Source organism: Candidatus Fukatsuia symbiotica (assembly GCF_003122425.1).
GTDB classification, from domain to species: domain Bacteria; phylum Pseudomonadota; class Gammaproteobacteria; order Enterobacterales; family Enterobacteriaceae; genus Fukatsuia; species Fukatsuia symbiotica.
In genome coordinates this window covers 2,475,224-2,705,909 of sequence record NZ_CP021659.1, presented here as the reverse complement: position 1 = coordinate 2,705,909, position 230,686 = coordinate 2,475,224, and the positions used below count along the sequence as shown (strand labels likewise).

At 43.4% G+C, this 230,686-nt stretch carries 224 protein-coding genes, 4 tRNA genes and 24 pseudogenes (1 of these 252 only partly in view); 87 read left to right on the top strand and 165 right to left on the bottom strand.

All coding sequences use genetic code 11. The features are described from left to right. Positions 1 to 83 precede the first annotated feature (83 nt). From ftsB to mutM, 5 genes are all read left to right on the top strand, one after another. The gene (ftsB, locus tag CCS41_RS13190) at positions 84 to 392 is read left to right on the top strand and encodes a cell division protein FtsB (RefSeq protein ID WP_072550439.1); all 309 of its coding nucleotides are present in this window, start codon (positions 84 to 86) and stop codon (positions 390 to 392) included. Further along, entirely contained in the window at positions 389 to 1,111 is a 723-nt protein-coding gene (gene ispD / locus CCS41_RS13185) for a 2-C-methyl-D-erythritol 4-phosphate cytidylyltransferase (RefSeq protein WP_072550438.1), read from the top strand. The genes ftsB and ispD overlap by 4 nt, the downstream gene beginning before the upstream one ends. 5 nt (positions 1,112 to 1,116) lie before the next feature. After that, complete coding sequence (gene ispF, locus CCS41_RS13180; RefSeq protein WP_072550469.1) at positions 1,117 to 1,593, top strand: 2-C-methyl-D-erythritol 2,4-cyclodiphosphate synthase; 477 nt, start codon at positions 1,117 to 1,119, stop codon at positions 1,591 to 1,593. A gap of 19 nt (positions 1,594 to 1,612) precedes the next feature. Then, positions 1,613 to 2,236 (top strand): protein-L-isoaspartate(D-aspartate) O-methyltransferase, encoded by a 624-nt coding sequence (locus tag CCS41_RS13175; RefSeq protein WP_072550437.1) that lies wholly within the window; start codon positions 1,613 to 1,615, stop codon positions 2,234 to 2,236. A gap of 115 nt (positions 2,237 to 2,351) precedes the next feature. Then, positions 2,352 to 3,161 (top strand): bifunctional DNA-formamidopyrimidine glycosylase/DNA-(apurinic or apyrimidinic site) lyase, encoded by an 810-nt coding sequence (gene mutM, locus CCS41_RS13170; RefSeq protein ID WP_072550436.1) that lies wholly within the window; start codon positions 2,352 to 2,354, stop codon positions 3,159 to 3,161. Positions 3,162 to 3,318: 157 nt separating this feature from the next. Here the strand turns inward: mutM and coaD are convergent, their stop codons facing one another. The 4 genes from coaD to CCS41_RS15760 form a co-directional block, all read right to left on the bottom strand. Next, the gene (coaD, locus tag CCS41_RS13165; RefSeq protein WP_072550435.1) at positions 3,319 to 3,801 is read right to left on the bottom strand and encodes a pantetheine-phosphate adenylyltransferase; all 483 of its coding nucleotides are present in this window, start codon (positions 3,799 to 3,801) and stop codon (positions 3,319 to 3,321) included. Positions 3,802 to 3,917: 116 nt separating this feature from the next. Beyond that, positions 3,918 to 4,697 carry a glycosyltransferase family 2 protein gene (locus CCS41_RS13160; RefSeq protein ID WP_072550434.1) on the bottom strand — a complete coding sequence of 260 codons (780 nt, stop codon included), beginning with the start codon at positions 4,695 to 4,697 and terminating at the stop codon, positions 3,918 to 3,920. 23 nt (positions 4,698 to 4,720) lie between these two features. Further along, on the bottom strand, positions 4,721 to 5,545 hold the full coding sequence (locus tag CCS41_RS13155) for an IS5 family transposase (RefSeq protein ID WP_119797680.1): 825 nt from the start codon (positions 5,543 to 5,545) through the stop codon (positions 4,721 to 4,723). 195 nt (positions 5,546 to 5,740) lie between these two features. Then, positions 5,741 to 6,001, bottom strand: a complete 261-nt coding sequence (locus CCS41_RS15760; RefSeq protein ID WP_072550613.1) for a hypothetical protein — start codon at positions 5,999 to 6,001, stop codon at positions 5,741 to 5,743. Between the two features lie 82 nt (positions 6,002 to 6,083). Between CCS41_RS15760 and CCS41_RS13150 the strand changes: the two genes are divergently transcribed. Next, entirely contained in the window at positions 6,084 to 8,450 is a 2,367-nt protein-coding gene (locus CCS41_RS13150; RefSeq protein WP_072550612.1) for a Tex family protein, read from the top strand. A gap of 127 nt (positions 8,451 to 8,577) precedes the next feature. On the opposite strand, the pseudogene CCS41_RS13145 reads toward CCS41_RS13150, so the two are convergent. The 5 genes and pseudogenes from CCS41_RS13145 to zapE form a co-directional block, all read right to left on the bottom strand. After that, positions 8,578 to 9,092: pseudogene (locus tag CCS41_RS13145) on the bottom strand (ClpXP protease specificity-enhancing factor). Positions 9,093 to 9,098: 6 nt separating this feature from the next. Next, a complete protein-coding gene (gene sspA / locus CCS41_RS13140; protein WP_072550610.1) occupies positions 9,099 to 9,743 on the bottom strand; it encodes a stringent starvation protein SspA in 645 nt (214 codons plus the stop codon). Between the two features lie 163 nt (positions 9,744 to 9,906). Then, positions 9,907 to 10,299 carry a 30S ribosomal protein S9 gene (rpsI, locus tag CCS41_RS13135; RefSeq protein WP_072550609.1) on the bottom strand — a complete coding sequence of 131 codons (393 nt, stop codon included), beginning with the start codon at positions 10,297 to 10,299 and terminating at the stop codon, positions 9,907 to 9,909. A gap of 14 nt (positions 10,300 to 10,313) precedes the next feature. Then, positions 10,314 to 10,742, bottom strand: a complete 429-nt coding sequence (rplM, locus tag CCS41_RS13130) for a 50S ribosomal protein L13 (protein WP_083429623.1) — start codon at positions 10,740 to 10,742, stop codon at positions 10,314 to 10,316. A 1,089-nt stretch (positions 10,743 to 11,831) separates the two neighbouring features. After that, the gene (gene zapE / locus CCS41_RS13120) at positions 11,832 to 12,974 is read right to left on the bottom strand and encodes a cell division protein ZapE (RefSeq protein WP_072550617.1); all 1,143 of its coding nucleotides are present in this window, start codon (positions 12,972 to 12,974) and stop codon (positions 11,832 to 11,834) included. 263 nt (positions 12,975 to 13,237) lie between these two features. Between zapE and zapG the strand changes: the two genes are divergently transcribed. Then, positions 13,238 to 13,597 (top strand): Z-ring associated protein ZapG, encoded by a 360-nt coding sequence (zapG, locus tag CCS41_RS13115; protein ID WP_072550608.1) that lies wholly within the window; start codon positions 13,238 to 13,240, stop codon positions 13,595 to 13,597. A gap of 245 nt (positions 13,598 to 13,842) precedes the next feature. Next, positions 13,843 to 14,346, top strand: a pseudogene (gene slyD, locus CCS41_RS13110) (peptidylprolyl isomerase); the annotation flags it as partial. Positions 14,347 to 14,567: 221 nt separating this feature from the next. On the opposite strand, the gene gshA reads toward slyD, so the two are convergent. From gshA to rpoH, 17 genes are all read right to left on the bottom strand, one after another. Then, entirely contained in the window at positions 14,568 to 16,133 is a 1,566-nt protein-coding gene (gene gshA, locus CCS41_RS13105) for a glutamate--cysteine ligase (RefSeq protein ID WP_072550607.1), read from the bottom strand. 127 nt (positions 16,134 to 16,260) lie between these two features. Then, on the bottom strand, positions 16,261 to 16,752 hold the full coding sequence (locus CCS41_RS13100; RefSeq protein WP_083429621.1) for a hypothetical protein: 492 nt from the start codon (positions 16,750 to 16,752) through the stop codon (positions 16,261 to 16,263). Further along, the gene (locus CCS41_RS13095) at positions 16,737 to 17,390 is read right to left on the bottom strand and encodes a winged helix-turn-helix domain-containing protein (RefSeq protein ID WP_072550606.1); all 654 of its coding nucleotides are present in this window, start codon (positions 17,388 to 17,390) and stop codon (positions 16,737 to 16,739) included. Before CCS41_RS13095 ends, CCS41_RS13100 begins: the two co-directional genes overlap by 16 nt. A gap of 435 nt (positions 17,391 to 17,825) precedes the next feature. Continuing rightward, positions 17,826 to 18,665 (bottom strand): prepilin peptidase, encoded by an 840-nt coding sequence (locus CCS41_RS13090; protein ID WP_240313779.1) that lies wholly within the window; start codon positions 18,663 to 18,665, stop codon positions 17,826 to 17,828. A 26-nt stretch (positions 18,666 to 18,691) separates the two neighbouring features. Then, positions 18,692 to 19,198, bottom strand: coding sequence for a type II secretion system protein GspM (gene gspM / locus CCS41_RS13085; protein WP_072550604.1), 507 nt, complete (start codon positions 19,196 to 19,198; stop codon positions 18,692 to 18,694). Then, the gene (gene gspL / locus CCS41_RS13080) at positions 19,173 to 20,375 is read right to left on the bottom strand and encodes a type II secretion system protein GspL (RefSeq protein WP_162860084.1); all 1,203 of its coding nucleotides are present in this window, start codon (positions 20,373 to 20,375) and stop codon (positions 19,173 to 19,175) included. The genes gspM and gspL overlap by 26 nt, the downstream gene beginning before the upstream one ends. 4 nt (positions 20,376 to 20,379) lie before the next feature. After that, positions 20,380 to 21,198, bottom strand: coding sequence for a type II secretion system protein GspK (locus CCS41_RS13075; protein WP_072550602.1), 819 nt, complete (start codon positions 21,196 to 21,198; stop codon positions 20,380 to 20,382). 133 nt (positions 21,199 to 21,331) lie between these two features. Beyond that, entirely contained in the window at positions 21,332 to 21,928 is a 597-nt protein-coding gene (gene gspJ, locus CCS41_RS13070; RefSeq protein ID WP_072550601.1) for a type II secretion system minor pseudopilin GspJ, read from the bottom strand. Further along, on the bottom strand, positions 21,925 to 22,290 hold the full coding sequence (gene gspI / locus CCS41_RS13065; protein WP_072550600.1) for a type II secretion system minor pseudopilin GspI: 366 nt from the start codon (positions 22,288 to 22,290) through the stop codon (positions 21,925 to 21,927). Before gspI ends, gspJ begins: the two co-directional genes overlap by 4 nt. Positions 22,291 to 22,307: 17 nt before the next feature. Beyond that, on the bottom strand, positions 22,308 to 22,841 hold the full coding sequence (locus CCS41_RS13060) for a pilus assembly FimT family protein (RefSeq protein WP_119797678.1): 534 nt from the start codon (positions 22,839 to 22,841) through the stop codon (positions 22,308 to 22,310). 2 nt (positions 22,842 to 22,843) lie between these two features. After that, a complete protein-coding gene (gspG, locus tag CCS41_RS13055; protein WP_119797677.1) occupies positions 22,844 to 23,293 on the bottom strand; it encodes a type II secretion system major pseudopilin GspG in 450 nt (149 codons plus the stop codon). A gap of 169 nt (positions 23,294 to 23,462) precedes the next feature. Next, positions 23,463 to 24,668, bottom strand: coding sequence for a type II secretion system inner membrane protein GspF (gspF, locus tag CCS41_RS13050; RefSeq protein WP_119797676.1), 1,206 nt, complete (start codon positions 24,666 to 24,668; stop codon positions 23,463 to 23,465). Continuing rightward, complete coding sequence (gene gspE, locus CCS41_RS13045; protein ID WP_072550598.1) at positions 24,655 to 26,163, bottom strand: type II secretion system ATPase GspE; 1,509 nt, start codon at positions 26,161 to 26,163, stop codon at positions 24,655 to 24,657. Before gspE ends, gspF begins: the two co-directional genes overlap by 14 nt. Positions 26,164 to 26,278: 115 nt before the next feature. Continuing rightward, complete coding sequence (locus CCS41_RS13040) at positions 26,279 to 28,003, bottom strand: secretin N-terminal domain-containing protein (protein ID WP_420836471.1); 1,725 nt, start codon at positions 28,001 to 28,003, stop codon at positions 26,279 to 26,281. A gap of 72 nt (positions 28,004 to 28,075) precedes the next feature. Next, positions 28,076 to 28,615 (bottom strand): type II secretion system protein N, encoded by a 540-nt coding sequence (locus CCS41_RS13035; protein ID WP_119797675.1) that lies wholly within the window; start codon positions 28,613 to 28,615, stop codon positions 28,076 to 28,078. Between the two features lie 63 nt (positions 28,616 to 28,678). Beyond that, positions 28,679 to 29,110, bottom strand: coding sequence for a winged helix-turn-helix domain-containing protein (locus CCS41_RS13030; RefSeq protein ID WP_072550595.1), 432 nt, complete (start codon positions 29,108 to 29,110; stop codon positions 28,679 to 28,681). Positions 29,111 to 29,984: 874 nt separating this feature from the next. Continuing rightward, positions 29,985 to 30,842, bottom strand: a complete 858-nt coding sequence (gene rpoH / locus CCS41_RS13025; RefSeq protein WP_072550594.1) for an RNA polymerase sigma factor RpoH — start codon at positions 30,840 to 30,842, stop codon at positions 29,985 to 29,987. 258 nt (positions 30,843 to 31,100) lie between these two features. Here rpoH and CCS41_RS13020 point away from each other — a divergent pair, with 258 nt between their 5' ends. Continuing rightward, positions 31,101 to 31,943 (top strand): 23S rRNA (adenine(2030)-N(6))-methyltransferase RlmJ, encoded by an 843-nt coding sequence (locus tag CCS41_RS13020; RefSeq protein ID WP_072550593.1) that lies wholly within the window; start codon positions 31,101 to 31,103, stop codon positions 31,941 to 31,943. A gap of 233 nt (positions 31,944 to 32,176) precedes the next feature. Here the strand turns inward: CCS41_RS13020 and CCS41_RS13015 are convergent, their stop codons facing one another. Further along, positions 32,177 to 33,469, bottom strand: coding sequence for a hypothetical protein (locus CCS41_RS13015; RefSeq protein ID WP_072550592.1), 1,293 nt, complete (start codon positions 33,467 to 33,469; stop codon positions 32,177 to 32,179). Between the two features lie 250 nt (positions 33,470 to 33,719). After that, positions 33,720 to 34,331, bottom strand: a complete 612-nt coding sequence (locus CCS41_RS13010; RefSeq protein ID WP_072550591.1) for a hypothetical protein — start codon at positions 34,329 to 34,331, stop codon at positions 33,720 to 33,722. 352 nt (positions 34,332 to 34,683) lie between these two features. Between CCS41_RS13010 and leuS the strand changes: the two genes are divergently transcribed. From leuS to nadD, 4 genes are read left to right on the top strand one after another with little or no spacing between them, the layout of a single operon-like run. Beyond that, a complete protein-coding gene (leuS, locus tag CCS41_RS13005; protein ID WP_072550590.1) occupies positions 34,684 to 37,266 on the top strand; it encodes a leucine--tRNA ligase in 2,583 nt (860 codons plus the stop codon). A 10-nt stretch (positions 37,267 to 37,276) separates the two neighbouring features. Continuing rightward, the gene (lptE, locus tag CCS41_RS13000; protein WP_072550589.1) at positions 37,277 to 37,846 is read left to right on the top strand and encodes an LPS assembly lipoprotein LptE; all 570 of its coding nucleotides are present in this window, start codon (positions 37,277 to 37,279) and stop codon (positions 37,844 to 37,846) included. Beyond that, the gene (gene holA, locus CCS41_RS12995) at positions 37,843 to 38,877 is read left to right on the top strand and encodes a DNA polymerase III subunit delta (protein ID WP_072550588.1); all 1,035 of its coding nucleotides are present in this window, start codon (positions 37,843 to 37,845) and stop codon (positions 38,875 to 38,877) included. The genes lptE and holA overlap by 4 nt, the downstream gene beginning before the upstream one ends. Then, positions 38,867 to 39,541, top strand: coding sequence for a nicotinate-nucleotide adenylyltransferase (gene nadD / locus CCS41_RS12990; protein WP_072550587.1), 675 nt, complete (start codon positions 38,867 to 38,869; stop codon positions 39,539 to 39,541). Before holA ends, nadD begins: the two co-directional genes overlap by 11 nt. A 72-nt stretch (positions 39,542 to 39,613) precedes the next feature. Here the strand turns inward: nadD and CCS41_RS12985 are convergent, their stop codons facing one another. The 3 genes from CCS41_RS12985 to dusA form a co-directional block, all read right to left on the bottom strand. After that, positions 39,614 to 39,898, bottom strand: coding sequence for a hypothetical protein (locus CCS41_RS12985; protein ID WP_072550586.1), 285 nt, complete (start codon positions 39,896 to 39,898; stop codon positions 39,614 to 39,616). A 346-nt stretch (positions 39,899 to 40,244) separates the two neighbouring features. Next, on the bottom strand, positions 40,245 to 41,600 hold the full coding sequence (pssA, locus tag CCS41_RS12980; RefSeq protein WP_072550585.1) for a CDP-diacylglycerol--serine O-phosphatidyltransferase: 1,356 nt from the start codon (positions 41,598 to 41,600) through the stop codon (positions 40,245 to 40,247). 161 nt (positions 41,601 to 41,761) lie between these two features. Next, on the bottom strand, positions 41,762 to 42,808 hold the full coding sequence (dusA, locus tag CCS41_RS12975) for a tRNA dihydrouridine(20/20a) synthase DusA (RefSeq protein ID WP_072550614.1): 1,047 nt from the start codon (positions 42,806 to 42,808) through the stop codon (positions 41,762 to 41,764). Between the two features lie 91 nt (positions 42,809 to 42,899). Here dusA and CCS41_RS12970 point away from each other — a divergent pair, with 91 nt between their 5' ends. After that, positions 42,900 to 43,997: a tyrosine-type recombinase/integrase gene (locus tag CCS41_RS12970; RefSeq protein ID WP_072550584.1), complete on the top strand. Its 1,098-nt coding sequence runs from the start codon at positions 42,900 to 42,902 to the stop codon at positions 43,995 to 43,997. Positions 43,998 to 44,263: 266 nt separating this feature from the next. Here the strand turns inward: CCS41_RS12970 and CCS41_RS12965 are convergent. The 4 genes and pseudogenes from CCS41_RS12965 to CCS41_RS12950 form a co-directional block, all read right to left on the bottom strand. Beyond that, a pseudogene (locus CCS41_RS12965) lies at positions 44,264 to 44,755 on the bottom strand (IS5 family transposase); the annotation flags it as partial. Between the two features lie 43 nt (positions 44,756 to 44,798). After that, positions 44,799 to 45,011: pseudogene (locus tag CCS41_RS17825) on the bottom strand (transposase); the annotation flags it as partial. 215 nt (positions 45,012 to 45,226) lie between these two features. Further along, positions 45,227 to 45,613, bottom strand: a complete 387-nt coding sequence (gene traM / locus CCS41_RS12955; RefSeq protein ID WP_072550583.1) for a conjugal transfer relaxosome DNA-binding protein TraM — start codon at positions 45,611 to 45,613, stop codon at positions 45,227 to 45,229. Positions 45,614 to 46,343: 730 nt separating this feature from the next. Beyond that, positions 46,344 to 46,607, bottom strand: a complete 264-nt coding sequence (locus CCS41_RS12950) for a hypothetical protein (RefSeq protein ID WP_119797673.1) — start codon at positions 46,605 to 46,607, stop codon at positions 46,344 to 46,346. On the opposite strand from CCS41_RS12950, the pseudogene CCS41_RS17820 reads away from it, so the two are divergent. From CCS41_RS17820 to CCS41_RS12840, 25 genes and pseudogenes are all read left to right on the top strand, one after another. Further along, a pseudogene (locus CCS41_RS17820) lies at positions 46,552 to 46,785 on the top strand (IS701 family transposase); the annotation flags it as partial. The gene CCS41_RS12950 and the pseudogene CCS41_RS17820 sit on opposite strands and share 56 nt — an antisense overlap. Positions 46,786 to 46,814: 29 nt before the next feature. Then, the gene (locus tag CCS41_RS12945) at positions 46,815 to 47,183 is read left to right on the top strand and encodes an IS630 transposase-related protein (protein ID WP_072549715.1); all 369 of its coding nucleotides are present in this window, start codon (positions 46,815 to 46,817) and stop codon (positions 47,181 to 47,183) included. 328 nt (positions 47,184 to 47,511) lie between these two features. After that, entirely contained in the window at positions 47,512 to 47,676 is a 165-nt protein-coding gene (locus tag CCS41_RS17815; RefSeq protein WP_119797672.1) for a transposase, read from the top strand. Continuing rightward, positions 47,677 to 49,185 (top strand): IS4 family transposase, encoded by a 1,509-nt coding sequence (locus CCS41_RS12935; RefSeq protein ID WP_119797671.1) that lies wholly within the window; start codon positions 47,677 to 47,679, stop codon positions 49,183 to 49,185. It begins immediately after the preceding gene. Positions 49,186 to 49,621: 436 nt separating this feature from the next. After that, positions 49,622 to 51,247, top strand: coding sequence for a phage tail protein (locus tag CCS41_RS12930; protein ID WP_119797670.1), 1,626 nt, complete (start codon positions 49,622 to 49,624; stop codon positions 51,245 to 51,247). Positions 51,248 to 51,807: 560 nt separating this feature from the next. Beyond that, positions 51,808 to 51,951 (top strand): hypothetical protein, encoded by a 144-nt coding sequence (locus CCS41_RS15750; protein ID WP_162860081.1) that lies wholly within the window; start codon positions 51,808 to 51,810, stop codon positions 51,949 to 51,951. A gap of 162 nt (positions 51,952 to 52,113) precedes the next feature. Further along, complete coding sequence (locus CCS41_RS12925; RefSeq protein ID WP_205411437.1) at positions 52,114 to 52,440, top strand: type IV conjugative transfer system pilin TraA; 327 nt, start codon at positions 52,114 to 52,116, stop codon at positions 52,438 to 52,440. Between the two features lie 26 nt (positions 52,441 to 52,466). Further along, positions 52,467 to 52,775, top strand: a complete 309-nt coding sequence (gene traL, locus CCS41_RS12920) for a type IV conjugative transfer system protein TraL (protein WP_119797669.1) — start codon at positions 52,467 to 52,469, stop codon at positions 52,773 to 52,775. Positions 52,776 to 52,793: 18 nt separating this feature from the next. Then, positions 52,794 to 53,360, top strand: coding sequence for a type IV conjugative transfer system protein TraE (traE, locus tag CCS41_RS12915; protein WP_119797668.1), 567 nt, complete (start codon positions 52,794 to 52,796; stop codon positions 53,358 to 53,360). Continuing rightward, positions 53,347 to 54,069, top strand: a complete 723-nt coding sequence (gene traK / locus CCS41_RS12910; protein WP_119797667.1) for a type-F conjugative transfer system secretin TraK — start codon at positions 53,347 to 53,349, stop codon at positions 54,067 to 54,069. Before traE ends, traK begins: the two co-directional genes overlap by 14 nt. Before the next feature lie 2 nt (positions 54,070 to 54,071). Beyond that, entirely contained in the window at positions 54,072 to 55,136 is a 1,065-nt protein-coding gene (locus tag CCS41_RS12905; protein WP_205411436.1) for a TrbI/VirB10 family protein, read from the top strand. Between the two features lie 38 nt (positions 55,137 to 55,174). Beyond that, positions 55,175 to 55,327: a hypothetical protein gene (locus CCS41_RS16180; RefSeq protein ID WP_205411435.1), complete on the top strand. Its 153-nt coding sequence runs from the start codon at positions 55,175 to 55,177 to the stop codon at positions 55,325 to 55,327. 156 nt (positions 55,328 to 55,483) lie between these two features. After that, positions 55,484 to 55,981, top strand: coding sequence for a type IV conjugative transfer system lipoprotein TraV (gene traV, locus CCS41_RS12900; protein ID WP_119797666.1), 498 nt, complete (start codon positions 55,484 to 55,486; stop codon positions 55,979 to 55,981). Between the two features lie 12 nt (positions 55,982 to 55,993). Continuing rightward, a complete protein-coding gene (gene traC, locus CCS41_RS12895; RefSeq protein WP_119797665.1) occupies positions 55,994 to 58,585 on the top strand; it encodes a type IV secretion system protein TraC in 2,592 nt (863 codons plus the stop codon). After that, positions 58,567 to 58,992 (top strand): type-F conjugative transfer system protein TrbI, encoded by a 426-nt coding sequence (gene trbI, locus CCS41_RS12890; protein WP_119797664.1) that lies wholly within the window; start codon positions 58,567 to 58,569, stop codon positions 58,990 to 58,992. The genes traC and trbI overlap by 19 nt, the downstream gene beginning before the upstream one ends. Further along, a complete protein-coding gene (gene traW, locus CCS41_RS12885) occupies positions 58,989 to 59,618 on the top strand; it encodes a type-F conjugative transfer system protein TraW (RefSeq protein ID WP_119797663.1) in 630 nt (209 codons plus the stop codon). Before trbI ends, traW begins: the two co-directional genes overlap by 4 nt. Positions 59,619 to 59,659: 41 nt before the next feature. Next, positions 59,660 to 60,615, top strand: a pseudogene (traU, locus tag CCS41_RS12880) (conjugal transfer pilus assembly protein TraU). Positions 60,616 to 60,632: 17 nt separating this feature from the next. Next, on the top strand, positions 60,633 to 61,232 hold the full coding sequence (gene trbC / locus CCS41_RS12875; RefSeq protein WP_240313778.1) for a type-F conjugative transfer system pilin assembly protein TrbC: 600 nt from the start codon (positions 60,633 to 60,635) through the stop codon (positions 61,230 to 61,232). A gap of 38 nt (positions 61,233 to 61,270) precedes the next feature. After that, positions 61,271 to 62,008, top strand: a complete 738-nt coding sequence (locus CCS41_RS12870) for a hypothetical protein (RefSeq protein WP_162860080.1) — start codon at positions 61,271 to 61,273, stop codon at positions 62,006 to 62,008. A 67-nt stretch (positions 62,009 to 62,075) separates the two neighbouring features. Then, positions 62,076 to 63,059: a conjugal transfer protein TraN gene (locus CCS41_RS12865; RefSeq protein WP_119797660.1), complete on the top strand. Its 984-nt coding sequence runs from the start codon at positions 62,076 to 62,078 to the stop codon at positions 63,057 to 63,059. Between the two features lie 109 nt (positions 63,060 to 63,168). Further along, positions 63,169 to 63,825: pseudogene (gene traF / locus CCS41_RS12860) on the top strand (type-F conjugative transfer system pilin assembly protein TraF); the annotation flags it as partial. Between the two features lie 13 nt (positions 63,826 to 63,838). Further along, positions 63,839 to 64,347 (top strand): annotated as a pseudogene (gene trbB / locus CCS41_RS12855) (type-F conjugative transfer system pilin assembly thiol-disulfide isomerase TrbB). Continuing rightward, on the top strand, positions 64,347 to 65,714 hold the full coding sequence (gene traH, locus CCS41_RS12850) for a conjugal transfer pilus assembly protein TraH (protein WP_119797659.1): 1,368 nt from the start codon (positions 64,347 to 64,349) through the stop codon (positions 65,712 to 65,714). The pseudogene trbB (CCS41_RS12855) and the gene traH overlap by 1 nt, the downstream one beginning before the upstream one ends. Before the next feature lies 1 nt (position 65,715). Beyond that, on the top strand, positions 65,716 to 68,775 hold the full coding sequence (traG, locus tag CCS41_RS12845; protein ID WP_119797658.1) for a conjugal transfer mating-pair stabilization protein TraG: 3,060 nt from the start codon (positions 65,716 to 65,718) through the stop codon (positions 68,773 to 68,775). Positions 68,776 to 68,991: 216 nt separating this feature from the next. Further along, positions 68,992 to 70,341 (top strand): Fic family protein, encoded by a 1,350-nt coding sequence (locus tag CCS41_RS12840; RefSeq protein ID WP_119797657.1) that lies wholly within the window; start codon positions 68,992 to 68,994, stop codon positions 70,339 to 70,341. An 84-nt stretch (positions 70,342 to 70,425) separates the two neighbouring features. Here CCS41_RS12840 and CCS41_RS12835 read toward each other — a convergent pair whose 3' ends face one another. Beyond that, positions 70,426 to 71,706 carry a flagellar biosynthesis protein FlhF gene (locus tag CCS41_RS12835; RefSeq protein ID WP_240313777.1) on the bottom strand — a complete coding sequence of 427 codons (1,281 nt, stop codon included), beginning with the start codon at positions 71,704 to 71,706 and terminating at the stop codon, positions 70,426 to 70,428. A gap of 175 nt (positions 71,707 to 71,881) precedes the next feature. On the opposite strand from CCS41_RS12835, the gene CCS41_RS12830 reads away from it, so the two are divergent. From CCS41_RS12830 to traI, 9 genes and pseudogenes are all read left to right on the top strand, one after another. Then, positions 71,882 to 72,247, top strand: coding sequence for a transposase (locus CCS41_RS12830; protein ID WP_119797656.1), 366 nt, complete (start codon positions 71,882 to 71,884; stop codon positions 72,245 to 72,247). Between the two features lie 143 nt (positions 72,248 to 72,390). Next, entirely contained in the window at positions 72,391 to 72,594 is a 204-nt protein-coding gene (locus CCS41_RS12825) for a transposase (protein ID WP_162860079.1), read from the top strand. 462 nt (positions 72,595 to 73,056) lie between these two features. Further along, positions 73,057 to 73,278: a TA system antitoxin ParD family protein gene (locus CCS41_RS12820; protein WP_006707195.1), complete on the top strand. Its 222-nt coding sequence runs from the start codon at positions 73,057 to 73,059 to the stop codon at positions 73,276 to 73,278. Beyond that, the gene (locus tag CCS41_RS12815) at positions 73,278 to 73,565 is read left to right on the top strand and encodes a type II toxin-antitoxin system RelE/ParE family toxin (RefSeq protein ID WP_119797654.1); all 288 of its coding nucleotides are present in this window, start codon (positions 73,278 to 73,280) and stop codon (positions 73,563 to 73,565) included. Before CCS41_RS12820 ends, CCS41_RS12815 begins: the two co-directional genes overlap by 1 nt. A gap of 34 nt (positions 73,566 to 73,599) precedes the next feature. After that, positions 73,600 to 73,725 (top strand): annotated as a pseudogene (locus tag CCS41_RS17810) (DUF4158 domain-containing protein); the annotation flags it as partial. A 298-nt stretch (positions 73,726 to 74,023) separates the two neighbouring features. Next, complete coding sequence (locus tag CCS41_RS12805; protein ID WP_119797653.1) at positions 74,024 to 74,284, top strand: hypothetical protein; 261 nt, start codon at positions 74,024 to 74,026, stop codon at positions 74,282 to 74,284. Between the two features lie 73 nt (positions 74,285 to 74,357). Next, positions 74,358 to 76,459, top strand: a pseudogene (gene traD / locus CCS41_RS12800) (type IV conjugative transfer system coupling protein TraD). Next, entirely contained in the window at positions 76,459 to 76,734 is a 276-nt protein-coding gene (locus tag CCS41_RS16175; protein ID WP_205411434.1) for a relaxase domain-containing protein, read from the top strand. Before traD ends, CCS41_RS16175 begins: the two are co-directional and overlap by 1 nt. Next, on the top strand, positions 76,725 to 81,635 hold the full coding sequence (gene traI, locus CCS41_RS12795) for a conjugative transfer relaxase/helicase TraI (protein ID WP_205411433.1): 4,911 nt from the start codon (positions 76,725 to 76,727) through the stop codon (positions 81,633 to 81,635). The genes CCS41_RS16175 and traI overlap by 10 nt, the downstream gene beginning before the upstream one ends. Before the next feature lie 238 nt (positions 81,636 to 81,873). On the opposite strand, the gene CCS41_RS12790 is transcribed toward traI, so the two are convergent. From CCS41_RS12790 to CCS41_RS12760, 8 genes and pseudogenes are all read right to left on the bottom strand, one after another. Beyond that, a complete protein-coding gene (locus CCS41_RS12790) occupies positions 81,874 to 82,284 on the bottom strand; it encodes a PIN domain-containing protein (protein ID WP_119797652.1) in 411 nt (136 codons plus the stop codon). Then, the gene (locus CCS41_RS12785; RefSeq protein WP_119797651.1) at positions 82,271 to 82,507 is read right to left on the bottom strand and encodes an AbrB/MazE/SpoVT family DNA-binding domain-containing protein; all 237 of its coding nucleotides are present in this window, start codon (positions 82,505 to 82,507) and stop codon (positions 82,271 to 82,273) included. The genes CCS41_RS12790 and CCS41_RS12785 overlap by 14 nt, the downstream gene beginning before the upstream one ends. Before the next feature lie 424 nt (positions 82,508 to 82,931). Then, positions 82,932 to 83,057, bottom strand: coding sequence for an IS1/IS1595 family N-terminal zinc-binding domain-containing protein (locus CCS41_RS17935; protein ID WP_425286345.1), 126 nt, complete (start codon positions 83,055 to 83,057; stop codon positions 82,932 to 82,934). A gap of 1 nt (position 83,058) precedes the next feature. Beyond that, a pseudogene (locus CCS41_RS12780) lies at positions 83,059 to 83,346 on the bottom strand (integrase core domain-containing protein); the annotation flags it as partial. A 136-nt stretch (positions 83,347 to 83,482) separates the two neighbouring features. Then, a pseudogene (locus CCS41_RS12775) lies at positions 83,483 to 83,737 on the bottom strand (helix-turn-helix domain-containing protein); the annotation flags it as partial. 312 nt (positions 83,738 to 84,049) lie between these two features. Continuing rightward, entirely contained in the window at positions 84,050 to 85,153 is a 1,104-nt protein-coding gene (locus CCS41_RS12770) for an endonuclease/exonuclease/phosphatase family protein (RefSeq protein WP_162860078.1), read from the bottom strand. Then, positions 85,138 to 85,746 carry a hypothetical protein gene (locus CCS41_RS12765; protein WP_119797648.1) on the bottom strand — a complete coding sequence of 203 codons (609 nt, stop codon included), beginning with the start codon at positions 85,744 to 85,746 and terminating at the stop codon, positions 85,138 to 85,140. The genes CCS41_RS12770 and CCS41_RS12765 overlap by 16 nt, the downstream gene beginning before the upstream one ends. A gap of 338 nt (positions 85,747 to 86,084) precedes the next feature. Further along, a complete protein-coding gene (locus CCS41_RS12760; protein WP_119797647.1) occupies positions 86,085 to 86,540 on the bottom strand; it encodes an Hsp20 family protein in 456 nt (151 codons plus the stop codon). Between the two features lie 639 nt (positions 86,541 to 87,179). Here CCS41_RS12760 and CCS41_RS12755 point away from each other — a divergent pair. The 9 genes from CCS41_RS12755 to CCS41_RS12720 all read left to right on the top strand — a co-directional run bounded on the left by CCS41_RS12755 (position 87,180) and on the right by CCS41_RS12720 (position 93,893). After that, positions 87,180 to 88,844 carry a Mu transposase C-terminal domain-containing protein gene (locus CCS41_RS12755; protein ID WP_119797646.1) on the top strand — a complete coding sequence of 555 codons (1,665 nt, stop codon included), beginning with the start codon at positions 87,180 to 87,182 and terminating at the stop codon, positions 88,842 to 88,844. 2 nt (positions 88,845 to 88,846) lie between these two features. Continuing rightward, positions 88,847 to 88,978, top strand: a complete 132-nt coding sequence (locus tag CCS41_RS17930; protein ID WP_425286344.1) for a hypothetical protein — start codon at positions 88,847 to 88,849, stop codon at positions 88,976 to 88,978. Then, positions 88,917 to 89,756, top strand: a complete 840-nt coding sequence (locus CCS41_RS12750) for a TniB family NTP-binding protein (RefSeq protein WP_435384331.1) — start codon at positions 88,917 to 88,919, stop codon at positions 89,754 to 89,756. Before CCS41_RS17930 ends, CCS41_RS12750 begins: the two co-directional genes overlap by 62 nt. Further along, positions 89,753 to 90,925, top strand: a complete 1,173-nt coding sequence (locus tag CCS41_RS12745; protein WP_119797645.1) for a TniQ family protein — start codon at positions 89,753 to 89,755, stop codon at positions 90,923 to 90,925. The genes CCS41_RS12750 and CCS41_RS12745 overlap by 4 nt, the downstream gene beginning before the upstream one ends. Before the next feature lie 115 nt (positions 90,926 to 91,040). Next, positions 91,041 to 91,655 (top strand): recombinase family protein, encoded by a 615-nt coding sequence (locus tag CCS41_RS12740; RefSeq protein WP_119797644.1) that lies wholly within the window; start codon positions 91,041 to 91,043, stop codon positions 91,653 to 91,655. A gap of 114 nt (positions 91,656 to 91,769) precedes the next feature. Continuing rightward, entirely contained in the window at positions 91,770 to 92,138 is a 369-nt protein-coding gene (locus CCS41_RS12735; RefSeq protein ID WP_119797643.1) for an IS630 transposase-related protein, read from the top strand. Next, the gene (locus CCS41_RS12730; RefSeq protein ID WP_323586409.1) at positions 92,074 to 92,592 is read left to right on the top strand and encodes an IS630 family transposase; all 519 of its coding nucleotides are present in this window, start codon (positions 92,074 to 92,076) and stop codon (positions 92,590 to 92,592) included. The genes CCS41_RS12735 and CCS41_RS12730 overlap by 65 nt, the downstream gene beginning before the upstream one ends. A 431-nt stretch (positions 92,593 to 93,023) precedes the next feature. After that, on the top strand, positions 93,024 to 93,284 hold the full coding sequence (locus CCS41_RS17805) for a plasmid mobilization protein (RefSeq protein WP_420866980.1): 261 nt from the start codon (positions 93,024 to 93,026) through the stop codon (positions 93,282 to 93,284). Positions 93,285 to 93,605: 321 nt separating this feature from the next. After that, positions 93,606 to 93,893 carry a hypothetical protein gene (locus tag CCS41_RS12720; RefSeq protein ID WP_119797640.1) on the top strand — a complete coding sequence of 96 codons (288 nt, stop codon included), beginning with the start codon at positions 93,606 to 93,608 and terminating at the stop codon, positions 93,891 to 93,893. 260 nt (positions 93,894 to 94,153) lie between these two features. Here the strand turns inward: CCS41_RS12720 and CCS41_RS17925 are convergent, their stop codons facing one another. The 4 genes from CCS41_RS17925 to CCS41_RS12695 all read right to left on the bottom strand — a co-directional run bounded on the left by CCS41_RS17925 (position 94,154) and on the right by CCS41_RS12695 (position 96,223). Beyond that, positions 94,154 to 94,312 carry a helix-turn-helix domain-containing transcriptional regulator gene (locus tag CCS41_RS17925; RefSeq protein ID WP_477021198.1) on the bottom strand — a complete coding sequence of 53 codons (159 nt, stop codon included), beginning with the start codon at positions 94,310 to 94,312 and terminating at the stop codon, positions 94,154 to 94,156. A gap of 12 nt (positions 94,313 to 94,324) precedes the next feature. Further along, positions 94,325 to 94,648 carry a type II toxin-antitoxin system RelE/ParE family toxin gene (locus CCS41_RS12710; protein WP_119797639.1) on the bottom strand — a complete coding sequence of 108 codons (324 nt, stop codon included), beginning with the start codon at positions 94,646 to 94,648 and terminating at the stop codon, positions 94,325 to 94,327. Between the two features lie 37 nt (positions 94,649 to 94,685). Next, positions 94,686 to 94,943, bottom strand: a complete 258-nt coding sequence (locus CCS41_RS12705; RefSeq protein ID WP_119797638.1) for a hypothetical protein — start codon at positions 94,941 to 94,943, stop codon at positions 94,686 to 94,688. A gap of 455 nt (positions 94,944 to 95,398) precedes the next feature. Further along, positions 95,399 to 96,223, bottom strand: a complete 825-nt coding sequence (locus CCS41_RS12695) for an N-acetylmuramoyl-L-alanine amidase (protein WP_119797774.1) — start codon at positions 96,221 to 96,223, stop codon at positions 95,399 to 95,401. 121 nt (positions 96,224 to 96,344) lie between these two features. Here CCS41_RS12695 and CCS41_RS12690 point away from each other — a divergent pair, with 121 nt between their 5' ends. Both CCS41_RS12690 and CCS41_RS12685 read left to right on the top strand, forming a co-directional pair. Further along, positions 96,345 to 96,611, top strand: coding sequence for a type II toxin-antitoxin system prevent-host-death family antitoxin (locus CCS41_RS12690; RefSeq protein WP_119797637.1), 267 nt, complete (start codon positions 96,345 to 96,347; stop codon positions 96,609 to 96,611). Positions 96,612 to 96,623: 12 nt separating this feature from the next. Next, on the top strand, positions 96,624 to 97,049 hold the full coding sequence (locus CCS41_RS12685; protein WP_119797636.1) for a type II toxin-antitoxin system VapC family toxin: 426 nt from the start codon (positions 96,624 to 96,626) through the stop codon (positions 97,047 to 97,049). On the opposite strand, the pseudogene CCS41_RS12680 reads toward CCS41_RS12685, so the two are convergent. From CCS41_RS12680 to CCS41_RS12560, 30 genes and pseudogenes are all read right to left on the bottom strand, one after another. After that, positions 97,049 to 97,138: pseudogene (locus CCS41_RS12680) on the bottom strand (IS5/IS1182 family transposase); the annotation flags it as partial. The gene CCS41_RS12685 and the pseudogene CCS41_RS12680 overlap by 1 nt on opposite strands. An 81-nt stretch (positions 97,139 to 97,219) precedes the next feature. Next, positions 97,220 to 98,983, bottom strand: coding sequence for an eCIS core domain-containing protein (locus CCS41_RS15745; RefSeq protein ID WP_119963685.1), 1,764 nt, complete (start codon positions 98,981 to 98,983; stop codon positions 97,220 to 97,222). A 152-nt stretch (positions 98,984 to 99,135) separates the two neighbouring features. Continuing rightward, positions 99,136 to 99,642, bottom strand: a complete 507-nt coding sequence (locus tag CCS41_RS12670; RefSeq protein WP_240313774.1) for a Pvc16 family protein — start codon at positions 99,640 to 99,642, stop codon at positions 99,136 to 99,138. Beyond that, entirely contained in the window at positions 99,639 to 101,792 is a 2,154-nt protein-coding gene (locus tag CCS41_RS12665) for an AAA family ATPase (protein WP_119797635.1), read from the bottom strand. The genes CCS41_RS12670 and CCS41_RS12665 overlap by 4 nt, the downstream gene beginning before the upstream one ends. A gap of 2 nt (positions 101,793 to 101,794) precedes the next feature. After that, positions 101,795 to 104,158 carry a contractile injection system tape measure protein gene (locus tag CCS41_RS12660; RefSeq protein ID WP_119797634.1) on the bottom strand — a complete coding sequence of 788 codons (2,364 nt, stop codon included), beginning with the start codon at positions 104,156 to 104,158 and terminating at the stop codon, positions 101,795 to 101,797. 13 nt (positions 104,159 to 104,171) lie between these two features. Continuing rightward, on the bottom strand, positions 104,172 to 104,981 hold the full coding sequence (locus tag CCS41_RS12655; RefSeq protein ID WP_119797633.1) for a hypothetical protein: 810 nt from the start codon (positions 104,979 to 104,981) through the stop codon (positions 104,172 to 104,174). 11 nt (positions 104,982 to 104,992) lie between these two features. Further along, a complete protein-coding gene (locus tag CCS41_RS12650) occupies positions 104,993 to 106,792 on the bottom strand; it encodes a hypothetical protein (RefSeq protein ID WP_119797632.1) in 1,800 nt (599 codons plus the stop codon). 50 nt (positions 106,793 to 106,842) lie between these two features. Further along, positions 106,843 to 107,061 (bottom strand): hypothetical protein, encoded by a 219-nt coding sequence (locus CCS41_RS12645; RefSeq protein ID WP_119797631.1) that lies wholly within the window; start codon positions 107,059 to 107,061, stop codon positions 106,843 to 106,845. 58 nt (positions 107,062 to 107,119) lie between these two features. Beyond that, entirely contained in the window at positions 107,120 to 108,358 is a 1,239-nt protein-coding gene (locus tag CCS41_RS12640; RefSeq protein WP_119797630.1) for a tail fiber domain-containing protein, read from the bottom strand. Between the two features lie 33 nt (positions 108,359 to 108,391). After that, a complete protein-coding gene (locus CCS41_RS12635) occupies positions 108,392 to 112,501 on the bottom strand; it encodes a baseplate J/gp47 family protein (protein ID WP_240313772.1) in 4,110 nt (1,369 codons plus the stop codon). After that, positions 112,498 to 112,848: a hypothetical protein gene (locus CCS41_RS16815; RefSeq protein WP_240313771.1), complete on the bottom strand. Its 351-nt coding sequence runs from the start codon at positions 112,846 to 112,848 to the stop codon at positions 112,498 to 112,500. Before CCS41_RS16815 ends, CCS41_RS12635 begins: the two co-directional genes overlap by 4 nt. Positions 112,849 to 112,985: 137 nt before the next feature. Further along, positions 112,986 to 113,390, bottom strand: a complete 405-nt coding sequence (locus CCS41_RS12630) for a hypothetical protein (RefSeq protein ID WP_240313770.1) — start codon at positions 113,388 to 113,390, stop codon at positions 112,986 to 112,988. 263 nt (positions 113,391 to 113,653) lie between these two features. Beyond that, positions 113,654 to 114,064 (bottom strand): GPW/gp25 family protein, encoded by a 411-nt coding sequence (locus CCS41_RS12625; RefSeq protein ID WP_119797629.1) that lies wholly within the window; start codon positions 114,062 to 114,064, stop codon positions 113,654 to 113,656. 12 nt (positions 114,065 to 114,076) lie between these two features. Beyond that, on the bottom strand, positions 114,077 to 115,546 hold the full coding sequence (vgrG, locus tag CCS41_RS12620; RefSeq protein ID WP_240313769.1) for a type VI secretion system tip protein VgrG: 1,470 nt from the start codon (positions 115,544 to 115,546) through the stop codon (positions 114,077 to 114,079). Continuing rightward, on the bottom strand, positions 115,498 to 115,746 hold the full coding sequence (locus CCS41_RS16810; RefSeq protein WP_240313768.1) for a hypothetical protein: 249 nt from the start codon (positions 115,744 to 115,746) through the stop codon (positions 115,498 to 115,500). The genes vgrG and CCS41_RS16810 overlap by 49 nt, the downstream gene beginning before the upstream one ends. Further along, positions 115,747 to 116,442, bottom strand: a complete 696-nt coding sequence (locus tag CCS41_RS12615) for a CIS tube protein (RefSeq protein ID WP_119797628.1) — start codon at positions 116,440 to 116,442, stop codon at positions 115,747 to 115,749. Between the two features lie 3 nt (positions 116,443 to 116,445). After that, positions 116,446 to 116,724: a DUF5908 family protein gene (locus CCS41_RS12610; RefSeq protein ID WP_240313767.1), complete on the bottom strand. Its 279-nt coding sequence runs from the start codon at positions 116,722 to 116,724 to the stop codon at positions 116,446 to 116,448. Continuing rightward, positions 116,724 to 117,200: a phage tail protein gene (locus CCS41_RS12605; protein ID WP_119797627.1), complete on the bottom strand. Its 477-nt coding sequence runs from the start codon at positions 117,198 to 117,200 to the stop codon at positions 116,724 to 116,726. Before CCS41_RS12605 ends, CCS41_RS12610 begins: the two co-directional genes overlap by 1 nt. 22 nt (positions 117,201 to 117,222) lie before the next feature. Continuing rightward, complete coding sequence (locus tag CCS41_RS12600; RefSeq protein WP_119797626.1) at positions 117,223 to 117,672, bottom strand: phage tail protein; 450 nt, start codon at positions 117,670 to 117,672, stop codon at positions 117,223 to 117,225. Positions 117,673 to 117,760: 88 nt separating this feature from the next. Further along, complete coding sequence (locus CCS41_RS16805; protein WP_240313766.1) at positions 117,761 to 118,042, bottom strand: phage tail sheath C-terminal domain-containing protein; 282 nt, start codon at positions 118,040 to 118,042, stop codon at positions 117,761 to 117,763. After that, positions 117,994 to 119,007 carry a phage tail sheath subtilisin-like domain-containing protein gene (locus CCS41_RS16800; protein WP_240313765.1) on the bottom strand — a complete coding sequence of 338 codons (1,014 nt, stop codon included), beginning with the start codon at positions 119,005 to 119,007 and terminating at the stop codon, positions 117,994 to 117,996. Before CCS41_RS16800 ends, CCS41_RS16805 begins: the two co-directional genes overlap by 49 nt. 50 nt (positions 119,008 to 119,057) lie before the next feature. Beyond that, positions 119,058 to 119,423, bottom strand: a complete 366-nt coding sequence (locus tag CCS41_RS16795) for a hypothetical protein (protein WP_240313764.1) — start codon at positions 119,421 to 119,423, stop codon at positions 119,058 to 119,060. A gap of 155 nt (positions 119,424 to 119,578) precedes the next feature. Continuing rightward, positions 119,579 to 121,516, bottom strand: a complete 1,938-nt coding sequence (locus CCS41_RS12590; protein ID WP_119797625.1) for a gp53-like domain-containing protein — start codon at positions 121,514 to 121,516, stop codon at positions 119,579 to 119,581. Between the two features lie 82 nt (positions 121,517 to 121,598). Continuing rightward, positions 121,599 to 122,042 (bottom strand): hypothetical protein, encoded by a 444-nt coding sequence (locus CCS41_RS12585; protein WP_119797624.1) that lies wholly within the window; start codon positions 122,040 to 122,042, stop codon positions 121,599 to 121,601. A 229-nt stretch (positions 122,043 to 122,271) separates the two neighbouring features. Continuing rightward, a complete protein-coding gene (locus tag CCS41_RS12580) occupies positions 122,272 to 122,673 on the bottom strand; it encodes a hypothetical protein (RefSeq protein ID WP_162860077.1) in 402 nt (133 codons plus the stop codon). Between the two features lie 153 nt (positions 122,674 to 122,826). Continuing rightward, entirely contained in the window at positions 122,827 to 123,291 is a 465-nt protein-coding gene (locus tag CCS41_RS12575) for a hypothetical protein (RefSeq protein ID WP_240313763.1), read from the bottom strand. A gap of 206 nt (positions 123,292 to 123,497) precedes the next feature. Further along, a pseudogene (locus tag CCS41_RS12570) lies at positions 123,498 to 124,345 on the bottom strand (ATP-binding protein). Between the two features lie 5 nt (positions 124,346 to 124,350). Continuing rightward, entirely contained in the window at positions 124,351 to 125,148 is a 798-nt protein-coding gene (locus CCS41_RS12565; protein ID WP_119797621.1) for a replication protein, read from the bottom strand. A gap of 130 nt (positions 125,149 to 125,278) precedes the next feature. After that, complete coding sequence (locus CCS41_RS16170; protein ID WP_205411430.1) at positions 125,279 to 125,428, bottom strand: hypothetical protein; 150 nt, start codon at positions 125,426 to 125,428, stop codon at positions 125,279 to 125,281. A gap of 193 nt (positions 125,429 to 125,621) precedes the next feature. Then, complete coding sequence (locus tag CCS41_RS12560) at positions 125,622 to 125,846, bottom strand: transcriptional regulator (protein ID WP_119797620.1); 225 nt, start codon at positions 125,844 to 125,846, stop codon at positions 125,622 to 125,624. Between the two features lie 94 nt (positions 125,847 to 125,940). Between CCS41_RS12560 and CCS41_RS12555 the strand changes: the two genes are divergently transcribed. Next, entirely contained in the window at positions 125,941 to 126,312 is a 372-nt protein-coding gene (locus tag CCS41_RS12555) for a hypothetical protein (protein ID WP_119797619.1), read from the top strand. A 112-nt stretch (positions 126,313 to 126,424) separates the two neighbouring features. Here the strand turns inward: CCS41_RS12555 and CCS41_RS12550 are convergent. Together CCS41_RS12550 and CCS41_RS12545 are read right to left on the bottom strand one after the other, a co-directional pair. Next, a pseudogene (locus CCS41_RS12550) lies at positions 126,425 to 126,628 on the bottom strand (ATP-binding protein); the annotation flags it as partial. 20 nt (positions 126,629 to 126,648) lie between these two features. Further along, positions 126,649 to 127,677 (bottom strand): annotated as a pseudogene (locus CCS41_RS12545) (IS630 family transposase); the annotation flags it as partial. Positions 127,678 to 127,795: 118 nt separating this feature from the next. Here CCS41_RS12545 and tnpA point away from each other — a divergent pair. Continuing rightward, complete coding sequence (tnpA, locus tag CCS41_RS12540) at positions 127,796 to 128,227, top strand: IS200/IS605 family transposase (RefSeq protein ID WP_119797021.1); 432 nt, start codon at positions 127,796 to 127,798, stop codon at positions 128,225 to 128,227. Between the two features lie 45 nt (positions 128,228 to 128,272). On the opposite strand, the gene CCS41_RS12535 is transcribed toward tnpA, so the two are convergent. Next, a protein-coding gene (locus tag CCS41_RS12535; protein ID WP_119797617.1) for an IS5 family transposase occupies positions 128,273 to 129,093 on the bottom strand; the annotation gives its coding sequence in 2 pieces (ribosomal slippage) (positions 128,273 to 128,706 and positions 128,706 to 129,093; 822 coding nt in all). Between the two features lie 653 nt (positions 129,094 to 129,746). On the opposite strand from CCS41_RS12535, the pseudogene CCS41_RS16790 reads away from it, so the two are divergent. From CCS41_RS16790 to CCS41_RS12505, 4 genes and pseudogenes are all read left to right on the top strand, one after another. Then, positions 129,747 to 129,879, top strand: a pseudogene (locus CCS41_RS16790) (hypothetical protein); the annotation flags it as partial. A gap of 1,062 nt (positions 129,880 to 130,941) precedes the next feature. After that, positions 130,942 to 131,211, top strand: a complete 270-nt coding sequence (locus CCS41_RS12525; RefSeq protein ID WP_072550539.1) for a transcriptional regulator — start codon at positions 130,942 to 130,944, stop codon at positions 131,209 to 131,211. A 234-nt stretch (positions 131,212 to 131,445) separates the two neighbouring features. After that, complete coding sequence (locus CCS41_RS12520) at positions 131,446 to 132,168, top strand: helix-turn-helix transcriptional regulator (RefSeq protein ID WP_072550538.1); 723 nt, start codon at positions 131,446 to 131,448, stop codon at positions 132,166 to 132,168. Positions 132,169 to 133,842: 1,674 nt separating this feature from the next. Next, positions 133,843 to 134,094, top strand: coding sequence for a pyocin activator PrtN family protein (locus CCS41_RS12505; RefSeq protein ID WP_072550536.1), 252 nt, complete (start codon positions 133,843 to 133,845; stop codon positions 134,092 to 134,094). 408 nt (positions 134,095 to 134,502) lie between these two features. Here the strand turns inward: CCS41_RS12505 and CCS41_RS12495 are convergent, their stop codons facing one another. From CCS41_RS12495 to CCS41_RS15740, 3 genes and pseudogenes are all read right to left on the bottom strand, one after another. Next, positions 134,503 to 134,787, bottom strand: coding sequence for a HigA family addiction module antitoxin (locus tag CCS41_RS12495; protein ID WP_072550534.1), 285 nt, complete (start codon positions 134,785 to 134,787; stop codon positions 134,503 to 134,505). Next, positions 134,787 to 135,077, bottom strand: a complete 291-nt coding sequence (locus CCS41_RS12490; protein ID WP_420866972.1) for a type II toxin-antitoxin system RelE/ParE family toxin — start codon at positions 135,075 to 135,077, stop codon at positions 134,787 to 134,789. Before CCS41_RS12490 ends, CCS41_RS12495 begins: the two co-directional genes overlap by 1 nt. 499 nt (positions 135,078 to 135,576) lie before the next feature. Then, positions 135,577 to 135,714 (bottom strand): annotated as a pseudogene (locus CCS41_RS15740) (IS982 family transposase); the annotation flags it as partial. Positions 135,715 to 136,226: 512 nt separating this feature from the next. On the opposite strand from CCS41_RS15740, the gene CCS41_RS12485 reads away from it, so the two are divergent. Continuing rightward, positions 136,227 to 137,282 carry a hypothetical protein gene (locus CCS41_RS12485; RefSeq protein ID WP_072550533.1) on the top strand — a complete coding sequence of 352 codons (1,056 nt, stop codon included), beginning with the start codon at positions 136,227 to 136,229 and terminating at the stop codon, positions 137,280 to 137,282. 330 nt (positions 137,283 to 137,612) lie between these two features. After that, positions 137,613 to 137,993, top strand: coding sequence for a VOC family protein (locus tag CCS41_RS12480; RefSeq protein ID WP_072550532.1), 381 nt, complete (start codon positions 137,613 to 137,615; stop codon positions 137,991 to 137,993). A gap of 42 nt (positions 137,994 to 138,035) precedes the next feature. On the opposite strand, the gene envZ is transcribed toward CCS41_RS12480, so the two are convergent. Next, positions 138,036 to 139,367 carry a two-component system sensor histidine kinase EnvZ gene (gene envZ / locus CCS41_RS12475; RefSeq protein ID WP_119797616.1) on the bottom strand — a complete coding sequence of 444 codons (1,332 nt, stop codon included), beginning with the start codon at positions 139,365 to 139,367 and terminating at the stop codon, positions 138,036 to 138,038. Continuing rightward, positions 139,364 to 140,083: an osmolarity response regulator transcription factor OmpR gene (ompR, locus tag CCS41_RS12470; protein ID WP_072550530.1), complete on the bottom strand. Its 720-nt coding sequence runs from the start codon at positions 140,081 to 140,083 to the stop codon at positions 139,364 to 139,366. The genes envZ and ompR overlap by 4 nt, the downstream gene beginning before the upstream one ends. Before the next feature lie 313 nt (positions 140,084 to 140,396). Here ompR and yihA point away from each other — a divergent pair, with 313 nt between their 5' ends. After that, a complete protein-coding gene (yihA, locus tag CCS41_RS12460) occupies positions 140,397 to 141,017 on the top strand; it encodes a ribosome biogenesis GTP-binding protein YihA/YsxC (protein ID WP_072550528.1) in 621 nt (206 codons plus the stop codon). A 32-nt stretch (positions 141,018 to 141,049) separates the two neighbouring features. Here the strand turns inward: yihA and polA are convergent, their stop codons facing one another. Further along, positions 141,050 to 143,200 (bottom strand): DNA polymerase I, encoded by a 2,151-nt coding sequence (gene polA, locus CCS41_RS12455; RefSeq protein ID WP_420866971.1) that lies wholly within the window; start codon positions 143,198 to 143,200, stop codon positions 141,050 to 141,052. Then, on the bottom strand, positions 143,179 to 143,850 hold the full coding sequence (locus CCS41_RS17800) for a 5'-3' exonuclease (protein ID WP_420866970.1): 672 nt from the start codon (positions 143,848 to 143,850) through the stop codon (positions 143,179 to 143,181). The genes polA and CCS41_RS17800 overlap by 22 nt, the downstream gene beginning before the upstream one ends. Before the next feature lie 557 nt (positions 143,851 to 144,407). Here CCS41_RS17800 and CCS41_RS12450 point away from each other — a divergent pair. After that, positions 144,408 to 144,953: a hypothetical protein gene (locus tag CCS41_RS12450; protein WP_072550526.1), complete on the top strand. Its 546-nt coding sequence runs from the start codon at positions 144,408 to 144,410 to the stop codon at positions 144,951 to 144,953. A gap of 158 nt (positions 144,954 to 145,111) precedes the next feature. Here the strand turns inward: CCS41_RS12450 and dsbA are convergent, their stop codons facing one another. Together dsbA and CCS41_RS12440 are read right to left on the bottom strand one after the other, a co-directional pair. Continuing rightward, positions 145,112 to 145,732 (bottom strand): thiol:disulfide interchange protein DsbA, encoded by a 621-nt coding sequence (gene dsbA, locus CCS41_RS12445; protein ID WP_072550544.1) that lies wholly within the window; start codon positions 145,730 to 145,732, stop codon positions 145,112 to 145,114. A gap of 81 nt (positions 145,733 to 145,813) precedes the next feature. Then, complete coding sequence (locus tag CCS41_RS12440) at positions 145,814 to 147,502, bottom strand: AsmA family protein (protein ID WP_072550525.1); 1,689 nt, start codon at positions 147,500 to 147,502, stop codon at positions 145,814 to 145,816. A gap of 306 nt (positions 147,503 to 147,808) precedes the next feature. Between CCS41_RS12440 and CCS41_RS12435 the strand changes: the two genes are divergently transcribed. Continuing rightward, a complete protein-coding gene (locus tag CCS41_RS12435) occupies positions 147,809 to 149,833 on the top strand; it encodes a TonB-dependent copper receptor (RefSeq protein WP_072550524.1) in 2,025 nt (674 codons plus the stop codon). A 106-nt stretch (positions 149,834 to 149,939) separates the two neighbouring features. Then, on the top strand, positions 149,940 to 150,521 hold the full coding sequence (locus CCS41_RS12430; RefSeq protein WP_072550523.1) for an aminodeoxychorismate synthase component II: 582 nt from the start codon (positions 149,940 to 149,942) through the stop codon (positions 150,519 to 150,521). Positions 150,522 to 150,688: 167 nt separating this feature from the next. On the opposite strand, the gene trbL is transcribed toward CCS41_RS12430, so the two are convergent. Genes trbL through trbB (CCS41_RS12380) form a run of 11 tightly spaced genes read right to left on the bottom strand, consistent with a single transcriptional unit; the run spans position 150,689 to position 160,563 of the window. Next, complete coding sequence (trbL, locus tag CCS41_RS12425) at positions 150,689 to 152,026, bottom strand: P-type conjugative transfer protein TrbL (RefSeq protein WP_072550522.1); 1,338 nt, start codon at positions 152,024 to 152,026, stop codon at positions 150,689 to 150,691. 14 nt (positions 152,027 to 152,040) lie between these two features. Further along, positions 152,041 to 152,832 (bottom strand): P-type conjugative transfer protein TrbJ, encoded by a 792-nt coding sequence (trbJ, locus tag CCS41_RS12420; protein WP_072550521.1) that lies wholly within the window; start codon positions 152,830 to 152,832, stop codon positions 152,041 to 152,043. 17 nt (positions 152,833 to 152,849) lie between these two features. Further along, entirely contained in the window at positions 152,850 to 153,365 is a 516-nt protein-coding gene (locus tag CCS41_RS16780; protein ID WP_240313762.1) for a TrbI/VirB10 family protein, read from the bottom strand. Further along, positions 153,271 to 154,188 (bottom strand): hypothetical protein, encoded by a 918-nt coding sequence (locus CCS41_RS12415; protein WP_240313761.1) that lies wholly within the window; start codon positions 154,186 to 154,188, stop codon positions 153,271 to 153,273. Before CCS41_RS12415 ends, CCS41_RS16780 begins: the two co-directional genes overlap by 95 nt. Positions 154,189 to 154,193: 5 nt before the next feature. Continuing rightward, on the bottom strand, positions 154,194 to 154,673 hold the full coding sequence (locus CCS41_RS12410) for a conjugal transfer protein TrbH (protein ID WP_205411429.1): 480 nt from the start codon (positions 154,671 to 154,673) through the stop codon (positions 154,194 to 154,196). Beyond that, a complete protein-coding gene (gene trbG, locus CCS41_RS12405) occupies positions 154,673 to 155,560 on the bottom strand; it encodes a P-type conjugative transfer protein TrbG (protein WP_072550543.1) in 888 nt (295 codons plus the stop codon). The genes CCS41_RS12410 and trbG overlap by 1 nt, the downstream gene beginning before the upstream one ends. A 34-nt stretch (positions 155,561 to 155,594) precedes the next feature. Next, on the bottom strand, positions 155,595 to 156,296 hold the full coding sequence (locus CCS41_RS12400) for a VirB8/TrbF family protein (protein ID WP_072550519.1): 702 nt from the start codon (positions 156,294 to 156,296) through the stop codon (positions 155,595 to 155,597). Positions 156,297 to 156,300: 4 nt separating this feature from the next. Next, positions 156,301 to 158,877 carry a VirB4 family type IV secretion/conjugal transfer ATPase gene (locus tag CCS41_RS12395; RefSeq protein WP_240313760.1) on the bottom strand — a complete coding sequence of 859 codons (2,577 nt, stop codon included), beginning with the start codon at positions 158,875 to 158,877 and terminating at the stop codon, positions 156,301 to 156,303. After that, complete coding sequence (locus CCS41_RS12390) at positions 158,874 to 159,185, bottom strand: conjugal transfer protein TrbD (RefSeq protein WP_072550518.1); 312 nt, start codon at positions 159,183 to 159,185, stop codon at positions 158,874 to 158,876. Before CCS41_RS12390 ends, CCS41_RS12395 begins: the two co-directional genes overlap by 4 nt. A gap of 2 nt (positions 159,186 to 159,187) precedes the next feature. Next, positions 159,188 to 159,589, bottom strand: coding sequence for a TrbC/VirB2 family protein (locus CCS41_RS12385; RefSeq protein ID WP_072550517.1), 402 nt, complete (start codon positions 159,587 to 159,589; stop codon positions 159,188 to 159,190). 11 nt (positions 159,590 to 159,600) lie between these two features. Beyond that, entirely contained in the window at positions 159,601 to 160,563 is a 963-nt protein-coding gene (gene trbB / locus CCS41_RS12380; protein WP_072550516.1) for a P-type conjugative transfer ATPase TrbB, read from the bottom strand. 262 nt (positions 160,564 to 160,825) lie between these two features. Between trbB (CCS41_RS12380) and pncC the strand changes: the two genes are divergently transcribed. Then, positions 160,826 to 161,314, top strand: a complete 489-nt coding sequence (pncC, locus tag CCS41_RS12375) for a nicotinamide-nucleotide amidase (RefSeq protein WP_072550515.1) — start codon at positions 160,826 to 160,828, stop codon at positions 161,312 to 161,314. 35 nt (positions 161,315 to 161,349) lie between these two features. Here the strand turns inward: pncC and CCS41_RS16165 are convergent, their stop codons facing one another. Next, on the bottom strand, positions 161,350 to 161,487 hold the full coding sequence (locus CCS41_RS16165; RefSeq protein ID WP_205411428.1) for a hypothetical protein: 138 nt from the start codon (positions 161,485 to 161,487) through the stop codon (positions 161,350 to 161,352). Positions 161,488 to 161,577: 90 nt separating this feature from the next. Between CCS41_RS16165 and recA the strand changes: the two genes are divergently transcribed. The 8 genes from recA to murA all read left to right on the top strand — a co-directional run bounded on the left by recA (position 161,578) and on the right by murA (position 168,020). Next, positions 161,578 to 162,720 carry a recombinase RecA gene (recA, locus tag CCS41_RS12365; RefSeq protein ID WP_072550514.1) on the top strand — a complete coding sequence of 381 codons (1,143 nt, stop codon included), beginning with the start codon at positions 161,578 to 161,580 and terminating at the stop codon, positions 162,718 to 162,720. Between the two features lie 78 nt (positions 162,721 to 162,798). Further along, positions 162,799 to 163,629 (top strand): phospholipid ABC transporter ATP-binding protein MlaF, encoded by an 831-nt coding sequence (gene mlaF, locus CCS41_RS12360; protein WP_072550513.1) that lies wholly within the window; start codon positions 162,799 to 162,801, stop codon positions 163,627 to 163,629. A 187-nt stretch (positions 163,630 to 163,816) separates the two neighbouring features. Then, positions 163,817 to 164,599, top strand: a complete 783-nt coding sequence (gene mlaE, locus CCS41_RS12355; RefSeq protein WP_072550512.1) for a lipid asymmetry maintenance ABC transporter permease subunit MlaE — start codon at positions 163,817 to 163,819, stop codon at positions 164,597 to 164,599. Positions 164,600 to 164,602: 3 nt separating this feature from the next. After that, the gene (gene mlaD, locus CCS41_RS12350; protein WP_072550511.1) at positions 164,603 to 165,103 is read left to right on the top strand and encodes an outer membrane lipid asymmetry maintenance protein MlaD; all 501 of its coding nucleotides are present in this window, start codon (positions 164,603 to 164,605) and stop codon (positions 165,101 to 165,103) included. Between the two features lie 95 nt (positions 165,104 to 165,198). Then, entirely contained in the window at positions 165,199 to 165,825 is a 627-nt protein-coding gene (gene mlaC, locus CCS41_RS12345) for a phospholipid-binding protein MlaC (RefSeq protein WP_072550510.1), read from the top strand. A 2-nt stretch (positions 165,826 to 165,827) separates the two neighbouring features. After that, entirely contained in the window at positions 165,828 to 166,121 is a 294-nt protein-coding gene (mlaB, locus tag CCS41_RS12340) for a lipid asymmetry maintenance protein MlaB (RefSeq protein WP_072550509.1), read from the top strand. 171 nt (positions 166,122 to 166,292) lie between these two features. After that, the gene (locus CCS41_RS12335) at positions 166,293 to 166,547 is read left to right on the top strand and encodes a BolA family protein (RefSeq protein WP_072550541.1); all 255 of its coding nucleotides are present in this window, start codon (positions 166,293 to 166,295) and stop codon (positions 166,545 to 166,547) included. 201 nt (positions 166,548 to 166,748) lie between these two features. Further along, positions 166,749 to 168,020 carry a UDP-N-acetylglucosamine 1-carboxyvinyltransferase gene (gene murA / locus CCS41_RS12330; protein ID WP_072550508.1) on the top strand — a complete coding sequence of 424 codons (1,272 nt, stop codon included), beginning with the start codon at positions 166,749 to 166,751 and terminating at the stop codon, positions 168,018 to 168,020. Positions 168,021 to 168,413: 393 nt separating this feature from the next. Here murA and csrA read toward each other — a convergent pair whose 3' ends face one another. The 3 genes from csrA to CCS41_RS15735 all read right to left on the bottom strand — a co-directional run bounded on the left by csrA (position 168,414) and on the right by CCS41_RS15735 (position 172,029). Next, positions 168,414 to 168,599 (bottom strand): carbon storage regulator CsrA, encoded by a 186-nt coding sequence (csrA, locus tag CCS41_RS12325; protein ID WP_072550507.1) that lies wholly within the window; start codon positions 168,597 to 168,599, stop codon positions 168,414 to 168,416. Positions 168,600 to 168,850: 251 nt separating this feature from the next. Then, positions 168,851 to 171,481 (bottom strand): alanine--tRNA ligase, encoded by a 2,631-nt coding sequence (gene alaS, locus CCS41_RS12320; RefSeq protein WP_072550506.1) that lies wholly within the window; start codon positions 171,479 to 171,481, stop codon positions 168,851 to 168,853. A 371-nt stretch (positions 171,482 to 171,852) separates the two neighbouring features. Beyond that, complete coding sequence (locus CCS41_RS15735; RefSeq protein ID WP_162860076.1) at positions 171,853 to 172,029, bottom strand: hypothetical protein; 177 nt, start codon at positions 172,027 to 172,029, stop codon at positions 171,853 to 171,855. Positions 172,030 to 172,074: 45 nt separating this feature from the next. Here CCS41_RS15735 and CCS41_RS12310 point away from each other — a divergent pair, with 45 nt between their 5' ends. Both CCS41_RS12310 and ampC read left to right on the top strand, forming a co-directional pair. Then, positions 172,075 to 173,097: an IS630 family transposase gene (locus CCS41_RS12310; protein WP_119797613.1), complete on the top strand. Its 1,023-nt coding sequence runs from the start codon at positions 172,075 to 172,077 to the stop codon at positions 173,095 to 173,097. After that, positions 173,084 to 174,079: pseudogene (gene ampC, locus CCS41_RS16155) on the top strand (class C beta-lactamase). The gene CCS41_RS12310 and the pseudogene ampC overlap by 14 nt, the downstream one beginning before the upstream one ends. Positions 174,080 to 174,102: 23 nt before the next feature. Here ampC and lpxB read toward each other — a convergent pair. The 15 genes from lpxB to CCS41_RS12230 all read right to left on the bottom strand — a co-directional run bounded on the left by lpxB (position 174,103) and on the right by CCS41_RS12230 (position 189,331). Further along, the gene (lpxB, locus tag CCS41_RS12300; RefSeq protein WP_072550727.1) at positions 174,103 to 175,302 is read right to left on the bottom strand and encodes a lipid-A-disaccharide synthase; all 1,200 of its coding nucleotides are present in this window, start codon (positions 175,300 to 175,302) and stop codon (positions 174,103 to 174,105) included. Positions 175,303 to 175,305: 3 nt separating this feature from the next. Beyond that, entirely contained in the window at positions 175,306 to 176,094 is a 789-nt protein-coding gene (gene lpxA / locus CCS41_RS12295; RefSeq protein ID WP_072550726.1) for an acyl-ACP--UDP-N-acetylglucosamine O-acyltransferase, read from the bottom strand. After that, positions 176,091 to 176,567 carry a 3-hydroxyacyl-ACP dehydratase FabZ gene (gene fabZ, locus CCS41_RS12290; protein WP_162860075.1) on the bottom strand — a complete coding sequence of 159 codons (477 nt, stop codon included), beginning with the start codon at positions 176,565 to 176,567 and terminating at the stop codon, positions 176,091 to 176,093. The genes lpxA and fabZ overlap by 4 nt, the downstream gene beginning before the upstream one ends. A 133-nt stretch (positions 176,568 to 176,700) precedes the next feature. After that, the gene (lpxD, locus tag CCS41_RS12285) at positions 176,701 to 177,768 is read right to left on the bottom strand and encodes a UDP-3-O-(3-hydroxymyristoyl)glucosamine N-acyltransferase (RefSeq protein ID WP_072550724.1); all 1,068 of its coding nucleotides are present in this window, start codon (positions 177,766 to 177,768) and stop codon (positions 176,701 to 176,703) included. Positions 177,769 to 177,771: 3 nt separating this feature from the next. After that, positions 177,772 to 178,269: a molecular chaperone Skp gene (skp, locus tag CCS41_RS12280; protein ID WP_072550723.1), complete on the bottom strand. Its 498-nt coding sequence runs from the start codon at positions 178,267 to 178,269 to the stop codon at positions 177,772 to 177,774. A gap of 103 nt (positions 178,270 to 178,372) precedes the next feature. Continuing rightward, positions 178,373 to 180,760 (bottom strand): outer membrane protein assembly factor BamA, encoded by a 2,388-nt coding sequence (gene bamA, locus CCS41_RS12275; RefSeq protein WP_072550722.1) that lies wholly within the window; start codon positions 180,758 to 180,760, stop codon positions 178,373 to 178,375. 34 nt (positions 180,761 to 180,794) lie between these two features. Beyond that, positions 180,795 to 182,150 (bottom strand): sigma E protease regulator RseP, encoded by a 1,356-nt coding sequence (gene rseP / locus CCS41_RS12270; protein WP_072550721.1) that lies wholly within the window; start codon positions 182,148 to 182,150, stop codon positions 180,795 to 180,797. Between the two features lie 42 nt (positions 182,151 to 182,192). Beyond that, positions 182,193 to 183,041, bottom strand: a complete 849-nt coding sequence (gene cdsA, locus CCS41_RS12265; RefSeq protein WP_072550720.1) for a phosphatidate cytidylyltransferase — start codon at positions 183,039 to 183,041, stop codon at positions 182,193 to 182,195. Between the two features lie 97 nt (positions 183,042 to 183,138). Further along, positions 183,139 to 183,897, bottom strand: coding sequence for a (2E,6E)-farnesyl-diphosphate-specific ditrans,polycis-undecaprenyl-diphosphate synthase (gene ispU / locus CCS41_RS12260; protein ID WP_072550719.1), 759 nt, complete (start codon positions 183,895 to 183,897; stop codon positions 183,139 to 183,141). Then, positions 183,875 to 185,122 carry a 1-deoxy-D-xylulose-5-phosphate reductoisomerase gene (gene ispC / locus CCS41_RS12255; RefSeq protein ID WP_072550718.1) on the bottom strand — a complete coding sequence of 416 codons (1,248 nt, stop codon included), beginning with the start codon at positions 185,120 to 185,122 and terminating at the stop codon, positions 183,875 to 183,877. Before ispC ends, ispU begins: the two co-directional genes overlap by 23 nt. Before the next feature lie 35 nt (positions 185,123 to 185,157). Beyond that, positions 185,158 to 185,715, bottom strand: a complete 558-nt coding sequence (gene frr, locus CCS41_RS12250; RefSeq protein ID WP_072550717.1) for a ribosome recycling factor — start codon at positions 185,713 to 185,715, stop codon at positions 185,158 to 185,160. Between the two features lie 150 nt (positions 185,716 to 185,865). After that, complete coding sequence (pyrH, locus tag CCS41_RS12245; protein ID WP_072550716.1) at positions 185,866 to 186,594, bottom strand: UMP kinase; 729 nt, start codon at positions 186,592 to 186,594, stop codon at positions 185,866 to 185,868. A 122-nt stretch (positions 186,595 to 186,716) separates the two neighbouring features. Continuing rightward, positions 186,717 to 187,565 carry a translation elongation factor Ts gene (gene tsf / locus CCS41_RS12240; RefSeq protein WP_072550715.1) on the bottom strand — a complete coding sequence of 283 codons (849 nt, stop codon included), beginning with the start codon at positions 187,563 to 187,565 and terminating at the stop codon, positions 186,717 to 186,719. A 129-nt stretch (positions 187,566 to 187,694) separates the two neighbouring features. After that, complete coding sequence (gene rpsB / locus CCS41_RS12235; RefSeq protein ID WP_119797612.1) at positions 187,695 to 188,417, bottom strand: 30S ribosomal protein S2; 723 nt, start codon at positions 188,415 to 188,417, stop codon at positions 187,695 to 187,697. A 452-nt stretch (positions 188,418 to 188,869) separates the two neighbouring features. Next, the gene (locus CCS41_RS12230; protein ID WP_072550714.1) at positions 188,870 to 189,331 is read right to left on the bottom strand and encodes an Lrp/AsnC family transcriptional regulator; all 462 of its coding nucleotides are present in this window, start codon (positions 189,329 to 189,331) and stop codon (positions 188,870 to 188,872) included. 123 nt (positions 189,332 to 189,454) lie between these two features. On the opposite strand from CCS41_RS12230, the gene CCS41_RS12225 reads away from it, so the two are divergent. Then, entirely contained in the window at positions 189,455 to 190,495 is a 1,041-nt protein-coding gene (locus tag CCS41_RS12225; protein WP_072550713.1) for a PLP-dependent cysteine synthase family protein, read from the top strand. Positions 190,496 to 190,559: 64 nt separating this feature from the next. Here CCS41_RS12225 and CCS41_RS12220 read toward each other — a convergent pair whose 3' ends face one another. The 6 genes from CCS41_RS12220 to CCS41_RS12195 form a co-directional block, all read right to left on the bottom strand. Then, positions 190,560 to 191,303, bottom strand: a complete 744-nt coding sequence (locus CCS41_RS12220) for a type 2 GTP cyclohydrolase I (protein WP_072550712.1) — start codon at positions 191,301 to 191,303, stop codon at positions 190,560 to 190,562. Between the two features lie 94 nt (positions 191,304 to 191,397). Next, on the bottom strand, positions 191,398 to 191,847 hold the full coding sequence (gene nrdR, locus CCS41_RS12215) for a transcriptional regulator NrdR (protein WP_072550711.1): 450 nt from the start codon (positions 191,845 to 191,847) through the stop codon (positions 191,398 to 191,400). Between the two features lie 31 nt (positions 191,848 to 191,878). Next, entirely contained in the window at positions 191,879 to 193,036 is a 1,158-nt protein-coding gene (locus CCS41_RS12210) for an adhesion domain-containing protein (protein WP_205411427.1), read from the bottom strand. Positions 193,037 to 193,432: 396 nt separating this feature from the next. Next, positions 193,433 to 194,317, bottom strand: coding sequence for a SinI family autotransporter-associated protein (locus CCS41_RS12205; protein WP_072550709.1), 885 nt, complete (start codon positions 194,315 to 194,317; stop codon positions 193,433 to 193,435). Positions 194,318 to 194,424: 107 nt separating this feature from the next. Then, a complete protein-coding gene (locus CCS41_RS12200; RefSeq protein WP_205411426.1) occupies positions 194,425 to 195,342 on the bottom strand; it encodes a hypothetical protein in 918 nt (305 codons plus the stop codon). 240 nt (positions 195,343 to 195,582) lie between these two features. Then, positions 195,583 to 197,667 carry an inverse autotransporter beta domain-containing protein gene (locus tag CCS41_RS12195; protein ID WP_240313759.1) on the bottom strand — a complete coding sequence of 695 codons (2,085 nt, stop codon included), beginning with the start codon at positions 197,665 to 197,667 and terminating at the stop codon, positions 195,583 to 195,585. Positions 197,668 to 198,639: 972 nt separating this feature from the next. Here CCS41_RS12195 and rnt point away from each other — a divergent pair. Continuing rightward, a complete protein-coding gene (gene rnt, locus CCS41_RS12190; protein WP_072550730.1) occupies positions 198,640 to 199,281 on the top strand; it encodes a ribonuclease T in 642 nt (213 codons plus the stop codon). A 159-nt stretch (positions 199,282 to 199,440) separates the two neighbouring features. Here rnt and grxD read toward each other — a convergent pair whose 3' ends face one another. Then, on the bottom strand, positions 199,441 to 199,788 hold the full coding sequence (gene grxD, locus CCS41_RS12185; protein ID WP_072550706.1) for a Grx4 family monothiol glutaredoxin: 348 nt from the start codon (positions 199,786 to 199,788) through the stop codon (positions 199,441 to 199,443). Between the two features lie 1,010 nt (positions 199,789 to 200,798). Here grxD and tpiA point away from each other — a divergent pair. After that, positions 200,799 to 201,566, top strand: coding sequence for a triose-phosphate isomerase (tpiA, locus tag CCS41_RS12180; protein WP_072550705.1), 768 nt, complete (start codon positions 200,799 to 200,801; stop codon positions 201,564 to 201,566). A 126-nt stretch (positions 201,567 to 201,692) separates the two neighbouring features. On the opposite strand, the gene CCS41_RS12175 is transcribed toward tpiA, so the two are convergent. From CCS41_RS12175 to CCS41_RS12165, 3 genes are all read right to left on the bottom strand, one after another. Beyond that, a complete protein-coding gene (locus tag CCS41_RS12175) occupies positions 201,693 to 202,820 on the bottom strand; it encodes a hypothetical protein (RefSeq protein ID WP_119797611.1) in 1,128 nt (375 codons plus the stop codon). 395 nt (positions 202,821 to 203,215) lie between these two features. Then, a complete protein-coding gene (gene pfkA / locus CCS41_RS12170) occupies positions 203,216 to 204,196 on the bottom strand; it encodes a 6-phosphofructokinase (protein WP_072550729.1) in 981 nt (326 codons plus the stop codon). A 294-nt stretch (positions 204,197 to 204,490) separates the two neighbouring features. Beyond that, positions 204,491 to 204,922 carry a Spy/CpxP family protein refolding chaperone gene (locus CCS41_RS12165; RefSeq protein WP_072550703.1) on the bottom strand — a complete coding sequence of 144 codons (432 nt, stop codon included), beginning with the start codon at positions 204,920 to 204,922 and terminating at the stop codon, positions 204,491 to 204,493. A gap of 145 nt (positions 204,923 to 205,067) precedes the next feature. On the opposite strand from CCS41_RS12165, the gene cpxR reads away from it, so the two are divergent. Both cpxR and cpxA read left to right on the top strand, forming a co-directional pair. Further along, complete coding sequence (cpxR, locus tag CCS41_RS12160; protein WP_072550702.1) at positions 205,068 to 205,766, top strand: envelope stress response regulator transcription factor CpxR; 699 nt, start codon at positions 205,068 to 205,070, stop codon at positions 205,764 to 205,766. Continuing rightward, the gene (gene cpxA / locus CCS41_RS12155) at positions 205,763 to 207,139 is read left to right on the top strand and encodes an envelope stress sensor histidine kinase CpxA (protein ID WP_072550701.1); all 1,377 of its coding nucleotides are present in this window, start codon (positions 205,763 to 205,765) and stop codon (positions 207,137 to 207,139) included. The genes cpxR and cpxA overlap by 4 nt, the downstream gene beginning before the upstream one ends. A 142-nt stretch (positions 207,140 to 207,281) precedes the next feature. Here cpxA and CCS41_RS15730 read toward each other — a convergent pair whose 3' ends face one another. From CCS41_RS15730 to wecB, 35 genes and pseudogenes are all read right to left on the bottom strand, one after another. Further along, positions 207,282 to 207,425: a hypothetical protein gene (locus tag CCS41_RS15730; protein WP_162860073.1), complete on the bottom strand. Its 144-nt coding sequence runs from the start codon at positions 207,423 to 207,425 to the stop codon at positions 207,282 to 207,284. Positions 207,426 to 207,450: 25 nt separating this feature from the next. Then, a complete protein-coding gene (locus CCS41_RS12150) occupies positions 207,451 to 208,005 on the bottom strand; it encodes an IS630 family transposase (RefSeq protein ID WP_162860072.1) in 555 nt (184 codons plus the stop codon). A gap of 17 nt (positions 208,006 to 208,022) precedes the next feature. Beyond that, complete coding sequence (locus CCS41_RS12145) at positions 208,023 to 208,271, bottom strand: hypothetical protein (protein ID WP_119797609.1); 249 nt, start codon at positions 208,269 to 208,271, stop codon at positions 208,023 to 208,025. Further along, positions 208,244 to 209,161, bottom strand: coding sequence for a hypothetical protein (locus CCS41_RS12140; protein ID WP_119797608.1), 918 nt, complete (start codon positions 209,159 to 209,161; stop codon positions 208,244 to 208,246). Before CCS41_RS12140 ends, CCS41_RS12145 begins: the two co-directional genes overlap by 28 nt. 307 nt (positions 209,162 to 209,468) lie before the next feature. Further along, positions 209,469 to 211,100, bottom strand: a complete 1,632-nt coding sequence (locus tag CCS41_RS12135) for a replication endonuclease (RefSeq protein WP_240313758.1) — start codon at positions 211,098 to 211,100, stop codon at positions 209,469 to 209,471. 57 nt (positions 211,101 to 211,157) lie between these two features. Beyond that, positions 211,158 to 211,544 carry a hypothetical protein gene (locus tag CCS41_RS16775; RefSeq protein ID WP_240313757.1) on the bottom strand — a complete coding sequence of 129 codons (387 nt, stop codon included), beginning with the start codon at positions 211,542 to 211,544 and terminating at the stop codon, positions 211,158 to 211,160. 212 nt (positions 211,545 to 211,756) lie between these two features. Then, a complete protein-coding gene (locus CCS41_RS12130) occupies positions 211,757 to 212,098 on the bottom strand; it encodes a hypothetical protein (RefSeq protein ID WP_119797607.1) in 342 nt (113 codons plus the stop codon). A gap of 75 nt (positions 212,099 to 212,173) precedes the next feature. Continuing rightward, the gene (locus CCS41_RS16770; protein WP_240313756.1) at positions 212,174 to 212,383 is read right to left on the bottom strand and encodes a DUF5347 family protein; all 210 of its coding nucleotides are present in this window, start codon (positions 212,381 to 212,383) and stop codon (positions 212,174 to 212,176) included. A gap of 8 nt (positions 212,384 to 212,391) precedes the next feature. Continuing rightward, a complete protein-coding gene (locus CCS41_RS17295; RefSeq protein ID WP_275887660.1) occupies positions 212,392 to 212,520 on the bottom strand; it encodes a hypothetical protein in 129 nt (42 codons plus the stop codon). Positions 212,521 to 212,533: 13 nt separating this feature from the next. Further along, complete coding sequence (locus tag CCS41_RS12120; protein ID WP_119797606.1) at positions 212,534 to 212,740, bottom strand: phage filamentation protein Fil family protein; 207 nt, start codon at positions 212,738 to 212,740, stop codon at positions 212,534 to 212,536. 653 nt (positions 212,741 to 213,393) lie between these two features. Beyond that, positions 213,394 to 213,720: a hypothetical protein gene (locus tag CCS41_RS17435; RefSeq protein WP_323586061.1), complete on the bottom strand. Its 327-nt coding sequence runs from the start codon at positions 213,718 to 213,720 to the stop codon at positions 213,394 to 213,396. 7 nt (positions 213,721 to 213,727) lie between these two features. Next, positions 213,728 to 214,042: a hypothetical protein gene (locus CCS41_RS12105; RefSeq protein ID WP_119797603.1), complete on the bottom strand. Its 315-nt coding sequence runs from the start codon at positions 214,040 to 214,042 to the stop codon at positions 213,728 to 213,730. Further along, positions 214,042 to 215,130: an IS4 family transposase gene (locus tag CCS41_RS12100; RefSeq protein WP_119797602.1), complete on the bottom strand. Its 1,089-nt coding sequence runs from the start codon at positions 215,128 to 215,130 to the stop codon at positions 214,042 to 214,044. Before CCS41_RS12100 ends, CCS41_RS12105 begins: the two co-directional genes overlap by 1 nt. Beyond that, positions 215,131 to 215,391, bottom strand: a pseudogene (locus tag CCS41_RS12095) (transposase); the annotation flags it as partial. Between the two features lie 130 nt (positions 215,392 to 215,521). Next, the gene (locus CCS41_RS12090) at positions 215,522 to 215,887 is read right to left on the bottom strand and encodes an IS630 transposase-related protein (protein ID WP_119797399.1); all 366 of its coding nucleotides are present in this window, start codon (positions 215,885 to 215,887) and stop codon (positions 215,522 to 215,524) included. Positions 215,888 to 216,036: 149 nt separating this feature from the next. After that, positions 216,037 to 216,255, bottom strand: a complete 219-nt coding sequence (locus tag CCS41_RS12085; RefSeq protein ID WP_119797600.1) for a helix-turn-helix transcriptional regulator — start codon at positions 216,253 to 216,255, stop codon at positions 216,037 to 216,039. A gap of 110 nt (positions 216,256 to 216,365) precedes the next feature. Continuing rightward, complete coding sequence (locus CCS41_RS12080) at positions 216,366 to 216,812, bottom strand: hypothetical protein (RefSeq protein ID WP_119797599.1); 447 nt, start codon at positions 216,810 to 216,812, stop codon at positions 216,366 to 216,368. Next, positions 216,796 to 216,966 carry a hypothetical protein gene (locus tag CCS41_RS15720; protein ID WP_162860071.1) on the bottom strand — a complete coding sequence of 57 codons (171 nt, stop codon included), beginning with the start codon at positions 216,964 to 216,966 and terminating at the stop codon, positions 216,796 to 216,798. The genes CCS41_RS12080 and CCS41_RS15720 overlap by 17 nt, the downstream gene beginning before the upstream one ends. A 169-nt stretch (positions 216,967 to 217,135) precedes the next feature. Continuing rightward, positions 217,136 to 217,687, bottom strand: a pseudogene (locus CCS41_RS12075) (tyrosine-type recombinase/integrase); the annotation flags it as partial. Positions 217,688 to 217,699: 12 nt separating this feature from the next. After that, positions 217,700 to 218,722, bottom strand: a complete 1,023-nt coding sequence (locus tag CCS41_RS12070) for an IS630 family transposase (RefSeq protein ID WP_119797384.1) — start codon at positions 218,720 to 218,722, stop codon at positions 217,700 to 217,702. A 49-nt stretch (positions 218,723 to 218,771) separates the two neighbouring features. Continuing rightward, positions 218,772 to 219,476 (bottom strand): integrase arm-type DNA-binding domain-containing protein, encoded by a 705-nt coding sequence (locus CCS41_RS12065; RefSeq protein WP_072550430.1) that lies wholly within the window; start codon positions 219,474 to 219,476, stop codon positions 218,772 to 218,774. 194 nt (positions 219,477 to 219,670) lie between these two features. After that, a tRNA-Pro gene (locus CCS41_RS12060) sits at positions 219,671 to 219,747 on the bottom strand. A 72-nt stretch (positions 219,748 to 219,819) separates the two neighbouring features. Continuing rightward, positions 219,820 to 219,906, bottom strand: a tRNA-Leu gene (locus tag CCS41_RS12055). 15 nt (positions 219,907 to 219,921) lie between these two features. Beyond that, a tRNA-His gene (locus CCS41_RS12050) sits at positions 219,922 to 219,997 on the bottom strand. Between the two features lie 65 nt (positions 219,998 to 220,062). After that, a tRNA-Arg gene (locus CCS41_RS12045) sits at positions 220,063 to 220,139 on the bottom strand. A 169-nt stretch (positions 220,140 to 220,308) separates the two neighbouring features. After that, a pseudogene (gene wecG / locus CCS41_RS12040) lies at positions 220,309 to 221,048 on the bottom strand (lipopolysaccharide N-acetylmannosaminouronosyltransferase). 187 nt (positions 221,049 to 221,235) lie between these two features. Further along, positions 221,236 to 222,567 carry an ECA oligosaccharide polymerase gene (wzyE, locus tag CCS41_RS12035; RefSeq protein ID WP_072550400.1) on the bottom strand — a complete coding sequence of 444 codons (1,332 nt, stop codon included), beginning with the start codon at positions 222,565 to 222,567 and terminating at the stop codon, positions 221,236 to 221,238. Then, positions 222,568 to 223,713 (bottom strand): TDP-N-acetylfucosamine:lipid II N-acetylfucosaminyltransferase, encoded by a 1,146-nt coding sequence (locus CCS41_RS12030; RefSeq protein WP_072550401.1) that lies wholly within the window; start codon positions 223,711 to 223,713, stop codon positions 222,568 to 222,570. A gap of 11 nt (positions 223,714 to 223,724) precedes the next feature. Continuing rightward, positions 223,725 to 224,975, bottom strand: coding sequence for a lipid III flippase WzxE (wzxE, locus tag CCS41_RS12025; protein WP_072550402.1), 1,251 nt, complete (start codon positions 224,973 to 224,975; stop codon positions 223,725 to 223,727). 1 nt (position 224,976) lies between these two features. Further along, the gene (rffA, locus tag CCS41_RS12020) at positions 224,977 to 226,107 is read right to left on the bottom strand and encodes a dTDP-4-amino-4,6-dideoxygalactose transaminase (protein ID WP_072550403.1); all 1,131 of its coding nucleotides are present in this window, start codon (positions 226,105 to 226,107) and stop codon (positions 224,977 to 224,979) included. Next, positions 226,104 to 226,808: a dTDP-4-amino-4,6-dideoxy-D-galactose acyltransferase gene (gene rffC, locus CCS41_RS12015; protein WP_072550404.1), complete on the bottom strand. Its 705-nt coding sequence runs from the start codon at positions 226,806 to 226,808 to the stop codon at positions 226,104 to 226,106. Before rffC ends, rffA begins: the two co-directional genes overlap by 4 nt. Then, the gene (gene rfbA, locus CCS41_RS12010) at positions 226,786 to 227,682 is read right to left on the bottom strand and encodes a glucose-1-phosphate thymidylyltransferase RfbA (RefSeq protein ID WP_072550405.1); all 897 of its coding nucleotides are present in this window, start codon (positions 227,680 to 227,682) and stop codon (positions 226,786 to 226,788) included. Before rfbA ends, rffC begins: the two co-directional genes overlap by 23 nt. 8 nt (positions 227,683 to 227,690) lie before the next feature. Beyond that, complete coding sequence (gene rfbB / locus CCS41_RS12005; RefSeq protein WP_072550431.1) at positions 227,691 to 228,746, bottom strand: dTDP-glucose 4,6-dehydratase; 1,056 nt, start codon at positions 228,744 to 228,746, stop codon at positions 227,691 to 227,693. Further along, positions 228,743 to 230,049, bottom strand: a pseudogene (gene wecC / locus CCS41_RS12000) (UDP-N-acetyl-D-mannosamine dehydrogenase). The gene rfbB and the pseudogene wecC overlap by 4 nt, the downstream one beginning before the upstream one ends. After that, a pseudogene (gene wecB, locus CCS41_RS11995) lies at positions 230,046 to 230,686 on the bottom strand (non-hydrolyzing UDP-N-acetylglucosamine 2-epimerase); it runs 477 nt beyond the window's last position. The pseudogenes wecC and wecB overlap by 4 nt, the downstream one beginning before the upstream one ends.

The following is a 230,686-nucleotide window of genomic DNA, read 5'->3' as shown; positions in this document are numbered from 1 at the left end:
CTGCATTTTCGAGGGGATTTCGCTCTCAGAGTGGAGTCCGAGAAAAACTTGTGGGATGATTGCTCGGTTTTTAGGGGGCGAAGATGGGAAAGCTTACGCTGCTATTATTAATTTTGCTTGGCTGGCTACAATATTCACTATGGCTGGGCAAGAACGGTGTTCACGATTTTATCCGTGTCAGAAATTATGTTATGGCGCAAGAGAGCGATAACCATAAACTTAAAGTGCGTAACGATCAGCTGTTTGCGGAAATCGGTGATTTAAATATTGGTCGAGAGGCGATCGAAGAACGTGCGCGCAATGAATTGGGAATGATTAAACCCAATGAAAGTTTTTATCGTCTGGTTCCTGAACAATCAAGGAATAAGGTAAAACAAGATAATAAAAGATGAATTCTCTTTCTGAAGTGATTGCTGTACTGCCCGCTGCCGGAATTGGCAGTCGTATGCAAACTGCCTGTCCTAAGCAATATCTAATGCTTAGAGGTAAAACGATACTTGAACATGCGATTGAGATCCTGCTGTATCATCCGATTGTGCAACGTATTATTGTGGTGCTTAACCGGCAGGATGATCGATTTCACTCTTTACCGATTGCAGGTAATGCCAAAATCAGCGTAGTTCACGGTGGTGATCAGCGTGCTGATTCGGTGATGGCGGCGTTACGACATGTAGAAAAAAACGCAAAGAAATCCATGTGGGTTCTTGTCCACGATGCCGCGCGTCCTTGTTTGCATGGTGACGATTTGGATCTTTTGTTGAACATTATTGGGCACAGCAAGATCGGGGGCATATTAGCAACACCGGTACGCGACACCATGAAACGGGCTATAGCGCCTGTTGCGGCTAGGGCGACCATCGCTCACACCGTAGAGCGGCAACAGCTTTGGCATGCTCTCACGCCGCAGTTTTTCCCGTTTGAATTGTTGAAAACCTGCTTATCACGTGCTATCGATGAAAAAGCAGAGATAACGGATGAGGCTGCTGCGCTGGAATATTGTGGCTATTATCCACAATTAATCAATGGTCGATCTGATAATATTAAGGTGACATACCCAGAAGATCTGGCCTTGGCCGAATTTTATTTAACCTATAGAGATCATCAGGAGTAAAAATGATACGGGTAGGACAGGGTTTTGATGTACATAAATTTGGCGGTAAGAAGCCGTTGATGATTGGCGCTGTCGCTATTCCTTATAAACAGGGCTTATTGGCGCATTCTGACGGTGACGTATTATTGCACGCTGTTATTGATGCATTACTCGGCGCTGCTGCTCTCGGGGATATCGGTCAATTATTTCCTGATACCGATCCCTTGTTAAAAGATATCGATAGCTCTGTTTTACTACGTAAAGCTTACGATCGTGTTAGTGAAAAAGGTTATCGTCTGGCTAATATTGATGCCACCATTATTGCACAAGCACCTAAAATGGCACCTTATATTCCGCAGATGCGGGATAATCTCGCGAAGGTTCTGCAATGCCATAAGGATGATATTAGTATTAAGGCCACGACCACAGAAAAACTGGGTTTTATCGGACGTGAGGAAGGTATCGCCTGTGAAGCTATTGCCCTGTTGATTGCCTCTTGTTGATCGAAGGATAGTAAATGGAATGATAAAAAATATGCGGACTTTGCTCATGCAACTGCGCCAACAAGGTATCCGCGATGAAAGCTTATTACAAGTTATCGAAGCAGTACCACGTGAACATTTTGTCGATGAAGCGCTTGCCCACAAGGTTTATGAAAATATAGCGTTACCAATAGGCTCAGGACAAACGATCTCGCAACCTTATATGGTGGCGCTTATGACAGAATTGCTACAGTTAACCAAAACTTCACGGGTATTGGAAATTGGCACGGGCTCTGGTTATCAGACAGCAATTCTGGCGCATTTGGTGGAACATGTCTGCTCGGTTGAACGTATCAAAGGGTTACAATGGCAAGCGAAACGTCGGCTTAAACTATTGGATCTGCACAATGTTTCTACCCGCCACGGTGATGGCTGGCAAGGGTGGGCATCGCGTGCACCCTTTGATGCCATCATTGTCACCGCGGCGCCGCCAGAAATTCCACCCCTGTTATTACAGCAATTGGATGAAGAGGGGATATTAGTACTACCGGTCGGAGAGAAAAATCAAACGTTAAAAAAAGTGGTTAAGCGCCACAATAAATTTTCTATTGAGCTGATAGAAATGGTGCGTTTTGTTCCGTTGGTTAGAGGAGAGCTGGCATAATTATTGCCATTTGTCTTTTTATAGCTGCCAGAAATGCAGGATCAACAGTGATCGTTATTTAGACTACGAGAGATTTATCTATCGTTATACCTGTGGGCAAGAGAGCAGAATTGACATGCCGGAATTACCTGAAGTTGAAACCAGTCGCCGCGGGATAGAGCCGTATCTTGTCGGCCAAACAATCCTGTGTGCAATAATCAGGGACCCCCGTCTACGTTGGCCGATTTCCGATGAGATCCTCAGGCTGACTGATCAAATAGTCTTAAGTGTACAGCGTCGTGCCAAATATCTGCTGCTCGAACTGCCAGCGGGCTGGATTATTATTCATCTTGGTATGTCCGGTCGCCTGCGCGTGCTACCACAGGGGACGGCGGCCGAAAAGCATGATCACATTGATTTGGTGATAAGTAATGGCAAAATATTGCGCTATAACGATCCACGCCGTTTTGGTGCCTGGTTATGGGCTGAAAATCTCGCTAGCTGCCGTGTTTTCGCACAGTTAGGGGTAGAGCCTTTGACCACAGAATTTAACGAGCACTATCTATTTGAAAAGTCTCGAGGTAAACGTACGCTGATTAAGCCCTGGTTGATGAACAATAAAATTGTGGTGGGTGTGGGCAATATTTACGCCAGTGAATCGTTATTTTTTGCTGGGATTTTACCTGAACGTCCGGCAGGTTCATTAACGAAAAGCGAAAGCAGTCTATTGGTAAGCACTATCAAGGCGGTGTTACTCGGTTCCATCGAGCAAGGGGGAACCACGTTACGTGATTTTTTACAATCGGACGGCAAACCGGGCTATTTTGCCCAACAGTTACAGGTTTATGGTCGTGCGGGCGAACATTGTCATCAGTGTGCACATGTCATTGAAATAGCGAAACAGGGGCAACGCAGCACCTTTTTTTGTCGTCACTGCCAGCATTAGATTTCTTGCAAAACCGTGGTGAATGCTACGAAGTCAAGGCACCTGGCGCGCAGTCACTGCGCGGTATATGCGAGTACATGAGGATTGCGAGCACCAGGTAACACAGAATTTGCAGCACGTATTTACAAACACATAGGTAGGTTTCGCAAGAAGTCTATTAACGCGCCACCTTGGCTAACAAGGCTTGTGTAACGGAGGCAGGAAGAAAAGAAACGATATCGCCACCGTGGAAGGCGACTTCTTTTACCAATGCTGAAGAGATGAATGAATATTTTTCCGAGGGCAACAGGAACAGGGTTTCTAACTCTGGCATCAAATGGCGATTCATCTTTGCTAGCTGGCATTCATAGTCGAAATCTGTAGCAGAACGTAGCCCACGGATTAAGATATTGGCTTTTTTTTCTTGCGCAAAATTAACCATTAATCCATTAAAATCAATAACTTCGACATTTTTAAGAGTACGAGTGACATCTTTTGCCAGTGCAATACGCTCTTCCAGAGTAAACAGCGGCTGCTTAGTGGAACTGACAGCAATTGCCACAATAACCTTCTCGAATAGAGTGGCGGCACGTGTCACTAAATCTAGGTGTCCATTGGTGATGGGATCGAATGTACCAGGATAAATCGCTTGAGTAGTCATGATTGCTCGTTTGTTATTAGAACCTGTTCGAAATCTCTTGTGCTGGCATGTACCGCGCAGTTACTGCGTGTCGAATGCTTTGACTTCACACCACCCGTGACAGTTTTGAAAGAAGTCTATTGTTGTTTTCTTTTTTGTTGATCATGTAATGACCATAGGGTGGTGTATTTATTAAAAGTATATTGTGCATTAACGAAAGCGAGTAACAAACCTTGTTTACCATCGAGAAACCCTGCCTGTAATAACCATGTTCGACAAAAAGCGCCGATAGCATGAGCAAAAATGGTGAGATAATGACAGCTTTTGCCTTGTTGATAACGCTGAACTGCCCAGGCCTCGGCATAACTAAGTTGCTTTCGTTGAAAGGTACAAAAATCGCGACAGGTCAGATGCAGCAGATTACCGTTGAGAGGTGTTACTTCGGCGGGATCACAATTTAGTGATTCATGCACAGCGTGATCATTATACTGATAGTGTTGACGAGGATATAAACGGGTAACCTGGTCTGGATACCAACCACCATGGCGCATAAATCGCCCTAAAAAAAGGTTACGTCGGCTACAGCTATAAACTGCGTTGTTATTGGCCGTCGTGAGCACCGTTTCGATGGCGATTTTTAATTCGGGGGTCATTCTTTCATCAGCATCGATCATAAAAATATAGTCACTGGTGGCGTATTGCTGTGCTAATTGCCTCTGTTTGCCAAAACCTTGCCAATCGGTATTTGTATAGACCTTTGCACCATGATGTTGAGCTAAGAGTAGGGTATTATCCTGACTGCCTGAATCGAGCACCACTATCTCATCGGCCCAAGCAACGGAAAGTAGACAGTCAATCAATAAGGGCGCTTCATTTTTGGTGATCATCACCACAGACAAGCGTTTTTTGGTATTCATTAGACCTCTTCGGAAACTCTGATTTATCTAATTTCCATGTTATAAGTTGCTGCAATCAGATTAAATCGTAATCCAAAACGTTTTCGCCTGTTTCGATAACGATCTGATACGATTTTAAATCGTTTAATCATACCAATGACATTTTCGTTTAATACACGCTGGCTTGATAACTCACGATTGTTGCGTTTATCTTCTTTTGTTAAGGGATTTTTCTTTGTCTTTTTCTTAGGCAACGCCGAGTTTGAATGGATCTTGCCAAGCCCTTGGTAACCTGTATCTGTCACTGTTTTGATTTCAGGATGTATTCGCACGCCAGACTCTTTGAACAACCTAAAATCATGACGCCTCCCATGAGTAAAGCTTGTACAGATGACTGCTTTGCTTTTTTTATCGACGATCACTTGGGTTTTTAAGGTGGGTCGTTTCTTTTTTCCTGAGTAAAACTGCTTTTGTTTTTTTTGGGGACGTTCAATCGGCGTTTCTGTGGCATCAATAAGAACGAGCTCATACTCCCTATCACTTTTTAATAAAGCTTTGCGTCCAAGGAGTGCAAAATCAGGATGCTTTATTAGCGTATTTTCTATCCATTTAATCGTTTCATAGCAGGTGCTCTCACTCACCCCATCGCTTCGGCTAACATGAAAATAAGTGCGATATTCCCGTAGATACTCAAGGGCCATTAATAAGCGATCTTCTAAACCCAGCTTGGGTTTCCGACCTCCTTTCCCTTGCTTACATTTATCTGCTTCATTCAATATCTTTATCATCTTTTCAAATGTACTGCGTTTAACTCCGGTTAAGCGCCGAAATTTTTCCTCTTCCAATACCTTTATTTGTTCATATTTCATGGGGGCTCCTTGTTCAGGAGATTTTTAACAACATTCCTACATGAATGCTATAGCAGGCGCCGTATCAGTTGATTATGAAAATCAGAAATAACATATTGATATTAATTAATATTTATTAACAAAAGTGATCACGTTACATGGCGCCTGCTATAGTTTCCGAAGAGGTCTATTGAATAAACCTTTTCGAACCGAAGATTATCCCAATGAATTTCGAGTTACGGCAAGGCGGCAATCAATCGAATCCCAGGAGTGTACAGGTAGTACATGACTGGGATGAGTGCGAGCAGCCAACGCCGCCGTAACTTGAAAGGCGAAGGGTATATGCTGTGAAGCCGAGGGACGTGGCACTTTGTGAGCGGGAGTGTACAGATTAACGATAACAACATCAATGATACCACTGGCATTTTGTCTCGGTAAGCCGTATAACGGTGGTTTGTCTTTTTTTCTATTCTTCATTAGACTTCTTGCATAACTTACTGCGTGGTGTAACTTACTGTTTTGTAAGAATTTTGTTGATTAAAATTGATAGATGATTATTATGAATGAACCCTTGATACGCATTATTGCGAACGAAATACAGGCTCGATCGGAGCAAGTTATCTCCGCTATCGCGTTGCTTGATGAAGGTAATACTGTACCTTTTATTGCGCGCTACCGTAAAGAAGCGACTGATGGTTTAGATGATAGCCAATTGCGTCAGTTGGAGACCCGTCTTAGCTATTTACGTGAATTAGAAGATCGCCGCCAGATCATCCTGAAATCTATTAGTGAACAAGGTAAGCTCACTGATCAACTGGTCACGGCTATTAATGGTTCGATCAGCAAAACTGAGTTGGAAGACTTGTATCTTCCCTACAAACCTAAACGTCGCACCCGTGGGCAAATCGCTATTGAGGCGGGCTTGGAGCCTCTGGCTGATAGTTTGTGGCATGATCCGCAACAAAACCCCGAGCAACTCGCTAGTGATTATGTGGATGCTGATAAAGGTGTGGTTGATAGTAAAGCTGCGCTGGAGGGAGCACGTTATATTTTAATGGAGCGTTTTGCCCAAGATGCCCGTTTGTTGGCAAAAGTGCGGGAATATCTGTGGAAAAATGCACATTTGGTCGCCAAAGTAATAGCCGGTAAGGAACAGGAAGGCGCCAAATTCCGTGATTATTTCGATCACCATGAACCTATTGCGGGAGTGCCATCCCACCGTGCGTTGGCAATGTTCCGCGGTCGTAATGAAGGCGTACTGCAACTGGCGTTAGATGCTGATCCGCAATTTACCACAGATATGGTTGGTCGTACTGTGCAAGAAAGCCAAGGTGAGCGGATCATTACCCATCATTTGGATCTGCGCCTGAATAATGCTCCGGCTGATGCCTGGCGCAAAACGGTTGTTAACTGGACTTGGCGCATCAAAGTATTGCTCCACCTAGAAACAGAGCTGATGAGTAGGTTACGGGAGCAAGCTGAAGAGGAAGCTATCAAAGTATTTGCCCGCAATATGCAAGATTTGCTGATGGCAGCGCCTGCCGGCATGCGAACTACTATGGGCCTGGATCCGGGTCTACGTACTGGTGTTAAAGTAGCGGTGGTTGATGCCACGGGTAAATTGGTGGCGACCGATACTGTTTATCCGCATACGGGTCAAACAGCAAAAGCCGCTGCCAGCGTAGCGGCTTTGTGTATCAAACATCAGGTTGACTTAGTCGCCATTGGCAATGGTACCGCTTCGCGCGAGACTGAGCGTTTTTACAATAGGTTGCAAAAAGACCACGCGGCGGTGACTGCTCAAAAAGTAATAGTCAGCGAAGCAGGTGCTTCGGTGTATTCAGCATCAGAACTGGCAGCGCTAGAATTCCCCGATCTTGATGTTGCTATCCGTGGTGCTGTCTCTATTGCCCGTCGTTTGCAGGATCCCTTGGCTGAATTGGTAAAAATCGATCCAAAATCCATCGGTGTCGGTCAGTATCAACATGATGTCAGCCAAAGCCAACTGGCGAAAAAACTGGATACTGTAGTAGAAGACTGTGTCAATGCTGTGGGCGTTGATCTGAATACGGCATCGGTACCGCTCCTGACCCGCGTGGCGGGCCTGAGCAAGATCATGGCACAGAATATTGTCAACTGGCGTAACGAGCATGGTCGCTTTCGTAATCGACAGCAATTGCTGACGGTGGCTCGTCTTGGACCTAAAGCGTTTGAGCAGTGTGCAGGTTTTTTACGTATTAATCATGGCGACAATCCGCTCGATGCTTCGACAGTACACCCGGAGACGTATCCAGTAGTACAACGTATTTTGACAGTTACTCAACAGATGTTGCCTGATCTAATGGGTAATGCCCGCATCTTGCGTAATCTACATGTTTGCGATTTTGTCACTGAGCGTTTTGGCGTACCTACTGTTACCGATATTCTGAGGGAACTAGAGAAACCAGGTCGTGATCCGCGCCCTGAGTTTAAAACGGCTACCTTTACGGAGGGTGTTGAAACCCTTGACGATCTCTATCCTGCGATGATCCTGGAAGGCACTGTTACTAACGTGACTAATTTTGGTGCTTTTGTGGATATTGGCGTGCATCAAGATGGTTTGGTGCACATTTCCTCATTGGCAGATAAATTTGTTGATGATCCTCATAAAGTGGTCAAAACTGGTGATATTGTCAAAGTCAAGGTGATGGAAATCGATATACAACTTAAACGCATCGCTTTGACGATGCGTTTGAATGAGCAGCCAGGGGACACGTCCGCCCGTCGTGGTGCCAGCAACGGTGACGACAATAAAAATCGCCAGGCTAATCGTAATAATCTACCTGGCAAACATACCACTAAAAATAAAATAGATAACTCAACAACAGGTAACAGCGCCATGAGTGATGCTCTGGCACTAGCCTTAGGCAAACTCCGTGCACCTTGACTCCAGGTTACGAGCCAAGGCTTGGTAGGCAGTAGATTTACCACCAATTAAAAAGGAAAGACGCCCAGTTTCCCGGAAAGTTATTGTTCGAATTAAACATATTGTCAGATCAGGTTCTGTCTGATGACTATTTAATTACTCGTAATGCTGGGCGTCCTCCCCCCGTGGTGGCTCGTCGTCATCGGACGAATTATCATCAATTTTTCTGGGTGTATTATCGCCATTAATCAGTGTTAATTTGTGAGATGCTGTTAAACTTTCACTGTTAATACCAGACAGGGTTGCCGCTGCTACTTCTACGTCGGTGTTATATGCGTCTTCTGGCTCGAATTCCGTGCCCACACCATTTTCTTGGGCATAGATAGCCAATACTGCTCTTATTGGTATTTTGATATGGCAGGGGATCTGGTTAAAGCTTGCCTGAAAACTCAGTTCGGTATCACCTAATTTTAAATTTCCTACTGCTGCAGTGCCAATATTCAAAACAATTCGTCCATTATCACTAGCTTGCCCCTGGGGGATCTGTACATGAGGTTGCATGGTATCAACCAGCAGATAGGGAGTGAGTTCATTGTCAACCAACCAATCATAAAACGCTCGCAACAAGTAAGGGCGGCGTGGACGCATGCTTGTTATTTTCATAGCAGGTTAACCTTTTGGACGCATTTCACGTTCAGGTTCAGTGAGTGAGGCCAGAAAGCTTTCACGCTCAAAAACGCGGCTCATGTAGCTTTTTAGTTCTTTAGCACTTTCTTTACAGTTTAGTAAATTATCGACTTCCAGTACCTTTAAACGCCATAGCAATGGAGCCAGGAAGCAATCCACCAAGCTGAATTCATGACTCATAAAGTAAGAAAATGTTTTGAACGTTGGCGCAATTTCTAATAATGCTTCGCTCAACTGTTGACGTGCCGCCGTTGCTTCCTGGGTATTAGCCTGTTCGATTTTAGTTTGCAATGAATACCAGTCATTTTTTATACCGTGCATCAGCAAACGACTTCTGGCACGGGCTATCGGATAAACCGGCATCAGGGGTGGATGCGGATAGCGCTCATCCAAGTATTCCAGAATGTTAAGGGACGGATATAGTGTTAGGTCTCGTTCTACCAAAGTTGGAACGGTGCAAGAAGGATTGAGATCGCGCAAATCTTGTGGCGGATTATCGAGGTTGACATCCTCAATTTGAATACCAACACCTTTTTCCGCCAGTACGATACGTACTTGATGGCTAGAAATGTCGGTCGAACCGGAAAACAACGTCATCACCGAACGTTTGTTGGCAGCGACAGCCATAAAAACCTCCAAGTTAGTCTAAAAAGGGTGAAAATGAACACACAAACGAACGGTAGTTTACCAGATTTTGCTTGTTTTGTGGGGGTGGTAAAATATTTCATTACGACTAAAAAACCCGGCATTAAATACCGGGTTTCTAGCATCAACTTTATACCGTAAAAAATTAACGCTTGGAAAACTGTGGGCGACGGCGTGCTTTGCGCAGACCCACTTTTTTACGCTCAACTTGACGTGAATCACGTGTTACGAAGCCGGCGCTACGCATTGCACCACGTAGACATTCGTCATATTTCATCAGTGCACGGGTAATGCCATGACGAATAGCCCCCGCTTGACCTGAGATACCACCACCTTTTACCGTGATGTATAAGTCAAATTTTTCTTCCATGTCTACAAGTTTCAACGGTTGACGCACCACCATACGAGCTGTTTCGCGACCGAAGTAGTTCTCCAGAGTACGTTGGTTAATTGAGATCTTACCGCTACCCGGTCTAGCAAAGACGCGGGCGCAAGAAGTTTTGCGACGACCAGTGCCGTAATATTGATTTTCAGCCATTACTATAATCCCAATTAAATGTTCAGAACTTGCGGTTGTTGTGCCGCGTGTTGGTGCTCGTTACCTGCGTAAACTTTAAGTTTACGGTACATTTCACGACCCAAAGGCCCTTTCGGTAACATGCCTTTAACCGCGATCTCAATCACTCGCTCAGGGTGGCGGGCAATCATTTCTTCAAAGGTCGCTTGTTTAAGACCACCGACGTAACCGGTGTAACGGTAATAAATTTTTTCTTTGCGTTTGTTACCCGTTACCGTAATTTTCTCCGCGTTTAGCACGACAATATAATCGCCAGTATCAACGTGTGGAGTATATTCCGCTTTATGCTTCCCGCGTAAGCGGTGACCCAGCTCAGTTGCGAGACGACCCAACGTTTTACCAGCAGCATCAACAACATACCAGTGACGTTCTAAAATTTCTGGTTTAGCTACCAAACGGCCCAAAATCTCTCCATTCGCATCAACGACAGACCAATCGTGCTTTACAGCTCTTGGGTGTGTGAGGTGAATGATGGTTTTATCGTTTTTACTAACAACAGACCAATCATCCTGGTCTGTTGTAGTGCCTGGTTTTGCGATACGAGCCACCGTTTTTCCACTAGAATCAACAAAATACCAGTGATAAGACTGTGTAGTGTTGCTGCTTTCATCGACGACACACTCATCGTCAACGTTAGTTGTGTCAACAAAATCATGCTTGTTGCTGACAGTTCTCCGTTTCACGAGACGACCAAGAGTCTTATTATCTGCACCAACAACATACCAGTTAAGAGTATCTGGCTTAGCTGTAAAAGTTTTCATTAAACACTTACCCAATTAATAAGTTACATGTTAGTGAACACTCAGATGTGTAAAAATTTGAGGTTCACAGAACTATCTGGTTTAGCAAACTACTGTTACTAATAATCCAAGAGCGTATTCGAAATCTGTTATGCCTGCTGATACACCGTTAGAAATCAACTCAACATACTCATTTACTCTCTTCATTAGACCTCTTGCATAACCTGCTGCGTGGTGTGAACTCGGCGTTATGCAATGCTAGCAATCCTTATGTACCTTACTGCGCTCCAGGTGCCTTGACTTCACATAACGAACAACGGTTTTGCAAGAAGTCTATTGTATACAGTAACCACGCTATCTCTCCACAGGTTAACACGGTATGACCGGTCACTAAATATTGTACGCTGTGTTTTAATCTTGTTTACATAACAAACTACGATTTCGCAAGAGGTTTACTGTAAAGTTTCTGGGAAAAAAACTTTGTTGGCAACACGGGGTCGCGGGATTATAGAGAACTTAACCATAAAGATCGAACTGTTTTTTTCTAGATAAGAGCATAAATTGGACACTGACATTAGACTTCTTGTAAAACCGTTGTTCGTTATGTGAAGTCAAGGCACCTGGAGCGCAGTAACGGCACGGTACACAGTACATGAGGATTGCGAGCACCAGGTAACGCAGAATTTGCAGCGAGTATTTGCAAACACATAGTAGGTTTTTCAAGCAGTCTATTGGGTTGGCGGCATCCTGGATTCAGGGAATGTGTGGCAGTTTGAGGTACTCTTCGCTTTGCATCTCTTGCAAACGTGACAAGCACCGCTGATATTCGAATTTGAGATGTTCTCCTTGATACAATTCGTACATTGGCACTTGTGCAGCGATAATAAGCTTCACTTTACGTTCATAGAATTCATCAATCAGTGCTAGAAAACGTCGTGCACGATTTTCATTATTTGCTGCTGTTCCTGCAGCTACCATACAGGGAACATTGTGTAATAACACTGTGTGATACTGTTGTGACAGTACAACATAATCTGAAGAGCTACGGGCTTCTTCACACAAAACATAAAAATCAACCGCTAATATTCCCTCGACCCTACGGATCACATGCATTGGTCGGTGATTAATTTGCAACAGGGACGATGCTTTCCCCTCAGCCCCCGCTAGTTTGATAAAAATCTGCATCATTTTTTGTTCTGTTTGCTGATTCAGGGGTGTCAAATATAAAGATGCCGACGTTAATGAACGTAGACGATAATCAACACCAGCGTCTACATTCATGACCTCACAATATTGTTTTATTAACACAATAGCGGGTAAAAACCGGTCTCGCTGCAAACCGTTATGATAAAGATTATCCGGTGGGATGTTCGATGTGGCGACTAAAGTGATCCCTCTGGCAAAGAGCGCTTCTAATAGCGTTGCCAATAACATGGCATCAGTGATGTCCGAAACAAAAAATTCGTCAAAACAAAGCACATCAGTCTGGGCTTTAAATCCGTCCGCTACCTTTTCTAACGGATTTTCATTCCCCTGAAACTCGGTAAGCTGCTGATGAACCCGCAACATAAAACGGTGAAAATGGAGTCGTAGTTTACGTTCTCCAGGCAGGCTACGGAAAAACAGATCCATGAGCCAGGTTTTTCCTCGACCGACTCCTCCCCACATGTACAATCCTTGCACAGGTTGATTGAGCAAAGAAGATTTTTGTTTACCGAACAAACGAGCTAAACGCCCATACAAGGTGTCAGGCGCTTGTGGTACACCTTGGCGTTGGATAACCTCTTGACAAAGAGTTTCCAGACGAGTAACAGCCACGTGTTGTATATCATCTGACTGAAAACCATCGATGCTCAAGGCATGTTGGTAAAGTGACGTAAGAGTATTTGGTTGTATTTTTATCAACAATCAAGATTCCATTGAGACAAGGTTAGCGGTTATAGTGGCTATTATTAATTAGATTTCTTGCAAAACCTACTACGTATTTGCAAATACGTGCTGCTAATTCTGTGCTACCTGGTGCTCGCAATCCTTATGTACTCGCATGTACACTGCGGTTGCTACGCTTCAGGTGTCTTGACTTCACAGCATTTGCTACGGTCCTGCAAGAAGTCTATTGAAAAACTTTACTGAGCAACGAAATCAACAAAGGAGTTACCATGACTTGGGAGTATACGCTGATTGGGTTAGTCGCTGGAATGTTAATTGGTGCCGTAGTGATGCGCTTTGGCAACAGCAAGCTGCGTCAACAACAAAAGATGAAAAATGAACTAGACAAAAATAAATCAGATTTAGAAGCATACCGTCGAGAACTGGTCGGCCATTTCGCTCGTAGTGCTGAATTGCTCGATAATATGGCGCGTGACTATCGTCAGTTATATCAGCATATGGCGAAAAGTTCGAACGATCTGTTGCCCGATCTGCCCTTGCAGAATAGTCCTCTGCATTACCGGATCACTGAATCTGAAGTTGACAAGGATAAACCTTCGATAAAAGTACCACCACGTGACTACCCTTAGTGGTTACCCGTTTTAACCAAGATCCTTGATCGCGCCTACTCGCACTATGCGCTAATTTTATTAGGCTTCTTGCAAAATCTACTATGTGTTTGCAAATACGTGCTGCAAATTCTGCGTTACCTGGTGCTCGTAATCCTCATGTATTCACCTGTACCGTGTAGTTCCTATGCTCTAGGTGCCTTGAATTTGCAGCATTCACTACGGTTTTGCAAGAAGTCTATTGTTAAAGGAGTCATTTTATGTTGATGAAAGTAGAAAAAGATTTGGTTGTTAGCTTGGCTTACCAGGTCCGTACTGAAGAGGATGTTCTAGTTCATGAGTCCACTCTAAGCGAACCATTGGAATATTTACACGGGCATGGCTCGTTGCTTATCGGGTTGGAAAAAGCGCTCGAAGGTCATCAAGTGGGTGATCGTTTTGATGTCTACCTCAAAGCATATGATGCTTATGGTGCTTATAGTGAAGAGCTGGTTCAGCGTGTGGAGAAAAAAGTTTTTATGGATGATGAAGGACTGGATCTAGAGGTGGGGATGCGTTTTTTGGCGGAGACCGATCAAGGTCAGATTCCGGTAGAAATCACCACAGTGGAAGATGAACATGTGGTGGTCGATGGTAACCATATGCTGGCAGGTCAAAATTTAAGTTTCAAGGTTGAAGTGCTCGCCATTCGTCAGGCGTCTGAGCAGGAGCTGCAACATGGACACGTTCATGGTGCACACCATCATCACGAGCAGGATGATAGTTGTTGCAGTGCCTAAAAGGATTTTTTGCGCAATAGACCTTTTGCAAAACCACAGCGAGTGCTGCGACGACGTGATTTGGATCCTATGTTGCTGACCTAACATTTTTTTTCGATTAGAGGAACTTCTTTACCTCACGCACGTCATAGTATGTGCAAGACACGCATTCGTTATTATCATCCTTGTTATTGAGATGTTCATTTGGCCACAAGTATGTGGCCTTTCTTTTTTTAACGATCCGTATAGCGCAGAAGATATCTTTCAAAGTCGAGTTCATCTTCTTGTTCTAGTTCATGCTGTCTTTGCAACGAAGCATGATGCTCATCAGATAGTTGCTTTTCGGTAAGGAGTTGAAGTGGTTCATTCTGTAACATTTTACGATAGTGTTTTGCCAAATCTAGACCTGGATTACTTGTTCTATTTTCTTGCTTTTTCTGCTGTAGTTTACATAAAATGCGGGCAGAATAGGTCAGATCCGGATTATCAAAATACGCAACCAACTCATCACAAACCTGCTGATACGCCTGATTATCCTTGCCATCCAAGACTCTCGCGATGCGCCGTAAATCGGCAAACAAAATTTTACCCACTCCATTCAGCGGTTGCTCTACTGCACAACCCATATCAACAGTCTGCTCTGGTTTACGTCCTTCTAGGATCACTCTGTTCCAATTTTTACGCGTACCGAGCAACTCATCAGCGCTCATTTCTGGTACATCGACCAACGCACACCAGATTAGAAACAAATCGAGAAAACGAATTTGCACAGCTTCAACCCCAATGGGTGAGAAAGGATTGATATCTAATGAGCGCACTTCAATGTATTCAATACCACTGTGTAACAAAGCATCGGACGGTGATTCGCCTGTTCTGGTGACCCTTTTAGGCCGAATGGGTGCGTATAATTCATTTTCTATCTGTAACACATTAGTATTGAGTTGCAGATAATCTGTATTTTTTTGCAACTCCAAAGCCGCGAATGTTGCTGAAGGTGTACTAATAGCACGCTTTAACCCCTCGACATAACTCACTAGATCGTTGTAAAGAACCACCAGATTGCTTTGTGATTTATTGTTATACCCTAAATCGCTTAAACGCAAAGAGGTGGCATATGGCAGATAGCAGAGGCCATTTTGATATTTAAAAGCCAATGAGGTTTCTCTTCCTTCAAGGAATGAAGGACAAATTGCGGGTGAAGCACCAAATAAATAGGGAATAACCCAACCGAAACGATGATAGTTACGGATTAGACGGAAATAACCGGCTGAAATTTCTTCTTTACCACTTTTTTCATCGGCAATGCCGACCCTTTTCTGCCAGAATATCAGCGGTAAAGAGAAATTATAATGAACGCCAGAGATGGTTTGCATCAAAGCGCCATAACGATTCTTCAAACCCTCGCGATACAAAGCTTTAAAACGACCTATATTTGAAGAACCATAGGTGGCAGGTTTAATGTTTTGTTGCGCTTTGATAAAACAGGGCATACTCAACGGCCACATATTTTCATCACCCAGTTTACGTGCTGTGTAGCGATGAAGATCACGTAAAAAAATGAGCAGATGGTCAATATCGGTATCAACGGGGGTAATAAACTCTAGCATGGCTTCAGCAAAATCAGTGGTGATCCACCGATGCGTCAATGCGGCACCCAAAGATGCTGCATGTGTGGTTTCTGCTAAGTGCCCATCGGCAGTAATTCTTAATGTTTCCCGTTCAACACCACGACGGATCCCTTGTAATACTTCAGGGTTTGCTTCCAACCAGGAAAGCGCTTGCGATACATCCGGGGTCAAATTGGCCTCCTGCTACAAAAAATCAGGATGCGTTAGCATACTGAGGTTCTAAGAATACTATCACTAAACAATGCGTTGTAATGTCATCATTGTCAATATAGTTTAGCCTGGTAAGTTGTTTCGAAATCTATTCAGCGAAGGGGACCCTGTCACTACGTTTTAGTAATCTGACACTGGCTAATATATGACTCTGTGACAACTCTAATAAAATAGTTTTATTATCTAAGACATAGAATGTAGGGCGGCTGATAAAAATAGGATTCTTTAGTAACAGATTAAGAACCTCATCATCTATATCATTCGGTGTCATTGAAATAATTTCTCTTTCAAATGTATTATTCTTGATATCAACAACACGATAAAATAAATTTCTACTTACTTTAAGCATGGCTTGTTCATCATACACATCAGAAGAAAATTTTATTACTTGGCCCATAATGCTGACACGGGAATTAATATGATATTGGCCATTTTGCGTGGAGAGAAAATAGTTATTCTTCCAATATCCACTTAGTTGATACATTGGATTGTAATAAGCATGCAAGATACCAAAAAATATGCCCAACAGACAGCCAGAACCAATAGCAGTGAGGTAGAAGAAAATTATTTTCTTAGGCATGTCAATCCACCTTTATAGGGTTTACAGACTAAATAACTATTATCACTATTTTTCTTTAATAATAGATACGGTGGTTTCTTATAAGTATGTAAAAATTCAGCATCAATATCTTTATCTAAATTAATCGTGATAGGTAAGTTTTGCGGTTTAAAATGAAAAACATTAATCTGATTTCTGTCAAAAAATAATAGAAATGACAATAAAAAAACAAGTAAAAAAATACCAGTACCGATTAACCATGTAGAAAAAGAAAGTGTATTAAAAGTGAGTACCCGTTCCGATTTTTCGATGAGATCTGTCGGTCTTTCTGGTATCTTTAAATCCTCGGTATATATCGTTTTCGGCTCTAGAGTTAAGCAATAGCCTTTTTTAGGGATGGTGATAATAACTTCATGGTTCTTATCATTAATGGCATTACGTAAATTGCTAATTGTTTGTGTTAGCGTATTTTCAGTAACATAGCTTCCCGCCCATATAGACTGCTCTATTTGCTGTCGTGAAACAGGATGTGGATAATTTTCATAGAGCAAAGTAAGAATCTCAGACTCCTTATTTCTTAGTTTCACTTCTTTACCCTCTTTTTCAATAGTACGAATTCTTGGGGTAAAAGAAACATCTCCAATAAATATTTTATCCATTTTATTTATCCGCTTAGCTGAGGAGAACATAATATATTTTTCCCGTATTCTCTAATGTCATCTGAGCTATTTTTCGCTATTTTAAACATTTTTTAGACAATCGCCTTGAGCTACGTATCTGCAATGACAATCAACGGAAAAAATTAATCGAGTTAACTGATAAGAAAATACAATAAGTTGGTAAGAAACCAAAGAAATATTTAACTGATCAACAGTTAAGTCACTAAAATTGATAAAAAATCAAAAAATTAAAAAACGTATTGTAAACAAAGTTATAAAATATAAACTAGTTAAGAATTACCAAGATAAAACTTAAATTTATAATGGATTAATTCATGCAGTTTTAAGAAAAAATAATTTATCTTTTAAGATAGCACTAACTTAAGATCAATGGATTATTTTTAAACAGTCTGTAATTTTTGACTCTCTATTTCATCAATATAAAAAATAATTTAAATTTTGTTGAAAAAATAAAAATGTCACTCCAGATATTGCCAAGAAAGGGCCGAATGCAATGGATTGTTTCATTTCTTTTTTGAATAATCGCAATGTAATATAATAGATAATACCTAAAGAAGAAGAAATAAATGTCAACAATGGAATAACTTCCCAACCGAACCAGGCTCCTAATGCTGCCATTAATTTAAAATCACCGTATCCCATGGTCTCTTTACCTGTTAACATCTTCATAAACCAATAGGTCAACCAAAAAAATAGATAGCCTAAAACCGATCCGATGACTGCGGAATGTAAAGAACTAAACATATGATTCAGGTTCAATAATAAACCGCCGCAAAGTAAAGGTAGAGTTATACAATCGGGTAATATCTTTTCGTTTAAATCAATAAATGCGAGAACAACTAATGACCAAGTCAATAGTAATGCGGCAAGTTGTCTCCATCCATCATTGTAATTCATCATAATAAGAACGGTAAGTATCGCGGTTAACATTTCTACAATAGGATAATGTAAACTGATTTTATTATTACAGCATTTACTTTTTCCTCTGAGATATAACCATCCTAAAATGGGAATATTATAGATTAGCGGTATTTTTTTCTGACAATGAGGGCATGAAGAACAAGGAATAAATAAATTATATTTTTTTATATCGAGATCATGGGTGTTATCATTTAACAGACCTATTTCTTTATCCCATTTATTACGTAAAATAATAGGAGTACGATATATTATTATATTTAAAAAGCTACCAACACATGAACCCAAAATAATAAAAAAAATAAAATATCCGTAAAAATAGTATTCAGTCATCATGATTTCCTTATAGAACCACATAAAAATTATTTGCCTGTATGAAATCTGGTTAATAGAAGCGAGCTAACCAGGACATTGTCGTTTTGTTTCATATTTTTAATTATGTTTATTTTATGCACGCTAATACCATAAATTATTTCCAGATCAATTAATAACATTAACAATTCGTTTAAGAGCACATTATTTATTCTTATATGAATATTGTTAGCCTGTTCATCGATAAGTGTAAAATATATTTTTCTATCATTAGTTATACGTCTTACGATAACATTAATATCTTCTATATTGTTATTTTCTTCAGGTAAAACTGACTTGAGCATCATTATTTCTTTTCCCAAGCTAACTATAGATAACATAGTATTATTTGCCTGTGTAAATTGATAAATACTTTGTTCTTTATATTTTAATGCCGGCAATAATAAAAGATAATAAAGAACCATTATCGTTAATAAAAAGATAAATAATACTACCAGTGATTTTACTTTAAAAGATAATGTATTAACTTGATCAATCAAATTTTTTATTTTCTTCATACTGTTCCTTAAAAAGGGATAAATTAAAATTATTACCTTTTCTGTTATCCACTTCAATGCTAAAGTTTTTGCCAAAATGGGAAGCTAATTGACTAATTATATCTTTATCTATAAGATTAAATCTAACCCCTAATTTTTTTTCATCTTGATTGAATTCAATTTCAGTAATATTTACTAGGGGTTCGGCTAACAAAGGTAAATTAATTTTTGCCATCAACTGCATAAAAATAGAACACGGATATCTTTCTTTTAAAACAGAAAGATATTTTTTATCAGCTAGATTGATATTGGTAATATTATTCGCTACTGGGTTGATCATGTTATAATAATCAAGTGATTTATTGTTAATATATTCTGCATGTTGATTATTCTTATAACCATCAAAAATCAGTCTTGAGAAAAAAATCACAAAAAAAATAAAAATTATCAACGATAATCTACAGAATTCGTCGATATATTTTTTCTTTTTACTATGAGCTATAAATTCACCTTGTAAAAAATTAATTTTTACAGAATCTACATTTTCTGCTAGTAAAAGTATCGGCTCGATAGAAGGATGAGATATCCAGTGAATATCACTTTTTTCTTGTGTACTAAAAGTATGAATAGTTTTAGGATGAATAACATGAGGAATCAGTTGGTTAAAGTCAGATGAATTGATTAAAAAACCCGATACCTGATCTTTTCTGATTAGCCATTGCTGATCAAGTTTTATTGCCGTCCAAGCATCATCAAATGAAGGTAACGCGAGGATATCAGGAATTAGGCTATCAGCTGAAAGCTTAGCAGATTTTAACCATTGTAGCCATTGATGGATTAAACTTTTCTCTATAGCTGCGATAAAAAAATCTTTTCCTTGTTGCTGTAATTTTATAATGTGTAATTGTTCAGCATCAGTGGCTATAAATTCTTCTAATAGATAAGGAATAGACTTTATATTCACTTTTCTTACAAATGAAATACGACGAAAAATAATACAATCAGCAGGTGCTAATATCATAGTTCGATAATGTGCATATTTAGATAATTGTATTAATTCGTGTATATTTTTAAAACATCCGTGTTTATCATTTCCTTTTTTTTCAGGTATGATGATGCTCCAATAAATAGGTTTATCTTCACTTTTACCTAAGCGAATAACCAACTTTCCTGTTATTATTGATTTTGTTTTTTCCATCGAATTACTCATTTATTCCATATTGCCGTTGTATTACTTCAACACCTTGTGATGTAACTTTAAATGTACTCTTCATACGGAAGTAATTGCCATTTTTTTCAATCCACATAATGGCATGAAAATAAATTTCTTCTATCGTTAACAATGTAGTTATATTTTTTTTAAACTTGGCGAGTTCATTATTATTCAATAATAAATGGTCGATAAATGCATCTACATTATGCCAACCTGATGTAGGTTTCATATTTATAATTTCTAATGCGCGTGCTTTATCTATTATCTTAGGAAAAAATGAAACCAATAATTGACTATGTAGTGGATTTAATGTATTGATATTAAATTTATCATCAGGTAGTGCACAAAGGATCCCTTTTAGTCGATTAAAGATATATTTGTCGATATAAGGTAACATGCGTAACTCCGTGATATCTTGGAACAACCTATTTGTTATCACCGGAGCTAGCTTGACTTTATTATTGTTACTCTGTTTTTGTTTTTTATTTAACCTGCTATTATTTGAACGCTTCCTGTTTAATATTAATGACATAATTTCATTTGCTTTCTGATGATGAACACCATTATAGATAAGTAAATTTTTAAAAACTTCTTCTGGATGATAAGACTCTTGAATTCTCTCATCAAAATTGGAATTGTAGAGAGCATTGATATTAAAACAAGCACTATCATTGAATAAGTTAACACTAATAATTGCATCATCAAGATAAATATATTGTTTTTTATTTACCCATTGTTGAATATTACTATTTTTTTTACCGAAATTAACAATTTTCTTAATACGGTTTCTGCACCTAATAATATCCATTTATCTTGTTGCTGAACCTGTAGAGTGGCGGTCATAAAAAAAATATGTAACCAATTCTGATTAATATTAATAGCTGGTATACTCATTAAAAGCAAAATAAATAATATAATTAGTAAGGCAATACCCCTCTGTCTCATTGAACCGCTTCCTGAGCTGTTAGTATCATCATTTTCCTGATGATATGCATATTTTCAAGTTGCAAAATCACTGCAACGCCTTTAGGCATCATGCTTGGGTGATCCCATTTTTCTATCCATTGCTTCCTATGATAAAATTTCAGCTGGAAATCCAGCACATTGCGCAATATAGTCGTAACATTTGGCTGGTCATTTGATAAATTATCGGGATAACGATAACTTACACGTTCTAATGTATTATTTTTAATTCGATACCTCACTCTTTCAAGATTAGAACGCGGGAATAGCCCAGCCGGGTTAAACCGATTATTCCGTATTAAATCAATACTGTTCTCGCCACTGTAAAGTTTTTCAGACTTAACGGAAAAATTATCTGATCCAGACAGCAGGATGATCGCATGGGTTATATCTCGCTCCAAAAATCCTATGGCTCGTTGAATATTAACTAATCTCGTTGATTTTTGTATAAATATTTCTGAACTTTTGAATGTGGTTCGCAAAACCTGATACGCAGTAAGATTCATTATGGAAAATATCGCCATTGCCAATAACATTTCTAATAATGTGAAACCATATAAATAGGTGTTTTTCATCTTTTTACCGCGTAGCCTATTAAAATAAAGTCTGGTTGTAAATTTGTTATCTCTTTACGTATTTCTATAGTAACCAAAATAAGATCTTTATTGGTTGATTCCCCACCCCGCCAGCGCCAATACCATTGTTGACCCGCTAGCTCATTATTTCCACTACTCCATATATATTTGGGCGGGTAATTATTAAGTTTTATTTCTACCAATATATTTTCTGCGATCCAGGATGCATATATACGTTCTTCTAGTCTGTTAAGCCCTCGTAGCTCTTCACTGATAGCAGTGACAATCGTTAGCCCTGCGATAGAAAAAATAACTAAAGCAACCATCACTTCTAATAATGTCATACCCTGATTTTTTTTCATCCCGTTAATTATCTATTCTACATGGAAAGAATTTTATTATTATCATAATTTATTGTTATTGTAGTATTTGTATCTTCATCGATCAGTTCTATAGTAAATATATTATTTTCGCCTCCAGGAAAAAAAATAATTATCGGATTAACATTGGTATCCATATGAGTACTTACTTTTATTTTTTTATTATCAATGTACAGTTGCATACGTATATTATTCGGTAATATTTTGTGTAATGGATATTGTTTTTGATACGTCTGGATCCAGAAATTTTCTGGCCAAATTACACTTTTTTGTACTATTTTTTTATTTTTGCAGTCAGAGTTGCAAAGCGTTAACAATTTCCATTCATGCTGGGATAACTGTAAAGAAAAAATATGTCTTTCTAACTCACTTCGTTGTATGACAAACTGTAAAGCAGATACTAGACGCTGGCTTTCCAAGACGACATTATTTGTTTGGTTCGGCATCGTCATTAAAGCGAAATAAGTTAGTCCCACGAGTAATGTTATCACGAGTATTATTTCCAGCAATGTAAAACCTTGCTGTTTCTGCATGATTAATTTTCCTCTCGTTCACCTGTTGTGACGATCCAATTACCAATATCATCACTGGTATCTATTATTCTATCGGGGCCTGATGAGAAAACATCAATAAGATTATGCTTTCCTGGATTTCTAATTTGATAATTTTCCCCCCAAGGATCACGAGGTAAACGGCGAATATAACCGTCCTGGCGATAATTTTTAGGAAACGGTGGCACTTTCGGTTTTAATACCAGTGCAGTTAACCCCTGATCATTGGATGGGAAATATTGATTATCTAGTTTATACATGTCTAAGGCGTTTTCAAAAATGGTAATATCACTTCTCGCCTTTTGATAATCTGCCGTTATTTTATTACTCATCAAATTAGGTATAGTTAAACCCGCTAATAAACCCAATATTACCATGACAACCATTATTTCTAATAAAGTAAATCCTGTTTCTTTTTGATGGGGTATATACATAATATTTTTCCTACAAATCGATCGCTTGTGAAATCTATTCTGTGAACTGGATTTTTCGTTGTTTTAAAAATGCTCATTTATTAGTATGTATATTTAATAAGGAAATCTTAGGATATTTTGACTTTATGTCACTCTTTGAAATTTCGCAAGAGATCTAATGGATAAAAAATTAAGCCATTAACGTATTAAGATCCATGATAGGCTGTAAGATAGATAAAATAATAAATAATATCAATGCTGCCATAATAATTATTAATAAAGGTTCGAACAATGTCATAATTATTTCTATTTGATGAGAAAACTCTTTCTCTTGTATCTTAGCCACTCGTTCTAACATATTATTTATTTGACCACTACTTTCACCTGATGAAATCATATGTATGACTATAGGTGAAAATAGTTGACTTTTTTTTAATACTGCTGAAAGACTATTACCTTCGCGAATTAATTCTGTAGATTTTGATAACTGTCTACTTGCATAAATATTAGATGATACTGAGGCGCTAATAGACATCGCTGTTAGCAATGGGACACCATTACTATTAAGTATGGAGAGTGTTCTAGTATAACGTGCTGTATTTAATTTTATGCTCAGCTTTCCTAATAAGGGCAAGCGTAAATAATAACGATGCCATTGTATTTTCCATGATGGACGTTGTAATAATTTTTGTAACAATAAAATATTGCTAATAACGATCAAAATAAAAATGAAGCCATAATCGTGTATTTTATTATTTATCGTGATTAGAACACGGGTTGCTAGCGGCAGAGTTTTTTTCATATAGACAAATTGTTCGATAACTTGCGGCATGACGAAAGTAAGTAAAATAGCAATAATAGCAATGGAAACCGTAATAAGTAGACAAGGGTAGATCAATGCATGTGTTATTTTATTTTTTATCTTTTGTGATTGTTCAATATGATCAGATAAACGGTTAAGTACACTTCCTAAGTGACCTGATTTTTCTCCAGCTAAAACCATTGCCTGGTAAGTTGGATTAAACGTTTGCGGATATGATGCGATTGCATGGGAAAAAGAATATCCTGCAATGATCTTATTTCTTATTTTGTCTAGCAGTACAATCAGTATTTTTTTTTCACTTTGTTTTGATATTGTTCGTAATGCTTCTTCAATAGGTATAGAAGCGGTGATGAGTACCGCTAATTGTCGAGTGATAAACGCTAAATCAGTATAGTTTATCTGACGTATAAATAGGGTGGGATATAAGAAACGGCTATTATTTTTTTTAATACTTAATAATAACATGCCTTGTTTACGTAACAGGTGGCGAGCTTGTCTGGCTGTCTCAGCTTCTATACTTCCCTTGTATTTATTACCAGATTTGTCAGTTGCATAATATTTAAAGATATTCATTGATGTCTTCCTTGATGATCCTGAGTACTTCTTCAATACTGGTGATACCAGCAATAATTTTTTCTAACGCGTCATACTGAATGCTGAGAGTTTTATTCTTAACTAATTTTTTTAATTCAACTTCTCCTCTTCCATGATAAATGGCTTCCCGTACTTCATCATCTATTATAGATAATTCATGAATTCCAATTCTGCCTTGATAACCACTAAAATTACACTTTTGGCAGCCTACTGCTTGATAGCCAGAAAATGAAATACCATGATAATTAACACCCAGTGATTTAATATTCTCTGGTATTAATATATGCTGCTTTCGACAAAATAAACAGAGTGTCCGTACTAGCCGTTGTGACATAATAGCCAGTAATGAACTTGATAGCATAAAAGGTTCGATCCCCATATCATGCAAGCGAGTGATAGCACCAACAGTGCTATTGGTATGTAAAGTAGATAACACTAAATGCCCGGTTAAAGATGCTTGTACCGCTATTTTTGCTGTTTCTACATCACGGATTTCGCCAATTAATACCACATCAGGATCCTGTCGTAGTATCGCTCGTAATCCTCTCGCGAAGGTCATATCAACTTTTGGATTAACTTGAGTTTGAGATATGCCATTTAAATCGAATTCTATAGGATCTTCTATGGTCATTATGTTGTGGGTTGTTGAATCAATTTCCTTTAGAGCTGCATATAAAGTAGTACTTTTACCGGAACCAGTAGGGCCAGTAATTAAAATGATACCATGAGGCCGCTGTACTAATTTAATCATCAGATCATAATTTTTTGCTGTTAGCCCTAAATATTTTAAGTCTAATTTAATATTATTTTTATCAAGTAACCGCATTACAACCCTTTCACCGTGATTGGAAGGTAATGTAGAAATACGTACGTCTAGTGTTCTACCAGCAATATGTAATGCGATACGACCATCCTGAGGTAAACGTTTTTCAGCGATATCTAATTGAGCCATGACTTTGATACGAGAAACCAATAAAGAGGCTAATTGAGACACTGGTTCAATAATTTTTTTTAATACACCATCAATTCGAAAACGGATAATTAGATTATTTTCAAAGGGTTCTATATGAATATCTGAGGCTTTTGCTTGAATGGCTTCTGTAAGCATCGCATTGATTAATTTAATAATAGGGGCTTCATCTGAAGTATCTAATAAATCATCATTTTTGGGTAATTTTTCAGCCAATGTATAAAAATTTAGCTCATTACCCATATCTTCCATAATTTGTCGTGCTTGCATAGAGTCTTGTTGATAGACGCGTAGTAAGCAAGTTTCGAATTCTTTATCGCTTATCAGACTGAATTCTGTGGGTTCAATCGCTAACCGACGGCCTTCTAAATAAGCATCGATCATTACTGAAGAACGGCAGAGTAGTTTGCATCCCGATTTTGTAGGTATAATTATTATGCCATTATCCTTAGCCCAGCTGAATGCTAGTGGTGGCGGAATGGGGTTTATCTCTGCGGTGTTCATTCTATCTCCTTAGAGTCTGTAAAAAGTCTATTGTATTGTGCAAATTTCTATTTAAATTTTAATAAAAATTATTGCACTTGGTTCAATATTAATTTTACTCCCTATGGTTATGTCGTTACTCTACTCTACCGTTTTCATTCAGTGTATAAAAATCCTGGATATCATGCAGAATATTAAAAATAATATTATCTTTTATTTTTCTATTGATGTTTTTATTTATTTCATTAAGGTAAGTAACGCTATCTATTTTAGTAGTAAATTTGTTAATTTTATGATCGGTTGTATCAGTATGATCTATTGGTTCACGAATAATAGTTGGTTTAATAAATAGAATAAGATTCCGTTTTTCAATTTTATTTTTATTACTTCTAAATAAAAAACCAATAATGGGTATATCACCTAAAACAGGAATTTTATTAACTATATTTGATTTTTTTTTATCCAGCAAACCACCGACAACGACGGTTTCACCACTCTTAACTAATACTGCGTTATTGACTATCCGTTTATTAAAAATTGAGCCTAATTCATTATTGTGATTCACTGAGTTTTCTGCAATACTGGATACTTCTTGCTGAATTTCTAGTAAAACAGAATCATCTTGATTAATTTGTGGTTTAACTTTTAGCATAATGCCGACGGATTGACGTGAAATAGAATTATAAACTTTATCTGTAGATGTGGTTTGGGTTGAGGTTAATACCGGCACTTCCTGACCGACATTAAATTCAGCTACCATATTATCCAAAGTGACAATACTTGGAGTGGCTAAAATATCATTTTTTGAATTAGTTGACAATGCCATAAATAAACTATTCCAGTTACCACGATAAAAACCAGTAGTTAATCCGTTAACACCATGGAGTGTTGTTGATATAATATTATTACTGTCAAAATTGTTTAAATCATTTTTTTTATGTGAAGCTGTTTTTATAAAATTTACACCACCACCCGAGGTGTTTGACCATCTAATACCTAAATTAAGACCCGTATTATCATGAGATTCGACAATAATGGCCTCAACTAAAACTTGGGCACGTCTTATATCCAATTTTTCGATAACCTGTTCTAAATCATGCATGACATCAGGAGGCGAAGTAATGATCAAAGCATTTGTCTGTGTATCTGCTTTTAGCATGATTTTCTCTTCAGGTAAAATAATCTTGGTATTTTTCATGCTTTTTTTGATATTTGAATTCATACCATTTAACACATTGAGTAATTGATCCGCTTTGGCATATTTTAAATAAATCACTTTCGTTTTACCGCTAGTCACTCGTTTTTTATCTAAATATTTGATCATTAGCGATACTTTTTTGCGTGAATTTATATCACCACTGATTAGGATAGAGTTTGTCCTTTCATCGGCAATGATTTTGAACGTCATTGGTATCGTTGGTTTGTTATTACTTGTTGGTGCTAGTAGTTCATTAATAATCCGTATTACCTCGGTAGCCGATGCATAAACTAATTTATGCACCTCTAGTACTGAATTAGAAGCTTGATAAAGATTAACGGGTATGATCTTCAATATATTGTTAGGCATTTCTGATACGGTATAACCATGTACATCAAGTACATGAAGAAAAAATTGATAGTATTTTTTCTTATCTAAATTTTCATAGCTACGTACAGAGATTAAACCTTTAACTTTAGGATCCATGATTATCGTTTTATTTATATTTTTACTGACTGTATTTATGAATTCTTTGATGTCAGTATCTTTAAATTTTACTGAAAATTCTTCAGATAATAGATTATTAGAATGGAACAAAAAAATTAATAAAACTAATATATTCTGACCAAAATAGTTTTTTATTAATTTGTCTTTGGTTGTTATAATTTTTTTTATCATTATAAAGTCCATAGACCATTTACTGTACTGGATACAATAAACTTCTCTTATTAAATATTAATCTAATACCATAAAAAAATATCCAATATCATTTTTTATTATTATCCTATCGTTAAATATTCTCACTATTATCGCTTTATCTTTTTTTATCTCGTCTCGGATAAAATAGCTGGACTGTTCGTTGTCTCTCTCAATGATGGATATAGAATTTAAAGGATTAGTGCTTTTTACAATACCAACTAACTTTGATTCTCCATTGTATTTTTTTGCATTATAAAGTATTTTTTCATCTGTAATTTCTTCTATTTCTGATAAAACTATCTGATGGGTATGGTGAGTAGCTAGCTGGAAGCAACCAAGTTCTTTTATTGCTATTTCCCTAGAAAGAGTGTTATTTAACCTTTTTATATGAGATGTTGCAATATCAAAATGTAATTCAGGTATTTCATTTTTATAATGATAGTTAATAACATCTTTGAATAAGGTTATAGTATAGTATGTATATAAGCAGATCAGAAGAGTTTCTAGGGCAAACCATATCCTATTTATGGAAAAAAAAGAGGCAATGCGTACTCTTGTTATTAATGAGAAAAGCATTGCCTATCCTATGGTTATTTGAGTTAATATAGATAGCTAAAAAGGAAAATGCTCAGTTATAAGCTAGCGATCTGCTTGATGATATCCGTTAAAACGGTCGCTACATATGTTATTCAGAGGAGAACGTAATAGGCTAGTGTCTAGCCGTAATCCATACCTATTTATGGTTTTTATAATACCAACTGGGATTTTAAATTCGTTCAATAGTGTCCTGAATTTATGAATGAGTTGATGATAGTTGTTATCTGAGATCCCCTTGTGATTTTCATACCATACTACCTTGATAATATCTTGCTTCCTATTTACATCATTAAAAAGACACATTACCAGTCTTTTTTGTTTTTCATTTATGTTAATGGTCAATCTTTTATTATGAAAATGTATTTTATTCATACAACAGTCTACTGAAACTTCTGAGCCATAATCGATGATACCTTTACCGTTGATATCAATGAATTTGCTCTCGGTGACCACAGATACGGTATCGACATACATAAGCTACTCCCTAATATTCAAAAAAAAATCAATAAGTTAGATTTTTAAAAATAAAAAAACAACATGATCATTAATATATAATGAGTTCAGTAATAATTATTATTTATATTCAAGAGACGAATCAAATGAAATTATATAATTAGATCATATTTTATTACGAAAGATATAATCTACGATATATATGAACATAAAAAAACATCATAAATAGTGATAAAGACAAGAACAAACAACGCAAAACCCAGCCAGTGCACCCTTAGCATCAATGTCAACGAATATACCATCAATCTAGTTAATTTAAACTTATAATAACAACGATAAATATATATAATTATCATTATCAATCGATGTAACTTATATAAATGAAAACAAGCCACCTAGAAATGTAAAATTCAGCCAAATCACGACTTTTTGCAGTAAAAAGCTTACCCTTTCATTTATCACGTAATGGTCTCTAACATATTTAGTTCTAAAGATCATCACAAAGATATATTGATGAGGCCACAATAAAGTAAATATAAGTGAAAATAACACTTTCTATTATTGTAAATACTCTGCTTTGTCAATGATAAAAGATAAATAATGTATATCCTACATATTTAGAGTAAGAACTGAGTCGAGTCAAAATTAGCACCATTGTAGAAAAAAACCACGTCCATCATCTCATGTAAGACGGCTGGAAGAAGCTACATGATTGATGGTATGTAACCTCAAAATTTTTAATAGTCTGTTCGAAATCTACTACGCTCGTTAATGGATAGGAGAAGATGCATGGACGCGAAGGAGGATGATGCATTCGAATACACTAAAACTATCAGTATTGGATAATTTAGTTGGTTTTCATGCAAAAATTTTAATAAAGACTAAAAACCACCAATCAGGCTTCTATTGCTCCCCGTAATTTTTTCATGGCATTTTTTTCTAACTGCCGGACACGTTCAGCAGAAATATCATATTGATCGGCGAGTTCTTGTAACGTAGATTTGTTACCATTATTCAACCAACGGGCACGGATAATATGCTGGCTACGTTCGTCCAACTTTTCTAACGCATACGACAATTTGTCTGCTGCGTGGCTTTCCCAATTGCCTTCTTCAATGCCGTCAGCGAAATCGGATTTTTTATCCTGTAAATACAAAACTGGAGCAATAAGTTGGCCATCATTCGTTTCATCATCTGGTGAAAAATCGAACGTCATATCTTGAGCGGACATACGTGATTCCATTTCTCGGACGTCTTTATTGGTCACACCCAATTCTTTGGCAACCATATCTACTTCATCCTGATTAAACCAACCTAAGCGCTGCTTAGATTTTCGCAGATTGAAGAATAATTTACGTTGAGCTTTGGTTGTCGCAACCTTAACAATTCGCCAATTACGCAGAACATATTCATGAATTTCTGCTTTGATCCAATGTACTGCAAAAGATACTAAGCGTACTCCCACTTCAGGATTAAAACGGCGGACTGCCTTCATCAAGCCAATATTGCCCTCTTGAATCAGATCCGCTTGCGGCAAACCATACCCCGAATAGTTGCGAGCAACATGGGCGACAAAACGTAAGTGAGATAGGACAAGTTGTTTGGCCGCATCCGAATCACCTTGATAATACAGGCGTCCAGCTAACTCTCGTTCTTCCTCTGCTGTTAACATCGGATAGACGTTAGCAGCCCTAATATAAGCCTCTAGACTCCCTTGAGGCATCAAAGCTAAAGTTTGCATTTCTTTGCTCATTTGGATCCTCTCAACAAGCAGCACGCGCAGATTTGTGTATATCACTACTGCTACCACGGCCATTCTAGCATGCTTGAATCCAAATTCAAGAGTTGATCCACCCATTAGAATTTAGCCTGGATATCTATTTAATATTATCTAAATGTCGGTCGAGTTCGCTATGTGTTTTTTTATCTTTCAGACGGTTTATACTGGTCTCCATTGAGAGATTTTTCCATTTTTTAAAATACTAAAATATTAAGGAAGCGTAAAAACACTATGTTGAGTTATCGTCACTGTTTTCATGCAGGCAATCATGCGGATGTTTTGAAACACTCTGTTCAGAGTTTGATTATTGAGTCTTTAAAGGAAAAAGAAAAAAGGTTTTTTTACTTAGATACTCATGCGGGAGCGGGTCGTTATCAATTAGGCAGTGAACACGCAGAGCGTACCCCTGAGTATTTGCAAGGTATTGCCAAAATCTGGCAAGCCGACGATTTACCCGCTGAAATTATCCCTTACCTAAATGCAGTAAGAGCCCTCAATCAGGGCAAAAAATTGCGTTATTATCCTGGTTCACCGTTGATTGCCCAACATTTATTGCGGTCGGGTGATAAGATGCATTTAACGGAGCTGCATCCTGGTGATTACAAGCTACTGCGTAATGAGCTTTCTAAAAACGAACATGCTAAGGTACAGCGTGTGGATGGTTATCAACAGTTAAAGGCAAAATTACCTCCTCTTTCACGTCGTGGTTTTATTTTGATGGATCCGTCTTATGAGATAAAAGATGATTATCAGCGTGTGGTAAAGAACATTGAGGAAGGCTATAGGCGCTTTGCTACCGGTATCTATGCATTGTGGTATCCAGTAGTATTACGCCAGCAGATCAAAAAAATGATGGGGCAGCTGAAAGACACAGGGATAACGCATATTCTACAAATTGAACTGGGAGTACTTCCAGATAGTGACAGGTATGGCATGACAGCCTCCGGTATGATTGTTATTAATCCACCGTGGAAGCTAGAGCAGCAAATGGCGATTTTGTTGCCTTGGTTGCGTCAGGTTCTGGTGCCTGCGGGTTACGGTCATATTTTATTAAAATGGCTGGTACCTGAGTGATCGTCACTGGATTTCTTTTTGTCTGCAGTTCAATGGGGGCTTCGTAAGATCGTAAAGATATCTAAGAACCTGTTCGAAATCTCTTGTGTTCACCGTGTTTTGTTCAAGTAATTCGTCAAAAACGAGCTCAAAATGCGCATTTACTCCCTTTCTTGTATACAAAGAGTAAATTGCGCACTTTCGTCAGTTCTTTCCTGTCTGAGTGTTGGTCATGACGATTTTTGAACAGGTGATTAGCCAGTGACCAATACTGCATGTCGCATAAATGGTTTAGTTGTACTAGGCCTGGTTATGGAGATATTAGACTTTTCGATATTTACCCAGCTATGGATGCCTGTTGTTAACGCTTCCGTAGTCGTTGCTGATTCATCTTTTAGATCTCTGGAGGTAAATTTCTCTCCGTGACCAAAGTCTACTTCACTGTTATTAATAAGGATGTGCCGGGCATTGTAGATGTGTTCGGTTTGTAGCATCAAGTGATCACCATGATATTGGTATCTGATTTTGCTACTCCCCATACACTGACCATCAGCACCATATTTGGAGGTATTCTTTTTGATCAAACGCCCCTGACTGTCTCGTTCATAACAGGATTTACTATGACCAATTAATTGACGACTGGCGTACTTGGGCAGGCTAGAATTTTTCAGTACGCCATTTTCATCAAAGTCGTCACCATTACTTCCAACGATCCGATCGTCAGCGTATTCAGATTTTTTGTCATAAATTAACCATCCCTTGGCATTGTAGTGTAATTCTACGGCGTCTATAACCTGATTATCTATGTTATATTTAAAAATGTTGAGAATGATACAACCATCCGCAGCGTACCTGGACTTGTATTTACTAATAACTTTATTATCTTCGTTATACTCAACTTCTAATCTTTCAATTAACTTTCCCTGGTTATTGTATGTACTCGTGCTTTTACTGAGTAATTGACCTTGTTGGTTAACCTTCCTAAGGTTTTTACTCATTATTTTTCCTGCATGGTATTTAACTGTTGAGGTTTCAGTTAACTGACCATTAACGTAATGATTGGTATCCTCACTGATCAACTGGTTATCAATACTATAGCTAAACGTAGTATTACTTCTGTGAATAACTTTTTTGCCTGCGTTGTACATTCCAACAGGATATTCAAATTTTTTTCGGAAACTCATTTGACCGTGGGTATTTTTATTGTAATAAAATTCGTTTTTACTGATAAGTTGACTATCCGCATTGTATTTCAGCTCCTGGCCGTAAGTAAGTAGCCCCTTGGGATCGTATTCAAACGTTGCTTCATCATGACCAACCAACTGCTCCTCGGCATCATGCTGATATTTAAGCTGACGGATTAATTTATCATTGTGGTATTCACATTTTATTTTATTGCGAATGGTCAACTGATTATCTGCATTATATTCATGTTCGACCCAACTGTTACCGATTAATCTGTCATGTTCGTCATGTTCCTCGCTAACGTTACTTGTAACAATTGACGCAGCTTTAACATAATCGGTTGGGGCTAAGAATATATTCATCTATTACACTCCATTGTTTAATAGACTTCTTGCAAAACCTACTACGTGCTGCACATTCTGCGTTACCTGGTGCTCTCAATTCTCGTGTACTCGTATGTACACTGCGGTTGCTACGCGCCAGGCGCTTTGACTTCGCAGCACTCGCTACGGTTTTGCAAGAAGTCTAATATTTTGTTCTACAAGATCAAATAAAATACGCTGCATGGTTTTTATTCCGTGCATCGGTTTCTGCGAAATCTTACGCAGGTGGCTACCAAAGCACAACAGGGAATACTGAAACGAGTACAGCAAAAAGATCCGCAGGATTATATCGCTCATTAGCAACGATTTTTATATTTGGTGTTTTTAATCCACCTTCAGTTCTGAAAGCATTGATCGCATTGATTGATAGATGGTAGCTTTGCTGGTCATAGCTAGGAAAGTTACTGCCGTTACCAAATTCGACCACACTGCTATAACCCGTGGGTCGGTGGTCAACGTCATAACCGACCTCAGTTTTGCGCATTAACCTACCCTGTTGATAGCGGTATTCGCTTTTATTACGACTATGGAACTGATTAGCGGCGTTGTAATGGGTGCTATCTTCGCTGAGAAGTTGACCACGATGATTGTAGCGAAAATCATTGTAAGAGGTTAAAACACTTTTATTATCGTAATTATATTTAAATTGACGAATTAATTTATTATTTTGGTATTCGCATTTTACTCTGCTACGACTAAGTAACCGACTATCCAAATTATATTTATCTTCTATCCACGTGCTATTAACTAACCGACCACGATTATCATGTACTTCATTGAAATGACTTTTAACTACTGAATAAACCTGAGTATTATTGTTTTGGTCTAAATTAACGTCCATGCGTAATGCTCCATCGTTTAATTAAATTAGAACACAAGCCCAAAGTTAAATCAAAAAAACCTCAGCCATCGATAATGGCTGTGACGATTAAAAATAACACAAAAAAAGAATAATTAACATGGAAGAACGCGATAAAATTCTGTCAGTCTTACCTGACTATTCCTATTGAATAAAGTAGAAAGCCTAGTATTAATGTATAATGGTATATAGTGGAGAATTATTAAAATTATTTATGAATTGATTGTTGGCCGTTGTTTCCGTTGTTTCCGCTGTTGTTGCTCCTACTGTTTATCGGCTATGCTATGCGGATTTATGATACCTAACTGTTTTTATTATAGGATTAGCCGCCGCCATGCAAGAGCAATATTGTCCAAAAGACATCGAATCGTACGTACAGCATTATTGGCAACAGCAGCAGACTTTTAAAGTGACTGAAGACAGTGGCAAAGAAAAATATTATTGCCTTTCAATGTTTTCCTATCCTTCAGGCCGTCTGCATATGGGACATGTGCGTAATTACACTATCGGCGATGTTATCTCCCGTTACCAACGTATGCTCGGTAAAAATGTGTTGCAACCTATGGGTTGGGATGCGTTTGGCTTGCCAGCGGAAGGTGCAGCGGTAAAAAATAAGACTGCTCCCGCTCCCTGGACTTACGAAAATATTGAACATATGAAGAGTCAGTTGAAATTATTGGGTTTCGGTTATGATTGGGATCGCGAAATCACCACTTGTAAACCAGATTATTATCGTTGGGAACAATGGTTTTTCACTCAATTGTATCAAGAAGGAATGGTCTACAAAAAAAACGCTGCCGTTAATTGGTGTCCACATGATTTAACCGTATTGGCTAATGAGCAAGTAGTCGATGGCTGTTGCTGGCGTTGTGATAGCAAAGTGGAACGCAAAGAGATCCCACAATGGTTTATTAAGATTACCGATTATGCTGATCAGCTGCTCGATGATCTGGATAAACTAGAAAGTTGGCCAGAGCAAGTAAAAACTATGCAACGCAACTGGATCGGTCGTTCTACCGGGGTAGAAATTAGTTTTGATGTTGTTGGCAGTGAAGAAAAATTAACTGTCTATACCACAAGACCAGATACTTTTATGGGTGTGACCTACGTGGCAGTGGCGGTGGGTCATCCTCTGTCTTTACAGGTTGCAGCAACAGACCCTTCCTTGGCCGAATTTGTCGATCAGTGTCGTAATACCAAAGTTGCTGAAGCTGAAATGGCAACGATGGAAAAGAAAGGTATGGCGACTGGCTTGTTTGCTATTCATCCTTTGAACGGTGAAAAAGTGGCTATTTGGGTGGCAAATTTTGTGTTGATGGATTACGGTACTGGCGCGGTGATGGCTGTGCCAGGCCATGACCAGCGAGACTGGGAGTTCGCCACCAAATATGGTTTGCCTGTCAAAGCTGTGATCTTGGCAGCGGATGGTTGTCAAGCGGATATAAGCCAGCAGGCGATGACTGAGAAAGGCGTTCTATTTAATTCTAATGAATTTGATGGTCTAAACCATGAGGATGGCTGTAACGCTATCACGGACAGATTGGTATCTATCGGTGTCGGTCAGAAGAAAGTTAACTACCGCTTACGTGATTGGGGTGTTTCCCGTCAGCGCTATTGGGGTGCGCCTATCCCTATGATTACGCTGCAAGACGGTAGTGTGATCCCCGCACCTGCCGATCAATTGCCGGTTATTCTGCCAGAAGATGTGGTAATGGATGGGATTAGTAGTCCAATTAAAGCCGATCCACGGTGGGCTGAAACCAGGGTCAATGGTTTTCTGGGTCTTCGTGAAACGGATACCTTTGATACTTTTATGGAGTCGTCCTGGTATTACGCGCGCTATACTTGCCCACAATATGATCAAGGGATGTTAGATCCTGCTGCTGCTAACTACTGGTTGCCGGTTGATCAATATATCGGTGGTATTGAACATGCCATCATGCATTTGATGTATTTTCGTTTTTTCCACAAATTGATGCGTGATGCCGGTTTTGTCGATTCTGATGAACCCGCAAAACGTTTATTGTGTCAGGGAATGGTATTGGCTGATGCGTTTTATTATCTCGGTGATAACGGTCAACGGGTTTGGGTTTCTCCGACTGATGCCATTGTTGAACGTGATGATAAAGGTCGTATCGTTAAAGCTGTCGATAGTGAGGGCCATCAGCTTGTGTATGCCGGCATGAGTAAGATGTCGAAATCGAAGAATAATGGTATCGACCCACAGATGATGGTTGAAAAATACGGTGCGGATACCGTTCGTCTATTTATGATGTTCGCCGCGCCTGCTGAGATGACCCTGGAATGGCAAGAATCCGGTGTTGAAGGCGCTAGCCGCTTCTTGAAACGTGTTTGGCGACTGGCTTTTTATCATCTTGAAAAGGGTGTGCCTCAACCACTGGTTATCTCTGACTTGAATAGCTCACAAAAATCCTTGCGTCGTGATCTCCATAAAACCATTGACAAAGTCACTGATGATATTGGTCGTCGTCAAGCGTTCAATACCGCTGTTGCGGCAATCATGGAGCTAGTGAATCAGCTAGGCCGTGCATCACAGGATACTGAGCAAGATCGGGCGTTGATGCAAGAAGCATTGCTGGCGGTGGTACGTATGCTTTATCCATTCACACCACATATTTGTTTTAGCTTATGGAAAAAATTAAAGGGCATAGGAGATATCGATAGCGCGCCTTGGCCGATTGCCGAGCAAGAAGCGATGGTTGAAGCTTCCAGATTAGTGATCATACAAGTAAACGGCAAAGTGCGTGGTAAAATCACGGTAGCCGCTGATGCAACTGAACGGCAAGTTTGTCAAGGTGCTACTCAAGAATATTTGGTGGCTAAATATTTAGAGGGGGTTACAGTACGTAATGTGATCTATGTTCCAGGCAAATTGCTGAATTTTGTTGTAGGTTAAAGGAGGCGTTGTGCGCCATCGTATTTTAACATTATTGTTGGGGCTAGTGGTGCTAGTTAGCGCTGGTTGTGGTTTTCATTTACGTGGTGTGATCCAAGTGCCGCCAGAACTACAAACTATGTTACTGGAAAGCAGTGATCCTTATGGTTCATTAACACGTTTTGTACGTCAGCAATTACGCTTGAGCAATATCAATATTGTTGACGACGCTATGCGTAAGGATATACCGACATTACGGATCATGAGTTCTTCTGATAGCCAAAGCACAGTGTCAATTTTTCAAGACGGGACTACTGCCGAAAATCAGTTAGTACTGCGGGTGCAAGCTCAGGTGCTGATACCAGGGCAGGGTATTTATCCGTTACATGTGACTGTGTTCCGTTCCTTCTTTGACAACCCGTTAACGGCGTTAGCCAAAGATGCGGAGAGCGATATCATCCATCAAGAAATGCGTGAACAAGCCGCTCAACAACTAGTACGGCAACTGCTGATGGTAGATATGAAAAAAATCAAAGAGGACGAGAAAAGTAACGCGATACCCGCCAATAATGCTGTTGCAGCTACTATCTCTGCCAAATGATACGCCTCTATCCAGAACAACTTTCCGTGCAACTGCAACAAGGGTTGCGCGGTTGTTATCTATTCTGCGGTAACGATCCTCTGTTGTTGCAGGAAAGTCAAGATACTATCCGCCACACTGCTCAGCGTCAGGGTTTTACCGAATATTTCAGTATTATCCTGGATGGTCATACCGAATGGGAGAACATTTTCACCCTTTGTCAGGCACGCAGTCTTTTTGCCTGCCGCCAGATTTTGTTGCTTATTTTTCCTGATAGCGGGCTGACAACACTGATGAGCCAACAGCTCATTAGACTGACAGCGTTACTGCACCCTGATATTTTACTGCTACTGCGTGCCAATAAGCTGACTAAAGCTCAGCAAAATAGTGCCTGGTATAAAGCATTAAGTCAGAATGCGGTCTTTGTAAGCTGTCAAACGCCAGATCAAACCCAGTTGCCCCGTTGGATCAACAACCGTGCTCAAAATATGAAGTTGGATATAGATGCGGCGGCGATCCCGTTACTTTGTCACTGCTATGAAGGTAATTTGCTCGCACTTTCACAAATGTTACAAAAGCTGTCGTTACTTTATCCCAATGGTAGACTCACGTTGCTCCATGTCGAACAAATGGTCAATGATGTTGCTCACTTCACACCTTATCATTGGTTAGATGCTCTCTTGACAGGAGTGAGTGGGCGAACCTGGCATATATTGCAGAAATTGCAGCAGGAAGAGGAGCCTCCTGTTATTCTGCTGCGAGTTTTGCAACCTGACCTACTGTTATTATTGACACTAAAACGTAATATGGAGCAGGTTCCATTATGCAACCTGTTCGAACAGCATAAAGTTTGGCAGAATCGTCGTAATATAATGACGGAGGCACTGCAACGCCTTTCGTTATCTCAGATCCAGCAAGCCGTACACTTATTGGCACAAATAGAAATCGAGCTGAAACATGACTACGGTCAATCGATATGGTCGAGGCTGGAAACTTTATCTATGCTGCTGTGCGGTGCAGCGTTACCTGAGAGTTTTCTCGATGTCCACTAAAGCGACGGATCAGCAGCAAGCTATTTCTAGTTTGTATGCTCTATTTGGTGGAACTTTTGACCCCATTCATTATGGTCATTTACGACCCATAGAAGTCTTGGCACAACAGCTAGGGTTACAACAGGTTATCCTGTTACCTAATCATGTTCCGCCTCACCGTCCGCAACCGGAAGCCAACCCGTGGCAACGTTTGAAAATGGTTGAATTGGCGGTAGCTGATAACCCATTGTTTCGTGTAGACGCACGTGAATTACAATCTAGCCGTCCCTCTTACACCATCGATACTCTTGAAATAATACGTCAACAGCAAGGTGCGGAACTGCCGTTAGCATTTATTATTGGACAGGATTCATTGCTATCGTTACATAAATGGCACAGATGGCAATCACTGTTGGATGTTTGCCATCTGTTAGTTTGCACTCGACCAGGTTATAGCAATAGATTAATAAACACTGAACTACAGCGGTGGTTGGGTACCTATCAAATAAATGATGCAAAAAAACTCAACCAACAACCAAAAGGTTATATTTATCTGGCTAACACACCCTTGTTGGATATTTCTGCAACTGATATTCGTCGCCGCTACCATCAAAGGCAACGCTGTGATTACTTGTTGCCACGTGCAGTTCAGCAATATATTGAGTTACAAGACCTATATCGTTAATAAAAGTAAGGCGTTAACCTTGCAGGTTGATTACTTTTATTGCAGTAACGTTCAATCGAGGTATTCTACTTACTATAAAATTGGGGGCGTATAATTTAAAAATTTACTACACCAATTTTTAGCCTCGGCTGTGTTGTTACAGCATAGCGGAAAGACGTTTTTATCTCTTGTCACTTTAGAGCATTTTTCGCATAGATCCCGATCCGCTCCACCCGGTTTACATTCAGGACAATTTTCCATAGAAAACGATGCCGCTAAGTTATTGGCTATTTCTGAGTTGGCGGGGGTGATTGCCTGGATGGAAACTGATAGACATAAAAAAAAACCTGCTACTATAAATTGTAAAAACTTCTTCATCAAAAATTCCTTTCTACTAAAAATATATGGGGATCAATCTTGCCAACACATCTTGATAATTTGCTTAAAAAACGAAATAAGTTTTTCATTTTTAAGCTTAGGTAGACATGTTACTGGTATAAGGATAATTATGAAACTCACTGGTGTAAATTATTAAAGCGATATTAAAATGTAAAAGGGGGATAGAAAAATTATTAATTTATTGTATTATAAAATAAAAATAGTAGATATCTCTGTGTGATCGGCTGCTAATTTACATAATGACAGTTAATAATTATTAAGTGAAAATAAGACCGATATTTTACTCCATGATGACAAAATTTCAGCGATCCGTTGACCTCCGAATTTAGAGGATACGGTTAATAAGGCGGTCAATGTGGATCCTGCGTATGCGACGAATGAGCTTGCGTACCTTAATCGGATATTGTTGTAAACTGTCCAATTCAAGGTAATGTGTCAATACTCGAGTGTGTCTACGGATGGATAATAACTCTTTAGTGCGCTGTTCCTGCATCTGACGTTGAGGATCATGAATAAGAATGGCATTTTCTAAATCCAGATGCCAGGCACGCGGATTTAGATTATTACCGGTGATCAATTGCCATGTATCATCTACCCAGATCCCTTTTAGATGATAGCTATTATCACCATCTTTCCATAGACGAATAATAAGTTGACCGATATCCACATAGCGTTGCAGACGCCTAAAAAAACGCCGTAGATTAATTTCATACAGATAGGGTAAGGTACCGATCATCTTAAAAGGCTGATTTTCTGGGATATAAAAATCATTTGCTGTTTTATCACCAACGATAATTTCAACCTGCTTGCCCTTCCGCAATAAATAGGTGATATTGCGCATCAATAATGTAGGTAGGTTAAAATACGGAGTACAAATAATGAGGTGTTGTTCAGTGGAACACATCAGAGCATGAATCGCATTATTTAGTGGATTTTTTTTGCCTAGCCCCACCAAGGGAGTCACTGCTAATTCTTCATTATTTGCATCATTAGCAAATTGATAACCAACATCACGTAACTTAAGGCGAAACTGTCGGGTTTCACTTTTAATGTCAGAATTTTTCGGGCGATCACGGCGATCCAAACGCTGTACTGCTCCGGTGTTTAAAACCTGTTGTTCAATATAAGCCAGCATAACAGCGGCTAACGCCGGATTTTTAATTAATTGATAACGATCATAACGATATTTATCATGTTGATAGAGATAAACATCATTAATACTGGCTCCGCTGTAAATAACGCTATCGTCAATGATAGAGCCTTTCAGATGTAAGACCCCCAAAGCTTCACGTGTATTAACCGCGACTCCGTAAATAGGAACCGCAGTTCCTGCATTTTTTTCAGCCATCTGGCAATACCAATCTGCATTAGTATTTACCGCCACATCTCCGATACGACCCCGTTGCGCTCGATGCCAATCTACCAATAGACAGATTTTTAATTCGGGTCGTTGTTTTTTTGCTTGATACAAGGCAGCGAGTATACTTTGACCTGCTTCATCCTGTTCAAAATAAAGCGCTATCAGATAAATACGTTGGGTTGCCTGGGCAATGAGTGCTAGCAGTGTGGAGCGGAAGATTTTAGGACAGTACAACGTTTGGATGTCATCAATGGCCTGGGGAAGTTTAGGCAAACAGCAGAGCTGTTGTTGGTGTTTACCACGTTTGAATTTTGACAACATCACAGTGGGTTTCTTCTCTATTATTATTTGAGGGCAAAACTGTTACAGCTAAGAACATGCACTTTAAGGAGCGGGTGATAATATCATTACTTTGGAGATTATACGCAAGTTTTACTCATTCGAACTGTCGTTCATGACGATTTCGAATAGGTTTTCAGGATTTAATTAGACTCAAACCTATCCTTCACTAAGGAGAGCGCCTGTTCAACAACCATAATATTCGCACCAGATTTATAAGCATTCTCGCTTAAATGACGTCGCCACTGACGCGCGCCGGGAATACCTTGGAATATCCCGAGAATATGGCGGGTAATATTGCTAAGACGGGTCCCTTGAGACAATTCCTGTTCAATATAGGGATATAACGCTTCTATTGCGCTTACGTTATCGACTATCGGGGGCTGAGAATGAAAAAGTTCAGGATCTACCTGAGTTAAAATAGCAGGGTTTTGATAAACTTCACGCCCCATCATCACACCATCAACATGTTGGAGATGATCGGCAGCTTCCGCCAATGTTTTTACACCCCCATTAATGGCGATGGTTAACGTTGGAAAATCACGTTTAAGTTGATAAACACGGGCATAATCGAGCGGTGGTACTTCGCGGTTTTTTTTCGGGCTTAGCCCTGAAAGCCAAGCCTTACGGGCATGAATGATTAAACTGCGGCACTCACCTTTATCGGCAATTTTTTGCACGAATTCACATAAAAATGCATAACTATCTTGTTGATCAATCCCGATACGTGTTTTCACAGTGACAGGAATGGATACTGCATCGTGCATGGCACTAATACAATCGGCGACTAGATCGGCCTCCGCCATCAAACAAGCGCCAAAACGACCATTTTGTACTCGATCAGAAGGGCAACCAATGTTGAGATTAATTTCATCATAACCTCGTTGCTCCGCCAGTTTGGCACAATACGCTAACGCCAGTGGGTCATGGCCACCTAATTGCAATGCAATGGGATGCTCTTGTTCGCTATACGCCAAGTAATCGCCTTTGCCATGAATGATGGCACCAGTGGTAACCATTTCGGTATATAACAACGTTTGTCTGGTCAGCAAGCGATGAAAATAGCGGCAATGACGATCAGTCCAATCCAGCATCGGTGCTACAGAGAAACGGTGAGGGGAGGATTTTACTGGATTTTCAGATAATTCATTGGGTTGGCTTAGATTTTGAGTTTCTCTATTTTGGTGCATTTTGGGCCGTTTTGTCGTATTTTTGTATTCTTGGTACACCATAGGGTACACTATTTAAATGGTGTACCAAGAATACAGGATTAGCAGAAGTATGGCTTACTATAACATAGTAAAACGTCCCCGTGCTGACGGTACTGCAAGATACCGCTGTACTGCAGGCGTAAAAGCAGGTGGCAAACATCTGCACCGCGAAACAAGAACCTTTGGAAAATTAGCCCAAGCCAAAACATGGGGGGTAAAACGAGCAGCCGAACTGGAAGAAAATGGTGTACCCAACAGCAGCGACATCGGGAAAATGACCGTTGGCGAACTGCTAAAACGTTATATTAATGATCCAAATCTTGGTGGCAAAGCAGGCCGTACAAAACGCTATGTACTGGATATGCTGCTGGATTGCGACATAGCCGATGCCTTACTTGCAGACCTTTCCACAAACCACGTTATCGAGCACTGCCGCCACAGAAACGGCGCTGGCGCTGGCCCGTCCACTGTTAACCACGATGTGAGTTATCTCTCCTCTGTGTTAGCTTCTGTTAAACCTGTTTATGGAATTGACTACACAGCTAACCCGGCAACAGAGGCAAGGCCGCTCCTACTGCAAATGGGGTTGATAGGAAAATCTAAACGCCGCAGCCGCCGTCCGGTAAGTGATGAATTAGATAAATTGCTTGTGGGACTGGAAGCCAGAAGCGGTCATATTGCCGCAAAAATTCCGTTTGTCGATATTTTGAATTTCTCAATACTCAGTTGTATGAGGGTCGGTGAGGTGTGCAAAATCAGGTGGGAAGATATTGACGAGAAGCAAAAAGCGGTGCTGGTCAGGGACAGGAAGGATCCTCGTAAAAAATCGGGTAATCACATGCTGGTACCGTTGCTTGGCGACGCATGGACTATCGTGCAACACCAGCCGAAAACCAGTGAGTTAATTTTCCCGTATAATTCTCGTTCTGTCACTGCCGGTTTTCAACGTGTCCGAAATGCCTTGGGTATTAAAGATCTGCGTTACCACGATTTGCGCCGCGAAGGGGCTAGCCGTCTATTTGAGGCCGGATTCAGTATCGAAGAAGTAGCTCAGGTAACAGGTCACCGCTCATTAAACGTTTTATGGCAGGTGTACACCGAATTATATCCAAAATCACTACATGAGAAATTTTATGCTTTGCAGGGAACAAACCGTACTGGCAAATAACCTTGTACCTTGAATTTTGTGTAGCTTGTTATATAACCTTGATATCTGGGCTAGAGCCGGTAATTCAGTGTAATAGCGCATAAACATCGCATTAGTGTGGAAATCCATCATGTATTCATGCAATTGGTTAGAGTGAACTGTGAACTAAGCCGGAATAAAATGGGCCAGGGCGATGCAAAGATGATAGCACGCTACTTATACTTACCTAGCACCTTCAACGCTTTCTCGATAACATCGATTTTTGTTACTAAGACTAGGGTCTGTCCTTAAAGTTTTAGCCACATCAGAATAGATGCAAGTACAAGCCCGGCTTTAAACATAATGGCAGTTTTATCGTATCGGGTGGCAATACGCCTAAATTCCTTTATGCGACCAAAAAAACGCTCAACGGCATTACGTTCTTTATAAATATGTTGGTCATAAATGACTTCATTAATCCGATTTTTTTTCCCGGGGATCACGGGTGTTATTTGTTTTTCTTGTAGAAATTGACGGAAGAGATCACTGTCATAGCCTCTATCTGCCAAAAGATAATCGCAAGCATCACTTCCCATCAACACCTGTGCCTGTCCAATATCAGAGGCTTGTCCAGCCGTAATAACAAATTCCAAAGGCATTCCGAAAGCATCCACTTTTCCATGAATTTTTGAGGAAAATCCACCACAACTTCTCCCTAATCCTTCTTTTTCCTGACCTCCTTTTGCGCCAGCTGCATGCCGATGAGCCCGAATAATGGTTCCAGCAATCATGTCCCATTCGTGATCCCCATCTTTTTTTAAAAAACGCTAAAATGGCGTCTAAATGTCCTTTTTTTGCCCAGTTATTGTAACGGTTATACACCGTTTTCCAAGGTCCAAATTCAGGAGGTAAATCACGCCACGGGGCGCCTGTCCTCACGATCCAACACATCGCTTCAAGAAAGTTTCTGTCGTCTTTTCCATGCCTGCCTTTAGCACCAGGTAATAAAAATTTCAACGTTTCCCATATCCTGTCTGTTATCACTTTTCGGGCCATAGCTATCACCTTTTTATGGCGCTTTATTACATATTTTATTCTTTAGGGACAGAGCCTACTTATTCAAATTTATATTTATCAATATTTTATTAATTTGGTCTATATTTTTTATAAAATTAAATTATTACTAGCCAAATTTTAATAGTTAAAATGAAAATTACTTTCATTAATAAATTTATATATTTTATAAAGAAAAAATAGCAATAAGACTCATGTTAAGTATTTTCTCCATCTGTTGGGAATAATTTATTAACAACTTCAGCTGTATCATTACGTATCGTTTTAGCCATTAGTTGGAAATTAAATTTTTCATTTTTTTGTATTTCAGACATAAATGAATTCATACCTAATAACTTCTGACAAATAAAATTTGTTTTTACCATATTCTCTAACATGACTTTGTTCAACTCTGTTTGATTAAAGTTACTTTCCGTTTTTCTCTGCTGCAATTCATAGACTTTTAAACCTAACTCTATGAGCATGGAAGTTGTATTAGACGTATTAACTTCATGTTTTTTTGCTCCATCGTTACGTTTATTAAAAACAATCGTGTTTATTTTTTCTAAAATAGTCTTATTGATAAAAACCTGAAGTTTTGGCATGGTTAATCTCGATTAAAATCTAAAAAATAGAGTCTATTATAGATTCTTGCGAACTAATATACCAGAAAAAACAGAATCTAAATATAGTGTGTATTCGAGATTATGATATACACAACTTATTGTTATAAAATAAAAACTCATGTGGATTCTAAATAATGTTTATTTATGAATAAAAAATGAAAATGCATAAACATTCCAAATGTTAATATATTGAAAATTAAAGATAATCAGGCAAGATAACCTCTTGCGAGGGGTGTGGATATTTTTTCGTTAAAGAGGAGGTTCTTATTAATCCTGTTTAAGATTGAATTTTATGTATGACACGAGTTTAAATTTTAAAGAAAAAGTTAAGGAGCTTAGCTGTTTTTATAAAAATACAAATTATGATTTTAGCTGTTTATTAAAAATAATGTTAATACTGAATTCAATATTGACAGATGAAACCTACTAATCATACAAACTCATGTGGGAGATCTGTATTCTATCCTACCCAATTTACAGCGTTGTACAAAGTATTTTCTTAACTTACTCCTTTGGATCTTTTAGCCTAATTTATCAATATGACATAGCGTTTTTATAGTAATTTATTAAGCGTAAATAGCATATGACAAAATCAATTATTTTGGCCGGTAGACGACAATTAAAATGGCCGCCTATTTTTTCACTATGCAATAAAAAACTTGTTGCTTAATAGTAAAATAAGCGGTCTGTTTTGGTAATGAACTGAATTTCAAGCCATTCTGAGATGGAAATTCCAGATGCCAGTGCTGGGAAGGATGAAAGTCTCGTCAATAAAAGGTCGGCGATTACGTAAAGATTGAGTCATACACCCGAGTCGCTTGATTCCTGTGATGGCGTATTCAACGGTCATACGAATACTCGAAATAATCTTGTTTTCTTGTTTCTGTTCAAAAGACAAGGGCGTTTTTAGTGTAGAGCCTGAAGCGGTGGTAATGGATGCCTGGTATTCCAGTTTGAGTAATCTCAAGGCCATTTGTTCCATAACTGGATTTGGATCACCACTCTGAGAAAGAACCGGATTGTCAATTGTAACGTAACATTAGCCTCACTCGATATTCCAGAAGAAGGGCTTTCAGTGTACCTGCGGAGCTATGGCTGGGGTAACCGTCTTCAAGTTTGTGGCCAAACACGGTCGCATTGATTATAGCGTAGGCTGTATAAATTAATGTATAATTTCAAGATGACTTATCCATTAAAATTTCGCCAACATGTATTGGCTATTAAAGAGCAAGAAAAGCTTACATATGCCCAAACGGCCACACGTTTTTGTATTGGGACCGCAAGTCTGATGCGCTGGGCTAAACGAATAGAACCTTGTCTGACACGTGATAAACCCGCCAGTAAAATAGCTCGAGCGGCGTTGATTCTTGATGTGGAAACCTACCCTGACGCGTCTCAATACGAGCGAGCCCAACGTATGGGAGTGAGCGCTAGAGGTATCTGCCATGCGTTGAAACGGGCAGGGTTTAGCTATAAAAAAAACATTTTATCATCCAAAAGCCAACGCCCAATCCCGAGAAGATTTTCAGATCAAGATCCAGGCCTATGAAGCCAGCGAGACCCCTATTATTTACGTTGATGAAAGCGGTTTTGCTCATGGCATGCCCCGCCTCTACGGCTATTGAACTAAAGGTAGGCGGTGTTACGGTCAACATGATTGGCACGCTAAAGCACGTACCAATGTCATTGGCGCTCAGCTTAACGGAAAATTAACCACCGTTTGTGCCTTTGAATACAATATCAATAGCGATATTTTTCATGCGTGGGTAACCCAAGACTTACTGCCAAAAATCCCTCAAGGTGCTGTTATCGTGATGGATATAGCAGGCGCCATGTAACGTGATCTCTTTTGTTAATAAATATTATTTAATATCAATATGTTATTGCTGATTTTTATAATCAACTTATACGGCCCCTGCTATAATGTGAGCTTTCACAAACGCCAGGATATCCAGTCTGCTAGACAAAAATCTGGTTTTATTCTGGAATATCTCCCGACGTATTCTCCTGACCTGAACCCTCACTTTTACCCACAACGTTGAATGAAAAATGATTCAGGTGAAATTGGATTATTGGTAGAGTCAATAGTTAAATCAGGAAACAGGCACATGAAAACAGTAACGGGTAATGGGAATGAGTGGATCCGTGAAGAATTTCATCAAATTGATTTCGGAGATAAACGCCTTAAAGAGCGTTTTTTTGAAACAGCGGGCTTATTATCATCAAAAGCGTCAGGTTCAATTTACCCAAGCTGTCATGGCTCCTGGTCACAGGCCAAAGGAGCTTATCGATTTTTTAGCAATGAGAGAGTGAGCGAGAGCGCGCTATTCCGTACACATTGTGTGCAAACACAAAAACGTCTGGAGGGGCATTCACTGGTTTTTTCTCTTCAGGACACATCAGAGTTGAACGTTGACTCACATAAAAAGACAGAGGGGTTGGGAAGTATATCTAAAGCCTATCACAAACATAAAATGGGGTTGATGCTTCATGCAAGTTTGATGGTAACTCAGGAGGGCTTGCCGCTTGGGTTATCCTCGCTTAAATGCGGGTCACGTGTTTCCCGAGAGGAAACCCCTCAGGAAAAACAGCGGCGGCTTTATCAATCGACAATGAAAGAAAAAGAAAGTATTAAGTGGATAGAGACCCTCTACGAGACAGCGGCGCGGATACCCAAAGATACCTGCTTAATCACGCTGGGAGACAGAGAAGCGGATATTTTCGAACTTTTTCGGGTTGCAAGCTCACTAAAACCATTTTTTATTATCCGCAACCGGAAAGACAGAAAATTTATCGATGAAAAGGGGAAAAAAACAACGGTGCAAACCGCCTTGTCAAAGACGCCGATTTTAAAAACCATAGCACTCACCCTGCCCAAAAATCAGCAAAGGGTAGCAAGAACGGCTTATGTGGATATTCGCTCCATTTCAGGCTGGCTCCCCATTAGAAATAGTCTCGTTTATGGGCCTACCAATAAAGACGCTTCACGGCATATCCATGAAAAGGTTCACGTCTCTGCCATCAGTGTTAAAGAACAGCCTCCTCCAGAAGGAGTAGCGCCTGTCGAATGGGTATTATTGACCAATTTGACGGCCACTGACGCCTTTGAAGCAGAAGAGAAAGTGAATGGGTATAGACTGAGATGGAAGAGAGAGGAGTTCTTCAACACACTGAAATCAGGATGTTGTGTTGAACAATGTCGTTTAAATACGGCAACCAAACTAACGAAAATGATCACCCTCAAAAGCATTATCGCCTTCAAACTGATGTATATGACCAAAATGGCAGCGTTGTGTCCTGAGGCTACCTGCACCGATGTGTTGTCAAAGGTAGAATGGCAAACGCTGTATTGCAGAATACAGACAACAAGCCGCCTTCCCGAGCATCCCCCCACAGTGCTTCAGGCAATAACATGGCTGGGTCAATTGGGAGGATTTCTTAACCGACGTGCCGAGGGTTTACCGGGAATAATGTCGCTTTGGCGAGGGTATGAGATCCTGCAAGAAACTGTGAGATTGTTCATTATTCTTAATAACAAAAATTGTGGGTAAAAGTGAGATTTGAATCCCATTGAGAAGAAATGGGCTCATGCCAAAGCACGGCGTAGAAAAGAGAGGTGTGATGTCGATCACCTGTTTTCCTTCTTTAATTAAGTCATTTTATAACGCCGCTGCTATATGACGTTATGTTGAAAAAGCCGCTGCGAAAATCGCAGGGCGCAGCGCCTTCTTTAGCATAACGTGCCTTATACGCCCCCTCCAGCAGCAGAGCAAGGGGGTACCTGACCCAGGAAGACCTCCCCGCTTGAGTAAAAAGAGAAAAGACGCGTTGAGTAGATAACCGCGCAGGGGACGCGCGGGGACCCTCTTCCTTGGCGCCGTCAAGTCAGAAAACAAATAAAACGCCGGGATGAATAAAAAAAGAGCATGACGTTATGCCCTGCTGGCGCGCTATCACCCCAATATCCATACACCAGAGAAGGTCTCTATGAACTCCCACGACGTTATGCTTTCTTGGACGGCCGAAGGCGACAAACGCTTGCAGGACGCCTGTGCGTCCGGCAGCAAACTGCAACTCACCCACATGGCGTTAGGCAATGCTTCTACGCCCTTATCCATCACAGACCTTAAGCAGGCACAGGAGGTAAGAAATGTCATTTACCAAGTGCCGCTGGAGTGCGTGACGGTGGACAGGGAAAAGAACAGCGTCATCGGCGAGCTGATCCTACCTGAAAATAAAAAAGAGGAAGCCATCCGCGAAATCGGCGTTTTTGAGCTGGATACCTTAGTGGCCGTGGGGTACTCCTCCTCACCTTATAGACCCGTGCGCCAGGAAGGTGGCGCATTGGTCCAAATGGTACGCCTACCGCTCAATACTATCCCGGCGTCTGCCATCGAAACTGTGAGCAACGTGATTAACTTCAGGGAGTCGGATACGAGTTACCTTCATGCTGCAGAAAACTTGAAGGATGTGCTCGACAAAGTTCAGGCTCGCTTGAATCTCGAGTTAGGGACAGCGGCGACTAGAAACGTTGGCACGAATTCCTCTGAATTGATCACCACGGGTGATGCGGATAACCGCTATCTTAAGGGTTCAGAAAATTTGCTCTCGACCAAGGCAGAATTAAGCAAACTCACTAAGTTTTTTAATCTCTTTGTCGGCGATCCAGATGTGTTGACCTACCTTTTGCGATCAGACTTAACGAGTGATCAATTGGAAACCTGGTTGGCGAATGATAGTAATGAAAAAAAGTTCACCCGTCTTTTTACCAGCTCTGTGGCAATACAGATCATAGTCAGCAACAGTTCTACGTTTGGCATATTGGCCAACAGTACGCGCGCGATAGAGGCGGTAGTAAAGAGCGAGGGTATAACGGCTCTGGTTACGGCTATGGCTGTGGCGGTGAATTCATCAACTGTGATGGATGGTGTAGCAAGTTCCTTAACAGCAATGACAGCCGTAGCGGCTTCTCAAATTGCCATGAATGCGGTAGCAACCTCCTCACCAGCCAAAGAAGTCTTACGAAATTCCTCTACCGCTATGGCAGCAATAGGGGCGAACTCAATGGCTATTGCTAAACTCGCTACGGGCTTAGCGAGTGGACTTAGCCCGCAAAGCTATGCGGATATGACAGCCGTAGCCGCTTCACAAACGGCCATGGAGGCTGTAGCCGCTTCTCAAATTGCCATGAATGCCTTAGTTGCTAGTGCAGTGGCGTTGAATGCGATTGTTAAGTCGGAGTTAGCATGCAAAGCACTTGAAACTAAACTCCAGAGCCACCGAGCAGCGGTGTGCAGTGTTTTGAATGCTGCGTCCTCTAGCTTATTTACTACGCAGTCAAGAGTCCTGGCAGGGGATGGTCAAGTCACGAAGGAGCATGGCGTAAACACTGCAACTATCTATATTCCAACAGCTTGTTATGATGATACTTCTACCGGTGATACCGATTTTAGTGTGCATTCACTTCTTTCAGATAATAAGCTTGTTTACATCCCTAGACATCCATCAGGAGAAGTCATGGTTTCACAGGGCATTGCTTTACGAGGAGTGCGAGTAAAAGGGGTGGGTAATACGATTGGCCATGTATTTTTTGATGTTTTCACCGCAGCTTAGTAGAGAAAAATTAGGTTAATGCCAATTTGGTACTTTTGATTGATCCGGTGGGTTTTGACTCGCTTTTTTCTCATTCAATAGAGCGCCAAAGGTGCTCCGTGCTGTACTACGGAGGTAGTCTCAACCCGTTTACTGGCTTTTCCGCCTCTTCGTCTGTTTTTTGGGGATACATCTACAATTATTCTCCTTTTCTGTTTTGAGGAAAATAGAAAGAGATAATGAGTGTGACCAGAGGGAGTGCACCGATCTTAATCAAATCTACTAACGACTCAATCAGTTTATTATCGGGCATCCATGCTGCTAATAGGACAAGGGTAAGACAGAACACGGCAATGCTAGTTAGCACTTGCTTGGCGAACAATAAGCGATCGGTTTCGGCTCAGCTAAGTTGATAATTGCTGCTGTCGGCGATCTCAGTAATATCTATCTGCTGATCGTGAGTCTTTTGTTCAAGATCAAAGCGATAGTAAAATAAGCGTCCTGTTTTGGTAATAAACACGAGTTTCGCACTGTAATCAATGATGGTAAAAAGAGAGTATGAAAAAAGATAAGAATGGTAAATGAGATGTCAGACTATGCCTGTACGAAAGACCTGGACACCCCGTGTTATAACACCGACTCACAAATATAAAAAGGCGACACAAGAACAGCTGGCTATTCCTAACGTGTTAGCGCGTCAGTTTACTGTTGCTGCCCCTAATTAGGTTTGGTACGGCGACGTTACCTACATATGATTTTTACATTACTCATTATATCCATACTATGGAAAATGAATTTATATTATTTTTTTAAGAAAAAAGTGAGGAGTGAAATTTAAGTTTAATATCAATGACTTTTATAAAATTCTAATATCAATGGAGTAGATTATGATGCTGTCTATTAAGGCTGCTGGCATTGCTGTATCTAAAAAATTTAATTACAAAAATAGCGCTCATTGGGTAGGGTTAATGCTTACTTCTATCATAGCACTGTTGGGGATTATCGGTGTCTCTCAAGCGGTTGATTTAATGGCAGGAGGAAAAGTGACGGTTACGGATACGTTTGGTGCTAGCTCTGCCATCGCTAAGTGGATAATCTTGGCAGAAGTGATTGTCGGCATTATTACCTTTATCAAAACCAAAAATGTGTTCATGTTGTTTGGTATTGCTGTTGTGATTGTCTTTACCACGATTGGATTTAGTTTGACTGTTTGATTATCTGATTAAATAAGAGGGCGATCATGACGACCGAAGAGGATCTGCAAAAGTACCGTTTCCCGAAAACGCTCAGTGAACCACGTCGGCTATTTGGTTTGCCCTATGATGAAGCCCTACCGTCGTTACCGGTTTTTTTATGGGGCATTATGGTTCATCACGCTTTATTTGGGATGGGGATGGCATTGGTAATTTGTTTGGGTATTCGCACCGCAAAACGCGGCAAAGGGAGTATGTGGCTGTACAACTTGCTTTACTGGTATTTCCCTGGCTTTCTGTTTCGCCCTGTTTTTAAAGTGATCCCCGATTCAAGTTTTCGGCAATGGATAAAGTAACGGATTTAGGAAAATATTGTGGAGTTAACAGCACGTCATTCCTCTAATAAAATCATCGCTGTTACCTTGTTGGTTATTTTTTTAATGCTGATTTTGAGTTTACTATCAACCATTTTACTGGCGGTAGATAATCATGCTCTCAGGCGCCATCAGGAAAAAATAGTCATCCCCATGGCGTTTAATGCGCCTTTTGCTCTTTCAGAAGCGCTGGCCAGTCCGGCTTATTTACAGATGATGGCGCTGTCATTCATTGCATTGCGCCTCAATGTGTCACCCGAAACCGTCGATGCCCAGCATCAGTTTTTGCTTTCATTTGCCAAACCCGGCGCCCAAGCTGATTTCAAAATAACGCTGGCTGAGGAATCCCGAAGAATTAGACAAAATGAAGTCAGTTCAGCGTTCTATCAGACCCGTATTCGTGTTTTTCCTACGGAAAGCATTGTTGAGATCCACGGGGTATTAAAAACCTGGATCGGTAACGGTAAGCCCACTTGTGAGCAAAAAAATTATCACCTCAAACTGGATTATGCCGATGGCATGACGCGCATTGTTGCCTTCTTGGAGAAAACCGATGCGAAAAAATAACCTTTTGTTCGTTGTTATCATTGCCATCGGCCTGTGTTTTTTTACGACTGCAAAGGCGGTTACTGCATTGCAGGCAGTGGCTTTACCTGCTGATGGCCAGTTTCAGTTAGCGATTAGCAATAACAATCCTAACTTGATAGGTGTTTTGGGTGATCGTATTGTAGCGATAAACAGTGCTGCCGGTATGTTGACCGATAAGCGTAATACTGTCGATGGGGCGGTATTGTTTTCTTCTCTCAGTGAAAAGCCCTTTACATTGTATATCGAGACAGAGCACGAACAGGTTTTTTCTGTCCAGGCGACACCGAGTCAAGGGGCAGGGCGGCGTTATCGCTTGTTAGGTGAGCAACCCGTGGGTCGGCCTGCGGCGAAAGCCTGGGAAACCGCGCAACCCTATGGATCGTTATTGGTGGAACTGAATAAAGCGGCATGGCGGGGAAACATGCCGGAGCGTTATGCTCAGGCTGATTTGACGCAAGCTCGCGCATTGGCACCACTGGGTTTAACCATGACAGCAGAGCAAGCCTGGGTGGGCGATGCATTGCGTGTCATCCGTTATCAGGTGCGCAATCCTAACACCTATTCGATTCACTTAACCGAGCAGGATTTTTGGCGACCCGGTATTCGTGCCGTGATGTTTACTCAACCGGTCAATCGCTTGTTGCCAGGTGCTGCATTCTCCCTTTATATCACGACAGACAGGGAGTGATTATGACAAATATTAATGCAGGGGTGAAACGTAAACAGATAACCCTGTTTATCACCGTGGTACTGGGTTTGTCAGCTGTGGCGGGAGTAGGCTGGTATGCCTCTCGGGTATCGATGAAAAATGAGGCTCAACTGTCTTTGATTAAAGCGCCTGCGCCTGATATGACGGGGGTCATCAATGCGACCTTTGATGACAAAGTGCAACAAAATGCCATCATCGAATCTCAAGCTGCCACGCAGGCAATACGCCAAGAGATGGCGGCGATGCGCCAGCAGATGGATAGCTTATCAAGCCACCGTGAACGCGATCAAAAACGCATCAGCGATCTGGCGCATGAAAATGATCTTTTACAGCGTCAGTTAACGGCATTGGACAATGCGCCGCCTGATGAGCCTCTGCCCTCTACTGCGTTCAATCAACAAGGCGTCTCATCTCCTAGCGCGTTCTATCCTGGCATGGGCTCTGCTCCGCAAGGGCAAATAACGTATGCGCCCATGCCCACGATGCCCAATCCAGGCACGGTAGAAACCACCCGTTTTTCTTATGCTGAGTCGGTGATGAAACCCAAACTCCCCTATATCCCGTCAGGGAGTTTTGCGCGATCGCTGGTGATTGAGGGCGCCGATACTAATGCTGCGGTGACTGGTCCACAAAATACGGCACCGATGCAATTTCGTTTGATCGGAAAAGTACAACTGCCAAATGACCGTGAAGTAGATTTGACCGGCTGTTTTGTTAACGCCGAAGCCTACGGTGATGTTTCTAGTGAGCGAGCAGAAGTGCGTACGCGCAGCCTGAGTTGCCATCTTGGTGATGACGTCATCGACCAGAAAATTGCAGGTCATGTGAGCTTTATGGGCAAAAACGGCATTAAGGGTAATGTGGTGATGCGTAATGGCAAGATCCTAGGTTGGGCGTTTGGCGCCGGCTTTGTGGATGGGATTGGCAAGGGGATTGAAAAGGCGGCTTCACCCCAGGTTAAATCAGGGGACATCGCCACATTGAGTGCGCGTGATATCGTGCAATCGGGGATGGGCGGGGGGCGAGTCAGGCCGCCAAAACACTGAGTGATTACTACATCAAACGTGCCGAGCAGTATCACGCCGTGATCCCTATTGGTGCAGGCAATGAAGTGACCGTGGTCTTTCAGGAAGGGTTTCAGCTGGAAACCCAAGAAGAAGTTCGACTGAAAAAGACCAATAAAATACCGCCACCGCCTCATGATGCACTCGGCACACCTATAGCAGGGGCGACATAACATGATGGCGTTTATTTATAAAAACAGTTTTATATCAATATATTAATGTGAATTACTACAATCAATTTATATAGCCCCTGCTATAACATGATTAACTCACTAAATACATTAAAAGTGGGCGATTTAATCCCGCCGGCAGGGCAATAAGGAGCACGCATGAAGCATTTTTTTTTACTCGCTGTGGGGGGCAGTATTTTGCTACTGACAGGCTGTGCGGGGGTCAGTGGTGATTTTGAGTGTGATGCCACCACGCGCGATCGTTGTATGACGATGGAGCAAGCCAATCAAAAAGCACGTCAGCAGGAAAAAACCAGCAAGGGAAAACAAGCGGTGGCCAGCCTGCCTGGCCTGGTTAACCTGTCACCATCGGCTTCTGATGCGGCACCTGCTGTATTACCATCGCGTCAACAAACGGAGATGTTAACCGCTACGGTATTACCTCCAATGACAGCCTCCCCCCTTTTAGCCGCACCACAGTGTCCAGCACATCGCTGTCATCTCAAGAAAAAAATGCGTGCCCAACGTACCACAGAGAAGATGGCGCACCTCTGGATTGCCCCGTGGATCGACGCAGAGGGAGCATTGCACCAACCGGGCAAGATTTCGTTTGTCGTCGGCTCTGCTCACTGGCAGTTACCACAGGCCATGGATTAAAGGGATCAGAGGATGGAACCTTTACTCGATACGGTGAAGCGTTTGGTACAGGCATTTAACACGCCGGACGGTGCAACGCAGGCCAATAAAACCTTAGCTGAAATGGACTACCCACAGCTAAGCAGCCTGCTGCCTTACCGTGACTACGACGCGGAGAGTGGCTTGTATATGAATAACGCCTCTATCGGTTTTATGCTGCAAGCGGTGCCGCTGATGGGGGCCAATGAACACATCATTCAGGTATTGGATGACTTGGTCAAAAGCAAGTTACCGCGTCATACACCTATTGCCTTCCATTTCGTCTCCAGCAAGGTCATTGGTGAGCAAATTGACGCCGGTATTGCTGATTTCCGTTGGCAAGGCACGCAAGCGGAACATTTTAACCGTATTACTCAAGCATTTTATCACCGTGCCGCCCAGCAGCACTTTAACAGCCCCACCCACTTACCGCTGACGCTGCGGGATTACCGCCTTTACCTCTCTTATTGCCAAAAAACGAAAAAACGAGACAGTGCCACCCTCATGGCGTTGACCCACTTGCTGAAAGTGATCCGGGCCTCGTTGGATTCAGCAAAGATTGGCACGCAATCCGTATCACAGACTGATTTTGTCAACATTATTAGCCAGATGGTCAATCATCGTCCCGATGCGCTTTACACGGATCCGATCAATGTCAGCACTTATGATGATCTTAATCGCCAGTGTGTAGACAGCAGTCTCGATATCGTCGTCAAGCCGGATCATCTGTCATTAACCCTGAATAAACCCACAGGGAGAAAATCTTGTGCACGGGTCATGAATTTCATGCTGGAGAGCAACCCTGATTTATTTTTCCTGTGGCAAGGCGGCGACAATATCAGCAATTTGCTCAGCCCTGACTTGAGTATTGCCAGTCCCTTTGTCATGACCTTTATCCTGGAAGCAGAAGATCAGGTTAACACGCAAAATGAAGCCACGCGTAAATTTATCGATCTGGATAAAAAGGCAAATTCCCCCTATGCCAAATTATTTCCCAGTGTGGGCAGACAAGCCAAAGAGTGGGGAGAGTTGCGTGAACGGTTAAACCGTAATCAATCTTGCGTGGTGCGGTATTTTTTCAATATCACGACCTTCTGCCCCGATGAGGATGAAGCTGCCTTGATTTGTGAACAACAGGTTATTAATACCTTTAAAAAAAATGGATTACGTCTGTATTCACCGCGCTATATGCAGATGCGTAATTACCTGGCGATGTTCCCTTTTGTGGCAGGAGAAGGGCTATGGCAAGACATTAAAGCCAGCGGCGCCACCTGTCGTGCTGAAAGTACTCAGGTGGTCAATCTTTTGCCCATCGTGGCGGATAACCGTTTGTGCTCTCGTGGCCTGCTGGCACCGTCTTATCGCAATCAACTGGCCTTCCTCGATATCTACGGTGAAAGACTCGGAAACACCAATTATAACATGGCAGTGACAGGGACCTCTGGGGCAGGCAAAACCGGTCTGGTACAGCCTATTTTACGTAGCGTACTGGATTCCGGTGGCATCGTATGGGTATTTGATATGGGGGACGGTTACAAATCATTTTGTGAAAATGTCGGTGGTGTGTACCTGGATGGACAATCGCTTAAATTTAATCCCTTTGCCAATATTAGTAATATCAATGCATCGGGTGAACGTATTCGTGATCAGTTGGCGGTGTTAGCCAGCCCGAATGGTACGCTAGATGAAGTGCATGAAGATTTATTGTTAAAAGCCGTGATACGTGCCTGGAAAAAAAAGCAAAAGGCAGCCCGTATTGATGATGTGGTGGATTACCTGAAAACCGCCCGCAATGCGCCCCATTACGTCAATGCCGAGCGTATTACCGGACGTATGGACGAAATTATCGAATTGTTGGAAAAGTACAGCGCACAGGGTATTTACGGCGATTATTTTAACAGTGATCAGCCTTCTCTGAGCGATGATGCCAGGATGGTAGTGCTGGAATTGGGCGGCTTGCAGGATAAGCCGGCGTTGCTGGCGGCGGTGATGTTCTCGCTGATCATTTATATTGAAGACAAAATGTATCACAGCCCGCGCGATCAGAAAAAATGTTGCACCATTGATGAAGGTTGGAAACTGCTGAACTTCAAAAATGCCAAAGTCGGCGCTTTTATCGAAACGGGTTACCGTACCGTGCGTCGCCACCTGGGTTCATTTATCACTATCAGCCAGAACATCAAGGATTTTGATGCCGATGATGCGTCGACGGCAGCTAAAGCAGCGTGGGGTAATTCTGCTTTTAAGTTGGTGCTTAAACAAGATACGGCCGAATTCAAAGCCTATAACCAAAGTCGACCGGATCAATTTAGTGAACTGGAACGTTTAGTCATCAGTCGATTTGGTGATGCAAAAGCGCAATGGTTTAGCGCTTTTATGCTGCGCATTAATGATAGCCGTTCATTTCACCGGCTGTTTGTCGATCCCCTCAGTCGTGCCATGTTCAGCTCGAATGGGCGTGATTTTGAATTTATCCGTGATCAACGCCGCAAAGGGGTGGATATCCACGCCGCTGTTTATGCCTTGGCACAACGTAACTTCCCTGAGGAAATGGAGGCGCTGGAATTATGGCCAACAATAGCGTAACTCAGGTTAAAGTGATAATCCCTAAAAAAGTAGATAAAAAATGGAGCAAACGTCGTCGTCGTTGTGTCAAGCCGGTATCTATCGTGATCGCTGGCATGATGGCACTGAATGCCGCGGTTGCGTTGTTGCTGATCCAGTGGCAATCGCCGGTCATTGTGACCTTTGATATGAAAGAGACAGTCGACAGCTTTATGGATCAAAGTGCTAAAACACGCTTGTCACCGGCGCAAACGGACCCATTGGTGGACCGTTTTACTCATGTACTGAACGCGAGCCTGGCGGAATATCAAAAAACGCAGCAAGCGATCATTTTAGTGACGCCTGCTGTGGTCAGTGGCGCACATGATATTACCACCACGATTCAGCAAGATATTGCCCGCCGTATGCGGTCAGGCAGTAACAAATGAAGCGGTTATGGCTGACCATCATTCTGGTTTATTCAACCCTTGTTAAAGCTGCTGATCTGGGTACCTGGGGAGATTTATATCCGATAACGGAGCCTGACATGCTGATGACCATTTATAACCGTCTGCACGACATGGAGCAGAGTGGTGAATTGGCCAAACAGCAGGCGGCCTTTAAACAGCGCGTGATTAAAAATAGCCTGCGACCTGCACCGGTAACGGGGCTGACAGTAGCGCAAGAAGACAGCACGCATTATGTCGATCCCTCTTTTGTTGTCAGCCAGGATATGGCTGACCATCAAGGTCGCATTTTTGCCCACACAGGTGAGCGGCATAACCCGCTGGAATTCGTGCCCTTTGTGCAAACCCTTTATTTTATCGATGCGGACGATCCGCGCCAAATGGCTTGGCTGAAACAGCAAAAACCCGCCACCCCAGTGCATAAAGTGATCCTGGTGAAAGGAGATATTAGAGCAAGCACTTTGGCACTCGATACCCGTATTTACTTTGACCAACAAGGGCTAATGAGCCGCAAATTTGCGCTTACTGCGGTACCTGCACGTGTGACGGCGTCAAAAGAGGGCAAACGTTTGCGCGTAGAGACCTTTGCCATCAAGAAGCCGCCATGATGCGTAGTATTTTGTTGACGTTAACGTTTTTGACGGTACTGATGGTGTTCACCGGCAGAGTCAATGCGACCGCCGCAGAATGTGAGGGAAGATTTGTTAACCCGATCACTGATATTTGCTGGCAATGCCTTTTTCCGATTTCGATTGGCAGTATTGCGGTGACCTCGGGTATTGCGCCTGACACAGCGAATCCCTCCAGCCCTATCCAGCTTTGTCCGGTTGGCGGGCTGTATCGGGTTGGATTGGCCATCGGTTATTGGGAGCCCATGGCGTTGACAGACGTCACGCGCTCGCCTTATTGCATGGTTAATCTGGGCGGTTTTAGCTTAGATATTTATTGGTAAAGTGGGGACAGGAACCGCGGGTCAGAGCGATAAACCGGCAGCAGGGGCTTTCTACCATGTGCATTGGTATAAATATCCGCTGACCTATTGGCTGAACATCATCACCTCGGCAGGGTGTTTGCAAGGGGGGTGATATGGATATTGGCTATCTGAGTGAACTGGATCCGATGTGGAATGATAGCGCACTCTCCCTGGTTATTCATCCGGAAGCGATGTTGTTTAATAATCTGATCGCGCAAGGCGCCTGTGCCGCTGATGCCATGGCGAGCGCAGTTGGCAAACCGATTGATGCCCTTTTCTGGTGTGCGGGCAGTCACGGTAGTCTCTACCCGTTCACGGGTTACACCTCTAACGAATTTAGCCCACTGCAATCCTCTGTGCTGCTATCTGAGCGGATGGCATTCAAATTACATCGCCAAGGACTGATGATGAACAGTATTGGTGCTGATCACGCTGTCTGTTTTGAATACCCCTCCCCCATCATGCCGAAAGCGCGTTGGCGCTATCAAATGGTAAACAAGTACCCGGATGTTGCGCAGTGCCATCCGTTTGGCCGCACAGTAATGAAGTGGCAAAGCGGACATAACCTGCCACATGATCGCAAAAATTTTGGCTATCTCCTGTGGCGTAAACGTAACTGTGTATTTTTGTGAGGCAGGTTATGCAAGGGATGATGATTTTTCTCATGAGTATCTTACTGGCGAGTCAGGTGATGGCGACGGATGGCGCGAGTACACAGCAATTCCTAGAAGAGCAACTGAAACAGAGCGAAACAGGGAGATCTATAGAGGATTTCGATTTTTTGCAAAAGCTTACCATCCTGATGCAGGCGCAAGACCAACCATTTATTGACGCTATGCAGCAACGCCAACAGCAGCAAGGGTCTGGTGAGATTAAGCCGGTAGCAAAAGCGCTGTATTTCGTGTCGTTTTCCATCCCAATCGAGGGGTTAAAACAGATGGTGCATGACGCTGATCAATACCCTATTCCGGTTACGCTCAGAGGGTTGGTGAATAACGACCTGCGTCAAACAGCCAATGCGGTGTTATCACTGGTAAAGGAAGGAAAGCGTGGGGGTGTCCAGATCGATCCTGTTTCATTTCGCACCTACGGTATCACCGCCGTACCAGCACTGGTTGTTACCTGTCAGGGACATTTTGATCGTGTAGCAGGCAATATTCGCCTAACCGCAGCGCTAAAAAAGGTGGCTGAATCGGGTCAATGCGCCCAAACCGCACAGGCTTTGTTAAAAACGGCGGCTGATCGATGAAAAAAAGCAGCAGAACAGGATGGCATAGGGGGATTACGATGATTTGCTGGGTATTTGCCGTCAATAGTCAGGCCAATGATCAATATAACAGAGGGGCAGACTATGCTAGACAGATACAAAATCAAGGCACCGCCGCCATGCAAGCCTTTAAGCCCAATGAGGTGTTACTCCATTACAACGCAGAGACGCCGGAAAAAAACCATTACGGCGGTGTGACGGCACCACGTGCGGATCTCGTTGAACAAGGTAATGCCGCTTTAACGGGATCGGAGGTTGGCAAAGCGATTACCGCCTCTCTGCTTAATAATCCAAAAGAAAAGCTCTCAATGGAGGCGCCTTTTATCTCTGTAGGTAGAGAGGCACAAAATACCGCTGAGCAAGTGACAGACGGGCGTTTTGACGGTTGTCAGATGCAACGCGTTTCTCACACCGAATTCACCCAGCATGTTTGTAACAGAGATACACGGGTTGAGCAGACCTGTAGCCGGAAAGCCACCCTCACGGGGGAGTGGACAAACCGTGTTAAGGTGGTTACCCGCTCATATAACCTTGAAAACCTCCCTTTCTACCATAAAGATGAAAATACTCATACTGTTATCACACCTGATGTGACAGGAGACATCATCGAGGCAGGGTATCGCTATGAAAATTGGTACAGCAACGCGGAACTGACAGTAAATCTGCTGGGAACATCATTTATTTACCGTACTTGGGGTAGCGTTAACCAACCATTTTGGCCAACAGTGACAGCGTTGCAGGCGGGGAAGCCATTTTGAGGCAGTGCACTCGTGGTACCGCAGTGGGGGTTGGCGTTGGTTTGTACGCCCCGTAAAGGTGACGATAATGCTCACCATCAAAGTGGATCATCTTGTTTTTACTCCCCGTATTGCCTGGTCAGAACACTGCCCCTTCAGCAAGTTGGAGGGGGCGTTAAGCAAAACCGAGTGTATCGAGAAGAGGGGTGATCGCACTCTTCACAAAGAAGGCAAGACTTATACTCTTTCCAGCGACTGCTGGGCTTATCGCGATAGCTATATCACTCAGACTGCGACACAGGGGACGTGCGCTGAGTATGTTAACAATCCAGCCTGCACGCTTGCTACGCGTCAATGTGATTACCGTCTTGACGGCTTTTGTCTGCACGAAAACGCGACCTATTCCTGTGAACATAAAACCTTGCGGACAGGCATGCTGTGTGGCGGCCAGTTTTTTTGTCAGGATGGCCGTTGTGCTCAATCCGCGGCAGCTAAAAATAATCTGTTTCAGCAAGCGGTTGCAAAGTTAGCGGCGGTGGCCGCGGCAGGCAAAGATGCCGCCACCTCAAACAGTACAGATGTCAGGGCGTTTACCGGTAGACCGCAATCGTGCAAGAAGTTTGCGGTGGGTTTTAACAATTGTTGTCAGGATACGGGCTGGGGCAATGATCTTGGCTTGGCCAGTTGCAGCAGTGAAGAAAAAGCATTAGGCCAGGCCAAAGCACGTAGACTCACCGTGGATGTCGGTGAATATTGCAGTCAAAAAGTCCTTGGCGTGTGCCTGGAAAAAAAACGCAGTTACTGCCTGTTTGATTCTAAATTAGCGCAAATTGTTCAGCAGCAAGGCCGCCAGTGGCAGTTAGGTATCGGATTTGGTGAGGCTAAATCGCCAGATTGCCGGGGTATCAGTGCCAATGAATTACAACGCATTCATTTCGATAATCTGGATTTCAGTCATTTCTATGCGGATCTGCAAAAAGGTTCAAACATCCCCGAAGATAACCAGCTCATGCAACGGGTTCAACAACAAATGCAGCATCAGATTAACCGCCGTAGCCCCGGAGGGAAATGATGCGCTGTCAAATATTGATCCTGCCATTAGTACTGAGCACGCTAAGTTATCCTCTATTGGCACAGATCGCTGAAATTCAACATTCTGATAGGCATGCCCGCAAGGGTGGCACTGGTATAACGAAACACAGGACAATGATGTTGAATCTGCGCCGATTCGCCCGATGTTGACGCCCTCTCAGCAAAAAAAGCGGTTGCAGCAAGCCACTCAAGCCGCTCTGGACACGGCGATTTTATACCCGACGCCGGAGAATTTTAGACATTACATGACCTGGCAGAATTTTTGGACAGCGAAAGCCGGTGAGTTCAGTCAAATGGCGAAACAAGCGATGCTGAAATACCCCGATCTGGATTACAACCTGCAATACAGTCACTACAACGGCACAGTGAAAGCCCAATTAGTCGGTGATCGTGAAAAAGAAAAAACAGCGATTTCGGCATTGGCCTTGCGCTATGGTGTGTTTTTCTTTTATCGAGGTAGGCAAGACATTGATGGCCAGATGGCGAGGGTGATAAAAAACTTTGTGCAGGAAAACCGATTGGCACTGATTCCCGTTTCGGTGGATGGCGTGATTAACCCGGTATTGCCGCGTAGCCGTCAGGACCAGGGTCACAGTCAGCGTATGGGGATCGTCCATTTCCCCGCCCTGTTTTTAGTCGATCCTAAAGATCAAAATTATCAGCCCTTAGCATATGGCTTTATGACTCAAGATGCGCTGGCGCGGCAATTTCTGGCGGTTGCCACGGGTTTTAAGCCAAACTTTTAAGGAAGGGATACTAATGAAATGTTTCCTGATGCTGGCTTTGTTGTTAACCGGCGTGGTTCATGCGTCGACGTGGGATGACATTGCAGCGCTGGATGCTATAAAAATGCAGACGACCCGGGAGGAAACGAAGCCTATGATAGCCCGTTGGTTCCGTTTATCAAATGGTCGTCAGGTTAACCTGAATCACTGGAAACTGGTGTTATTTATGCAATCAGCTTGCATGTATTGCCAGCATTTTGATCCGATGCTTCGTAAGTGGTCAGCCGAATCAGGCTTATCTGTTTTCCCGTACAACCTGGATGGACAAGGTGATGTGGCTTATCCCATGCCTTGCCCGCCCCGCCCGCGGTGATAGCTGAATTTTTTCAACATGGCATGCCGATTGCGACACCCACCACCTTCTTAGTGAACGTCAATACGATGGAAACCTTTCCTTTAATTCAAGGGGCGGTAGATAAGTCCAAATGGATTGCCCGTTTGGATGCCGTTTTTCAGATGGCGTTAAATAAAGGCATGCAATAATGAAATCATTAAAGCAGGTAGGGATAGGGCTAACCTTATGGGTTGTGGCTACCTACTGTACCGTGCACGCTGATGTTAATAGCGATCTAAATGCGTTTTTTGACCAACTGGGTTTTGCCAGCAACACCTCAATGCCGCAAGTATGGCAAGGACAGGCGGCGGGCTATGCCAGCGGCGGCTCTCTTTACCTGCGCACTGCCGTTAAACAGGTGCAAATGGTTTCTATTACTGTGCCTGCGCTCAACGCCGGATGCGGTGGCATCGATGCGTATCTTGGCGCGTTTTCCCATATCAATGGGGAACAATTACAACGCTTTGTCAAACAAATCATGGGTAATGCAGCCGGTTACTTTTTTGATCTGGCGTTGCAAACTACCGTGCCAGAAATGAAGCAAGCCAAGGACTTTTTGCAGAAACTCGCCTCAGATGTGAATAGTACTAATATGTCCAGTTGTCAGGCGGCGCAAGGGATTGTGGGTGGACTATGGCCCCGCACGGCGGTATCACAACAAAAAGTTTGCCAAGACATCGCCGGTGAGAGCAATCTTTTTGCTGACTGGGCGGCCTCACGTCAAGGTTGCACACTGGGCGGTGGTTATAACCGTGTGACTGATCGCGCGAGTGCTTCGATGAAAGATCAAGTGTTGAAAAATAAAAATCTGATGTGGCAGTCGTTAAGTAAAAACCGCTTGTTCGACAATAACAAAGAGCTAAAAGAATTTGCCATGAGTCTAACCGGTACGCTGGTTTTCGACAGTCAGGGGAAAATAAAAACGCTGGTGCCGTTAACCACCAACGAAGATATTATCAAAGCGATGATGAATGGCGGTAGCGCAAAAATTTATACTTGCGATACCGCGGATGCCTGCTTAAATCCTACCTTAACCCCTGTCTTAATCCGCCCAAACCAGGCGATGAATGGGCAGGTTAAAAAGCTGTTAAGCAGCATTCAGAACAAGGCCATCACCGATACCCCACTGACTCAACAGGAAAAAGGCTTCATTGCTTCCACTGCTGTACCCGTACTGAAATACTTGGTTGATCCGCAATCCCTGGGCGTTGCCAATACGTTGTTGTATCAGCTTTCAGACTACATCGGTTATGACATTTTGATGCAGTACATGCAGGAGTTGATACAACAGGCGCGGGTTATGTTGGGGAGCAATCACTACCCCGCGCCGGCGGTAAAGCAACTGCAAGCCAGCCTACACCAGGCCAGCCAGAATATGGCGCGGCTCCAATCTCGGGTACAGATCCAGCAGGATGCATTGATGGTGGTTGATCGTCAGATGAGTTATATGCGTCAGCAGGTTTCTAGCCGTTTACTTAACCGTTACCAGAGTAACTACCGGTTCGGAGGCCACTAACATGAATGTCATTTATACCCTCACCGGTGGTGCCTGGTTTCGTGATTCTCTCAATGCGATAGCTGCGTTTACCACATCAAGTAACTGGCAAGCCCTGCTGAGTATGGCGACGATTTTATCGGTTGTAGTGGCAGCAATGGCTTACATTAAAGGGCACGATATGATGACGCTGCTCAAATGGGTAGGCATTTATACGCTGGTCTCTGGTGTGCTGATTGCTATCAGATTACCGGTACAGATTATCGATAGCTCGCGTCCTATGACGGTCTATCAGGTCGATAATGTGCCTGTCGGATTGGTGTTGCCTGCCTCATTGATCACAACCGTGGGTCATGCTTTGGTCGAAGGATACGAAACGGTATTCCATCAACCGGATGCGCTGACCTACAGTAAAACCGGCATGTTGTTTGGTGCCGATCTGATGGGGAAAAGTACTGACTTTATGTCAACCCACCCGCAGATTTCAGGATTGTTCTCAGATTATGTGCAAAATTGTGTAGTCGGCGATATGTTGCTGAACCATAAATACCAGCTGGATGAGTTAATGAACAGCGAAGATCCCTACAGCTTGATTTTCAGTAGACCGAGTCCATTACGCGGCGTATTTGATGATAATGGTCAATTCCAGACTTGCCAATGGGCAGCGGTGCAACTACAAAATGCATTGGGGCGGGATACCAGCACCGGTGGGAAAACTCGGCACTATTATGTACGCCAAATCCTGGGAGGGTACCCTAACGCCACCGTTTTATTCGGTGAATTAATGGGAGACAGTTACCGTTATTTCTATGGTAACAGCCAAAGTGCTAGTGTGATGATGAAACGTAATGTCACCTTAAGTGCGTTGCGTAAAGGGATTGTCGGTTATGCAGCTCGTAGCGGTGATACGGCCAGTTTGGTGAACCTCGCAACCGAATCCTCTTATGCAAAAATGCGTATGTCACAAGCAACGGGGGCCAACATTGCCATGCGGCAGTTGCCCATTATGCAAACGGTGCTGACGGGGGTGCTGATAGGTTTATTTCCGATTATCATGGTGCTAGCATTAATCAGCCTATTATCGTTGGAGGTGCTCAAAGGATACGTGTTTACCCTGGCGTATTTGCAAAGTTGGCCGCTGTTATTTGCCATTATGAATAACGCAATGAATTTTTATCTAAAAACTCGTACCACAGGGACGCCTATTACGCTGTCAAACCTCTCGATGGTTCAGCAACAATATTCCGATATTGGCACCACCGCCGGTTGGTTGGCGCTGTCTATCCCGTTCCTGGCTTACGGTATTGTCAAAGGACTGGGAAGTGCGGTTTCGCAAGCGGGGAGTTATTTGGGCTCGGCGATGCAAAGTGCGGCAACCCAATCATCATCTCAAGCCGTGGATGGCACCTGGTCACTGAACAACCTGCAAACAGACAATGTTCAAGGTAACAAATGGGATACCAATAGTGCCTTTTCGCATGGTCAGATGACCTCCCAGGTAGGCAGTGGGGCGCTGGTGACGCAAACAGGGAGTGGACAAAGGGTATATAACACCACTCCCGCCCTGTCAAAGCTGCCAATGGACATTAATTTTGGTCGCACAGAAAGCAGCACGGCACAACGGTTAGCGCGAGAAAGCCAGATCCAGGCTGAAAGCGCGTTGGCTGGATTTAATCATACCAGTAACAGCGCCTATAGCCAGGCTAAACAATTTTCACAGCAAACGGGGAATAGCGCGACGGTAACGCGGGGCATTGACAGTGCTCAAGGGACATCAGAAACCCAGGCGGTTAATCAGATGCTGTCAGCCGCCAAGCGCTATGCAGAGAAAAATAATATTAGCGAATCTCAAGCCTTTACTGAGTTAAATAATATGTCCCGCAGGGCTGAGCTTTCAGGCAGTGCTATGGGACGTGTCGATATCAATTCAGACAGGCATATTTTTGGAAAAGTGGCGGGGTTGGCGACGGGGGTTGCTGCTGGCGTTGAATTTCGTGGCGGCGTAAGCGGTACCGCGAGTAATGCATCTACCCGTAGTACTGATGAAAAAGCAACACGCTCACAAGATCATTCGATTGACCAGTCCAGCCAAGAAGCCAATGATTTTCGTCAGGGCAGGGAGATGCTAAAAAGTTTCCGTACTTCACAGTCAGGGAGTCATGCAGATAATACGGCAAACGCTCAGATTGAGCAGTTAGGTACCACCCTGAGTGTTGCTGATAGCCGGTATCAACACTATACCGCCAGCCTTAATCGCAACCACGAGTACAGCCAAATGGCCTCAGCAGCACAGACAACCAGCGCTCAAACTCAAAGCAATTATACGCAGGAGTTTGTGAATTATGTTCAGTCACACAGTCCTGAGCGCGCTGAGGCTATACTAACGGATACAGCCAGCCCCATGGTTAGAGCAGAGCGGGAGCAGCTTGCGGGTCAATTTATGGAAGATAAGTTACGTGCCCGCGTCGACGGTCACTTTAACAACAGTCGCGCACAGTTGGGAGAAGGGATGTCTGATGTTAATAACACCGTTACATCGGTTGGAGAAAATGCCTGGCAGCAGGGGAACTCAGCCATTCAATCACGGATTGACGCTGCCAGTATTCGCTCTGATAACACCAATAGAGTCGACTCGATGATGAGCGATGGAAACCAGCATATTTCCCATGCTGACAGGGAGATTAATAGTGCTAAGGAGGGTATAAACAGTGATCAAAAAGACCGTGGTTCAGCTCACCAGCAGGCAGAACAAAAATTCGATAAAGATTATGACAACGCGACTGAAAATCAACGTTTACCTTGGGTAGCAAGTCAAGATGCGCTAACTCAGCGGGCACTGGAAATACAGAAAAAAAATAAAGGGGTGGGCAATGATCATAAACAGCTTGTTTCAGACGCTGTCTTGGCGAGTCATGTTGATGCTGATCCCGTCGCTTTATTTTGTCGTGTGACTATCCATACCGTTTATCCTGGTATCTGCCAAGCTTATTATGTTGGGTGCATTGGCATTGTTTTTATACCGATGGGCGTGTTCATTGGGCTATTTTTCGACCGATACAAAAGGATGACAGTGGATAACTGAGTTAAGAAAACGTCGCCCAATGCATCGACTATCCATGCTATCTACAAAGACAACAAAATATACTCTGTCCACAAGAACAGTTAATGCAGCTTGGCGTAAAGCCTTCCGGTAGCTGAGGAATGACATCAAAATAATGCGCGCCAATTATGTGGCGCGATTATAAAAATGGCGCCATAATCGCGCCACTCGTACCCTTAAATCGCGCCAAAGGTAACTATGTCATCCCTCTCTGATCTTTTGCAAAATATTCAGTTATCTACCGGGCTAACGCTGGCTGAAGTACTGGCCAGCCATCCTAATATCAGACGCCGCACCGCCCAACGCTGGCTTGCTAAAATGGCCGAAGCCGGACAAATTATTGCCGTTGGTGAGGGACGTGCACGGCGCTATTTTCCGATAAAGTCAGCCGATGCAGCTAACACGGATGATACCTTTCCTCAGCACATTCCGCTTTCTGCGGACAGTGTAGATATTCTTGCTTATGTTGATCGTCCCATCACAATACGCACACCAGTAGGCTATCAGCGCGATTTTCTAGGAAGCTACCAACCCAATAAAACACGCTACCTGTCCGAGCCATTGTGTCGTCAATTAAAAAAAATGGGGGATACCGGACAAGCTAAACTCCCTGCCGGAACTTATGGCCGTGAGATCCTGAACCGCTTATTGATCGATTTGTCATGGGCATCGAGTCATCTGGAAGGAAATACCTATTCCCGCTTGGATACCCGCCTATTGATCGAACAAGGCATGGTATCTCAAGGTAAAGCGGCCATTGAAACGCAGATGATCCTGAATCACAAAGCAGCCATAGAGTTGTTAATCGATAATGCAGCGACTATCCGCTTCAACCGTTATACATTGCTCAATCTGCACAGTATTTTGTCGGAAAACTTGCTGCCTAACCCTGCTGATGAAGGCCGGTTACGTCAACATGCTGTTGATATTGGCAAGAGTGTTTACCGCCCTCTTTCTGTACCGGCGCAAATCAGCGAGATACTTGACAGGATACTAAATAAAGCAAATCAGATCAGTGATCCGTTTGAACAATCATTTTTTGTTATGGTTCATCTGCCTTACCTACAACCTTTCGCAGATGTGAATAAACGTACTTCACGTCTAGTGACTAACTTGCCGATGATCCGCGCTAATTTGTGCCCTCTGACCTTCATTGATGTACCTGAACAGGCATACAGTCGTGCGGTTATTGGTGTCTATGAAATGACTCGCATTGAATTGTTACGTGATCTGTATATCTGGGCTTATGAACGCTCCACACAGGAGTATTTAGCCATCAAACAGAATCTGTCCGAACCCGAACCCTTACGGTTAATGTATAGAAATATTATCAATCAAACCGTGAGAGAAACGGTTATCCAGCAAGGACAAGAGCCTCTTAAGGTCATTCGTCGTACATTGGAAAAACAGGTGCCTGAAATGGATCGTGAAAATGTTGAATATCTGGTGATAGCCGAGCTGCGCAGATTACACGAAGGTGTATTGGTGCGTTACGGTTTAAGTCGCTCTGAATTTTCATTGTGGCAAGCGCAACAGAGTGAATTTTAATTCGTGATTGGAGTTTTCCCGCCTATTCAGTTCAAACTGGCAATAAACGAGTTGCTTAATAAGCCTATTGCATTTTCGATCAGGTTAGAGAAATGTAATGAACGCGTCCCAACCCCTTACATAGGTATCTACACATCTTCGAACTGGCACAGGGCTCTTACTGCCAGCCGGGTCAGTTCTTCTGGGGTATTCTGACAATAACTTTAGCGTGTTTAATAATATCGCTAACCCTGCCAACAGCGACGGTGTGCTTTCACGTCGGCTACGCTTTTGTTGTCGCCCCGATAACCGACATATCCACTGCCGGGCACGCGCATTTTCTTCTCCTTCTGCGCGCTGCAATCGCCACGCCAGCACACACGCCATACTCACTATCAGCAATCTGCGTAGCACCGCACTGTGCTGAAGCCAGGCCTCCACGTTATGCCCTGCACCTTTTATCAGCTTAAAAAACGACTCAATGCTCCAGCGCCAATAATACCACTGCGCCCTCTCTTCCCCGCAGAGCTTGTCCTCCACATTCGTCAGCAACGTCCAGCGCCCCAGCACCCGGCCTTCATTATCACTCAACTGGGCCACAACCAATCTGACAGTCAGGGAGTGCCCTGGCTGAGCTTTTATCCGTCGGCCCGTTTCCTTATCTGAACGCTTTGGCCTGGCAACCCGGGTGATTATCACAGGGGCCTCGCTAATCGCCAGACCCGCTTTTCTCCCTTTATAGTCAACCTCCGCTCTCACTGTAAATTCCAGACCATCAGCGACTTCGCCGAGTTTTTGAGTTTCACCCTTATATTGAACCCGGTGACCTTCTTTACCACGGATAAGCCAGCGTAGACCCTGAACACTCAGTTCCCACATGTAGGCGATGGAGTCCCCTTCACGGTCAATAATGTGAACCAACGTCTTGCCGATATCCAGGGCTTCGAGCCGAGTGATATCCGTCGTCAGGGCATCCATATGGGTCTGCGGGGCAGATGTGTCGTCTTTCAGCGTTGAGTGACAACCCGCACTGTCTGTCAACGTCTGGGCCAGAGGAGCAACCGGCAGGCCGGAGGCGGCATCAACCAGCAGGCTACTTTGTAGCTCATACCCTATGTCCCTGCCGTGGCTCATCTGCAGGCGGTTCTGCTTTTTATGATGCGACTGGAACTGTAAACCCGACCCGTCATGAATCACGAGAGCATATGAATGTGGGCTTGAGGCAATGCCCTCACGGGCGAACGCAATAATCGGGTCGTTAAGCTGGCTGAAGGTAATACGGGCATTGTTGAGAAATCGCCAGACGGCCTTAGTGGTGGCAAAGGTGGTCTTCTGAGCGCTGGCGACATCTTTAATCGCACAGGCAAGAGGATCTGAAGGTGTCATATGTCGTTTAACCCGCGTCTGATATGGCGGTCAAGCCGGGCATCGAGCCCGGCAAAAGAGAAGTTGAGAGCATGCTAAAGAGTAATAGCATTAATCACAATAAATGTGTAGATACCTGGCACTGTTAACAAAGTGAATATTGAGATAAGATCCACTTTTTGTGGGGTTGTTAAGGATGAAAAACAGACATTATCCGATCAAGGCATCCGATTTTATAAAAGAAATCGAGCCTCATATTCTTAAGTATTATAAGCGGCCAGGCAGACCCGCGGGTATCAGCCATTATCACTTTTTCTCGGCAGTGTTATACGTATTGAGAACCGGTATCCCTTGGCGTGATGTGCCTACTTTTTATGGCCATTGGCATACGATTTACACGCGTTTTAAACGCTGGAGTGAAAATGGGCTATTCTGGCATTTGCTTTATCTCTTGCAGAAAAGAAAGAAAATCAGCCTTAATTACGTCTGGATAGACAGCACCACAGTGCTGGTACACCGCCACGGCTCAGGGAGTTTAAAAAAAAAGGACCTCAGTCGATAGGGCGCGGGCGCAAAGGGATAAGTACCAAAATTCATGTCGGTCTTGCAGGCAATTATCTCAGGGGTGTCTGTTTGTCTGAAGGACAACGCACTGATATGAAAGTCTTTCCTTTCTTTAGTGTCCAAATTTATTAGGCCAGAATAGTGATCCCTCGCTGCAAGCGCGCGCTTTATCCCGGTATCCAGCCAAAAGATAAAGAAAAATATAAAACACGCAATGCCATTGAACGTTTCTTCGGCAAAATAAAAGAACACAAAAGACTCGCTTTATGCTTTGATAAGCTTGATATCACCTTTTTTCTTTATTTCGCCATCGCTTGTCTTAAGGTCTTTAAATTACTTTGTTAACAGTGCCGCCTATCGCAAACCCTGTGATTCAGATTCACTTTATCGACGAGCACCGTGGTGAGGTAGTTGACAAGCTTTACTATTAGGCACAAGTATCTTCATTGAGGTAGCGAGTGAACAAACAAAGAAGAGTGCAACCCACTATCGTTTGCGTTGGTATGTTAGCTCATTGTCTTTAAACAGGGCGGGATTTCACTTTGTATTATTTATAACCAACAAGGTTGGTATTTAAGCATTTTATAAGCTAAGTCTTCTCAAGAGTTTAATTAACATACAAAAATTGAGCATTTTACAACCTAAATTAGGTTAATTAATAAGCTAAATCTCCCCCTGGCCTTTAAATGCAGAACAAGACCAGTAGTAACAGATAATGGGTTGCGAAAAAATGACCTATTTTTATTCACGGGTTACAAAAGGTAGTATATTGTTGTATATTGATGCAATTAACATCAAGGAGGCTCTATGGCAATCCCATTGAAATTATCCAATGAACTAGTAGATATGGCCAGGCCGCGCGCCGTTGCTGAACATCGGTCCATTCCAAAACAGATCGAATATTGGGCGCGTCTCGGGAAGGTGGTTGAGGATAATCCAGAACTACCCGTTCAATTTATCAAGAGCACGCTACTCGCTACTGCTGAGGCAGATGCGGGTCAACTGTCTGAATACCACATTGGTGTGTGATGTCGTTGAAGATTCTTAGCACACCAACGTTTAATCGCGTTGTTAAAAAAATGCCTGCACGCGATAAAAAAGTGGTCGATCAGGTTGTCATGGAGATTACTGCTGCTCCTACCATCGGTAAAGAAAAAAAAGGCGATTTAGCCGGCGTGTTTGTTTTCAAGTTCAAAATCAACAAACAGGAAACTTTACTGGCATATCGACTTTTGCCAGATAAAAGGAAACCGCAAGAGGTTGTCTTGCTTAACATTGGTTCTCATGAGAACTTTTACACCATCATGAAACGGTAAAACCCTCTGAAAGATCTATCAGACCTAGGATTTTGAAGTCCAAGATGAACTTATTCAGCACTACACTTTCAATGAATCTGATCTGTCGTTGATCCAACAACGCGGCGATGTAAACTGTCTTAATGTCGCGATGCAGTTGTGTTTGTTATGTTTTTCAGGTCAAGAGGTAACTGCCTGATACTATGGTGCCTACATTTCTATTGTAATGGATCGGGCGATAACTGCGCATCAGTTGGTCACAGTATGCCGAACGAGAGGAAACACGCTGAGAACATCTATTATGAATGGCGTACCTGTGGGTTTGTTGCCTAATTAAAAGAACGTTTAGTAGAAAGTCATGCGGATGTTGTTTTTATCATCATTATGATTGAGGTACATCAACAAATAAAATTAATATAATCAATTTATTTATTTTCAAATGGAAATTAATTAACACAAGACTCTTTAGGAGACAGTAAATGACCAGCAAGACATGGGACAATCAGGAATCTGAAAAAATACATGCAGAAATAGCAAAACTTATGGCTGAAACGTCCAAAATCAGTGCTGAAACCTCAAGGATAAATGCTGAGTTTTCTAAACTCAGTTTGGATAGCAAGAAGACAGCGGCAGAAACAACTAAATTATATCGTGAAATATTCTGGTATCCCGTAGCCATTGCATCTGGTTTTGTTGGAACTATTGCTGCTATCACAACCATTATTATCAAGTTAGTGTAAGTTAACTCTCCGTGGGCGAGGTATAACTGTTTTAGTTACGCCTGCGTCCATCCTGTTTTACATTGAGAAAATAATGCACCTGAATCTTCGTCATTTAACGCAGGGCGGGCAGGTCGCTTTTATGCGTCTGCGCATGTTCCTGCAAATAAATAGCCTCATTTTTTATTATATGACCCTGTCATTTATGGTCATGACCCTAGTGATGTTGTTTATTCGAGTTAGTACACAAAATAGTATCAATGGTTTGATGTATTGGTATGCATGGAGTATCCATCCACTACTAAAAAATAGCGTCAACCCGACTCGTTATACGCTGAATTATTATGGAAAGCAGTTGCATTATACGACGGACCAGATAATTAATGACGCCTATACCGTTTATTGTGGTCAATTGCTAAAACAGGAATTAATCATTTCTGCCTTCATTTCCATGATAGTGGTTTTTCTTGCGGTGTTATTTTTCTACTGCTATTTAGGGTACACCGGTCGCAAGCAAAGTGAGGATGAAATTACCGGAGGACGGGTATTAAATGACGATCCTAAAGCGGTTGCCCGTTTGATGAGAAAACGCGGGCAGGCGTCGGATATCAAGATTGGCCCTCTGCCGATCAAAAAAGACAGTGAAACCCAAAATTTTGGTCTGCATGGCACAGTGGGCTCCGGTAAATCTACCCTGATCCGGAAGTTTTTGTCTTTTCTGCGTGAACGGGGTGATCGAGTTATTATTTATGATAAGGGTTGCACCTTTATTGATAAATATTACGATGAATCGAAAGATATCCTATTAAATCCGCTGGATAAACGCTGTGCCAACTGGGATATGTGGGAAGAATGTCAAACCCTGCCCGATCTGGAAACCCTCTCTAACACGCTGATCCCAATGAATTCATCGGAAGATCCCTTCTGGCAAGGCTCTGCCAGAACAATTTTCGCTGAAGCGGCGCAGCGTATGCGCCAGGATAAAGGCCGTAGCTATAATAAATTTCTCCGCACGCTGCTGGCAATTAATCTCGAGAAATTGCGCGAATTTTTAGCCGGTACACCGGCTGCCACCTTAGTTGACGGTAAGATTGAAAAGACCGCCCTTTCTATCCGCAGTGTATTGACCCATTATGTTAAGGCGATGCGTTATTTGCAGGGTATCGAACGTAGTGGCCAGCCAAAGTTTACTATCCGCCAATGGATGCAAGGGGGTAAAGGGAGCGGCAAGCATGGCTGGTTATTCGTCACCTCCAATCAAAATCATCATGAATCGTTAAAACCCGTTATCTCGATGTGGCTTGGCATCGCCGCCAACAGTTTGCTGTCGATGGCGGAAAACCGGCATCGCCGCGTCTGGTTTTTTATCGATGAATTACCCTCTTTGCACAAACTCCCCAGCCTGCCTTACATCATCGCTGAAGCACGTAAATTCGGGGGTGCTTTGCCTTAGGATTCCAGTCTTACCCGCAACTGGAGGAAATTTATGGCAACAAATTTGCCGAAGCGATGTTTGATTTGCTGAACACCAAATATTTTTTCCGCTCACCCAGTGCATCAGTGGCAAAATTTGTTGAGGAAGATATCGGCGAAACGGTAAAGAAAAAGTGCGCCGAGCAGACCAGTTTTGGAGCCGAGCAGGTGCGAGATGGTATCTCGTTTAGTAAAGATGAACAGCGCATCAATATTGTCAGCTATACCGATGTGCAGATGCTGGAAGATTTGGAATGTTTTGTCACGCTACCGGGTCATTACCCTGTAGTCAAAATGTCGCTCAAGTACCAAAAATTAGCTAACGTGGCCGAGCCATGGGTATTACGCCATATTGAATCCAGTCTCGATCCACACGTTGAAAGTGAACTAGCGCAACGTCGTGAGGAAGCGAGTCAGGCGTTGGATTCCCTTTTTGCTCATGAAAACGCGGCACTACAGCCAAAATCACAAACATTTACGGTTAAATCTACCGCAAAACCCACGGAAACAGACAATACGACTGCCGGAGGGGGCCGAGAAGATCCGCTAGCGATGAAACCTGTCGCACCCAACATCAGTGCAGGTAGTGATATTAAAGAGGGTGTAAGAGACGATCAATACACCCCACCATTGCAAACCAGAAAAATGGTACGCAAGGAAGAAGACAATATCAACTCACGCTGCGCCGATCACGCAATAGATGAGCCCGGGGAATACTTTTGATGATGAGTATTAGCCCGATAGCCGGTAACGCCCGCTATTACGCCCATCAGGATAATTATTACGTACTGGGCAGTTTAGGCTCTCGCTGGATGGGTGAGGGAGCCAACAGGCTTGGTTTGTCTGGGCCGGTCAAAGATGCAGTGCTTGATCAACTTAAACAGGGGATATTACCGAACGGTATCCAGATTTCTCGCAAGGTAAAGGGTAAACAGACCCACCGTGCAGGTTATGATCTCACCTTTTCCTCCCCAAAAGTGTCTCTGTATTGGCATTAATCGGCGGTGATCCGCGTTTTATTGAGGCACACCATGCCGCTGTCTCTGTTGCCATGCAGGAAGTTGAGACGCTGTCCTGCGCCCGCATCACTAAAGACAAAAAAACCGCTACCGTCTTGACCGGTAATATTATCGCAGCACTCTACCATCACGATACCTCCCGTGATCTCGATCCGCAGTTACATACGCATGTGTTGGTATTGAATGCCACCTATGCTGAAGGCAAATGGCGTGCGCTCGCCAGTGACACTAAAATGAAAACCGGCTTTTCGGAAACTGTGATGGTCAATCAAGTGGCGCTGGGAAATATTTATCGCCATTCATTGCGTCAAGCTGTCGAAAAAATGGGCTATAAAACCCATGAAACGGGCAAAAATGGTCTGTGGGAAATGGAAGGTGTCCCTGTAACGCCTTTTTCGCAACGTAGCCAAACCCTCCGTGGGACGGTAGAGAATGATGCATCGCTGCGTTCCCGTGATATTGCTGCACTTAATACCCGCAAAGCTAAAGTCGCCTCGGATCCCCTGATCCTGGTGGCGGAATGGAAAGCACGCTTGCAAGAAACCGGCTTTAATCTCGCTGATTTTATTAGCCGAGCCAAAGCTCATCAACAAGAGAAACAGACGACCGGCAGGCAGGAAAACAAGACCATAACCAACGATATCTCTCAGGTCATTAATCACGCTATTTCCTTGCTCAATGATAGCAAAATACAATTCACCTATTCCGATTTGCTGGCTAAGACCGTAGGGCAACTACCAGCAGAGCCTGGCGTGTTCGAGCGCGTGCGTCAGGGTATTGAAGCGGCAATTGAACAACAGCGAGTGATCCCGCTGGATAAAGAAAAAGGCATTTTCACCTCAGATATTCATTTGCTTAATGAACTGAGCATACATCAACTAGCTAAAACGACTCTGCGAGAAAATCGGGTACTGTCATTTCTTGATCGGGCACAAGTGAGAGAACGCCCCTATGCCGACGCCTGGTCAGTGTTGGCACAGGACAAATCCCCAGTGGCGATCTTATCTGGACAAGGAGGTGCCGCCGTTTGGCGCGAGCGTATCACGGAGGCGGTGATGATGACCAACGATCAAGGAAGGGAGGTAAGGATCCTGGCAGCAGACCGACGCAGTGGTGCCTGGCTAGCGCAGGACAAACATATTGCTGGTCGGGTGATGGTGCGTAGCCAGCTTACAGGTGAATTCGCCTTGCTACCACAAAGTACTCTGGTCATCGACCAGGCCGAAAAACTGACACTGAAAGAAACACTGCTGTTACTGGAAAAGGGACAAGAACAGAGCGTGCAGCTACTGTTTATAAACAGTGAGCAACGTCCTGGAACAGGCAATGCGCTATCGGTACTGAAAGAGGCAGGTGTCCCCCATTATCAGCTTTACGGCAGCCAGCCATTAGCCACCGTTGTTGTCAGTGAAAGCGATAAACGTATCCGATATGAAGTCATGGCCTCAGAGTATGCAGCCATGAAGTCGGCAAAAACAGAGGTGGTTGCCCAGGTTAACGGGCAACGGGAGCAGGCAACACTCACCGCAGCAATACGCACCCAATTAAAAGGATCCGGTCAATTGGGTGAAGTCGATACCACAATATCAGTACTACATCCGGTTTGGTTGGACAGAAAAAGCCGCCATCAACGTGAAAATTATCGCGCTGGTATGGTGATGGAGCAGTGGGATAATGAAAAGAAAACGATGCACCGCTATCAGATAGACAGGGTGATAGATAGCACCAATACCCTGCAGCTAACCAGTGAAACCGGCCATGTGCGTGCCGAAAAAATTAACAAGCTGGACAGCAGTTGGAGCCTGTTTGCACAAAAACAAATGACTATTGCGGTCGGAGAACAGCTCAGGGCGGTTGGGCGAGAAATGAAAGGGAAAATAAAAGCCCATGAAACACTGAAAGTCACCGCCATCAGTAAAACGGGTGTTACTGTAGAAAGACAGGGCAACAGTTTCACATTGGACAGATCGCGTGCCCTCAAATTGTTACCCGATTATGTTGAAAGCGTGGGAGCTAGCGTCAGTGACAAAAATCAGATATTGGCTGCCTTCAGCGCCCGTGATTTAAATGCCGCGACACTTAATCAACTGGCGAGAAGTGGTGACAAAGCAACACTGTACACTGCCATGCCGTTGGATCGCGTAGAAAAACGCTTAGCCAGTCATCCACATTATCGTTTAGCCAGCGAACAGGTTAAAGCACAAGCGGGTATGGATAATCTGGATAAGGCCATCCGCCGGAACAGAGAAAATTTATTATCGCCGGTACAGCAATCGGTGGCATTAGGATTGAGTCGCGTTCAAACTCAGGGGATTGCTTTCTCAGATCTTACGCTCATTTCAGCGTCCTTGGGATGGTCGCCTGAAGTAACAGTTAACCAGATTAAAGCTGAAATTGAGCAGCAAAAAAAGCAGGGCGACCTGATCAGTCTGTCACCGATTGCCGGTGTGGGTACCGGGCTGTTGGTGTCACGCGTGACCTATGAGATGGAAAAATCCATCCTCCGCACCATCGCTCAGGGCAAAAATGCTGTTCCACCGCTCATGGCGGCTATTCCACAGCAATACCTGGAGGGGTTGACTGACGGCCAGAAAGCAGCAACATCGATGATCCTGAAAAGTGCCGATCAATTCCTGGCTATCCAGGGGTTTGCGGGTACAGGGAAAACCACTCAATTTAAAGCAGTGATGGCCGCTATAGATAGCTTACCGGAAAATCAGCGACCACAAATGATGGGTCTCGCCCCGACACACCGCGCCGTTCATGAAATGCAAGGAGCAGGTATTTGCTCACAAACACTGGCTTCCTTTCTCAGTGAAGCACGTCAACAAGCATTAGCCGGTGAAGCGCCAGATTATCACAATACGGTATTTATCATTGATGAGTCTTCGATGATCGGGAACCGGGATATGGCCGAGTTGTATCAGCAGATCAGCCGTGGCCACGGACGGGCGATTAGCAGCGGGGATAGCGCCCAGCTACAGGCGATTGCTCCCGGCCAGCCCTTTAAGTTGATGCAACAACGCAGCGCCATTGACATCGCAATAATGAAAGACATCGTACGCCAGACGCCAGCATTGAAAACAGCTATCTATAGCATGATAGAAGGAAATACCCGCGAAGCCTTAAACCGCATAGAAACAGTGACACCTGACCGCATACCCCGCCAGCCACAGGCATGGATACCCACTGCATCGGTGATAGAGTTTAAACAAGATCAGAAAAAACAGGCAAACACAGTGTCACAGCAGAAAAGCCGCGCTGCGCCCATTGACGTGATCAGTGCTATCAGTCAGGATTATACCGGACGTACTGTTGATACCAGAAACCATACGCTCATCGTGGCGCATCTCAACGATGATCGTCATGCCATTAACGCGCAAATTCATCAGCAACTCCAGGCGGCGGGCGAGCTTGGCCATACCGAATACTTATTATCCATTCTGGAGCCTGTGCGCATATTACATCATGAATTACGCCGTGCTAAGGGTTTCTCTGTGCATGTTAACAATATCGTGCTAATGAACAACCAGTATTACACCGTGGCCAAGATAGATGATAAAGCTGGGGTGGTTACTCTGCGTGATAGCGAGGGAAAAGCGCAGCTGATATCAAATTTTGAGAACAGCACAGAGGCTATTGCACTGTATAAACCGCGAGAAATTCTTGTCAGTACCGGTGACAAGTTACGTTTTACCCGCAGTGATAATGACCGAGGCTATGTGGCTAATAGTCTGTGGCAAGTGAGCAAAATAGAAAACAACGGCAGCATCACTCTCACTGACGGCGAACACAACAAGCACTTGGATCCAAAGCAAGCTATTGAAGATCGGCATATTGATTTGGCCTATGCCGTCACCTCTTACGGCGCACAAGGTGCCAGCTCCCGCTATGTTATTACGCTGGAAGGAACAGAAAGGGGCAGGAAAAATATGGCCACCCGAGAGGGAGGTTATGTGACACTCTCTCGCGCAAAAGAACATGTGCAGGTGTATACCGACGACCGAGAGAAATGGTTGAGGGCACTAGAACAGCAGAAAAAATACCCTACCGCCCATGATTTACTGCATTCTGCGGATGATAAAGCCGCTCAGATTGCGGCGCGATTGATGGCAAGCGCCACACCGATGCAAAATACCGCACTGGGACGCAAATTATTACAAACACGTGGCCTGGGATCGGGAGAATCAATGGCAAAATTGATTGTGCCCGGGCGTCAATATCCCACCCCTCATATGGCATTGCCGGTATGGGACAGCAACGGTAAACGCGCCGGGGTTTACCTAGATGAAATCCGACTGCAACAAGAAGGAAGTAAAATAGAACTAAACCACCAACCACGAGTGCTGGGCAGTCAGGATGCTAGATTTGCGGGCTTACAGATCAGTCGTAATGGAGAAACGAGACTCGCAGCGGATATCCATCAAGCTATACGACTCGCGCATGTTTACCCAGAAAGCGGGGTGATAATCCGTTTATCAGGTGTTGGGATACCAAGTAACGTTAACCGTATCACCGGTAATATTCTGGTTCCTGAGGATGAAACCACACGTCAGGCACAAACACCACCTGATGATCCCCTACCCTTTATCCACGATGACGTGGAAAAATATGCCGCTGAACAAGAGAAAAAAGCCAGGGACATCGCACAACAACAGCCTGAGCAAGAAAATCAGGCGATAGCTATCGAAAAAGCAGCGAAGATCATTCAGGAAGAAGCGGCGCAGAATGCATTGAAATCAATGAAATCGGATCCCTCAAGTAAAGATAATGGTGCGCTCAATAAGGTCGTGCAAGATGTTGCCCAGACAACATTGTCTTCTGAACGGTTGCAGAAGCTAGAACGGGATATAGTTAAAGAGAAAACATTCGAGGAATAGAAAGAAACTAACACCTATGTAGAGAAAAACACCTATCGATTGAGGGCACTGAGTTTGACTGTCAGGGAATGTAGCAACAGTCTAAGTAGTTTTCAGTCGCCTATTGGAGCACCCCAAATTTTATTTCGTCTTTAGAATGAAATCATGCTTTCATTCTAAAGAATTAATGCAGAAGGTTTTTAATGCGTTGGAGGAAACCATCTTTATTTTTGTCCGTTCAAAATGCATGACTAAAACATTACCTGAATGGATTGCAAAGCCGTAAATTTTCTTCAATCAGAAGACCATGATGCATATCTTCAGTATAAAGGGTACGGCAACGTTCTGTCATGGCAGCGGCGACAATACAGTCATCGTAGAATGACAGATAATGACGTTCTGCAATTTGGCGAGCACCATCATGTATTGCTTCAGTTAGTGGCACCACACGGCAAAAATTACGTACTAATTCCAGAAATTGTCCGATTTCTTGCCAACTCATCTTGAGCTTGCGAACGCAAACCGATGTCACTTCATTAAGTACCTGCACACTGATGGTTGGCTTTCCCTTAAGTAACATTTCTACGGTATCAGCTTTAGCGGTATCTTGCGATAGTAGATAAAGCAGGATATTACTGTCAATAAACATCTTACTCTTAATTGCGCTCATTAGCTTCATCACGATTAAAATGGAAATTGACAGGCAGCTTACCGCGGAACGTACGCAGACGCTCTAGCAAATTAGTATCAACTTTCTGTTTCTTGCGTACCGAAAAAACCCGGGGTTCATCAACGATAATTTCAATTGAATCACCTTCACGGAGTTCAAGCAATTTAATTAATTCTGACGGCAGGCGTACAGCCAAACTATTACCCCACTTTGCTACTTGCATTATATCTTCCTCTTATAGATATACATTTGTCATGTATATCATCTCTCATTAAAAGGAACGACCGCAAGTATTAATCAAAGAATGTCTGATAATTTCAGACAATTAAAAATAAGTGTGACACCCTTAATTATTGACAGCACGCTTTCATTTTTTCAACGGCCGCTTTTGCTCTGGCTTGCATGGAAGGGCTAGGCGGTGTTGCGTTGGGACTGTTGTGCTCACGACTACGCCCCTGTTCGGGGGTTTTTCTCCTGGTCAGGGTGCGCCTGTTAACCACACTACCGGGGCTAAGTTTTGAATAAGTTCATTCTATGTAAATTCTTTTAAAATTATATTTATTCCAATTAGTTAATTGATATAACTTTGTTAACAGTGCCATAACACTCTTGCTGTGTCTCGAATACTTGAGTTATTCATTACTATATCAACAAGTTGCTCTTATGACCCCAGATTGACAGGTCTTATAGCAATAATCAAGTTGAAATGTGCGGTTGCAGGACAGGCAACGAAAACGGGGATGCCCACCGCTTCCTATCCCATGTTTTTTCACGTCACTGGTTTGACCACAGTAGCGGCAACGGTGTCAACACTACTCGACTATCATTAGCACTAGCATCCCAAGGGGTTTTGCCATAACAATACCTGCCTGAATGAGGTCGCTCTCTGTTGTAAAATGCGAGCCATTTATCGATGTCTTGCTGAATGTCTTCCAGTGATGAATAAATTTTACGCCGAAACATCATGTTATAGCCTTCATTTTTCATCGTATTATGAAACCGCTCACAGAACCCATTGGCCTGCGGGCTATACGCCTTCGTCCGTGTATGCTCGATATCTTCCCGTTGCGTTTTTCTATCCCGTCAATCTGACTGTCATAGATACCGTCTTGCTTAAGCCTTGGCAAACGCTATTTTTTCATCAAAAGGAACGCCGGATTTCAGTACGCCATACGCCAGTTGGATAGATACCGTCTTTTCCCTCATAGCCTCGCGCTTGAAGTTCGCGAAATAACACAGTGGCAGGGATCCAGTAAGGTTTTGCTGCTTTAATCCGTTCGAGTAAATAAAATTTAAAGGGTTCCCGTTTTGATAACGGTGCAGTACGCTGGCTGTAACGGGGTGTTCTGGCGATATTACGTAAATAACGGCGTACCGTATTACGTGATAGGTGAAGCTGTTTAGCGATGGCTCGAATATTCATCCCTTGTCGATGTAACACGTGAATTTCCACTAGTCACTCCTGAATCAGCATTTTATTTAAACCGCCAATTTTTATGTTAAAAAGGCGGCAATTTTTCCTCAGGTGGGTCAATTTTCAATTGTCATTAGTGGGTCAGTTTTACATTGCTGGTGACAACATATTTTTATCTTTGAATTTAATCATAATAGATAGTGATATAGTGTTCAGTAAATACGCTCTAACCCATATCGTTATACACATCTTTTAAAAATCCTTTTAAAACAGCAAATTAAGAAAAACAAGGTTAGTGGTTAACTGATTGATTTATAAAGATTTTTAAAAGATGTGTATAACGCGATGGCTCTAACCTCTCCGACAACGACCGGTTGGCCGCAAAAATAAATGAATAAATAAAACAATAATATGATCAGATAATGTACGTTCAGAAACAGTAGTTGTTAATGTCGCTTGATTTTCTATGCCAGTCCCTGTTATAGCATAATCAAGAATTCTGTCACCACCACCAAAGTGAGTAGGACTGGCTGGTATGGCAAATCCACGCTCTATGTTTAATGGAGCGTTAGTTAATCTTAAATCATCTGGCGCTGTATTGTAATCGCCCATAATTACCCATGTTGCATTTACATTATCATTTACAATTCGGCTCATATAGTTTTCTATTACACTAATCACAGATGGAGACTCATTATTTCTGTGTGCACCCGCATGTATATTAAAAAAATAATCATTTCCGCGTCGAATACCGATAACAGGTCGAGTAGCATTATCAACAGGCCCAACAATGAAAACTTCATCTGCTTTATATCTGGAAACAATAGCCATACTGGTTCTGTTATATTGATTTCCGTTCTCTACGTGATAAACATACACATCATTTGGTCGATAATTGGTACCAAGAGCCCACAGATTTTGGGTTAATTCTATATTATTATTTGAGGAAATTAATTCTTGTGGAGCTCTATCAGAAACAGTCGACACAGATTTAGGGAGTGCTCCACACTCCTGTAAAGCAAATATATCTACATTAGAATGATTAGAGATAACTTTTACTTCATTGGCAATTATATTTCTCCATTTACCTTCGTCATGGTTCGCTCCTTGCATATTCCACGAAGCAATTTTATAGTCAGAAAAGTGATATGGAGATAAAATATCATCATCTATACATGATGATATTTCCTGAATAAACCAATTCTTACCTTCTTTAGCTTGTCCATAGAAGAACTGACGACCGTTTATGTAAAATGGAAATTGACTATCATAATAGTGAGCCCAAAATCCATGATCTATTTCTCGTCCCATTGTACCATTAGATGACAGTTTTTGAATAAACCAGTTATTGCCCTCTTCAGCTTGCCCATAGAAGAAGTGATTATCCCTTATGTAAAAATGAAATTGACTATCATAATAGTGAGCCCAAAATCCATGATCTATTTCTCGTCCCATTGTACCATTAGATGACAGTTCCTGAATAAACCAGTGCCCTCTTTGGCTTGTCCATAGAAGAACTGACGACCATTTATGTAAAATGGAAATTGACATCCATAATATGTTGACCAAAATCCATGATCTATTTCTCCTCCCATTGTACCATCAGATGACAGTTCCTGAATAAACCAGTTATTACCCTCTTTGGCTTGTCCATAGAAGAACTGACGACCATTTATGTAAAATGGAAATTGACACCCATAATATGTTGACCAAAATCCATGATCTATTTCTCGTCCCATTTTACCATAAGACAGCAGTTCCTGAATAAACCAGTTATTGCCCTCTTTGGCTTGTCCATAGAAGAACTGACGACCATTTATTTTAAAAGGAAACTGACAGTTATAATAGTGGGCCCAAGTACCATGAGCTGTTTTACTACCCATTGTACCATCGGGTAACAGTTCGTGAATAAACCAACTATTATCATCTTCAGATTGTCCATAGAAGAATTGCCGACCATTTATGTTGAAAGGAAATTGACAACCATAATATTTTGACCAAAATCCATGATCTATTTCGTTGTTCATGTTTGCTTTTTTATTAACCATATAATAAAACTCCAAATAATATTAATAGATTATGCTATGCGTGGAAGTGCAGTACTGATACTTCTTGAACTTAGTTGACTTAGTATCGCTCGCATACGTTGCTCTCTGGCTAAAATCACCACTTTTTCTGCTTTCGCTCTGTCAGCATTACCTCGACGATTTATGCTCCACGCTTCCTCCCCACATTTGGGCGCCCTTATGCAGTTGCGCTTCACTTCATTTGCCGTGATCAGCTTATGGCGGGACTTTCACCCACAGGAATACGCCCATGCTGGACGCACAAAACAAGGGCGCTAAGTTTAAGCGGCATGGTGTTCAAGCACTCAGCCTGATTCATTTTACATACCAATGGCAATTTTCTGCGGTTTCTCCTGTTCAGGAATATCATAAGTAAATTGCAGTGTTAATAATCCTTTATCCAGACTCGCCTGTTGAATCGTTATCCGATGCTCAAGACTGAAACTTAAGGAAAACTCACTTTTTCTAATACCCTGATGCAACCATTTGATGCCGTCTTTTTCTTCGTTAGCATCTGTTTCCTCAACCTTCGGTTTACCGCTAATGGTTAACTGGTTATTGAGCACCGAAATATCCAGTTCATCCTGCGTATAACAGGGTACGCTCACGGTCATTTCATAATGCGCTTTGTCTTTTTTCAGCAGATTATAGGCAGGCGTATCCGCAATAGGCCTTTCACCCGTTAAACGGCTAAACAGATTATCCATCTGCGTAAAACGGTCAGAAAGTAGATGATTGCTCAATGCCGGAATAAGAGAGAAAGAACGATAAGCCATAACATCCTCCTTTAACATATATCTAACATTCAATGCAAACTTATGCTCATACCATTCACATGGGGGCATTTGATACGTTTTCAAGTAGACTTGTTGCCTAATAAATAAACGAACATTTTTTAGGCATTTTTAGGGGTGCGTTTTGCATTACCTCGTGCGAAAAAATCGCTTAGAGGCCCTTCTATGACGCCCACTGTTGCTTAATAAACACTAATGTACTATTAGGCAACAAGTCTAATAAATGACAATCAGCTCGCCTTTATCTTTCCTGGCTTGCCATCCATCCTTTCCGGCTCACATTATTTGACAATCAAAATTACCTTCCAGACCATCCAGTAAACCAACGTTTGATGGATCTTTTACTTTCTTCCCAATTGTCATTTTCAGAAGGCAACTGCACGGAATATCAAAAGCCGACTGCACTGATAGTTTAAAATCCAAGGGTGCCAAAACGTACGATAACAAGATAACTAAATGAATTTATTAATTAAAAACCTTTATCTTTAGAAGGCCAGTGCCCCATTTCATTAACCCAAACCTAACCTTGTGCAGTCACCTTCTGACAGCATAATATCAGTAGTCAACTGCACCGTTTTGGATTATGCTCAATACTCCTCTTCCCTACAGTGAGGCTTGAGCATGGGCTCCGAGGAGCACCAGATTACCGAGCAAGGTGTATTAACTTTGCCAGAAGCTACGTGGCGTGAAGCACAAAGACGGCAGCAAGTCATTGCTCCACTGGCAGCTCAGGAAGGAATTAGTCACCAAGCCGCTGATGACGCCGCCCAACAATTAGGGCTGTCCCGTCGCCATATCTATGAACTAGTGCGCCGCTACCGGCAGGGTGCTGGGTTGCTGACCGATCTAGCCCCCGGCCAGTCTAGCGGCAGCAAAGGCAAACAACGCTTGCCAGAGCAGATTGAGCACATTATCCGTGAGCTATTGCATAAACGCTTTTTGACCAAGCAGAAACGCAGTTTGGCCGCGCTCTATCGAGAAATCGTACAGGCTTGCAAAACCCAAAAGCTACGGGCGCCAGCACGCAACACCGTTTCCCTGAGGATTGCCAGACTCGACCCTAGGAAAATAGCGCGCCGCCGGGAAGGTCAAAATGCGTCCCGCGCCTTGCAAAGTGTTGGCGGTGTCCCTCCAAAAGTTGCAATGCCACTGGAGCAGGTGCAGATTGATCATACAGTCATCGACTTGATCATCGTTGATGAACGTGATCGGCAGCCAATCGGCCGTCCTTACCTAACAATCGCCATCGACGTGTTCACTCGCTGTGTACTTGGTATTGTGGTTACGCTAGAGGCACCGTCTGCTGTCTCTGTTGGCCTCTGCCTGACACAGGTTGCCTGTGATAAACGGCCCTGGCTGGAACACTTGGAGGTGGAAATGGACTGGCCGATGAGCGGTAAGCCACAGCATCTCTATCTAGACAATGCCGCTGAATTTAAAAGTGAGGCGCTACGCCGTGGCTGCGAGCAACACGGCATTCAGTTAAATTATCGTCCGCCAGGCCAACCACACTACGGCGGTATCGTGGAAAGGATCATAGGCACAGCGATGAAAATGGTCCACGATGAATTACCAGGAACAACCTTTTCAAACCCTGAACAGCGTGGTACATACAATTCGGAGAGTATGGCAACTCTGACGCTGCGTGAACTGGAGAGATGGCTTACGCTGGCGGTAGGTACGTACCATGGTTCGATACACAGCAGTCTGCTTCAAACACCGGCCGCATGCTGGGCAGAAGCTGTTGTGTGTGTCGGCGTACCGAGCATCATCACTCATGTCACGGCTTTTCTGGTCGATTTTCTTCCTGTCATCCGCCGCATCTTAACCCGGACCGGCTTTGTCATTGATTACATTCACTACTATGCAGACGCACTCAAACCGTGGATAGCCCGACGTGACTGCTTACCTCCCTTCCTGATTCGACGTGATCCTCGCGATATCAGTCGAATCTGGGTGTTGGAGCCAGAGGGTAAAAACTACCTGGAAGTTCCCTACCGTACCTTGTCCCACCCAGCTGTCACCCTATGGGAACAGCGTCAAGCATTGACAAAGCTACGCCAGCTTGGGCGTGAACAGGTGGACGAATCAGCACTGTTTTACATGATCAGGCAAATGAGAGATATCGTCACCACGGCTCAGCAGAATACACGCAGGACGAGGCGTGATGCGGTGCGCCGACAGCATCTCAAGGAGTTGCCAGCACCTAGCAAGCCTGCTCCGCCAGAATCGGACGTTGCTGACTCACAGAAGGCCCTGCCGTTTGACCAGATCGAGGAGTGGTAGCTATGGATGAGTTCCCTATCACTGACCTGTCTCACTTGCTGCCAGCAGCACAGGGTTTAGCCAGGCTGCCCGCTGTCGAGAGGATCCAGCGCATCCCGCGCCGACCGATGGATTGGTTACCCACGTGCGCTTGAAGCGTTAAGCAGACTGGAAACTCTGTATGCATGGCCAAACAAACAGCGTATGCCCAACTTGCTACTTGTTGGTCCAACCAACAACGGCAAGTCGATGATCATAGAAAAATTCCGCCGCAGCCATCCTGGTAGCTCAAATGATAACCAGGAACATATCCCAGTATTGAGCGTACAGATGCCATCCGAGCTTTCAGTTTCCCGCTTTTACGTGGCATTGCTTGCCGCGATGGGTGCGCCTATACGGCCACGTCAACGGTTACTGGAAATAGAACAACTATCGCTCGAATTACTACGCCGTATTGGCGTACGCATGCTGATGATTGATGAGCTGCATAATGTCCTGGCTGGGAATAGCGGCACCCGCCGGGAATTTCTCAACCTATTGCGCTTTCTCGGCAATGAGCTGCGTGTCCCACTAGTAGGGGTCGGCACACGTGATGCCTACCTTGCCATTCGTTCAGACGACCAGTTAGAAAATAGATTCTCTCCTGTCATATTGCCGTTGTGGGAAGTCAATGATGATTGTTGCTCATTGCTCGCCAGCTTCGCTGCTTCTCTCCCATTGCGACGATACTCCCCCATTGCCACGCAGGATATGGCTCGCTATCTGCTTGCTCGTAGCGAGGGTACGATCGGAGAACTGACGCATTTGCTGATAGCAGCCGCTGTGTCTGCTGTGGAAAGCGGAGAGGAGTCAATTAACCCCCGTACGCTCAGTATGAGCAATTATGCAGGCCCTAGCGAGCGGCGTCGGCAATTCGAGCGGGAGTTGATGTGAAACCAGCGCATCGCTGGCCGTTGCACCCTGCGCCTAAAGAAGGCGAAGCTTTATCCTCATGGCTTAATCGTATCGCCGGTTGCTATCAGATGAATGGACATGATTTGCTGGAGCATGACCTCGGCCACGGTCAGGTTAATGACCTAGATCTGGCGCCACCCCTGTCACTGCTGACAGCGCTAGCACAGAGAAGTGGCGTAGGTCTGGAACGGTTACACTGCATGAGTTTTTCCTGCTGGATGCCGTGGTTACTGGACAGCCTAGATGATGAGGTTACGTCAGCCCTGGAAACCTATGTTTTCCAATTTTCGGTGTTGCTGCCGAAGAAAAACCGAAAAGTGAGGCACATTGCAAGTTGGCGCGCCTGGCTGCCTATGCAGTCAATCCATCGAGCATGCCCGATCTGCCTAAACGATTCGGTAGACCACCCAATACTACTTGCGTGGCAGCTACCATTGATGCTGAGTTGCCCAACGCATGGCTGCTGGCTAGAGCCCTATTTGGGAGGGCCATGGCAGTTCATGTGTTGGGAAACCAAATCTTGTGAACCTCGAGAGGCCAGCGAGCCGATTTTGGTGATGGATCGGCGCACTTGGCAGGCGCTGACGGCTGGCTGTGTAGAGTTGCCTCGTCGGCGTGTCCACGCTGGACTCTGGTTTCGGTTGTTGCGGACGCTGCTGGATGAACTAAACACACCGCTTTCGTACTGTGGCTCTTATGGTAGGGATATCCGTTACGTTTGGGAACAAAGCGGATATCCCTTACGCGCCAAGCAAACTTTGTGGCATCCCTACGAGAGCCTCAATACTTCGGTGCAGTTGCAAATGCTGGAGGCAGCAGCTACCGCGATACATTTAGTCGAATCGAGAATGTTAAGTCCATACGGGGAGCAAGCGGAATTGTTTCTGACGGAACCACAGACCAAGTTTATAAATGGTCTACAACCGACGGATACTGGGAAAAATGAACCTATCAATTATTGGCGAGAAGCGGCTAAAGCGATCGAAGAAGCCATTATCGAAGCGAGGCACAATCCTGAAGCGGCCCGCTCGCTATTCTGGCTGGCTTCATACGGGCAGCATGACCCAGATTATCTGAAGCAACTACATGCTTTGTTTACCGAAGTAAAAATTCCGCTAGAATTTCTGTCACATTATGACCATAAATAACCCTTTGCATGTCTTAAATTAAATAACGGGTTAAGTGACAAGTTTTGACAGTCGCGCAGACTGCTTTCACAATGTCACGCAACCGACCGTATAAGTGACAGGAAAAGTAAAAAATATGCTGATGGGTTACATGCGGATATCCAAAGCCGATGGCAGCCAGACGACTAATCTGCAACGAGATGCACTGATTGTTTCTGGTGTTGATACATCCCAATTATATGAAGACCAAGCCTCGGGCAAACGCGAAGACCGCCCTGGATTGTCAGCCTGCCTAAAGGCGCTGCGCAAAGGGGATACGCTTGTTGTATGGAAGCTGGATCGGTTAGGCCGAGACCTACGACACTTGATTAATACTGTGCATGAATTGACTGGCCGAGGTATAGGTTTGAAAGTACTCACGGGTCACGGTGCAGCAATTGATACGACGACGGCATCTGGAAAACTGGTCTTTGGAATTTTTGCGGCACTGGCTGAATTTGAGCGTGAGCTGATTTCAGAGCGCACAGTGGCAGGACTAGCTTCAGCACGAGCGAGAGGCCGGAAAGGCGGACGTCCATTCAAGATAACTGCTGCTAAGTTGAGGTTGGCGATGTCTGCAATGGGTCAGCCTGAAACTAAGGTAAACGATTTGTGCGAAGAGTTAGGCATTACTCGGCAAACACTTTACCGACACGTGTCGCCTAAGGGAGAACTGCGGTCAGATGGCGTAAAATTTTTTGCTAAAAATTAAATCTAGTTGAATAGTTTTTATAGGTAGCAAAGTAGTGCAGTCGGCTTTTGATATTTAGTGCAGTCGGTTTCTGAAAATGACAAGGCTCGCTATAAATTGATGTAAAATACAAGGATGACTTATCCATTGAAATTTCGCCAACATGTCTTGGCAATCAAAGAACAAGAAAAGCTTACGTATGCGCAAACAGCGGAACGTTTTGTCGTCGGCATGGCCAGTCTGATGCGCTGGGCTAACCGAATAGAGCCCTGTATGACGCGTAATAAACCTGCGACGAAGATAGATAGAGAAGTTCTCACACAAGATGTTGCTACTTATCCTGATGCTTATCAGTTCGAACGTGCGCAGCGGCTGGGTGTAAGTGCCCGTGGTATCGGTGATGCCCTGAAACGACTGGGATTAACCTGTAAAAAAAACGCTGCAGCATCCCAAAGCCAAGGCACAAGCCAGAGAGGCTTTCCAGATAAGGCTCCAAAATTATAAGACAGCGGGTCATCCCATTATTTATATTGACGAAAGTGGATTTTCACATGATATGCCACGCCGTTATGGTTATTCGCCTAAAGGTCAGCGTTGTTACGGTCAACATAATTGGCAGGCCAGAGGGCGTACTAACATCATGGGTGCCTTGCTTGAGAAAGCATTGCTAACGGTTTGTGCGTTCACCAGTAACATCAACAGCGATATTTTCCATGCCTGGATAACGCAGGACTTATTGCCTAAAGTACCACTGAATTCCGTCATGGTGATGGACAATGCGAGTTTTCACAAACGTAAAGATATTCAGGATGCAATAAAAAATGCCGGTTTTATTCTTGAATATCTTCCCGTTTATTCGCCTGATTTGAATCCCATTGAGAAGAAATGGGCTCATGCCAAAGCACGGCGTAGAAAAGAGAGGTGTGATGTCGATCACCTGTTTTCCTTCTTTAATTAAGTCATTTTATAACACCGCTGCTATATTGGTTACCACTTTAACCATCGCAAGTACAGTCCAAGATTGTTTTAACTCTTTCTGACTTATCATTGTTATTTAATCGGACCTAAAACCAAGAATTTCTATTCACCACCAGAGTGACCGAGTTTCTCTGTAATTTCAGATGATATTCCGCTTCCTCGAACGGCTTTCGCTGCGCGAAAACCATTCTTGCGGCGAGCGGTCTCTATTTTTTTAAAACAAATTTTTTTAATTCTTTTTTAAGGGCCGGAGTTTTGTCAATGTGGGCGAAGCCCCCCGTCAGGGCTTGGCATTGACAAAATGAAGACCCGATTACCCTGTTAAATGGGGGATGGTTTCCCGAAGGGAGGCCATCCCCCATGCTAAGCGGGGGTTGAACTTGACCTTGGGGGGTCCAGGGGCGGAGCCCTCTGGCAAGCCCCGATGTTGCTGGGGTCAGGTTTTCTGGTACGGAGTGGGAGCGGCTTCAACAACTTTCAAAATCGGCAGAAATGTCGATGTCTGAGTTTGTTCGCAATCATTTAGGTAAAGTTAGCGTGAGGAACCGAAACGATGAAAGAAAGCAAGTAGCTATGCTCAATCGCATCAATGCCAACTTAAACATGATTAAGTACTGGAAAAAGTTTGAATATCAAGCCACCAGGGAAAAAGACACAGCAACATTTCGATGACTTTCGTAGTGAAGTAAACGCAAAGTACGGATTAGCTGATCCCACAGATCCAAATCGAATAAGAAACATGAAGACCCCCAATCATATCCTCAAAATCACCGTAGAGGCCACCAGAAGAGGCGATAAGCCATCAGATGATGTTCGGGATACTCTTGGATGCGATCTTGTCTCAGAGAGCCGTAAATGGGCTTATACGCAATCGTGAAGATGTGATAGTTCAAGTGAAAAAATTAGATTTTGAAATAACCCGTACGGGAAATGACTATATCACTGCTTGTGAACCAGAGAGCGGTAAACGCTGGAGATTGAAAGGGGCACTGTATGCAAGAGACTACAGCGTTAGCCGAACGATTGAAAAATCAGATAGCGCAAGAGAACGAGACTATTCAAAACCTGACAAGGCAGCAGCTCAAAGATTTACGCAACGCCTTAACCACCATATTGGAGCAAGAGCTGAGTACCATCAAAACCGATATCCACAGCCAGAACGAAAGTATGGGCTGGAAAGTAGTCCGCAATCGGATTTTTTGGCCGTTATTGATCGGATTGAGCCTCTCTCTAGGTATCTTCGGCGGCAGTTGGCTGACGATGAATTACAGAAGCAAGTAAACAACTTAAGCAATCAGCTGATGGAATTGAGCAAACTCTACAAAACGAACAGACGTTGAATTCAACTATTCGTCACCAACAGGTACGAGTTAAGAAGCACGAGCCATACTATGGCCCCAGTTTTTGATATCTCACAGGTTGAACAGCAAGACGTAAACCCATAACGCGTAAGATCGCGTTTAAGCTTTTGATTTCAGGATTACCCCTCGCAGACAAAGTGCGATAGAGCTGGTTTGAATTCAACTCTGCCTCCTTTGCCACTACGCGAACGCCCCGAAGGCCTTAGCCATCTGGCGCATAGCAATCAGTAGCTCGGCTTGCTCACCATCTTCGAGGATGCCATTAAGCAGTTCAGCTGCATAAGCAGGGTCTTTACGGAATACCTCGGCCATTGCATCGTCGTGTGATCTATCTTTCATTAGCCAACTCTCCTATCCACTATTACGTTTCCATTCGCGCCAATATTCACATGCGCGGGTTATGTCTACGTCCTGCTTACGTTTGTCTCCACCGCACAGCAGCAGAATGATTGTCAAGCCAGCTTTAGCGTAATAGACTCGATACCCAGGACCAATATCGATACGTAATTCCCAGACGCCTTCACGTAAAAACCTGTGGTCGCCGAAATTACCCAGCTCTACACGCATGATACGGCGGTCAATAGCAATCTTGGCCTTGATATCGCGTACCTGCTCACGCCACTCATCAAAAAGGTCGTTTCCATTGTTGTCGATGTAGTGTCGTATTTCGTTCATATCTCACATTATCGTTTATAAACGATAATTTATCAAGTTAAACTGGCATCGGTGCTTTTGAGGCTGTCTCAATAAAACACCAATACCTCAAAAACGGCTTAAAAATACAGCATGAAAATGTATTATTCTTGGGTATCACTTTTGTATTCTTTAGTCTTTGAATAGCAATAGAATAATCTTCCAGATCTAAAACTTGTTTGTTGAGTATTTCATTCGTAAATACAAGTTGATCAATCATTTCAAATAATGCACCTAGATCATCGTTGTGTACTTGCGTAAAATCACCGTTAGCCATAATAGCCTCTTTCGTAGGTTGTTGTGGTTAGCAGTCTTTCAGAGGAGATAACTCTGTCAGGCTGCGTTAGTTTTTACAGAGTGTTATTTAGCGAAGACATGAACACGGGCGAGAAAATTGATGGTATTCAGATACGCAATCCATTTGTTAACGATGTATAAAAAAAGTAATGGCCTTAGGTAGAGTTCCAATTTAGCACTATCGAACAAAATTTAATAGAAGGCTAATGAATGAACCCAAACAATGTCACGATAAACTTTAAGATATAATTTATCTATAGAAAATGAATTGTTCCGTATCCAATATGAAGCATTATCTAAGATTACTTTAACTACTGAACAAACTATTTTCCGTTAAGCCGAGTTTATTCGTAATGATTCTAAGATGATCTGCCGTCAGTTCATGATAATGTCAAACAAATAGCCTCCCTAAACAGAGATTTTGCTGAGTGGTTGCTAAATGACACTGCTGGTATTTTGGGTGGTGGTTGGGTTTTCTGCCGGATAATTGAAATATTTTTTCACTAATGCCGCTAATATAGCACTCGTTTCTATATCGAGTTCGCCATCATAGTGACTTTGGCGAAAATGCAGTTGAAACGCGCGGACAAGCTTTTTATAGACAGCTGAATCAGTAGCGGCGCCACTGGTGTCATAACCGTATTTTTTAAAACGGATCAACATGTCAGCCTGAGTTAATGGAGCTGTAGTGAACTGCTCCATATAGGCAGATTTCATTTCTTCATCATACCAGGCGCCTACACCCGCATCAAAGAGTGTTTTCCAGGGAAACGCGGCACCAGGGTCACTTTTGCGTCCCACCGCAATATCAGCATGACCGACCACGTGAGTGGGGGAGATGTCAGAGTAGCGTTGGAGAATATCCAAGGATAATGCTTTCACTGCCTCTATTTGGCGATCATTAAAAGGAGGAAAGGTGAATACACCTTGTATATCAGTCGCCTGATTAACTATTTCGATCCCAATCGCGCTATCGTTAAGGTTGGTGCGGTTTCCCCAGGTGCTGGTGCCGGCATGCCAGGCACGGTCTTTTTCATCCACCAGATTAAAAATTTGTTGATCTTTAAAACCGGCATTGATATACGAACGATCCGTCGGATCGGGGACAAGATAATGCGCACTGGCTGCTCCGCCCGTTAAGCTGTTTACGGAAGCTGAAAAATTAGCGGCAGTGTAATGCATGACCAGAAAGCGAATGCGGTCATTGTAACCTTTGTCAGGTCTTCTCAATGATCGATACGTGTTAAAATTAATATTCATAGTGGTTTCCTCAATGACTATATTAAAAATTAAGATTAAATACTGAAGGTGATGGACCGTTTCTCCATATTGTTGTAACATACAAACAATAATCCATAGCCATAGGGGGAAGAGAAAAAACATGGCCATCCACACTTTTTCCAGTCGAGATTTCACACGTGATGTGTCTGCTGCCAAGAGAGCGGCCGCCGAAGGACCGGTGTTCATCACCAACCGTGGCCAACCGGCTTTTGCACTGCTGAAAATAGATGATTACTACCACCTCACAGGTCAAGGTGAGATGTCGCTTCTCACTGTTATGGAGGGTATTCCTGGCGGTGTTGGTATTGAGTTTGACCCTTCATGCCTTGATGTTCATGTTCAACTTCGCCCTACCCTGTTCGATTAAGGCGCAATAACGATGTTCATTCTGGACACTAACGTCATTTCTGAGCTACGCCATGGCAAACCCAAACCATCTCCCGCCGTGCGTGCGTGGGCGGCAACACAACCAATCGGGCGACTTTTCCTGTCGGCCATCACCCTTCTTGAACTAGAAAAAGGCATCCAGACTTTAGAGCGGCGCACACCACAGCAGGGCGGTACGCTGCGGGTCTGGCTGACGGGCGTCAGCGTCGCATTTGCAGGACGTATACTGCCCTTCACCGAACACACTGCCCCAGTGTGTGCTACACTGCATGTACCGAATGCGCATGTTGAACGTGATGCCATGATCGCCGCAACAGCCATTGAACATAGATTTACGGTAGTTACACGTAACGTGTCAGATTTCATTAACACGGGTGTGTCGCTGGTTAACCCTTGGCTCCACCTAAACAAAGACTGAAAAGAGGCGGTATTCTTTGCATAACGAGTGGCAATGCCTCGCCAACATTTAAGATGCAGAAAAGTGCTCTCAACCAGATGTCGATGTTTGTCGGATAAGCTCGACCTGTTACCAGACTGAGCGCTATTTACTACGCTGAATTAAATTAGAAAACATTAGGTATTTCAATGTTATTCGTTGTTTGATTTTTTTGCTACACCCTCTAAAAGGTCTTGTGGCTCACGTTTTAATCTCATTGTTTTAAAGGACTCTGCTGTTCTTTCGATCTTAATTAATAAATTCAATTCATTTTGGAATGCTTCTTTATTTTTCTTTAAAGTATTGATTAAAGCTTGCTGAAATAGGCTCCAATAGTCATTTTCATTCAATCCTTTTGGCTTTTCAATGTTTCCATATTCTGTTTCTATCGTTTTTAACACTTCCTCATATTTTTTAGCTTTTTCGGCATACTTAATAGACTTAATAGTTTTTTCTCCCTCTTCTAACTGAGCTTCTGTATACCGATAACTATTATCTTTATGTTTAAAAACTTCCGTAGGATTTAACAGGCCCTTAGGGTCGTAAAATGCAAGTTCTTTAGTAAAACCACTATTATGTTCTGGATCGCCCTCATTTTTATATTTTATGGTATCACCCTCCTTTTCTCCTTTTAGCTTCTGTATATCAAGAGTCCATTGCGAAGGGATACGTCTTGGTACTTCTATGCTGGTTTTCTTTTCCTGATCCTCTAATTCTTTTAAGAAATTGGGATCCGTTTTGTCCTTTTTCGGTTTGTACACATTTTTTAACGCACCTCTTTCAACTAGTGTTTTTAATGAATACTTTGGCGAGTCGCCGTAGTTTAATTTCACGTGCATTTCAACTGATATATCGTCCTTGACGATTTTTTTTATATCATTCTCTTTTCGTTTGTAATCCGAAACATTTATATGAGTATCTTGAGGTGCTAAATTTGTTGCTACATAGGATTCTTGCTTCTGTTCTGGAGCGAAAAAGACATCAGCAATAAGGTGACCCGTATCTAAATTTCTCTCTTTAGTATGAGTAGACGCTAAATGTTCCCACTCTCCTAACGCTTTTACATGACCGTATTCTGAAGTGTTGTTTCCTCGTTTACCATCTATCTCAGGAACAATTGTTGCTTTAGCGAACTTGGCACGGTATAGGTTAATTAAACCCTCTTTTTTCTTTAGTCCGTCCACATTAGCCTGGTATATTTCATTTAGATACCAGGGAGTACCGTTTACGATGATAGTGCCTTGCTTCAATGCACCTACAATAGTATTCAGATTATCACCACTTTCCAGTGTCAGATTTTCTACCTTACGTTGCACCACCTGGGGATCATCTACCGTTTTTCTGCGAAGTAACGATAAATCCTCATTCGGTGTATAGTGCTCTGCTTTCTCTCCCCACTGCGTTGCTTCTTGTTCCAAAGTAGCATCATCGTTAATGCCAATCCCTGTTTTCATCTGTAGTGTCGGTTTCACTCTCCCTTGCTTTTGCTGCACCACATGCCAGGCTTCATGCGGCAAATGCCGTTCTTGGCCAGCGCCTAAATAGATGTGCTCGCCTTGCGCATAAGCTAACGCCTGGAGTTGTGAGGGTTTTTCTGAATAGTAATGGACACGCACGTCACTTAAGTCTATCCCCGACAGGGATTCTATGCCCGTTTTGAGTGGGGTCGGCAAACCGGTTTTATTGACAGATTGGGTTTCCCGGTTATGCGTTTGATTCAATAATTGTACAACAGCACGATTACCTATCAGGCTTTGTGCCGCTAATACGTGCTGTGGGTTCCGTTGAAATTGTAAGGGAATAACGGGATGGAACGCAGGGGAGGAGGCATGCCGCGTCCGATTGGCTGCTCGCGGGAAGTGCTGCTGTTTATGAGATGTAGCAGGTTGAAAAGTGTTGTGACCACTTGTAGCCATAATGTGTTCCTTCAGATAAAAATGTCATTGTTAAGCAGATGTTCTGTTTGTGTCATCAACCGAGCTGCCTCATCATTTATTGCCGGCTTGATGAGCAACGGACTTCACCACGGGGATGTTTTCTATCGGGTCGTATGCGCGTAAAAGAGCGGTTACCGTGTAGTGCAGTACTGCCCGTGGATGTCCCCCATGGCACTCCAAAATTCCGCCATATTGTGTAAATGGCCAGGTTGGGCGACAAAGGCACGCGGCAGAGGATGCGCTGCTAACTGCCCTTTTAATAGTGCGGCCGGCCAGATGGGGTGACGTAATAAGGCATGAAGTACCCGGCTCAGCATGTCATGCTGGTCTTTATCCGGCGCGATCTCACTGCCGCTGCTGCCCCAGGCCGTAATCAGATACGAATAATCGATAGGAGCCGGTGAACGGGTGAGAGAGGTGGTATCAGCCCCCGCCGTTTTTTGCTGGGCAAAAGGCTCACTCACCCTTAACGTCAGATTTTCTCGAATATCATAAAGAAAGATAGCAATCAGTGGCGGGGTGATTTTTTGAAAAAAGCGTGTATCAGGCGCGGCAAAGACAACGTTAATCCCTGCCTCTTTCAACGCGAGTTCTTGTTCGAGTAAGGCAGCGAGCGTGTCATTGAGGTCATTTATCATAAGAAAGCCCATTGTTCTGGATGGATGATTTTGCCCATTTTTTTAAACTCACTTTGCGCGGCCGCTTTAATATGCGCCAGGGTCACCTGAGCGCCTTTTGGCGTGGAGGGAGTACTCGCGGCTTTAAATGCGGCCGCCAAGGCGATATTTTTAATATGACCGCCCGCAATCTCAAGGGTTGCCAAGGTGGAGAAATTAACCTCAGGACTAAGCGGAGTTTCTTTGGGCCAAATCCCTTGCCAAATCCGCAAGCGTTCCTCGGCAGTAGGAAAGGGAAAATCGATACAAAATTGCAACCGGCGCACAAAGGCGTCATCGATATTGTGTCGAAAGTTGCTCGCTAAAATAATGATCCCCGGATACGCTTCGATTTTCTGCAAGAGATAACTGGTTTCCATATTCGCATAGCGGTCATGGGCGTTTTGCACCTCACTACGCTTGCCAAATAACGCGTCCGCTTCATCAAAAAAGAGGATCCCCTGGTGGGCTTCGGCTTCTAGAAAGAGTTGCTCTAAATTTTTTTCGGTTTCACCAATGTACTTGCTGACTATCGAGGAGAGATCAATTTTATACAGTGTTAATTTCAAGCGAGCGGCGACAACTTCGGCCGCCAGGGTTTTGCCTGTTCCCGGGGGGCCGGAAAATAACGTGCTTAATCCTTTCCCACGTGTGAGCTGACGAGCAAACCCCCAATGCTCATACACGGTGGTGGCGTACTGAACATGATGGAGCAATTCATCAAGTTGTTGCCGGCAAGACAGAGGTAAGATTATCTCGGGACACTGGATACTGGGTTGACAAGGACGTGCCAAGGTTGAAAGTGCCTGTGTGGTTTGTAACTTGCAGGCATGAAAGACGTCATCGATGCTGAGATCACGGGGATTATCCCCGTGGCTAACTTGTTTAGCCAGCTGTGCGGCTGAAAAAATTTGGCGAGGCGAAAAGCGAAAGCGCGTCGCTACGTCTATGACCGTGTTTTGATCAAGGTGGGGTAACGCGCGTTGCCATAAGTCCTGCCTTTGCAGTGTGGTTAAGGGCGGCAGGCTTATCGTCAGTATTCTCTTCTCGGGGACCCTCGTTTGTGCCCAGGGCCAGTTGGCCTCACCGTCCATAAAGACAAGCCCACGATACGCCTTAGAAGCCGCCATGATTGGCTGGTGCCAGTCTTGTTGATCAGCCTGCAAGACTGATGGCATGCCACGCCAGTAAATCGCGGCATTGTGCAAATAGGCTTCACGTAAGATCAATGCTACTCGCTCCTGCGATTGACTTTTTATCAATGCCGGTAAATCAACCACCACTAGCGTTATCTTTAACGCATGGCACAGGGCTTGCGCCAGCGTTCGTTTACCCGCGCCAGTGCCCCCTTGCAAATAAATCACTGCCTGCGCAAGCTCAGCACGGTGCTGTGTGAGCAGGTTATCGAGGCGATCACGCAAGGCATCGGGCAATATTAACGCCGATAAGGATTTATCGGGTGTCATAATCGACACTATTGTGCTGAGCGCCGCCGGTAAATCTTCTTGCCCTAGCAGAAAGTGAGTGATCCGCTCACTGATATTGACCGGTCGGCTGAGAGAAGACGCCCCGTTTTGCTCGTTGATTTCAATCAGTGCGTAACGCCTCAGCGTTGCAGTAGGGGAAAGCCACCGTCTTATAGCCCCTTTTTCGCTCCAACTTTGGCTTAATAGGTTTAAAATCAGATCCATCGTGGGTCGTTTTTGATTAACATCATCGTGCAGATAAGCGAAAAATACCGCGTAGCGGGCATCCCATTCTACCGTCAAACAGATAAGTAAAATGTCAATCTCCTGAGGTGTTAACTGAAAGCGTTGCTGCAAAGCGATTAACTGTAGCGAGATCTGATTTTTAATACTCTGCTCAACCGCCTGGTCAATCGCCTGGCGTTCATGAGCGAATTGACTCAAAGGAGAATCGATGTCGGCATACGCTGTATGCCAAAAAGGCAGCCCCACAGTGTCATTAAGTAACGCCTGCGCTTCTTGGGCCGTCACTTGCAAACCGGGGTAGGGATTATCATGCGTTTGTGTTGTGATTGCTTGTTTTACATAAGCTTTTATCAAAGCGTCCATGCGCTTAAGCTCGGTGAGCAAATGCTCAAACGAGCTTGAAAAGAATGAGAGGGGCATTTTTACCAATCCACTTGTATAGGTTTGTCAAGCCAGGGTAATTGAATGAGGTTGATAGGCCAGGTGATCCCTTTCATCAACACATCGTGGGACGTACGCTCTATTTGTAATTGCCAGTGATAGGGGTGATTTCGTATCACCCCCTGGCGCATAAGAAAATGCTGAATCAAATAGGAGTTTGATAGGTGCGTCATCACCGGCCATTGGGTTTTGACCTGCGCAAAGAGCTGATCACATGCCGCCTGCTCCGCGACATTGACTTCAATGGTGCGCTCAATCGGTACTTGTAAATTCAGACCACAAAGGAGTTTATTAAACGTCAAGGTTTCTTCAAAGCATATCGACTGTGAGGTCATCAGGTATTGTAATAGCAACGCGGCTCGCCGCGCTGCAAGGTGATCAATAAAGTGATCTCCTTGCAGTAAGTGCGCCGTGGTGAAAAAGGGTTTTAAATAAATCCCTAAAAGCGCTAGCCCTGCATTATCAACGTAAATATCTTCATGTTGATCTATATCCGCTTCTCTTGCCAGTAAAAGTGATTGGCTTATTGTTTTAGTGAGCATTAACGCCGCTTGATGTGCTTGCTGCTGTTTTTTTAGCACCACAGAGAGCGTATTGATCATCGCAGTGACAGGTTGCAAGGACGGTGTACTCAAAATAAGGTTGGCAACGTCGTGCTTAGCCGCTTTCACTGTAGCGGTTTGCCCCGTCAATGTTAATAGTGCTTGGTATTGCCGATATAAGCGTCCATAGTGTTTACGCAACTTTGTCACTTTCTCTTTTAAATCATTTAACGACGCTTTCTCGCTGTGAGGGATCAACGAGGCTATCTGACTCTTTTGGCATTGCTCAGATTGACCGATTCCACAATCGGCGACTGTTATCGACGGGATTGGCTGTGTTCCCTGTAACAGGCGTTCATGCTGAACCTTGTCAACGCGTTTACTCGACGTGGATTGGTGTTCGGCTTTCGTGATTTCTTGCTGTAATCGGCTTAATAATTGCCTTAACGGCGGGATAAGCGCCGCGATTTTACCCTCTTGATGCCTGAGTGTGACTTGATTTGACACATTTGGCTTTATCTGTTCCATGATGCTACGAATAAAAACGTGATGTTTTCGCATGAGTGAAAAAGTGTCAAGTTCCTTCAGCGTTTGTTGCAACGTCACCAGGCGGTGATAAGGCAGATGCGCCAACGTTTCAGATAAAGAGATCCCTAATTGAGGGATTATTTTGTTTAAATACACCCTAAAGCGATTGAGTTCCACTTCTCGCGTCTGAGGATGTTCAGAAAATCTTTTTTTATTCGCCATGATGACGTCGACAAGGCGATCCACCTTGCTTATCAGCCCTGTTTGGCGAGCAATATCAAGCATTGGCGTGTGAGTATAAGAGAGAGATGGTTGCTTGTTTTTGGCTGTACAAAAAGCTCTCAGTATTTGTAATTGGGTGAGCAGTTGTTCATAAATAGCCTCATTTATAAAAACGTTTACATCATTTTTTTCCCGTGTTGATGGACTGCCATGCTGCTCAGGTAACAGTGTCGGCCAGGGGTCGGCAATTTTTTCTTGCGCCTTGAGTGTGGCGAACAGCCTCACCAAAAGGTAATGATAATTGAGCTGACAATGGGTGGCCAGGTGTAGCAGGACATGCTTATAAAAAGCTGTCTTATCGATTTTTACACGGCTCATCATCTCACTGGTGATTAATATGGCTTGCCAATAAGCGCTTCTTAATGCCATGGCAGCAAACTGTTCTCGGGTAAAAGCACGGTGTAAAGGGGCACTTATTTGTTGACACCACAGCTCCACATGATCGTTTTGGGCTAATAGTCGACTGAGGGCTAATAGCTGATCATCAGAACACTGTGCAATGAGGCGCTGTAAAGTGGCGGCTTGCGCGAGGTAGTGACATAATTTTTCTCTAAGCCGTGCGGGGGTACGGTCAATTAACCGAAGCAAGCATTGAGTCAGTGCCACGGTGTCTTTGGAAACCCACCAAGGTCGCGTGCCCGTTTTAATAAAATAATCTAACGTACGGAGCGCTTGTGCATTTTCATCGCGCTTCATGATCGCCGCTGGCCTAAAGTTCTGTAATTGCTTAGCTAATGCCTGGGAAAAGGCCGTAGCGATCTGCTCAATAACCTGTTGTGGCTCAGCAGGTAATGTAATGACCCCTAAATCCAGTTCCACTTTATCCAGTGAATACCACTGATTAGCTTCAATCTGCTCATCACAAATCTTTGCCAAGATCGGCGGCAGCTGTACGCGTGCCCATTGACTGAGGGTATTTTTTATCGCCCAGCTTGGCTGCTGTGAAGACAAGTGCACTATCCAGGTTTGGCATTGTATAAGGTGCGTTGGCATCGTCTGTAGACTGCTACGTTAGCGCTTTGCCCATGCGGAGCAATACCAGTAATTGCACCGATTCTTGCCAAGCAGAGGTAGGATCGGTGGCCATTTTCGTTAACCACGCCTGATAGACTTCTTCAAATGCGCACATAGCCTTGTAATTAAACCAATGCACATAAATCACCAGGTGGGCAGGCACTTCATTGATTAAGACGTCACAGAGCAATTTTTTAAAATTTTTCTCTTTAAATCGTTTTGACTCAGCAGGAAAAATAAAACTCAGTTGTAATGAATAAGGATCTTTCCCATGAATGTCCATCGCCCATTGAGCTTGATTCGCCTCTTCTGCGACAAAAGGCTTTTCAATACAAAAGTAATCCTTGTCCTTCCATTTTATTTCATAATTCCCTTTATAATGACCGGTGTCAGAAACCGTGATGTGATCGCCTTTTTGTAAACCGTGATCGGAGGCATGACAAAAAGTGCTGTTAGGAAACGTCCATTTGCCTTGATTCACCTCTTCCGCGATAAAGGGCTTTTCAATATGAAAGGAATCCTTGGCGGTCCATTTTATTTCATAGCGCCCGTTATAATGCGTGGTATTAGAAATCGTGATGTGATCACCTGCTTGTAAATCATGATCGGGAACGTGACAGACAGTTCTGTTAGGCGCTGATTTCGAAAAACGAGCAATGCGTGTAGGCGCTGATTCCGAAAAATTAACAATCGGTGAACCCAAAAATGCCCAATAGGGCTCAGTGGACGGCGTTGATCGGGGTCTTAGCAGCACATGTTCAACGAGGTGAAATCCTTCATCGTTAATCGTGGCGGTATTCACCGCTTGTATACCTAATAATCCGCAGAGACGCCTTTTGAGGCCAGCAATATTGTCCGTATCCCCCTTTTTTGGGTATAGTTAAAGGCGCTGCCACGGGCGGCACTCATTTGCGGGTAGGCTTGCAGAAAAGCGAGTTTGTCCTCGAGATGAAACCCCTGCCAAGGCGCTTTATTTTCGCCAAGAGAAATCACCGGCTTACGCTGCTGTTGTTTGTCATATAACAACAGAGCGTCATCGATAAATTGCTCCCCAAAGCGGGCCATTAAATGATTTAACAATTTATTTTCACGTGTTATCTTCGTGTCAACATTTTCTATGGCTTGCTGTAAATGCGTTTTGTGATCGGGATTCAGTACACTGTCGAGTTCCGGCACATCGGTGACGGACTGGGTAAAATACGTCTGAATCGACCGAGGCGCGGTATCTCCTATTATAGGGGGACAAAATAGCTCTCTAATGTGTGCTAATTGCGCAAGATAATTGGCCAGCAATTGATCAAAGAAAAGTAAATACGCTTTGAGTTGTTTGGCTTGAATTTTACGCGTTGGGGAGACAGAATCGGGCAGCCCTAATGATCCTATACCGTAGTTGGGGGGGAGATCATGTTGTATCGATACATAGTCGCCGAGGTGTCGATAGTGACCGCGGGGCAGTGGAATATCTTGTAGCGGCTGCTTTTTTTTATCGAATGCCTCGCGCTCCTTCACGTTTTTGAGATGTGCTTTAGCCGCCTCTATATTGATTTGACAAAGGATACCCTGGCGCTCAAATTGTAGATCGCTTTCGAGCAGTTGTTGCAACGGTTTCAATTTCGGTGTGTAATTCAGGTCTAGTTCTAACACCCAGGGTTGGTGAAATCCGCTCTTTTGACTGCTTTCCAGCGCAATTTTTTTCACCGACTGCACACCATCCATATCGAGAATAATATGAATAAAGTCGGAGCTACGCAGCGTGGTTTTACGATCAAATCCTTCCAGCTCAGTCTCATCAATAAAACCGTTGGCTAAAGGAGGGCCTTCAAAAATCGTGTCAATCGGCCTATTTTCCTGGCGCCGGGCACTCAGTGAATGAAAAGAGAGAGTAGGTGCAATCGCCTGACTTAATTGCCAGTAGATATGCGCCGCTAAGCGATCAAGATCCACATCATCGGCCACCACGATGTGTAATTTTACGGTAATTTCTTCAAAGGGCAGCAGAATGGGATCGGCAAAATCCTCGGCGATCTGGCGGTATTGGTGTAATCGCGCTTTCACTGTCTTCATCAGCGCTTGTTCTTTTTTGCCATCGGAAACCGTGTCGTCCTTGGCGATATACACTTGGTATATACCGCGTAGGGGCAGCGGTTTTGCCGTTTCCGTGGCTTGATTCAAGCGTAAGCAATTGGATTGGGCTTCATAATAAATGGGCACCAAAGACGCGGGATTTTTTTCAATCCATGCGTTTCTGACGCCAGGAATATCGATTAACAATTTGCGATAGTCGTTGAGCGTCACAGGATGAGAAGTCAGAATATCACGTGCCGTAAACAAAGGGGCACGGCTTATGTTTGACGGGTTGCTTCCGTGGGTGGGTAATACGGCCAACAAATCTTTCATCTCAAACGATAAGCGATAACTCACATCGGTGATGGCGTAACATAAACACTCCAATAGCGTGATACCGGGATCATGTGTGTTATGGTCAGTCCACAGTTCACCGGCTAAGCGTTGAATATGCTCAATACCCGTTTTGCGCAGAAAGGCATAATCCATGCCAAGCGGGGTTGGCGTTGTGGGTGGCGCTGTCGTGGCCATGGCATCGTTGTTTATCATACTGTTTGCCCTGTATTTTACTGTTAAGTCGCATTCGGTTGTGTTTTATCTCAATTGTCGTCTTTTGGGGACGGATGAAGGGCTTTCTCGGCTTCATCAGAAACGGGCTCTTGCGTCAATATTTCTTCTAGCACTTGAATCGCGCCTTGTAGACGTAACAAGGTGTCATGCGTATTGGCTTGTTTTTCTTTAAGCTCGTTAAACACCGTTTGGCCTTGCGCAAAGGCCTGTTTTAGCTCGTCCAGACGACGCTGTAATGGTTGTTTCATGTAGGGGCGGCTCACTGTGTTGGAGGGGATAAAAGTGGCTTTGAAGATGAACTGTTTTCTATGGCGTGAGTTTCAAATGCACAAACAATTGCGCTATCATTTGCTGCTGTTGTTTGACCGCTTCCAGCAATACCGCGGTAAAACGCCCGTAATCAACGTATTTAAAATTATCTTGGTCACAAGCGACCAATTCAGGAAACGACGCTTGCAGTTCGTCGGCAATTAGTCCTATTTGCGGCTCTTTGAGATAGTCTTTTGTCCTCGCATGGTCACTCCAGTCATAATAGATCCCCTGTAATCGTTGTATTTTGTCAAGCACCGGCCCGAGCGGTTTGATATTGGTTTTGATACGGCGATCAGAGGCCTGCTGAAACTTGTTGGCTCTTAACGTCGCGGTATCAATATCAAAATGAAAAGCGATATTTTTTGCTCCTTTTTTGCGAAAATAAAGGTTATTGTCTACCGAGAGATACCAATGCTCATTATAGCGATAAAACGCACCGTCGAAGTTATCCCAGTGAGAATTCGCTTTGCCTCCATCGATCTGTATCCCCGCTTGACACACAATACGGCCTTGGCATGCGATATAACCCTTTGCGTCTATCGATTTTTGATTAGCATCTTGTGTGCTAATCGTTAATGTTCTCTGGGGGGTGTCGAAATGAAACGCAGTATCTGCACTGCCCTGCCTGCGCAGATGAAGCCCGTGATCGGTGGTGAGATAAACGGGCCCATTACGCTGGTACAAGGTACCATTTTTCTCCCAATGTGTTGTTCGATCCATTAAGCCCAAACCCCATGCCTGGGCTTCACCCTGAATATCCAATGCGTAGTTTGGACTTGCATGATTAATGCCTACCTTACCGTCTTCTTTAATAAACAAGGCAGTAGTATCAGCAGTGCCAACACGTAACATATGCACGCCCTTCGTGGACTGAATATGCAATTGTGCGCCAGGATTAAAGGTGCCAATGCCGGTTTTCCCCTTTTCTTTATCAATGAAAAGTCGGCTTTTACCCTCATAAGATAAATTGAAACCGGTGCTATCGTCCTGAGGTTGATGATTTAAACGCCAGTAATCCGTATCGCAACTGCTTTCATTGACACAGAAATCCAGCCAATTTTGTTGGTCACTTTGTGGCATGATGCGCAGCGGCTTTTCAACCCCTTCTGGTTTTTTGATCCAATCTTCTTTAACGTTTAAAAAAGATTCGAACAGATCGCTAAAATCTTGCGCGGTGGGTCTGTCACCGCGCTTAAAGCGGTCTTTTAGCTCTGCTCTGGTTTTTTGAGGCATTGTGGTTTCCTCTATAGAATTAAATGTAAAGCCTTAATGAACGATGAAATCTGTTTCAATGATCATGTGACCAATCCCTTCAAAATAAATATCTTCATGCTGATGCATTGTCACTAATTCGATAATATGTTCCGGGGCAGAAACCAAGACAGCATCGAGGGCGTGCACTTGCGCTTGCGCTTGATCCACATCCAGTATCGAATAAACGGTGTTAGAAGCCGTGAGATCACTGTCCAGTTTGATGTGTTCAATGAGTCTGAGTTGGGCGACGTAATCGACATAAGGCTGTTTTTCAATAAAATGGATTAACAATGAGTTGTGAATATAGCTACCGAATGTCACCTCCGCGGTACTTTCATAGGCCCAAGGTGACAGAAAGCGTTTAATCGCTTTATTGAGTTCAGCAATATCATTACCGGGTTCATCGGCTTTTTTAAAGCGAACAGTGACCCGGTATTTTATTTGTTCATAGCTTGGATTTTTCACTTCCAAATCAACGAAAGGCGAAATATACTGGCTTAAATAAACTTTGATTGCTTCCAGCAAGTCACGCGAGGCCTTGGGTTTCAGCAGCAAAAAGGGTTCGCTGTTATTGGCATTGTCGGGGATAACCACGACAGTGACCTTCGCTAACGGTGATGCGCTCAGTTGTGTTTGCGTTAAACACTTGACTTTGTAGAGCTGTGGAAATGCCGCTAACACTAAGCGCTCATAATCCCAGCTGGAAATGGCGCGCTGTTTATGACGTAATCGCTCACTCGTCCGTTGCCAAAAAGCCTGATGATTTTCTCTGGCACGCCCCCCAAATGAAGCGTAGGGTTGTGTGACCGCTTTTATCTGTGGATCGGCAGTAACAAGTTGATTAATAGAATAAGCCGGTAACGGTTTGCGGTGGTGTTCATCATTCGCCCCCTTTGCCAACGTGACTGTTGCCGCTTGTGTTTTAATCGCAACAATCTGAGGCGATACCACCTCTTGATTAACGGAGCCGCACAACCAGTGTAAACCCGTGGGCATCAGGGGATTTTCATGACTGGCGGCCGCTGGCAGATGAAACGACATCACCCCACTGTGCATCAACCCTTTCGTCTCATCATGAAAATAAGTCGAGCTATCTGCTGCTACCCAATCATGTTGACCTAAATAGTGATAGGTCATATCGGCGCTTTCTTCCAGCTTATCACTTTCGCTCGGGATGATTTGAAACAGTAATGAGAGCGGTGCCGGCACGGTTGCGTCTTTCAGACCCATATATAAATAACCCGCGGCTGAAAATTGGGGTAATAACTGATTGACGTTGTGCCCCAAGACCTTACTTCCAAAGGGATGTAGCTGAAATAATTGTGCTTCATTGATTGCATTATGGGCAGGATGGGCCAGGTTTATCAGCGCGGAAGCCGTATAATTGAGCGTCAAGTCGCGTATCAATGGCGTATAAGGCGGATAGACGTTCGGCACACTTTTACCTTCTGTCGGCGGGGCTAATGCGCTTTTGTTGAGCACCGTAGCATATTGGTCGTGCAAAAAATCTTGCTCGGTTAATGCGAGTTTAAAATAGCGAGACCAGGCCATAGGGTCTTCTTCATCGGGGTCGTTGTGTGTGAAGCGGTTTACCTCCTCCTCACCCAGCTTCGGTAAATTTTTAAACTGCAGACAGGTGTGGGCGGTTAATTTTTTACTGTTCGGATCGACGGAAAATAAGCATTGTGGCGTGCCAATGGCGGTGACGACACGGTTGTTCACGACGGTTAACTGGGTTTGAAAGCTTGTGTTATCAATTTTTTTACTTAAAAATTTTTTATAAGCCGCATAGTGGGTACCAAAATCTTCGGGTAACCCTGACCAGGTGATGCCTAAATCCAGTGAATCTAACGCGTTATCACAAATTTCTGAGTGCGCCCAATAAAATCCGGCATGGGCGGTAGGTTGATCACCAAACGGCTGCAATAAAACGGTGTTCGTTAACAGCGATGCATCGTTTCTCCGTTTTACATCCTTAATCCCTTGCACATTCACCGCCAACTTATATTTTTCTACGATGATCATTTTAAACAGATCGTAGTCACCCCCGGCTTTGAGGGTTATTTTTATCGTCGGGTCAACACCGGTCAACCCTTGATGGCTAACATCGATTAGCGGAGCGGTCATTGCCGGGGCCGTTTCATTAAGATCGAATGTAAACTGAAGCCCATTTAAAAATAAGGCGTCAGCAGCATATTTTTCAATCTTCGTATTGGGAGGTAATTGCCCTCTACAAGCGACTTTAACTTCTTGGTTCCCCACCTGTTTTTGAATAGCAAAGACCTGCCCATTGGACCAAACCAACCAATTACCGACCTCTTTTTCTGTGAATTGCTCGTTATTTGCAGCGACGCCATCGATAACTAACCCCGTGAGTATTTTGGTTTCCGTCAATTGAATATCGGGATACAGCCGTGGCGCGGCGGGTTTGGGTTTTATATCCGGTAAATAAGCCACTTCAACGACTTCTATTTTATTGGCATTCACCCGGTGTTCAATCCGATAAACTCGCCCGTCCGTCCATAAAATGTACTGTTTAAAATGATCTTTCACGGTAAACAAATTGCTGTTTGCCGTGATGATTTTACGCGTTTTGCCGCCTATGCCTTCAGTGACAGGCATTTCTTCTAATGCCAAGCCTGACAAAGGGCTGCCCGTGCCCGTCAGAGTGAGTTCAGGGTATTTTTTAATGAAACCTTTACTCGGCAAAAAACCGACGGGGCGGAGTTTAGCGTGTTGCGCACTCATCACCTCCGTGATTTGATAAAGCTGCCCGTCTTCAAATTGGAGATAATTATCCTTATCCCTCTCGCTGTTGAATTGCCCCTTTTCACCTTTAAAACGGCAAATTAAAGCCAACGTATTCGTATCGTATTCCGCCAGGGCGGTTGCCAAAAAAAAATGCCCTGCGGTGACTGTCGCCGACGAGGGAGCAAAATGGGTTTCAGCGCCGCTTAATTGAAAAGTGAAAGGTGACTGTTGCACAAATTTATTCAGCCGATCAAGGTGAAAAGTATCGCGTTGACAGTCTACTGTTAAAGTGATCTTCCTACGCCCTTCACCAAGGCGTAATAAAGGCGAACTGACAGCAAAACCGAGCAGAGCCGGGGTATCGGTTGCAGACCAATCGAATGTTTTAAACGGCTTATGCTCCTTCAGTTCAGCATCCAGCATAACGCGTGTACACAGATGCGTTGTTTTTTCAATACGAATATCGGGATAACGTTGCTTTAGGGTCTGAGCACCCTGGACGAGTTGATACACTTCCTTCCAATCCTTGGAATTGATGTCAGGCGCTTTAATGACGATATCGATGATTTTTTCAAAATCCTTAATCGTCATATAGAGTTTTTTATTAATATAATCCATGACCGCAGGATGGGTGAGATCGGTTTTTAAGGACGTTATCGCAGTGTGCGGACTGGGCAATGTCGGTAATGGAGCACCCAGCGCGAAGGCCAGCATGTTGATAAAATTTCCATTACGATGTTTATGTTCTAGTGCCTGGTATCGCTGGAGCGCTATTTTTTTTTGATAAACACGTTCCATCATCTTGTGAATCTGGTCTGTTTGTTCTGCCGTCTGCAACCGATGCCCTTGCAAACACATTTTGAAATCGTTCACGTCATGGAAAGCCAGCTCTTCTTCAATGTAATCTTTTTGTTTACCTTTTAATTGATCTTGCTCAGCGAGCATTTTGAGCGAAGGCAAATCAATGGAAGGCGTTGGCGCTGCGTTCTCAAAACCTGCGGGCATAGCCACCTGTTGCGCTGCTCTCTCTAAAACCCACTGCAACAGAGCGGCAAAATCGTTATCGCTGGTTTTTCCCGGGTGATAAAAAGTCGCAAAGTCGTACACTTCTTTTTTAAGCGCCAAGGCACAAATTTTAGCCACTTGTGCCGAGGTGATCACGCTATCTCGGTCGAGACGATAAATCGGCGCCGCGCTATCAGATTGACCTTGCTCCGTACTGAGTAAGATCCCTTCTTTAAGGCAATAGGCTTGCTGAGATGGCGCCAGTTCGAAGATCACATGCGCCCGATCCGGCTGGGGCGGTTTTTCTCTTAATTGTAGGCAGTCTCGGTAGTAAAACTCGAGATAACGCTGCGTGAGGGCGTTCAATTGCTGCTGGGGTAACGAAGCAATAAGAGAAAAACCCAAAACAAGACCCGATGAGGTTGCATCAACGCCATTCGCCGATCCAGGTCAACAATGGCTTCCGGCTGCTTAATAAAACGAACGGCGTCCTCAATAAACTGTTTATCCGTAGGCAAAAAACCGGTCCAGTCTGTAGGGGTAATTTGTCCGCTCTCATAAAATCGAAGCTCTTTGGCATACGCCTGAGCAAACTGGATAACATCATGCAATGTGCGATCATCGACAACAAAATAATCCGGAGCCAGAGCGGTCAACAATCGATGGCGTTGACTGGTGCCATCGCGATATTGGGATGCTGCGTTAAGCTTCATGTCATTTTTTCCAAAAATTTCAAGAATACGGTTTTTGTGTCATTGCAGCATCGGCCTTCCAGCAATGCCCTCAATGAAGGCACGTAGCGTATTCAGAAGAGAGGGTTATTATTTTGCGCTGGCATGAACATGGCTGTTCAGAAATATCCCGCTACCATTGTAGCTCGGGGTAGGATCGGGGATGGGGCGCCTGGACCGGGTGGCGGTTGCTTGGCAGGGTTTTGCACCTCAAATTTCGCCGTAAATCGTTGACCTTTACGCAGTATCGCCTTACCGCAACACATGACTTTCTGTGTTTTTTGATCACCGGCCAATGCCGCAATTTTTAGTGTGCCGGTGCCGGGAATACTATACACCGGCGTGACATAGACGCATCCTGCCACAGAGACCTGCTTTTCATCCCCTACTAGGGCGATTTTTTTACCTTTCCTAGTGGATTTACCGCTCGCTGTCAGTTTGCCAGGACGTACTACGACCATCGCCTGGCCAAATAGCGGCATAAACAAGACGCTATCGCCATCAACGAGGATGATATTTAACATAGTTAACCTCCCAGAGCCGACACATCAAATTATTTCAGCACCCATACAGCCGGTTGCCATCGCTTCACCCCGTGTTTCTCTGTATCAAATGCGGCAAACCTTTGCGCTAATTGTGAGTGTGGGGACGCCTTTTCGACGGATAACCACACCCCATTCATTCGGCAACATTTCCACCGATGTCTCTATTACAAATTGACTCATATTTATCCTCCTTAAATGTAGATGCGAATATCTACAAAAAAGTAAAAATAGAACGCATTATCTTAAAATGACAAATGCGTCGCTTCGGTTAAATAAAAGGGATACACCAGATTGCTCCGTGAATTGGTGGTGCGTAGCGTGTAATTCAGGGTGATCAGTAGTAACGTCTGCGCATGCGGCGTGATGATGACCTCATCGAGTCGGATACGGGGCTCATGGTATAACACGGCGTCACTGATAATGTTTTGCAGACGATGGATCAAGCCCTGGGTGACTTCCTCGAATACAAACTGACCCAGTTCACAGCCATACGTCGGTTGCATCACACGTTCTTGCAGATTAGTCGAGAGCAGGATGCGTAAGCTTTGCCGAGTATCCTCTTCACCCGACACCACTTCCAGTACCGCCCCCTGCTGTGAAAAGGTGGGCGGAAAGCTCCAACCTTGGCCTAAAAATGCCTGGTCATTTACCATTATCAGCCCCTTTTATTTAAAGTCAATTTTTTTACCTTTAATCACCACATTCTGACCCGTATCAGCCGTCAAATTTTTATCAAGTTTGATGTCAATGCCTTGCTCCGTTAAATTCACCTGATTGTTATGTTGATCTTTCAAGTAAATACCGGATTTTTTGCCACTGACCAACGTCACGCTATTATTTTTAGCGGTCATCCACTTCAGCGTTTTCTCTTTATCATCCATTAAAAATTGCATGTTCTCTTGCGTCACAATGCCTTTTTGATGATTGTCTTTCTCCATAGCCAGCGGTGGCGGATTTTTTTCACTGTGCATGGCACCGAGAATAACCGGATAGCGGGGGTCATTATTAAAAAACCCTAACACCACTTCATCCCCCACTTCAGGTCGAAACACCAGGCCTTTTTTATCGCTCGCATAAGGCGATGCCAACCGGGCCCACAGCACTTTATTTTTATCTTCCAATAGGGGTAAATGGACTTTGAGGCAAAACTGCGGGTTTTGTTCTTTCGCGTGCCCGACCACGATCCCGACATGGAGACCTTGGATGGCAGGTAATAATCCTGCCGCAGCGGGATCACACATTTCGAAGGAACGGCTCATTCCCTCGGTGAGGCCCACTTGCACATGGGTCTGCCAACCTTCTCGATTGAGCTGATGACGAATGCCGGTGACAATGGCATGGCCTTCAAAGTAGCTTCCCACACCTTTAATGGCAATGCATTCACCAAGTGTAATGTTTTTTCTGCCTTTTATCTGAAAGCGGCCCCGTAATAGCGTGAGTCGCGCTTGATCCAGCATCGCCTTACTGCAGGCCTGGAGCTCTTCAGGAGCCACCCCGCCCAGATGCACCAGCGGATAGGGATCCGCGCCGATGGTCTGAGCGGCTTGCACAGCATCGACGGTGCCTTTTTTAACACTGGTTTGCTGAGCGTCGACCCAAGTCAAGGCTAATTTTTTCGTATCCCAGTGGGCAGCACGTACCTTGTTCAATTGCTGACGAATATCCACCTCAAGCTCCACGTTGTGGATGACGATCTGTGGATCGACGTTATTCACGTTAAACACTTGTTTAGGCGACTGTTTGAAATCGGGTGCCACAATCTGGATGTGCTCTTTCCCTTCCAGGTAATGAAATAACACCCACAATCCATTCGCGGTCGCGCGCGCCAAGATAAAATCCCAATCGCTACAGTGATACTGCACCATTTGGGGATGTTTTACCTCTGCTTTCCCTATAGCGCCTTTCAAGGTGAGTCCCCCTTGTTTAATCAGGCGCGTGATAATGTCTTTATCCGTGGTCTTTTCAAACAAGACGCTTTTACGTCGCGTTGTCAGCCGAATCGCTTGGCTTTTGAGATCAAGTGATAATCGTGATCCGTGATCATCATGCCACGCAATTTTATGCTTAACCACGATACCGGAAAAAATTAATTTTTCATTTTTGGGTTCATCTTCATAACGTAAGTGGATATCCACGCGATGACCCGGTTTAAAAAAATCCCCCGGCTCAAATGAAACGGTTGCTCTGCAGGCGGGCCGCGTTCTGCTATCACCAGCTGAGCCGTCGGTATTTTATTCACCGTCAGTATCACCTCTAACGCCACAATGTGACGTTGCAGTGAGGTGAGTTTTTTCCCCTGACAGGAGAGCGTAATGGTATAGACACCTTTCATCATTCACTGTCCACTGACCGGAGGCAGGTTTAACGTGCTACCCACGCGCAGCCGCCTAAAATTATCCAAGCGATTGCATTGTGCTAAATGAAGATAATAGTCAATGTCATTATAAGCGTGGTAGGCAATCAACGGCAGGTTGTCACTGCTGGTCACCCACTTGATGTGACTGAGATCAGGGGACTGTTTATCCTCCAATAACAACCGTTTTTTACTGTCGACATCTTGAATAAAGACCGCAGCCAACTCTGCACGTAACGGGGATCCATCGCGATCGAACAAGGTAAAATTGACGTCAACCGAGTACAAGCGGCAATCGAAACTCAGGCGACCCCATTCCAGCGTGAGGTATCTCGCTTCGTGCGTTTTACCATAAATATCATAGGTCAGCTTAAGAAAGCGTTTCACTTCCTTTTGCACGTCTTGGCGCGGCGCGGGATGAAGCCCCATCTCTGCTACAGCCCCTGTGCCATCGAGCAGTAAGGTCACCGCCAAATATTGTGACGTGTCGCCGAGGTACTGAGTTTGTTCAAAGCGCGAAAAGGTATTTTTAAAAAAAAGGGAATACGACGCCGGATTAAAGCGTGCTTCAAAGGATTCTGCTGTTTTTTGCTTCTGGCTGCGTTCAACGTAGTCATAGGCGTAGAGCGTGAGCTTTTCTAATTTAATCGCAGACTTCAATGCTTGCAGTGGGTTCATATTTTACCTTTCCTTCATTCGTGCCAAGATGTGCACTATCTGGTCGGTTAATGCTTGTTCAGAAAATCGATCACGTAACAGCTTCTCTACTTGTTCAGGCAGCAACTGTTCAAGCTGGGCGGCGATAAACCGACGCCCCCTGGGATCGTGATCCTGCCGCTCAGGCAGGATCGGATCCTCCGTATTCACCTCTTCGACCCATCGGGATGCTTCCCCGCTAAAATGTGGCGGATCACTCAGGGTGGCTTTAATCATCAGCTCGCGGATTTCAATCGGCATCATTACACTCGCAACGGTTGCAGACGTTGATACGCCAGCTCAAAAGTATCGATCAGGATGACATTGGCATTGGCGTCCAGATCCGAACATTGCCAGCCCACGGGAAACGCGTTGAAAAATAGCCAGGCTGCGGTGGGCAGACAAGTTTCATTGAGTAACGTGACCATGACATGACAAGGGTTAAACTGAAAAAAGCTCAGTGTGCTGTTAAACTCCGTATTCAGTGGCGATAGCAATACCATGCCCCGTTCGAGTCGTAACGTCGGCGACCGTACGCCGCTGGGTAATACGGCATGACCCACATTGTTGCCCCCCTCCTGTATCTTGTGGGTCTTTACCTCAAGTGATAACCCCGATACCTTTTGAAAGCGCATATCGACTAAATTGGGTGTGCGACCTGAGGGATAAAACACCACCGCGAAGCGGTAGCTCACGGGCGGCGTGTTTATCTCCATGGCAGAAAGATTGGGTAACAGCATTATTTTAACGCCTTATGCCTTATCATGCATGCTCAACACGCAGACTATCAGCCATAAGCTCTAGCGTCTCAATGGCCACTTCGTTACTGGTCGCATTAAATGACGGGGCGACTAATTTGGTGGGAAACGCACTTTGTACTGTCCAAGTCACAAGTGGATGGGTTTCTTCATCCAGTAGGCTAATGGTGATATCGCGTTTCTCAACACGATTCAAACGGACACTGATCATCCAATCGTAAAGGATAGAATTGCCCTTTACCAGGCCTCTTTTTAAGGTCAGTTTGATAGGCTCTGGCATGCCCGGCATATGCTTAAAACCCAACCCATCTTTATACGTAATGGGTTGATGCCCGACTTCTAACCCGGATACTTCAGAAAAACCGACTTTGTCTTCTAGACCCATAATACTTACGTTAAAACGATAAACAGAAAAGGGGTAATCCGCTTTGATATCAGCGACAGTGGTGGCCATGGTGGTCATCTCCAGCTTAAAAATAATAAAAAAAGGGTAAGAGGCAGTGAATCAAACCGCCGCTTTAAGAAAAAACAGAAGAAAAGCGTTAGGCTTGCTGCAGTTTATGCGCAAAGCGCAACACGATGAATTCAGCGGGACGCACCGCCGCCACACCGATTTCGACAATCAATTTGCCTTCGAGAATGTCTTGCTCGGTCATCGTTTGCCCGCGGTCTGCTTTGACAAAATACGCTTCCTCGGGTGTCGCCCCGGCTAACGCCCCTTTACGCCAGAGGTCGTCGAGATAACTTTGCGCTAGGGTTCTCACTTTCAGCCAGGTCATGGCATTATTGGGCTCAAACACGGCAAACGCCGTGGATTTTTGCAACGACTCCTCAATAAGATTGAATAAACGCCGCACAGAAATATAACGCCACTCATTATCATTCCCCGCCAGGGTTCTCGCCCCCAAACTATTGTGCCCTTGCCGGTAAAGCTGCGGATCGCGTTGATGGATTTACCCGCTGTCGCATCGACATTTAAGTCTTCTTGTTGTTGATCGGTAATCTTCAGCGTCGGCCCGATCACATCGACTAAGCTCACATTGGCGGGGGATTTCCAGACACCACGTTCTCTGTCGATACGAGCATAAACGCCGGCTATCGCGGCACTGGGGGGTAACGTTAATCGTTCATTGTCAATCTTGGCTCTAATTTGGTTATAAAGCGCGGTTTTATTACTTTTTAGTTTACTTAACTTCTCGCGTGTAGCACTGGGCGTATCACTCGCATAAGTGAGCGCCTGCGGTGAGGTAATTTCTTGCGCTATCAGATCTGCCCCGGTGCCTTGGTTCTCCATATTAAATTGTTTTTTATCACTGAGACCATTCCAAATAGCAACAATATCTTTCGCCGAAGCGCCAGTCTTGGGGATGGTGATTTCCAAAACAAAGCTGTTGTTGGGAACGACACTAATTGACTTTTCTTCTGCATCGGTGTGTTTACTTATTTTTATCTTGGGCGCATCACTTTGATTACCGGTATAGGTCACTAATAAGCCATTGTCGCCAGACGAATAACGCCCTATTTGCGTACGGGGATCACTGATTCCGGTGACTTCCACGGAGTCATCACTATAGTGATAGCCTAAATTCGTCGTGAGATAAGGAAAATACGCGGCACCGTATTTTAAATTATTCGTCCCAATCTTCTCTCTGAATGTTTTGACTTGATCAATATCATTTTCACCGGCATCAAAAATAGCAAAGCGATCTTTTAATGTTGCACAGTGCATTAATACTTTTTGACATAATGCCCCGTAGTCCTCTGTTGAAAGATTGGCACTCTCAGTCATGACGATTAATGTCGGCTCATCTTCTTTTTCTAAGGCGTCGATGCCCTTTTCTATGGCGATTTTGCTGATCTCTTCTTGATGATTACCGACGGAGACAATGTAACAATCCCCCCACCATTAGCAAAATAAAGGCGCAGGCAGTCATACATGAAATAATCGACTGTTTTTTTAGGGTTTACTTCAACAACATTCTGGTTATTCACTTTAACGTCAAAGTGAGTCAAAGGTGCCTCACCAAAATGGCGCTGATACGCGAGCAGACTGCTAATGCGCACCGCTTTCTCTTTTAGTTCGTTGTTTGCCCCGGCACGCGCGGTATAACCAATAAAGGCGGGAATGGCGGTGGATACTTCAGCCACCGAAGGGGGTAAAATGGCTTGTTCTTCGACGTACACATTGGGGGTTTTATAGCTCATAGTGAATGCTCTCATTTAGTGAAAAAATAAAGAAATAATGAACGGTGTTTGTGCCATCACGCACGACGAATCGCTCACCGTCAAAAAGATGACGGCGAGAAAACCGGTTTTAGTGCATTGATGTTTTTTAATACAGAATTTATCGGTTACGACGATCAGTGCCCAACCGCTTGCCATAAAAATGGCCAATCGGCTTCTACACGGAGGCCATTATCATACTGAGCTCTACGGTAAAAAGTCGCTCCTGTTTTTGTATAACTATCGATACTAATGCAGTCTTCTCCTTTTGGGTTAATCAAAATGGGGGTAGCTGTCACAGATAATACCGTGCTAGGAAATGGCATGGGCCAGGTTACCATTACTTGCCCACGAGTGGTCTGCTGAGCTTTTCCCCATTGCATGATTAATCCGCTTGGGAATTTCTGATAGCCGTTAGTGTTAGCACTGAAATCATCTTTGTAGTTTCCATCTGTGATCAGCTTACACCATGGTTGCCAATTGTTGGTGCCCCATTTATTCCGATAGTAGACGGCTTTACCACTCGCGCTGTCACTTATAAAAAATTGGCAATAATTGCCACCTTCACTGTTTCTAAGTACCAATAGGAAGCCAGCTGATGAAGATACTCCCGTCGGTAACCCTTTCTTAATGATATCGATTCTATTTACTACTCCAGGGTTGTAGATTCCAGGTGTGATAAGATTATCTAAATCACCGTCAACCTCATTAATTAATTTAAAAGACCGCCTAACCAGTGCATCTTTACCTGTGACCAACTGATCATCGCCAGTACCCACCTCTTTCGTTGCCGCTGTTCCAAGTTCCAGGTTTGTTCGCGCGGTGGTTTTATTAGATAGGTCACTCAAATTATCTGCAGCATTAAGATAACGGCTATCTGCGTCTCCCGTGGTAATTAAATCAGTATTACCTGTGCCCGCATCTTTCAGTGCTGCAGTACCCAGGCCAAGTTTTGTTCGTGCAGTTGTGTTATTGGCTAGATTTTCTGAGTTTTTCAGATAGCGGTTGTCTGCATTTTCATCTGTGATAAGTTCGTGCCACGATGTCCAATTACTCCCATTACTCCCATTACTCCCATTACTCCCATTACTCCCATTACTCCCATTACTCCATTTATTACGCCAGAAAATGCCTTTAGAATTATTACCCTCTATATATATTTGGCAGTAGTTACTAGAATCACCCCTTAGCACTAGTAAAAAACCCGATTTACTGATCCCTTCAGGGAAATTATTTTTTAAAATAGCTATTTCACTAATGAACCCAACACAATAAATACCAGGAGTGAAGAGTTTATTCAAATCTCCATTAATATCAGAACCTCTAATTTGAACAGTTGATCTGCTAATCAACGCATTGGCTGCTGTAACAAGATCGTTATCATCCACACCCACTTTTTTAGTCGCGGCATCTCCAAGTCCAAGATTGGTTCGCGCTATGATTTTGTCAGGTAAATCACTCAAATTATCTGCCGCATTGAGATAACGGCTATCTGCGTCTCCCGTGGTAATTAAATCAGTATTACCCGTACCTGCATTTTTCACCGCCGCAGAACCTAAACCAAGATTATCTCGTGCAGTATTTTTATTCGTTACATCTTTTAAATTTTCTGCTGCATCGAGATAACGCGTATCTGATACCTCAAGACTGATTAAGTTATCCACTGTTTCAATAGCAGAAGCAGGGATATTCTCAAGTGGAATATGGACAATGTAGATCCATGAGCCATCTTTCTGCTGCATCGGTGTATAACGAGAGGAAGCATAACCGATTGCCATCAGCGTCTCGTGTTCCAAAAGACCAATTTCACGAATGGTTTGATTTCTTTGATTCTCAGGCACAATGAGTTCACAGACGACGCTTTTCTTTGCTGTATCCACGGCGACACGATCAACAGGCGCACGGTACACTTCGTTTCTAACCTGTATCGCCTGCTTAATGGCAGGTATTGATGTTAAAACATTGCCTAACACCATATGAGTCAGTTGCAGTGGCGAACCATTGAGTGTCTCTGCTGCTTGCAAACGTCTGTCGCCTTGGTCAGTCCAAGAAAGAATCTGATCGTTGGTGTTCATAGGATGAATTACCCTGGTGATGAAATGAATAGGAAGACATTGATTTATTACCCCTCAGAGAGAACACCTGCAGTGAAGCGTATTAACGCATTTCTATCGTGGAATGTTTATTATCTTCATGATGTATCGACGAATCTTTAGCACGAGAGCCCGCCGAAGAGCCATGAAAATACGCCATCGCACCTATCCATACGGTGGAGAGTGCGCTGACGATGGCGATAATCAATTCTTTGTTTTCAGTAGGCACCCGATGGATAAATAAGTAGTACAACGCACTTAATATGCCAAGTGTTAGCAGATAAGCGAGTAGCGCTGGAGTGATATCCCTTTTTCCTGCCTGAGCTAATGTGGTTTCACGCTGCCGTGCATTTTCTCTCTCCTTTAGCTGCGTTTCTGATTCCATAAGTTGAATACGCTGTAGCTCAATTTCATGGTTCGATTGTATTTCGATTAATTTGAGGTGAGCCTGCGGATCAGACTCTATCCGTTGTATTAACTCCTCTGAGCTATCGATATTGCCCCCCATTTGGAGGCAATGATTGATCCTATTGCGGCACCCGCAGATCCTCCCAAGGCGCTCCCCAATAATGGCGCGGCTTTTGCTACTACTTGTCCTAGCGCTTCTAGGCTCATACGTAAACCCTCTTTATAATCGGCATTGAGATAATCCTGTTTTATCCACGCTTTCCCCTTTCAGATTTGATATTGACTGGTTATAGCGAAAATCGTCGTGCCAATAATGTGACTTACAGCGATCACGCTAAAATTTGAGTGATAATTTTTATCTCATGAATCTTTGTGCTAGAAATAAACAGGATGGTTCCCAATCCACATAAAATAAGAAAATACTTTCTCAGCAAGGCCAACAACTGAGAGCGCCTCACCTCTTCTACCCTTTTTTGCCAAAGGGTCGTCTCTATCTCTTTTAGCGTGATACGCATCGTCTCGATCTTAGCCTGGGTGGACATGATGGTTTTTTGGATAGCAGTGATATCCGATAGTATTTTTAGATGTGCTTCTGACAGTTCAGCTAGCTTCATTTGTCCGGGGTCTTGTAGTTCCATCGTTTGCAGATCCGTGTTCAACGCATTAATCTGGCGGACTGCCGCCTTTATTTGATTGGCGTGCTGATGCACAATATCAGTGAGTTCGTTCATGTAAGCACGACTTAGCAGTAGTGGGGAAACGTTTTTTAAGTCAAGTTGAACGAAAAAAGCCCGCTTAAGCGGGCTTTTTAAATGCAGTAGTAACAGAATAGAGAATTTATACCCGATTTGTATTGACAACACAAATAGAAAATTAAAAAAACATCAGTCTTTTTCAAGACGGCCACTTAAGTGACCTAATAACCATTGGTGAGCCATATCCACATAATTTTTGAACTGAGTGTGAGAAATGGCCAATTTTTTGGCTTTGTAGCGTAAGGAGCCTCGGTTGAAATAATGACATCGTAATACCTGTACCATCACAGGATTTTGTTGGGCCATCGCGTTGACCAAACGTTCTATCTCTTCAGCGGCGGCATGGATGGGCAGCGGTTTAAGCCCTGGACGGCGAAACACATTCCCTTCCGTCATAACGCGGTATTCAATGGAACAAGAGGGATAACCTAAACCCGAAAAATTCCCTCGGCTATACCATTCAGCCCATTGATACAAGCGTTCTTCGAGATAATGGATAAAATTATTGGTATTCATGAGGGTAATATCCATAGCAGCATGCGTTTTCTTTGGCACGGTATGACCTTGACGGGAAACCCGCGTCAAACAGGGCATGAAAAAAAGTCAAGGGATTGTCGACGGCAAAATAGGTAGAGACCTATGCTATCGTAGAGCTGTGAGTTCAAATTCAGTGGGACACGTTAAATCCATGTCTTTAAGTTCCTCTTCTAGTACTACAGCCGTAGTTAACAGTTGTTGCTGACATGGTGTTGTATTCACTCTCTGCCGATACGCTCTGCATTCGTGTTTAATGGCCGTCACTAAGCCACTATTGATCGATAACTGTCCCAGGTAAACGCCAGTGTGCAGCCCCCGCCCTCATTCATCCGATCCATCACCCGTTCACCCATGAACTGAGCTAAGGCTTCTTTTGGCAGATTACTGAGTAAAATGGTTGGTTTCATCCCTTCGTATCGGCTATTGATGATGTCAAACAAGATAATTTTTTCTGTGTCAGAGCCAAATTGAACGCCTATTTCATCGATGATTAACAGGTCTGGTAAGGTGTGCATCCGCAGCACCTCGGCCTCTGTCATCTGAGACGGCTTAGCCCAGGTTGACTTATATACTCGCACCAGGTGCAGAGCTGAAGTGAACAATGCCGATGCCTGGTAGGTAGTGATAACATGCTGAGCAATGGCCAGCGCTAAGTGGTTTTTACCTGTGCCGGGCTTGCCACACATCACTATCCCCCGCCTTGTTTGAGTCGTTCAGGCCACTGATTGACGTAAGATTGGCATACTTTCAGACAGTGCGCGGCCTCTTGATTGATGGGCTCAAAATTATTCAATGTAGCTGACTGAAAACGTGGGGGCAGATTCAAGCCCTGCATCAAGCGGATAATCTGTTGCTCAGAGAGACGTTTATTGTTTTCCTGCTGAGCTTGCCTAAGCGCCGTGATTTTATCTCGGATACAGTCTGGGCAGGCTGAATGCCTGGCGACACAGCTAATCACATTGAACTCCCGAATACGTTGTTCATAAGACCCATGTTTTTTACAGTGGGCCTCCTGGGTAAACACGATGGTGTTGGGGATGGCCATCGGCGGTTGCTCAAGGGTGAGGAGATGCTTTTCCAGGCCAGTGATTTCTTCCTGATAGTCCAGCATGATTATCACTCCATCCAAGCCGGTATATCCGAGACACCATAGTGTTTTTCATTAAAATTTTCAGTCATCCGTTGGGATACAGAACGCGGTTTAACGCCGAACTTCACTGCGTTTCTGAGCCAGGTGTTTAAGGCGGCATCCCAATCTTTGAACTTTGACCCTTTCGAGGCGTGGTAATCCACAAACGCAGCAAATTCACTGAGCAGGTTGACGCCCAGTGCATTGGCCAACGCGGTGTGTTTTTCAGAAGGAGTAAACCCTGAGGGTTGTTGCGTGGCTTTGTTAATTTTTTTGGCAACGTTTTTTGGTATTGCAGGCACAATCTTTGTATTGTCTTTTTTGTCTTTTGTAATAATGTCTTTTGTATGCCCGTGAAACTGCGACAAGTTTTTCATGGTTTCTGTGACAACTTTTGTCATGGTTTTTCTGACACTGTCAGACTTCCTATGACATTCACGGATGTCCCATTCTGATAGCACTTTATTGATGCCAATCCGGTTACCATCCATCAACAAAACATGCATCCGTAGTAATGAATTTTTTGCAAAATTTACCGCCTGACGCGACAGATTTGTTTTCTCTGCGATTTGACTGTCAGATATTCGATCAGATTTTTTATTAAAACCGTAAGTTTTTCGAATAATCGTATGAATCACTTTCAACTCATTGCGATTTAAATCGACAAAGTTGACCTGTTCGTACAGCTCATTAGCCAAACGGGTATAACCATTATCGGTATCAGCCACGAGACGCTCTTCACGAGCCGACTGTGGGCCAAAATTGATATAAGCGATATTACTCATAGTGATTTCCATAAAGTTTTTGCTGTATAAGGCATTCCTCCACAAAACGTTTTTGTGTTGTCGAGGATAACGCTCCTGCCGGGTCAAGAGTGCGTAAAAAAATCATCACGAATGATTTCCTGCTTCGTTCTCAACTCATAATCAATTCATTGAGTAACTCGTTGTTTAGGCCGACTACCTTGGCACCAACATTAACAAACAGGGTTAAATCCAGTCCGCAACACTCTTCCATCATATGCAGTGCCTTCTCTGTGGTGATATAGCAGGGGCGACATAACATGATGGCGTTTATTTATAAAAAAAGTTTTATATCAATATATTAATGTGAATTACTACAATCAATTTATATGGCCTCTGCTATATGACGGTATCCATTAAGTAGTCTTTCCCTTGTTGGTTAAAGTGTGTAACGTTCATTCACCAGGGAAAAGGCCATCTGGGTTATTAAAGTTCAATATGGTTGGTATCTTGGGTTAGGCCACTTGTAATTCAGGCCATATTGAAACCCAATCAATACGTAAATCACGACGAGTAACAGTGCCTTCGGTAATCAGTTCTATCTCAACACACCTTGCCGGTGAAATTGATGCAGTTCCAGAAGCCATTTGCGATAAAAATGAAGGAGATACCCTTAACTTTTTCGCAAATACTTTATGTCCACCAGGCTCAAGGGAGTCTAGATATTCCTTTAGTCTCATTCATACCTCCTTAAATCGACGCTATTAGTTTATTCAAAAATAAACTAATAGTAAAGTATTTGATTGTTTAGCAATAACTAAAGATAATCCATTTATGGAAATGAAAGAAATTCGGCGACAACGCTTAAAAAAATGGTTTGAAAATCGTCCTTTGCCTCAGAGGGAGAAGAGTTATTTCTCTCAAATAATCAATGGGAAAGCGTCTTTTGGTGAAAGAGCAGCAAGACGGATAGAGCGTGCTTATGGTATGGAGTATGGTTACCTTGATATGCATATAGACACAAATCAATGCGCTAATAGTCCGGTTGTTTTGTCTCAGCGACAAAAAATACTACTCGACATGTTTGATGGTTTACCAAAAATAGAACAGCAAAGATTTTTACAGGAAATTACTGATAGAAAGAACGAAATTGATCAACTTGTTGACGAAATGATGGAAAAATATGGGCTGAATAAAAGAGCTTAGCAAGATCATCGTTGTAATGTTGAAAAGCATTTACTGTAGACACAAAAAATGTATGACGTCAATTACTTTGGCTGCCCGTTTTTTGGTTATGCAATAAGGTGTTTTCGGTTGTTTATTGCGTTTTTTTGCGATAGCTTCCTCCCTGTGGTTCAAAGATATAAGCATGATGCACCCATCTATCTACAGCGGCGACGGTCATCAGCTTGTCGCTGAAAACCGCTTCCCAAGCACTGAATGGCTGATTGGCGGTGACAACCAGGCTAGCACGCTCATAACGGCAGGCGATGAGTTCGAGCAGAACGCTGGTTTCTGTGTTGTCTCATTTATACCCATCCAACTTGAAGGTACGGGGTGGAAGGTTTGGAAATTATCGTTAATTCTGCCCCTGAGAAAGGGAGCAATTTTTGCCAATGTACTATCAAAAAATTCGGCTATAGCCCCACGAAACTCTTTGGCTGAAGAGAAAAATCGGTTGTTTCTGACACACTCGTTCATGACCTTCCATAATCGCTCGATGGGATTAAGATTAGGGCTATAAGGGGGTAAATAATGGAGTACGATAGCCTTCTCTAATGCGGCGTCTTTGACTCGCTGACGGCAATGATAGCCAGAATTATCTAAAATAATGTGTATCTTTTGTGCATCAGGATAAGCAGCTTTGAGCTGCTCAAAAAAAGCGACGGTGGTTTCTGAATTCACCTGCTCAGGACGGGCACTGACCACCTTCATGGTGCTCAATTCAATGGCTCCCATGACATTAACCCGTGTTTTTGCCCCTGTTTTGACCAGCGGCTTATCTTTGCCTTTCCTTATCCAACCGCAGACCACTTTGGTGGCCATCGTTGGAGGGGCTGAATCCATAAAAACAATCGGTTCATTCTTAAGAGCACTCTCTAGCAAAGTGAAATAAGACGCGATAAACGCTTCTTGCTGAGCAACATCCACTTTAACCAGCATCGCTTTGGGCTGCTTATAGCTAAAACAATGCGCTTTCAGCCATTTTGTCATGCCAGATACGGTGTAACAGACGCCAAATTGGGTTTCCACATAAGCACAGATATCGATGACACGGCTATAAGTCGTGCTTTCAATGTGTTTTTCAAGCAATAAAGATTCATGCACGCTCAACTTACTATACGAGCCGCCATTTTCAGGCTTTAATTTTTCGTCTGAAAGCCAATCTGTTACATGTTGCCTCACTGTTTCTTCATGAATACGTAATGCTTGGGCAAGCGCTTTGTTATTCTAGCCTTCATTTTTCAACAACACCGCTTTGATTCGATCTCGAACACGGCCATCGTGTTCGTAACGATGAAGCCGTTCCAAATCTTGTTTTTGAGAGGCTGTCAGTGAGTTTATTTTCATGACCTTATTTTTAATAAAATTAGGTAATCCCCCGGCTTTGCCGGGGGACTCCGTAAGGTTTGACCGTGTGGTGCGGTCACCCGAATCTTCTATCTCGACCAAGAGATAGGAAATTCAAATGAAAGATTACCAGAGTCTTAGCCATACGAAATGGGATTGTAAGTATCACATTGTTTTTATCCCGAAAGGCCGTAAAAAAACAATATTTGGTGAAATTAGAAAGCATCTCGGTGAGATGTTTCACGAGTTAGCAAGTCAGAAGGAATGCAAAATTATTGAAGGACATTTGATGATTGATCATATCCATATTTGCATAAGTATTCCGCCGAAATATTCAGTGTCATATGTAATGGGTTATCTAAAAGGAAAAAGTGCAATCTCAATCGTACGACGGTTTATGGGTAAAGTCCGGAATTATAGTGGTGAGAATTTTTGGGCTAGAGGTTACTTTGTATCTACAGTGGGTTTGAACGAAGAGCTGATACGAGCTTACATTCGATACCAAGAAAAACAAGACAATCATTATGAACAATTGAAGCTTAGGATGTAATGACCGCCTTCAGGCGGTTCAAGGTTTGTTGGCCTCTTCTAGGGGCTAATAATTAAAGCCCCCGGCTTTGCCGGGGATATTTACTCGTAATCCAAAACGTTTTCGCCTGTTTCGATAACGATCTGATACGATTTTAAATCGTTTAATCATACCAATGACATTTTCGTTTAATACACGCTGGCTTGATAACTCACGATTGTTGCGTTTATCTTCTTTTGTTAAGGGATTTTTCTTTGTCTTTTTCTTAGGCAACGCCGAGTTTGAATGGATCTTGCCAAGCCCTTGGTAACCTGTATCTGTCACTGTTTTGATTTCAGGATGTATTCGCACGCCAGACTCTTTGAACAACCTAAAATCATGACGCCTCCCATGAGTAAAGCTTGTACAGACGACTGCTTTGCTTTTTTTATCGACGATCACTTGGGTTTTTAAGGTGGGTCGTTTCTTTTTTCCTGAGTAAAACTGCTTTTGTTTTTTTGGGGACGTTCAATCGGCGTTTCTGTGGCATCAATAAGAACGAGCTCATACTCCCTATCACTTTTTAATAAAGCTTTGCGTCCAGGGAGTGCAAAATCAGGATGCTTTATTAGCGTATTTTCTATCCATTTAATCGTTTCATAGCAGGTGCTCTCACTCACCCCATCGCTTCGGCTGACATGAAAATAAGTGCGATATTCACGTATATACTCAAGGGCCATTAATAAGCGATCTTCTAAACCCAGCTTGGGTTTCCGACCTCCTTTCCCTTGCTTACATTTATCTGCTTCATTCAATATCTTTATCATCTTTTCAAATGTACTGCGTTTAACTCCGGTTAAGCGCCGAAATTTTTCCTCTTCCAATACCTTTATTTGTTCATATTTCATGGGGGCTCCTTGTTCAGGAGATTTTTAACAACATTCCTACATGAATGCTATAGCAGGCGCCGTATCAGTTGATTATGAAAATCAGAAATAACATATTGATATTAATTAATATTTATTAACAAAAGTGATCACGTTACATGGCGCCTGCTATAGTTTCCGAAGAGGTCTATTGCCTACTGTCTTGAGTCTGATGATTTACATCTACAAATAACATTAAAAATATATAAATTAGTCAACTAGTTAATTAAATAATAATTTTTATTTACTATTAACTTGACTAATGGTTTATTATTTTATAAATTAATACTATCAATACAGCGGCCAAGGAAGGGAGAAAATAAAATGCGAGAAAAAGGGAAGATATAGTCAAAAAAATAACATATTAACAACTTTAGTGGACTCTGATGTAAACCGCTTACACGGATGCTCTTTAACATTTTGAACTCTCACTTTAACCGGTAAGACCAGAACCCGATGGTTTTGGGATGAGGTGAAGGCGCGGGCTGACGCGTACGTAAATTCAGCCGTGGTTTAATTTTCTATACGTAATGAATGCACCCTTGTCAGATGTAAGAACTGAACACCTCAGTGACAACATGCAGGATATCAGTACCTGCCATCTCATCCCTAATCCACTGAATTGGAGTTGTTTTATGGTAACCATAATCTGGAAGCCCTCTAAGGGCCCCGCAAAAAGTCGCTACAAAGCTCGTCGGGCTGTTTTAGTCGCTCAGCGCCGTAAAGATAGGGCGGTTAGCACGTAAAATTGAACTGGCACTCATGGGTGGCAAAAAGCATATATTCAATAGACTTGTTGCCTAATAGTATATTGATGTTTATTAAGCAACAGTGGGCGTCATAGAAGGGCCTCTAAGCGATTTTTTCGCACGAGGTAATACAAAACGCACCCCTAAAAATGCCTAAAAAATGTTCGCTTATTTATTAGGCAACAAGTCTAATGCATTACCATTTCCTTCTCTACGTGATTATTAGCAAGGAGATAGCCTAAACAATCGCTTGCTCCCTGATGTATGGTTGTATCACAACACAGACAACAGAAAAAGCAACGTTACGGCACGTTAATAGGGGAGAATGAATGATGGAAAAAATCATCGATGAGTGTGACCATCTCACCTTAGGAAAATCAGCAATTTCAATATATTTTAAAAATTTATAGGGTATCAAATACAAGTTGTGTCATAGCGAAGTCCTTCTTCAGCTCAGAGTTTTAATTCATTATATTGACGAAAGTATTAACTGTGGGCTATATATCACCAGGCACCTGCAAAATCAGGTGTAGGGATTTGCACCCCAGATATCTAACAAGGCGCATGCATGCCGCGCCAGACGTGGTTTTTTTGTGCGTAAATCCTGCACACCATCTGAAATGGTGGGTTGGATGGGGGAGTCGAAAGGCTCGCCGGGGCCTTGTTAGCCGGTAGTGCAAACCCTGTTCAGCTCACCGCCATTAAGTAGAGTTTTGCACCTCTAAGCGGTGATTATCCTAACCTAACAAGGAAATCATCATGACGTTACTCTTACTTTTTACAATTAATCGGTGTCCAAGGCGACGAGGACTTCATTAAATTTTCACCTGTTTTTCAGCAAAAAGGCACCGAACGCTTGTACACACTCTACCAAAAGGAACATTGCATTGAAAAACAACGAAGCGGGTAGCCTACCACAAAAAATCTTCTGTACCACAACATAACTCAACAACGGAGAAGAATGATAACCTAGAAAATAGCTCAATCAGTGACGGCGACGTACAAAATTTTAAATAGCGCTAACGGAGGCGGTTCCAGCCACCCCTGTCAGCTAACCACCACAACCTTATGGGAGGCTGTAATGGCTACTTTCGATATTACTCAATTTCCCGAATTACGGGAAGTCTTTCCTGAATTAACTCCAGCCCAATTTGAAACAGGATTACTTTTTTCATTAGGCGTGTCTCAAAAAAACATTGCTTTGTTACGTTCAGTATCATACCCCGTGGTAAAAAAAACGTTAGCTCAGGCAAAGAGCAAATTTGAGCCCTATTCACTCTATGGTCTTTTCACTGTGTTTCATGTACGTCTTGTACTCTTCGCATTACAGGAATGTAAACAGCGCGAATAGAAACGGTAGCGCCCTTATCACAAAAAAGAGAATAAAGATAGACTCCTCAGAGGAGTCTAGTAACCTTCATCTTTTTCATTAACATTCACTCTCACTAAGTAATTCACCCTATCCATTTGAGGAGGTCATTGTGATGAATGAATCCATTGTTGTTGACATAATATTATGGGTAGCCGGCCTACTATTTTGTTTAACTTTGATAACGTGGATTATCCATGAAGCCGTTCCTAAAAAATGAGAACGGATAATAACGCACAATATACGACGGATGAGATATCAAAACAGCTTATATTGCTGTGCGAAAATAGCGCTGATCCCTGGGGCATTAAAGATAATGAATCACGCTACTTGTATGCTAATAAAGCCTGGTTTGAACTATTGAATCTTCCCGCTAATTTTAGCCTCAAAGGTCGGTTGGACAGTGATATCCCGCACCTTACCGCAAAGTTTGCCTGTTATTTTCAGGAGCATGACCGCCAAGTCCGTGAAACGCAACAAAGTCTCTCTTCACTGGATATTTATCCCTATGGGCGTAAGCAAATAGTTCAACCTTATATTTGTGAAAAATCCCCGCTTTATAATGAAGCGGGGAAATGTATAGGGATTATTTTCCATAGCAGAAAATGCGCTTTCTTTTCTGCGTTGCAATGCATTAATGGAGAGCTACCTCATTTACCGGTTTTTCATCCAACAAAAAAATTGTTTTCTAAAAAAGAACTTGAGGTGATATTTTTTGCTTTATATTCTCTGAGTGCTAAAGAGATAGCCAAAAAACTACATCTTTCTCACCGAACCATAGAAAACACATTACAAAAAATATATCGAAAAGCAGGAATCCATTTTTTAAATCAATTAATCACATTTTGCAAAACAAAAGGTTTAGATAACTACATCCCACCCCAATTTCTCCCTATAGGTAGTCAACCGATTGGCTTGGGTGTTAAAAGCCTATCCTAAAGGTGGGTATTGGATAGTCTCGATCAAAGAAGTGGGTAACCTCCAATTCAATTTGAAGCTCCGAACTACTCAGCAACAACGGCGTGAGCAATCTCTCGTGGATGAGTAACCGCTTCAAAAATACCTTGAGCGCCTATAGACAATTGACTTTACCGATCAAGAAAAGCGGCCAATCAAAAAAACATTGGGACGAACAGCTTACCCATGAAAAACCGTTGTATCGCATCATAACTCAATGGAGAAATGAAATGACCCGCAAATAGTTCAATTGGAAACGGCGAGGCAATCGCCTTCAACATTAATTAATTTTAGATAGCGCTAACAGAAGATGGCGCAGACCACCCCTGTCAGCTAACCACCACAACCTTACCGAGAGGCTGCTATGGCTGCTTTCGATATTACTCAATTTTCCGAATTGCGGGAAGTCTTTCCTGAATTAACCCTCCGTCCAATTTGAAACCGCAATGCTTTTTGTGTTGGGAATATCCCAGAAAGACATCGCAGTGTTGCGGTCAGTGTCATACCCCACAGTAAAAAAGTCGCTTTTTCAGGCAAAGAGCAAATTTGAGCCATATTCACTCTAGCGTCTTTCTACTGTGTTCCATATACGTTTTGTACTTTTCTCATTACAGAGGTAAGTCCACGCCAATAAAACGACAGCATTTTTATCATGAAATACACACCACTCACTTTGGGAGGGCATTGCGATGAATGAATCCATCCATTGTTGTTGACGTAGTGTTATGGGTATAGTCGGCTACTATTTTATTTAGTTGTGGTGACATGGGTGATTCACGAGAATCGTGCCTGAAACACCAACGTCAAGTACAAAAGAATATCCAACAGAGTCAGTTTTCGGATGGGGTTATGTGCTATTGATCATAAAACAACACCAGGGAATCAATGCGCTTACCCCATCCCAAAATTGACTCATCGGATAAATCCATTAACCTTGTTGTTCAATAAGCAGTTAGCCATTGTTAGGCAACAAACTCACGCGCTAAAAAATATACTTTTGTTATTTAGCGACATGTTTATGATTTTAAAGGCCACTCGCTTTCAAAAAACTGACTCCGGTCGGCTTTTTGAATACCTAAATTCTGACGTTAGAAATGGAAAAAATCATTGATGAAGGTGATCATCTATTCACACCATAACAAGTGATTGCATGGCACTGCCAAAGGTTCAATATTTTTATAATTTAAAAGGCCACTCATTTTCAAAAAACCAACTCCGGTCGGCTTTTTAAACACCTAAATTTTAACATCAGAAATGGAAAAAATTATCGATGAAGATGATCATCTATTCACACCATAACAGGTGATCGAATGACACCAGCTGCCAGCAATTGTATGAACCGCCAACACAACCCCCCATTTTTACAAATGTATCTTTCCTCGCCTGCTGTCCGTAATGATGCGCTGTGCAATGGCGTAACTGGAGCAAAAAATAGCAAATAAACGTGGGGTAGTGCTTGAGCGCATAGACAATGGTGATTCTCTGGTTCTCATTGAAGTTCATGTATTTAATTGACAGCCTTGCGGAGGCCATAGAAGTTATCGCCTTAGTCATCGAAAACACCGTAAATGAGTGGGTATAAGGAACCTAAAGATTCGAAAAGTAAAGTACAAAACATTTTTACTCGAAGCAGTAAAAAATGAGGAGGTTTGCAAAATGAATACTATGTTTCTGTTAATGGCTGAATTCGAAACATCAACAATCCCACTTTCCAGTATTGCTGAGCGCTATCTTGGCATGAAACCATCTACCGCGGATAAGAAAGCCGGCGCCGGTGATCTGCCAATACCTACTTTTCGCATGGGAAATACACAAAAAGCGCCTAGAATGGTACACGTTAATGATTTAGCAGCTTTTATTGACAAACGCAGAAAAGAAGCCAAAAAAGAATTTGAACACTGTAAATAAAATAACAATGTGATTTTTAACACCAATCAGTACACCATAACCATTTAATATATTAATTTTATTATTAATCAGTCCAAGCCAATCGAGCATAGGCGCGACGGAAAAACGGTTAGCGGGGTATTTTGGCGCGGGGCTGCTGTTATCACTGCTTTGGTACGGGTGGGTGGGGGCTTTATTTTCGTGCATTTTTAGTCATTCTATTGTATTTCTAGTTTCTCAGTACACTTTCGTATTGACGCTTTTACTGACTCACGATCCCCGGTAACGTCCCAAAAGCAGTGATATACCCTTCACCTTTGATGCCGCCGCGTTGTTGGCTGCGGGTGCGCGCCGAATCACGTAGTATGTCTACGCTCATCGGTCTTACACCCTGGCCGCCTAGCGGCAACTTCAAAGACGAAGGGTATATCAGGCAAAAGCCAGTTTGTGCAAATGGCTGATGTCTGTTTTTTGTCTGGCTTCATGCAAACTGTAATTTGTCTGTATTTTTAACCAGGTTTCAGGGGTGCTGCCAACAACGGCTGACAGTCTCAATGCCATTTCCGGCGTGACTGTGGTTTGACCAGATAGTAACCGACTGGCCGTTGACGGTGCTATATCCATTGCTTTTGCGAACTGTCGGAGACTCACATGCATGTCTTCCAGCGTTTCTGCAATAATTTCGCCAGGGTAGGCAGGGTTAGCCATTCTCATTAGTGATAATCCTCCAAGTTGAGAATTTTTGCATCACCATCAATAAATCTGAAAGTAATACACCAGTTACCGGAAACACTAATTGACCAGATGTCTTTACGATCACCGTTAAGCTGATGCAGATCGTAGCCAGGCATGTCGATTCCGTCTGTGCAGCTAGCGGCGTCAATTACGGTAAGCCGTGTTTTTATACGGTTAACCAATTTCTGCTCAATGCCACTACTATCGTCTTTGAGGAAAAACTTTTTCAACCCCTTATGCTCAAAGCTTTTTATCATGACATTATCCATGTTCCTCAATATGGAACAGTATAGCATATGTTCCATATTGAGGAACACTTTTTGAGGTTAGGCTTGGTAACAAATTGATAGGAGCTTACAGTAAGCAGTACACCAATGGTACACCATAAAAACATAACCTATTGATTATTATTTCCAGTAAATCCAATCCAGCATCGGTGCTACAGAGAAACGGCCTGAAGGGTAACCCTGCCTTAGCGCGCTCCCGTCAGGGGAAGGTGCTGCGGTTGTACTCTCTTTATTCTCGTGCATGTAAAGTCTTTTTCGTGTATTTTTTTATCAGCACCCCATACAGCATTCCTAATACATGGGGTGCTGAACAAGGAAAAATTAAAATGCGGCGCATTGTAGCATAGAAAAGTGCCTGCGAATGATGCAGGGTGCGTTGTCATTGTGCCCTGAAACTTACTCAACCTGAATTCGGGATAAGCCGCCTATTTTATAACGTGACGATGTTTGAACAATTCAGTGCCAATTCAGAGGTTAGACGAATACTGAGTAGTTCGGAAAGAGAACTGGCACGGATACGCTGCTTGGACCCATCCGTTAGGAGCTTTGCATTGAGTAGTGGCTCAAATTTTTTGCAAAAATCATCCATTAAGCAATAAAGTTCGGTAATATCGTTCATGCGTGTCTCGCTATTTCGTGATGAATAATGTCCGCAAACATCATTATCTTGAAGTACGAGGCACTTATCTATTCTTGAGCAAAAAATTAGAGAAAATAAACGTCAATTCCTTATCCCGAACTCAGGTTATGTAGAACTGAAGTAATATCCTCGTAGACAATCCATTCAGCTTACGAGAGCCATTAAGTATAAAATCATCTCTTTATTATTCATTTTATTAATGATTTTTTACAAAAAAACACATAAGATTACTATACATTGCTTACTATTTTGTCAATGGTTACTTAACATTTTCCTAACACTTACCAAGTGGTAATGACACTCATGCTACTTGAATGTACTGGTTTTGTCTTTTAGCGGCTTCTCGTTGATTTTTAAAAAACATTTTTGCAAGAGTATCACTATAAGACATGTCGGCTTAGTGTGAAACGCCATTTAACCGATATGGGTATAATGGTTTGTCATCAATTTTGGTTCATTAAAGCACGATCGTTATATAGGATGGAGGCAGCATGACAACAACTTCTCATTGTTCAAGTCTATTGAGCGATAGTTTAGGAGGGGGTTTCAAGTTAAACGACAGGAGAATCGGGACAATAATGGAAGCCGCTTCGGGTAACGAAGCCGCAAAAATGGGATTGATCGATACAATTATTGATAAATTTTTCAGAAACGGAGCCAAAAGAGAGCGTATTATAGCACTATACGAACAACTGGTCGTGCCTGATTTATGCCCGTCAAATGAACGCACGCCAATAATAATGGCATACAAATTTAATAAATTACGGGAGATGGCCGATGAAGAGCATCGACATCATTTTCAGATTCGAATTAATCAGAACATGGGACAACAAGAAATCTGGTCATATTCTTTTAGCATTAGAAAAGATACAATTTTTCAATCTGAGCCATTAGATTATCGTTATGAAAATTATTACAATGAAGTATGTACCTTAAAAATATGTAACGATTTTGACGATGATCTCTATGAATTTAGAGAAGTTTTATCACAAAGTGCACTTACCGAGTCACGGATTCAAACAATGTCAGATGATGAATCCGTGAGAGAAGAAATTCGCGAAAAACTTGATGACCCTAGATACGCTAAAGAGCAATTTTCACATCTATCTGGTGCTGAAGGTAATAGTACGTTCTTTGCACATTTTACAAGTGGTAAACTTGAATTATCAAATCGAGGTAACGAAACTGGTGAATTCCGTGGGAATCTTTTGAAAAATAAAATAGAAGGCAAAGACTCTAAGTATCAAAATTTAAGAGAGCTATGTAGTTATGGTTTTATGACTAAAGATGACAGCCGTCTTGTTTATGTTTCTGCGCCACACAGAACTCATTTGAATAATTACATTGATGAGGATAATTCTATTCTTGTAAATATCCAGCGTATTTTACAGAATAAAAGGGTAGGAAATTCTGCTCTTGTAAATATCCGGCATATTTTACAGAATAAAAAGGTAGGAGAAACTAACCTATATGATTTATTCGAACTGAATTTGCCAGAAGGGCCTATTAACATCGACATGGCATGTCTTATAGAAGGCGCCATGTAACGTGATCGATTTTGTTAATAAATATCTCGATTGACAAGGAAGCTAAGCCATGCTAACCGGTCACTTCGGTGGTGCCAGTACTGAAGCCATTTTTCGATATGGAAAGATAATTTCCTCATTGAAATTAAAATAATTTTAAATCAATGAGTTGTTTTTTTAGGCATAATTATTGGAGACTTGGCTTAGGTTTCTTGCTAATCAGGAGATTTTTTGACAAATCTGATCCTTCATAGTATTTTCCGGCTCCGTTCAAGTCTCTGTACTGCTATTTTCCTAGCGATAGGGGGAGACTGAATTTCTTGATCTAAATCGAAGTAACATGAGGAATATATGGTAACGGTGTCCCCTAAACCCAACCTGCAGCTTGTCTACGTCTCTGATATCGAACGTTCGACAGTATTCTACAAAACAATTTTTAATTCGGAGCCCGTGTTTTCGAGTCCGCGCTATGTGGCATTTGCTGCCGTCGACAGTGGTAAAGCACTGTTTGCCATTTGGACGGGTGGAACAACCCCAGATGCTGCTATTCCTCGATTCTCTGAGATCGGCATTATGTTGCCTTCTAACGAAGAGGTAGATCACCTCTTTGAAGAATGGCAAAAGAACCCCCATATTAAGATCGTGAAGAAACCCTACATTGAAGTCTTTGGTCGTACTTTTCTCGTTGAAGACCCTGACGGTCATATTATTCGAGTATCTCCGTTGGATTAAGTCGATTGTGACTTTTTATTTTTAATTTATTGATTTTTATGGTTAATAAAATCCTTCCGCTTTCGGAATATAAGCACGAATACGTAAACCTCCAAGCTCACTTACACCAATATCGAGCACGCCGGCATGAGAGTTAACAATCCTCTGCACAATCGACAGCCCTAATCCAGTACCGCTGGTGGTACGAGCGCTATTCCCACGGACAAAAGGTTGCAGCAGATGTTGTAGCTCTTCGGGTTTGATACCAGGACCATCATCTTCAACTTGGAACCAGACGCGTTGTAATTCATCACCACTGCTGACCTTTATCCAACCGTTACCATAGTTCGCTGCGTTGGTCATCATATTTGCCAAAGCACGTTTGATGGATAACGGATCCACATTGACTATCAATTCGTCATCTGATAACCCGCTTTCAATCACTCGCTCGTAACCGCTTTCGGCGGCAATGACTTCACCGAGAATTGGATTGAGATCGACCGTTTCTGCCAATATTTCCTGTCCAGTACGCAGATAGTCGATAAACTGTTCAATGATGGCGCTGCATTCTTCTATATCTTTATTAATGGATTCAGAAAGATAAGCATCTTGCTTACTCATCATTTCTGTTGCCAGTCGGATACGAGTTAAAGGAGTACGTAGATCGTGACTGACTCCTGCCATTAATAATGTTCGGTCATCTGATAATAATTTAACGTCTGCTGCCATTTGGTTAAAGGCTCGGGTAACTGAACGCACTTCTGACGCACCGTACTCGCGTAATGGGGGAGGGATCATCCCTTTGCCTACCTGAAATGCGGCGTGCTCTAATTCTACCAATGGGCAATTTTGCAAGCGGATAAATAACCAGGCACCGCCTACCGCGAGTAAGACAATGGCTAATGTATAGCGGAAAAGGGGTGAAAAATCGCCCTGATGTATCTCAGTTAAGGGCACCCGTACCCAGATGTCGGGTGATAACCATGTTTTCAGCCAGACAACGGGAGAATCCTGATTGACTTCAACCCGCACATCCGTTGGGCCACCTAATTGTTGAGCCATTTGTTCGCTAAGAAATTTGTAGTATCGTGCCCAACGTAGACCATTTTCCTCCGCTGCGGCATTGGTATAGAGAGAAATGCCTAATTCACGGTAGATTTCGCGTCGAAAAGCCTCTGGAACTTCGATTAGCATACCATCTTCCAATTGCAGCCGATCGGTCATCAGCATACGGACTTCATAAGCCAGTACTTTATTGAACTGCTGCAAACTAGGCAGAATGGCGAAGTTGAGCACTACCCAATAAGTGGTCACTAAACTGACAAGCAACAGGGTAACAATTAGTAACAAAGTACGCGTAAATGAACTACGCGGAGAAAGGCACCATCGCATCATGCTTTACTACCGTCTGGTACAAATACGTAGCCCAAACCCCAAACGGTCTGAATGTAACGCGGGTGCGCTGGATCTTCTTCTATCATACGGCGTAGGCGTGAGATTTGTACGTCAATCGAACGTTCCATCGCACTGTATTCACGTCCTCGAGCGAAATTCATCAACTTATCACGGGATAACGGTTCCTTTTGATAGCTGACTAGCGCTTTTAGCACAGCGAACTCACCGCTGGTCAACGGCATGGGTTCATCCTCACGAAACATTTCACGGGTGCCGAGATTCAGTTTGAACTTACCAAAGGTGATGACGGCTTCCTCTTGTGAGGGCGCGCCCGGTAATTCATTCGCTTGACGGCGTAATACGGCGCGGATACGAGCGAGTAGCTCACGTGGATTAAAAGGTTTGGGTATATAATCATCTGCTCCTATTTCCAGACCGACGATACGATCAACTTCCTCGCTCTTAGCCGTGACCATAATGATGGGCATGGGATTACTTTGACTGCGCAAACGGCGACAGATAGACAAGCCATCTTCCCCGGGTAGCATTAAATCAAGGACGAGTAGATGGAATGATTCCCGAGTTAGCAAGCGATCCATTTGTTCAGCATTGGCGACACTGCGAACCTGGAAACCTTGCTCAGTTAGGTAGCGTTCTAAAAGCGCTCGCAGGCGCATATCATCATCGACAACGAGTATTTTATGGTTCTCTTGCATTTTTTATTTCCAAAAGCTCATGGCGCTGGCAAGCGCGTTGTTAGAGTAAGTAAAGCATATCTAACAAATAACCATTTATACTATATGTCGCAAACTAAATTGTTACAAAAATTATTGTTTTGCTTGACTATCAATAGCCAGAGTGTAAGAACCTGTTTCCAATCTTTTTCACTGTGCTCAGATGAGGAAAAAATGGGCGAAAAAGCGCAGTGACTCTTTGTATGTAACAAAAGGAAAAAGATAAACTCACTCTTTTCCTTTCGACACCGTTATAATCGCGGGGTGTCAGTGTCTATTAAGGGAAACAAAAATTTTGACTATCAAAAAACACGATTATCATAAGACCCACTTCATCACCAGTGCGCCGGATATCCGCTACCTTCCCGCTGGTGAAGGTATTGAGATTGCATTTGCAGGTCGTTCTAATGCGGGTAAATCCAGTGCACTCAATACATTAACCAATCAAAAAAGCTTAGCGAGAACCAGTAAAACACCGGGGCGGACACAATTGATCAATTTATTCGGCGTCATTGATGGCGCACGTCTGGTTGATCTACCCGGTTATGGTTACGCCGAAGTGCCGGAAGAAATAAAAAATAAATGGCAACGTGCATTGAATGAATATCTACAGAACCGTCATTGTCTAAAAGGATTAGTCATACTCATGGATATTCGTCATCCGCTGAAAGCGTTGGATCAACAAATGATTACTTGGGCGGTTGCTGTTGGCATTCCAATTTTGTTGCTGCTTACTAAAGCAGACAAATTGGCTTCAAGTGCGGCTAATACTCAACTTAATATGGTACGTGAAGCTATACTCCCCTTTATGGGAGATATTCAGGTGGAAAATTTCTCGTCACCGAAAAAAATAGGTGTCGACAAATTACGAGAAAAATTAGACGGTTGGTTTAATAAGCTCCCTCTAGGCGAATAAACTTCTTGCAAATATTATCTACAACAATTTCACTAATGTGCTTGGTCCCAATTATCGCCGACCCCGATATCAACTTGTAAAGGTACCCTCAGCTGTATGCTTTGTTCTTCCATTAGAGCACGGATCTTTGGCTGCACCTCATCCAAATCACGTTCATCGATTTCAAATACCAGTTCATCATGTACTTGCATAATCATCTGTACCCGTAGTTCGGTCTCTTGTTGTAACCAGGTATCGATCTTAATCATCGCACGTTTAATAATATCAGCGGCGCTGCCCTGCATCGGGGCATTAATCGCTTCACGCTCGGCGGCTTTACGTCGCATAACATGACGCGATTGAATATCCGGCAAATAGAGACGTCGACCCTCCAAGGTGGTGACGTAACCCTGTTCGGCGGCCTGTTTACGGGTGCGTTCCATATAGTCCATTACCCCGGGATAACGTTCAAAATACAGATCCATATATTTTTGTGCTTTAGCACGTGTTATGCCTAATTGACGCGCCAGCCCAAACGCGCTCATGCCATAAATCAAGCCAAAATTAATCGCTTTGGCACTGCGACGTTGATCAAAGGTGACGTTATCTAACGGCACAGCAAACACCTCAGCAGCAGTAGCACAGTGAATATCTTTACCGGCAGCGAAAGCGTTTAGCAATCCTGGATCCTGAGAAAGATGCGCCATAATACGCAGTTCGATCTGGGAATAATCCGCCGCTAAAATACGATAGTCAGGTGCCGCAATAAATGCTTGACGAATACGTCGCCCTTCTTCATTCCGTATCGGAATATTTTGCAGATTTGGATCACGAGAGGATAAACGCCCAGTCACCGTGACAGCCTGATGATATGAGGTATGGATTCGACCTGAAAGCGGATTAATCATCAACGGGAGCTTATCGGTATAGGTTGTTTTCAACTTTGCCAGCCCACGGTATTCCAATAGCACCTTGGGTAACGGATAATCTAACGCCAGTTCTGCGAGTACTTCTTCATCCGTTGAAGGTGCGCCACGTGGCGTTTTTTTCCGTATGGGAAGTTTTTGTTTTTCATAAAGAATAACCTGCAATTGCTTAGGTGATGCCAGATTAAAAGATTCTCCTGCCAAAAGATGAGCTTGTGTTTCCAAATCAGCCAGGCGAATGGTCAGCTCTTTAGAATGCTCCGCCAGAATAGACGGGTCGATCAATACGCCTGTACGTTCGATACGTGATAATACCGCTAATAATGGCATTTCAATATCCTGAAATACCCGCATCAAGGCGTTACTTTGTTGTAATTGTGGCCACAGGATCCAATGAAGCTGGAGTGTCACATCTGCATCTTCCGCAGCATAAGGCACGGCCTGTTCTAGGGCAATCTGGTTAAAGGTCAGTTGTTTTTTACCTTTGCCAGCAATGTCTTCAAAGGTGATGGTTTTATGATGTAAATAGCGTTCAGCCAAACTATCCATGTCATGACGATCGGTACTGTCCAAGATATAAGATTCGAGCATGGTATCAAACGTGATCCCTTTTAGATCAATATCATAGTTAGCCAGAATACTTTTGTCGAATTTAAGATTTTGCCCTACTTTACGCACTTGCTCATTTTCTAATAATGGTTTTAGCATGTTTAAAACCTGATCGCGATCTAGCTGATCGGGTGCGCCGAGATAGTCATGCGCTAATGGCAAATACGCCGCTTCACCTGCCGCAATGGCAAAAGAAAGACCGATTAAATTAGCGCCAAGTATATCCAGACCATCGGTTTCGGTGTCAAAAGCAAAGAGATCCGCTTGACTAAGACGATCGATCCAAGCAGACAATGTTTGTGTATCCAAAATTGTCTGATAGTTTTCTTGTGAGAGTTGATGCGTTACCCGCGGTGTAGTCACTAGGGCATGATTCTCTGTCGATGAAGATTGATTAATTTTTACCGTTGGTTGATCTTTTTTATCGCTCAACCAGTTGCCAGATTCCAGCTCAACCAGCCAACGTTTAAACTCATAGCGAGACAAAAGTTGGTGCAGTTTATCGACATCTGGGGGCGTGATCTGCAACTCATCACAGGTGATATCGAGCTTAACATCAGTTTTGATCGTCGCTAATTGATAGGATAAATAAGCCAGCTCTTTATTTTGCTGCAATTTTGCAGCCAGGGTTTTAGCGCCACGGAAAGTCAGGGTAGCGATTTTGTCCAAATCGCCAAATAACGTATCCAGGCCCCCATTCCTTGCAACAAGGCTTGTGCAGTTTTCTCTCCAACACCCGGTACGCCCGGTATGTTATCGGAGGAATCGCCCATCAATGCGAGAAAATCAATCATTAACTCTGGTGGCACACCGTATTTATCGCAGACTTCCTGTGGCCCCAAGAGCGTATTATTCATGGTATTAATCAGGGTAATATTTGGTGTGACAAGCTGTGCCATATCTTTATCACCGGTACTGATTAAAACAGCATGACCTGCTTTTTCTGCCTGTTGTGCCAAGGTTCCGATGACATCATCAGCCTCAACACCAGGCTCTACGAGCAAAGGCAATCCCATCGCCTGCAGCAGGTTATGTAAGGGTTCGATTTGTGAGCGTAAATCATCGGGCATCGGAGGGCGATGAGATTTATACTGGGCGAAAAGTGTATCACGGAAAGTTTTACCTTTGGCATCGAACACCACAGCGATATGACTCGGATTATATTGCAACAATAAGCTGCGCAACATATTCATCACCCCATAGATCGCCCCCGTTGGTTCTTTGTTTGCGTTGCTCAGAGGGGGAAACGCATGGTAAGCCCGATAGAGATACGAAGAGCCATCAACCAGGATTAAAGGATTTACTTTAACTTGTACCATAAAATTGTTTTATCTTTATTTTGTAAGAGCTGTTCGAAACTGTCATATAAGCATGCCACAACTCGCGGCAGGAGACGAACTTTCGTTACCTTTTTTATGAAAAAGAGAGCGTTATCGCATCAAAATCCTGGTGTTATAAACTGTGCATAAGTTTGTGAGTAAAAAATGCTTTTGGCGACATGATAAGCGAGTAATAGCTATTCATGACATATTATTATGATAATAATCATCATGTTATAATTAAAATTTATCTAACATATAGTTATTGATTTTTTATTTTAACTGTGGATATTATTTCGCGGGCGTTGCATATTAGCTGAATAATTGCAAGCCCCTCCTCCATTTAGAATCACATTTTTCTAGGAAATAAAACCGAGGATAGGTTGATGATGCAGTGGTGTTTGTGCTAGCTGTTGCCAGGGCCGTGGGTGTTACATTTTGACGTAATTTTTTTGATTTCAGGCCTGAATTATTCAAAATGGAACGAATGGGATTGATGTCAACTTTTTTATACTTTATTGTTCTTAACATATAAATGTAAAGTTAAGGATAAAGTAATGGGTGGATGTTTAGGCACAGCACGATCAGGATCGAGGGTGCCGGTAGAAAACTTGTCTTCCGCTCCTCCCCAGGAGCATCAGAGGAGAGCAGTAGTAGGTTTAGGTAATACTCATCATGAGCCCAACCGTGTTTCCCCCAGCAATGAAATGCGTGGAAGTGTGACTCGGGGCGTTGGGAGCAACCCGCCTCCGGATGTTAACGTATCCGCACCAAACACTCCACAGCGACTGCTAAGTACAGAACCACCGATAGAGGCATCAGATGAAGGCGTAGCCCCTGCAGTTTATACACCGCTCTCAGGCAATACAACACCAAAAGAAACAACATGGATGGAGCGCTTAGGCTCAAAAATGAGGAGCTTCGGCACATGGATAAAGAAAAACCCTCTTGTCGCTGTTTCGGGAGCCATCGGTCTTGCGTGGGGAGCTGTCGCGTTCACTTTTGCGCTTCCTGTGGTAGCGATAGTACTCACGGTTACATTGCCAATATTATGTGGTGGTGGTGCCTACGTTTACCATTGGCTTGACCGCGATGATAGTTAAGATTACATTCGCAGGATGACGGAGAGAATACGTATTTGATTAGAGGTGCTGGCTTCAGCGTACAGACTAGACTGCTAGCAACCAGTATCAATCCCACCCAAGTTACCATAAGAACCCTGTACCTTGGGTGGGAAAATAAAATATAACCAAAAATCCTATCATTGCTTCAGTAAGAATTTCACCACATCGGCATATTGCTTGGCATAAGCCTCTTTTGAACTGGTATCGATACCTTCATTTTTAATCATGTATCTGCCCTTGACGAACATCGTAGGGACGCCCTTCAGATTAAAATCTGTCGCTGCTTTTTCTTGCTGTGCAATCAGTGCTTTTACCACGAAGCTGTTAAGCGCACTGTCGTAATCCTCTCCCTTAACACCTGCCTGGATAAAAATTTTACGAATATCCGCTGCTTTTTTAATGGTTTGTGTTTTTTGTACCGCTGCAAACATCAAAGGTGCAATTTTATCTTCTACACCTAGCGCGACGGCAACCGCCCAGGCTCGAGTTAGCTCATGGCCCATTGCACCACCGAATGAAACATGGTAACGCGCCATTTTAACACCTTTCGGTAACGCCGCTTTTATCGTTTTAGCTACCTGGTACTCTGTATCAAACTGATAACAGTGGGGGCAATAAAAAGAGAAAAATTCTAATACCTGCGAATCGGTAATGACCTGTTTATCGAGCGTTTCATATTGCTTATCCTCTTGAAATGGCGTCGCGGAAACAGTGAATGCCATCATCATACCTAGCAGTAAGAAGCCCATTTTTTTTATACACATACAGCAGTCATCTCCATTATTTTAACGTTAATATTTAAGCGATTGTTGCAATACCAAAGTTGATTTTTTTCCGTGCTAACCTCCGCTCTGTGGTGTCAATTGATAACTGTGCTTTCCTTGACGATCTTCGACCTGTAAAGAACCTTGTACCACCGATTTTAAAGGGACTCCAGCGGCGAGACTGCCGTTGAGTTTTAATTTCAACTCACCGATACCTTGCTGTGCTAAGGTTGGCCATCCCCAGTTTTGTAAAATATTCAGTTCGACCGAACGCCCCGTCAATTCGAGTGAGAAAAGCCGATCGGGAGTTTGCCCGATATTAGCCGTTGCTTCCAGTAACCCATCTTTGGTAAAAGCACTCAGATCGTGCAGATCGATGTGCTGATTATTAGCAGTGAATTCTAACGCAAGGTGCCGCATATCCGTTTCATTAAAGGTGGCATCACTGGCATTGAGTTTTAATTTTCCTGCCCATATTCCCCATTGATGGTTCTGCGCGAGCAGCAGGTTAGTGCCAAAACCGTCTAACGAGGTGATTTGAAAAGGGAAATCAGGCGAAGTATCCATCAACAAATTGCGATTAACCATGAGTTTGCTGATATAAATCTCAGACAACCAATGTGGCAGTGTTTGTTGCCAGCGTTGTTGCCAATCTGTCGGTAAGTTGTAAACCAACGATGCTATCGTTAGATCGTCAAGCTGTAGACGATGGTTGTTGCGCTGCCAGCTCCCTTGGCCTGTGATCAAGCCATCTTGCCAACGGGTTGAAAATTGGTTGATAGTGACCTTGTTAGTTGATAATGCCAACGTCATAACAGGATCAACCAGGTGCATGTCACCCCTGATAATATCAGCCGCGTTCAGAGTTAGTTCACCGTTATCACTTTGCCAGTTTCCCTGATTTAATTTTATGTTTTTGAGTGTTAAATCGAGATCACTCAGTGCCCAATTGTGCCCCTCTAAACGCGCATTGATCAGATCAAAATGGGTGATGGTCAGCAGTGGTAACTGAATCAACTTTTGCCACACATCATCCACTGTTTGCGTGGTTTGTAGTCCAATATTGCTTAATTGTAATTGGTTAATTTTCCAGCTACCATCGTCAGAACGGCTTGCACTTCCCGTCATTTCACCTTTGGCGACACTGGCACCAAAATTACTTAGCGTTAGTACTTTATTTTGTATTTCTCCTTGTACAAAAATCCGTTCAGCGGGAATACCGTTAATATTCAGCGAATTGGCACTCAGCTGAAATTGACTGTTTTCCCCTAACGGATGGCCTATCTGTGGCTGCCAAGGCTTGAATCCCGCATTGACCTGTTGGCCTGCAATCTGCCATTGACCTACATGGGTTATCAAGGTCATATTATTTAGCTGCAATGAATCAGCTTGGAACGGTAACACCGGCAGTGCATTATCAAAAGTGAGTGTGCCGTTTTTAAGTAGCACTCTGTTAAGCTGTCCAATAGAGAAATGGCGTAAGTGGATAAATTGCCGCCACTTTAGATCGATGACGATGTGCTGTGCATTCAGCACGGTTTTTTTATCCCGTGTGGTGAGAGCAACATCATTAAAACTGAGTTGCCAAGGTCGTGCCCAAGCATGCTCGATTTTTTTTAGCGAGAGACGATATGAACTATTGTCACTGATCCAACGACCGATCCAACCCGCAGCCCAACTTGTTTGTAGCAGGAAGTAACATGACACCATAGAAAATATCAATAGCAGTAATAGCGTCAGTAATACTTTTCCAATCAATTTCATTTGATCAAGTCCAAGCGTTTCAATATGGCCCCCTTTATGCCGTAATTCGCCGATTAGCTCAATAGAAAATCAGTTAATCGGCGATAAAAATCAGCACAATTATTGTTATATCGCTCAGCTATAGGAAGCACTGGCTTGGCTACGATTGTATCACCTGATTTTAAATGTTAGCGGTTGTTTATGAATTTCAGATAGGATCGTAAAATGCTTTGTCCTGATGACAGTTCATTAGGCTTCTTGCAAAACCGTCGTTCGTTATGCGAGGTAGTCTATTCATCGGGGCATTTTTATTGTCTAGGGATCACTATGTTCGACATAAATGGTTTATATAAAAAAACCTTATTATCATGCACTATCGCTACTATTACGGTGTTGATGCCGCTTAATACTGCTGCTGAATCAGTGCTAGATTATACAGTGGCCAATAAACAGGGAAATCAGCCCGATGATGAAGATGTGATTACGGTTACAGCGCCTTTGTATTCGCCATTGACGGTGGTGACTTCGCCTAAAACGCCACGGCAACCGGTGCCTGCCAGCGATGGCTCTGATTATCTAAAAACTATCCCCGGGTTCTCCCAAATCCGTAACGGTGGCACCAATGGTGATCCAGTATTCCGCGGTATGTTTGGTTCTCGCTTAAAAATCCTTAACGATGGTGGTGAAATATTGGGCACTTGCCCCTCTCGTATGGATGCACCGACTTCTTATATTGCACCAGAAAATTATGATTTATTAACGTTAATTAAGGGACCACAATCGGTACTTTGGGGATCGGGCGCTTCAGCAGGAACGATTTTGTTTGAACGGCAAGCGCCACAATTTGATCAAACAGGTATCAAAACCAATAGTAGCCTATTGGTTGGCTCTAATGGTCGTCACGATGAGAATATTGATGCTAGTTTGGGCAACCAACAAGGTTATCTGCGTTTGATCGGTAATCGGTCCCAGGCAGGCGATTATAAGGATGGCCATGGTGTGACTGTTCCCTCTAAATGGAAAAAGTGGAACACAGATCTTGTACTGGGCTGGACACCCGATGCTGATACTTTGCTTGAATTTACGATGGGCAAGGGTGACGGTGCCGCGCGTTATGCTGGTCGAGGGCGAGACGGCTCACAATTACAACGTGATAGTTTGGGGATGCGTTTTGAAAAGAATAATCTTGGCGAAATATGGGATAAAATCGACGCTAAGATTTATTACAATTATGTCAATCATATTATGGACAATACCACATTACGTTTTCCTATTAGTGGCAAATCCAGCACTAATTTAGATCGTGTAGCCTTCGGTGGGCGAGTGATGGCAACCTGGTTATGGCAAGATTTTAAATTGGAGAGTGGCGCGGATTTTCAAACTAATATCCATCGTATTAAAAAAGAGAATAACTGGAAAAATAATGCTAGCTTTTATAACTATGGCTTATTCAGTGAATTGATTTGGTTTGCCACCGAGCAGAATAGGTTGATTACGGGTGCACGCTTAGATCGTAATCTAGCACGCGATTTGCGCGATAATAGTTCACGTGATAGCAACAGGCGCTCGACTACATTACCGAGCGGTTTTATGCGTTTCGAACATAATTTGTCAGACACACCGGTATTATTTTACGCAGGGCTGGGATATACCGAGCGTTTTCCTGACTATTGGGAATTATTTTCACCCAATAACGGAACAAAGGGTAGCGCGAGTGCTTTTGCAAACCTTAACAGGGAAAAAACCACTCAGTTTGATATTGGAGCACAATATAATCACTCGACTGTGAATGCCTGGATCTCCGCCTATGTTGGGCGAGTAAACGATTTTATTTTATTTAAATATGATCCGAATTATGTTCGTCGTATTCAAGCTGATAATATCGATGCGACTCTTTTCGGCGGTGAAATGGGCGTCGGTTATTCTCTAGATGAACATTGGAAAACAGATGCTAGCCTGGCCTATTCATGGGGACGCAATAATAGCGATCAGCGCCCCTTACCGCAAATGCCTCCCCTTGAAGCGCGTCTGGGGTTAACTTACGAGCAAGGTAATTGGAGCAGCACTGCCTTGTGGCGTGTGGTGAGTAGTCAACATCAAGTCGCGACAAATGAGGGCAACGCTGCCGGTAAAGACTTTGGCTCCAGTACGGGTTTTACCGTGTTATCGGCTAATATGGCTTACAAATTTAATAAACAAGTAAAAATCAGTGCGGGCATCGATAATCTACTCGATAAAAATTATAGCGAACACCTCAATTTAGCCGGTAACAATAGCTTTGGTTACGCCGCGAGAACGGCGATCAATGAACCTGGCAGAACCGCCTGGACTAAGCTGAATATCACATTTTAAGAAATTAATTTCTTTAAAATTTCTAAATATAGATTTAAAAGTACAATAATTTTCTTAAAAAAGCGAAAAGTTGTCTTTTATCTCTTTTTGTTTTGTTGGATTTACCATGTTACTACTGATAGATAACTACGACTCTTTTACTTATAACCTGTATCAATATTTTTGTGAATTAGGGCAACAAGTATTAGTAAAACGTAACGATGAACTGCAATTGGACGATATTCAGCAACTCGCACCGTCACATTTGGTGATTTCACCTGGCCCTTGCACGCCCAATGAAGCCGGTATCTCTCTGGACGTGATCGACCGTTTCGCCGATAAATTGCCAATTCTTGGAATTTGCCTAGGTCATCAGGCATTAGGGCAGGCATTCGGTGCCACCATCGTCCGCGCACGGCAAGCGATGCATGGCAAAACCAGTGCCATTCGGCATAACAATAGTGGGGTATTTCATGGATTAAAGCAGCCACTGACCGTCACTCGTTATCATTCGTTAGTGATAGCTGCAGATTCATTACCGGATTGTTTTGTATTAACCGCTTGGACGGAGCAAGCGGGAGCCATTGATGAAATCATGGGCATCCGTCATCGCACTCTACCGCTTCAGGGAGTACAATTTCATCCCGAAAGTATTCTTAGTGAACAGGGGCATCAGCTTTTGAATAATTTTCTACAAGTCACATGGTGATATACCCAATGAATTTCGAGTTGAGGCAAGGCGGCAATCAATCGAATCCAGGTAGTACATGACTGGGATGAGTGTGAGTAGCCAACGCCGCCACAACTTGAAAGGCGAAGGGTATGTTAATATCGATAGTTTGACACGCCCCTATTCCAAGATAAATATTGATTCGATTAGTTTTTGTTGACAAAAGCGGCAGCTTCTTCGTTCATTCCCGCCACCAGAGGCTTAGCTTGACTCACAACAGGAGGGGCATTAGCAGAAACATCCGTCTGTTGTTGTACGCTGCTACTGCCGGTACTGTTATTGTCACTTCCAGCATTCGCCATAAGATTTTGTGCGTGTTGTGATGGCTGCGGGTTTGGCGCTGTCCCCTGTTGTGCCGATTTTGTACTTACGTCAGCGGTAAAACCGCCAGAACTCGCCATCGCTGATGCAAAACCACTACTACCACCTGTGCCCCCACCGCCACCACTGCTTCCGCCAGAAAGTATACCGCTCCCTCCGGCCATCTGCTGCGCGGATTGAAAGGCGGTTTGAAGTGTAGAAGATCCGCCACCTACTATATTAGTTGCGCCAGTCAACGCCATGGCACCACCGGTTGCCGCCGCCATGCCTACGGCACCGCCAGTAAAATTACCGCTCAAGCCAGCGCCACCAAAATTCCCATTGTCAATAATACTGCCGATCAACGGAGGGATCTTATTGGTGAGGAAAAATAGCATAATAGAAGCAACAAACATGATCCCCAGCTCTTTTAAGTTGGCTCCACCGCCCATATCAGCATAATACTGATCGATGAAGGTTTTTCCGATACCGATTAACAGCAGCATTGCCATAAGCTGAGCGCCGACACTCAGCACCGTTTTGTAGAAGCTAATCGCAATATCAGACGTCCAGCGAGAGCCGCCAAATCCAAGAAAGAAGACACCGCCATAAATCAAAATCCACGCTGAAATGAAAAGCAGTAACAAGTTGATACCGATTAAGGTCAACACAAAGAGAATGACGATGGAGATGAGAATACCCATTGCGCTATCCACTGGCGACCATATCGACGATTGATCCAATACTTTAAAAAAAATATCAAAACCAATTTGCACCACACCGCCGGGTGTGAATTCAGTCTTTATGCCTATTGCCTTACTGCCTATTTGCCACATCGATTTAATAATGGTATCGCCGATAGCGGGGCCATTGACCAGGATCCACCAAAAAAAGCCGGTAACGCCAAAAAAGCGGACAGTTTCGGCAAAAAACTCCTGAATATCCGCCTTCCTCAAGATCATCATGCCGTAGGTCCACACCATGCTAATGAGTACCAACCCCCAAAATAGCCAGGTAGCGTACTCCACCATAACCGTACCCCAGGCACTTGCGGCATTTTGATAACGGCTTAATATTTTATCAAATACATTGGTATCCATAGGTGCCGCATAAGCGGACACCGAATAAAAGAATATCAAGCCGAAGGTGGCAACAGACAAAACACCCAGGATGCGTTTGTTCATTGGATTTTCATTCCTTACCAGGACCAGGTTTTCACTGTAGGACTGGAAATATTACTGCTATTACGTAGCTGTCGTGACGATGCCATTGCCTGTGCTTCACTATCGGCAATCACTTGCGCACGGGTAGCTTCTGCATTCTGTTGCGCCATAAGTAATCCACGAATTTGTAATAACTGGTTTGCCTGTGCACTGGCGAGTTGGCTCGCTGCTTGTGCTGCCTGCATTTGACCCTTAGCACTTTCAACCTGACTTTGCAATTTCGTTAATTGACCCGAGTCTTTCTGTAAAGATTTTTGCTGTTGATCGATACCTGTCAATACAGCATCGTAGGCAAGTTTCTGTACTTCTGAAGCATTATCTTGTGCCTTAAGTAGTTCTTGACGTTGTGAATCAGTACATCCACCACTGGTAAAGCAGGGTGACGAAAGATGACCCTTTAGGTCTTTATATTGTGACAAATATTGTTCTAGACCACCGAGCTTCCTTTTATAATCGTTTAAGGTGTTTTGTGCTTGGAGCAATTTTTCTGTGCTTGCGAGCGGATCATCCCAATTATAAGAGCTCAATTTTTCTACCATTTCTTTATAATGGTTTATTTGTTGTCTATAGTGGTTTACCTGTTTCATGTAGTGCAGGCCCTGCTCTAATTTGGTACCTGCAGTGGTAAGAGCATTTGCGCCCGATACTGCTGTATGGGGTACATCGAACACAGGCCATGCAACCACCTGTTGTGACATCAATCCAGCGATAATCATTGTTAATACATTAATTTTGGACGTTAACGTTTGCTTCACATTTTTTTTCATCTTACTTCTCCTTGACGTTAGTAATCGAACGATTGGTAGGCTTTGGTGAAAGTAATGTCTTTTATGATAATGATGTTGAAGCGATAACCAGGCCGAATTTCTAATGTCGGCGCAATATTGAGATTTTTTTCAATCATCTTAGTGATAACTTGACCAAACTGTTGGCCAAGGGCTTGGCTCATTTGGCTATTCATATTGGGGCTTTTATCTTTATTTCCGCTATTGTCTTGGTCTTGACTATAGGATATACCCGCAGTGACAACAGACATCAGTAACGCTGAGGAAAAAATACGAAAATAATGATTATTCACCTGATCACGGAAACCAGAATAGCCCGCGTTATCGGCACCGGGCATCGCACTAATATCGAGCGCTTTACCATCAGGAAAAATTAAACGCTGCCAGGCAATCATGACTGCGGATTGTCCGTAGGCAACATCACTGGTATAAGCGCCCAGCAGACGAGTACCCTGTGGGATTAAGAGGTATTTGCCGGTTGCTGTGTCGTATACATCCTGTGATACCTGTCCCATGATTTGTCCCGGTAAATCGGAATTGACTCCACTGATCATCACGCCCGGGATCACCCCCTGCACGGATTTCAAATGCTGAACGTGGTGCTTGCATTTTTTCATTCAGCTGCCAGCGATCGGTTTGCTCTTTGTTAGCGAATTGGTTAATGTCGTTGCGCGTGCTTAAGGTGGAACCAGATTGAGCTCCCAATTGAGAAGCAGCGATACTTGATTGAATTTTCGATACCTGTGCTTGATAGTCAAGGTTTAGGTCAATCGATGCTTGCTTATCAATTTCCTGCTGTACAGCGTCGATACCAAATGTGTTATCACGGTTTTGTGGTGAGTGATTACCGGAGACAGAGTTTGACGTCAGCTGGCTCGATATCGGTATCGCGGTTTTCGCTCTCACGGCTTCTTGAAACTGCTGCATTTTTTCTGCGTGCCTTTGCTGTTCCACAGGATCCGGTTCTGTGGGTATCGGTGTTTCCTGAGTAGCTTGTATCGACGAGAGATCAGTGCCGCCTATGGGCAACGAGGGCAGGTTATCGATAAACTTTTCGGTGGGTTCGGGCAAAGGCTCAGGCGTCTCAGACGGGATCAAACCGACGCACCGACCCGCTACCACACTCATTGCCATCGTAGAAGTATCGGTGTTTTTATTCGAAGTCTGTGATATGTCTTCCTCGTTTTGTACCTTATTTGCCCGTTTGACAGCAACCATAGCGACCAACAACACAAAAATGCCAACGGCGACAACCGCGATGATCAGCGGAAAATTGTTGACACGGCGGACACCATTTTTGGGCTTATCACCGATAGAAAGTTCAGTGCCATCTGCCATTGCGATTACTCCTTACGGATCCAAGCACTAGCCGGATACAGCTTACCCTCAGGGGTGAGCGTGAAAACACGGCTGATAGATTGATTACCAATCTGCAGGGTGACACGATAAAGATCCGTCGATTTCGGCGCATCGACAATGTAATGCAGATCAAGGTAACGCAAATCAGGATGAGGCGCTGCAGCGACCACACTGGCTTGCGGACGACGAGTGCGTTTGGGCGTGGTATATTCCATCAGGGAATACCCTTTGGCGCGTAGCGCTACCACCAAGGTCGCACCGTACGTATCTTGTATCGGCTGTTTAAGACACAAATGTGTTTGTGCAGGCGGATATAACGTTAATAATTGCGCCACCGTGTCCTGCGCCATTTTCTGATTCAAATGAACCGGCGCAGCGGCATAATTGCCATATCCTCCGTTTGATGTGCAGCCGCTGAGAGCGGCTAAGCTGACCATCAGCAGCATCACCTTTTTATACATCATTATTTCCCCTTGGTGATAGTAATGCGATTCTGGCTCGAACCCACGCCAGAAATCAGCATAGCTTTCTCAAAAACAGTATCGACGATGTAACGGTTTCCTTGCACACGGTAGTTAACCATCTGGGTTTCTCCATCGGACAAACGAGAGCCATTTTTACGAATGACCAACAGTACCGGCGCTTCGCTTTGTTTCATTGTTGCTGGCATTTCAATGATGGTTTTACGACCATCGTTATACACACGCGTTGGTTTCCAACGTGCTGAGCCTTTGAGATCATAATTGAAATCAAGATCGCCTAAGTATTCACCCGTTTGTGGAATGGTTTTTTCCTGACGTTCTTTCACTTTATTCTCACGGATGGCATTCCATTTTGCCTGTGCATCTTCTGGATAAGTAAAGGAAACAAACGGCATAAACTGATTGCGACTCGAACGCAAACGGAAATGGTAAGTCCGGCGGTTGGTCGTGACTACCATGGAGGTATCCAAGCCAACATCGAGTGGTTTGATCAGCAAATGCATCATTTTGGCGTCACCTGCACCGGTAATTGCCGGTTCGACATTAAAACGGGGATCACCGACGTTAAGATTGTTAACCTGTTCACCAGGTTGCAACGCCACATCGCACACCTGCAGAACCGCACAGAGGATCTGTGTTTGGCCGGTAGTGTAGACATAATTAATAGCCCCGTTTTGTCCGGCAAACGGCTTACTTGTGGTGCTACCGGTTTGCCACTGTTGCCCGATAGAGAGCGCCGCCTTCTCTTGTGATGTCAGTAGTGGCTCATTGTCAGAGAAATACTGTTCAGCTAACTGATTATCAGCAGGGACAGCCATGGTCGCCCTCGGTATCAAACCGAAAATCAAAGCAAAAACTATTTGCTTCATAACGAAAATTTTTTTCATAACGAAAGCCTCAGGTTTAAAGTTGCTTCGACCAATTAAAATCTTTGATAAAGATGTAATGCGGATTCATAAATATTTCTGCTGACGGCATATTGGCATCCTTATTTTGGTAAATAGTAACCAGTGCACGCATTCTGGACGGTTCACCTTTAGGTGAACCTTCTCGTGCTCGTATGGTTTCAATCCAGTCGACTTGCCAGGAATCTTTTGACTGCTGGATGACCGATTTAATATCCACGCTTACTGTCTCATTCGCGGCTCTGTTAAAAGGGTTGGCTTCCTGGCTACCATTTAAGTAATCGTTAGCTTTGATGGTGGCGGGATCGTTGGGCGCTAAATAGCTATAGGTGCGTATTACTGCTTTACGTTGTACCTCCGCATCCGGTGTAACCAGGCGGATATTATTTATCCAGTCAGCAACCGCAGAGCGATAGTTATCAACCTTGGCTTGAGGAATATGATCGGCACGTGTCATCGAGATCGTATTACCGCTACAATCTTGTTGATATATCAAGGGAATAAATTTGGATTGGCTACCGATGTAGATAAGCCCCCCCACTGCACTGAGTGTTATCAAGAGACATATCAGGCTGAAAAAAATAGCTAAGGTGCTATATTCCATCACGCTACCAACATGGCTATTCCAGGAACGACGCGCATTGGTATAAGGGTTGGTTGTGTTGTTCGCCGGCGCCGTTTTTTTTCCGAAAATACTCATGCTGTTACTCCACCGTCTTTGGGATATAGTCGTTAAGATCAAGCCCTTTAAGGCGTGCCCATTCATAGCTCCAAGTTTGGCCGTGCTTCGCTTCAAGTTTTCTAATAGTAGCGATAGATTCTTTGTCAGTAGAACCGACAAAAGCGAGTGCTAGCGGACCCAGTGCCAATTGATACAAACGTCGACCATTCTCAGATACGTAATAATAATCACGCTTGGGAACAGCAGAGGCGATGATTTCAATCTGGCGTGGGTTTAACCCCATGTTGGCGTAAATTGCTGCGGTTTTTTCCTCGCGGGCGTTAGGGTTAGCAAGATAAATACGACAGGCTGTCGATTCGGTAATGATATCGAGGATGCCAGATTTCAGGGCTTCAGAAATACTCTGGGTCGCCATCAGTACCGCACAATTTTTTTTCGCCATCGAACGTAACCATTCCTCGATTTTATCGCGGAAGGCCGGATGAGAGAGCATCAACCAGGCTTCATCGAGGATCAGTAACGTTGGCCAGCCTTCGGCTTCATCTAACGACTCTTCGATGCGCATAAATAGGTAAAGCAACACGGGTAAGGCGAATTTTTCGCCTAAACCCAGCAACTGTTCAATCTCGAAGGTCATAAAACTGGACAGATGTAAACCGTCTTCGCTGGCATCAAGCAGGTGTCCCATGTTGCCATCCACCGTATAGGGTTTTAGTGCTTCACGAATTTCAGCATCTTGCACGGTGACACTAAATTCAGACAGCGTTTTTGCATGGCTATCGCTCATACTCATAATGGCGGTAGCGATTTCATTGCGCTGCGCCGGCGTAGTAATGACACCATTCAATGCCAAAATGATATCGATCCATTCCATAGCCCATGCACGGCGGGCACGCGTGTCGATTCGTGCTAACGGTGCAAAAGCGAGCGTATCATCGCTACCTGCGATGGTAAAATGCAACCCCCCCGCCGCTTTACAGGTTGGGTACATCGATAATCCCTTGTCAAAGGCATAAATACGTGCTCCCAGATAACGACGCCACTGAAAAGCAACCAAACCGAGCTTGGTTGATTTACCGGTACGCGTGGGTCCGAAAATAATACTGTGTCCAAGATCACGGACATGTAAATTCATGCGAAACGGCGAATTTCCGCTGGTTATGGCATGTAACAACGCTGGTGCGTTGGGTGGAAATAGCGGTGAAGGTGCACGATTTTCACCCGTCCAGATGGTGCTGGTCGGTAACAAATCCGCCACATTCATGGTATTAAGTATCGGACGCCTAATATTTTCAACGCCATGCCCCGGCAATGATCCCATAAAGGCATCCATCGTATTGATAGTTTCAACACGCGCGGCAAAGCCTAACCTGGTGATGGCTTTTTCAATTTGTCGCGCTGCAGCTTCTACTTGTTCACGGTTATCATTCATCAAAATGACCACACTGGTGTAATAACCCTGTGCGATCATATTACTGTTGGTTTCTGCGATCGCCGATGAAGCATCGGCAACCATGGCTAATGCATCTTCATCTACGGTGCCACTGTTGGTATTGAACACTTGATCGAAAAAACCACGTATTTTTTGCTTCCATTTTTTGCGGAATTTTTCCAGGTGTGAAATCGCTTCATGCTGATCCATAAAAATAAACCGTGACGACCAACGATATTCGATAGGTAATTCTGCCAAGGTTGACAGGATCCCTGGGTAAGATTCAAGGGGAAAGCCCTCGATGGCAACGACTTGAATAAAATGTTGCCCTATTTTCGGCACTATGCCCGTCCATAACTCTTGTCCACCAATAAGCCCATCGATGTACATCGGATTACTTGGCAACTGAATGGGATGATTCAACCCCGTGACACAAAATTGCAACCACTGTAAAAATTGGTCATGTGTGACGGTTGAGCTATCTTCGTTGATGATTTTCTGACTGCGCAGTCTTTCCATGTTGACCGCTGCCGATAAACGTGATTCGAAGTTAACCACTTCACGTTTAAATTGTTCGATTAAATGCGTGGTTTGCAGTTTTTTATTTTTCTTATGCGCATCATCATCAAACATTAACTCGACAAACTTCCGTTCAGCCAACATAGGTGGAAACCAAGTCAGAGTAATGACAAAAAAACCTTCGTAAAGGGTACCCAGATTTTCGAACAGATTACGCCGTTCTTCGTCAATCGCTGCTGAAATCGGATCGGTAAAATGTGATAGCCTTCTTTCGCTGTAGTTGGGTGCCGGTCTGCGTACTGCATCCACATGCAACAACCAGCCGTTATCCATATTGGCAAACGCCTGGTTGATACGGAACGAAATCATCTCGCGTTCGGAATCAGTGGCACTGGCGTTATCGGCTCCACGATAAAACCAGGCTGCCATAAAAGAGCCGTTCTTACCGACAATCACACCGTCATCCACCACGGCGGCGTAATTGAGTAAATCTGCCAATCCATCATCACTAGAATGATGTTTTTTTAGCCTCAAGCTCGCATTAACCACGCAAACACGCGTAAACAACGTGCAAAGTAACACTATGCCTAAGACAGCAATGACCATCGTTATCACAACGGGTATAACTTCTTTCGTGATCACCATCATTGGTATTGCTGTCCTTGAGAAACCGTATTAGAGCGAAACGGTGTTGAGCGTGGTGGATAATAAGGTTTGTATCGCCGGTGGCGCAGATAAACGAAACGCATTTTCGGGTCTGCTTTGGCCATTTTTCGCAAAATCCAGATCACGGAAAACCACATAACAGTGCCAAAGATAGCCGCATTCCAATCTTGTACTGCTACCACCAAAATTGCAGCAAGCAAACCGGAAAACATCACCATTTCACGATCACCTCCCATGAAAAGATTATCTCGGTTACTCACTCTGCGAATACAGATCGTTCGTAGTGCCATACCTATACCCATCTCATTGGTATAAGATCGATTAAGTTATGTGATAACGAGGCTATCTCAGCACCCTTTCCGGTAATTGCTGTAAGCATGCTATCTGCCGTCACAATAAAAGAAACAACTAAAACAGCGAAAATCAACGAGCGTAAAAAACCGTTCATTTCACCACCAAAAATCAGTGCTGCCCCTGCACCGACTAGGCCAATAATGGCTGCCGCAAAGGCAAAGGGGCCACTCACCGAGGTACGGATCTTGGTGAGATAAGTATCGAAAGGAAGAGAATCAGCACCAGCAGAGGTAACTTGGGTGGCGAAGGCTGGATGTGTGCTTATCAACAACAAAACGATACCCATAACCAGTAACAGGCGATGACTGACAGTAAAACGAGACACAGTGAAAAATGGCATGTTGGCTTTCCTCAAAGTTGACGGGTTTTATAATGACCGTTTGTATAGCCGGAAATCTCAATGATCCCCTGTACACGACGGCCTTGCGGAGTTTTGGCGATATGAACAATCACATGCACCGCATCGCCAATAAGCGGCTCAATATCAGAGGGAGCATTTGCGTTACGAGTAATGAGTGACTTCAGACGCGTTAGCGCTGACATAGCATTATTTGCATGTAAAGTTGCAGCCCCTCCTTCGTGACCCGTATTCCACGCATCTAACAGATCCAGCGCCTCGGCACCCCTGACTTCACCAACCAGAATGCGATCGGGTCGCATGCGCAAAATGGTCTTCAGCAACATCGTCATTGTGACTTCAAGCGTGGTGTGATACTGAACACAATTCTGAGCGGCACATTGAATTTCACCGGTGTCTTCAATAATACAAACGCGTTCTGTCGGATCATGTAAAACCATTTGATGAATGATTGCGTTGACCAGTGTGGTTTTACCCGAACCCGTACCGCCAATCACCAATATATTACGGTGATCACACACCGCCTGTTTTATCATCGAACATTGCTCAGCGGTCATGATCCCGGCGGCGAGGTACTGATCGAGAGTAAAGATAGCAATCGCTTTTTTACGGATGGCAAAAGTTGGAGCTTGCACTACGGGAGGAAGCTGCCCGGCAAAACGTGAGCCATCGAGCGGTAATTCCCCTTCGATCAAAGGAGAGGCACGAGTGACTGTTTTGCCATGATAACCGGCAACAACCTGGATGACGGCAGCGGCACGTTGCGGCAACATGGTGCCAATACGCGCCATCTTTTCACCTAACTTTTCTTGCCAAATACCGCCATCCGCATTGAGTAGTACCTCTATCGTTTTAGGATCGTTTAGTGCTGAGACAATAAGTGGCCCCAAATCACGCCCCAGTTTCTCAATTGCTCGTGTGTTGACTGACGAATGTTCTTTTTCCTCTATAGTCATCGTCTACGCCCTTGCCTTTTACAAAGAATTTACATAATAAACGAGGAAGTGAAATAATTAGTCAACGAAACAATATAAACACCGGAATTTTGCATGTAGTTAAGGAAAGATAGAGTTAGCTAAGGAATTGCAGCAAATGGCGTTGCTTTTTTTGGGGCTGATGGTTGGTTTGTGAAGCATCTCGCATCTTTTAGTGATACTAGAGTAGAAAAGATAAAGAGTGTTACTATCAAACTAAACATTTTATCAAGACGGAGAGATAATGAGTCATGACCAACTACATGAATTTAGTTTTGCTGTCGGTAAAAAGCTCAGACAGCGAAAGGCTTTTATTACCTGTGCAGAATCTTGTACTGGCGGATGGATAGCAAAAGCGATTACTGATATTCCTGATAGCTCTGCCTATTTTGATCGTGGCTATGTCACCTATAGCGATGCCGCTAAACATGATCTACTCGGTGTCTCTAAGGCGACATTACTAGCTTGTGGCGCGGTGAGTGCCGAAGTCGTAAAAGAAATGGCGTTAGGGGCGTTGGACAAGGCGAATGCAGATTTTTCTTTATCTGTTAGCGGGTTCGCTGGGTCCGATAAAAAAGACGTCCACGACCCGCAGGGTGAAGTATGGTTTGGTTTTGCGGCAAAAACCGGTGAGGTTATCACGCAGCTGCAAATTTTCCGTGGTAATCGCGAATCAATACGTATGCAAGCTGCTGTTTTTTCATTAAAAAAAATATTAGAACATTTTCTATAAAAATAGTCTTGATGCTGTATTATTGTACAGTATAATCAGGAGTAGTTTTCTGTGTATACCCTTCGCCTTTCAAGTTGCGGCGGCGTTGGCTGCTCGCACTCATCCCAGTCATGTACTACCTGTACATGACTGGGATTCGATTGATTGCCGCCTTGCCGTAACTCGAAATTCATGGGGTATAGCACAATATTTAATGGCAATAATAGACTTTTTGCAAAGCTGTCGTTCGCTATGTAAACGTTATGTAAAGGAGAGAAGTAAAAATGGTGACTGATGAGAATAAACAAAAAGCGTTGGCTGCGGCATTAGCACAAATTGAAAAGCAATTTGGCAAAGGTTCTATCATGCGCCTGGGTGAAGACCGCTCTATGGACGTTGAAACCATCTCGACAGGATCTCTCTCTCTCGATATTGCATTGGGTGTGGGTGGCTTGCCGAGGGGGCGTATTGTCGAAATTTATGGCCCAGAATCATCAGGCAAAACGACGCTAACCTTACAGGTTATTGCATCGGCTCAACGTGAAGGAAAAACCTGTGCATTTATTGATGCTGAGCACGCTCTTGATCCTATCTATGCCAAAAAATTGGGTGTAGATATTGATAATTTACTTTGTTCTCAACCTGATACGGGTGAACAGGCACTGGAAATCTGTGATGCCTTAACACGTTCTAATGCTGTTGATGTGATCATTGTCGACTCTGTTGCTGCTTTGACACCGAAAGCAGAAATTGAGGGAGAAATCGGTGATTCTCATATGGGGCTCGCGGCGCGTATGATGAGTCAGGCGATGCGTAAATTGGCGGGGAATCTAAAGAACGCTAACACGCTATTAATTTTTATCAATCAGATCCGTATGAAAATTGGGGTAATGTTCGGCAGCCCTGAAACCACAACGGGAGGCAATGCACTTAAATTTTACGCATCGGTACGTTTAGATATTCGGCGGACAGGTTCAGTAAAAGACGGTGACGAAGTGATCGGTAATGAGACTCGGGTCAAGGTAGTTAAAAATAAAGTTGCAGCGCCGTTCAAGCAAGCTGAATTTCAGATACAGTACGGAGAGGGGATTAATATCCACGGTGAGTTAATTGATCTTGGTGTTAAACATAAACTTATCGAAAAAGCAGGAGCCTGGTACAGCTATAATGATAACAAAATTGGTCAAGGTAAGGCTAATGCCAGTAAGTATCTGAAAGAAAACCCCTCTATTTTTGCTGAATTGGATAAAAAATTACGTGAGATGTTGCTCCCTAAATCCAACATTAAAAGCGCTGATGCAAAAAGTTCTGGCACTCAAGACACGCGTGTTAGAAGTTCTTCTGGTATCCCAAAGAAGATGCAAACAGAAGCAGCGACGGAAACTGCAGATGATGAAAGAAACAACGATACGAGTGAAGAGTTTTAACCTCTTTCACTGGGTTGAAGCTGCATTTCATGCTGAGGCACAGTAAGGCATAGTAAGGCACAAAAAGGTACACCCGAAATGACCCCATTGGCATCGAATTTAATTGAAATCCGTAGTATGAGTTTTACTCGCGGTGGACGTAAAATATTCGCCGATATCGATATGACAGTGCCTCGTGGCAAAATAACAGCGATCATGGGGCCATCAGGGACAGGTAAAACCACCTTGTTACGTTTGATAGGGGGACAATTAGCCCCTGACTGTGGCATGATTTTGTTTGATGGCGACAATATTCCTACTTTGTCACGACAACGGTTGTATCATGTGCGTAAAAAAATGAGTATGTTATTTCAGTCTGGTGCACTATTTACCGATTTGAGTGTTTTTGAGAATGTGGCATTTCCCTTGCGTGAGCATAGTAATCTGCCACCTGAACTGTTGCACAGCACGGTGATGATGAAATTGGAAGCCGTCGGGTTACGTGGTGTTGCTCATTGGATGCCATCCGAACTTTCTGGTGGTATGGCCCGGCGGGTTGCTTTGGCACGGGCAATTGCCCTTGATCCTGAGTTGATCATGTTCGATGAACCTTTCGTTGGTCAAGATCCGATCACCATGGGAATACTGGTTAAACTTATCGATGAACTGAACCATGCATTGGGGGCCACCTGTGTTGTCGTGTCACATGATGTACCTGAGGTGCTTAGTATCGCTGACTATGCTTATATTATTGCTGATCAATACGTGATTGCTGAAGGAACACCACAACAGTTACAAAATAATGATGACCGACGGGTACGCCAGTTCCTCGATGGTACTGCCGACGGGGTAGTGCCTTTTCGTTTTGCCTCTAATGATTATAAAACCGAACTATTAGAACCTGTTCAATATTCAGCAAAACGCTTTTAGAGCCTGTTCCAAATCTTTTTCGTTGTGCTCAGACGAGGAAAAAATCGGCGAAAAAGCGCAGTTTACTCTTTGCATACAACAAAAAGGGAGTAAATGAGCATTTTGAGCTCATTTTTGACGAATGACTTGACCAAAACACGGCGAGCACGAGAGATTGCGAACAGATTCTTAGGCCGATGGAGTGTTTATGTTAGTAAAAGCGTTAGCATACTTAGGTCGCCATGCAATAGATCTATGCGCGTCATTCGGTCGTGCCGGATTGATGTTGTTTAATGCATTGATAGGCAAACCTGAACCCCGTAAACAGTGGCCATTACTGCTGAAACAAATCCATAATCTGGGAATGCAATCGCTGCTAATTATTATGGTTTCCGGATTATTCATTGGTATGGTGCTAGGTTTACAAGGCTATTTAGTTTTGACGACTTATAGTGCAGAAGCCAGTTTAGGCATGATGGTAGCCTTGTCATTATTGAGAGAGTTGGGGCCGGTAGTCACTGCGCTACTGTTTGCTGGGCGGGCGGGATCAGCACTCACTGCCGAAATCGGCCTGATGAAAACCACCGAACAGATTTCTAGTTTGGAGATGATGGCTGTTGATCCGCTTCGGCGTGTGATCGCCCCTCGCTTTTGGGCGGGCGTGATCAGTATGCCACTATTAACAGCAATTTTTATCGCCATGGGAATAACAGGGGGTGCCATAGTTGCTGTTGATTGGAAAGGTATCGATGTTGGTTTTTTTTGGTCGGCGATGCAAAATACAGTTGAGTGGCGCGCTGATTTGCTAAATAGTCTGATTAAAAGCCTCGTATTCACCATTGCCGTGACCTGGATTGCATTATTTAATGGTTATGATGCGGTTCCTACCTCTGAAGGAATTAGCCAGGCCACGACCCGTACAGTGGTACATTCATCATTAGCGGTATTAGGATTGGATTTTGTGTTAACAACATTGATGTTCGGGAGTTAAGTGATGCAAACGAAGAAAAGTGAAATAGGGGTTGGCCTATTTGTTTTACTTGCCTTGGTTGCCACTATATTTATCTGTCTGAAAGTGGCAGGTATTAAATCGATTGGTAGTCAAGCCACTTACCGGATATACGCGACTTTCGATAATGTGGGTGGTCTAGGTGTCAATTCTCCGGTCAAAATTGGCGGTGTTGTGGTAGGACGAGTAGCCGTTATCTCTTTGGATGACAACAATTACAGTCCCCGTGTCGCTATGGATATCGAAGCAAATTATAACAGGATCCCGGACAGTAGCTCTTTGGCTATCAGAACATCCGGTTTATTGGGAGAGCAGTTCCTGGCACTGAACGTGGGATTCGAAGATGAAGAAATGGGCACGAATCTCTTAAAAGAAGGTAGCACCATCCAAAATACGAAATCTGCATTGATTTTAGAAGATTTAATTGGTCAGCTACTCTACAGCAGAGGCGAAAAAAATCAGGTTGTGTCATCAAAAAGTACGTGAGGGTTGCGAGCACCAGGTAACGCAGAATTTGTAGTACGTAGTAGATTTTGCAAAAAGTCTAATAGATTTCGAACAGGTTCTAAGAGGTGATAGGTATGTTTAAACGTTTATTAGTGATAATACTGTTGATGGTGGCACCACTGGCGAATGCCGTGGATCGAACTAACCCTTATCATTTGATGGAGGAAGTTGCCCAAAAAACCTTCGGTCGTTTGAAAGATGAGCAGCCAAAAATCAAACAAGATCCTAACTATCTGCGAACTATTGTACGTGAAGAATTATTACCTTTTATACAGATAAAATACGCGGGTGCTTTAGTATTGGGTCCTGACTATAAAGGAACCACTCCAGTACAGCGTGCAGCTTATTTCACTGCTTTTAGTTCATACCTGGAACAGGCATATGGGCAAGCATTAGCCATGTACCACAGTCAGAGTTACCAAATTACACCGGAAAAACCGTTAGGCGATGCGACCATTGTTGCCATCCGTGTCAGCATCATTGATCCGAATGGACGTCCACCTGTGCGTCTGGATTTCCAATGGCGTAAAAACAGTCAAACGGGATATTGGCAAGCTTTTGACATGGCTGTAGAGGGGGTAAGTATGATCACGACTAAGCAGAATGAATGGGCTTCTGTCTTACGTCAAAAGGGGGTAGAGGGTCTAACGGAACAGCTGCGTATCAGCGCGAAACAACCTATCACATTGGATAAAAAGTAATAATGACCGCTCAGCTTAGCTGGCAATTACGGCAAAATATCTTACTGTTACAGGGAGATTTAAATCGCGAAACACTGTTACCACTATGGCAACAGAGTGGTGCGCTGCTAGTTGGTATTCACTGTATTAATGTTGCGCAATTACAACGGGTCGATTCTTCAGGTCTGGCACTGTTGGTTCATTTACAACAAAGATCACATCAGCATGGCACGACCTTAACAATTTCTGGCATCAGTGAGCAATTGGCAACACTGGTTAAACTCTACAATTTACAGCAAATAATTTCTATTTATTAGACCTCTTGCAAAACCGTAGCCAGCGCTGTGCGAAGTCAAGGTGCCTGGAGCGCAGTAACTACGCGCGAGTAATGAGAATTGTGAGCACAGGGTAACGCAGAATTTGCAGCAGGTAGTAGGTTTTTCAAAAAGTCTACTGAAACATTGGATTAACAGGTAAATATGAACGTTATTGACACCACCGAAATTAAAAACGTACTGACACGAGGACTGTCATTACAAGAAGCTCACGTCAGCGCTCAAGGCAGCCATTTTGAGGTAATTGTTGTCGGTGATCTCTTCGCCACTATGAAGACAATACAAAGACACCGAGCTGTTTATACTCAATTAAATGAATATATCGTCAACGGTAGTATTCATGCGCTATCAATTAAAGCTTATACACCAGAAGAGTGGAAACGTAATCGCAAACTTCACGGTTTTTGACCTTTTGCATCTAAGAGCCTGTTTCAAATCTTCTTAAGCAATGCTCAGACGAGGAAAAAACGGGCGAAAAAGCGCAGTTTACGCTTTGTATACAACAAAAGGAGTAAATGAGCATTTTGAGCACGTTTTTGACGAATTACTTGACCGAAACACGGCGAGCACAAGAGATTTCGAATAGGTTCTAACAATAAAGGGCACATCGTGGATAAATTCCGTATACAAGGGCCAACTCGCTTGAGTGGTGAAGTCACTATTTCTGGTGCAAAAAATGCCGCTTTGCCAATATTATTTGCCTCATTATTGGCTGAGGAAACAGTGGAGTTACAGAATGTTCCACATCTTAGGGATATCGACACTACCATTAAATTACTCCGTTGCCTAGGTGTTAAAATTACACGTCAAGGCTCGCTATTGGTTGATGCGAGTCAGGTTGATCAGTTCTGTGCGCCTTATGAATTAGTGAAAACCATGCGTGCTTCAATTTGGGCGTTGGGGCCACTGGTGGCAAGATTTGGTAAAGCGGCAGTTTCTCTACCGGGTGGTTGTGCTATTGGCGCTCGCCCAGTTGACCTGCATATTAGTGGTTTGGAGCAACTGGGTGCCGAAATAATATTGGAACAAGGTTACGTCAAAGCATCAATACCAGGCTGGCCACAACGTCGCCTGCAAGGTGCACGTATCATTATGGATAAAGTCAGTGTCGGTGCAACGGTGACGACAATGAGCGCGGCCACGCTAGCGGATGGTACCACAGTGATTGAAAATGCGGCCTGTGAACCTGAAATTGTCGATACAGCACATTTTCTTAATATGTTGGGAGCAAGGATCAGTGGTGCAGGGACAAACAACATTACCATCGAAGGCGTTGATCGGCTAGCTGGTGGTCAGTATCCCATTCTGCCAGATCGGATTGAAACCGGTACCTTTTTGATTGCTGCAGCTATTTCAGGAGGCAAAATTGTCTGCCATAACGCTCGTCCAGATACTCTTGATACGGTAGTAGCCAAATTACTTGAAGCAGGTGCTGAAATAGATGTAGATAACAAACAAATTAGCCTGGATATGCATGGAAAACGTCCCAAAGCCGTCACTTTGTGTACTGCGCCACACCCGGGATTTCCAACAGATATGCAGGCACAATTCAGCTTGCTGAACCTGGTCGCAGAGGGGAGCAGTGTCATTACTGAAACTATTTTCGAAAACCGTTTTATGCACATACCTGAATTGATCCGGATGGGTGCAAAAGCAGAAATTGAGGGTAGCAACGTTACTTGTCATGGTGTCGTGCAACTCTCTGGTGCACAGGTCATGGCAACTGATCTGCGTGCTTCTGCCAGTCTGGTCTTGGCCGGCTGTATTGCCCATGGTGTCACTACCATCGACCGTATTTATCATATCGATCGCGGTTATGAGCGCATCGAAGATAAATTGAACGCCTTGGGTGCACAAATTGAGCGGGTAAAAAACAGTTGACGGTTGCTGACGAACCAGCCCATAGCACCCTCTAACGTCAGCCGATGTGTAAGGATCTGTTCGAAATCTCTCGTGCTCGCCGTGTTTTGGTCAAGTAATTCGTAAAAAATGGGCTCAAAATGCTCATTTGCTCCCTTTTTGTTGTATACAAAGAGTGAACTGCGCTTTTTCACTCATTTTTCCCTCGTCTGAGCGGTCGCTTAAGAAGATTTAGAACAGGTTCTAAGACCCCAGAAATACGGGGTCTCCACTTAAAAAAGTAAGTTATTGGATGAAAGTGCGTACTTGTTGACGATTCTGTAATGTAAAATAGCGCTTATGTCTGGCCAAGCAAAACAGCATAGAGATAATATAAGCGACGGGCTTCGCAAAAAGCAAAGCCCTAATTCAGAATCAGTAATCCGGTGTGGCACGCTTTTCTGCTTGAATACGCTGATAGATTTCTTCACGGTGGACAGAAACTTCTTTCGGTGCATTTACACCAAGTCGTACTTGGTTGCCTTTAACTCCTAACACAGTAACCGTCACATCATCGCCAATCATGAGTGTTTCACCAATTCGACGAGTCAGAATAAGCATTCTTTGCTCCTTGAAAAATTAAAAGAGTCGGGTCTCTCAGTTTCCCCGCCATTATCTACCATACACCGTGAAAACATAAGCGACTGCATCTACATAAAATGTAAGCAGCTTGGTTGCTCCTAACCGATACAAGTTTAGTTGAATCGAACAATTTTGCGCTTAAGTTTACAACAGATATACGATACGAAATTAAAAAAACGCCATATGCGATATAGCAATATGGCGCACAGGTTCTAGTCGTCACTACCAACTTATAGTCGGGCGTTTACCCATGCTTCTACACTGATCAGCGCTGAAGGTAACGCTTCTACATTCGTTCCCCCTGCCTCTGCCATATCTGAACGCCCGCCACCTTTACCACCCACTTGCCCTGCGATATCTGCTATTAAGTCACCCGCTTTTACTTTATTGATCAAGTCCTTAGTGATACCGACAATTAGATTCACCTTATTATCTGTAGCCGTCGCCAACACAATAATTGCTGAACCCAATTGATTTTTTAGCGAGTCAACCACAGTACGCAGCATCTCTGGTGCAACGTTATCTAACTTCTTCACGAGGAGTTTCACACCCTTTATTTGTTTCACGTCAGCGAGTAGAGAAGCACTCTCCTGCGCCGTTTGCTTACCCTTAAGTTGGTGTAATTCTCTCTCCAAAGTTTTACCACGATCCTGTATCAAGCGGATTTTATCAAGCACATTATGGCTATCACCTTTAACCTGATGAGAAATTTTTTGTAACAAATCGCTTTCCTGATGTAGCAGTGCAATGGCTTTCTCACCAGTCACGGCTTCGATACGACGGATCCCTGCTGCTGTAGCTGATTCAGCGGTAATACGGAACAAACCAATATCACCGGTACGACTGGCATGCGTGCCACCACAAAGCTCGGTAGAAAAATCACCCATCACCAGAACACGCACCTGATCGTCGTATTTTTCACCAAATAACGCCAACGCTCCTCTTTTTTTGGCTACTTCCAATGCCATAATTTCAGTCTGTATAGGTTGATTACAGCGAATCTGGGCGTTGACAAGCGCCTCAACCTCGTGGATTTGCTTTTTCCCCATTGCTTGAGTATGAGAAAAATCGAAACGCAGGTATTTATCGTTGACCAAAGAGCCTTTCTGAGAAACGTGTTCGCCCAGCGTCTTACGCAGAGCAGCATGTAACAGATGTGTCGCTGAATGGTTTAAGCGAATACGATTACGACGGGCAGCATCAACAGTCGCATCAATTTTATCCTGCACACGCAAACATCCCTGAGTCAGCCGCCCCAGATGAGCAATAGCCTGACCATATTTCTGAGTATTTGCCACGACAAAATGGGCATCGGTAGTATTTTTCAGCTCACCGGTATCACCAACTTGCCCACCTGATTCAGCATAGAAAGGTGTTTTATCCAATACCACCACAGCTTCTTCGGTAGGATGAATTTCATTCACCGTTTTACCATTATGAAACAAGGCAGTTATCGTCGCCGGTTGTTGCATATGTTCATAGCCAGAAAACTGGCTTACGTTCTCAACACGGATCACATGACTGTAATCGACAGCAAAACCACCAGATTCACGAGCACGCCGACGTTGGGCTTGCATCGCTTGCTCAAATCCGGCTTCATCAACTTTAACAGCCCGCTCACGACACACATCAGCTGTTAAATCGATAGGGAAGCCGTAGGTATCATACAGCCGAAAAGCCGTTGTACCATCCAGTGTATCCCCTATCAATTTACTGAGTTCTTCATCCAATAAAGCTAAGCCACGTTCTAACGTACGGGCAAACTGTTCTTCTTCAGTCCGTAGTAACTGCTCAATCATTGACTGTCGACGTTTCAGTTCATCTGCCGCTGATCCCATAACAGCAATTAATGGAGCAACCAGTTTGTAGAAGAAAATATCTTTTGTACCTAGCATATTGCCATGACGGATAGCTCGCCGAATGATACGACGTAACACATAGCCACGGTTCTCGTTTGACGGTATAACACCATCAGAGATCAGAAAAGCACAGGAACGAATATGATCAGCGATAACCCGTAGAGATTGACTCGATAGATCGGTAATACCGATGATACTGGCAACAGCTGCAATTAAATCACGGAATAAGTCAATCTCATAATTGGAGTTCACGTGCTGTAATACAGCCGCAAGACGCTCTAATCCCATACCGGTATCAACCGATGGCTGAAATAATGGCAGCATCGTACCGTCACACTGGCGATCGAATTGCATAAAGACGATATTCCAGATCTCAATATAACGATCACCGTCTTCTTCAGGCGATCCAGGAGGCCCTCCAAAAATATGATCACCGTGATCATAGAAAATTTCGCTGCAAGGGCCACAAGGACCGGTATCTCCCATTTGCCAGAAGTTATCTGATGCAAATGCACTACCCTTATTATCACCAATACGAATAATGCGCTCATGGGGCACACCAATTTCGTTCGACCAGATATTATAAGCTTCATCATCAGTGTGATACACAGTTATCCAAAGCTTATTTTGGGGCAAATTGAACCATTGCTTACTGGTCAGTAGTTCCCAAGCAAAATGAATCGCTTCATGTTTAAAGTAATCACCGAAACTGAAATTGCCCAGCATTTCGAAGAAGGTATGATGACGTGCGGTATGACCTACATTTTTCAGATCATTATGTTTACCGCCAGCACGTATACAACGCTGAGACGTAGCAGCGCGAGAATAATCCCGTTTATCCAGGCCTAAAAAAACGTCTTTAAACTGATTCATCCCTGCATTGGTAAACAACAGAGTAGGATCATTGTCAGGGATCAAGAAACTGCTTGATACAATCCTGTGTCCCTTATTACGGAAGAAATCGAGAAACGCTTGACGGATCTCAGCGGTGCTCTTACTCATAATTTTCCCAAAGTGAAACTGGCAGAATGGTTTTTTACACCCTCCTCGTTCTAAAAATGCGAGGATCTTTACCGTGTTCAAACCACAGTCTAACAGTGCAAATATGCTGTTAAGGATCTAGAATATTGTGCGTCATTTTACACAAGGTCGATAAATTTGAAAACAGAGCCTAATACCTTTAGTGATTGTTATTCACCATTTTTTATCACGTTCAGAGTATAGCCATAGAGAACGAAAGACAAGGTAACATATTAAACCAATCTGGATTATAGTCTAACCCTAGGTAACCAGATTAAACCTTTTGGATCGAAGAGGGTAATTAAACGATGTATCGAGTTCATTGTTGTTCACTAAAAATTATAAAACTGTTGTCAATTTTTATCTGCATCCTCACAGCCAGTGGCTATGCTACCGCCAATGTAGAGTAATCCAGGATCAAAGACATAGTAAACAATACTATCCAACCATTGATAAAGAAATACAATATCCGGTGAATGGCGATCGCAGTAACCATCGATGGAAAAAATTATTTCTATACCCGTGATCAATGAAGATGCTTGATTTTGAAGTCGATAAGGATCATGCTCATAGCCATGAAAATAGAGCTGACTGCTGACCAGAAAATTACCCTCGAAGCCCAACATCGTCAAAGCCATGACCGCCGTGTCTGTGACAGGATCCGGTGTGTTTTGTTGTCCGCAGACGGCTGGACTCCCCCTATGATTGCTCACTCACAGCTCATTAATGAAACCACGGTGCGGCGCCACCCTACAGACTATCATAAACTCAACAAGCTCAAGCCTGAAAATGGCGGCTCCGATGGCTATCTCAATGCGGAACAGACCACGTCGCTGGTTGAACATCTCACCCAGCCGCTCTACCACCACAATCACCAAATTGTGGCCTATATCGCTGGACGCTGGAACATCACCTTTACCGTATCAGGTCTGTATAAAGGGTTGAAGCAGCATGGCTTTAGCTATAAAAAGCCGAAAGGTGTTCCGCATAAATTTGCCGTTGAGAAACAGCAGCAATTTATAAAGACCTACAGCGAATTGAAAGACGCCGCGGGTAATGACCCCATACTGTTTATTGATGCCGTTCATCCGACACAAGCCACCAAAATAAGCTACGGCTGGATACGAAAAGGCCAGGATAAAACGATAGAGACCACCGGGAGCAGAACGCGGTTGAATATCATGGGAGCCTTGAACATCCAGAATGTGGCTAACCCCATAATCCGTGATGATGAGACGATTAACAGCGAAAATGTGGTTCACTTCCTGTCTGCCATTCGCGCGCATTATCCCATCACGACAACGGCACATGTGATCCTCGAGGGTGCAGGCTATCACCGTTCACAGCTTGTGCAAGACGCCGCGCTTACGTTGAATATCCAGCTTCATTACCTTCCGCCGTATAGCCCGAATCTAAACCCGATAGAGCGATTGTGGAAGGTGATGAATGAGCAAACACGAAACAATAGATATTACCCATCTAAACAGAGTTTTAAGAACGATATCTTAAACTTCTTTGAGGTGAAGCTACCACAAATGGCAAGTTCTCTGGTATCTCGCTTAAACGATAATTTCCAGGCGCTAAATCCTGCATCTTGATTTCACTTGGGTATATAACTATGGTGTTGCATCAAGAGAGAGCCAACAACGCATTACAAGTGAAACTCTTTTTGAAATCGGCTCGCTTAGCAAAACATTTACGGCAACATGGGCTTCTTATGAGCAAGTCAATGGTAACCTTTCGTTATCTGACAGTGCCAGCAAATATTTACCTTCCTTGAGTAGTAGCAGCTTTGACAACATCAGCCTACTAAATTTGGCTACACATACTGCCGGTGGCCTCCCGCTGCAAGTTCCTGACAATATTAGTAATACCGATTAATTAATGGATTATTTCAAACACGGGTAACCTGCTCATGTCGCTGGAACATACCGGACTTACTCAAATCTCAGTGTCGGTATGTTAGGCATGATCGCGGCTAATAGTATGCACGGGTCTTATGATGACACGATTGAAAAGAAATTATTCTCTGAACTTGGAATGAGACACCGTTACATTAATGTGCCAGAAAATAAGATGAAGGATTATGCACAAGGTTATAATAAAAAAGACATGCCCGTCAGGTTAAATACGGGTGTTCTAGTATCCGAAGCGTACGGGGTAAAATCCAACACCAGTGATTTGATCCGGTTTATTGAAACCAACATGCAAGTCGTTAAGGTTAACGAAAAGTTGCAACGTGCTATAACTGACACTCATATGGGATACTTCAAATCAGGCGAAATAACGCAGGATTTAATATGGGAGCAATACCCCTATCCGGTAAAGCTGGAACGGTTGTTAACCGGTAACTCCGATACGATGATCTATCAGAATACGCCAGTGGTCAAGTTAAGCCCCCCATTGCTGCCACAGGTGGATGTCCTGATCAACAAAACCGGGTCAACCAACGGCTTTGCAGCTTACGCTGCCTTTATCCCTATCAAAAAAATGGGCATTGTGGTACTGGCAAATAAATCTTATCCGATTGCTCCGAGAGTGACTGCTGCTTATCAAATATTAACTCAGCTGGATAATTAGACTACATTGCAAAACCGATTGTCCTAACTGCCGGTATCTATTGAAAAGATAAGGTCATTTGACTCTTGTCTTACTAATTCGAGGATTGCTTGAGCGGCTTGCTGATCAGCACCGCAACGGATGTCTTGATGTAAAGTCAAAAAGCGTTCTTTCAGTGCTACAACAGTTTTTTCTTCGGTTAATAATGGCAATAGCGCATTGGCGAGTTTTTGTGGTTGGCAATCCTGTTGCAATAATTCAGTGACCAACTCTTCTCCTGCCAGTAGATTGGGCAGTGAGACATAAGGTGTTTTCACCCATCGTTTTGCTAGCCAGAAAGTGAAAGGCCGCATACGGTAAGCGACGACCATCGGGCACTTGGCCAGCATACATTCCAGTGCCGCTGTTCCTGAAGCAAGTAATGTGGCATCACTGGCGGTCATGGCACGGCCCGCCTGACCATCGAGCAGATGTAGTGGTAAATCTGGCGCTATTTTAGTTTTAATGGCGATGAATTGTTGCCGTCGTTGAGGGTTAACCAGTGGCACCAGTACCTGAAGATCGGGAAATTGTTGACGCAGTAGCGTCGCGGTAAGGAGAAAATCGGCACTCAACATGGCGACTTCCGCATGGCGACTGCCTGGTAATAATGCCAGGCAGCGGCTATCGGCGGCAATACCGAGCGCCGCTCTTGCTGCTTGCTGATCAGGTATTAGCGGCATGGCATCAGCCATAGTATGACCGATAAAACGACAGGGAACCTTGAAACGGTCGTAAAACGCTTTTTCGAAAGGCAGCAACGCCAAAACCATATCTGTGGCCTTAGCTATTTTTAAAATGCGTTTTTGCCGCCAGGCCCAGACTGATGGGCTGACATAATGGAGGGTACGAATACCCTGTTGTTTCAAATACCGTTCAAGATTGATATTAAAATCAGGTGCGTCGATGCCGATAAAAATATCAGGATTGAGTTTGGTAAAGCGCTGACCAAGATCACGGCGAATTTTGAGTAAGCGTGGTAAACGGCCTAACACTTCGACCACGCCCATCACCGCCAATTCTTCCATTTGATACCATGTTTCGCAGCCTTCGGCCTGCATCAAGGGACCGGTAATACCAACAAAGTGTGCATCAGGAACCTGCGCTTTCAAGGCGCGCATTAATCCGGCGGCTAAAATATCACCTGAGGTCTCTCCGGCAACTAATCCGATGGTCAACGGACGATTTTGCAGATGATTTTGCATAAGTTAGCGGATGATACCTCGAGTCGAACGGGCAAAGAAATCAGTGAACAATTTTAGTGCGGGCTTTTTTTCTGCCAGTATTGCTATTTCGTTTTTTGCTTCTTCAAACGTTTTTTTACTACGATACAATAATTTATGAGCTTCACTGATAGCACTGCGGAATTCCCTGTCAAAACCACGGCGTTTTAATCCTTCGATATTAACCCCAAAAGGTGTTGCATGATTACCCTGAGCAACCATACAGGGTGGTACATCCTGAGCAACGCCCGAACAGCCACCGACCATCACATGAGCGCCAATCACGCAAAATTGATGTATCGCCGTCATCCCGCCGATAATCGCATAATCACCTATGTTGACATGTCCCCCCAAAGTTGCATTATTAGCCAAAACACAGTTGTTACCAACCAGACAATCATGAGCAACATGAGTATTAACCATTAGCAGGTTACCATTGCCGATTTTAGTTAGCCCTCCACCTTGTATTGTACCCCGGTGGATAGAAACGCTCTCGCGGATACGGTTGTGATCACCGATCTCAACACGGGTGGGTTCCCCTGCGTATTTTAAGTCTTGGTTGACTTCACCAATGGAAGCAAACTGATAAATTTGATTATGGCAACCAATTTTTGTGATGCCGTTAATAACAATATGAGATTTAAGTTCTGTACCCGTGCCGATTTCTACCTTGGAGCCGATAAAACAGAAAGGGCCGACAGTGACGTTGGCAGCAATAACCGCACCCTTTTCGACGATAGCTGTTGGATGGATAACAGGGGTTTTATTAATCACTGACCTTGTTCTCCAGGCGTTTTTTGCTGACTACGTGCACAGGTCATGGTGGCTTCACAGACGACGTTGCCATCAACTTTGGCGACACCGTCGAAACAGGTGATACCACAGCGTGTTCTACCAAATGTCACTTCCAAAATCATCTGGTCTCCAGGTGTGACCGGACGTTTAAAGCGTGCTTTGTCAATACCGGTAAAATAGAAAATCTCACCAGATTTAAGCTCACCATAGCTTTTAAAAGCGAGGATCCCGGTTGCCTGTGCTAGCGCTTCCAGAATCAGTACGCCGGGGAAAATAGGCTTACCGGGAAAATGTCCTTGGAAAAAAGGCTCGTTAAAAGAAACGTTTTTTGTCGCTCGTAGAAATTTGCATTTTTCAAATTCCAAAACACGATCGACCAACAAAAATGGATAACGATGCGGGAGCAGTGTCAAAATCTCTTCAATATGCAGAGGATCGTTGTTTGTAGTCAAAATACTTTTCCTGTCTAAAAAACTGATGGCATTAATAGCATGGTTGCGTTGATCCCAATTTTTTTCTAAATATAGATCAAGCAGATAAGCTGAAAATTGGCAACTGTGCAGTACTTTTTTGGCAGTGTATCTCTTATTTACTTAGAGCATCATCAGACGATGCGGGATCTTTATCGATGTGACGTTCAACCTTTTTTAAACGTTGGTTTATTTTATCGATACTCATCACCAATGCTGCCGTTTTACGCCAGGTTTTATTGGGTTGCAAGGGAACACCCGAAGAGTATATCCCAGGCTCGGTAATAGGGCGCATTACCATTCCCATTCCTGTGATCACCACCTTATCTGCAATTTCCATATGACCGTTGATGACACTGGCACCACCTATCTGACAATAGCGCCCAATTTTCAGGCTACCTGCCATAATGACTCCACCAGCAATAGCCGTATTTTCTCCAATCACCACGTTATGTGCAATCTGGCATTGATTATCAATGATGACACCATTGCCAATAACGGTGTTATCCAGTGCGCCGCGATCAATGGTAGTGCAAGCGCCAATTTCAACATGATTACCAATTTGTACCGTACCCAATTGTGGGATTTTAATCCACTTGCCGCTTTCATTGGCGTAACCAAAACCATCGGCACCAATGACACTACCTGCATGGATAAGACAATACTGTCCGATCTCAACTTCATGATAAAGTGCAACATTAGCCCATAAACGGCTACCGGTGCCAATACGTGCATTTTTACCGATAAAACAACCCGCACCAATGATCACGTGATCACCTAGTATTACGCCGGATTCGATAACAGTATTTGCGCCAATAGAAACCTGTCTTCCTATCGTCGCCTGTGGTGAAACTACGGCACTGGGTGCGATGCCCTGAGCAGGTTGAGGTGTAGTATCCATTATTTGTGCTATGTGTGCATAGGCAACATAAGGATTGTTAACGACTAGGGCTGTCATTTGGCAAAATGGTAAATCTGTCTCAGTGAGCACTACGACGCTGGCTTGGCAAGTAACCAGTTGTTCACGGTTGCGGCTGTTTGACAAAAACGTGATTTGTCCTGCTTGAGCAGAATGCATTGATGCAATACCGGTGATGACGAGATTGCCATCACCCTGTACCTGTGCATGCAAGCCCTTTTCTGCCAATTTTTGGACGAGGTCAGCCACTCGCATTGAAAACATGGGTTATTTAACCTCTTTCAGTACGTCAGCCGTGATATCTTTAGACGGTAACGCATAGACCACAGCACTTACGTCGATCACCATGTCATAACTTTTTTTCGTCGCTACTGTTTTCACTGCATCTTGAATACGACTCAAAATTTTATTGCGTTCTTCCGTTTGACGACGACGATTGTCTATCTCGAATGTTTGTGCTTTGTTGCCGAATGTTTCACGCTGCTCCATAATATTTTTTTCCATGCTGCTAATATCACTGGTTTTCATGATGCTTCGATCACGTTGCAATTTTTCCATATCAGTCCGCAGTTTTTCTTCCATGCTTTTTAGATCTGTTGCACGTCCTTTAAATTCATTCTCCAATTGTTTGGCTACAGCCTCACGTGCAGGTAATTTTTGGAAAATCTGCGCGACGTTAACAATGGCAATTTTGTCACCAGCTTGGACGCCAGCCGATGTCATTAATGCTAAACCAAGACCTGTGGCATATAACCATTTTTTCATTACCATCTCCTTACATACCTTTTATGTGTAGTCATACCTTGTAACACACATAACACCGGCAAAGCACGGTGTTCATGCGTTTTCTCATCATATTCGAATTGAGTTACCAGGTTTTACCAATATTAAACTGGAATTGCTCTGATTTGTCGCCAGGGTAGTCTTTAATCGGTTTGGCATAGGAAAAGACCAAAGGAGCCAGTGGCGACATCCATTGTAGTGCGACCCCCGCAGAGACACGGACATTATTTCGATTGCTGTAGTCTGGAATGTCTGCTGCGCGTGTTTGTGCTGTATTCTTCCAGTCGGTATCCCACACTGTGCCCGAATCGATAAAGAAAGAAGTACGTATTGAGTTAGCGTATTTTTCGCTGATAAAGGGGGTGGGTGTGATCAATTCTATACTGGCTACTGCCATTGCATTACCCCCGATCGCATCAGTAGATTTGTTTATCTTGGCACCGTTATCGGCATAATATGCTGCCTTAGGCCCGATGTTGTTTGAACGGAAACCGCGCACAGTACTGGATCCCCCCGCATAGAAATTCTCGTAAAATGGCATTTCTTTTGCGCCAATACCGCCACCATAACCGAGGAGTCCACGACCTAATACCACCCATGAATGATTTTCATCCAATGGTAGGTAGGCCGATGTATTAAGAGTAACTTTATAGAATTCGTTACCTGATCCCGGCAGGGTAACTTTACCACTTAGTGACGATTTTACCCCTGATGTTGGGAAGAAACCTCGGTCGAGACTGTTATAAGACCAGCCGCTGCTTAAGGTAAAATCATTAGTGGTAAAATTGGTACGATCAACGTAGTTAACATCTTGCTTTACTGATTTCAGATAACGCCACATGGAAACCTGGGGTTGCATATCAGATAAGCTGTTGTGGGCATACCCCATACCTATTCGTAATGAATTGTTCTCGTTGATTGGAAAGCCAAGCGTTCCATCTAAACCATAACTGCTGTTGGTATAGCTAGATAAATCAGCTTTACCTGCTTTGAAATTGTCATAGAAAATACGCCCACCCAGACTGACACCATTCACGGTGAAATAAGGATCGGTTAAAGTAAATTCTGCGTAACTCCGGTAATCATTTTTACTGGCATTGATACCCACGCTATTACCCGTGCCCAGCCAGTTATCCTGTGAGGCACCAACCTGGTAGCTGATACCACTTTCTGTACCGTAACCCAGGCCAAAATTAAGGCTGCCGGTGTTACGTTCATTCACTTTGTAAATGACATCTACTTGATCAACGGTACCTGGTACCCGTTGTGTTTCCACGTCAACACTTTCGAAATAACCTAACCGATTCAGGCGCTCTTTGCCTTGTTCGATTTGATCACTCCCCAACCAGGCACCTTCCATTTGACGCATTTCACGACGTAAAACGGAATCTTTACTGGTGTTGTTACCTTGAAAACGAATATGGCGCACGTAAAAGCGACGACCCGCCTCCAAGTTGATACGTAGTGTTACTGTTTTATCCACATCGTTAATTTCCGGCTGGCTGATTACTGTCGGATAAGCATAACCATAACGGGCCAACATTTTCTTGATGTCGTTTTCCATACGGGTAACTTTGCTGCCATTGTACCACTCGCCTGGTTTAATCTGAATCAGTTTTTCGGCTTCCGATTGGTGATCGGCCAGATTACCACTTACCGTTACTTTATTGAACTTATAGGGCTTGCCTTCGGTAATATTGACCGTGATGTAGATGCTTTTTTTATCTGGCGTCAAACTTACCTGAGTAGAGTCGATATTAAAACGGACATAGCCCCGATCCAGATAGAAGCTACGTAAGCTTTCTAGATCACCCGCCAGTTTTTGTTTTTGATATTTACGATTGCCTAGCAGGTTCCACCAAGGAACTTCATCGTGGAGTTGAAAGCGCGAAATCAGTTCATCGTTGGTAAAGGCATGGTTGCCGACAATATTAATCTGCTTGATTTTCGCCGCGACACCTTCAATAAATACCAGTTTGAGATCAATACGATTACGGGGCAAAGGGGTAACAATGGCTTTGACCGAAGCATTATATTTACCGGCGCTGTAATAAAAATCTTCCAATCCTTTTTCAATATTTGATAAGGTTGTACGATCCAATGCTTCACCTACCCGAACACCTGAAGCTTGTAAGTTTTGTTTCAGCATATCTGCTTTTACCGATTTGTTGCCGGAAAAAGTGATATTAGCAATGGTTGGTCGTTCTTTGACTTGAACAACCAATGTATTCCCATCACGTAAGACTTGGATGTCTTCAAAACTGCCGGTGGCAAATAATGCACGGATAATTCTACCGGTATCTTCATCATCGACAGTATCACCGACACGCACCGGCATATTAAGCAACGCGGCACCAACGGCTACGCGCTGTAAGCCCTCGAAATGAATATCTTTCACCACGAACGAACCTGCCCCGTACACGGTGGCGCTGCCAAACAGCAGCGACGCTATGAGCAATTTTTTCATCACCATCGTTGTTACGCGCTCTTCTTATTATCTCCAACCTTTAAAAGCGGGAGAAGTCATTGAAAAGTGCAAGCCCCATCAACAACACCAGCAAAATTGAACCGATGCGGAAGCTGACGTCTTGTACTCGTTCGGAAAGCGGTTCACCTTTTAGCTTTTCTATCGTTAAGAAAAGCAGATGACCGCCATCTAATACTGGCAATGGGAATAGATTAATGATCCCTAAATTGACACTAATGAGTGCCAGGAACATGAGGTAATACACAAATCCATACTGAGCTGAAGCTCCCGCTCCCTGTGCAATCGATATCGGGCCACTCAGGTTATTCAGCTTAACATCACCAGTAATCAGTTTTCGCAGCATGTTGACCGTCAATCGCGTGAGTTGCCAGGTTTGATCGAAGGCCTGATACAGTGCAGAAAGCGGATCATATTGGCGAACTATTCTGTATTCCTGTGCTAGTGGTATCATTTGCGGTACGACACCGGCAAAACCTTGAGTGGGTGTGATATCTCCTGGAATGGCATCAGGTATCAGAGTCAAAAATAAGGGTGTTCCTTTTCTTTCAATTTCTAATGCTAAAGGTTTATTAGGGTTATTACGTATCAAGGTGACAAATAATGACCAACTATTGACTAATTGGTTACCCACTTTAACTATCTTATCTCCCACTTGTAAACCTGCCTTTTGTGCAGCCGAACCCGATCGAACTTCTGCCAGTACTGACTGAACCTGTGGACCTAGAGGAAGAATACCTAACGTGGCTATGGGATCCTGTTTATCCGCTTCGAATTTCCACTGCTTTAGATCCAGAATTTTTTGCACTACACCACCAGAGCCGGGGGGAGTAACACCTATTTTAACCTGGTCATCACCGATTTTGCCCATCAGTGCCAGTCGAACAGCATCCCAATCTCGTGTTTCTCTATTATCGACTGTTTTCAGCTCCATCCCTGGCAAAATACGTGCCTGCGCTGCGATGGATTGTTCAAGAACATCACCAACAACCGGCCGTACACTTGGCACACCGATGACAAATACCAGCCAGTAAGCAAGGATAGCAAAAAGAAAATTAGCAATAGGTCCGGCACTAATAATAGCTGCACGTTGTAGAATTGTCTTGTTATTAAAAGCCTGATGACGGAACTCCGGTGCGACAGCTGTGATAGATTCATCAAGCATTTTAACGTAACCGCCCAACGGGATCAGGGCGACGACATACTTCGTACCTTGACGATCAATACGTTGCCACAGGGGTTTACCAAAACCAATGGAAAAACATTCCACCTTGACACCACAACGGCGTGCTACCCAAAAATGACCAAACTCATGGACGGTAATTAAAACACCCAATGCAAGGATGAAGGCACTCAAGCTCCACAATATATGTATCATAATCACTACATTCCTTGCTTAAGAGCCTATTCGAAATCTATTTTAAAACACTAACAGCATCAAGCAAGTGAACACGGGTACAGCGGCGGTCAAGCTATCGATACGATCCAATATGCCGCCATGTCCTGGAATTAAATGACCGCTGTCTTTAATCCCCGCTTCGCGTTTAAACATACTTTCGCTCAGATCACCCAGTACGGATGCAAGTGCTGCCACAACAGAGCAAATTAAAAGCTTTTTATGGCTCAACTCCAGTGGTGCATAGTGGCTAAACAGACAGGATATTAAGGCAGAAGTCAGTAAACCACCCAATAATCCTTCCCAAGTCTTGGCAGGAGAGACTTTCACCACCAATTTATGTTTACCAAACGTTTTACCAAAAAAATAAGCACCAGAATCTGCACCCCATACTAATAACATTAGGTAAAGTAACCACCAGGCTCCAGCGGTATGACTCTGTTGGTAATCATATTGACGCAGGGCAAACATCCCGCAAAAGAACGGAACAATGGTAAGAACGCCAAAGATGATAGTCAAAATACGCGAATTACGCCAGAAAACCGCTGAACGTGGATAAGTGAGCACTAATATCAGCGCTGTTAACCACCACCCCAGGGAGATCCAAAGTGGTATACCAATCTGCAGTAGATCCACTGAATATTGATGCCTAGGGATACTCAATAACATCACAACGAGGAGCAAACCGCATAGGATAGCCAGGCAAAGACGTTGACCACTGTTGACAAACCCTGCTAACTGCCCCCACTCCCAAGCGGCTAGCATACAGACCATTAAGATGACGCCGGCAAAGGCAGTGGGTGGTAGAAGAAATAGCACGCCGATAACCATGGGGATCAAAATCAACGCAGTAATAAGACGAGGCTTCAGCAAAAGTTCCCCCTAAGAAGCTAGTCGAAATCATCATGAGCATCGCTCAGACGAGGAAAAAATCGGCGAAAAAATGCAATTTTTAGGTGTAATTCTGAATTTATGTCATGTTGTCTACGGGTGATGCTCCACCGAAACGACGTTCACGTTGTGCAAATTCATCCAGTGCCCTTTTAAAGATGTTTTCATCAAAATCAGGCCAGAGTACATCGGTAAAATAAAGTTCAGCATAGGCTATTTGCCACAATAAAAAATTACTGATGCGACGCTCGCCACCCGTTCTGATTACTAAATCGACCGGAGATCGTGTGCTCATGCAGCGATTAATTAATTCCTCATCAAGATCATCAGGTTGTAACAATCCTTGCTGAACCTGTCGAGCTAAATGGCGCATACTCTGCATAATATCCCAACGTCCGCCATAATTGGCTGCGATGTTGAGTTGCAACCCATTATTATTTTCTGTCAGTACTTCAACACTCTGAATACGATCCCGTAAGCGCGGATCAAAACGGCTGGTATCGCCGATGATATGTAAGCAGACCTTATTTTCATGTAGACTTTTTACCTCTTTGTCTAAGGCATACATAAAAAGTTTCATTAATGCGCTGACTTCATCAGCAGGACGATGCCAATTCTCACTGCTAAATGCGTAAAGTGTCAGCGCCTTCAACCCCTGTTTTGCGGCAAAACTAACCGCTCGGCGCACGGATTTCAATCCTGCTTTATGACCGAAGGGCCTCATTTTCCCTTGAGATTTTGCCCAGCGACCATTGCCGTCCATAATAATAGCAACATGACGCGGCAATCGCTGCGCCAGGGAGGGCAAACTCGCCTTATCTGCATTTTTGGACGACATGGTTCGAACTGATTCCCTTAGTAAAATAATTTTTTTCCAATGCTGCGATACTTCTCTTTGCTTCATCACGAGCTTCGGTGTCGATGTCTAAAACCTCTTCTACGCTGGTTGGATCGAGCAAACTCAGCCTTTCAACAACCTGGTGGTTCACTGTTGCAATATCAGTAAAACGAATAGAGCCGTTGAGAAACGCTTGCACTGCAACTTCATTGGCTGCATTAAGCGTGGTGGTCGCAGCCTGACCTTTATTACAGGCGTCAATCGCTAACTGTAGGCAAGGATAACGATTCTTATCAGGCTTGGCAAAGGTCAGCGTTCCAATACTACATAGATCGAGTGGCTTGACGGTCAATTTTATCCGTTCGGGGTAAGTCATCGCATAAGCAATCGGGATACACATATCAGGAGTGCCTAATTGAGCTAATAGGTTGCCGTCGTTATAACGTACCATAGAATGAATCACTGATTGTGGATGTAAAACAACTTCTACCTGTTTACTTGAAGCGTTAAATAACCAGCGTGCCTCAATATATTCCAAACCTTTATTCATCATGGTAGCTGAATCCACGGAAATCTTGAGCCCCATACTCCAATTCGGATGGGCGCAGGCTTGATAAGGAGTAACATCAGCGAGTTGTGCCAAAGGTATTTCACGTAACGCCCCACCGGAGGCTGTCAAAATAATACCTGAAACCCCATATTCAGCTAAATCAGCATGACCTAATTGTTGTTGGACCCGCTCCGGTAGACATTGAAAAATAGCATTGTGTTCACTGTCGATCGGCAATAATTGAGCACCATTTTTTTGCACTTCCTCCATAAATAGACGACCGCAGGTGACCACCGACTCTTTGTTGGCTAATAACACCTGTTTACCCGCCCGAATCGCCGACAAGGTAGGCAATAATCCAGCGACACCAACGATAGCAGCCATCACCTGATCAACATCATTTAATGCTGCCAGTTCACCGATGCACTGCTCGCCAAAAGAAACTTCAGTTTTTATCCCGTGTTCTGCCAATGAAGTACGCAGGGAGAGTGCTGAGTGTTTATCAGCCATCGCAGCATAAAGCGGCTTGAATTCCTGACATTGCGTGACCATCCGTTTGACATTACGACCACCAACTAATGCTGTCACGGTAAACCGAGAGCGATTAGCTCGTACTACGTCCAAAGTACTACAGCCGATGGAACCGGTAGAACCAAGAATAGCCAATCTCTTCATGAATACACTCTGAATATGAACGACATGGTTTTAAATTAAAATGTCATCAGATCGGCTTCTTTCATCGCCAGTAACTCGTCAATTTCTTTGATATGAGCATCCGTCAGTTTTTGTACACTATCTTGAGAATCATGTTCTTCGTCTTCGCTGATTGCACTGTCTTTCAGTAACGCTTTCGTTTTTTTGTTAGCATCCTGACGGATATTCCGTACAGCAGTACGACTTCGTTCAGCCTCTCGCCGTGCAGTTTTTACTAACTCTTTGCGGCGTTCTTCAGTAAGGGGAGCTAGAGGCACTCGAATAACAGCACCGGCAGAAATAGGGTTGAGGCCTAAATCTGATGTTCTGATGGCTTTTTCTACCGTCGAGCTTATGCTATGGTCAAATACGGTGATGGCCAGGGTTCTGGAATCTTCTGCAACTACGTTAGCCAATTGGCGTAACGGCGTTGCACTACCATAGTATTCGACTGAAATACCATCGAGCATGCTCGGCGCAGCGCGCCCTGTACGGATTTTGCTGATATGACCCTTGAAAACTTCTATACATTTTTTCATGTGCTCAGAGGCATCTATTTTAATTTTATTGATCACGTTGTGAACCTTTGAAAAACTGATAATTTGGCAAACCCAACCCTTTGCAAAATCGCCCTTGCAAAACCATAGTTCTGTAGTAACTCTACTATACCATGTCGTGTCACTGTTGAATAAGCAAAGGAATAATGGACGGATTGTGAAAAGAGATCACTTGTTACCGATTAACGTTCCTTCATCTTCACCCATGACAACCCGTCGTAATGCTCCAAATGTATTCATATTAAATACACGGATGGGTAAACTGTGGTCACGAGCCAAGGTAAAGGCGGCGAGATCCATCACTTTTAGTTCACGCTCTAACACATCCTGGTAGGTTAACCGTGAATACAAGGTCGCTCCTGGAACTTTCACCGGATCAGCCGAGTAAACCCCATTAACTTTGGTGGCTTTTAACACCACATCCGCTTCAATTTCTATACCACGTAAGCAAGCGGCTGAATCTGTAGTAAAAAACGGATTACCGGTACCGGCAGAAAAAATTACTACCCTATTATTACAAAGTAAGCTAATAGCTTCGGCCCAGCTATAATTATCACATACACCGCTCAGTGGGATAGCAGACATCATACGTGCTTTAACTTCGACACGGTGCAGCGCATCACGCATTGCCAAGCCATTCATCACCGTAGCTAGCATACCCATATGGTCACCAACGACACGGTTCATTCCTGCTTTTGCCAAACCTGCACCGCGGAACAGATTACCCCCGCCAATGACGACACCAACTTGAATTTTCAGGTCGGTTAGTTCTTTGATTTCTTTAGCGATACGATACAAGATATCAGGGTCGATACCAAAACATTCTTTACCCTGCAAGGCCTCACCACTCAATTTGAGTAAAATACGCTTATATATGGGTTTTTCACTGATTGCCATGGTGTTTGTCTTGAGCCTCTGTATAAAAATGTTAGAAATTTGACCGTATACATGATGGGTAATAGCGATTAGCTGTCTGACAGACAAAAATAAAACCGCCATTTGACGGTTTTATTCGGGTATCAAGATGGTGAATTCATCGCAGTCACTTCGGCGGCAAAATCGGATTGAGGTTTCTCAATCCCTTCACCCACTTCATAACGTTCGAAGCCGACGACATCAGCATTACCTAATATTTGACTCACTGTTTTGTTGGCGTCCGCGTAGAAAGTCTGACCAGTCAGAGAAATCTCATGAGTGAACTTCTTCATACGCCCTTCAAGTATTTTTTCAGCAATCTCAGGGGGTTTGCCAGATTCTAGCACTCTACTCAATTGAAACTGGTGCTCACGATCAACATCCTCTTTGGGAGCATCCTCAGGTGTAAGACATTTAGGATGACTCGCTACGATGTGTACCGCGAGCTGTCTAACCAGTTCTGCATCAGCACCCCTGGCTGCCACTATTGCACCAATACGTGCGTTATGGTGCAAATATTGGCCTAATACCGCATCTGTAAATATAGCAATACGGCGAATACGGATATTCTCACCTATTTTGGCGACTAAACTGGCGCGTTGTTCTTCGAATCTGGTTTGTAAGATGGCAATGTCCGTTATTTTTTCGGCTAGCGCCTGGTTGATCACTTCTTCACCAAATGCTTTGAAACCCGCATCCTTTGCGACAAAATCTGTTTCACAATTCAGCTCAACCATAGCCGCAGCGTTACCGTCAACTTTAGTCAGAATGATGCCTTCAGCAGCGACACGATCTGCTTTCTTTGCTGCTTTCGCTTGACCCGATTTACGCATGTTGTCAATAGCCAAATTAATATCGCCATTGGCCGCAGTCAACGCCCTTTTGCAGTCCATCATACCTACGCCGGTACGGTCGCGCAGTTCTTTTACCTGAGTCGCAGTAATATCAGTCATTCAATTTTCCTCGTTTATCCCATTGGGGGAAAAATTCGATCGCGGAACGATTTCTACAAACAATTTTTTTAATAGACTTCTTGCAAAACTGTAGTTTGTTATGCGAGGTCAAGGCGTTTTGCACGCTTATTATTCTACGATGAAATTTTCTTCTGCCTGTACTACCAGATCTTGAGAACGGCCTTCCTGAACAGCTTTTACAACAGCCTCTAGATATAATTTTATGGCACGGAGGGCGTCATCGTTACCGGGAATAATGAAATCAACGCCGTCCGGACTAGAGTTAGTATCAACGATTGCGAGTACGGGGATACCCAGGTTATTCGCTTCTTTGATCGCGATATGTTCATGCTCAGCATCAATAACAAACAGGGCATCGGGTAAACCGCTCATATTTTTGATGCCACCCAAGCTATTTTCCAACTTGTCCAGTTCACGTTTGCGCATTAGCGCTTCTTTCTTGGTTAACTTGTCAAAAGTGCCATCTTGAGACTGGGTTTCTAAATCTTTCAAACGGTTGATAGATTGACGAACGGTTCTCCAGTTAGTCAACATGCCACCCAACCAGCGATGATTGACAAAAAATTGCTCACAGCCATTGGCCGCTTCTTTTATCGCTTCACTTGCAGCACGCTTGGTACCAACAAACAGGATCTTACCTTTACGGGAAGCAATCTTTTTCAATTCAGCCAAAGCGTCGTTGAACAGGGGGACCGTTTTTTCCAGGTTGATGATATGAACTTTATTACGGGCACCAAAGATGAAAGGCTTCATTTTGGGATTCCAGTAACGAGTTTGATGGCCGAAGTGAGTACCTGCTTTGAGCAGATCACGCATGGAAACAGTTGCCATGATTAAAACCTCTATAATTTGAGTTGGGGTTATGCCTCCACAAATCCCATAACACCGACCCCGCAAGAAAGAAACTCGGAGCACCCCGGCGTATGTGTCGATTCGTGTGTGTTATTTACACATATGAGTACAGTTCATTGGTGTCATTTTTTCCACCCGCCACCTTAGTCAACCACAATAGACTTCTTGCAAAACCTACTATCTATTTGTTTGTAAATACGTGCTGCAGATTCTGAGTCACGTGGTGCCCGGAATCCTCGTGCACTGCGGTTGCTGTGCGTCAGGCGCCTTGACTTCGCATAACGAATCATGGTTTTGCAAGAAGCCTAATAAAAACGGCAGTTCACTAAGCTAAAACAGAGTGGATTATCGGCGCGTTTTATACCATAAAGCAGCACTATACACCAATCTTTGTTACGTCTTTCTATGCGTTGCATAGGCTTCGATCTCAATTAGTCATATACGGGCAATTCAGTCGTGTATTTAATTTTTTCCATCGCAAAGCTGGTTGTTACATCGATTAATCCTTCTACGCTGTTGACCAGCTGCTTGTAGAAATTGTCATAACTTTTCATGTCGTTCACTGTGACTTGCATGAGGTAATCATACTCACCCGTCATACGATACAATGCCACAACTTCAGGCATATTTTTGACCCATGGCGTAAATTTTTCGTACCAGTCACTGCTATGTTGATGTGTTTTGATCAGCATAAAAGCCGTCAACCCTAACTTCAGTTTTTCGCTATCAAGTAACACCACACGACCACGAATAAACCCTTCATCTTCCAGACGCTTGATACGTTTCCAACAGGGTGTGGATGTCAAATGGACCACTTCAGATAAAACTTGTAATGATTGGGTGCAATCTTTTTGCAGCATACGCAATAATTTTCGATCTATTTTATCTATCATAGGGTTCACCAGTAGAAAATATTTCCATTTTATTGCAAAAAAACAGCAAAAATCATAATTTTTTTTTCCACAAAAAAAATTAAAATTGACAACATTAATTCACGATATAAAACGTAGACTTCTATGAATAGTGCCTGGATAAAACATGCGATTAATGAAATAAAAGCGGATTATCAACGCTCAGCTGATACACATCTCATTCGCTTAAGGCTGTCAGCCTTTCCAAACATCAATCTCTATTTAAAAGATGAAAGTACCCATCCAACGGGTAGCTTAAAACACCGGCTCGCACGTTCCCTCTTTTTGTACGGTTTGTGCAATGGTTTAATCAAACAAGACACCACCATCATTGAAGCTTCATCTGGCAGTACCGCGATCTCAGAAGCTTATTTTGCTCATTTAATCGGCCTGCCATTTGTCGCTGTCATGCCTAAAGGTACGGCTAGAAAGAAAATAGAACAAATTACTTCTTACGGTGGACGCTGCTCTTTTGTCGATCATGCTAGTCAAATTTATCAGGCATCGGAACAACTTACCCGTGAGTTTAACGGTCATTATATGGATCAATTTACCTATGCGGAACGTGCGACTGACTGGCGTGGTAACAATAATATTGCCGATAGTATTTTTCAGCAAATAGCCCGCGAGCCATTTCAAATACCCAAATATATTGTAATGAGCGCCGGTACCGGTGGCACCTCGGCAACCTTAGGTCGCTATATTCGTTATCAAGGTTACAATACCAAGTTAGTCGTCGTCGATCCCGAAGGCTCAGTATTCTATGATTGTTTTACCACCGGGAAGAAGGATATCACGGGTACATCTAGCAGCAGGATTGAAGGGATCGGGCGTCCTCGTGTCGAGCCTTCTTTCATGCCAAAGGTCATCGACAATATGATACGTGTCCCCGATGCTGCCAGTATTGCCACCATACATTGGCTTGAACATATACTAAATCGAAAAGTGGGAGCTTCTACTGGTACTAACGTTTGGGGTGCATTACAACTCGCGATACAAATGCGTGATAGATCACAATCTGGCGCAATAGTCACCATATTATGTGACAGTGGTGAGCGTTATCTTGATACCTACTATAACCCACAATGGGTAAGTGACTGTATTGGCGATCTGGCCCCCTATCTACGCCAATTGGAAAACTTATAACGGCGCTTTTTCGTCGCGTTTTTTCCTCGTCTGAATATTACTTATTATGATTTATAACAATCTGTTATGCTGGATTGGGTACGTCAATAAAAATGACGTCTAGTTGATGTTCATCGATTAACCACTTTCCTAATGCTTCGATACCATAACGTTCAGTGGCATGATGTCCGGCAGCATAAAAATTCACCCCCATCTCTCGGGCAATGTGGATGGTTTGCTCAGAGACTTCACCGGTAATAAAGGCATCGACACCAAATTCAGCTGCCTGTTGGATATAGCCTTGGCCTCCGCCTGTACACCAAGCCACACTTTGCACTTTAGTAGGTGCATTATCACCACAATGCAATACTGTTCGTTCCGACAGTATTTGCAGACGTTTAGCCAAGATCGTGGCATCAAGTGGTGGTTTAAATTCACCATAAGGTAGCAGTGATTCAATCTTACCCTGTACTTCAATATCAAGCCGTTTAGCCAATTGCGCGTTGTTACCCAATACCGAGTGAGCATCAAGGGGTAAATGGTAGCCATAAAGATTAATATCGTGCGCCAACAGTGTTTTTAAGCGATTACGTTTCATGCCGCGTACTACCGCTGGTTCATTTTTCCAAAAATAGCCATGATGAACTAAAATAGCATCAGCCTTCTGCTCCACTGCTCGTTCTAAAAGCAACTGACTGGCGGTCACGCCGGTGACAATACGTTTGATCTCTGGTCGTCCTTCTACCTGTAAACCATTAGGTGCGTAGTCTTGAAAAGTTTCAATATTGAGCTCGGTGTTAATTAATTTTTCTAGGACAATATTGTTCATAAGATCGGGATCGAGTTAGATATAGAGAATAAAATTAATCTATTATAAAAATGAGTAAATTAAAATTAAAAAATCACAATCAATCAAAATTAGGTTAATCTTTCAGTTTGGCGATTTCTTCGCCAAATTCGCGAATATCCTCGAAACTACGGTACACGGAAGCAAAGCGGATATAGGCTACTTTGTCTAATCGTTTTAGCGCTTCCATCACCAAATTACCGACCATTTTGGCGGGGATCTCGCGCTCACCCGTAGCACGTAATTGAGATTTAATATGGCTAATAGCGGTTTCAACATCGTCAGCACTCACTGGCCGTTTCTCCAACGCTTTTAATATGCCACTACGCAGTTTATCTTCATTGAACGGCTCACGGACACCATTACTTTTTATCACCCGTGGTATGACCAACTCAGCCGATTCAAATGTTGTCCAGCGTTCATGACAGAGTAGACATTCACGACGGCGACGCACCTGCGAAGCCCCACTCACCAAGCGCGAATCAATGACTTTGGTATCAACAGCAGTACAAAACGGACAATGCATAATGTATCGACCTCACTGCAATAACATAAAACTATTCAATGCAACTGATCAAAGCTTTGGCTCTCTTGGATGGCGTATTATTTATTGTGCCACTATCTAGATTATACAGCTTTAATTCACCGTTTTCTGAGGATATCACCCAATAAGGTTGATTAACAGGCCAACCGATTTTTTGTTTTACATTGGGTGAAAATTCATCATGGAGATGCTTAAATTCGTTTTCCGTGGGTATTCTTCCTGGGGCACAAAATTTTCTTATACCACTATCTTTGAGGTACTTTGCCCATTCTTCTCCATCAACAATATGAGGACTATGATAGCGATTTGATGGTAATTCTTCAGAGTGTAACTTAGGTCGTAAAAAGGTAATGCGGTTTCTGTGGATCTTATTGAGCCTGCCGGTAAAATTTAACTCTTTACTTTGGTGATGGCCATTATTTAAGCTAGCGCTCACTCTACTTTTTCCAAGTAAAGTATTGGTCACAGTAATCCTTATTTTACCGCTTCTGTCTGTTTTTATTCCTGATTTGACAGTGAGTATATTCAAATCACGATTCAGTATGTAACCACTGGCGGCATTGCTTCCAACTTCACCAATGTGAGAACGATTGCTGGTCATGATCTGAACGGGCTGATCTGCAATCGGTTTTTGATAGTGATCAGTCACTGTTATCTCCATATCGTGTGTCTCTGTACCATCAGCATTCTTTCTGCTGTTGGTTATTACTATATTCTTGATATAGGTTTGGCTAACTTGCAACGAATAGGTACGAGATGTCCGATACCATTTCTGATTGGGTATACCTGAGGTAGAGGAGGCTAGCAGAAAAGTGTGTAGCGTCACTTGATATTCTTTACCCTCCGCCTTGGCAGCAACAAAAGAAAGTAATTTTTCGTCATCAGAAAGTCCTACATCTTTATGGTGCCAATGGATCATAGGAATGTTACGACGGGTTTCAACCACAGCACTTAATCCTACATCACCGTCTGCATCTGATAACTGTACGTTTCCAACTTTATCGGAAACTGTAAATTGTATCGGTCTATCTAATAGACTCAAAATATCACCGTTCCGAACCGGGGTTCCATTAGGGTGCAGCAAATAAACTGTGCCACTTACCTCGGGGTAACGCCCGTGGATAATGCTCGTTTTATTACTGAGAATGGCATCAGCGGGATAACAGATCAATAAAGCTAAATAGAGCCATGACCGGTAACAAACTCGCGACGCCAAGAGTTTATTTTTTTTGATTAGGGTGATACAACAAGATGGGTTGTTATTTTTAACATATCGGCAGAGGGTTTTCATTTTATTCTCTTCCTACTTCTAAGAGCCTGTTCGAAATCTCTTGTGCTCGCCGTGTTTTGGTCAAGTCATTCGTCAAAAACGCGCTCAAAATGCTCATTTACTCCTTTTTATTGTATGCAAAGGGTAAACTGCGCTTTTTCGCCCGTTTTTTCCTCGTTTGAGCACAGCGAAAAAGATTTGGAACAGGCTCTAACAAAAATAAGGATATATATGAAAGGGATTAACTCTACCGTAATCGATAAAGTTAACCCTGTAGTTTTAACTATAAATAGTCATTTATTTATAGTTGTAATCGACAGCTAGGCTAAAGCCCTGTGCACCATCCTTCGAGTTTGTTATTCGTTCAGCCGCTGTGTTATCTGGTACGAGGAAATTACCGTCGGCTGTGGTTGTACGTTTGTCTCCATTGGCATCACCTGAAGCACTGGTACCGGTTAATACCCAAGTATAAGAAGTCAGCGCAGTTAGATCGCCAGTAGGACTCTTATCATCAGGGACTTGGTCAGCATTTTCATCCGCCCATAGTTTAAATACGTAGGTTTTATCCACTTGTGGATTGGTAGCATGACCAATCAAGTTCGTATCAAAGTTAGTATCGGTACTGTCATAAATTCCAGCTAGTACGCTCCTGCTCGCAATTTTCACTGGCCCTGGTATCACTACAGGATGTGCCTGCTTATTGGTGGTAATATCTTCAATCGTAAGCTTATTACCTGTTTTAGGATCTCCCGTTGCCGAAATCGCTGTTATCTCAACCTTGAATGTTGTCGCTCCTGCCGCACTCAGTGGGATTTTTAATACGCTTCGACCTGTCGTTCCTGACGCCCCTGATGCGAGGGTATTGGTGATTAAAGCTGTGTCCAGGGGAATTGTACTTTTTGGTGTCACCGCATACCATTGAACGGTAGAAGCATCTAAGTCACCATCAATGTCGCTATAAATATACTCTAAACTGATTTGATCTCCTGTAGTTAAAGCACTTTGGTCTTGTTGCTGTAATGAAAAATCAACTCCCTCAATACCCGTTCCATTCAGTAGTGTTGGTACCGTCCCTTTAATTGTGCTCGTAGGTGTGGTCATAATCGCGTAAGCACCACCCATACTGTAGCCAATTAAAGCCAAGGCCAGTGCTGTTTTCTTTAAGGTAAAATCGGTTTTCATTCATTTTTTCCTTTACTGGATTGGGTGTAACAAATCTTTTTTTATCGTTGGTAAAGCAACGATTCAATCTTTTGTTACGCATATTTAATACCTACCGAAATAGGTTATTAGTCAAATTCGACCATCAGTTTGAAGCCCTGGTCTCCTGCTACTGTGCCCGACTCTGAAAGACTGTTGACAGGTACGTTGTATTTGTCGGAAGTTGCCCCGGGAATTGCCATTTTATTTAATGTTGACGATGGGTTATTTCCTGTGGCGACCTGGTTATTTCCGTGTAAAATCCACTGAATCTGCTTGAGGTTTGCGGTGATATCAGCTTCCGTCGCATCCCAAACACCGTTACTATTACTATCAACCCAAGCCCTGAATAAATAGCTTTGACCCACTCGAACAGAGGGTGCTTCCGCCCTGGTATAGTCTTGCGCTCCTGATCCTGCCTGTGGATTATCTGTCGCTAAAAAGATACCTCCATGAGTACCCGTGAGCGTAACTACGCCAATATTCGCAGCGATGTGATCATCGTGCTGACTAATATCAGCAATGGTTATCAATTTGCCAAGACGGGGGTAACCGTAAGCAGAAGCGACTTGAATGCTCACTTTAATCACTGAAGCACCGGCTGCTTGAGGTGGTATTTTAATTGTCGAACTACCTGATTTTTTGCGATCACCTAAGACATGACTGGCATCAGGAATGCTGTGATCAACCTCATTCAAAGTATAAAACCAGCTCACTATACTGTTATCGGTATCATTATCTTTATCATGAAAGTTATAGGTTAGGGTTATACTGTCCCCTGCGGTTATTTTTCCAGCAATAACAGAAACACGGCTAATATCCACTGCATCAGCCTTCTGGTTGGAAGGCGCACTGATCGTCGGTGCTCGACCCTGTATCGGCGCAGTTTCTTTGCTTATCCTTGTTCCTGGGATAAAGCCAGAATCAAAAATGTCATCCTCGCTAACAGGATCATCCGTATTAGCGATAGCATTCGAATATCCACTCAACCATAAAACGAGTGTCATCGTAGCTATTGCAATTGTTTTTAACGTTAACTTCATGCTATCTGTTCCAGCGTTAAATGCATTTTATCCAATGCTGATTGACTCCTTTCCGTTGTTACAACAGTAGATTTCTTGCAAAACCTACTTATTAATAAGTGACCCTAATTTTAAAACCTTGATCACCACAAGTCAGACCCGTATTACTTTCATGGGATTCTCGAGGGGTAAAGGTATAGCCACGCACTCCAGTATCATGGTTGTTCAGTGATGCTCCTGATGCACCACATTCGCTATTTTCACCATGTAACAACCATCTAATATGATCAGGGGGATTTGTTCGGTGATATCTTCATCGTTTTTGGCGTAAAATTTCGCCTCATATGCCTTGCCAACCAGCGGGGTATCACCCGTTTTTAAAAGATTCGATCCCTTTGGATCAAGAATAACTATCCGTACGTCTTCAGTACTATTAGTAGCCACAAATAACAAAGACAGGCGATTGCTCTCACCATAGTCGGCCAAAGATGCAGCCAGTTCGAAACTTCCGTGCAGACTACTTACTACTTTCACTACATATTCGTTGGCTTCTGGCTGATTAGGTTCAATAACACGAATACAAGGGAGTCTCATTCCATTACTATTTTTAGGGCAACGTTTTTCAGTGACTACCGGCACCCTTTTGCCATCCTTATCAACCACATACCACGTTGGTTTTATACCTTTAAGCTGTACCGTATTACCTTTGTAATCTTGCACGTTAATTTTTACTTGAATGGCATCCGCGACGATGCCGCTAGCCGGTGCCTTGTTATCGCCGATGACGGATAACTTTCCTTTTCGATTGTGACCATTAAGAATGTGCAAATTATTAGAAATTGCGGTATTGCCTTTTTTATCAGTAAGTTCAATAGCTAGCTGATAAGTATTACTGTCTTCTGATTCGGGACGCCAAGTTGGTAACGTAATTTTCCATCCTTGGGGATTGAGGCTACCCGCAGTGGCGACTAAGGAAAGTGGCACAACATCACCCAGCCAGCGTATTTTAGTGATTGGATATTTTGTCTTTACCAACGGCTGCATAATATAGCTATCCCCCTCTATCAGCCCTGGTGTCACCGGAGGAAGATCAACGCTAATAACCTGTTTTTCCTTGTATTCAAGGACGATATCGTAGTTACGATCTACCAGATCGAAGCGATTACCTGTAAGACTACGGCTTGTTCCCACTTTAGTGGGATCTAACTGCTGCTGTAATGTGACACCCCATTGATAATTTAATGTCAGGCCAAATTGGGTTTCTTTTTGGCGCTGCTGCCCTTGCTTATGATTGACATTAATGGTTGCTAGTGGAAAAGGGGTGTAATTTAAACCTAGGTTGACAGCACGAGGATCTTGTTGTCGTTGATTTTTGCCAAAACCGAAGAGGCCAACTGCATCGCCAAAATACTGCTCATATTTCAGCGAGGCACCGAGTTGAGGGTAAGCAGGCAAATAGCCTTGTCCACGAATATCGAACCCTCGTGCAGGACGTTCGAGATAATCTTCAACATCAGCGGAATCCCTCCAGTTTGATAACGGATGGTAATAATTGGCAGCAAATTTCAGATAGTCCATCGACGTCTCTAGCCCCATTCCCATACGGCGATGAGAGCGACTCCAATCATAATCAAAGAAAAAGTTATATCCCCAACGCCAACGGTTATCAGGCATATCAATACGTTGCCCAATACCTAAATGAGTGATCATACGCCCTTGCTGATCATGGATGCCCATTTGTGAGAAGAGTAATTGGTGCGGGTTGTCATACCAAGGTGTAAATAGTGAAACACTACTCTTATTAAAGCGTCCCCGATCATCAACCGCTAAATTAAATTGTGCCTGCCCAAATTTCCCTAATAAAGTTTGCGTTTTTTGCTGTAATGGCGTCAGAAAATAATTTTTCGCCATGCTTTTAACCTTCCCTGTTGCCTCGGTTTTTATTTTATCAAGAGTGATATTATTTAAATCTTTACTGGCCAAAAACTGGAGGGCCCGTAATGGATCCGCCTCAGTAGTTCCCTTGGGTTGGCAACAATTGTTTTCACTTGATAAAACCGGCAAATTATGCCGTGCCTCTTTATTTGTATCCTGTTTTCGATCGCCGAATAGTGTGGTATTAGAACTTGATGAGCCAATAGAAAAAAAGGAATTTTCATTAACAATAATATTTCTATGTTTATTAATTGCTGGCGAATTAGGTAGGTAATGGTTAGCTTTATAAATATCATCAGACTGCGCCGGGTGCAATAAACCCTTTTGATTTTCAACAACGGGCTGCCATGCCACTTCATTTTGCTGGGCAAGCAAGGGGCTAAACATGAATCCGATAACTAATATAGGAAAGTTAAAGCATATTGACCTAATTAATTGAAATTTAAATAAAATACGTTCCATTTTTTTAACCAAATGCCGCTATGAAATTTTCTTGATATTTATGAAAATACAGACATAATCATATAAAGAGACTAGAGAGACGCACGAGAAACCAATTAGTAACTAATTGATTTTATGCGTTTAATAAACATTATAAAAGCAAAAATTAAATTTAATACTGTCCCTCCATATGACACTACGAAAAATAAGTAACAAGTAACAAGTAACAAGTAACATTTAATGGTTAATCTTAATAAATCAGTAATCTATTGATGAACAGCTAAAGGTATATAGCCATCACTCGGGCGCGGAGGATAGCACAACCTTTTACGTTAATAAATAGAAAAAATAATTATGCTCGTATGTAACTTTCAAAAGGGGGGGTTATTTAACTTCAGCATTAATAGTGTGGTATATACTCTAACAATTTACATCCCGGTCTATTGATACAACACATTGAACAAAAACGTATTCCACTGTTCTTTCACACCCTATGGTTGCCATTTTTAGGCAGAAATAAAAGTACATTCTAATTTTAATTACTGTGATAATAATATTTATGGTTTCTATTGAGAGCAATCAATATACTCTTAAAAACTGTGATTTAACAGAATGGTTAAAAACACCCATTTAAAATATGGGATCCATGTATTTTTTTGTAACTGTCTGATGAGGCAGCATTACCTTATATAATCATTGATTCATGTTGAGCATAGGAGCCCGCTAGAAATCTAATTATACTCGCCAATACTTCGTCAAAAATGAACTCAAAATGTTCATTGACTTTCATGGCAGATTGAGGCACCCCTTTAGGGGATATAAATCGTGCCGGATGCGTATTCCTTTCTGCATCCAGTGAAAAAGTTTGACATAATAGGCATTATATTTAATGAAGATAGAAAGCTGATGGCAGATAAAAAAAATCTCAATATCCTGAGAAACCGTTTTCAAGGCTATTATCCAGTGGTAATCGATGTAGAAACCAGTGGTTTTGATGCTCAAACTAACGCATTACTAGAAATTGCGGCAATCACGTTGCGGATGAACGAAGCAGGCTGGTTAACATGTAATGAAGCCCAGCATTTTCACGTGCAACCTTTTGAAGGTGCCATTTTAGAAGAGAACGCATTGATATTTAATGGGATAAAGCCTAAGGATCCGTTGCGTGGCGCTATTAGTGAATATGAGGCTTTGGATGCCATTTTCAAGAAGATAAGAGCAGAGCTCAAGAGTGAGGGATGTCGGCGGGCGGTTATTGTCGCCCATAACGCTCGCTTCGATCACGGCTTCGTGATGGCCGCTGCCGAACGATCTGCATTGGAACAAAATCCGTTCCACCCTTTTGTTACTTTCGATACCGCGGCGTTAAGTGGTTTGGTGTTGGGGCAGACGGTGTTAGCCAAGGCTTGTGTCGCTGCTGAAATCGGATTTGACAGCAAGCAGGCACATTCAGCTTTATACGATACTCAGCAGACCGCAACATTATTTTGCGAACTGGTAAACCGCTGGAAGCGTTTTGGTGGTTGGCCTCCGTCTCGCCCTGGTTGATGGGGGACTCTATGAGGCTCCTTGCAAAACCCACTGTGTGGTATGAATTCAGCGTTACGTGGTGCCCGCCAACCTTTATGGTACTGCGCAGTACGCACTGCGGTTGCTACACGCCGGGCGCCTTGACTTCACACCACTCGCTCCGGTTTTGCAAGAGGTTTATTGTACGGTTTCGGCCTGCTGTGGGCGGTGTTTATCAGCGGCTTTGTCTACTAGCGGCTGCAACGCACCGGTCCGATACAGCTCATTCAAGATGTCACAGCCACCTATTAGTTCGCCATCAACCCAAAGTTGTGGAAAAGTTGGCCATACAGCAAATTTGGGTAGCTCAGCCCGAATATCGGGGTTTTGCAAAATATCTACATAGCTAAAAGGTACACCACAGGCAGATAATATTTGCACCGCTTGTGCCGAAAAACCACAATTTGGCAGCTTGGGCGAACCTTTCATGTACAACAGGATCGGGTTTTCTGCGAGTTGATTTTTAATCTTTTCAATAGTCGTCATCTGTTACGTCCTCAACAATATGTTTAATTGCATCATGGTTATAATCTGTACCTGTCTTTCACCGTTACGAATTTCCGCATATTTTGCGGTAGTGACTTTGCGATAGCTATACCGTCATCAAATTGACTGGTGGTGGGTTAGGCGGCAGCCGCAAAATTTTAACATAATTCAGCCAGAAAACCGCGTTTAATATCCTTACAATGTAAAGGCCGATATCCTCGCCATAGAGCTAGAACTTCAAATCACACTGGATAAATTGAAGAAAATCATATAAATTATTTATGGTTGTTGATGCCAAACCGTAATTCTAAGCCGTAAGAGAAGCTAGGTGTTATCCTATCAACACGCAAGAGCAAGCTTAGTATAAATGGTAATAAACATAGCAAACAAAATAGCAAAAATAGCTAAAAACTGGAATCATCGCTCGATGAATCTAATTTTTTATTCTTAGCCAACGCCAGTAGTGATAGGGTTTTCGTGAGTTATCCACCAGTTCTGTGGATAACCTTGTGTGTTAGCCATAGAAAACTGATGTCAAACGCGTACGTGCGCCACTTGTACCGTTTTGCCGATATTCTCTTCTTTTTTATTTAATCGCTTCTATAACAATATGTTAATTAAAATCAAGCTACTAATTTAGTGATCAGCAAGGGAAATATTTTCTTTGGACAAATTAATTTTTTAGTCTAGGGGCTGTTGGCTCTTCACAATAAGGGTTTCTCGCTTGAATTATATAATAAATATTAATTAATTGCATATGATGAATAATATAAGTTAATAATGAAAAACAAAGCCATTACAATTAATCCTCTCTATACTGTGCAGCATATAATACATTAGACCTCTTGCATAACCTGTTGCATGGTGTGGATTCGGTGTCATGGGGTGTTTGCAATCCTCATGTACTCGTATGTCAACGAAGGTTGCTGTGCGCTTTGGCTTCGCATAACGAACGCCGGTTTTTCAAAAAGTCTATTCTCTTTGCTGAAAAAAAGATTGGAGGAATAAAGATGCGCCATCCCTTGGTTATGGGTAACTGGAAATTAAACGGTAGTACTGGGATGATCAGTACATTTATCCCAGCGCTACTGGCAAAATTAAGCGAAATGAAGAAGTGTAACCTGGTCATTGCTCCACCGTTGGTTTACCTCCATCAAGTCCGAAGTCTGCTTGCGGGTAGTGTTATCAGATTGGGTGCACAAAATGTCGATATACATCCTGCTGGTGCTTTCACCGGTGAAATTTCTGCCGAAATGCTGAAAGATATCGGTGCAAAATACATCATTATTGGTCATTCTGAGCGTCGTAGTCATCACCGCGAAAGTGATGAGATTATCGCTAAAAAATTTGCCCTCTTAAAAGCACAGGATTTGATTCCGGTACTTTGTATCGGTGAATCCGAGGTCGAAAACCAGGCGGGGGAGACACAGGGAGTCTGTGCAAAGCAGCTGGATGCCGTATTAAAGACCTCAGGTGATAAAGCATTTGAAAATGCAGTCATCGCTTATGAACCTCTCTGGGCAATTGGTAGCGGTAAATCCGCGACCCCAGCAGAGGCACAGAGGGTACATAAATTTATCCGTGGCCATATTGCACAAAAAGATGCTAACAGTGCAGAAAAAGTGGTTATTCAATACGGAGGGTCTGTTAGTCCCGCTAACGCTGCCGAATTGTTCGAACAACCCGATATCGACGGTGCGCTAGTAGGGGCTGCATCATTAAAAGCGGATGAGTTTGCAGCGATAGTCAAAGCGGCAGCAGATGCTAAGCGAAACTAAGAACGGTTTGACGCTAAAAAAACCGGAGCGACGATGACTCCGGTTTTTTTGTTGCTGCGCGCCAGGCGCTTTGGCTTTGCAGTATTCGCTATAGTTTCGCAAGCAGTCTACTACTATTAAAGACCTTTATTTTTGATCACGGAAACCGACGTCATACAGCTCCAGTTTACCGGCGCCAACCGAGCCAATGAATTTTTTTAGTGTACGCTTCAGGCTCTTATGATCAGAAGAAATATCCACTTTATAATATTTTTTCTTTTGTACATCAATTAAATGAACTTCGTTATTGGTGACAACCACATTACATCGATGTTCTGGTGTTGGACAGAACAGCGAACGCCAACAGCCTATTTTGCGTGGGATCACTAATATTCCATTCATATTTTTTTTATTTTTTGCTAGTCTGGCAGATAATTGTGCAATGGAGTCGTAACATTTAATATTTGTCTCCTCTGTTACAAACAGTATAACGTCATTCCCTTTTATTTCAGGTATAGCACGATGCAATATCGTTGTATTTATCGTATCTGCTACCGATTTAGCACAAGATGCAGAATTAGTTTGTCCCACACCGTGGATCCTAAATATTTTTTCAGCCAGCCAAGCGACAAATTTTAAACGCTTAACAGGTCTACCATAACGATTTACTTCTTCTAATAGCATATTTTTTGTGTACGATTCTAATATAGACGAATAAAATCTATGGGTTGAGTCATGTGGAAGCCCCCAGATATCGATGTCTGGATAGATTTTTTTCTTTAATAATTTATCTGTGTCTGCTGTGCTAAAATAATTATCTTCGATGTTAATGTTGGAAAAGCCTTTACTGCCACTGTCATCTATCATCGGATGGCTGGTTCCGGCGCAATTATCGAGATCAATGGTTTCTTCTAATTTTTTTTCATTACCAAAATGTCCTCGAATACTACTAAATATTCTGAGACAAGGTGAAGAACTGCAACATTCTACTACTGCCAGTCTGTGCGACTCTTTATATTTTTTTAGTTTATACTTGACTAAGTTATGAGCATTTTCTCTTATCATTCCCTTTTTACGTAGGGAATTAAGCGCTTCATCTACTGAACCATGCAGTTCCTTTGTTGAAAAATTGAGAGAGTGAAATTCATTATTTCCATTATTGATAGAAAGCAAAAATTTATTTGATCCTGAGAAACATCCATTCAATTTATTCATTGCTGTGCTTTCATTGTCTCGTAATAAAGGAAGCTCAGACATACTTATTGACGTTTTCATAAGAAGTTCCTCCAGAAAGAAAACTGCCTTATTTAACCGTAGTAGATAAAATAATGTAGACTTCATCCTATTTTCTATATCTAATAGAAAATGAACGTTTATGAAAGTTATTGGCATAAAAAGACTGCGCTTAAAAATACGTAAGAATGTTAGCAGTATAATTATTTTTATCGTGCTAATAACAGATGCAGAAAAATATTTAATGATAAAGAATAGATTTTTTGCAAACCCGTGATCTGTGGAGTGAAAGTCAAGGCACTTGGAGCGTAGCAGTCACAGTGTGTACAACATGCGAGCACCGAGTAACGTAGAATTCACACCACACAGTAGATTTTGCAAGAAGTCTAACAAAAAAACCTCCATAAATAGAAGGTTAGCTTATTGTAATCCTGTCATTAAAATAGTTTTTTCGCTATCTCTAACCAGTCTTTTTTAAACTTACTTTTTTTATTTTTAGGTGCAATACAGGTAGAAATCAGTTTATTCACCATTTTATCGTTTTGTACTCCCACACAGCGTGCACCTGATAGCCTCCAGCCTTTAACTAAGCGTTCGACCGCGTAGGCTCCCATACGTGAGGCTAAAATTCGGTCATAAGCCACCGGTGAACCGCCGCGCTGAATATGACCCAGCACCGTTGCTCGGGTTTCCCTCTGAGTTTTTTCTTCGATATATTTAGCCAGTTCATTGATATCACAGACATGTTCAGTAATGGCAACGATGGCATGCTTTTTACCTTTTTCGATCCCGGCTTTGATGGCGCTCAACAGTTCTTCTTGTTGAAATGTTTCTTCGGGTATGATGATAAATTCACAGCCTCCGGCAATAGCTGCTGCCAGCGTCAGATCACCACACCGTCGCCCCATCACTTCAACCAGCGAGATACGTTGGTGAGAAGAAGAGGTATCACGTAAACGGTCAATAGCTTCAATCACTGTTTCTAATGCGGTGAAAAAACCTATTGTGTAATCGGTACCTGCCACATCATTATCAATGGTACCCGGTAAACCAATGCAGGGAATTTGGCCTTCGTTTGTCAGACAATCAGCACCAGCATAAGAACCATCGCCACCAATCACCACTAAACCATCAATATCACGTTCTTTCAGGTTATTAATGGCGCACAATCGTTTTTCTGGTTCAGCAAATTCAGGGAAACGCGCCGAGCCAAGAAACGTGCCGCCACGGTTGATGATGTCAGAAACACTACAGCGATCCAATTGCAGCATACGATTTTCGTACAGGCCAAGGTAGCCATCATAAATCCCCCAGACTTCCAGACCTTCAGACAAAGCGGCACGTACCACCCCACGGATAGCGGCATTCATCCCTGGTGCATCACCACCGCTTGTCAATACAGCAATTTTTTTGACCATAATAACCTCTGAAGCTGTAAACACCTTATTGATTAGACTCCTTGCAAAACTTGCTAGGTGCTGCAAATTCTGCGTTATCTGCCCGCTCACAATCCTCATGTATTCGCATGTACCGTGCAGTTACTACGCGTAAGGCGCCTTGATTTCGCATAACGAGTATAGGTTTGGCAACGAATTATGGTTTCGCAAGAGGTTTGTTGATTATGCCATTAATATAATGTAAACCACTATGTGGGTATGAAATATTACCGCAAAATATTAAGCTGCCATTGACTCAAGCAGCAGGCGTGATATTTATTGCGAATACTTTTGATGCAATAAATCTTTTTGTTTCTGAGTTAATAAACTGTAGATTTTATTACGTACTCTTGCCATTTCGATTTGGCGATTAACCAGTTGCATTGACATCTTTTCTGCTAGCTCACGAACAGCTACTTCATCGAATTGATCCGTAGTAATTAGCTGACGCATTTTTTCTCTGTTTATTCTATCAATGCCGGTTCGATTACGACAGGTTTGACTGACCAAGTCACGAATGTGCATGCGTTGGTGTTCAGTCAAGGAAACCATGTCAAACATATTATAATAACCAGGATCGATGCCCATTTTTGTTAATGCATCGTCTCCATAGCACCAACTATCTGCTACGATTGTATGTGTGGCAAAGACAGGGGAATATCCTGAAACCAATATTGACACCATGATCAGCGCTGTTAACTTGCGCATTATTACCCCGTGAGTTCAGCCTTACTATACAATTGGGGTAGTCTATCTACCTGGCTGCAAACTAGCTTCAGTGCCTGTAAAATTAAGTAAAGTAACAAAATATAGGTGATTAATAACGTATTTTGCATCAAGGGACAAAAGAACTATGAATAAAATTCTGCTGGTTGACGACGATATAGACCTCACCTCCCTATTGAAAGAACTACTAGAAATAGAAGGGTTCGATGTCGTTGTCGCCCACGATGGAGAGCAAGCTTTGCAACTGTTGGATGGTTCGATTGATGTATTGTTACTCGATATTATGATGCCGAAAAAAAATGGTATCGAAACACTGAAAGAACTGCGGCAATCTTACCAAACACCGGTGATGATGTTGACTGCTCGAGGTAGTGAATTAGATCGCGTGCTAGGGCTGGAACTAGGTGCCGACGATTATTTAGCCAAACCATTTAATGATCGCGAGTTGGTAGCACGTGTACGGGCAATGTTACGGCGTTCTAACTGGAGTGGACAACAACAGAACGTGGATCAGGGTGCATCAACGCTGGAGGTAGATGGTTTACAACTGAATCCGGGTCGACAGGAAGCCAGTTTTGATCAAATCGTGCTGGATTTAACGGGTACTGAATTTACGCTGCTTTATCTATTGGCTCAACATCTTGGTCAGGTGATATCACGTGAGCGCTTGAGTCAAGAGGTTCTAGGGAAACGTCTGACGCCTTTCGATCGTGCTATTGATATGCATGTTTCTAATTTACGGCGTAAGCTACCAGATCGCAAAGATGGGCTACTCTGGTTTAAAACCCTGCGTGGTCGAGGATACCTGATGGTTTCAGCAACATGATTAATAGTTTAACTGCCCGTATCTTTGCTATTTTCTGGTTTACTTTGTCGCTGGTGTTGCTGTTGGTATTGATGGTACCAAAACTCGATTCACGTAAAATTACCGCTTTGCAAGACAATGAGCGACGTCAGGGCATGATGCTGGAACAACACGTCGAAGCGGAGCTTGCCGGTGAACCGGACAATGACCTTATGTGGTGGCGCCGTTTACAGCGGGCCATCGAAAAGTGGGCTCCCCCTGGTCAACGTTTAGTGTTAGTGACCACTGAAGGTCGGGTTATCGGTGCCGAACATAAAGAAATGCAAATTGTGCGCAATTTTATCGGGCAGTCGGATAATGCCGATGCACCTAAAAAGAAAAAATATGGTCGACTGGAAATGGTTGGCCCCTTTTCTATCCGTGATGCTGAGGAAAATTATCAGCTTTATCTTATCCGCCCCGCGAGTAGTCCACAGTCCGATTTCATCAACCTGATGTTTGATCGCCCGTTACTCTTGCTGTTGGTTACCATGTTGATTAGCGCACCGCTACTGCTTTGGTTAGCATGGAGTCTGGCAAAACCGGCACGTAAGTTGAAAAATGCGGCCGATGATGTCGCTCGTGGTAATTTAAAACAGCACCCAGAACTGGAATCAGGGCCGCAAGAATTTTTGGCCACCGGTACCAGTTTCAACCAAATGATCAGTGCGTTGGAACGCATGGTTGCTGCTCAACAACGTCTTATCTCCGATATTTCTCATGAATTACGTACCCCACTCACCCGCTTGCAACTCGCTACTGCCCTGATACGTCGTCGTCATGGCGAAGGGAAAGAACTCGAACGTATTGAAATGGAAGCACAACGGCTCGACAGTATGATTAACGATCTGCTCGTCCTTTCCCGTACGCACAATAAACATGAGTTACGCCGTGAACCACTTAAAGCTGATGAGCTTTGGGCAGGTATGCTTGAAAATGCAAAATTCGAAGCTGAACAAATAGGTAAAACGCTGGAAGTAGTCACGCCCCCGGAACCTTGGACATTGTTTGGTAATCCTGCTGCACTCGATAGCGCCCTAGAAAATATCGTACGTAATGCACTGCGTTATTCACATCACTACATTGCCGTGGCATTCAGTGCGAATAATAAAGGGGTCACTATTACTGTTGATGATGATGGCCCAGGTGTGAGCTTGGAAGAGCGTGAACAAATATTCCGTCCTTTCTATCGCACCGATGAAGCACGGGATCGGTCATCCGGAGGTACCGGTTTAGGTTTGGCAATTGTAGAAACTGCTGTCACTCAGCACAGCGGTTGGGTACTGGCAGAAGACAGTCAACTGGGTGGGCTACGTTTAATTATCTGGCTACCTATTAATAATATAAGAGCATAACATCGCTCGTTTTACCTCATGCAAAAAATGCGGCATGTGTTCACCAAAATAGGGCGATGGGACCCCCCTATTTTAGGCGCTAGAGAATAGAATCCCAAATCTAGTCCCTAAAGTCTATACTCATTCAACTTGAAGGTCTGGATTAGATGGTTTGGAAATTATCGTTAATTCTGCCCCTGAGAAAGGGAGCAATTTTTGCCAATGTACTATCAAAAAATTCGGCTATAGCCCCACGAAACTCTTTGGCTGAAGAGAAAAATCGGTTGTTTCTGACACGCTCGTTCATGACCTTCCATAATCGCTCGATGGGATTAAGATATAGGGCTATAAGGGGGTAAATAATGGAGTACGATAGCCTTCTCTAATGCGGCGTCTTTGACTCGCTGACGGCAATGATAGCCAGAATTATCTAAAATAATGTGTATCTTTTGTGCATCAGGATAAGCAGCTTTGAGCTGCTCAAAAAAAGCGACGGTGGTTTCTGAATTCACCTGCTCAGGACGGGCACTGACCACCTTCATGGTGCTCAATTCAATGGCTCCCATGACATTAACCCGTGTTTTTGCCCCTGTTTTGACCAGCGGCTTATCTTTGCCTTTCCTTATCCAACCGCAGACCACTTTGGTGGCCATCGTTGGAGGGGTTGAATCCATAAAAACAATCGGTTCATTCTTAAGAGCACTCTCCAGCAAAGTGAAATAAGACGCGATAAACGCTTCTTGCTGAGCAACATCCACTTTAACCGGCGTCGCTTTGGGCTGCTTATAGCTAAAACAATGCGCTTGCAGCCATTTTGTCATGCCAGATACGGTGTAACAGACGCCAAATTGGGTTTCCACATAAGCACAGATATGGCTGAACGACATAATCATTATTATGTCGTTCAGCCATATGCAGTGGATTTATATTTTTTCCATTTGTCTTGGAACTGTTTCATAAAATATATTCGATCATCAGAGGGCAGACACTTAAGTTCTTCTACACGTTTTGGTTCCAGTTTCAAATCTTGAGTTTTATCTGAAAATATTTTTTCTATTTCATCATCGATATTTTTTTTATCGCTATCTGAAAGTGACCAAAAACCTATATTGTCTGATTTTATTCTTACTTGGGATTTAGATTTTTTTCCCAAATGTGGGCTGTATCTTTATGTATGTTTAAATCCTTTGCGAGTTTTTTGACGCCGCCACAGTGTGGAATAGCAAGGAACTCTGATATAAATTCCTGATGATAATATATATGCTTACGGTCTGGCTTAGAATTTTTTTGATGTTCCTGAATTGTATTTCCCCATTTTTTTAAGTTGTTGACTCGTTGGGCAGGTCGTTGCTCTGATATTTTTGCTTTGACTCTGGGATCTATCATACTACTTGTCACTATAGGTAGGCTGTTGAATTCTTGCTCTGAAAGTATTGTCGGTTCTAGACTCTCGATATAATTTGATGTGCTATTTATTTCCCTAGAAGCTTCATTTGAATGATTTTCGTCAGAAGGTTCACTTTCAATAGTATTCGGTTGTAAATAAACAGAAAAACTTGTACTAGGTTGAGAAATGCTTTGAGAAAAAACAGATGAATTCTCGGTTTTTTGTCTCTTCCCAGAAAATATTTTATTACTTTCATCGACGGAAAAATGCCTTTTTTCCAAAGGTGACGAAGTATTTTGAGTAGTACTCAAAAATTCTTCAAAAGAACCGTCTTCATCTAGGAGTGGTTCCCCTTCAAGATCTTGTGGTATTTCATCATTTGTAAAACTTTGTGATATTTGCTCTTCTATAAGCCTTTCTTCCTCCGATGAAAGCCTTTCTGTAGGTTCATGTAACTCGTCACATGTGTTTTGTGACTTAGGAGGGTCTTGAGGTTGAGATGATACTATTGCTTGGTTTGTACAAATTATTGCATCAGATGAATTACGCGCACCATTGAACGTTCTAGAAACCGCTTGATAGCTAATTTCGTCTCTACTTTCAGGTAAAATAGTTTGAAGTGGAGACTTTGATCCAACTGACATTGGGCTTGGCATATTACTATTCTCTATTATAATTAAATGAGGAATAAGATTTTATGACACTAAATTGATAATAATTAAGTGTGTAAAATAAACATAATAGACTAAATTTAATTATAAATTATTTACTCAATCTATTAACACATAGATACTTTATACCAAACATCTCTCTAAAAAATCCTTCAAAAATAGCTCATTTAATAATCATAGTGTGTCTGAAGCTTAGTAGATGAGAATCCGTGCTTAAGCTATTTTTAAGATTTTAATACCGTTGAGAGAGCTATGTTTAACTGCTGAGATATGGCATTGAGCATAAATTTCCTCAAATCCTTAGCGGCCTCGCACATTCCTTCATCTTTTTACACTTGATGATTTTCCACGCAAGGGGACAGTTATTGCCACGAGTCCGAGTCCAAGGGACGGTAACCCCGTCCTGAAGGGCAACACCTGACCCCCGATCACTTTCTGCCTGATTAACAGGATGAACAGGCTGCTTATCACTTTTCGCCTTACGCACCTTTTTCCAGGTATCCACATGGGTACAAATCCGTGACGCCATGCCCAGCCGGGGCGACCACACGCCGTAAATTTTCACCCCCTGCTCACCGTAGGCATTCAGGGTCTCAGATTTGATATAAGCTGTACGCACAGTATGGTTTTTACGTGGGATCAACACCCCGCCTTGCTTAACAATATAGGTCGCCATACAACCGGCATCGGCAGCCGCGAGCACCTCATCCATTGGCTTATCTTCCAGCTGTTGCCCCCCTTTTTTTGATGTTGATTTTCGCTGCAATTGACCGGCCAGCAAACGCAATTCACGGTACGTTTGACGCGAAGGAATACCAAAAAACTGAAATTGTCGTACCCGATGCAAACTTGCCCAGGCCACGGCATGTTCAACCGATTCATTAAGCGGCTTACCGGTCTCAATACTCAGTAATGGCTCACCTGTGGCCTTATCAACGGCTTTTTTCAGTACTGTGCCGTCAATATTTTTACTGATGTATTTCGCCAAATAACTGGTTGGCGACCCTTTACTTTTCAGCACCGGTTTGACATCAAAGCGCGGTTTGATATTTTTTCCTAGCTCCTCACGATCGCTACGGATCGCAAACTCACGCAACACACCGGTGATCGCCACACGGTCTTTTTTCGCCATAAAACATAGCAAATGCCAATGCACCGTGCCATCATGATGCGGTTCGGCGACCCGCACGCCATACCAGCGCAGCCCCATCTTATTCATCTTTTTGCGCACGCCCGCAAACAGATCGACCAGATAATCACTGCTTTCGCGTACCGTATGGGTCGCCCATTTCGGATTCGGTTTACCGCAAGATAAGGTGGCGTGATAACGTGACGGGCAGGTAAGGGTATAAAACATCGCATAATCACCGCGCTGTTCTGCCAGGTTTTCCAGACCTTTGGCAGTGGTCATCATCTCCAGATGACGCAAGTGAGGATTGCTGGTGCTAGCGTTAACCACCTTCTCCATATCCAGAGTCACACCCTCTTCATTCACCAGTTCATGCTCTCGGATAAATTCCAAGGCACGGCGATCTTGATCACGTTTACGCGTCAAGGCATCCTGGCTGACATAGGCAGACGCCTGTTTATGCACCAGACAAATGGCCCGCAACTGCTCCTCACGCCATTCGCAACGCAAGCGCCACAGTTTGCGTGCCCACCAATCGGCACAACACAGCCGTGCCAGCGCACCCGGGATAAGATGATAAGGCACTTTGTCACGATGCTGGATATGCTCACGCAAACTGTGCCAATGCGGGGCTGTAATAGCAAACCGTTTGGCTTCCGCAGCCACGCGCTGATAAACCCGCAATACCTTATCTGGATCAGTATTATCATCCGGTAACACCTCGGCGCAGGCACAGAAAAACAGTTCCATATGTGCAGCCACCCTTGCCGCCAAGATTTTCACTTCTTTTTGCATCAATGTGGGCAGATGCAGTAAATCTCGTAGGGACGCGGGGTAGGTAACAGACTGATATTATTCTGTTAGTTGCTTTTTACGCACGCTTTCAAGACGGTGCAATACTGGTTTGATAACATCAAGTAAAAATGCAGTGGCACGCGCTTCACCACCCTCACGACGCAGATAATCCAGGCGTTGCTGCAACGGCTGCTGGATAAATTTCGGCTGATGGTGTAAATCCGCTTGGACTTCCTGTTCAGGGTGAACCTGCCACCGATGCTTCACCTGAGAAATGTGGGCGAAATGATTGGCTTGCACCACCTCGCGTTGCCAATAGTCTTCTATCCTCGGTTCCAAAATGGCGGGCAGTTGCTCGCGCTCCCACAGCAAAGGAGAAATAATGTTGCAGGGAGCAGGGTTAATAGAACGCGGTGCAGTGACACGAATTTTTTCTGCATGCATTATCATCGTAACGGCCTTGTTTTTAGATAAAACGGATCCCACGCAATGACGCGTTTATTTATTTCAGGTATTAATTAATGACGTTAATCAGCGAGTCGATAACACTCGATATATATAGCAGGCGCCATGTAACGTGATCACTTTTGTTAATAAATATTAATTAATATCAATATGTTATTGCTGATTTTCATAATCAACTTATACGGCCCCTGCTATATCAGGCGACCAGGCAGTAATAATCTGTGTTTTATTCCCTGCCTTATTTCGTCTTTATCTGGATCTAATAGCGGGACAGGTTTAAACGTCTCGTGGCACGTTCTAAAGATGTGTTGTATTGCATTATACCAGTCTTCCATAATCTGATTGTCTACCCTCAACCCATGATGGCGTATCAGACTCTCAATGAACGCGGGGAAGGATGAATAACACGCCAAGAATTCAAGATAATTTTTGATGGCCTTTTTTGACGAATTAAAATAGATTTTCTTTTTATATAAAATAAACCGTGAGTTATTATGGCTGATAACATAATCGTTATCGATATACAGGCTCATAATGCGTCCTTATTTAGATGACAGGAATACCGACACAATAACGCGTCTGTTCATTTTAAAAATGAAGGGATGGTGTTATTCCGTCTTGTTCGGCAGCGGATCACAATCAATATACGTCACCCTGTCAGGCAATAAACTGACGGTGGCACGTAATCGATTAATGGCGTCAATAATATTTATTTGTTCTTCTGGATATAACTGTTTAAATTCCAAATCATGTTTTTTCCTTTCAATACCGGCCAAATAATACAGTGCGCCTTTCATTTGCGGGTCGGTTTTTTGCATTTCAGTGATCAGCGCGGGAATAACCCTTTATATTTTGCGTCAGGCAATAACCCCCATAATAACGCGATATTCTTAAGACTACATTGACGCTGTTCTAAATTCAGCGGTACCACACATGCTGGCTCGGTATTCGCCATAATCCCTCCTTTATTAAGCAAAAATTCCCATCAAACGTGAAAAACAACGGCGGCACGGCTGACTGATTACTGGTGTGCTCATTCCTTTAATAAATTGCACCGCCTGTGTATTAGGCTGAACACGACGACCATCAGGGGTCTCCAGCCAGCCACGGCGATGCGTGATGTGCAACGGGTTATCTGGCAATACGGCTACGGATGTACAGGTTTTTATTGACATAGTGCAATCTCCCTTTACGTGAAAATAATGCCGGAATGTTTACCCCGTCCGGCGCGGGTTTGTGTGGTACTATTTTTATGCCGGCTTCTGCTCTACCAAAGATGACGCCGGCATAACCTCCCACCACAACAAGGAAAATAGGTTGATGTTTAACAATAAAACGCAAAGTGCGATTAACATTCGCATCTCATTTAATCGCCCTTGGTACTCTCTACGAAGACATTAAGATCTCTGCATTCAATTTGAAAAGATTTTATTCTTAGCATGAAAAAGAAATGACCGCACTGCCTAAAAAATAGATAAAAATAGAAAAATATGAATTTCAGGAGAATATTTTCAGTTCTATCTTGATGGTATTTAAGCTTGTGCATTATAATAAAGCACTTTCCAAACATATATACTCCCATTGCACCATAGACTTTGTAATATCCCCGTTGCACCTTAGAAGGTAGAGTGACAGGGAATGGCTTAATTGTCATAAATGTTATCTCGAAATAGCGTTAAAACACAGTGTGTGACAGTGTGTATTTTTTGAATTTTAAAATTCATCACTTATTCCTGTAATAAATAAAACCTCTTCATAATGCTAATTTAAGGGAAGGCTTTACGCTTTGATTTAAAGGGCATGACGCGTTTTGCGTTTAATTTCTGCTTCATGTATAAGAAATTGCTGCCAACCAGTTAATTTGGCGTGTTTCTTTCGGTGTGCATGGATTGCCATCACAACGAGAACAATCAGGGCTGATAGCAATAGTTCTGTTGAATAACTCATCATCATTCCTCTCTATTTTCTTCATTTGATGTAACTGATCGATGTAATCTGTTGCTTGTGCCACCGTATCGACCTTGCCAAACGACCGATCACCTAACCACAGGTGATAACGGGTAATCGGTTGAGCCACTGTTCTCGGCAGGCGGACAAGAGTAAATCCCCGGTATTCCTGTGAGTGGCGACTGATTGGGGTTGGGGGGTAGATCATTTTTTCCTCAAATGCGCTTTTCAATGGCATCAAAACCCTCGATCACAGGGATCGCATAAAAAGCAACCATATTGATACGTTTTAATTCTCTTCGGTTGCTTATCGTACGTTTCAATAATGGGAGATAGTTACGTTCAGCATCACTTTGAACTTGCCTTAATTCCATGCCAGTAAATTTTGCATACTCACTAAGTGTCATGCTTGGCTTGATATTATTTGCCGTTAAATAAGAGAGAGATAACTCCATAGCACTAGTTATGGAAGGATGCGGATTCCTTTGCGTCAATGAAACAATACGTTCTTTTGATTTTGGAACGGTCATCAATTCACTTTCTCTTCTGCTTCAAAGGCGTCAGTGGCCGTCAAATTGGTCAATAATACCCATTCGACAGGCGCTACTCCTTCTGGAGGAGGCTGTTCTTTAACACTGATGGCAGATACGTGAACCTTTTCATGGATATGCCGTGAAGCGTCTTTATTGGTAGGCCCATAAACTAGATTATTTCTAATGGGGAGCCAGCCTGAAGTGGAGCGAATATCCACATAAGCCGTTCTTGCTACCCTTTGCTGATTTTTGGGCAGAGTGAGCGCTATGGTTTTTAAAATCGGCGTCTTTGACAAGGCGGTTTGCACCGTTGTTTTTTTCCCCTTTTCATCGATAAATTTTCTGTCTTTCCGGTTGCGGATAATAAAAAATGTTTTTAGTGAGCTTGCAACCCGAAAAAGTTCGAAAATATCCGCTTCTCTGTCTCCCAGCGTGATTAAGCAGGTATCTTTGGGTATCAGCGCCGCTGTCTCGTAGAGGGTCTCTATCCACTTAATACTTTCTTTCTCTTTCATTGTCGATTGATAAAGCCGCCGCTGTTTTTCCTGAGGGGGTTCCTCTCGGGAAACACGTGACCAGCATTTAAGCGAGGATAACCCAAGCGGCAAGCCCTCCTGAGTTACCATCAAACTTGCATGAAGCATCAACCCCATTTTATGTTTGTGATAGGCTTTAGATATACTTCCCAACCCCTCTGTCTTTTTATGTGAGTCAAAGTTCAACTCTGATGTGTCCTGAAGAGAAAAAACCAGTGAATGCCCCTCCAGACGTTTTTGTGTTTGCACACAATGTGTACGGAATAGCGCGCTCTCGCTCACTCTCTCATTGCTAAAAAATCGATAAGCTCCTTTGGCCTGTGACCAGGAGCCATGACAGCTTGGGTAAATTGAACCTGACGCTTTTGATGATAATAAGCCCGCTGTTTCAAAAAAACGCTCTTTAAGGCGTTTATCTCCGAAATCAATTTGATGAAATTCTTCACGGATCCACTCATTCCCATTACCCGTTACTGTTTTCATGTGCCTGTTTCCTGATTTAACTATTGACTCTACCAATAATCCAATTTCACCTGAATCATTTTTCATTCAACGTTGTGGGTAAAAGTGAGGATTGAGATCAGGTGAGTAGGGAGTGAGATATTCAATCCGATGCCCGGCTTTACTGATAGCCTGCTGAATGTCGAGACGTTTGTGGAAACTGGCGTTATCCATCACGATGACACAATGAGGAGGAAGAGTAGGCAAAAGGCGCCGGGTAACCCAGGCGTAAAAAACATCACTGTTAATGGAACAAAAAAATAATCCGACCGCCATCAGGACGGTTCCCAGTAACGCGCCAATGACATTTGTTCGGCCCTTAGCCTGTCAATCCTGGGTACCCCAACAGCGTTGACCTCGTGCAGCATAACCGTGGGTTCGTGGCCTATCGTGTGCGAAACCGCTTTCATCCAGATAAACGACCGGTTTTCCCTGCTTTTTATAGCAGGCTATCGTGTCCTGGAAGGCGCGCCGTGTCTCTTCGTCTGCCTTGGGATGACGCAGGGTTTTTTTTATAGGTGACACCCAGGTTTTTCAGTGCCTGCCAAATGGCTTTCTGGCACACCTGAAAGCGCGCCGCCCGTTCCCGTTGGTAAGCATCGGGATAAAGTGCAACATCTTCAGCTAACGCCACTTTATCAAGCTTACGCCGACGGGGGGAAGAAGGTTTAACCTCGATACGACTGAGCCAGCGAGTAACGGAAGCTGAACCAATGTGGAAGCGTTTAGCGGTCTCTCTGATACTCAAGTTTTCTTTCTCTCGAATACTCAGAACTTTACGGCGAAAATCGACAGAGTGGCTCATCGCTAACTCCCTGTTAAATAATTTAGCTATACATTGTAATCAAAATTAATACGTTACGCTATAAATCAAATCTACGTTTAGAAACACTAATAAATTTTTTGAACGATTTAATTTGTGATAGCTCTCGATGCTTATTTGTACATTTTTCATTATGCGATCTCCTTATCCTTTAGTGAACGTTCCAAATCCCGTGCCTTTAACCAGCCCTCAACTTCATCTGCATACCATCCAATACGACGAATACCAATGCGAATAGGTTTAGGAAAGTCGTGTTGTTTCCACATTTCGTCAAAGGCACTGTCTGCGGAAATGCGCAGAATGGATTTAACTTCTTTCTTCAGTAGTATTTTACGATCTAACATTGACATCTCTCTATTTTCCTTGAGTAAACGGGATGACCAGCGGATACAGATAGGATTGATCTTTTTTTTATAGATTGAAAGAAAGAGGGGGCTAAATTAGCTCCCTCGTCTCTTAATTAGCGGTGAGAAATTTTCTGTATGTTGTTTTTGACTTCTTCGTACCAGTTCTTAATAGTATCTTTATTAAACTTGTGGTTATAACCCGCCTCAGTCACATAAGCCGACAATATATTTGCCGCTTGCGTATAATTAGCTGAAAGAGTGCAGTGTGTTTTTTCGTAAAGAGTGACAATGGCTATTTTACAGGCTGTCGATAGTCGACCCGTGTTGCTAGTGCTAGCTTGGTGACGACGTGAAATGATGGCGTTAGGAATGGGCTTCCCTGTAATCTTAAGTCGGTGAATTAATTCCTTTCGCTGTAGATAAGTGATAGAAAAATTCTGATCAGTATTAAAATAAGCGGCGTCTCTCAACGCTTTTATCACGGACTCCCTTTCGGTTTTTTCAAATTCTTGATAGTCATCAAAAGGCAGAGGATTGAAGGGCTTACGATAAAATGCCACAGGGGGAAAGGGTGGCACCGCCTTTAATTATTCGGCACAGATAAGAATGCGCTTCGCAGTGATCTAAATAGCCTTCAGTGATAAAAGCATCCAACACAATACTTAAATCCATGTATGCAAACTCGGCGTATTCGTCAAGGAATGAATCGTTCATTAATTAATGCCTATTATCCATTTACTAATATGAAACACACATCGAAAAGTGTCAGTTAATATTTGAGGCCAGTATTTTATGCATGAAAGAGAAGGGGTCTATAGAAATTAACGTAAACATTTGATGGTAACATCATGCTTTGACTATTTTTCCTTATTCCATCTTATTATTATTTGATTCGTAATCCTCTCACGCCTTCGGCGGCAGTAAATTTCCCTGTTGCAGATTGTTCAACGAATTCACCCCACCAGTCCATCAAGACTCTACGTTGTTCCAAATAAGTGCTGCGGTTGTAAGCTCGGCGTACTTCGTTGGTATCAACATGAGATAAAGCGGCTTCAATCACATCCGGAGCAAACCCTTTTTCATTCAGTGCAGTACTGGCAATTGATCTCAATCCATGTGAAACCAGTATCCCCTTATAGCCCATACGTCGCAAGGCTGCATTGGCCGAAGAGCTATTCATTGGAAGAGAGGGATCTTTAAAGGAGGGAAAGACAAAAGGCCGGTGTGCACTGATCGATTTCATCACCTCCAATACCGCCAGCGATTGGGGAGAGAGTGGCACAACATGTTCACGGCGCATTTTCATGCGACCGGCTGGGATTGTCCATGTTTTATCTATCAGATTGATTTCATCCCACCGGGCGCTAGCGGCTTCTGCGGGTCTCGCAATCGTCAATAACTGAAATTCTATCACCAGTCTCGTTTGTAACTCTATACCCAAGTGAAATCAAGATGCAGGATTTAGCGCCTGGAAATTATCGTTTAAGCGAGATACCAGAGAACTTGCCATTTGTGGTAGCTTCACCTCAAAGAAGTTTAAGATATCGTTCTTAAAACTCTGTTTAGATGGGTAATATCTATTGTTTCGTGTTTGCTCATTCATCACCTTCCACAATCGCTCTATCGGGTTTAGATTCGGGCTATACGGCGGAAGGTAATGAAGCTGGATATTCAACGTAAGCGCGGCGTCTTGCACAAGCTGTGAACGGTGATAGCCTGCACCCTCGAGGATCACATGTGCCGTTGTCGTGATGGGATAATGCGCGCGAATGGCAGACAGGAAGTGAACCACATTTTCGCTGTTAATCGTCTCATCATCACGGATTATGGGGTTAGCCACATTCTGGATGTTCAAGGCTCCCATGATATTCAACCGCGTTCTGCTCCCGGTGGTCTCTATCGTTTTATCCTGGCCTTTTCGTATCCAGCCGTAGCTTATTTTGGTGGTTTGTGTCGGATGAACGGCATCAATAAACAGTATGGGGTCATTACCCGCGGCGTCTTTCAATTCGCTGTAGGTCTTTATAAATTGCTGCTGTTTCTCAACGGCAAATTTATGCGGAACACCTTTCGGCTTTTTATAGCTAAAGCCATGCTGCTTCAACCCTTTATACAGACCTGATACGGTAAAGGTGATGTTCCAGCGTCCAGCGATATAGGCCACAATTTGGTGATTGTGGTGGTAGAGCTGCTGGGTGAGATGTTCAACCAGCGACGTGGTCTGTTCCGCATTGAGATAGCCATCGGAGCCGCCATTTTCAGGCTTGAGCTTGTTGAGTTTATGATAGTCTGTAAGGTGGCGCCGCACCGTGGTTTCATTAATGAGCTGTGAGTGAGCAATCATAGGGGGAGTCCAGCCGTCTGCGGACAACAAAACACACCGGATCCTGTCACAGACACGGCGGTCATGGCTTTGACGATGTTGGGCTTCGAGGGTAATTTTCTGGTCAGCAGTCAGCTCTATTTTCATGGCTATGAGCATGATCCTTATCGACTTCAAAATCAAGCATCTTCATTGATCACGGGTATATATTGGCAACGGATAAAGAACGCATCAAATCAGGTAACTGCTCTGGCCTAATCGTCGGCATGTGCTTAATCACTGGTTTTTCAAAGACCTGACTAATTTTCGTGGCTGGGTTGGTTTGAAGCAGCTCTGCATTAACGGCATAGTTCATCACTTCATTAATACGCTGAGTCACCCGCCGCACTGTTTCCAAGCGGCCACTGACACGAATAGGCTCCATCGCTTGTATAAATGTTTGTGCGGTCAATTTAGTGATAGCCACCCCTTCCACATAAGGAAAGATGTTCTTTTCCGGTGATCGCCATATATCGTTAAGCGTATGCGCCCGCAATCCTTTTGATTTTTTTACTGCAAACCAATCGGCAGTGATTTTAGCAAAGGTATTGTTATTAGATGCCTTTTCTTTTTCTTGTTGCTGCCTTTGTTGCTCCTGTGGGTCAATTCCTTGTGCCAAGAGTGCTCTTATCTCCTCTCGTACACGCCTTGCTTCTGCCAGTGATAAAGCGGGGTAATGTCCCAGTGTTAAGGTTGTTCGCTTTTTTGTTGAGGGATGATAGTAGCGTAGACGCCAGGTTTTAACACCTGATGATTTAACTAATAGCAGTAATCCACCGCCATCATACAAAGATAACTCTTTATTAACTGCCTTTGCGGCTTTTACTTCGGTATTAGTCAGAGGTTTTGCTTGTATTGCCATAATCACCATTAATAGGACTATGGGACTACCTATTTTGAGGACTAAAAGATAGAATCCCAAATCTAGCCCCTAAAAAACAGAGTATAGCCCTGCCATACTTAAAGATAACAGGCAATAAAAAACCCGCAAACCTAATTGGAATGCGGGTTTTTGTAGGATTACAGTCAGTTGCTAATACTGGCTGATAATGTATTTGGTCGGCGAGAGAGGACTCGAACCTCCGACCCACTGGTCCCAAACCAGTTGCGCTACCAGGCTGCGCTACTCGCCGATTTATTAATGCAGATCAATTTCACTCTATACTTTATTCTTTCAACGTCAACAAATAACGATATAGACCGTGTGGTGCGAAGGGAGGGAATCGAACCCTCACGTCCGTAAGGACACTAACACCTGAAGCTAGCGCGTCTACCAATTCCGCCACCATCGCATGTCTCACAAAATTTGGGGTGGCTAATGGGGCTCGAACCCACGACAACTGGAATCACAATCCAGGGCTCTACCAACTGAGCTATAGCCACCATCACAAAAGCCAACGCCTTTTAAGTCGTGACTCCGCTTCCGCAGCTCTCGCACACAAAACTAATGGTGCGCCCGACAGGATTCGAACCTGAGACCTCTGCCTTCGGAGGGCAGCGCTCTATCCAGCTGAGCTACGGGCGCTCGGCACCGTTGCGGGTGAGGATACTACGGTTTTAATATCAGTCTGTCTAGTGCTTTTTAAATCGGAATGATTCATTTGTTTACCCTTTATTCATTTTTTTATAAGTCAATATGAAAAAACGGCCTCTATTGCCAATTTTACAGCATATCGTGCTATTCAGAGCAAGGATCACAAATGTCCACGGTAATAATAATAAGCAAATCTAAGCAATTTTAGCTGGCGACCAATGCGGCTCGGTTGTGATAACAGCCGGTATAGCCATTCTAGCCCGAGATCTTGCCAACGCTTTGGCGCGCGTTTAGCACGACCGGTAAAGACATCATAGGTGCCGCCGACGCCCATATATAAAGCATTAGGATAGAGTTGGTAGCAATCACGGATAAAAATTTCCTGTTTTGGTGATCCCAGCGCCACTGTTACTATTACCGCCCACTGGCAGCAATACGGGTAAGTAATGTTTCTCGTTGTTCGGCTGTGAAATAACCGTCTTGGCTGCCGACTATATTGACGTTCCACTGCATACGTAATTTTTCTTCAGTTTGGGTGAGAACCTCTGGTTTGCCACCCACCAGGAATACCGGTGTGTTCTGTTGTCCTGCCCGTTGCATTAATGCTGGCCATAGGTCGGCTCCTGCCACGCGTGAGACTTCAGCTTGCGGGTATTTACGACCGATAGCATTTACCATACTAATACCATCAGCATAGAGATAGTCGGCATTATCGAGTAAAGTACGCAGTTCAGTATCTTGTTCCGCCGTCAATAACTTTTCTGCATTCATTGCCACCAGTGTTCCGGTTTTAACCTGATTGTTATCGAATAGATAATTAATCGTTTGATCCCTATCACGAAAGCCAAAAATCTTGAAGCCACGTACATCATATTTGGGGATAAGCATATTGGAACCCATTATTTTATCCTTATAAAGAATACAGATCCGAGGTGAATAGGCTTTTTGCAAAACCTACTAGTGCTGTGGATTCTGCGTTACGTGGTGCTCGCAATCCTCACGTACTCGCATGTACACAGCGGTTGCTGTGCTCCAGGTGCCTTGACTTCACACTACACCCGCTACGGTTTTGCAAGAAGTCTAATGATTAATCTGTATATCTTATCCGTTGTTTAATCAAACCACCCGTATTGAATAACCAATACAGTAGTTTTGCCAGTAGTAGGCAGGTAAAAAAAATGATAGTGAAAAACACGACACGTGATATAAACGAGTCCAGTCCTTCACGTGCTAATACGATCATATTGAAAATTGCGCCAAAGCAGAAACTTTGTAGAATCGCCGCTTTATAACGGTTCGTTTCAGTAAGACCTTGTTGGTATAACCAATCAAACCATTTAATAATCAGTCCTACCGCCACGGCACCAAGAGGAATAAAGAGTACTCCACCCATGACAAGCAATGAGCCTAATAACGTTGGAGAAATAGCGAGACCCGAATGGTTATCCAATAAATCCTGGGTGAAATAATTCGCCGTGTTAAGGACGAAATGAGGGCGATCAGGCCACAGAAAACCAGGAATAAAGACGTAAAAATCACGAATGATCGGGGCTAATCCCTGAAAATCTATTTTGTCATAGTTTTGCAATAATAACGCCAGATTCTCCCACGGTGAGAAGGTATCACGTGTTAAATAGAGAAAAGTGTAGAAGGCTTCCGTACCATTAACATCAAGGTTATAACGTTTTAATGCTAGCCAGAACATACTCACAACGCCGAATACCGCGGCCATAAATAACATTGATAAGGTTATCCAGCCACGGGCAATACCCATAAACAGAAACAATGCAAAAGCAATAATAATATTTGCACGCGTACCGCCAACGATAATGTAAGTCAGCATACCAAACGTCAGTGTGCTAGCCAGAAAAAATATCCAAGCACGCTTACTCTGTTTGAGAAAATACACCACTAGCATTGCTGGGATAAAAAAATAAAAAAAACGTTTTAAGGCGACGACAGAAACATCGCGGGAAAAAATTTGGCTATAAGAATTGAGTTTGAATAATAGAAAACCATTTTGCAGGAAAAATACGCCAAGGGTCACGATTGCCACTAATGCCAACAATATCCAGGTTAGATTGGCTTCCACTCGATTTATGGTGAAAAGTGGTTGGTGCTGCTGAGTAAGTGGCTGACGCAAAAGTGTTTTATAAGTTATATAGTAAATGGCGTAAAAAGAAGTTGCCGTTAGTAGTGCATAGAGCAGGTACTCCGCCGGTGAGACAACAACATTAAATTGAAATACCAATAGGCAAGTCAGAGGGAAACCGAAATAAAAAGTCAGTAAATACAGCATGGAAAAGAGCACATTAAAGTTAAAGCGTACGCGTCTGAATTCTTGATAGGTCAAGATGAAGATAAAGCTTACCGCGATCAAATAAACGCCTAACAAACCGCTGAATTGTTCTAGGGTCATTTATCTTTTCCTGTCGTTATTAATACTTATGTTATTGGCGTTTATTGTCATCAGTGCTTGTCGCCAACCATCAATATAGTTGGGATTGAAAAAAGTGATCGATTGTTTATCCAACTCAGCAAGCTGGTATTGTGCCTTACGCAGGAGCTGTTCATCGAGAGTATCACCGTAGAAGAAAAAGGGGATATATTGTTCAGCTAAATCCTGCCAGAATGGATTATGGCGGCTAAGGACACAAGGCACAGCTAATTGAGTTAATAAACAGAGGGTGCCGATACCTTGTTGTCGTTGGAAAATAAAATAGCCCAGATCGCATTGACGCAAAATAGTTAAATAATCATCAAATGCCATCTGTTGTGTCAGTATACGTAGCCTTTCCGGCGCAAATAGAGTCAGCCCCTCTCTTCTGACTCGCTCTATATAAGTGTCATTATTCTGTGGATAACCCATCGGCAAGATCACCATAACATCAGAGCCAAATTGCTGATAAATGGCTTTAAGGGCTTCAATATGGCGGTTAGTCACATCACCGGAGTTACCGACGAGAATAGTCATGTGACAGGTTGACGGTTTTGCCAAATTATTTCTTTCCCCACCCTCTATCTTTTTGCTGTTAGTAGTGAGTGCAGGATCCATACGGGTTGGAAAATAGAGTAAGGACGTCGCTACCTGTGGATGACGTTGCTGAAAATAAAGTAAATCACCACGGGTCGCAAAAACATGCCCGACTTTGCCTTGTGCTATACGCCGTAGCAGATAAAACAGACGAAATTTCCAATGAGGGGTGACTTCATATAAATCAGCTCCCCACACATGCCAATATACTTGCGCTGATTTAATTTTCCCGCACAACAGTGCCAGCCATAACATGACATTGAATTGTCCATGCCAGAAAAAGTGTTTGTTCCGATTCTTCTGAGCTTGTGTAATCACTGCTTTGGCGAGCGTTTTTTTATCGCAGTATGTTTCAATGGTCAGTTTGGTAAATGCATTAAAAGGTGCTACATCTTGTGTTACGACCATAAAATACTGCCCTTGCTGCTTTTGTTCAGCTAAGAGAGGCACTAGTACATCATTAAAGAAACGCAATACCGTCAGATTATGATGTGGGATGTCCGATCCCAATACGTGAATAAGGGCCTTCATGCTTATCTATATTATGTTCGTCGACAATAAATGAAAAATGCACCGCTACACAGGGCAAAATAAACGATATACGTTGCCATATAGGCCTGTGCCGCGCCAAGAGCACCATGCAGAGGAATTAACCAATGCGTAAAACCTGTTAGCAGTAAGAATTGGCTTATTTCAGTTAATAAATAGAAACGTAATGATGCTTTTGCAATCACCAGATAACCAAAAACATAAGATCCCACTTTCAATACATCTCCCACCAGCTGCCAGGCAAAGAGATCACGCATGGCGGCGAAATGGTTGGAGAACAATAACCAGATGGCAAAATCACGCAACAGCCAAACCAACAGACTGATAGTTGCTACCGTCGGTAGTACAAATTTCAATGAACGCAGGATCTCACGAGCGATATCGTCTTTATCTTGCAATCGTGACAAAGTAGGCAGCAAATATACGGTAAAGGATGCGGTGATAAATTGTAGATAAGCATCCGAGATACTACTTACCCCTTGCCAAATCCCCACAGCCTGCCAGCTGTAGTCGTTAGCCAGCAGATTGCGCATCATTACGTACGCTAGCGGTAGGGTTGCTGAAGTGATCAACGCCATGATGGTGAATTTACCTAGCTGGCTAACCCGTTTTTTATCCCAACCTAATTTCAAATAGTGGAATGGGATCGCTTTACGGCGACCCAATAACAAAAATGCCGGGATCATCACCAATGCAGGTACGAGAGCCAAGCCCAGTAGTGCTCCTGAGTAACCACCCAGCCGGAAAGCAAAATAATAGACTGCTACGCCTATCAGGCTACCGGTGATAACGGCTAAGGCGTTACCGGCAGCATCACGATAGCCTTTCAAAATTGCCAAAAATAAATTAGCGTAGGCGATACCCATTTGGATAAAAGCGAGTGCGCGCACCACATTTTGATAATCAGCGGATCCAAATAACGCGATACTGATCGGTTTGGCCGCTAACAGAAAAATCAGCGCTAGTAGAGTAGAAAATCCGAATACCAGAGTTGATGACGTTCCTAGCAGCGTCCGTAACTTTTCAGGTTGTCGAGAATATTCAGCAACATATTTGGTAACACCGTTAAAAATACCGGCACCAGACAACACAGCTAATACTGTGATTAATTGGCGAAAATTCCCTGCCTGACCCACGCCACTAGGGCCAAAAGTGACCGCGAGCAACTTAATCACGACCAGCCCGACACCAATTTTTATTAGCGTAGAACCCGTCGTCCAGATCGATGCTTTTGCCAGCGACATATCAGGAAAAAAAACTTAGCGTGGCATTGATGACCTTTTGCTGATCGGCATCAGTCAGGTTGTAAAACAGGGGTAGACGCACTAGACGTTCACTTTGTGATCGAGTAAAGCGATCTTCACCCGAAAAACGCCCAAACTTTTCACCCATAGAGCAAGTATGCAATGGAATATAGTGGAATACTGTCAAAATATCCGAATTTTTCATATGGTTAATGAAGGCGTCACGATCATCTATATCACGCAATTTAATATAAAACATGTGGGCATTATGTATGAGATCAGCAGGGATCGTGGGCAGTTCAATTCGTTTACTGTCCCCCAGTGGCGTTAAACTTTGATAATAGCAGTTCCACAATACTAGACGGCGCTGGTTAATTTGTTCTGCATGTTCTAGCTGACCCCACAGATAGGCGGCCTGTATATCTGACATCAGGTAACTGGAACCAATATCACGCCAAGTGTATTTATCCACCTGACCACGGAAGAATTGGCTACGATTAGTGCCTTTTTCGCGGATAATTTCAGCGCGTTCGATCAATGTAGCATCGTTCAGCAAGATCGCGCCCCCTTCACCCCCCGCGCTGTAATTTTTGGTTTCATGAAAGCTAAAACAGCCAATATCGCCGATACTTCCTAACGCTTTGCCCTTGTATGTCGACATGACGCCTTGAGCGGCATCTTCGACGACAAATAAGCGATATTTTTTTGCCAGCGCCATAATGGCATCCATTTCGCAAGCCACCCCTGCGTAATGCACAGGAACAATAACGCGAGTTTTATCCGTGATTGCCGCCTCAATTTTGCTTTCATCAATGTTCATGGTATCTGGTCGGATATCAACAAACCGTATTTCTGCACCACGTAGTACAAATGCATTAGCGGTAGAGACAAAAGTAAAGCTCGGCATGATCACTTCGTCACCGGGCCTAATATTGAGTAACAACGCCGCCATTTCTAGCGACGCAGTACAAGAGGGGGTGAGCAACACTTTCGGGCAATCAAAGTGCTGTTCCATCCATTTTTGGCAGCGCTGAGTAAATCCACCATCACCGCTGAGTTTGCCGCTAGTGATCGCTTCCTGCATATAAGCCAATTCGCCGCCGACGACAGGGGGTGAGTTAAATGGAATCATTTTTGTCCTTTGTATAACCAATACGCGGTATTTTCAATTAAGGCACCACTGCGGATATAAAGACGCAAAGCGGCAATATTATTTATTTGTGTGGCAACATGTAACCGACGTAAGCTCCGCTGCTGGCACCATTTTTTTGCTGCTAACATCAGTTGCATGCCGATACCTTTACCTGCCATTTTAGGAAATAGCGCTAATAAACCGATACGGGCAGCACCATTTTTTAAATCACGTAAGGTAACAAAACCTGCTGGCTGACCTTGAGCATCGTCGAGTAATAAACATTGATCATCAAAGGTGCCCTGTACCGCTTTCTCAACCCAAAGAGCGTATAGACGCCCGCTGTCTTGTGGATGATACCAGGGTGCACGAAAACGACTCGCTGCAAAGGCTTCTGCCGCCACTTGGCGTAACCGCGGAATATCATCGACTGTTGCCAAGCGACTTGTTGTTAGCTGATTTTCCATATTGATCGTCAGCACCAAATCAACTTCTCCTGTGACCCATTGAAAGCCGAGTGAATACAAAGCGTCCGACAAATCGACACGATCGGTGGGAATTTTGGCTTGAATTAAGCGATATCCACTCATTTTAGATGAATTGACTAATGGTGCTCTGGGCGAAAAATTTAGCTTCGCACTCTTGATCTGGAAAAATTCACTTTCCCAGAGAAGGGGTTCAATATTGGCGTGGACGCACATTTAACAGATCCAACAGATATTTACCGTAACTGGTTTTTGCCAAGGATGTTGCTGTGTGTTTTATGGCTTCGTCATCCAACCATTTATTGTGCCAAGCAATCTCTTCTAGACAGGCAATTTTAAAACCTTGACGTTTTTCAATCGTTTGTACAAATGTGCTTGCCTCGATCAAACTGTCATGGGTACCGGTATCCAGCCACGCGAAACCACGGCCTAACAATTCAACAGCTAATGCGTTACGTTCTAGGTACATGCGATTGATACAGGTGATCTCTAGTTCGCCACGATCTGAAGGTTTTAGCTGCTTAGCAAAATCAACCACCCGATGATCATAAAAATACAGTCCGGTTACTGCCCAATTCGATTTTGGCTTGTTGGGTTTTTCTTCAATGGATAAGGCTCGGAAACAATTATCAGTCTGCTTATCTTCAAATTCCACCACACCAAAGCGCTCTGGGTCCATCACCTGATAACCGAATACGGTCGCTCCCTTCTGATTAGCAACCGCTATCTCTAGTTTTGTTTTAAAACCTTGACCGAAAAAAATATTATCACCCAAGACCAGACAACAGTTTTCATTGTTGATAAATTCTTCGCCAATCAAAAAGGCTTGTGCTAATCCATCCGGGCGAGGCTGGATTGCATAACTCAGATGAATGCCAAATGCAGCCCCGTCGCCTAACAAACGCTTAAAAGAAGGGAGATCTTCTGCTGTCGAAATAAGCAAAATATCGCGTATCCCCGCCAACATCAACACTGATAATGGGTAATAAATCATCGGCTTATCATAGACTGGTAGCAGTTGTTTAGAGACACCGCGGGTAATGGGATGTAACCGCATCCCCGAGCCACCTGCCAGAATAATGCCTTTCATATACACTCCTAAATCAAACCACTCGAAGAGGAATTGTCCTGAAGAGGACGCCACCAAGATTCGTTTTTTAAATACCAATTGACGGTTTTACGCAGACCACTGTCGAATGTTTCCTGTGGACGCCAGCCCAGCTCACGTTCAATTTTTCCCGCATCAATGGCATAACGCTTATCATGACCCGGGCGATCGGTAACATGGGTTATCAAATCACGATATTGTTTAACGCCTACCGGTTTCTGTGGCGTGAGTTCTTCTAACAGCGTACAGATAGTTTCAACCACTTCCCTATTTTTACGCTCGTTATGCCCACCAATATTGTAGGTTTCGCCAACAACACCTCGTATCGCTACTTGATATAGTGCACGCGCATGATCTTCAACAAATAACCAGTCGCGTATTTGATCACCCTGACCATACACCGGCAGCGGTTTGCCGGCCAAGGCATTGAGGATCATCAGTGGGATCAATTTCTCTGGAAAATGGTAGGGACCATAATTATTAGAACAGTTAGTGATCAGAGTGGGCAAACCGTAGGTTCTTAACCATGCGCGTACTAAATGATCACTGGCAGCTTTTGAAGCAGAATAAGGGCTACTCGGTGCATAAGGGGTGCTTTCAGTAAATAAATCGTTTGTGCCTTGCAAATCACCATAAACTTCATCTGTTGAGATATGATGAAAACGAAAGGTTGATTTTATATCAACGGAGACTCCGCTAAAGTAATGGCGCGCGGCTTCTAACAAGGTATAAGTTCCTACCACGTTAGTTTCAATAAATGCGGCTGGCCGATTAATCGAACGATCAACATGGCTTTCCGCTGCCAGGTGCATCACCACATTGGGCTGATAATGCGTAAATATCTGATCCAGTTTATTCCGGTCACAAATATCCACTTGTTGAAAAGCATAACGATCACTGTTTTTTACTTTATCGAGAGACGCAAGATTACCTGCGTAAGTGATTTTATCTACCACGACCACCGTATCTGTCGTGTCATTAATAATATGTCTCACTACAGCCGAGCCGATAAAACCTGCCCCACCGGTGACTAAAATACATCTCACCGCCATACCCCTTTGCTATCAATAATCCAGGACTGTTTGATATCTTCCGCCTTGATTGCTTTAAACTCGTGGTGATCGACTAACATCAACAAAATATCGGCGATTTGTAATGCGCTATCTGTATCTGTAAGCTTCATCTGACTTGTTTGTGATGGTGGTAATTGCTCTATATTAGGTTCGACTGCCCAGGTTTCCCCTGCATGCCATTCGGCAACCAGACTCGCGATTGCCAGCGCTGGACTTTCACGCAAATCGTCAATATCGGGTTTGAATGCCAAGCCAAAGCAGGCGATTTTCACTTCAGCGGCACGTTTATTGGTGGTTTTGATACAATCAGCGACAGCAGCCTTGACCCGATCAATTATCCACTGCGGTTTAGCGTCGTTCACTAAACGCGCGGTGTGAATTAAATGCGCTAGCTGCGGATTTTGCGCTACGATAAACCAGGGGTCAACAGCAATACAGTGCCCCCCACACCCGGCCCCGGCTGTAAAATATTTACCCGTGGATGACGATTCGCCAGATTGATCAATTCCCATACGTCGATAGCTTGTTCATCACAAATCAATGATAATTCATTAGCAAAGGCGATATTAACATCGCGAAAACTATTCTCGGTGAGTTTGCACATCTCAGCAGTACGGCATTGTGTCACTACACATTCACTTTGTAGAAAGATTTGATATAACTCGCAGGCACGCGCAGAACAGGTGGCGCTCATACCTCCAATCACACGATCATTTTGAATCAGCTCGACCATCACTCGTCCCGGTAAAACACGTTCGGGACAATAAGCAATATTAATATCTGCTTTTTCATCCATTTGCTGAGGAAAACTAAGATCAGGGCGTGCTTGTGCAAGCCATTGAGCCATTTTCTCGGTAGCACCCACTGGTGAAGTGGATTCTAAAATAACCAGATTACCTTTCTGCAATACCGGTGCAATGGATTTTGCGGCGGATTCAACAAAAGACATGTCTGGTTGGTGATCATCTTGCAACGGTGTTGGTACAGTGATCAAAAATGCATCAGAAGCTAAAGGCTGATTTACCGCTTGTAGAAAATCCTTGGCAACCGCGTTTTTCACTGCATTACCTAAATCCGGCTCTACAATATGAATTTCTCCACGATTAATGGTAGCAACAGTATCTGCATTAACGTCAACACCGATCACCTTCACTTTGTGAGAAGCAAAAATAGCCGCAGTGGGTAAGCCGATATATCCTAAGCCGATCACCGAAATTGTTGCAAAATTCGTCGTTGCAGCCTCTTCTTTTGCAAAATGTATTGTTGTAGAACTCATAATATGACCCACTGATCTTTTAACGTAGCAAGGATGTATTGGCAGGCTTTTCCGTCACCGTAAGGATTATGTGCCTGGCTCATTTTATTATATTCATTTTTATCAGTCAGCAGACGGCTCACACCCTCAACGATCTTATCGATGCGGGTACCGACCAATCTGACAGTACCATAGTCCACCGCTTCTGGACGTTCAGTCGTATCTCGCATGACCAATACAGGTTTACCTAATGAAGGTGCTTCTTCCTGGATCCCCCCGAATCAGTTAAAATGAGGTAGGATCTGTTCATCAGGTAAACAAAGGGTAGGTAATCTTGTGGTTCTATCAAAAAAATGTTTTCAATGCCGTTTAAAATACGCTTGGCGGGTTCACTGACGTTCGGATTTAAATGAACAGGGTACACCAGTTGTACTTTGGGATGTGACCTGGAAATCATCGCCAACGCACTGCATACCCGTTCAAAACCCCCACCAAAATTTTCCCGCCGATGTCCTGTAACCAGAATCATCTTTTTTTCGTCATCGAGGAAGGCATATTGTTTGAGTAATTCATCGTTTTCCGTGGCACGATCACGTGCCCAAAACAGAGCATCAATCACCGTATTACCAGTAACAAAAATACGGTTTTCAGGCAGGGA

Bases quoted from the DNA above. Each gene is read 5' to 3' on its own strand.
- ftsB (WP_072550439.1), top strand. From the start codon at position 84: ATGGGAAAGCTTACGCTGCTATTATTAATTTTGCTTGGCTGGCTACAA.
- ispD (WP_072550438.1), top strand. From the start codon at position 389: ATGAATTCTCTTTCTGAAGTGATTGCTGTACTGCCCGCTGCCGGAATT.
- CCS41_RS13175 (WP_072550437.1), top strand. From the start codon at position 1,613: ATGATAAAAAATATGCGGACTTTGCTCATGCAACTGCGCCAACAAGGT.
- mutM (WP_072550436.1), top strand. From the start codon at position 2,352: ATGCCGGAATTACCTGAAGTTGAAACCAGTCGCCGCGGGATAGAGCCG.
- coaD (WP_072550435.1), bottom strand. From the start codon at position 3,801: ATGACTACTCAAGCGATTTATCCTGGTACATTCGATCCCATCACCAAT.
- CCS41_RS13160 (WP_072550434.1), bottom strand. From the start codon at position 4,697: ATGAATACCAAAAAACGCTTGTCTGTGGTGATGATCACCAAAAATGAA.
- CCS41_RS13155 (WP_119797680.1), bottom strand. From the start codon at position 5,545: ATGAAATATGAACAAATAAAGGTATTGGAAGAGGAAAAATTTCGGCGC.
- CCS41_RS15760 (WP_072550613.1), bottom strand. From the start codon at position 6,001: ATGAAGAATAGAAAAAAAGACAAACCACCGTTATACGGCTTACCGAGA.
- CCS41_RS13150 (WP_072550612.1), top strand. From the start codon at position 6,084: ATGAATGAACCCTTGATACGCATTATTGCGAACGAAATACAGGCTCGA.
- sspA (WP_072550610.1), bottom strand. From the start codon at position 9,743: ATGGCTGTCGCTGCCAACAAACGTTCGGTGATGACGTTGTTTTCCGGT.
- rpsI (WP_072550609.1), bottom strand. From the start codon at position 10,299: ATGGCTGAAAATCAATATTACGGCACTGGTCGTCGCAAAACTTCTTGC.
- zapG (WP_072550608.1), top strand. From the start codon at position 13,238: ATGACTTGGGAGTATACGCTGATTGGGTTAGTCGCTGGAATGTTAATT.
- CCS41_RS13100 (WP_083429621.1), bottom strand. From the start codon at position 16,752: ATGCCTAAGAAAATAATTTTCTTCTACCTCACTGCTATTGGTTCTGGC.
- CCS41_RS13095 (WP_072550606.1), bottom strand. From the start codon at position 17,390: ATGGATAAAATATTTATTGGAGATGTTTCTTTTACCCCAAGAATTCGT.
- CCS41_RS13090 (WP_240313779.1), bottom strand. From the start codon at position 18,665: ATGATGACTGAATACTATTTTTACGGATATTTTATTTTTTTTATTATT.
- gspM (WP_072550604.1), bottom strand. From the start codon at position 19,198: ATGAAGAAAATAAAAAATTTGATTGATCAAGTTAATACATTATCTTTT.
- gspL (WP_162860084.1), bottom strand. From the start codon at position 20,375: ATGGAAAAAACAAAATCAATAATAACAGGAAAGTTGGTTATTCGCTTA.
- CCS41_RS13075 (WP_072550602.1), bottom strand. From the start codon at position 21,198: ATGGATATTATTAGGTGCAGAAACCGTATTAAGAAAATTGTTAATTTC.
- gspJ (WP_072550601.1), bottom strand. From the start codon at position 21,928: ATGAAAAACACCTATTTATATGGTTTCACATTATTAGAAATGTTATTG.
- gspI (WP_072550600.1), bottom strand. From the start codon at position 22,290: ATGAAAAAAAATCAGGGTATGACATTATTAGAAGTGATGGTTGCTTTA.
- CCS41_RS13060 (WP_119797678.1), bottom strand. From the start codon at position 22,841: ATGCAGAAACAGCAAGGTTTTACATTGCTGGAAATAATACTCGTGATA.
- gspG (WP_119797677.1), bottom strand. From the start codon at position 23,293: ATGTATATACCCCATCAAAAAGAAACAGGATTTACTTTATTAGAAATA.
- gspF (WP_119797676.1), bottom strand. From the start codon at position 24,668: ATGAATATCTTTAAATATTATGCAACTGACAAATCTGGTAATAAATAC.
- gspE (WP_072550598.1), bottom strand. From the start codon at position 26,163: ATGAACACCGCAGAGATAAACCCCATTCCGCCACCACTAGCATTCAGC.
- CCS41_RS13035 (WP_119797675.1), bottom strand. From the start codon at position 28,615: ATGCTTTTCTCATTAATAACAAGAGTACGCATTGCCTCTTTTTTTTCC.
- CCS41_RS13030 (WP_072550595.1), bottom strand. From the start codon at position 29,110: ATGTATGTCGATACCGTATCTGTGGTCACCGAGAGCAAATTCATTGAT.
- rpoH (WP_072550594.1), bottom strand. From the start codon at position 30,842: ATGAGCAAAGAAATGCAAACTTTAGCTTTGATGCCTCAAGGGAGTCTA.
- CCS41_RS13020 (WP_072550593.1), top strand. From the start codon at position 31,101: ATGTTGAGTTATCGTCACTGTTTTCATGCAGGCAATCATGCGGATGTT.
- CCS41_RS13015 (WP_072550592.1), bottom strand. From the start codon at position 33,469: ATGAATATATTCTTAGCCCCAACCGATTATGTTAAAGCTGCGTCAATT.
- CCS41_RS13010 (WP_072550591.1), bottom strand. From the start codon at position 34,331: ATGGACGTTAATTTAGACCAAAACAATAATACTCAGGTTTATTCAGTA.
- leuS (WP_072550590.1), top strand. From the start codon at position 34,684: ATGCAAGAGCAATATTGTCCAAAAGACATCGAATCGTACGTACAGCAT.
- holA (WP_072550588.1), top strand. From the start codon at position 37,843: ATGATACGCCTCTATCCAGAACAACTTTCCGTGCAACTGCAACAAGGG.
- nadD (WP_072550587.1), top strand. From the start codon at position 38,867: ATGTCCACTAAAGCGACGGATCAGCAGCAAGCTATTTCTAGTTTGTAT.
- CCS41_RS12985 (WP_072550586.1), bottom strand. From the start codon at position 39,898: ATGAAGAAGTTTTTACAATTTATAGTAGCAGGTTTTTTTTTATGTCTA.
- pssA (WP_072550585.1), bottom strand. From the start codon at position 41,600: ATGTTGTCAAAATTCAAACGTGGTAAACACCAACAACAGCTCTGCTGT.
- dusA (WP_072550614.1), bottom strand. From the start codon at position 42,808: ATGCACCAAAATAGAGAAACTCAAAATCTAAGCCAACCCAATGAATTA.
- CCS41_RS12970 (WP_072550584.1), top strand. From the start codon at position 42,900: ATGGCTTACTATAACATAGTAAAACGTCCCCGTGCTGACGGTACTGCA.
- traM (WP_072550583.1), bottom strand. From the start codon at position 45,613: ATGCCAAAACTTCAGGTTTTTATCAATAAGACTATTTTAGAAAAAATA.
- CCS41_RS12950 (WP_119797673.1), bottom strand. From the start codon at position 46,607: ATGGCCTTGAGATTACTCAAACTGGAATACCAGGCATCCATTACCACC.
- CCS41_RS12945 (WP_072549715.1), top strand. From the start codon at position 46,815: ATGACTTATCCATTAAAATTTCGCCAACATGTATTGGCTATTAAAGAG.
- CCS41_RS17815 (WP_119797672.1), top strand. From the start codon at position 47,512: ATGTTATTGCTGATTTTTATAATCAACTTATACGGCCCCTGCTATAAT.
- CCS41_RS12935 (WP_119797671.1), top strand. From the start codon at position 47,677: ATGAAAAATGATTCAGGTGAAATTGGATTATTGGTAGAGTCAATAGTT.
- CCS41_RS12930 (WP_119797670.1), top strand. From the start codon at position 49,622: ATGAACTCCCACGACGTTATGCTTTCTTGGACGGCCGAAGGCGACAAA.
- CCS41_RS15750 (WP_162860081.1), top strand. From the start codon at position 51,808: ATGAGATGTCAGACTATGCCTGTACGAAAGACCTGGACACCCCGTGTT.
- CCS41_RS12925 (WP_205411437.1), top strand. From the start codon at position 52,114: ATGATGCTGTCTATTAAGGCTGCTGGCATTGCTGTATCTAAAAAATTT.
- traL (WP_119797669.1), top strand. From the start codon at position 52,467: ATGACGACCGAAGAGGATCTGCAAAAGTACCGTTTCCCGAAAACGCTC.
- traK (WP_119797667.1), top strand. From the start codon at position 53,347: ATGCGAAAAAATAACCTTTTGTTCGTTGTTATCATTGCCATCGGCCTG.
- CCS41_RS12905 (WP_205411436.1), top strand. From the start codon at position 54,072: ATGACAAATATTAATGCAGGGGTGAAACGTAAACAGATAACCCTGTTT.
- traV (WP_119797666.1), top strand. From the start codon at position 55,484: ATGAAGCATTTTTTTTTACTCGCTGTGGGGGGCAGTATTTTGCTACTG.
- traC (WP_119797665.1), top strand. From the start codon at position 55,994: ATGGAACCTTTACTCGATACGGTGAAGCGTTTGGTACAGGCATTTAAC.
- trbI (WP_119797664.1), top strand. From the start codon at position 58,567: ATGGCCAACAATAGCGTAACTCAGGTTAAAGTGATAATCCCTAAAAAA.
- traW (WP_119797663.1), top strand. From the start codon at position 58,989: ATGAAGCGGTTATGGCTGACCATCATTCTGGTTTATTCAACCCTTGTT.
- trbC (WP_240313778.1), top strand. From the start codon at position 60,633: ATGATGATTTTTCTCATGAGTATCTTACTGGCGAGTCAGGTGATGGCG.
- CCS41_RS12870 (WP_162860080.1), top strand. From the start codon at position 61,271: ATGATTTGCTGGGTATTTGCCGTCAATAGTCAGGCCAATGATCAATAT.
- CCS41_RS12865 (WP_119797660.1), top strand. From the start codon at position 62,076: ATGCTCACCATCAAAGTGGATCATCTTGTTTTTACTCCCCGTATTGCC.
- traH (WP_119797659.1), top strand. From the start codon at position 64,347: ATGAAATCATTAAAGCAGGTAGGGATAGGGCTAACCTTATGGGTTGTG.
- traG (WP_119797658.1), top strand. From the start codon at position 65,716: ATGAATGTCATTTATACCCTCACCGGTGGTGCCTGGTTTCGTGATTCT.
- CCS41_RS12840 (WP_119797657.1), top strand. From the start codon at position 68,992: ATGTCATCCCTCTCTGATCTTTTGCAAAATATTCAGTTATCTACCGGG.
- CCS41_RS12835 (WP_240313777.1), bottom strand. From the start codon at position 71,706: ATGACACCTTCAGATCCTCTTGCCTGTGCGATTAAAGATGTCGCCAGC.
- CCS41_RS12830 (WP_119797656.1), top strand. From the start codon at position 71,882: ATGAAAAACAGACATTATCCGATCAAGGCATCCGATTTTATAAAAGAA.
- CCS41_RS12820 (WP_006707195.1), top strand. From the start codon at position 73,057: ATGGCAATCCCATTGAAATTATCCAATGAACTAGTAGATATGGCCAGG.
- CCS41_RS12815 (WP_119797654.1), top strand. From the start codon at position 73,278: ATGTCGTTGAAGATTCTTAGCACACCAACGTTTAATCGCGTTGTTAAA.
- CCS41_RS12805 (WP_119797653.1), top strand. From the start codon at position 74,024: ATGACCAGCAAGACATGGGACAATCAGGAATCTGAAAAAATACATGCA.
- CCS41_RS16175 (WP_205411434.1), top strand. From the start codon at position 76,459: ATGATGAGTATTAGCCCGATAGCCGGTAACGCCCGCTATTACGCCCAT.
- CCS41_RS12790 (WP_119797652.1), bottom strand. From the start codon at position 82,284: ATGAGCGCAATTAAGAGTAAGATGTTTATTGACAGTAATATCCTGCTT.
- CCS41_RS12785 (WP_119797651.1), bottom strand. From the start codon at position 82,507: ATGCAAGTAGCAAAGTGGGGTAATAGTTTGGCTGTACGCCTGCCGTCA.
- CCS41_RS12770 (WP_162860078.1), bottom strand. From the start codon at position 85,153: ATGGGACGAGAAATAGATCATGGATTTTGGGCTCACTATTATGATAGT.
- CCS41_RS12765 (WP_119797648.1), bottom strand. From the start codon at position 85,746: ATGGTTAATAAAAAAGCAAACATGAACAACGAAATAGATCATGGATTT.
- CCS41_RS12760 (WP_119797647.1), bottom strand. From the start codon at position 86,540: ATGGCTTATCGTTCTTTCTCTCTTATTCCGGCATTGAGCAATCATCTA.
- CCS41_RS12755 (WP_119797646.1), top strand. From the start codon at position 87,180: ATGGGCTCCGAGGAGCACCAGATTACCGAGCAAGGTGTATTAACTTTG.
- CCS41_RS17930 (WP_425286344.1), top strand. From the start codon at position 88,847: ATGGATGAGTTCCCTATCACTGACCTGTCTCACTTGCTGCCAGCAGCA.
- CCS41_RS12740 (WP_119797644.1), top strand. From the start codon at position 91,041: ATGCTGATGGGTTACATGCGGATATCCAAAGCCGATGGCAGCCAGACG.
- CCS41_RS12735 (WP_119797643.1), top strand. From the start codon at position 91,770: ATGACTTATCCATTGAAATTTCGCCAACATGTCTTGGCAATCAAAGAA.
- CCS41_RS12720 (WP_119797640.1), top strand. From the start codon at position 93,606: ATGCAAGAGACTACAGCGTTAGCCGAACGATTGAAAAATCAGATAGCG.
- CCS41_RS17925 (WP_477021198.1), bottom strand. From the start codon at position 94,312: ATGAAAGATAGATCACACGACGATGCAATGGCCGAGGTATTCCGTAAA.
- CCS41_RS12710 (WP_119797639.1), bottom strand. From the start codon at position 94,648: ATGAACGAAATACGACACTACATCGACAACAATGGAAACGACCTTTTT.
- CCS41_RS12705 (WP_119797638.1), bottom strand. From the start codon at position 94,943: ATGGCTAACGGTGATTTTACGCAAGTACACAACGATGATCTAGGTGCA.
- CCS41_RS12695 (WP_119797774.1), bottom strand. From the start codon at position 96,223: ATGAATATTAATTTTAACACGTATCGATCATTGAGAAGACCTGACAAA.
- CCS41_RS12690 (WP_119797637.1), top strand. From the start codon at position 96,345: ATGGCCATCCACACTTTTTCCAGTCGAGATTTCACACGTGATGTGTCT.
- CCS41_RS12685 (WP_119797636.1), top strand. From the start codon at position 96,624: ATGTTCATTCTGGACACTAACGTCATTTCTGAGCTACGCCATGGCAAA.
- CCS41_RS15745 (WP_119963685.1), bottom strand. From the start codon at position 98,983: ATGGCTACAAGTGGTCACAACACTTTTCAACCTGCTACATCTCATAAA.
- CCS41_RS12670 (WP_240313774.1), bottom strand. From the start codon at position 99,642: ATGATAAATGACCTCAATGACACGCTCGCTGCCTTACTCGAACAAGAA.
- CCS41_RS12665 (WP_119797635.1), bottom strand. From the start codon at position 101,792: ATGCCCCTCTCATTCTTTTCAAGCTCGTTTGAGCATTTGCTCACCGAG.
- CCS41_RS12660 (WP_119797634.1), bottom strand. From the start codon at position 104,158: ATGCCAACGCACCTTATACAATGCCAAACCTGGATAGTGCACTTGTCT.
- CCS41_RS12650 (WP_119797632.1), bottom strand. From the start codon at position 106,792: ATGATAAACAACGATGCCATGGCCACGACAGCGCCACCCACAACGCCA.
- CCS41_RS12645 (WP_119797631.1), bottom strand. From the start codon at position 107,061: ATGAAACAACCATTACAGCGTCGTCTGGACGAGCTAAAACAGGCCTTT.
- CCS41_RS12640 (WP_119797630.1), bottom strand. From the start codon at position 108,358: ATGCCTCAAAAAACCAGAGCAGAGCTAAAAGACCGCTTTAAGCGCGGT.
- CCS41_RS16815 (WP_240313771.1), bottom strand. From the start codon at position 112,848: ATGAAGCTTAACGCAGCATCCCAATATCGCGATGGCACCAGTCAACGC.
- CCS41_RS12630 (WP_240313770.1), bottom strand. From the start codon at position 113,390: ATGTTAAATATCATCCTCGTTGATGGCGATAGCGTCTTGTTTATGCCG.
- CCS41_RS12625 (WP_119797629.1), bottom strand. From the start codon at position 114,064: ATGGTAAATGACCAGGCATTTTTAGGCCAAGGTTGGAGCTTTCCGCCC.
- CCS41_RS16810 (WP_240313768.1), bottom strand. From the start codon at position 115,746: ATGATGAAAGGTGTCTATACCATTACGCTCTCCTGTCAGGGGAAAAAA.
- CCS41_RS12615 (WP_119797628.1), bottom strand. From the start codon at position 116,442: ATGAACCCACTGCAAGCATTGAAGTCTGCGATTAAATTAGAAAAGCTC.
- CCS41_RS12610 (WP_240313767.1), bottom strand. From the start codon at position 116,724: ATGATGCCGATTGAAATCCGCGAGCTGATGATTAAAGCCACCCTGAGT.
- CCS41_RS12605 (WP_119797627.1), bottom strand. From the start codon at position 117,200: ATGCTGTTACCCAATCTTTCTGCCATGGAGATAAACACGCCGCCCGTG.
- CCS41_RS12600 (WP_119797626.1), bottom strand. From the start codon at position 117,672: ATGGCCACCACTGTCGCTGATATCAAAGCGGATTACCCCTTTTCTGTT.
- CCS41_RS16800 (WP_240313765.1), bottom strand. From the start codon at position 119,007: ATGACTGAGAGTGCCAATCTTTCAACAGAGGACTACGGGGCATTATGT.
- CCS41_RS16795 (WP_240313764.1), bottom strand. From the start codon at position 119,423: ATGAGCTATAAAACCCCCAATGTGTACGTCGAAGAACAAGCCATTTTA.
- CCS41_RS12590 (WP_119797625.1), bottom strand. From the start codon at position 121,516: ATGAACACCAACGATCAGATTCTTTCTTGGACTGACCAAGGCGACAGA.
- CCS41_RS12585 (WP_119797624.1), bottom strand. From the start codon at position 122,042: ATGGGGGGCAATATCGATAGCTCAGAGGAGTTAATACAACGGATAGAG.
- CCS41_RS12580 (WP_162860077.1), bottom strand. From the start codon at position 122,673: ATGAACGAACTCACTGATATTGTGCATCAGCACGCCAATCAAATAAAG.
- CCS41_RS12575 (WP_240313763.1), bottom strand. From the start codon at position 123,291: ATGCCCTGTTTGACGCGGGTTTCCCGTCAAGGTCATACCGTGCCAAAG.
- CCS41_RS12565 (WP_119797621.1), bottom strand. From the start codon at position 125,148: ATGAGTAATATCGCTTATATCAATTTTGGCCCACAGTCGGCTCGTGAA.
- CCS41_RS16170 (WP_205411430.1), bottom strand. From the start codon at position 125,428: ATGTTATGTCGCCCCTGCTATATCACCACAGAGAAGGCACTGCATATG.
- CCS41_RS12560 (WP_119797620.1), bottom strand. From the start codon at position 125,846: ATGAGACTAAAGGAATATCTAGACTCCCTTGAGCCTGGTGGACATAAA.
- CCS41_RS12555 (WP_119797619.1), top strand. From the start codon at position 125,941: ATGGAAATGAAAGAAATTCGGCGACAACGCTTAAAAAAATGGTTTGAA.
- tnpA (WP_119797021.1), top strand. From the start codon at position 127,796: ATGAAAGATTACCAGAGTCTTAGCCATACGAAATGGGATTGTAAGTAT.
- CCS41_RS12525 (WP_072550539.1), top strand. From the start codon at position 130,942: ATGGCTACTTTCGATATTACTCAATTTCCCGAATTACGGGAAGTCTTT.
- CCS41_RS12520 (WP_072550538.1), top strand. From the start codon at position 131,446: ATGAGAACGGATAATAACGCACAATATACGACGGATGAGATATCAAAA.
- CCS41_RS12505 (WP_072550536.1), top strand. From the start codon at position 133,843: ATGAATACTATGTTTCTGTTAATGGCTGAATTCGAAACATCAACAATC.
- CCS41_RS12495 (WP_072550534.1), bottom strand. From the start codon at position 134,787: ATGAGAATGGCTAACCCTGCCTACCCTGGCGAAATTATTGCAGAAACG.
- CCS41_RS12490 (WP_420866972.1), bottom strand. From the start codon at position 135,077: ATGGATAATGTCATGATAAAAAGCTTTGAGCATAAGGGGTTGAAAAAG.
- CCS41_RS12485 (WP_072550533.1), top strand. From the start codon at position 136,227: ATGACAACAACTTCTCATTGTTCAAGTCTATTGAGCGATAGTTTAGGA.
- CCS41_RS12480 (WP_072550532.1), top strand. From the start codon at position 137,613: ATGGTAACGGTGTCCCCTAAACCCAACCTGCAGCTTGTCTACGTCTCT.
- envZ (WP_119797616.1), bottom strand. From the start codon at position 139,367: ATGATGCGATGGTGCCTTTCTCCGCGTAGTTCATTTACGCGTACTTTG.
- ompR (WP_072550530.1), bottom strand. From the start codon at position 140,083: ATGCAAGAGAACCATAAAATACTCGTTGTCGATGATGATATGCGCCTG.
- CCS41_RS17800 (WP_420866970.1), bottom strand. From the start codon at position 143,850: ATGGTACAAGTTAAAGTAAATCCTTTAATCCTGGTTGATGGCTCTTCG.
- CCS41_RS12450 (WP_072550526.1), top strand. From the start codon at position 144,408: ATGGGTGGATGTTTAGGCACAGCACGATCAGGATCGAGGGTGCCGGTA.
- CCS41_RS12440 (WP_072550525.1), bottom strand. From the start codon at position 147,502: ATGAAATTGATTGGAAAAGTATTACTGACGCTATTACTGCTATTGATA.
- CCS41_RS12435 (WP_072550524.1), top strand. From the start codon at position 147,809: ATGTTCGACATAAATGGTTTATATAAAAAAACCTTATTATCATGCACT.
- CCS41_RS12430 (WP_072550523.1), top strand. From the start codon at position 149,940: ATGTTACTACTGATAGATAACTACGACTCTTTTACTTATAACCTGTAT.
- trbL (WP_072550522.1), bottom strand. From the start codon at position 152,026: ATGAACAAACGCATCCTGGGTGTTTTGTCTGTTGCCACCTTCGGCTTG.
- trbJ (WP_072550521.1), bottom strand. From the start codon at position 152,832: ATGAAAAAAAATGTGAAGCAAACGTTAACGTCCAAAATTAATGTATTA.
- CCS41_RS16780 (WP_240313762.1), bottom strand. From the start codon at position 153,365: ATGGGACAGGTATCACAGGATGTATACGACACAGCAACCGGCAAATAC.
- CCS41_RS12415 (WP_240313761.1), bottom strand. From the start codon at position 154,188: ATGGCAGATGGCACTGAACTTTCTATCGGTGATAAGCCCAAAAATGGT.
- CCS41_RS12410 (WP_205411429.1), bottom strand. From the start codon at position 154,673: ATGATGTATAAAAAGGTGATGCTGCTGATGGTCAGCTTAGCCGCTCTC.
- trbG (WP_072550543.1), bottom strand. From the start codon at position 155,560: ATGAAGCAAATAGTTTTTGCTTTGATTTTCGGTTTGATACCGAGGGCG.
- CCS41_RS12400 (WP_072550519.1), bottom strand. From the start codon at position 156,296: ATGAGTATTTTCGGAAAAAAAACGGCGCCGGCGAACAACACAACCAAC.
- CCS41_RS12395 (WP_240313760.1), bottom strand. From the start codon at position 158,877: ATGATGGTGATCACGAAAGAAGTTATACCCGTTGTGATAACGATGGTC.
- CCS41_RS12390 (WP_072550518.1), bottom strand. From the start codon at position 159,185: ATGGCACTACGAACGATCTGTATTCGCAGAGTGAGTAACCGAGATAAT.
- CCS41_RS12385 (WP_072550517.1), bottom strand. From the start codon at position 159,589: ATGCCATTTTTCACTGTGTCTCGTTTTACTGTCAGTCATCGCCTGTTA.
- trbB (WP_072550516.1), bottom strand. From the start codon at position 160,563: ATGACTATAGAGGAAAAAGAACATTCGTCAGTCAACACACGAGCAATT.
- pncC (WP_072550515.1), top strand. From the start codon at position 160,826: ATGAGTCATGACCAACTACATGAATTTAGTTTTGCTGTCGGTAAAAAG.
- CCS41_RS16165 (WP_205411428.1), bottom strand. From the start codon at position 161,487: ATGAATTTCGAGTTACGGCAAGGCGGCAATCAATCGAATCCCAGTCAT.
- recA (WP_072550514.1), top strand. From the start codon at position 161,578: ATGGTGACTGATGAGAATAAACAAAAAGCGTTGGCTGCGGCATTAGCA.
- mlaF (WP_072550513.1), top strand. From the start codon at position 162,799: ATGACCCCATTGGCATCGAATTTAATTGAAATCCGTAGTATGAGTTTT.
- mlaE (WP_072550512.1), top strand. From the start codon at position 163,817: ATGTTAGTAAAAGCGTTAGCATACTTAGGTCGCCATGCAATAGATCTA.
- mlaD (WP_072550511.1), top strand. From the start codon at position 164,603: ATGCAAACGAAGAAAAGTGAAATAGGGGTTGGCCTATTTGTTTTACTT.
- mlaC (WP_072550510.1), top strand. From the start codon at position 165,199: ATGTTTAAACGTTTATTAGTGATAATACTGTTGATGGTGGCACCACTG.
- mlaB (WP_072550509.1), top strand. From the start codon at position 165,828: ATGACCGCTCAGCTTAGCTGGCAATTACGGCAAAATATCTTACTGTTA.
- csrA (WP_072550507.1), bottom strand. From the start codon at position 168,599: ATGCTTATTCTGACTCGTCGAATTGGTGAAACACTCATGATTGGCGAT.
- alaS (WP_072550506.1), bottom strand. From the start codon at position 171,481: ATGAGTAAGAGCACCGCTGAGATCCGTCAAGCGTTTCTCGATTTCTTC.
- CCS41_RS12310 (WP_119797613.1), top strand. From the start codon at position 172,075: ATGAAAATAGAGCTGACTGCTGACCAGAAAATTACCCTCGAAGCCCAA.
- lpxB (WP_072550727.1), bottom strand. From the start codon at position 175,302: ATGCAAAATCATCTGCAAAATCGTCCGTTGACCATCGGATTAGTTGCC.
- lpxD (WP_072550724.1), bottom strand. From the start codon at position 177,768: ATGTTTTCAATGCGAGTGGCTGACCTCGTCCAAAAATTGGCAGAAAAG.
- skp (WP_072550723.1), bottom strand. From the start codon at position 178,269: ATGAAAAAATGGTTATATGCCACAGGTCTTGGTTTAGCATTAATGACA.
- bamA (WP_072550722.1), bottom strand. From the start codon at position 180,760: ATGGTGATGAAAAAATTGCTCATAGCGTCGCTGCTGTTTGGCAGCGCC.
- rseP (WP_072550721.1), bottom strand. From the start codon at position 182,150: ATGATACATATATTGTGGAGCTTGAGTGCCTTCATCCTTGCATTGGGT.
- ispU (WP_072550719.1), bottom strand. From the start codon at position 183,897: ATGTCGTCCAAAAATGCAGATAAGGCGAGTTTGCCCTCCCTGGCGCAG.
- ispC (WP_072550718.1), bottom strand. From the start codon at position 185,122: ATGAAGAGATTGGCTATTCTTGGTTCTACCGGTTCCATCGGCTGTAGT.
- pyrH (WP_072550716.1), bottom strand. From the start codon at position 186,594: ATGGCAATCAGTGAAAAACCCATATATAAGCGTATTTTACTCAAATTG.
- tsf (WP_072550715.1), bottom strand. From the start codon at position 187,565: ATGACTGATATTACTGCGACTCAGGTAAAAGAACTGCGCGACCGTACC.
- rpsB (WP_119797612.1), bottom strand. From the start codon at position 188,417: ATGGCAACTGTTTCCATGCGTGATCTGCTCAAAGCAGGTACTCACTTC.
- CCS41_RS12230 (WP_072550714.1), bottom strand. From the start codon at position 189,331: ATGATAGATAAAATAGATCGAAAATTATTGCGTATGCTGCAAAAAGAT.
- CCS41_RS12225 (WP_072550713.1), top strand. From the start codon at position 189,455: ATGAATAGTGCCTGGATAAAACATGCGATTAATGAAATAAAAGCGGAT.
- CCS41_RS12220 (WP_072550712.1), bottom strand. From the start codon at position 191,303: ATGAACAATATTGTCCTAGAAAAATTAATTAACACCGAGCTCAATATT.
- nrdR (WP_072550711.1), bottom strand. From the start codon at position 191,847: ATGCATTGTCCGTTTTGTACTGCTGTTGATACCAAAGTCATTGATTCG.
- CCS41_RS12205 (WP_072550709.1), bottom strand. From the start codon at position 194,317: ATGAAAACCGATTTTACCTTAAAGAAAACAGCACTGGCCTTGGCTTTA.
- CCS41_RS12200 (WP_205411426.1), bottom strand. From the start codon at position 195,342: ATGACACTCGTTTTATGGTTGAGTGGATATTCGAATGCTATCGCTAAT.
- rnt (WP_072550730.1), top strand. From the start codon at position 198,640: ATGGCAGATAAAAAAAATCTCAATATCCTGAGAAACCGTTTTCAAGGC.
- grxD (WP_072550706.1), bottom strand. From the start codon at position 199,788: ATGACGACTATTGAAAAGATTAAAAATCAACTCGCAGAAAACCCGATC.
- tpiA (WP_072550705.1), top strand. From the start codon at position 200,799: ATGCGCCATCCCTTGGTTATGGGTAACTGGAAATTAAACGGTAGTACT.
- CCS41_RS12175 (WP_119797611.1), bottom strand. From the start codon at position 202,820: ATGAAAACGTCAATAAGTATGTCTGAGCTTCCTTTATTACGAGACAAT.
- pfkA (WP_072550729.1), bottom strand. From the start codon at position 204,196: ATGGTCAAAAAAATTGCTGTATTGACAAGCGGTGGTGATGCACCAGGG.
- CCS41_RS12165 (WP_072550703.1), bottom strand. From the start codon at position 204,922: ATGCGCAAGTTAACAGCGCTGATCATGGTGTCAATATTGGTTTCAGGA.
- cpxR (WP_072550702.1), top strand. From the start codon at position 205,068: ATGAATAAAATTCTGCTGGTTGACGACGATATAGACCTCACCTCCCTA.
- cpxA (WP_072550701.1), top strand. From the start codon at position 205,763: ATGATTAATAGTTTAACTGCCCGTATCTTTGCTATTTTCTGGTTTACT.
- CCS41_RS15730 (WP_162860073.1), bottom strand. From the start codon at position 207,425: ATGAACGAGCGTGTCAGAAACAACCGATTTTTCTCTTCAGCCAAAGAG.
- CCS41_RS12150 (WP_162860072.1), bottom strand. From the start codon at position 208,005: ATGTCGTTCAGCCATATCTGTGCTTATGTGGAAACCCAATTTGGCGTC.
- CCS41_RS12140 (WP_119797608.1), bottom strand. From the start codon at position 209,161: ATGCCAAGCCCAATGTCAGTTGGATCAAAGTCTCCACTTCAAACTATT.
- CCS41_RS12135 (WP_240313758.1), bottom strand. From the start codon at position 211,100: ATGCAAAAAGAAGTGAAAATCTTGGCGGCAAGGGTGGCTGCACATATG.
- CCS41_RS16775 (WP_240313757.1), bottom strand. From the start codon at position 211,544: ATGCATGCAGAAAAAATTCGTGTCACTGCACCGCGTTCTATTAACCCT.
- CCS41_RS12130 (WP_119797607.1), bottom strand. From the start codon at position 212,098: ATGAGCCTGTATATCGATAACGATTATGTTATCAGCCATAATAACTCA.
- CCS41_RS16770 (WP_240313756.1), bottom strand. From the start codon at position 212,383: ATGCAAAAAACCGACCCGCAAATGAAAGGCGCACTGTATTATTTGGCC.
- CCS41_RS17295 (WP_275887660.1), bottom strand. From the start codon at position 212,520: ATGGCGAATACCGAGCCAGCATGTGTGGTACCGCTGAATTTAGAACAG.
- CCS41_RS12120 (WP_119797606.1), bottom strand. From the start codon at position 212,740: ATGTCAATAAAAACCTGTACATCCGTAGCCGTATTGCCAGATAACCCG.
- CCS41_RS17435 (WP_323586061.1), bottom strand. From the start codon at position 213,720: ATGATCTACCCCCCAACCCCAATCAGTCGCCACTCACAGGAATACCGG.
- CCS41_RS12105 (WP_119797603.1), bottom strand. From the start codon at position 214,042: ATGACCGTTCCAAAATCAAAAGAACGTATTGTTTCATTGACGCAAAGG.
- CCS41_RS12100 (WP_119797602.1), bottom strand. From the start codon at position 215,130: ATGAAAAATGATTCAGGTGAAATTGGATTATTGGTAGAGTCAATAGTT.
- CCS41_RS12090 (WP_119797399.1), bottom strand. From the start codon at position 215,887: ATGAGCCACTCTGTCGATTTTCGCCGTAAAGTTCTGAGTATTCGAGAG.
- CCS41_RS12085 (WP_119797600.1), bottom strand. From the start codon at position 216,255: ATGTCAATGTTAGATCGTAAAATACTACTGAAGAAAGAAGTTAAATCC.
- CCS41_RS15720 (WP_162860071.1), bottom strand. From the start codon at position 216,966: ATGAACGATTCATTCCTTGACGAATACGCCGAGTTTGCATACATGGAT.
- CCS41_RS12070 (WP_119797384.1), bottom strand. From the start codon at position 218,722: ATGAAAATAGAGCTGACTGCTGACCAGAAAATTACCCTCGAAGCCCAA.
- CCS41_RS12065 (WP_072550430.1), bottom strand. From the start codon at position 219,476: ATGGCAATACAAGCAAAACCTCTGACTAATACCGAAGTAAAAGCCGCA.
- wzyE (WP_072550400.1), bottom strand. From the start codon at position 222,567: ATGACCCTAGAACAATTCAGCGGTTTGTTAGGCGTTTATTTGATCGCG.
- CCS41_RS12030 (WP_072550401.1), bottom strand. From the start codon at position 223,713: ATGAAGGCCCTTATTCACGTATTGGGATCGGACATCCCACATCATAAT.
- wzxE (WP_072550402.1), bottom strand. From the start codon at position 224,975: ATGTCGCTGGCAAAAGCATCGATCTGGACGACGGGTTCTACGCTAATA.
- rffA (WP_072550403.1), bottom strand. From the start codon at position 226,107: ATGATTCCATTTAACTCACCCCCTGTCGTCGGCGGCGAATTGGCTTAT.
- rffC (WP_072550404.1), bottom strand. From the start codon at position 226,808: ATGTGCGTCCACGCCAATATTGAACCCCTTCTCTGGGAAAGTGAATTT.
- rfbA (WP_072550405.1), bottom strand. From the start codon at position 227,682: ATGAAAGGCATTATTCTGGCAGGTGGCTCGGGGATGCGGTTACATCCC.